The 162,032-nt window shown below is 72.8% G+C and carries 151 protein-coding genes and 4 pseudogenes; 77 read left to right on the forward strand and 78 right to left on the reverse strand.

Annotated elements, in window-relative coordinates; translation table 11 throughout:
* Positions 1 to 154: 154 nt before the first annotated feature.
* The 6 genes from ACWD01_RS18980 to ACWD01_RS19005 form a co-directional block, all read right to left on the reverse strand.
* A complete protein-coding gene (locus ACWD01_RS18980; RefSeq protein ID WP_451163211.1) occupies positions 155 to 1,279 on the reverse strand; it encodes an LLM class flavin-dependent oxidoreductase in 1,125 nt (374 codons plus the stop codon).
* A 128-nt stretch (positions 1,280 to 1,407) separates the two neighbouring features.
* Entirely contained in the window at positions 1,408 to 2,160 is a 753-nt protein-coding gene (locus tag ACWD01_RS18985; protein ID WP_451163213.1) for an SDR family NAD(P)-dependent oxidoreductase, read from the reverse strand.
* 44 nt (positions 2,161 to 2,204) lie between these two features.
* Positions 2,205 to 3,125, reverse strand: coding sequence for an LLM class F420-dependent oxidoreductase (locus ACWD01_RS18990; protein ID WP_451163479.1), 921 nt, complete (start codon positions 3,123 to 3,125; stop codon positions 2,205 to 2,207).
* Positions 3,126 to 3,216: 91 nt separating this feature from the next.
* Positions 3,217 to 3,630, reverse strand: a complete 414-nt coding sequence (locus tag ACWD01_RS18995) for a PaaI family thioesterase (protein ID WP_451163215.1) — start codon at positions 3,628 to 3,630, stop codon at positions 3,217 to 3,219.
* 87 nt (positions 3,631 to 3,717) lie between these two features.
* Positions 3,718 to 4,242, reverse strand: a complete 525-nt coding sequence (locus ACWD01_RS19000; protein ID WP_451163217.1) for a GNAT family N-acetyltransferase — start codon at positions 4,240 to 4,242, stop codon at positions 3,718 to 3,720.
* Positions 4,243 to 4,330: 88 nt separating this feature from the next.
* Entirely contained in the window at positions 4,331 to 5,551 is a 1,221-nt protein-coding gene (locus ACWD01_RS19005; RefSeq protein ID WP_451163219.1) for an amidohydrolase family protein, read from the reverse strand.
* 200 nt (positions 5,552 to 5,751) lie between these two features.
* On the opposite strand from ACWD01_RS19005, the gene ACWD01_RS19010 reads away from it, so the two are divergent.
* From ACWD01_RS19010 to ACWD01_RS19050, 9 genes are all read left to right on the forward strand, one after another.
* The gene (locus tag ACWD01_RS19010) at positions 5,752 to 6,570 is read left to right on the forward strand and encodes a polysaccharide deacetylase family protein (RefSeq protein ID WP_451163221.1); all 819 of its coding nucleotides are present in this window, start codon (positions 5,752 to 5,754) and stop codon (positions 6,568 to 6,570) included.
* A gap of 122 nt (positions 6,571 to 6,692) precedes the next feature.
* The gene (locus ACWD01_RS19015) at positions 6,693 to 9,638 is read left to right on the forward strand and encodes a BTAD domain-containing putative transcriptional regulator (RefSeq protein WP_451163223.1); all 2,946 of its coding nucleotides are present in this window, start codon (positions 6,693 to 6,695) and stop codon (positions 9,636 to 9,638) included.
* A gap of 190 nt (positions 9,639 to 9,828) precedes the next feature.
* Positions 9,829 to 10,050: a hypothetical protein gene (locus tag ACWD01_RS19020; protein WP_451163225.1), complete on the forward strand. Its 222-nt coding sequence runs from the start codon at positions 9,829 to 9,831 to the stop codon at positions 10,048 to 10,050.
* Between the two features lie 257 nt (positions 10,051 to 10,307).
* Positions 10,308 to 11,753, forward strand: a complete 1,446-nt coding sequence (locus ACWD01_RS19025; protein ID WP_451163227.1) for an ATP-binding protein — start codon at positions 10,308 to 10,310, stop codon at positions 11,751 to 11,753.
* Positions 11,750 to 12,166 (forward strand): roadblock/LC7 domain-containing protein, encoded by a 417-nt coding sequence (locus ACWD01_RS19030; RefSeq protein WP_451163229.1) that lies wholly within the window; start codon positions 11,750 to 11,752, stop codon positions 12,164 to 12,166. Before ACWD01_RS19025 ends, ACWD01_RS19030 begins: the two co-directional genes overlap by 4 nt.
* Entirely contained in the window at positions 12,163 to 12,522 is a 360-nt protein-coding gene (locus ACWD01_RS19035) for a DUF742 domain-containing protein (protein WP_451163231.1), read from the forward strand. Before ACWD01_RS19030 ends, ACWD01_RS19035 begins: the two co-directional genes overlap by 4 nt.
* 4 nt (positions 12,523 to 12,526) lie before the next feature.
* Positions 12,527 to 13,138, forward strand: a complete 612-nt coding sequence (locus ACWD01_RS19040; RefSeq protein WP_451163233.1) for a GTP-binding protein — start codon at positions 12,527 to 12,529, stop codon at positions 13,136 to 13,138.
* Entirely contained in the window at positions 13,135 to 14,373 is a 1,239-nt protein-coding gene (locus ACWD01_RS19045) for a cytochrome P450 (RefSeq protein ID WP_451163235.1), read from the forward strand. The genes ACWD01_RS19040 and ACWD01_RS19045 overlap by 4 nt, the downstream gene beginning before the upstream one ends.
* A complete protein-coding gene (locus tag ACWD01_RS19050; protein WP_451163237.1) occupies positions 14,370 to 15,602 on the forward strand; it encodes a cytochrome P450 family protein in 1,233 nt (410 codons plus the stop codon). The genes ACWD01_RS19045 and ACWD01_RS19050 overlap by 4 nt, the downstream gene beginning before the upstream one ends.
* A gap of 12 nt (positions 15,603 to 15,614) precedes the next feature.
* Here the strand turns inward: ACWD01_RS19050 and ACWD01_RS19055 are convergent, their stop codons facing one another.
* On the reverse strand, positions 15,615 to 17,180 hold the full coding sequence (locus ACWD01_RS19055) for a FadD3 family acyl-CoA ligase (RefSeq protein ID WP_451163239.1): 1,566 nt from the start codon (positions 17,178 to 17,180) through the stop codon (positions 15,615 to 15,617).
* Positions 17,181 to 17,246: 66 nt separating this feature from the next.
* Between ACWD01_RS19055 and ACWD01_RS19060 the strand changes: the two genes are divergently transcribed.
* From ACWD01_RS19060 to ACWD01_RS19070, 3 genes are read left to right on the forward strand one after another with little or no spacing between them, the layout of a single operon-like run.
* Complete coding sequence (locus tag ACWD01_RS19060; protein WP_451163241.1) at positions 17,247 to 18,395, forward strand: lipid-transfer protein; 1,149 nt, start codon at positions 17,247 to 17,249, stop codon at positions 18,393 to 18,395.
* A 1-nt stretch (position 18,396) separates the two neighbouring features.
* A complete protein-coding gene (locus tag ACWD01_RS19065; RefSeq protein ID WP_451163243.1) occupies positions 18,397 to 18,819 on the forward strand; it encodes a Zn-ribbon domain-containing OB-fold protein in 423 nt (140 codons plus the stop codon).
* Positions 18,816 to 19,592 carry an enoyl-CoA hydratase/isomerase family protein gene (locus ACWD01_RS19070; protein ID WP_451163245.1) on the forward strand — a complete coding sequence of 259 codons (777 nt, stop codon included), beginning with the start codon at positions 18,816 to 18,818 and terminating at the stop codon, positions 19,590 to 19,592. The genes ACWD01_RS19065 and ACWD01_RS19070 overlap by 4 nt, the downstream gene beginning before the upstream one ends.
* A 24-nt stretch (positions 19,593 to 19,616) precedes the next feature.
* On the opposite strand, the gene ACWD01_RS19075 is transcribed toward ACWD01_RS19070, so the two are convergent.
* Together ACWD01_RS19075 and ACWD01_RS19080 are read right to left on the reverse strand one after the other, a co-directional pair.
* Complete coding sequence (locus ACWD01_RS19075) at positions 19,617 to 20,084, reverse strand: hypothetical protein (RefSeq protein WP_451163247.1); 468 nt, start codon at positions 20,082 to 20,084, stop codon at positions 19,617 to 19,619.
* 176 nt (positions 20,085 to 20,260) lie between these two features.
* On the reverse strand, positions 20,261 to 20,908 hold the full coding sequence (locus tag ACWD01_RS19080) for a TetR family transcriptional regulator (RefSeq protein WP_451163249.1): 648 nt from the start codon (positions 20,906 to 20,908) through the stop codon (positions 20,261 to 20,263).
* A gap of 320 nt (positions 20,909 to 21,228) precedes the next feature.
* On the opposite strand from ACWD01_RS19080, the gene ACWD01_RS19085 reads away from it, so the two are divergent.
* From ACWD01_RS19085 to ACWD01_RS19095, 3 genes are all read left to right on the forward strand, one after another.
* Positions 21,229 to 22,215 (forward strand): VOC family protein, encoded by a 987-nt coding sequence (locus tag ACWD01_RS19085; RefSeq protein WP_451163251.1) that lies wholly within the window; start codon positions 21,229 to 21,231, stop codon positions 22,213 to 22,215.
* Positions 22,216 to 22,467: 252 nt separating this feature from the next.
* Positions 22,468 to 24,810 carry an outer membrane protein assembly factor BamB family protein gene (locus tag ACWD01_RS19090; protein ID WP_451163253.1) on the forward strand — a complete coding sequence of 781 codons (2,343 nt, stop codon included), beginning with the start codon at positions 22,468 to 22,470 and terminating at the stop codon, positions 24,808 to 24,810.
* Positions 24,811 to 25,248: 438 nt separating this feature from the next.
* Positions 25,249 to 25,857 (forward strand): hypothetical protein, encoded by a 609-nt coding sequence (locus ACWD01_RS19095; protein WP_451163255.1) that lies wholly within the window; start codon positions 25,249 to 25,251, stop codon positions 25,855 to 25,857.
* Here ACWD01_RS19095 and ACWD01_RS19100 read toward each other — a convergent pair.
* Positions 25,844 to 26,329, reverse strand: a complete 486-nt coding sequence (locus ACWD01_RS19100) for a nitroreductase/quinone reductase family protein (RefSeq protein WP_451163257.1) — start codon at positions 26,327 to 26,329, stop codon at positions 25,844 to 25,846. The genes ACWD01_RS19095 and ACWD01_RS19100 overlap by 14 nt on opposite strands.
* A complete protein-coding gene (locus tag ACWD01_RS19105; protein ID WP_451163259.1) occupies positions 26,329 to 27,414 on the reverse strand; it encodes an acyl-CoA dehydrogenase family protein in 1,086 nt (361 codons plus the stop codon). Before ACWD01_RS19105 ends, ACWD01_RS19100 begins: the two co-directional genes overlap by 1 nt.
* Before the next feature lie 147 nt (positions 27,415 to 27,561).
* On the opposite strand from ACWD01_RS19105, the gene ACWD01_RS19110 reads away from it, so the two are divergent.
* Together ACWD01_RS19110 and ACWD01_RS19115 are read left to right on the forward strand one after the other, a co-directional pair.
* Positions 27,562 to 28,731 carry a thiolase C-terminal domain-containing protein gene (locus tag ACWD01_RS19110; protein WP_451163261.1) on the forward strand — a complete coding sequence of 390 codons (1,170 nt, stop codon included), beginning with the start codon at positions 27,562 to 27,564 and terminating at the stop codon, positions 28,729 to 28,731.
* 37 nt (positions 28,732 to 28,768) lie between these two features.
* The gene (locus ACWD01_RS19115) at positions 28,769 to 29,449 is read left to right on the forward strand and encodes a pyridoxine/pyridoxamine 5'-phosphate oxidase (protein WP_451163263.1); all 681 of its coding nucleotides are present in this window, start codon (positions 28,769 to 28,771) and stop codon (positions 29,447 to 29,449) included.
* Between the two features lie 31 nt (positions 29,450 to 29,480).
* Here the strand turns inward: ACWD01_RS19115 and ACWD01_RS19120 are convergent, their stop codons facing one another.
* Complete coding sequence (locus tag ACWD01_RS19120) at positions 29,481 to 29,906, reverse strand: Zn-ribbon domain-containing OB-fold protein (protein WP_451163265.1); 426 nt, start codon at positions 29,904 to 29,906, stop codon at positions 29,481 to 29,483.
* Complete coding sequence (locus ACWD01_RS19125; protein ID WP_451163267.1) at positions 29,903 to 30,355, reverse strand: DoxX family protein; 453 nt, start codon at positions 30,353 to 30,355, stop codon at positions 29,903 to 29,905. The genes ACWD01_RS19120 and ACWD01_RS19125 overlap by 4 nt, the downstream gene beginning before the upstream one ends.
* 168 nt (positions 30,356 to 30,523) lie before the next feature.
* Here ACWD01_RS19125 and ACWD01_RS19130 point away from each other — a divergent pair, with 168 nt between their 5' ends.
* The 5 genes from ACWD01_RS19130 to ACWD01_RS19150 all read left to right on the forward strand — a co-directional run bounded on the left by ACWD01_RS19130 (position 30,524) and on the right by ACWD01_RS19150 (position 36,116).
* The gene (locus ACWD01_RS19130; protein ID WP_451163269.1) at positions 30,524 to 31,687 is read left to right on the forward strand and encodes a flavin-containing monooxygenase; all 1,164 of its coding nucleotides are present in this window, start codon (positions 30,524 to 30,526) and stop codon (positions 31,685 to 31,687) included.
* A gap of 143 nt (positions 31,688 to 31,830) precedes the next feature.
* Positions 31,831 to 34,062, forward strand: coding sequence for an acetate--CoA ligase family protein (locus ACWD01_RS19135; protein ID WP_451163271.1), 2,232 nt, complete (start codon positions 31,831 to 31,833; stop codon positions 34,060 to 34,062).
* Complete coding sequence (locus ACWD01_RS19140) at positions 34,053 to 34,844, forward strand: enoyl-CoA hydratase/isomerase family protein (RefSeq protein ID WP_451163273.1); 792 nt, start codon at positions 34,053 to 34,055, stop codon at positions 34,842 to 34,844. The genes ACWD01_RS19135 and ACWD01_RS19140 overlap by 10 nt, the downstream gene beginning before the upstream one ends.
* Before the next feature lie 120 nt (positions 34,845 to 34,964).
* A complete protein-coding gene (locus ACWD01_RS19145; RefSeq protein WP_451163481.1) occupies positions 34,965 to 35,564 on the forward strand; it encodes a flavin reductase family protein in 600 nt (199 codons plus the stop codon).
* 42 nt (positions 35,565 to 35,606) lie between these two features.
* The gene (locus ACWD01_RS19150) at positions 35,607 to 36,116 is read left to right on the forward strand and encodes a DUF1203 domain-containing protein (RefSeq protein ID WP_451163275.1); all 510 of its coding nucleotides are present in this window, start codon (positions 35,607 to 35,609) and stop codon (positions 36,114 to 36,116) included.
* 21 nt (positions 36,117 to 36,137) lie between these two features.
* On the opposite strand, the gene ACWD01_RS19155 is transcribed toward ACWD01_RS19150, so the two are convergent.
* On the reverse strand, positions 36,138 to 37,433 hold the full coding sequence (locus ACWD01_RS19155) for an MFS transporter (protein ID WP_451163277.1): 1,296 nt from the start codon (positions 37,431 to 37,433) through the stop codon (positions 36,138 to 36,140).
* Between the two features lie 71 nt (positions 37,434 to 37,504).
* Here ACWD01_RS19155 and ACWD01_RS19160 point away from each other — a divergent pair, with 71 nt between their 5' ends.
* On the forward strand, positions 37,505 to 38,494 hold the full coding sequence (locus ACWD01_RS19160) for a GlxA family transcriptional regulator (RefSeq protein ID WP_451163279.1): 990 nt from the start codon (positions 37,505 to 37,507) through the stop codon (positions 38,492 to 38,494).
* A 46-nt stretch (positions 38,495 to 38,540) separates the two neighbouring features.
* Here the strand turns inward: ACWD01_RS19160 and ACWD01_RS19165 are convergent, their stop codons facing one another.
* Both ACWD01_RS19165 and ACWD01_RS19170 read right to left on the reverse strand, forming a co-directional pair.
* On the reverse strand, positions 38,541 to 39,590 hold the full coding sequence (locus ACWD01_RS19165; protein ID WP_451163281.1) for an alcohol dehydrogenase catalytic domain-containing protein: 1,050 nt from the start codon (positions 39,588 to 39,590) through the stop codon (positions 38,541 to 38,543).
* A gap of 153 nt (positions 39,591 to 39,743) precedes the next feature.
* Positions 39,744 to 40,655, reverse strand: a complete 912-nt coding sequence (locus ACWD01_RS19170) for an SDR family oxidoreductase (RefSeq protein WP_451163283.1) — start codon at positions 40,653 to 40,655, stop codon at positions 39,744 to 39,746.
* 82 nt (positions 40,656 to 40,737) lie between these two features.
* On the opposite strand from ACWD01_RS19170, the gene ACWD01_RS19175 reads away from it, so the two are divergent.
* Complete coding sequence (locus tag ACWD01_RS19175) at positions 40,738 to 41,664, forward strand: cyclase family protein (protein ID WP_451163285.1); 927 nt, start codon at positions 40,738 to 40,740, stop codon at positions 41,662 to 41,664.
* Between the two features lie 46 nt (positions 41,665 to 41,710).
* Here ACWD01_RS19175 and ACWD01_RS19180 read toward each other — a convergent pair whose 3' ends face one another.
* From ACWD01_RS19180 to ACWD01_RS19195, 4 genes are all read right to left on the reverse strand, one after another.
* Positions 41,711 to 42,166 (reverse strand): ATP-binding protein, encoded by a 456-nt coding sequence (locus ACWD01_RS19180; RefSeq protein ID WP_451163287.1) that lies wholly within the window; start codon positions 42,164 to 42,166, stop codon positions 41,711 to 41,713.
* A 377-nt stretch (positions 42,167 to 42,543) separates the two neighbouring features.
* On the reverse strand, positions 42,544 to 43,455 hold the full coding sequence (locus ACWD01_RS19185) for an acyl-CoA dehydrogenase family protein (protein WP_451163289.1): 912 nt from the start codon (positions 43,453 to 43,455) through the stop codon (positions 42,544 to 42,546).
* A complete protein-coding gene (locus tag ACWD01_RS19190) occupies positions 43,455 to 44,588 on the reverse strand; it encodes an acyl-CoA dehydrogenase family protein (RefSeq protein ID WP_451163291.1) in 1,134 nt (377 codons plus the stop codon). The genes ACWD01_RS19185 and ACWD01_RS19190 overlap by 1 nt, the downstream gene beginning before the upstream one ends.
* The gene (locus ACWD01_RS19195; RefSeq protein WP_451163293.1) at positions 44,588 to 45,784 is read right to left on the reverse strand and encodes an amidohydrolase family protein; all 1,197 of its coding nucleotides are present in this window, start codon (positions 45,782 to 45,784) and stop codon (positions 44,588 to 44,590) included. The genes ACWD01_RS19190 and ACWD01_RS19195 overlap by 1 nt, the downstream gene beginning before the upstream one ends.
* 130 nt (positions 45,785 to 45,914) lie before the next feature.
* On the opposite strand from ACWD01_RS19195, the gene ACWD01_RS19200 reads away from it, so the two are divergent.
* Positions 45,915 to 47,411, forward strand: coding sequence for a class I adenylate-forming enzyme family protein (locus ACWD01_RS19200; protein ID WP_451163295.1), 1,497 nt, complete (start codon positions 45,915 to 45,917; stop codon positions 47,409 to 47,411).
* A 463-nt stretch (positions 47,412 to 47,874) separates the two neighbouring features.
* Here the strand turns inward: ACWD01_RS19200 and ACWD01_RS19205 are convergent, their stop codons facing one another.
* Positions 47,875 to 48,390, reverse strand: a complete 516-nt coding sequence (locus ACWD01_RS19205; RefSeq protein ID WP_451163297.1) for an EF-hand domain-containing protein — start codon at positions 48,388 to 48,390, stop codon at positions 47,875 to 47,877.
* A 181-nt stretch (positions 48,391 to 48,571) separates the two neighbouring features.
* Positions 48,572 to 48,946, reverse strand: coding sequence for an STAS domain-containing protein (locus tag ACWD01_RS19210; protein ID WP_451163299.1), 375 nt, complete (start codon positions 48,944 to 48,946; stop codon positions 48,572 to 48,574).
* A gap of 267 nt (positions 48,947 to 49,213) precedes the next feature.
* Here ACWD01_RS19210 and ACWD01_RS19215 point away from each other — a divergent pair, with 267 nt between their 5' ends.
* The 3 genes from ACWD01_RS19215 to ACWD01_RS19225 all read left to right on the forward strand — a co-directional run bounded on the left by ACWD01_RS19215 (position 49,214) and on the right by ACWD01_RS19225 (position 52,096).
* Positions 49,214 to 49,795 (forward strand): sigma-70 family RNA polymerase sigma factor, encoded by a 582-nt coding sequence (locus ACWD01_RS19215; protein ID WP_451163301.1) that lies wholly within the window; start codon positions 49,214 to 49,216, stop codon positions 49,793 to 49,795.
* Between the two features lie 32 nt (positions 49,796 to 49,827).
* Positions 49,828 to 51,120 (forward strand): maleylpyruvate isomerase N-terminal domain-containing protein, encoded by a 1,293-nt coding sequence (locus ACWD01_RS19220; RefSeq protein ID WP_451163483.1) that lies wholly within the window; start codon positions 49,828 to 49,830, stop codon positions 51,118 to 51,120.
* Positions 51,121 to 51,238: 118 nt separating this feature from the next.
* Complete coding sequence (locus tag ACWD01_RS19225) at positions 51,239 to 52,096, forward strand: hypothetical protein (protein ID WP_451163303.1); 858 nt, start codon at positions 51,239 to 51,241, stop codon at positions 52,094 to 52,096.
* Here ACWD01_RS19225 and ACWD01_RS19230 read toward each other — a convergent pair.
* From ACWD01_RS19230 to ACWD01_RS19250, 5 genes and pseudogenes are all read right to left on the reverse strand, one after another.
* Entirely contained in the window at positions 52,084 to 52,929 is an 846-nt protein-coding gene (locus ACWD01_RS19230) for an aldo/keto reductase (protein WP_451163305.1), read from the reverse strand. The genes ACWD01_RS19225 and ACWD01_RS19230 overlap by 13 nt on opposite strands.
* Positions 52,863 to 54,057 (reverse strand): annotated as a pseudogene (locus ACWD01_RS19235) (JmjC domain-containing protein). Before ACWD01_RS19235 ends, ACWD01_RS19230 begins: the two are co-directional and overlap by 67 nt.
* 87 nt (positions 54,058 to 54,144) lie before the next feature.
* Positions 54,145 to 54,312, reverse strand: a complete 168-nt coding sequence (locus tag ACWD01_RS19240) for a hypothetical protein (protein ID WP_451163307.1) — start codon at positions 54,310 to 54,312, stop codon at positions 54,145 to 54,147.
* Between the two features lie 110 nt (positions 54,313 to 54,422).
* Complete coding sequence (locus tag ACWD01_RS19245) at positions 54,423 to 54,644, reverse strand: hypothetical protein (RefSeq protein WP_451163309.1); 222 nt, start codon at positions 54,642 to 54,644, stop codon at positions 54,423 to 54,425.
* A gap of 143 nt (positions 54,645 to 54,787) precedes the next feature.
* Positions 54,788 to 55,282 (reverse strand): ATP-binding protein, encoded by a 495-nt coding sequence (locus ACWD01_RS19250; RefSeq protein ID WP_451163311.1) that lies wholly within the window; start codon positions 55,280 to 55,282, stop codon positions 54,788 to 54,790.
* A gap of 260 nt (positions 55,283 to 55,542) precedes the next feature.
* Here ACWD01_RS19250 and ACWD01_RS19255 point away from each other — a divergent pair, with 260 nt between their 5' ends.
* Both ACWD01_RS19255 and ACWD01_RS19260 read left to right on the forward strand, forming a co-directional pair.
* Positions 55,543 to 56,799, forward strand: coding sequence for an XRE family transcriptional regulator (locus ACWD01_RS19255; RefSeq protein ID WP_451163313.1), 1,257 nt, complete (start codon positions 55,543 to 55,545; stop codon positions 56,797 to 56,799).
* The gene (locus ACWD01_RS19260) at positions 56,796 to 57,308 is read left to right on the forward strand and encodes an NUDIX domain-containing protein (protein WP_451163315.1); all 513 of its coding nucleotides are present in this window, start codon (positions 56,796 to 56,798) and stop codon (positions 57,306 to 57,308) included. The genes ACWD01_RS19255 and ACWD01_RS19260 overlap by 4 nt, the downstream gene beginning before the upstream one ends.
* A gap of 123 nt (positions 57,309 to 57,431) precedes the next feature.
* On the opposite strand, the gene ACWD01_RS19265 is transcribed toward ACWD01_RS19260, so the two are convergent.
* Positions 57,432 to 57,785, reverse strand: coding sequence for a hypothetical protein (locus ACWD01_RS19265; RefSeq protein ID WP_451163317.1), 354 nt, complete (start codon positions 57,783 to 57,785; stop codon positions 57,432 to 57,434).
* On the opposite strand from ACWD01_RS19265, the gene ACWD01_RS19270 reads away from it, so the two are divergent.
* Positions 57,784 to 58,458 (forward strand): ArsR family transcriptional regulator, encoded by a 675-nt coding sequence (locus ACWD01_RS19270; protein WP_451163319.1) that lies wholly within the window; start codon positions 57,784 to 57,786, stop codon positions 58,456 to 58,458. The two genes, ACWD01_RS19265 and ACWD01_RS19270, sit on opposite strands and share 2 nt — an antisense overlap.
* A gap of 33 nt (positions 58,459 to 58,491) precedes the next feature.
* On the opposite strand, the gene ACWD01_RS19275 is transcribed toward ACWD01_RS19270, so the two are convergent.
* Positions 58,492 to 58,797, reverse strand: coding sequence for a trypco2 family protein (locus tag ACWD01_RS19275; RefSeq protein ID WP_451163321.1), 306 nt, complete (start codon positions 58,795 to 58,797; stop codon positions 58,492 to 58,494).
* 36 nt (positions 58,798 to 58,833) lie between these two features.
* On the opposite strand from ACWD01_RS19275, the gene ACWD01_RS19280 reads away from it, so the two are divergent.
* From ACWD01_RS19280 to ACWD01_RS19290, 3 genes are read left to right on the forward strand one after another with little or no spacing between them, the layout of a single operon-like run.
* The gene (locus tag ACWD01_RS19280; protein WP_451163323.1) at positions 58,834 to 62,472 is read left to right on the forward strand and encodes a tetratricopeptide repeat protein; all 3,639 of its coding nucleotides are present in this window, start codon (positions 58,834 to 58,836) and stop codon (positions 62,470 to 62,472) included.
* A 34-nt stretch (positions 62,473 to 62,506) separates the two neighbouring features.
* Entirely contained in the window at positions 62,507 to 63,622 is a 1,116-nt protein-coding gene (locus ACWD01_RS19285) for a hypothetical protein (protein ID WP_451163325.1), read from the forward strand.
* Between the two features lie 7 nt (positions 63,623 to 63,629).
* Positions 63,630 to 64,949, forward strand: a complete 1,320-nt coding sequence (locus tag ACWD01_RS19290; protein WP_451163327.1) for an extracellular solute-binding protein — start codon at positions 63,630 to 63,632, stop codon at positions 64,947 to 64,949.
* Here the strand turns inward: ACWD01_RS19290 and purU are convergent.
* Together purU and ACWD01_RS19300 are read right to left on the reverse strand one after the other, a co-directional pair.
* Positions 64,942 to 65,793 carry a formyltetrahydrofolate deformylase gene (gene purU, locus ACWD01_RS19295; protein ID WP_451163329.1) on the reverse strand — a complete coding sequence of 284 codons (852 nt, stop codon included), beginning with the start codon at positions 65,791 to 65,793 and terminating at the stop codon, positions 64,942 to 64,944. The two genes, ACWD01_RS19290 and purU, sit on opposite strands and share 8 nt — an antisense overlap.
* A 45-nt stretch (positions 65,794 to 65,838) precedes the next feature.
* Positions 65,839 to 66,285 (reverse strand): SCO4402 family protein, encoded by a 447-nt coding sequence (locus ACWD01_RS19300; RefSeq protein WP_451163485.1) that lies wholly within the window; start codon positions 66,283 to 66,285, stop codon positions 65,839 to 65,841.
* Between the two features lie 172 nt (positions 66,286 to 66,457).
* Between ACWD01_RS19300 and ACWD01_RS19305 the strand changes: the two genes are divergently transcribed.
* Complete coding sequence (locus ACWD01_RS19305) at positions 66,458 to 67,786, forward strand: ABC transporter substrate-binding protein (protein WP_451163331.1); 1,329 nt, start codon at positions 66,458 to 66,460, stop codon at positions 67,784 to 67,786.
* 96 nt (positions 67,787 to 67,882) lie between these two features.
* On the opposite strand, the gene ACWD01_RS19310 is transcribed toward ACWD01_RS19305, so the two are convergent.
* Together ACWD01_RS19310 and ACWD01_RS19315 are read right to left on the reverse strand one after the other, a co-directional pair.
* Entirely contained in the window at positions 67,883 to 69,625 is a 1,743-nt protein-coding gene (locus ACWD01_RS19310; protein WP_451163333.1) for a hypothetical protein, read from the reverse strand.
* Between the two features lie 172 nt (positions 69,626 to 69,797).
* Positions 69,798 to 71,183 (reverse strand): transcriptional regulator, encoded by a 1,386-nt coding sequence (locus ACWD01_RS19315; protein ID WP_451163335.1) that lies wholly within the window; start codon positions 71,181 to 71,183, stop codon positions 69,798 to 69,800.
* A gap of 276 nt (positions 71,184 to 71,459) precedes the next feature.
* Here ACWD01_RS19315 and ACWD01_RS19320 point away from each other — a divergent pair, with 276 nt between their 5' ends.
* The 3 genes from ACWD01_RS19320 (at position 71,460) to ACWD01_RS19330 (ending at position 74,673) form a co-directional block, all read left to right on the forward strand.
* Entirely contained in the window at positions 71,460 to 72,137 is a 678-nt protein-coding gene (locus ACWD01_RS19320) for a bifunctional DNA primase/polymerase (RefSeq protein ID WP_451163337.1), read from the forward strand.
* Positions 72,138 to 72,259: 122 nt separating this feature from the next.
* Positions 72,260 to 73,072, forward strand: coding sequence for an ABC transporter ATP-binding protein (locus ACWD01_RS19325; protein WP_451163339.1), 813 nt, complete (start codon positions 72,260 to 72,262; stop codon positions 73,070 to 73,072).
* Between the two features lie 44 nt (positions 73,073 to 73,116).
* On the forward strand, positions 73,117 to 74,673 hold the full coding sequence (locus tag ACWD01_RS19330; protein ID WP_451163487.1) for a transporter: 1,557 nt from the start codon (positions 73,117 to 73,119) through the stop codon (positions 74,671 to 74,673).
* A 26-nt stretch (positions 74,674 to 74,699) separates the two neighbouring features.
* On the opposite strand, the gene ACWD01_RS19335 is transcribed toward ACWD01_RS19330, so the two are convergent.
* From ACWD01_RS19335 to ACWD01_RS19345, 3 genes are all read right to left on the reverse strand, one after another.
* A complete protein-coding gene (locus tag ACWD01_RS19335) occupies positions 74,700 to 75,479 on the reverse strand; it encodes a hypothetical protein (RefSeq protein ID WP_451163341.1) in 780 nt (259 codons plus the stop codon).
* Positions 75,476 to 76,339 (reverse strand): alpha/beta fold hydrolase, encoded by an 864-nt coding sequence (locus ACWD01_RS19340; RefSeq protein WP_451163343.1) that lies wholly within the window; start codon positions 76,337 to 76,339, stop codon positions 75,476 to 75,478. The genes ACWD01_RS19335 and ACWD01_RS19340 overlap by 4 nt, the downstream gene beginning before the upstream one ends.
* Positions 76,340 to 77,021: 682 nt before the next feature.
* The gene (locus tag ACWD01_RS19345; protein ID WP_451163345.1) at positions 77,022 to 77,714 is read right to left on the reverse strand and encodes a metal-dependent transcriptional regulator; all 693 of its coding nucleotides are present in this window, start codon (positions 77,712 to 77,714) and stop codon (positions 77,022 to 77,024) included.
* Between the two features lie 190 nt (positions 77,715 to 77,904).
* Between ACWD01_RS19345 and ACWD01_RS19350 the strand changes: the two genes are divergently transcribed.
* Positions 77,905 to 78,660 carry an SIS domain-containing protein gene (locus ACWD01_RS19350; RefSeq protein ID WP_451163347.1) on the forward strand — a complete coding sequence of 252 codons (756 nt, stop codon included), beginning with the start codon at positions 77,905 to 77,907 and terminating at the stop codon, positions 78,658 to 78,660.
* 306 nt (positions 78,661 to 78,966) lie between these two features.
* Here ACWD01_RS19350 and ACWD01_RS19355 read toward each other — a convergent pair whose 3' ends face one another.
* The gene (locus ACWD01_RS19355) at positions 78,967 to 80,316 is read right to left on the reverse strand and encodes a PAS domain-containing protein (RefSeq protein WP_451163349.1); all 1,350 of its coding nucleotides are present in this window, start codon (positions 80,314 to 80,316) and stop codon (positions 78,967 to 78,969) included.
* Between the two features lie 535 nt (positions 80,317 to 80,851).
* Entirely contained in the window at positions 80,852 to 81,487 is a 636-nt protein-coding gene (gene pdxH, locus ACWD01_RS19360; RefSeq protein WP_451163489.1) for a pyridoxamine 5'-phosphate oxidase, read from the reverse strand.
* A gap of 428 nt (positions 81,488 to 81,915) precedes the next feature.
* On the opposite strand from pdxH, the gene ACWD01_RS19365 reads away from it, so the two are divergent.
* From ACWD01_RS19365 to ACWD01_RS19375, 3 genes are read left to right on the forward strand one after another with little or no spacing between them, the layout of a single operon-like run.
* Positions 81,916 to 83,016 (forward strand): citrate synthase 2, encoded by a 1,101-nt coding sequence (locus ACWD01_RS19365; protein WP_451163351.1) that lies wholly within the window; start codon positions 81,916 to 81,918, stop codon positions 83,014 to 83,016.
* A 46-nt stretch (positions 83,017 to 83,062) separates the two neighbouring features.
* On the forward strand, positions 83,063 to 83,299 hold the full coding sequence (locus tag ACWD01_RS19370) for a FitA-like ribbon-helix-helix domain-containing protein (RefSeq protein ID WP_451163353.1): 237 nt from the start codon (positions 83,063 to 83,065) through the stop codon (positions 83,297 to 83,299).
* On the forward strand, positions 83,296 to 83,700 hold the full coding sequence (locus ACWD01_RS19375; protein ID WP_451163355.1) for a type II toxin-antitoxin system VapC family toxin: 405 nt from the start codon (positions 83,296 to 83,298) through the stop codon (positions 83,698 to 83,700). Before ACWD01_RS19370 ends, ACWD01_RS19375 begins: the two co-directional genes overlap by 4 nt.
* Here ACWD01_RS19375 and ACWD01_RS19380 read toward each other — a convergent pair.
* The 9 genes from ACWD01_RS19380 to ACWD01_RS19420 form a co-directional block, all read right to left on the reverse strand.
* Positions 83,697 to 84,290 carry a TetR/AcrR family transcriptional regulator gene (locus ACWD01_RS19380; RefSeq protein WP_356898363.1) on the reverse strand — a complete coding sequence of 198 codons (594 nt, stop codon included), beginning with the start codon at positions 84,288 to 84,290 and terminating at the stop codon, positions 83,697 to 83,699. The genes ACWD01_RS19375 and ACWD01_RS19380 overlap by 4 nt on opposite strands.
* Positions 84,278 to 85,009: an enoyl-CoA hydratase family protein gene (locus tag ACWD01_RS19385; protein ID WP_451163357.1), complete on the reverse strand. Its 732-nt coding sequence runs from the start codon at positions 85,007 to 85,009 to the stop codon at positions 84,278 to 84,280. The genes ACWD01_RS19380 and ACWD01_RS19385 overlap by 13 nt, the downstream gene beginning before the upstream one ends.
* A 77-nt stretch (positions 85,010 to 85,086) precedes the next feature.
* The gene (locus tag ACWD01_RS19390; RefSeq protein WP_451163359.1) at positions 85,087 to 86,670 is read right to left on the reverse strand and encodes a 4-coumarate--CoA ligase family protein; all 1,584 of its coding nucleotides are present in this window, start codon (positions 86,668 to 86,670) and stop codon (positions 85,087 to 85,089) included.
* A 45-nt stretch (positions 86,671 to 86,715) separates the two neighbouring features.
* Positions 86,716 to 87,846 carry an acyl-CoA dehydrogenase family protein gene (locus ACWD01_RS19395; RefSeq protein WP_451163361.1) on the reverse strand — a complete coding sequence of 377 codons (1,131 nt, stop codon included), beginning with the start codon at positions 87,844 to 87,846 and terminating at the stop codon, positions 86,716 to 86,718.
* Positions 87,843 to 89,783: an acetyl/propionyl/methylcrotonyl-CoA carboxylase subunit alpha gene (locus ACWD01_RS19400; RefSeq protein ID WP_451163363.1), complete on the reverse strand. Its 1,941-nt coding sequence runs from the start codon at positions 89,781 to 89,783 to the stop codon at positions 87,843 to 87,845. Before ACWD01_RS19400 ends, ACWD01_RS19395 begins: the two co-directional genes overlap by 4 nt.
* A gap of 11 nt (positions 89,784 to 89,794) precedes the next feature.
* Entirely contained in the window at positions 89,795 to 91,393 is a 1,599-nt protein-coding gene (locus tag ACWD01_RS19405) for an acyl-CoA carboxylase subunit beta (RefSeq protein WP_451163365.1), read from the reverse strand.
* Positions 91,390 to 93,063 carry an acyclic terpene utilization AtuA family protein gene (locus ACWD01_RS19410; protein ID WP_451163491.1) on the reverse strand — a complete coding sequence of 558 codons (1,674 nt, stop codon included), beginning with the start codon at positions 93,061 to 93,063 and terminating at the stop codon, positions 91,390 to 91,392. The genes ACWD01_RS19405 and ACWD01_RS19410 overlap by 4 nt, the downstream gene beginning before the upstream one ends.
* A gap of 89 nt (positions 93,064 to 93,152) precedes the next feature.
* The gene (locus ACWD01_RS19415) at positions 93,153 to 94,016 is read right to left on the reverse strand and encodes a TIGR03084 family metal-binding protein (protein WP_451163367.1); all 864 of its coding nucleotides are present in this window, start codon (positions 94,014 to 94,016) and stop codon (positions 93,153 to 93,155) included.
* 303 nt (positions 94,017 to 94,319) lie between these two features.
* Positions 94,320 to 95,306: an EamA family transporter gene (locus ACWD01_RS19420; protein ID WP_451163369.1), complete on the reverse strand. Its 987-nt coding sequence runs from the start codon at positions 95,304 to 95,306 to the stop codon at positions 94,320 to 94,322.
* 145 nt (positions 95,307 to 95,451) lie between these two features.
* On the opposite strand from ACWD01_RS19420, the gene ACWD01_RS19425 reads away from it, so the two are divergent.
* Positions 95,452 to 96,309, forward strand: coding sequence for a LysR family transcriptional regulator (locus ACWD01_RS19425; RefSeq protein WP_451163371.1), 858 nt, complete (start codon positions 95,452 to 95,454; stop codon positions 96,307 to 96,309).
* Here the strand turns inward: ACWD01_RS19425 and ACWD01_RS19430 are convergent.
* The gene (locus tag ACWD01_RS19430) at positions 96,267 to 96,614 is read right to left on the reverse strand and encodes a hypothetical protein (RefSeq protein ID WP_451163373.1); all 348 of its coding nucleotides are present in this window, start codon (positions 96,612 to 96,614) and stop codon (positions 96,267 to 96,269) included. The two genes, ACWD01_RS19425 and ACWD01_RS19430, sit on opposite strands and share 43 nt — an antisense overlap.
* A 51-nt stretch (positions 96,615 to 96,665) precedes the next feature.
* A pseudogene (locus tag ACWD01_RS19435) lies at positions 96,666 to 99,607 on the reverse strand (FAD-binding and (Fe-S)-binding domain-containing protein).
* 231 nt (positions 99,608 to 99,838) lie between these two features.
* Here ACWD01_RS19435 and ACWD01_RS19440 point away from each other — a divergent pair.
* The 3 genes from ACWD01_RS19440 (at position 99,839) to ACWD01_RS19450 (ending at position 102,449) form a co-directional block, all read left to right on the forward strand.
* Positions 99,839 to 100,450 carry a GTP-binding protein gene (locus ACWD01_RS19440; RefSeq protein WP_451163375.1) on the forward strand — a complete coding sequence of 204 codons (612 nt, stop codon included), beginning with the start codon at positions 99,839 to 99,841 and terminating at the stop codon, positions 100,448 to 100,450.
* Between the two features lie 109 nt (positions 100,451 to 100,559).
* Entirely contained in the window at positions 100,560 to 101,678 is a 1,119-nt protein-coding gene (serC, locus tag ACWD01_RS19445) for a phosphoserine transaminase (RefSeq protein ID WP_451163377.1), read from the forward strand.
* Positions 101,679 to 101,831: 153 nt separating this feature from the next.
* Positions 101,832 to 102,449: a Uma2 family endonuclease gene (locus tag ACWD01_RS19450; RefSeq protein WP_451163379.1), complete on the forward strand. Its 618-nt coding sequence runs from the start codon at positions 101,832 to 101,834 to the stop codon at positions 102,447 to 102,449.
* Positions 102,450 to 102,457: 8 nt separating this feature from the next.
* Here the strand turns inward: ACWD01_RS19450 and ACWD01_RS19455 are convergent, their stop codons facing one another.
* The gene (locus ACWD01_RS19455) at positions 102,458 to 103,330 is read right to left on the reverse strand and encodes an ABC transporter permease (protein WP_451163381.1); all 873 of its coding nucleotides are present in this window, start codon (positions 103,328 to 103,330) and stop codon (positions 102,458 to 102,460) included.
* Entirely contained in the window at positions 103,327 to 104,271 is a 945-nt protein-coding gene (locus ACWD01_RS19460) for an ATP-binding cassette domain-containing protein (protein WP_451163493.1), read from the reverse strand. Before ACWD01_RS19460 ends, ACWD01_RS19455 begins: the two co-directional genes overlap by 4 nt.
* A 122-nt stretch (positions 104,272 to 104,393) precedes the next feature.
* Here ACWD01_RS19460 and ACWD01_RS19465 point away from each other — a divergent pair, with 122 nt between their 5' ends.
* On the forward strand, positions 104,394 to 105,161 hold the full coding sequence (locus tag ACWD01_RS19465) for a TetR/AcrR family transcriptional regulator (protein ID WP_451163383.1): 768 nt from the start codon (positions 104,394 to 104,396) through the stop codon (positions 105,159 to 105,161).
* 30 nt (positions 105,162 to 105,191) lie between these two features.
* On the opposite strand, the gene ACWD01_RS19470 is transcribed toward ACWD01_RS19465, so the two are convergent.
* Together ACWD01_RS19470 and ACWD01_RS19475 are read right to left on the reverse strand one after the other, a co-directional pair.
* Entirely contained in the window at positions 105,192 to 106,169 is a 978-nt protein-coding gene (locus ACWD01_RS19470) for a WD40 repeat domain-containing protein (RefSeq protein WP_451163385.1), read from the reverse strand.
* 60 nt (positions 106,170 to 106,229) lie between these two features.
* Positions 106,230 to 107,072: a class I SAM-dependent methyltransferase gene (locus tag ACWD01_RS19475; RefSeq protein ID WP_451163387.1), complete on the reverse strand. Its 843-nt coding sequence runs from the start codon at positions 107,070 to 107,072 to the stop codon at positions 106,230 to 106,232.
* Positions 107,073 to 107,191: 119 nt separating this feature from the next.
* On the opposite strand from ACWD01_RS19475, the gene ACWD01_RS19480 reads away from it, so the two are divergent.
* From ACWD01_RS19480 to ACWD01_RS19490, 3 genes are all read left to right on the forward strand, one after another.
* Complete coding sequence (locus tag ACWD01_RS19480) at positions 107,192 to 107,791, forward strand: TetR family transcriptional regulator (RefSeq protein ID WP_451163389.1); 600 nt, start codon at positions 107,192 to 107,194, stop codon at positions 107,789 to 107,791.
* A gap of 89 nt (positions 107,792 to 107,880) precedes the next feature.
* Positions 107,881 to 108,561: a GDSL-type esterase/lipase family protein gene (locus ACWD01_RS19485; protein ID WP_451163391.1), complete on the forward strand. Its 681-nt coding sequence runs from the start codon at positions 107,881 to 107,883 to the stop codon at positions 108,559 to 108,561.
* A gap of 158 nt (positions 108,562 to 108,719) precedes the next feature.
* On the forward strand, positions 108,720 to 109,469 hold the full coding sequence (locus ACWD01_RS19490) for a class I SAM-dependent methyltransferase (RefSeq protein ID WP_451163393.1): 750 nt from the start codon (positions 108,720 to 108,722) through the stop codon (positions 109,467 to 109,469).
* Between the two features lie 38 nt (positions 109,470 to 109,507).
* Here the strand turns inward: ACWD01_RS19490 and ACWD01_RS19495 are convergent, their stop codons facing one another.
* The 3 genes from ACWD01_RS19495 to ACWD01_RS19505 all read right to left on the reverse strand — a co-directional run bounded on the left by ACWD01_RS19495 (position 109,508) and on the right by ACWD01_RS19505 (position 111,415).
* Complete coding sequence (locus ACWD01_RS19495; protein ID WP_451163395.1) at positions 109,508 to 109,942, reverse strand: DUF6336 family protein; 435 nt, start codon at positions 109,940 to 109,942, stop codon at positions 109,508 to 109,510.
* A 36-nt stretch (positions 109,943 to 109,978) separates the two neighbouring features.
* Complete coding sequence (locus tag ACWD01_RS19500) at positions 109,979 to 110,878, reverse strand: alpha/beta fold hydrolase (RefSeq protein WP_451163397.1); 900 nt, start codon at positions 110,876 to 110,878, stop codon at positions 109,979 to 109,981.
* 120 nt (positions 110,879 to 110,998) lie between these two features.
* Positions 110,999 to 111,415, reverse strand: coding sequence for an acyl-CoA thioesterase (locus ACWD01_RS19505; protein WP_356898384.1), 417 nt, complete (start codon positions 111,413 to 111,415; stop codon positions 110,999 to 111,001).
* 132 nt (positions 111,416 to 111,547) lie between these two features.
* Here ACWD01_RS19505 and ACWD01_RS19510 point away from each other — a divergent pair, with 132 nt between their 5' ends.
* The gene (locus ACWD01_RS19510) at positions 111,548 to 111,982 is read left to right on the forward strand and encodes a CBS domain-containing protein (RefSeq protein ID WP_451163399.1); all 435 of its coding nucleotides are present in this window, start codon (positions 111,548 to 111,550) and stop codon (positions 111,980 to 111,982) included.
* Positions 111,983 to 112,091: 109 nt separating this feature from the next.
* Here the strand turns inward: ACWD01_RS19510 and ACWD01_RS19515 are convergent, their stop codons facing one another.
* The 3 genes from ACWD01_RS19515 to ACWD01_RS19525 all read right to left on the reverse strand — a co-directional run bounded on the left by ACWD01_RS19515 (position 112,092) and on the right by ACWD01_RS19525 (position 113,909).
* On the reverse strand, positions 112,092 to 112,799 hold the full coding sequence (locus ACWD01_RS19515; RefSeq protein ID WP_451163401.1) for an alpha/beta fold hydrolase: 708 nt from the start codon (positions 112,797 to 112,799) through the stop codon (positions 112,092 to 112,094).
* The gene (locus ACWD01_RS19520) at positions 112,796 to 113,329 is read right to left on the reverse strand and encodes an HAD domain-containing protein (RefSeq protein WP_451163403.1); all 534 of its coding nucleotides are present in this window, start codon (positions 113,327 to 113,329) and stop codon (positions 112,796 to 112,798) included. The genes ACWD01_RS19515 and ACWD01_RS19520 overlap by 4 nt, the downstream gene beginning before the upstream one ends.
* A gap of 70 nt (positions 113,330 to 113,399) precedes the next feature.
* Positions 113,400 to 113,909, reverse strand: a complete 510-nt coding sequence (locus ACWD01_RS19525) for a carboxymuconolactone decarboxylase family protein (protein ID WP_451163405.1) — start codon at positions 113,907 to 113,909, stop codon at positions 113,400 to 113,402.
* 25 nt (positions 113,910 to 113,934) lie between these two features.
* On the opposite strand from ACWD01_RS19525, the gene ACWD01_RS19530 reads away from it, so the two are divergent.
* The 4 genes from ACWD01_RS19530 (at position 113,935) to ACWD01_RS19545 (ending at position 117,475) form a co-directional block, all read left to right on the forward strand.
* Entirely contained in the window at positions 113,935 to 114,480 is a 546-nt protein-coding gene (locus tag ACWD01_RS19530; RefSeq protein WP_451163407.1) for a MarR family winged helix-turn-helix transcriptional regulator, read from the forward strand.
* Positions 114,481 to 114,570: 90 nt separating this feature from the next.
* Positions 114,571 to 115,155, forward strand: a complete 585-nt coding sequence (locus tag ACWD01_RS19535; protein ID WP_451163409.1) for a Uma2 family endonuclease — start codon at positions 114,571 to 114,573, stop codon at positions 115,153 to 115,155.
* A gap of 369 nt (positions 115,156 to 115,524) precedes the next feature.
* A complete protein-coding gene (locus tag ACWD01_RS19540) occupies positions 115,525 to 116,376 on the forward strand; it encodes an endonuclease I family protein (RefSeq protein WP_451163411.1) in 852 nt (283 codons plus the stop codon).
* A gap of 109 nt (positions 116,377 to 116,485) precedes the next feature.
* Entirely contained in the window at positions 116,486 to 117,475 is a 990-nt protein-coding gene (locus tag ACWD01_RS19545) for an aldo/keto reductase (RefSeq protein WP_451163413.1), read from the forward strand.
* A gap of 123 nt (positions 117,476 to 117,598) precedes the next feature.
* Here ACWD01_RS19545 and thpR read toward each other — a convergent pair whose 3' ends face one another.
* From thpR to ACWD01_RS19560, 3 genes are all read right to left on the reverse strand, one after another.
* Positions 117,599 to 118,171, reverse strand: coding sequence for an RNA 2',3'-cyclic phosphodiesterase (gene thpR / locus ACWD01_RS19550; protein ID WP_451163415.1), 573 nt, complete (start codon positions 118,169 to 118,171; stop codon positions 117,599 to 117,601).
* Between the two features lie 303 nt (positions 118,172 to 118,474).
* Positions 118,475 to 119,824, reverse strand: coding sequence for an MFS transporter (locus ACWD01_RS19555; RefSeq protein ID WP_451163417.1), 1,350 nt, complete (start codon positions 119,822 to 119,824; stop codon positions 118,475 to 118,477).
* Positions 119,825 to 119,851: 27 nt separating this feature from the next.
* Positions 119,852 to 120,301 carry a MarR family winged helix-turn-helix transcriptional regulator gene (locus tag ACWD01_RS19560; protein ID WP_356898392.1) on the reverse strand — a complete coding sequence of 150 codons (450 nt, stop codon included), beginning with the start codon at positions 120,299 to 120,301 and terminating at the stop codon, positions 119,852 to 119,854.
* 130 nt (positions 120,302 to 120,431) lie between these two features.
* On the opposite strand from ACWD01_RS19560, the gene ACWD01_RS19565 reads away from it, so the two are divergent.
* Positions 120,432 to 120,614, forward strand: coding sequence for a ribbon-helix-helix protein, CopG family (locus ACWD01_RS19565; protein WP_356898393.1), 183 nt, complete (start codon positions 120,432 to 120,434; stop codon positions 120,612 to 120,614).
* Positions 120,615 to 120,665: 51 nt separating this feature from the next.
* On the opposite strand, the gene ACWD01_RS19570 is transcribed toward ACWD01_RS19565, so the two are convergent.
* Positions 120,666 to 122,120, reverse strand: a complete 1,455-nt coding sequence (locus ACWD01_RS19570) for an NCS2 family permease (RefSeq protein WP_451163419.1) — start codon at positions 122,118 to 122,120, stop codon at positions 120,666 to 120,668.
* A 191-nt stretch (positions 122,121 to 122,311) separates the two neighbouring features.
* Here ACWD01_RS19570 and ACWD01_RS19575 point away from each other — a divergent pair, with 191 nt between their 5' ends.
* Both ACWD01_RS19575 and ACWD01_RS19580 read left to right on the forward strand, forming a co-directional pair.
* A complete protein-coding gene (locus tag ACWD01_RS19575; RefSeq protein WP_451163421.1) occupies positions 122,312 to 122,617 on the forward strand; it encodes a DUF2530 domain-containing protein in 306 nt (101 codons plus the stop codon).
* Positions 122,618 to 122,688: 71 nt separating this feature from the next.
* Positions 122,689 to 125,091, forward strand: coding sequence for an HAD-IC family P-type ATPase (locus ACWD01_RS19580; RefSeq protein WP_451163423.1), 2,403 nt, complete (start codon positions 122,689 to 122,691; stop codon positions 125,089 to 125,091).
* Positions 125,092 to 125,130: 39 nt separating this feature from the next.
* Here the strand turns inward: ACWD01_RS19580 and ACWD01_RS19585 are convergent, their stop codons facing one another.
* Positions 125,131 to 125,889: a hypothetical protein gene (locus tag ACWD01_RS19585; RefSeq protein ID WP_451163425.1), complete on the reverse strand. Its 759-nt coding sequence runs from the start codon at positions 125,887 to 125,889 to the stop codon at positions 125,131 to 125,133.
* A 363-nt stretch (positions 125,890 to 126,252) separates the two neighbouring features.
* Between ACWD01_RS19585 and ACWD01_RS19590 the strand changes: the two genes are divergently transcribed.
* Positions 126,253 to 127,518 (forward strand): phytase, encoded by a 1,266-nt coding sequence (locus ACWD01_RS19590; protein WP_451163495.1) that lies wholly within the window; start codon positions 126,253 to 126,255, stop codon positions 127,516 to 127,518.
* Positions 127,519 to 127,580: 62 nt separating this feature from the next.
* Here ACWD01_RS19590 and ACWD01_RS19595 read toward each other — a convergent pair whose 3' ends face one another.
* Positions 127,581 to 127,985, reverse strand: coding sequence for a VOC family protein (locus ACWD01_RS19595; RefSeq protein ID WP_451163497.1), 405 nt, complete (start codon positions 127,983 to 127,985; stop codon positions 127,581 to 127,583).
* 276 nt (positions 127,986 to 128,261) lie between these two features.
* Here ACWD01_RS19595 and ACWD01_RS19600 point away from each other — a divergent pair, with 276 nt between their 5' ends.
* The gene (locus ACWD01_RS19600) at positions 128,262 to 128,921 is read left to right on the forward strand and encodes a maltokinase N-terminal cap-like domain-containing protein (RefSeq protein ID WP_451163427.1); all 660 of its coding nucleotides are present in this window, start codon (positions 128,262 to 128,264) and stop codon (positions 128,919 to 128,921) included.
* Between the two features lie 74 nt (positions 128,922 to 128,995).
* On the opposite strand, the gene ACWD01_RS19605 is transcribed toward ACWD01_RS19600, so the two are convergent.
* A complete protein-coding gene (locus ACWD01_RS19605; RefSeq protein WP_451163429.1) occupies positions 128,996 to 129,607 on the reverse strand; it encodes a hypothetical protein in 612 nt (203 codons plus the stop codon).
* 27 nt (positions 129,608 to 129,634) lie between these two features.
* On the opposite strand from ACWD01_RS19605, the pseudogene ACWD01_RS19610 reads away from it, so the two are divergent.
* From ACWD01_RS19610 to ACWD01_RS19625, 4 genes and pseudogenes are all read left to right on the forward strand, one after another.
* Positions 129,635 to 130,348 (forward strand): annotated as a pseudogene (locus ACWD01_RS19610) (RNA-guided endonuclease TnpB family protein); the annotation flags it as partial.
* 725 nt (positions 130,349 to 131,073) lie between these two features.
* Positions 131,074 to 131,730: a DUF433 domain-containing protein gene (locus ACWD01_RS19615; RefSeq protein WP_451163431.1), complete on the forward strand. Its 657-nt coding sequence runs from the start codon at positions 131,074 to 131,076 to the stop codon at positions 131,728 to 131,730.
* Positions 131,720 to 132,106: a PIN-like domain-containing protein gene (locus ACWD01_RS19620; RefSeq protein WP_451163433.1), complete on the forward strand. Its 387-nt coding sequence runs from the start codon at positions 131,720 to 131,722 to the stop codon at positions 132,104 to 132,106. The genes ACWD01_RS19615 and ACWD01_RS19620 overlap by 11 nt, the downstream gene beginning before the upstream one ends.
* A 52-nt stretch (positions 132,107 to 132,158) precedes the next feature.
* Positions 132,159 to 132,320 (forward strand): annotated as a pseudogene (locus ACWD01_RS19625) (DNA-binding protein); the annotation flags it as partial.
* Between the two features lie 403 nt (positions 132,321 to 132,723).
* Here the strand turns inward: ACWD01_RS19625 and ACWD01_RS19630 are convergent.
* From ACWD01_RS19630 to ACWD01_RS19665, 8 genes are all read right to left on the reverse strand, one after another.
* Positions 132,724 to 132,951, reverse strand: a complete 228-nt coding sequence (locus ACWD01_RS19630) for a hypothetical protein (RefSeq protein ID WP_451163435.1) — start codon at positions 132,949 to 132,951, stop codon at positions 132,724 to 132,726.
* A 341-nt stretch (positions 132,952 to 133,292) separates the two neighbouring features.
* Entirely contained in the window at positions 133,293 to 133,967 is a 675-nt protein-coding gene (locus tag ACWD01_RS19635; RefSeq protein ID WP_451163437.1) for a class I SAM-dependent methyltransferase, read from the reverse strand.
* A gap of 12 nt (positions 133,968 to 133,979) precedes the next feature.
* On the reverse strand, positions 133,980 to 135,020 hold the full coding sequence (locus tag ACWD01_RS19640; protein ID WP_451163439.1) for a cation diffusion facilitator family transporter: 1,041 nt from the start codon (positions 135,018 to 135,020) through the stop codon (positions 133,980 to 133,982).
* Between the two features lie 98 nt (positions 135,021 to 135,118).
* On the reverse strand, positions 135,119 to 136,204 hold the full coding sequence (locus ACWD01_RS19645) for a DUF5937 family protein (RefSeq protein ID WP_451163441.1): 1,086 nt from the start codon (positions 136,202 to 136,204) through the stop codon (positions 135,119 to 135,121).
* Positions 136,205 to 136,344: 140 nt separating this feature from the next.
* The gene (locus ACWD01_RS19650) at positions 136,345 to 137,262 is read right to left on the reverse strand and encodes an RNA polymerase sigma-70 factor (protein WP_451163443.1); all 918 of its coding nucleotides are present in this window, start codon (positions 137,260 to 137,262) and stop codon (positions 136,345 to 136,347) included.
* A 46-nt stretch (positions 137,263 to 137,308) separates the two neighbouring features.
* On the reverse strand, positions 137,309 to 138,517 hold the full coding sequence (locus tag ACWD01_RS19655) for an NAD(P)/FAD-dependent oxidoreductase (protein ID WP_451163445.1): 1,209 nt from the start codon (positions 138,515 to 138,517) through the stop codon (positions 137,309 to 137,311).
* A gap of 174 nt (positions 138,518 to 138,691) precedes the next feature.
* On the reverse strand, positions 138,692 to 141,817 hold the full coding sequence (locus ACWD01_RS19660) for a sacsin N-terminal ATP-binding-like domain-containing protein (RefSeq protein ID WP_451163447.1): 3,126 nt from the start codon (positions 141,815 to 141,817) through the stop codon (positions 138,692 to 138,694).
* Positions 141,818 to 142,455: 638 nt separating this feature from the next.
* Positions 142,456 to 143,397 (reverse strand): DUF3027 domain-containing protein, encoded by a 942-nt coding sequence (locus ACWD01_RS19665; protein WP_451163449.1) that lies wholly within the window; start codon positions 143,395 to 143,397, stop codon positions 142,456 to 142,458.
* A gap of 390 nt (positions 143,398 to 143,787) precedes the next feature.
* Here ACWD01_RS19665 and ACWD01_RS19670 point away from each other — a divergent pair, with 390 nt between their 5' ends.
* The 4 genes from ACWD01_RS19670 to ACWD01_RS19685 all read left to right on the forward strand — a co-directional run bounded on the left by ACWD01_RS19670 (position 143,788) and on the right by ACWD01_RS19685 (position 147,493).
* Complete coding sequence (locus tag ACWD01_RS19670) at positions 143,788 to 145,140, forward strand: MFS transporter (RefSeq protein WP_451163451.1); 1,353 nt, start codon at positions 143,788 to 143,790, stop codon at positions 145,138 to 145,140.
* Between the two features lie 337 nt (positions 145,141 to 145,477).
* Complete coding sequence (locus tag ACWD01_RS19675; RefSeq protein WP_356898413.1) at positions 145,478 to 145,954, forward strand: DUF2771 domain-containing protein; 477 nt, start codon at positions 145,478 to 145,480, stop codon at positions 145,952 to 145,954.
* A 10-nt stretch (positions 145,955 to 145,964) separates the two neighbouring features.
* Positions 145,965 to 146,654, forward strand: coding sequence for a futalosine hydrolase (locus ACWD01_RS19680; protein ID WP_451163453.1), 690 nt, complete (start codon positions 145,965 to 145,967; stop codon positions 146,652 to 146,654).
* Positions 146,651 to 147,493, forward strand: a complete 843-nt coding sequence (locus ACWD01_RS19685) for a 1,4-dihydroxy-6-naphthoate synthase (protein WP_451163455.1) — start codon at positions 146,651 to 146,653, stop codon at positions 147,491 to 147,493. Before ACWD01_RS19680 ends, ACWD01_RS19685 begins: the two co-directional genes overlap by 4 nt.
* A gap of 17 nt (positions 147,494 to 147,510) precedes the next feature.
* Here ACWD01_RS19685 and ACWD01_RS19690 read toward each other — a convergent pair whose 3' ends face one another.
* Positions 147,511 to 147,894 (reverse strand): cold-shock protein, encoded by a 384-nt coding sequence (locus ACWD01_RS19690; protein ID WP_451163457.1) that lies wholly within the window; start codon positions 147,892 to 147,894, stop codon positions 147,511 to 147,513.
* A gap of 181 nt (positions 147,895 to 148,075) precedes the next feature.
* Here ACWD01_RS19690 and ACWD01_RS19695 point away from each other — a divergent pair, with 181 nt between their 5' ends.
* The gene (locus tag ACWD01_RS19695; protein WP_451163459.1) at positions 148,076 to 148,333 is read left to right on the forward strand and encodes a hypothetical protein; all 258 of its coding nucleotides are present in this window, start codon (positions 148,076 to 148,078) and stop codon (positions 148,331 to 148,333) included.
* On the opposite strand, the gene ACWD01_RS19700 is transcribed toward ACWD01_RS19695, so the two are convergent.
* A complete protein-coding gene (locus ACWD01_RS19700) occupies positions 148,303 to 148,971 on the reverse strand; it encodes an HAD family hydrolase (protein WP_451163461.1) in 669 nt (222 codons plus the stop codon). The two genes, ACWD01_RS19695 and ACWD01_RS19700, sit on opposite strands and share 31 nt — an antisense overlap.
* A gap of 98 nt (positions 148,972 to 149,069) precedes the next feature.
* On the opposite strand from ACWD01_RS19700, the gene ACWD01_RS19705 reads away from it, so the two are divergent.
* From ACWD01_RS19705 to ACWD01_RS19720, 4 genes are all read left to right on the forward strand, one after another.
* On the forward strand, positions 149,070 to 150,080 hold the full coding sequence (locus ACWD01_RS19705; protein ID WP_451163463.1) for a FecCD family ABC transporter permease: 1,011 nt from the start codon (positions 149,070 to 149,072) through the stop codon (positions 150,078 to 150,080).
* 319 nt (positions 150,081 to 150,399) lie between these two features.
* A complete protein-coding gene (locus ACWD01_RS19710; RefSeq protein WP_451163465.1) occupies positions 150,400 to 151,470 on the forward strand; it encodes a FecCD family ABC transporter permease in 1,071 nt (356 codons plus the stop codon).
* Positions 151,467 to 152,291, forward strand: coding sequence for an ABC transporter ATP-binding protein (locus ACWD01_RS19715; RefSeq protein ID WP_451163467.1), 825 nt, complete (start codon positions 151,467 to 151,469; stop codon positions 152,289 to 152,291). The genes ACWD01_RS19710 and ACWD01_RS19715 overlap by 4 nt, the downstream gene beginning before the upstream one ends.
* Before the next feature lie 14 nt (positions 152,292 to 152,305).
* On the forward strand, positions 152,306 to 153,286 hold the full coding sequence (locus ACWD01_RS19720) for an ABC transporter substrate-binding protein (RefSeq protein ID WP_451163469.1): 981 nt from the start codon (positions 152,306 to 152,308) through the stop codon (positions 153,284 to 153,286).
* Between the two features lie 179 nt (positions 153,287 to 153,465).
* Here the strand turns inward: ACWD01_RS19720 and ACWD01_RS19725 are convergent, their stop codons facing one another.
* Positions 153,466 to 154,479, reverse strand: a complete 1,014-nt coding sequence (locus ACWD01_RS19725) for a hypothetical protein (RefSeq protein ID WP_451163471.1) — start codon at positions 154,477 to 154,479, stop codon at positions 153,466 to 153,468.
* A gap of 75 nt (positions 154,480 to 154,554) precedes the next feature.
* Here ACWD01_RS19725 and ACWD01_RS19730 point away from each other — a divergent pair, with 75 nt between their 5' ends.
* A complete protein-coding gene (locus ACWD01_RS19730; protein WP_451163499.1) occupies positions 154,555 to 157,065 on the forward strand; it encodes a helicase C-terminal domain-containing protein in 2,511 nt (836 codons plus the stop codon).
* Positions 157,066 to 157,217: 152 nt separating this feature from the next.
* Positions 157,218 to 158,873: a DNA repair helicase XPB gene (locus ACWD01_RS19735; RefSeq protein ID WP_451163473.1), complete on the forward strand. Its 1,656-nt coding sequence runs from the start codon at positions 157,218 to 157,220 to the stop codon at positions 158,871 to 158,873.
* A gap of 127 nt (positions 158,874 to 159,000) precedes the next feature.
* Here ACWD01_RS19735 and ACWD01_RS19740 read toward each other — a convergent pair whose 3' ends face one another.
* Positions 159,001 to 159,189 carry a hypothetical protein gene (locus ACWD01_RS19740; RefSeq protein WP_451163475.1) on the reverse strand — a complete coding sequence of 63 codons (189 nt, stop codon included), beginning with the start codon at positions 159,187 to 159,189 and terminating at the stop codon, positions 159,001 to 159,003.
* Between the two features lie 316 nt (positions 159,190 to 159,505).
* Here ACWD01_RS19740 and ACWD01_RS19745 point away from each other — a divergent pair, with 316 nt between their 5' ends.
* Complete coding sequence (locus tag ACWD01_RS19745) at positions 159,506 to 161,566, forward strand: HelD family protein (protein WP_451163501.1); 2,061 nt, start codon at positions 159,506 to 159,508, stop codon at positions 161,564 to 161,566.
* A gap of 91 nt (positions 161,567 to 161,657) precedes the next feature.
* On the forward strand, positions 161,658 to 162,032 hold a 375-nt coding region (locus tag ACWD01_RS19750), incomplete at its 3' end, for a maleylpyruvate isomerase family mycothiol-dependent enzyme (RefSeq protein WP_451163477.1).

Here is a 162,032-nt window from a genome sequence, read left to right on the forward strand (position 1 = left end):
GGCGGAGCCCCGACGAGACCGGCAAGCTCCAGCCCCGCCGGCGTTTGAGGCGCGGGTCCGGGCAGAGCCCGGTTACGGGAAGGTGGGGGTCCCCCTGCGGCCGCCAGACGCAGGGGGAGGGTAGGGGAACAGTCCCGCGCAGCGGCCCCCACCGTCACCCCGCCCCCGCCCCCCGAAACCTCGTCGTCCGGTGAACCGGATCCGTGTCGATCTGCGGGATCACGTGCTCCCCGATCAGCCGGATCGTCGTCATCGTGTCCTCGTACGACACCCCGATCGGCAGTCCGAAGGACAGCTGGTCCGCCCCCGCCTGCTCCCACCGCTTGCACTGCTGCAGCACCTCCCCCGGGTCGCCGCAGATCATCAGCTCCTCCGCGATCAGCAGCTCGATGATCTCCGCCGTGTACTCCGGCAGCAGTTCGGGCCACTGCGGCACGCCCTCGGGCCGCGGGAAGGTGTCGTGGTAGCGGAACAGCAGCGACTGGAGGTAGTTGAGGCCGCCGGAGACCGCGATCTCGACCGCCTTGTCGTGCGTCTGGGCACAGATCGCCGTCGACGTGACCATCACGTTGTCGTTGACGAACGCGCCGACCGCCTTCGCGTCCTTCACGGCCGTTTTGTACGACTCGAGGACCCACTCCATGTCGGAGACCTTCTGGACGCTGAAGCCCAGCACCCCGAGGCCCTTCCTGCCGGCCATGGCGTACGAGGACGGGGACCCGGCGGCGTACCACATCGGCGGGTGGGCGGGGCCGTACGGCTTCGGGAGGACCTTCCGCGGGGGCAGGGACCAGTGCTTGCCCTGGAATCCGACGTACTCGTCCTGCAGCCACATCTTCGGGAACTCGGCGATCGTCTCTTCCCAGATCTCCTTGGTGTGGTTCATGTCGGTGATGCCCGGCATGAACCCGAGGATCTCGTGCGACCCGGCGCCCCGCCCGGAGCCGAACTCGAAGCGTCCCTCGGAGAGATGGTCGAGCATCGCGACCTTCTCGGCGACCTTGACCGGATGGTTGACCGGGGCCAGCGGGTTGAAGATGCCCGATCCGAGGTGGATCCGCTCCGTGGCGTGCGCGAGGTAGCCGAGGAAGACGTCGTTGGCCGACAGGTGGGAGTACTCGTCCAGGAAGTGGTGCTCGGAGGCCCAGGCGTACTTGAACCCGGACTTGTCCGCCTGGATGACGTACTCGGTCTCCTCCATCAGCGCCTTGTGCTCGGCGAGCGGGTCGGTCTCGGCGCGCTTGCCGAGGTATCCCTGAACAAAGAGTCCGAATTCCAAGGGGTTCCACCGCCTTATCGGTTCCGTCTGCTCCGCTTCCCGCCGGATCGCTCAATTGACGAACCGTCAGGTTCGGATGTGGTCGACTGTTCCACCGGCCGACTGCCCAGTCAATACCTGACAGAGCGTCAGAGAATGCTGACGCCCGCCAGCCACCCGCCGTCGATCACGAACGGCTGGCCGGTGATGTACGAGGAGTCCTCGCCGGTCAGGAAGAGTGCGAGCCGGGCGACCTCCGCCGCCTGCCCGACCCGGCCGAGCGGCACCAGCGTGCGGTACAGGCCCTCGATCGCGGCCCGGTCCGTGCCTTCCGGGTTGCTCATCGGCGTGTCCACGGCCCCGGGGCACACGGCGTTGACCCGGATGCGCTTCGGCGCGAGCTCCAGCGCCGCCACCCTCGTCAGGCCGAGGATCGCGTGCTTGGAGGCGGCGTAGGCGCCGACGCCGGCCATGCCGGTGAGGGCCGTGTACGAGGCGGTGTTGACGATCGTGCCGCCGCCCGCCGCCTCGATCTCGGGGGCGACGGCGCGGATGCCGAGGAAGGTGCCCACCTGGTTGACCTGCGTGACGAGCTGGAACTCCTCCAACGGGGTGGACACCAGCTCGTTGAAGCGCAGGATGCCCGCGTTGTTGACGAGCCCGTCGATCTTCCCGAAGGCGTCCTTCGCGGCGGCGACGGCCGCCGTCCAGTCTGCTTCGCGGCCCACGTCGAGATGGACGTAGAGCCCGCCGACCTCCTTGGCGAGCGGTTCGCCGAACTCGTCGAGCACGTCCGCGAGGACCACCTTCGCGCCCTCCGCCGCGAAGAGCCTCGCCTCCTGCTCCCCCTGTCCGCGCGCCGCGCCCGTGACGAGGACGACACGTCCGTCCAGCTTGCCCATGCCTGCTCTCCCTGGTCGGTCGATCGGCTGTCAGCCGTCGGTCTTCAGTCGAGGTGCGGGGCCACGTCGGCGGCGAACGCCGCCATCTGGTCGGCGAGTTCGGTGACGCTCCGGCTGCGGAACCGGACCTGGATCTGGTCCACGCCCATCGCCGGGTAGGCGCGCAGCGACTCGGCCAGCGCCTGCGGCTTGCCGGTGAGCGTGCGGCGGCCGACAGGCCAGGCCGGTTCGCCGACGTGGAGCGGTTCGGTGATGGCGCCGACCGTGAACGGGCCCTCGATCCCGGCCGCCTCCCGCAGAGCGCGCACCTTCGCGATCTGCGCCGGGAGCCTGTCGCGGGGGTCGCCCTGCGGCAGCCAGCCGTCGCCCTTGAGCGCGGCCCGGCGCACGGCGGCGGGCGACGAACCGCCGACCCAGAGCGGGACACGCGGCTGTGCGGGGCGCGGCCGCTGGCCCAGGTCCTTGAAGGAGTACCGCTCCCCGCTGAACTCCGGGTACTCGTCGGGGCCCAGCGCCGCCCGCAGCGCGTCGATGCTCTCGTCGAGCACGGCGCCGCGCCCCTCGAAGTCGGCGCCCAGGGCGTCGAACTCCTCGCGTACGTGCCCGGCTCCGACGCCGAGGACCAGCCGCCCGCCGGAGAGGTGGTCGAGGGTCGCGTACTGCTTGGCGCTCAGCAGCGGGTGGCGCAGCCCGACGACCGCGACATGGCTCAGCAGCCGTACCCGTCCGGTCACGCCGGCGAGGAAGCCGAGCGTGGCCACCGGGTCGTACCAGACGGTGGACATCGCGTCCGCGAGACGCCGCGGGATGGCGACGTGGTCGCAGACGGCGACGTACGCGAAGCCGGTCCGGTCCGCGGTGCGGGCGATCTCGGCGAGCTCGCCCGGGCCGGCCCCGGCCTCCCATGCTTCCGCGTAGAGGGTGCTCTGCGACTGGACCGGAAGCTGCATCCCGTACGCCACCATCGCGACCTCCCCGATCTGACGACCCGTCACGAACTCGCGAGGCCATCGTCACCGCCCGCTCCACAACAGGCAAGAGGTACGCGGCGGGAGCTCAGCCCAGCAGCGCGTACACCGTCGACGCACGGGCGGCCGGTTCCCGCGTGCCCTCGGCGGTCATGGTGATGTCGGCGAAGGCCGTGCGCCTGCCGAGCTTGGTGATCCGCGCGTCGACGAGGACGTCGGCGCCGACGACCGCGCGCATGAAGCTCGTCGACTGCTGGACGGTGGTCATGGGGACGAAGCCGCCGCGCGCCGACGACACGGCGATCACGGTCGCGGTGTCGGCGGCGGCCATCAGCGCCTGCCCGCTCAGCGCGCCGCCCTCCCGGGCCAGCCGGTCGGTCCAGGGCAGCCGCAGTACGGCATGGAGCTCGCCCGCCTCCTGGACGGACAGCCCGAGTTCGAGCACCCAGGGGGCGAAGTTGTCGGCGAGGATCTTGTCGGCTTCGGCGATGGTGAGCGTCATGCCCCGATGGTGCCGCCCGGGAGGCCGTCCGGGTAGCGGGCACGCGCTACCGGGCGGGGTACGGCTCCGGGCCGTACCCCCGTCGCCTCAGCGGAGCTCCCCCTCCAGCAGTCCCATCGTGAACTGGTCGTACCACTTCCCGTCGCGGCGGAAGGTCTGGCGCAGGCGGCCCTCCTCGACGAAGCCGACCTTCCGGTAGACCCGCTGGGCGCCGTGGTTCTCCGCGGCGACCGTCAGCGTGATCTTGTGGAGGCGCATCTCGTCGAAGCCGTAGCGGCATACCGTCCGCATCGCGTCCGTCGCGTAGCCCTTGCCCCAGTAGTCCTTCTCGCCGAGGTAGATGTCCAGCTCGGCGATGCCGGTCTCCGGCTGCGCGTCGTGCAGCGCGACGAGCCCGATCAGCCGGCCGTCGCTCAGCGTCTCGATGCCGAGCAGCAGGTCGCCGTAGGTGTTGCGCGGCCGGTCCTCCAGCCATGTGCGCACGTGTTCCGGCGTGGAGGGGTGGTTGTCGTCCATCCACCGCATGACGTCCGGGTCGTGGTTCCACCGCCACAGCGCCTCGGCGTCCGCCGGACCCATCGCCCGCAGCTTCACCAGTTCTCCGAGCACCATGCCCGCCGCCCCCTTCGCTTCCGTGTGATCGCGACACAGTTAGCACGCGGCGGGCGGGGCGCTCAACGCGATTTGCCCCGGCGGTCGCCTACGGGCCCGGCCACAGACCGTCGGCCGTCAGCCCCAGCAGGTCGATCGCGTTGCCGCGGACGATCCGTTCGACCACCTCCGACGGCAGATGGCCCATCTGGGACTCGCCGACCTCCTTCGACTTGGGCCAGGTGGAGTCCGAGTGCGGGTAGTCCGTCTCGTAGAGGACGTTGCCGACGCCGATCGCGTCGAGGTTCCGCAGGCCGAACGCGTCGTCGAAGAAGCAGCCGTAGACGTGTTCCGCGAAGAGTTCGGACGGCGGCCGGGTGACCTTGCCGGCGACGCCGCCCCAGGCCCGGTTCTCCTCCCAGACGACGTCGGCGCGTTCGAGGATGTACGGGATCCAGCCGATCTGGCCCTCCGCGTACATGACCCGGAGGCCGGGGAAGCGCTCGAACTTGCCGCTCATCAGCCAGTCGACCATCGAGAAGCAGCAGTTGGCGAAGGTGATGGTCGAGCCGACGGCCGGCGGGGCGTCCGCCGAGGTGGACGGCATCCGGCTGGAGGAGCCGATGTGCATGGCGACGACCGTGCCGGTCTCGGCGCACGCGGCGAGGAACGGGTCCCAGTCGTCGGTGTGGATCGACGGCAGCCCCAGGTGCGGGGGTATCTCGGAGAAGGCGACGGCGCGCACCCCGCGCGCCGCGTTCCGGCAGACCTCCGCGGCGGCCAGCTCCGCGTCCCACAGCGGGACGAGGGTCAGCGGGATCAGCCGGCCCCGCGCCTCGGGGCCGCACCACTCCTCCACCGTCCAGTCGTTGTAGGCCCGTACGCACAGCAGGCCCAGCTCGCGGTCGGCGGCCTCGGTGAAGGTCTGGCCGCAGAAGCGGGGGAACGTCGGGAAGCAGAGCGCGGACGTGACGTGGTTGACGTCCATGTCGGCGAGGCGGTCGGGGACGCTGTACGAGCCGGGGCGCATCTGCTCGTAGGTGATGATCTCCAGCCTGATCTCGTCGCGGTCGTAGCCGACGGCGGTGTCGAGTCGGGTGAGCGGCCGGTGCAGGTCCTCGTACACCCACCAGTCGCCGACCGGCCCCTCGTCGCCGGGCGCGCCCATGACGGGGGCGAACCTGCCGCCCAGGAAGGTCATTTCCCTCAGGGGCGCGCGGACGATCCGCGGGCCGGTGTCGCGGTACTTCGACGGGAGCCGGTCCCGCCAGACGCCGGGCGGCTCCACCGTGTGGTCGTCCACCGAGATGATCTTGGGGAAGGTTTCCATGGTTTCACGGTAGCGCCGACCTGACGGTCCGTCAGCTATCAGTGCGGGTTCCGTCGGCCCCGACCCGCTATAAACCTCGCGTATACATGCTGTGTATAGTCACGACGCGTACGGACGACCACCGGCCCCGGCCGCATTCCGTACGCCCGGCACACCGCCGCGCACCCGCGCCACACCACCCACGAACGGGGAGACTCGCCATGCCCTCAAGGACGTCCAGAACCCGGCTCCGGGTTGTCCCGGCCCTCGCAACTGCGGCGGTGCTCACACTCGCGCTCGCCGGCTGCTCCGCCGACAGGACCTCCCCCGCGGACGCCCGCTCCGAGGCAGCCGAGTCCGGCGCCTCCGGGTCCGACGGCAAGCCGCTCGCGAGCGGACAGAGCGGCGGCGCGGGCTCGGCGCCCGCCGTCGACTGCGAGAAGGCCAAGTGCATCGCGCTCACCTTCGACGCCGGGCCCGGCAAGGACACCCCGGAGCTGCTCGACATCCTCAAGAAGGAGAAGGTGCACGCCACCTTCTTCCTCCTCGGCAAGAACCACGTGCTCAAGTACCCCGACGTGGTGCGCCGCCTCGCCGCGGAGGGTCACGAGGTGGCCAACCACACCTGGACGCACCAGCGGCTCGACAAGCTCGACAAAGAGGAGATACGCGAGGAACTGGGCCGCACCCAGGACGCCATAGCCGAGATAACCGGCGAGAAGCCGCGGCTGATGCGCCCGCCCCAGGGCCGCACCGACGACGAGGTCACGGCGGTCAGCAAGGAGCTCGGCCTCTCCCAGGTCCTGTGGAGCGCCACCGCGAAGGACTACTCGACCACCGACAGCGCCCTGATCGAGAAGCGCATCCTCGACCAGGCCGGGCGCGACGGCATCATCCTGCTGCACGACATCTACGACGGAACCGTTCCCGCCGTTCCCGGCATCATCTCCGAACTGAAGAACCGCGGTTACACCTTCGTCACGGTCCCCGAACTCCTCTCACCGGCCGCGCCCGAGCCCGGAACCGTGTATCGCCCCTGATCAGAGCGGTCCGGGCGATCGGAAGGGCGAGCGGCAGAGCGGGCCGCCCCGCTGCTGACGCGGCCGCCCCCAACAAGGCAGACTGTCGAGGGCGATTCCGGCAGTACCGGCAGGGGGCAGCTATGGACCGTGACAGCGGGCCACGCGTACCGAACCAGCGCGCTCCGCTCGCGAGCGAAGAGGACGAGCTCCACTTCAGCGTGCTCGGACCGGTACGGGTGCGGCGGGGCGGAGAGACCCTGCCGCCCGGCTCGCCGCAGCAGCGTGCCCTGCTGGTCGCGCTGCTGCTCCGCGACGGGCGCACCGCCACCGCCCACGAACTCATCGACGCGATCTGGGGCGAGCAGCCGCCGTCGCAGGCCCTCGCCGCCGTCCGTACGTACGCCTCCCGGCTGCGCAAGGCGCTCACCGCCGAAACCCTGGTCAGCGAGTCGGGCGGCTACGCGCTGCGCATCCGGCGGGACGCCCTCGACCTCGCCATCGCGGAGGAGCTCGCGACGGAGGCGTACAAGGCGCAGGCGGCGGGCGACCGCGCCCAGGCGCGCGCCCTGCTCAACAAGGTGCTCGGCCTGTGGGACGGCGAGCCGCTGGCGAACGTCCCCGGGCCGTACGCGGAGAACCAGCGGACCCGGCTCGTGGAGTGGGGTCTGCAACTGCTGGAGACCCGGCTCGACATCGACCTCGAGGTCGGCCGCCACGCGGAGGCCGTCTCCGAGCTGACGGCCCTCACGGCGAGCCACCCGCTGCGGGAGCGGCTGCGCGAGCTGCTGATGCTCGCGCTGTACCGCAGCGGCCGGCAGGCGGAGGCGCTCGCGGTCTACGCCGACACCCGCCGGCTGCTCGCCGACGAACTGGGCGTCGACCCGCGGCCCGAGCTGTCCGACCTCCAGCAGCGCATTCTGCGGGCCGACGCCGAACTGGCCCGCCCCAGCGAGGAGCCCGCGCCGGCCCCGCAGACCACCCGGCCCGCCCAGCTGCCCGCCACTGTCCCGGACTTCACCGGCCGGCTGTCCTTCGTGGGCGAGCTCGGCGGCCGGCTCACCACCGCGGAGGGCTCGGTGATGGCGGTCTCCGCCCTCGCCGGCATCGGCGGCGTCGGCAAGACGACGCTCGCCGTCCACGTGGCCCACCAGGCGCGCAAGCACTTCCCGGACGGGCAGCTGTACGTGGACCTCCAGGGCACCAGCAGCCGGGCCGCGGAACCGGAGACCGTCCTCGGCGCGTTCCTGCGCGCGCTGGGCACCGCCGACTCCGCCATCCCGGACACCCTGGACGAGCGGGCGGCGCTGTACCGCTCGGCACTGGACGGCCGCCGCATCCTCGTCCTGCTCGACAACGCCCGCGACGCCGCCCAGGTCCGGCCCCTGCTGCCGGGCACCGAGGGATGCGCCGCGCTGATCACCAGCCGGGTACGGATGGTCGACCTGGCGGGCGCGCACCTGGTGGACCTGGACGTGATGTCCCCCGAGGAGGCGCTGCAGCTCTTCACCCGGATCGTCGGCGCCGATCGGGTCGGCGCGGAACGGAAGGCGGCACTGGACGTGGTCGCGGCGTGCGGCTTCCTGCCGCTGGCGATCCGTATCGCCGCCTCGCGGTTGGCGGCCCGCCGCACCTGGACCGTGTCGGTCCTCGCGGCCAAGCTCGCCGACGAGCGGCGCCGGCTGGACGAGCTCCAGGCGGGCGATCTCGCGGTGAAGGCCACGTTCGAGCTCGGCTACGGGCAGCTGGAGCCGGCCCAGGCCCGCGCGTTCCGTCTGCTGGGCCTCGCGGACGGCCCCGACATCTCGCTCGCCGCGGCCGCCGCCGTACTGGAGCTGCCGCCGCACGCGACCGAGGACCTGCTGGAGGCCCTGGTCGACACGTCCCTGCTGGAGTCGGCCGCCCCCGGCAGGTACCGCTACCACGACCTGGTGCGCCTCTACGCGCGTGCGTGCGCGGAGCGGGACGAGTCCCCCGAGGCGCGGGAGGCCGCCGTCTCCCACCTGCTGGACTTCTATCTGGCGACGGCGGCCCGGGTCTTCGCCATGGAGCGTCCGGGCGACCGGCTCGTGGTCCATCTGGAGCCGACGGGTGACGCCGGGCTCGAGTTCGCGCACCTCGACGACGCCCAGGACTGGCTCTACGCGGAGGCCCACTGCCTCCTGGCCTGCGCCCGGCAGGCGTCCCCCGGACCGCAGTTGCGGCGGGCGGTGGACCTGCTCTGGGCCGTGCAGAACCTGGCCGAGTCGGGAGCGAACTCGAAGGTCTACGAGTCCGTGGCCTGCGGCGCGGTCGAGGCGGCACGGGCCGCCGGCGACACCCGCACCGAGGGCCGGGCGCGCACGTCGATGACGAACGTGCATCTTGTGGCGGGCCGTTACGGCGAGGCGGACGAGGAGGCCGCCCAGGCGGCGGTCCTGGCCCGCTCGGTGAACGACCCGGCGCCGGTCTACTGGTCGGACAACGACCGGGGGATCATCGCGTTCATACAGGGGCGCAACCAGGAGGCCGAGGAGCACCTGCGCCGCGCCATGGAGGGTTCGCGCCTCGACGGCAACCTGCCCGGCGAGGCGAGCGCCCTGTCCAATCTCTCCCGCATCCACGTCGCCACCGGCCGCATCACCCAGGGGATCTCGCTCGCGGAGCAGGGCATCGCCATCTACGACCGGATCGGCCACACCCTGCGGCTGGCCAACGCCCGCTACGCCCTCGGGGTCGCGCTGACGCAGGGGGGCCGCCACACGGACGCCCTGGAGCAGCTCTCGGAGGCGCTGAACCTGTTCGAGTCGAACCGCCAGCGCCTGTGGGAGGGCACGGCCCACTTCCGCATCGCGCAGGCGCATCTGTCCGCGCACCGCCCTGCGCCGGCCGCGCAGCACGCGGAGCAGGCACTCGCGATGGGCTGCATCGGCGGCGACCGTACCCGCGGCAACACGCTGATCACGCTCGGCCGGGCACTGGACAGCCTCGGACAGGCCGACCGGGCTCGCGCGTGCTGGCGCGAGGCGCTCCTGCTGCTTGAGGAGTCCGGCGCGGCCGAGGCCGAGGAGGCCCGGCAGCTGCTGACCTCCGGGCTCAGGGCTGCCTGACGGGAAAAACGCGGGCCTGGGCGTTCATCGTTTGTTTATGCTCGTCGGACATTCTCAGAGGTGTTCGGTCCGACGCGTCGGGGGGCCAACTGGACCGGGTACCTGGCCTTCTGCCCGGAGGCCATCGGGGGAGTCTCTGGGCGGAAGGCCATCTTCAGCCACGTCGGTCGATCCCAACGGGGGACAGAACATGAGCAGCACCGAGAAGAACGACGAGCAGATCACCACGATGGGCGACCACCACGCGCCGGTTCCGCCCGCCGACGGCATCACGACCATGGGCGACCACCACGCCCCGGTCCCGCCGGCCGACGGCATCACCACGATGGGTGACCATCACGCGCCGGTTCCGCCCGCCGACGGCATCACCACCATGGGCGACCACCACGCCCCGGCGCCGCCGAAGGGCTGACGCGAGCCAACAACGACGGGGAACGGCCGCGGCGGCGCGGAGGGGGAGCCGCCGCGGCCGTGGCATGTCCGGGGACAACCCCCGGGCACACCATGTGACTTGACGCACACCACGACACGGCGTCAACAAAGTCACTGTTCGGACAAAACCAAAAGGATCTCAGGCAGAAACGCAGCAGAACTGCACCGTTGCAGTGTGTACTTGGGCGCGTCCGCCCCCAACGGACCACATCCCCTGCCCTCCTGAGGTCCATATAGATGATCGAGATACCCGAGCTGGCCGCCGGCGGCCTGGCCGCCGGGACGCTGACCGCATTCGCCCTGGGCGGCGGGCTGCTGCGCGCCCGGCGGGAACGGGACCGGCAGCGCGCCGAGATCGAGACCCTGCGCGGCCGGCTCGACGCCTCCCGTGACGAACTCGCCGGGGCGACCGCCGCGTTCGCCGCCGAGGTCGAGCATCTGGCCGTGAAGCGCATGCCCGCGGAGGCCACCCGCTGCGCCCATCCGCACGTACAGGTCCCCGGACCGCTCGGCCCCGCCGGCGCGGGGACGGACTCGGTCCTCGAGGTCCTGCGCACGGCGATCGCCCAGGAGCGCAAACGGGTCGACGCGGCCGCCCGCGCCGGTATGCGCGGCACCACCCGGGAGATCCAGGCCGGTCTCTACCGGCTCCAGGACGTGCTGCACGGACTCCAGCAGCGCTACGACGACCCCGAGCTCGCCCAGACCCTCTACGCGCTCGACCACGAGAACGAGCAGTCCCTGCGCCGCGCGCAGGTCGCCGCCGTGGTCTGCGGCGCCTGGGTCGGGCTCGCCCGCGAGGAGTCGCACCTCGTCGACGCCGTCACCGGCGGCCAGGCCCGGCTCGTCGGCTACCACCGCGTACAGGTGCACCACCATCTCGAGCCGGGCACCGCGCTGGTGTCGCACGCCGTGGAGCCGGTCGCCATCATCGTGGCCGAACTGCTCGACAACGCGCTGCGCCACTCGTCGCCGGACACGGGCGTCGTGGTGAACCTCGAACGCGTCCACCACGGCGTCACCGTGACCATCGACGACGCGGGCGTCGGCATGGCCCCGGACGAACGCGCCGACGCCCAGCGGATGGTGGCCGGCACCGACCCGATCCTGCTGTCAGAGCTCGGCGACCCGCCCCGGATGGGGCTCGCGGCGATCGGCCAGCTCACCCGGCAGTTCGACCTGTCCGTCGACCTGTCGACGCCCTCTCCGTACGGCGGCGTCCGCGCGGTCCTGCTGGTCAAGAACCATCTGCTGTCCCACATCGACCCCGTGCTCCACCCGCCCGCCGCGAGCGCCGCCCCCTCCACCCGGCGGCCCGAGGCGCAGGAGCGGGAGCCGCGGCCCGACCAGATCCACCAGGGCAGCGCCCCGCAGGCGGACGAGCCGGCCCGCCCGTACGCGCCCCCGGCCCCCTACGAACCCGCCCGCACACCGGCCCTCTCGGCGCCCGAGCCGGAACACGCGCACGAGCACCAGCACGAGCAGGCCCCCGACCCCGGCCCCGACGGCGAGGTGCTCCCGCAGCGCCGCCGCCGCGTCCGCGCCCGGCCGCAGACCGACGCCCCGGCGCCCAAGCGGCCCGCCCGCACGCCCGAGGAGTCCGCAGCGGCCCTCGGAGCCCTGCAGTCCGCCACCAACGCGGCCCGCGAGGCCGCCGCCACCGAAGGGAACGACCCCAGATGAACAGCCGCGAGACGGGCGACACGGCCTGGGTGCTCGACCCCATCCTCGAAATCCCCCACGTACGGGCCGCCGTGCTGCTCACCAGGGACGGTCTGGTCTCCGGGTTCTCCGCGGCGCTCGCCCAGGACTCCGCCGAACGCGTCGCCGCGATCACGTCCACCGTGCAGGGCGCCTGCCGCACCGCCGCCGCCGCGTTCGCCGACGCCTCCGTCGCCCAGCTCCGCCAGGTCGTCATCGAGTCCGACCACGGCTACATCCTGGTGGCGCCCACGGACCACGGCACCTGCGTCGCCGCGTACGGCGGACCCGAGGTGCGGCTCGACCTCCTGGGCCACCGGGTCCACTCGCAGGTCGCGCGGCTCGGTGAGAAGGCGATGGCCGCCGCCCCGCGCGACGGCGTCTCTCCCGTATGACGGGCCGCCGGAGCGGCCGGCCGCTGGTCCCCGCCTACCTCGCCACCTCAGGCGTGGCCCGGCCCAGCCGCAACAGCCTGGAGCGCCTGTCCGTACTGACCGGCACGGGCGGGCCCGCGCCCGCGGGGCTGCCCGCGGCCCAGCACGCCCTGCTCGGCGCGCTGGACGGCGGGTCGCTGACCGTGGTGGAGAGCGCGGCCGTGCTCCGGCTGCCGGTCTCCGCACTGCGGGTCCTCGCCGCAGCCCTGATCGACCAGGGACTGGTGAGCGCCCGCCCGCCCGTACCCTCCGCCGCCCCGCCCGACCGTGACCTGTTGAAGAGAGTGGCCGATGGCCTCCGCGCCCTCAAGCTCTGACCGGATGTCCAGCGCGTCCGCCCCGCCCGCCGCCCAGCACGGGCTGCATCTGCCGGACACCGCCCGGGAGTTGGTGAAGATCCTGGTGACCGGCCCGTTCGGGGTCGGCAAGACCACCCTGATCGACTCGGTGTCGGAGATCCGCCCGCTGCACACCGAGGAGCATCTGACCGAGGCGTCCGCCGGAGTGGACGACCTCGCCGGTGTCCGCGACAAGACGACGACGACCGTCGCCATCGACTTCGGCCGTGTCTCGCTGGGCGACTCCGTCGTCCTGTATCTGTTCGGCACGCCCGGCCAGGAGCGCTTCCGCGCCCTGTGGGACGACATCGCCTTCGGGGCGCTCGGCGCGCTCGTCCTGGTCGACACCCGGCGGATCGACGAGTCGTTCGACGTCCTCGGCCTCGTGGAGGAGTCCGGCGTGCCGTACGCCGTCGCGCTGAACACGTTTCCCGACTCCAAGCAGTACACCGAGGAGCAGTTGCGCCGCTCGCTCGACCTGGAGCCCGACACCCCGCTCGTCACCTGCGACGCCCGCGACACCAACGCGTCCGTCGACGCGCTGCTCGCCCTCGTCCAGCACCTCGTCGACCGGATGACCCCGGAGGAACGGTGACCGCCTACCCCGCCCGCGCCGACGCGTTCACGCTGTCCGCCCCGGTACGTCTGTGGGAGGACGGCTTCGCCGCCGACCCGTTCGCCTACTACGCGACGCTGCGCGCCCAGGGACCGGTCGGCTGGGCCGAACTGGCCCCCGGCGTCTCCGCGTACATCGTCACCGACCGGCGCGCCGCGCTCGATCTGCTGCACGACACCGAGTCGTTCTCCGTCGACCCGCGGCCCTGGGAGAAGACGGTCGCGGAGGACTCGCCGGTCCTCGGCATGATGCGCTGGCGGCCCAACGCCCTGTTCTCCGACGGCGACGCGCACATCCGCTACCGCCGCACCCTGCTCGAGGCGTTCGACCTCGTCGAGCCGCACGACCTGCGGGAGCGGGTGCACCGGTCCGTGGACCTCCTGGTGTCCCGCTTCGGGCCGGACGGCGAGGCCGACCTGGTCACCCAGTTCGCCCGCCCGATGATGGCGCTGATCTTCAACAACCTGTTCGGACTGCCCGACAGCGAATCGGGCCGGCTGGACGCGGCGCTCGGCCAGATGATGGAGGGCGGCGACCGCGCGGCCGAGGGCGAGGCCGAGTACGGCAAGTACGTGATGGAGCTGATCGGCGCCAAGACGGCCGAGCGCGGCGACGACCTCACCAGCCGGCTGCTCGACCACCCCCTGGGGCTCACCCCGGAGGAGGTCACCTGGCAGGTGTTCCTCATGCTCGGCGCGGGCCACGAGCCCTCGGCGAACCTGATCTCCAACGCCCTGTCGCGCATCCTCGGCAACTCCGCCTACTACTCGACCCTCACCTCCGGGTCGCGTCCCGTGATGGACGCCGTCATGGAGGTGCTGCGCTACGAGACCCCGCTCGCCAACTACGGCGTGCACTTCGCGCGCGAATCGATGAGCTTCCACGGGATGTGGCTCCAGGCCGCCGTGCCCATCGTCATCTCCTTCGGCGCGATGGGGCACTTCGCGGAGCGGGACTTCGCCGGGGCGCACCATCCGCACGACGCCTCGCACATGTCGTGGGGCGCCGGTCCGCACTCCTGCCCCGTGAAGCAGCCCGCCCTGCTGATCGCCACGGAGTCCATCGAACGTCTCACCCAGTGGCTGCCCGACCTGCGGCCGCTGGTGCCGCGCGAACGGCTCGACTGGCGGCCCGGGCCCTTCCACCGATCGCTGACGGCGCTGCCCGTCGGCTTCACCCCTCGTAGCCCCGACCAGGCAGGAGACCGCGTATGACCGCGCCCACCCGTGTGGCCATCGATCCGTTCGGCGCCGACATCGTCGCCGAGAGCGCCAGGCTGCGCTCGCTCGGACCGGTGGTGCCCGTAGAGCTGCCGGGCGGGATCCCCGCCTGGGCGCCCACCGGTCACGACACTCTCAAGTCCCTGATCCTGGACCCGAGGGTCAGCAAGGACCCGCGCAAGCACTGGTCGCTCTTCCCCACGATCGGCGAGCACCCGGAGTGGGCATGGATCCTGGGCTGGGTCGGCGTGACGAACATGCTCTCCACCTACGGCAGCGACCACACACGGCTGCGCAAGCTCGTCGCGCCCAGCTTCACGGCCCGCCGCACCGAGGCGATGCGCGACCGGGTCGAGGCGATCACCGAGGAGCTGCTGTCCGCGATGGAGGCCGCCGGGGCGGACGGCTCGGTCGTGGACGTGAAGGCCGCCTTCGCCCATCCGCTGCCGATGCGGATGATCTGCGAGCTGTTCGGGGTGCCGGACCACCTGGTCGACGGCACCGGCCGGCTGATCGCCGCGATCATGGACACCTCGGACCCGAGCCCCGAGCACGGCGCCTTCGTCCAGGAACAGATCGTCACGGTCCTCGGTTCGCTCATCGCCCACAAGGTCGAGAACCCGGGCGACGACATGACCACCGAGCTGATCAAGGTCCGCGACGAGGACGGCGACCGGCTCGGCGAGGAGGAGCTGCTCCACACCCTGCTGCTCGTCATCGGCGCCGGTTTCGAGACGACGGTCAACCTGATCGGCAACGCCGTCGTCGCTCTGCTGGAGCACCCCGAGCAGCTGGCCGCCGTACGGGCCGGTGAGCTCGGCTGGGACCGGGTGGTCGAGGAGGTGCTGCGCGTCCGGCCGTCCATCGCGAGCCTGCCGCTGCGTTTCGCGGTCTCGGACATCACCGTCGACGGCGTGGTGATCCCGGCCGGCGACGCGATCCTGACGACGTACGCCGCGGCGGGCAACGACCCGGCCCGGTACGGCGCCACGGCGGCCGACTTCGACGCCATGCGGGCGGCGGACGACCATCTGTCCTTCGGCGTCGGCGTGCACCGCTGCATCGGCGCCCCGCTGGCCCGGATGGAGGCGATCACCGCGCTGCCCGCGCTCTTCGACCGCTTCCCCGGCCTCGCGCCCGCGTTCAAGGACGGCGAGCTGAAGCAGGTGCCGTCGTTCATCGCGTACGGCTGGCAGGAGATCCCGGTCCGCCTCCAGGGCTGAACCGGCCGCCGGTCACCCGCCGCGGCGCGAGCGGAGCTCGGTCTTCAGGACCTTTCCGCTCGCGTTGCGCGGCAGCCCGGCGACGAACTCGACCTGCCTGGGCACCTTGTAGTTCGCCATCTCCCGCCGTGACCAGGCGATCAGGTCGTCGGAGGTGAGCGTCGAGCCGGGCCGCCGGACCGTGTACGCCTTGCCCACCTCGCCGAGCCGCGCGTCGGGCACACCGACGACGGCGACGTCCGCGATGTCGGGGTGCAGGCCGAGCAGCTGCTCGATCTCGGCCGGATACGCGTTGAAGCCGCCGACGATGAACATGTCCTTGATCCGGTCGGTGATCCGCAGGTTCCCCGCCGCGTCGAGGACGCCGACGTCGCCGGTGCGCAGCCAGCCGTCGGGGGTGAGGGCGGCGGCCGTGCCCTCCGCGTCCTCGAAGTAGCCGCGCATGACGTTGTGCCCGCGCACCAGGATCTCGCCGGGCTCCCCCGGGGCGGCGAGGACGCGGACCTCGGTGCCGGGTATCGCCCGCCCCGAGGTGGTGGCGACGGTGCCCGGGTCGTCGTCCCGGCGGCACATGGTGACGATGCCGCTCGCCTCCGAGAGGCCGTACGCGGTCAGGACGGTGGCGACGCGCAGTTCGCCGCGCAGCCGCTCGACCAGCCGGAGGGGGACGACGGCGGCGCCGGTGACGACGAGGCGCAGGGCGCTCAGGTCGTGCCGGTCGCGGGCCGGGTGGTCGAGCAGCGACTGGTGGAGGGTGGGCGGGCCGGGGAGCACGGAGATGCGCTCGGCGGCGATGTTGGCGAGGACGGTGTCCACGTTGAAGACGGACTGGGGGACGATCGTGGCGCCGCGGGTGAGGCAGGCGATGACACCGGCCTTGTAGCCGAAGGTGTGGAAGAACGGGTTCACCACGAGATAGCGGTCGCCCTCGCGCAGCCCGGCCAGTTCGCTCCACAGGTCGTAGCAGCGCAGGGTCTGGGCGTGGGTGATGACGACGCCCTTGGGGCGGCCGGTGGTGCCGGAGGTGTAGACGATGTCGGACGGGTCCTCCGCGGTGACGGTCCCGGCCCGCTCGCGCACCGTCGCGGCCGGGACGCCGTCGCCGCCGGCCAGGAAGTCCTTCCAGGTGCGGTAGTCCTCGGGCGCGGTGTCGGCGAGGACCACGACCTGTTCCAGGTCGGGCAGTTCGACGTCCGCGCGGCGCAGCGAGGCGACGTAGGAGGTGCCGAGGAAGGTGCCGGTGACGAAGAGGAGCCGGGCGCGGGAGCGGCGCAGGACGTCGCCGGCCTCGGCGCCTTTGAAGCGGGTGTTGAGCGGGACGAGCACGCCGCCCGCGCTCACGGCGCCGAGCGCGGCGACGATCCAGTCGAGGGTGTTGGGGGCCCATATCGCGACCCGGTCGCCCTTGTGGATGCCGGCGGCGATGCACGCGGCGGCGGCGCGCTCGACGCGTTCGCCGAGCTCCGCGTACGAGATCCGGGTGCGGCCGTCGACGACGGCCTCGCGCCCGCCGTGCCGCCGCGCGGCGCTCCGCACCAGCTTCGGGATGGTGCCCCACTCCAGGTCGCCGCGTCGCATCGCATGCCTCCTGTACGGCCGTCCGCAGTAGCTGACGGTACGTCAGATTAGCTGTACGCTCCGGCCATGGCGACCCTCAAGGACAAGGCAGCGATCGTCGGAACCGGCCGGACGGCCTTCGCCAAGCGGCTCCCGGAGCCGGAGAGGACCCTGGCCTGCCGCGCGATCCTCGCCGCGCTCGACGACGCCGGCATCTCCCCCTGCGAGGTGGACGGCTTCGCCTCGTACACGATGGAGGAGACCGACGAGGTGGAGGTCGCCAAGGCCATCGGCGCCGGCGACGTCACCTTCTTCGCCAAGGCCGGTTACGGGGGCGGCGGCTCCTGCGCCACCGTCGCGCATCTGGCCGCCGCCGTCGCCACCGGCCAGGCGCGGGTGGGCGTCGCCTGGCGGTCCCGCAAACGCGGCTCCGGGCCGCGCCCCTGGACGAGTACCGCCGCCCAACTGCCCACCCCCGCCCAGTGGACCCGGCCCTTCGGCCTGCTGCGGCCCGCCGACGAGATCGGGATGCTCGCCCGCCGCTACATGCACGAGTACGGCGCGACCCGCGACCACTTCTTCAACGTCGCCCTCGCCTGCCGCAACCGCGCCAACCAGAACCCCGCCGCGATGATGTACGACCGCCCCCTGACCCGCGAGATGTACATGACCTCCCGCTGGATCAGCGAACCGCTCTGCCTCTTCGACAACTGCTTGGAGACCGACGGCGCGCTCGCCTGCGTGGTCGTGAGCGCGGAGCGCGCCCGCGACTGCCGGCAGCGGCCCGTGTACGTCCACTCCGCCGCCCAGGGCCTGCCCGCCCAGCACCACGGGATGGTCAACTACTGGAACGACGATCCGCTCACCGGCCCCGCGTGGACGGCGGCCCGGCAGCTCTGGAAGCAGGCCGACTTCGGCCCCCAGGACGTGGACGTGGCCCAGATCTACGACGCGTTCACCCCGCTGATCCCGCTGTCGCTGGAGGGCTACGGCTTCTGCGGCCGGGGCGAGGGCGCCGCCTTCACCGAGGGCGGCGCGCTGGAGATCGGCGGCCGGCTGCCGCTGAACACCGGCGGCGGCGGCCTCAGCGAGGCGTACGTCCACGGCTTCAACCTGATCACCGAGGGCGTCGCGCAGCTGCGCGGCACCTCGACGGCCCAGGTGCCGGGCGCGGCGACCTGCCTGGTCACCGCCGGCGAGGGCGTACCGACATCGGCACTGCTGCTGAGGAGCTGAGATGCTGCGACCGGTCATCGACGACGACGGCGCCCCGTTCTGGGCATACGCCGCCCGCGGCGAACTGCGCGTCCAGTCCTGCGCCGAGCCCGGCTGCGGCGAGCTGCGCTTCCCGCCCCGGCCCTGCTGCCCGCACTGCGGCTCGTTCGCCGTCGAGTGGCGCCGGATGAACGGCCGCGGCCGCATCTGGTCGTACGTGCTCCCCCACCCGCCGCTGCTCCCCGGCTACGCCGAGCAGGCTCCCTACAACGCGGTCGTCGTGGAACTCGCGGACGCCCCGCGCATCCGGCTCGTCGGCAATGTGGTCGCGGCCCCGGACGCGCCGCTGAACTCGGTCGACCCGGCCCGGCTGCGCATCGGCGCCGGGGTGCGCGTGGTGTTCGACGGCGATGCGATGCCGCGCTGGCTGCTGGAGCGCTCATGAGCGTCCGGGTGTCGGCCGACGAGGACACCGGCGTCGCCCTGGTCACCCTCGACCGGCCCGCGCGGCACAACGCGATCGACCTGGAGACGGCGGTCGAACTCCGCTCGGTGTGGCGGGAGTTCCGGCAGGAGACGTCGGTGCGCGCGGCCGTGCTCACCGGCGCGGGCGGCAAGGCGTTCTGCACGGGCATCGACCGCGCGGCCGAGGTCCCGCAGCCGCCCTCGCCCTACTCGGTGGACGACCCGCTCCTCACCGTCGGCCCCAAGGCCAACGACCTGTGGAAACCGGTGATCGCCGCCGTGGAGGGGATGGCCTGCGGCGGCGCCTTCTATCTGCTCGGCGAGAGCGACTTCGTGGTCGCCTCGCACGAGGCGACGTTCTTCGACCCGCACACGACGTACGGCATGGTCAGCGCCTACGAGACCGTCTACATGGCGCAGCGGATGCCGGCCGGCGAGGTCGCCAGGACGGCCCTGATGGGCACGGCGGAGCGGCTGACGGCCCGGCGGGCGTACGAGATCGGGCTGGTCTCCGAGCTGACCGGGCCGGGCGGCGCCGTGGCGGCGGCGCTGCGGGCCGCGGCGGTGATCGCGTCGCACCCGACGGACGCCGTCCAGGGGACGGTCCGCGCGGTGTGGTCGGCCGGCGAGGCGTCGCGCGCGCAGGCGCTCACCCATGCCCCGCACCTGGTCGCGCTCGGCAATCTGCCGCCACAGCGGCAGGCCGAGCTGTTCACGAGCGGGCGGGGCAGGGGCGGCTACCGGCTGCGCTGAGCCCCGGGGACCCAGCCGCGGGGCTCAGATACGGCTGACCCGCGTGACCTCGCACTTGGTGTACTCCGAGCCGTCGCCCGAGCCGGTGTACGGCGTGGTCAGCTCGGCGGTCTGGGTGGCGTCCGCGGCGACGGCGATCCCGGCCTTCATCGCGGTGGCGGGGACCACGGTGCTGCCGGCGCCGCCGGTGAACTTCATGGTGACGTTGTAGTCGTAGTCCAGGGCGCCGCTGTTGTCGATGCTGATCTTCGCGGTCAGGTTCTTCGTCGCCGGGTCGTACTTGCACTCGGTGATGCTCACGTCGCGGGCGGCCTTGTCGGCGCTGGAGCCGCCGGGCACCGAACCGCCCGAACTGCTGGAGCCGCCGCTGCTGGAGGAGCTGCTGGAGCTGCTGCTGGAGTTGTCGCAGCCACCGCCGGAGCCGCGGGCCCCGGTCAGTGCGACGATGGCGATTCCGAAGACAGCGATGGCCCGGACATGACGGATCTGCACGTTTCAACCCCCGTTGAAGGTGTCGGTAGATGGGCTCGATTGACGAGCGCACGTCACCCTAGCAGCGGGAACGGCAGCCTCCGGCCCACGCGCCGACGGCGGCCACCCCGTGGGGTGGCCGCCGTCGGCGTGACAGGACTCAGGTGCGGGGCGGGGCGGATCGCTCCGCCCCGCGGTTACTTCGCCGGTTTCTTTCCCGTGATGCCCAGATGCACCAACAGGGCGAGATTGGGTTTGAGTTCGGCCTGCTTGACGCCCCAGGTCGTAAAGCCCTTCTGGTGCGAGGCGACCGCCGCCAGCATCGCCACCAGAGACCCGGCCATCGCCGCGGGGCTGACGTCCTTGTCGACCCTGCCCTTGCCCTGGAGCTCCTTGACGGCGTCCGTGAGGGAGTTGGTGACCGAGTTCAGGACCTTCATTCGGATCTTGTAGAACCGCTTGTCGCCCTCGGCCGCGCCGAGATCGACGACCCGGAGGATCGCGTCGTTGCGGCGCCAGAAATCGAGGAATCCCTCGACGAGTTCCTCCGAGGTCTGCCAGCCGGCCTTGCCCGTCCAGGAACGCCCGGAGACCAATTCGGTCAACTGAGCGCCTTCCTTGGCCATTTCCTCGGCGATCTCCAGTACGGCGCCCTCGACATCGGGGAAGTACTGATAGAACGTCGCGGGCGAAGTGCCCGCCTTCCGGGCCACGTCGATGACTTTGACGTCCCGGTAGGGCGAGGAACTGAGCATCTCGCTGAGGCAGTCGAGCAGCTTCTGCCGCGTCGCCTGGCCGCGTCGTCCGGCGACCCGGCCGTCGACGGTGCGCACTTGTCCTGTCATGCCGTCAGCTTACCGAGGGGTGATCGGGGCGCGATTCGGCCGACTGCAAATGGGGTGCCGACCACAGAACGCAATAGTGTTATCAACAGCCTGTGGACAACTTCGGTGGACAACTCAACGAAATCAGCCCCGCCGCGATCGGCTTCGAACGTCCGCCCCGACCCCTTCCCCCACCGCAAAGCAGGGCCTTTCCGCTCAAAGGTTCGATTTGATTCCGCGCGCACCGCGTGCTGCGCCGTTAGCTTGAAAGTGACGGGCACCACACTGGGTACCACGCCAGTACCGCACCGGGCGCCGCACCCAGGGAAGGAATCAGGTCCATGGCCGCATTCGCAGAGGGCACGCCGTGCTGGGTGGACGCATCGCTCCCCGACGTGGAGGCGGGCAAGCGCTTCTACGGCGAGCTCTTCGGCTGGACCTTCACCGAAGGGGGCGGCGGGCAGGTCCCCGGAGGCGGCGCACGCGCCCGGCACGCCGACGCGTACAGCGACGGACGCCTCGTCGCCGCGCTGACCCCCAAGCGGGACGGGCGGATGCCCACCGTCTGGGGCGTCTACTTCGCCACCCCCGACGCCGCCGCCCTCGGCCGGCGCATCACCGAACAGGGCGGCCAGGTGATCAGCGACCCGCTGCCCGCCGGCCGGAACGGCACCTCCGCGGTCGTCGCCGACCCCGGCGGCGCGGTCTTCGGCCTGTGGCAGGCGGACCGGCGTACGGGCTTCGAGAAGCACGGCGAACCGAACTCGTACTGCTGGACCGAGGTGTACACCAGGGACCCGGAACGCACCGACGCCTTCTACGAGTCGGTGTTCCGCTTCCAGGGCACGGACCTGACCGGCCCCATGGCGGGCTTTCGCATGTGGTCGCCCGCCGGCACGGAACCGGGCGAGGCGACCGCCGTCGGCGGACGCAGCGTGTTCACCGACGAGTTCCCGCCCGAGATGCCCGGCCACTTCCTCGTCTACTTCTGCGTCAACGACTGCGACGCGGCCGCCGCGACCGTCGTCCGGCTCGGCGGCCGGGTCCGCAGCGCGCCCGCCGACACCCCGTACGGCCGGATCGCCACCTTCGGCGACAACCAGGGCGCCGTCTTCGCGGTGCTCGCCGAGCCTGACCGGTCGGCGGCGCCCGGCCAGGAGCAGCGCGACGAGGAGACGGCCGGGAGCGGCGGACCGCACCGGTTCGAGCCGCCGGCACCGGACTCCGCGAAGGAGCCGGAAGCGGCCGTGACCAGGCCCTTCGAGGACCCCGGCGCCGACGAGCACGAGGACGAGGGCCCCGGCACCACCCGCCGGAAAGCAGGCTGACTCCACGCCGCGCGCCCTGCCGACGAGGGCGGCGCGGCCGTGCGGCGGCCGCACAGAAGTGCCCGGGCCGCCTCACAGAAGTGCCCGAATCGCGGTGAGACACCCCGATCCGCCCCCGGGTTCGCAACCCTGGCCCCGGACAGGAAGAATCAGGGTGCTCACCGCTGAGGGTCTCGATGGTGAGACCCTGCACGGGGCTGTATGTGACGGGCTCCAATTCTGGGAGCCCGTACGGGGAGGTGGCACGCAAGTATGGAGCAGCTGACGCAGCACGACCCGAGACGGATCGGTCCGTTCGAGGTGCTGGGCCGGCTCGGTGCCGGCGGCATGGGACTGGTCTATCTCGCGAGGTCGGCGTCCGGCCGCCGGGTCGCGATCAAGACCGTGCGAACCGAGCTCGCCGAGGACCAGCTGTTCCGCGTCCGCTTCACGCGCGAGGTGGAGGCGGCCCGCGCGGTCAGCGGCTTCTACACCGCCGCCGTGGTGGACGCCGACCCGCGGGCCGCCGTGCCGTGGCTGGCCACCGCGTACGTACCGGCGCCCTCCCTCGAGGAGGTCGTCAACGAGTGCGGGCCGCTGCCCGCGCAGGCGGTGCGGTGGCTCGCGGCGGGCATCGCCGAGGCCCTGCAGTCCATCCACGGCGCGGGCCTCGTCCACCGCGACCTCAAGCCGTCCAACGTGCTGGTCGTCGAGGACGGGCCCCGGGTCATCGACTTCGGCATCGCGTCCGGCGTCTCCAACACCCGGCTGACGATGACCAACGTCGCCGTCGGCACCCCCGCCTACATGTCGCCCGAGCAGGCGCGTGACTCCCGCAGCGTCACCGGCGCGAGCGACATCTTCTCGCTCGGCTCCACCCTCGTCTTCGCCGCCACCGGGCACGCCCCCTTCCACGGCGCGAACCCGGTGGAGACGGTCTTCATGCTGCTGCGCGAGGGGCCCGACCTGGAGGGGCTGCCCGACGAGCTGCGGCCGCTGATCGACTCCTGCATGCAGATGGAGGCCGCGCGGCGGCCCACGCCCGAGGACCTGCAGGCACAGCTCGCGCCGCACCTCTTCTCGTCCGGCGGCGACGACAGCGGCACCGCCTCCGCGTGGCTGCCCTCACGGGCCAACGCCATGATCGAGACCCGTCGCGGCGGCGGCCGCACCACGCCCGCGGCCCAGCGTCCCGCTCCCTCCCGGCCCGCGACCCCGCCGCCCGCCCCGCCGGCACCGCCGCAGGCGCCTCCGCCGCCGCCGGTCGCGCCCGACGGCGGTCCCGTACGGCTGCCCGGCTCCAACGTCCCCATCGGCCCCGGCCCACGGGTCGCGGACGCCGACCGCGCCGCGCTCGCCGAGGCCGCCCCCGCCACCGGCTGGATCCGCCCGCCCGGCGGGCTGAACGGCGCGGAGCCCGGCGCCGTGGCCACGGCCCCCGCGCCGGTCCCGCCGCCCGCGCACGCGCCGGACCCCGGGCCCGGTCACTGGCGGCCCTGGCGTTTCCGCATGTCGAACGACGTCTGGGGCACGCCGGTCGTCGACGGCGACCTGCTGTACGTCACCTCGTTCGAGGTCCACGCCCTCGACGTGGGCACGGGCCGCCGGCAGTTCAAGACCCGTGACGTGGCCTGGGCGATGGCCGTCGCCGCGGGCCGTATCCACGCCTCCGACGGGCCGACGCTGTACGCGCTGGACGCCACCAGCGGGAGCGAACGCTGGCGGCTCCAGACCGATGCCTGGGTGTACTCCCTCAAGGTCGACCGCGGCACGGTCCTCACCGGCACCCGCGGCGGCGGCGTACAGGCCTGGGAGGCATCCAACGGCGAGAAGCTGTGGGAGATCACCGGCGCCCAGACCGACTTCGAGACCCCCGAGGCCGGCCCCGCGATCTTCGGCGACACCGTGTACGTCTGGAAGGACGCGCGGCTGCGCGCCCTGGAGGCCCGGACCGGCGACGAGCGCTGGTCGTACCCGATCGGCGACGCGGCCTCGTGCGGGAACGTGCCCGTACGGGTCCAGCCGGCGCCCGACGGATACGCGTACGTCTCCGCGGGCACCCGCGTGCTCGCCTTCGACATCGCCTCCGGCCTGGTGCGCTGGCACTTCGAGGCCCCCGCCGTGTTCCTCTCCCCGCCGGCCTTCGCCCCCGGCCCCGCCGTGACCGGCGGCGGCGTGTACCTCGCCGACTACCTCGGCACGGTCTACGCCATCGACGCCACGACCGGCAAGGACCGCTGGCGCATCGCGACCGAGTCCCGCCAGTCCAGCGAGCCGGTCCTGGTCGCCGCGGGCAACGTCCACGTCGGCAGCGGCAGCGCGCTCTACACGCTCGACGCGGTGACCGGCACCCCGATGTGGCGCTTCGCCGCGGGCGGCGAGGTCGTCGGCGCCCCGGTCGTCGCGGACGGCCGCGTCCACTTCGGCTCCGCGGACCACGTGCTCTACACCCTCGACGCGAGCGGCGGCCAGCTCCGCTGGAAGCTCGCGACGGGCGGCGAGATCACGGGGTCGCCGGTGGCGCGGAACGGTGTGGTGTACGCGTGCAGCAAGGACCGGTGCGTGTACGCGCTGGACGCGGTGAAGGGCACGGCGACGGGCCGCGGCGCACGCTGACGCGGGGGCCGCGGCGCGGGGGCGTGTCCCCTACCCGCCCCTTCCCGCTGTACCGATGTGCGGCTCCGCCGCGTGGGGGGCAAGCCCCCGGACCCCGTACGGCCTTCGGCCGTGCCCTCAATCTCCCCCTACGGCCTGGCGGCCGTGGGTGGGGGCACCTCCCACGCCGCCAGGCGTAGGGGGAGTACCCCCAGGCCGGGCTGACTGTGTCAGCCCCGCCGGCGATTGAGGCGCGGGCCCGGGCAGAGCCCGGTTCGGGAAGGTGGGGGTCCCCCCACGGCCGCCAGGCCGCAGGGGGAGGGTAGGGGAACAGCCCGCCGCAGGCGCCACCGCCCCACCCACACGCCGACCACGCGGACCCGCGCGTTCCGGAACGCGTTCGCGGGGTACCCGACCCCCCGTCACAGCACCCCGCGGCTGACACAAGGAGGCCCGGCGATGATCCGCAACGTCATCGGTTCGATCCTCGCTCTCGTCGGAGCGACGGCCGCCGTATGGAGCCCCTTCCGTGACTGGTACGACGGCCGTCTCGGGCGCGACTACCGCATCCAGGACCTCTTCGGCGGCATCAGCCAGAACGAGGGCGCGCTCGTCACGTCCATCCTGCTCCCCATGGCGTTCGCCGCCCTCGTCACGCTGGTCGGGCTGCTGCTCAGGTCCAGGCTGCTGGTGATGCTCGCGGGCGTGATCGTGCTGGGGTTCACCATCCTGTGGATGGTCCGCCAGGGCCAGGCCGCGGGGAGTCTCACGGCCGGCGGTGACGGCGCCGGGCTCGGTCTGGGCGTGGCGCTCGCCTGCGGCGGCGGTGTGCTGCTCCTGCTGGCCGCCGCGCTGATGAGCGGCCGCACCGCGCTGCGGCGCAGGCGGGAGGAGCCGTACGACGACGAGCCCCCGGGCCATGCGCCCGCGGACGACTGGGGCCCGTACGACCAGGAGCCGAACCGCCCCCACCGGGACGCGGACACCGCGCCGTACCGGCAGCAGCCGTACGACGAGGGCCCGGAGCACGGCGCTCCGGCGCGGCACTCGAGGTTCAGGCGCCACTGACGTCGCGCCGCGAGATCCGGAAGATCCGGATCTCGCGGTCGACGCGCGCCTGGTAGGCCGCGTACGGCGGCCAGAAGCGTACGGCCGCCTGCCACGCCTCCGCCCGCGCCGCGCCCGTGAGGAGCTTCGCGCGGACGGGGATCGTCGTGCCCTGCCGGCTGACCTCCGCGTCGGGGTTGCGGAGCAGGTTCGCCGTCCAGGCGGGGTGGGTGGGCCGGCCGAAGTTGGAGCCGACGAGGAGCCAGCTGCCCTCCTCCTCCGGCACGCAGGCGAGCGGTGTGGACCTCGGCAGCCCGGTTCTCGCGCCGCGGACGGTGAGGACGAGGCCGGACAGCATCCGGGCGCTCGGCAGCACCTTTCCCCGGGTCAGGCGGTGGACCGCGCGGTCCAGCGCGGGGACGACGTGCGGCGCGACCTTCGCGAAGGCGCGGGTGGCGGAGACCTTCTGGATCAGGCGGAGGGCGGTGGGCATCAGGCCGCCGTCCCCTCGAAGAGCCCGGCCCGCTCGGCGGCGGCGTCCCGCAGCCGGTGCACGGGTCCGAACAGCGTTTCACCGGCGGCGGCCCGCTCGACGTACCGGTGCGCCCCGCCGTCGCGGGTGCCGCCGGTCAGCCGGACCGTCTCGCCCGCGACGGTCCGCAGCGCGTCCAGGCCCTGCGCGAGCGCCGACGGGCCGGCGGCCGGGTCCCAGGCCGCGTAGTACGCCGCGGAGCGGGCCGCCTGGACGTGGACGTACAGGTCGGCGAGCCGGTGCCGGACGGCCTCGCCGGCGGGGAGGTGCCCGGCGGCCCCGGACAGTACGCCGGCCGCCGCGCCAGCCGCCTCCGCCGCGAGCAGCGCGGCGACCGTGCGGCCGGCGGCGGCGAGGGCGCCGGGGACGTCGGCGCCGTCGTCGGCGCCGAGCAGTGCGGCGGGGCAGTCACGGAGCTGGAGCGCGGCCCGGGGCCGGGTGGGGTCGAGGGTGGTGAGCGGGGTGCGGGTCAGTCCGGGCGCGTCCGCGTCGAGCTGGAAGAGCAGGACGCGGCTGCGCGGGAAGCCGCCGGTGTGCGCGGCGACGAACAGCAGCCGCGCGCTGCGGCCGTCGAGGACGTCCGGCGCCTCCCCGTACAGCGTCCAGCCGTCGCCGCCGCGCCGGGCCTGGACGCCGCCGGCCCGGCCGCCGCCCGCCCAGGCGCCGGTGGTGTTGTCGCCGGTCAGGGCGAGCGCGTCGCCGAGGCCGCCGGGGACGGCGAGTGCGCAGGTGAGGGTGGTGTCCGCGATGCGCGGCAGGAGCGCGGCGCGCTGCTCGGGGGTGCCGAGGGCGAGGATCAGGGGTGCGGCGAGACCGGCCGTGGCGAGCAGCGGGGACGGCAGCAGGACCCGTCCGGCCTCCTCCGCGGCGACGGCGAGGTCGGCGAGGGGACGGCCCGCGCCCCCGTAGGCGGCGGGGAGCACGAGGCCGGGCAGGGCGAGCCGGGCCCACGTCTCCGGGTCGGGCCCATCGGCGCCCGGGCCGGTGAGCGACGCGCGCACCCTGCGGCGCACCTCGTCCTGCTCGGCGGTGAGGACGGCGTCCATCCGGGGCTCCTCTCCACAGCGACACGTGACCGGCGACGTGCGACACGCGACAAGCGAACTGACGCGCCGTCATGTTAGATCCGCCGGGCGCGGATGCCCAGACGTCTCCCGTACCCGCCGGCCATTACCTGATGTACCGTCAGTTTCATGCCCTCCACACCGCGCAAGGTCGCCGTCGTCGGCATATCCCTCTCGGACTGCGGCCGTGTCGACGGCCCCACCCCGTACGCACTGCACGCCCAGGCCGCCCGCCGGGCGCTCATCGACTCCGGCCTCGACCGCTCCCTGGTCGACGGCCTCTGCTCGGCCGGTCTCGGCACGCTCGCCCCGGTCGAGGTCGCCGAGTATCTGGGGCTGCGGCCGGTCTGGGTGGACTCCACGGCCGTCGGCGGGGCGACCTGGGAGGTCATGGCCGCCCACGCGGCCGACGCGATCGCCGCAGGTCACGCCAACGTCGTACTGCTGGTCTACGGGTCGACCGCCCGCGCGGACATCAGGGCGGGGCGGCGTACGTCCGGCCTCTCCTTCGGCGCCCGCGGGCCGCTCCAGTTCGAGGTGCCGTACGGCCACACGCTCGTCGCCAAGTACGCGATGGCCGCGCGCCGCCACATGCACGAGTACGGCACCACCCTCGAACAGCTCGCCCAGGTGGCGGTCCAGGCCCGGGGGAACGCCGCCGCCAACCCGGACGCCATGTTCCGCGACCCGATCACCGTCGCCGACGTGCTCGACGGGCCGCTGATCGCGGACCCGTTCACCAAGCTGCACTGCTGCGTCCGCAGCGACGGCGGCTGCGCGGTGCTGCTGGCGGCGGCGGAGTACGTACCGGACACCGCGAAGGCCCCGGTGTGGGTCCTCGGCACCGGCGAGCACGTCTCCCACACCACCATGTCGGAGTGGGACGACTTCACGCGCTCCCCGGCGGCGGTCAGCGGCCGGCTCGCGTTCGAGCGGGCCGGGGTGCGGCCCGGGGAGATCGACGTCGCGGAGATCTACGACGCCTTCACCTACATGACCCTGGTCACCCTGGAGGACCTGGGGTTCTGCGCCAAGGGCGAGGGCGGCGCGTTCGTGGAGCAGGGGCGGCTGCTGCGCGACGGCGAGCTGCCGGTGAATACCGACGGCGGCGGCCTCTCCGCCTGCCATCCGGGGATGCGCGGCCTGTTCCTGCTGGTCGAGGCGGTACGCCAGCTGCGGGGCGAGGCGGGCGGCCATCAGGTGCGGGCAGCGGACGGCCGGCTGCCCGAGCTGGCGGTCGCGTCGGGGACCGGGGGCTGGTTCTGCTCGTCGGGGACGGTGGTGCTGGGCCGGGGGTGAGCCGCCGCCACCGGGGCGCGGGATGTTCAATGCCTCCATGGACCACGAAGAGCGCGACCCTCAGGCCGCCTTCCGCGCACTGCTGCACGCGCAGCGGGTCTGGGACGTCCCGCTGCCCGCGTTCGACCCGGCGGGCGCGCCCGCCGAGCCGCTGCCGCTGTTCCACCGGTGGTTCGCCGAGGCCGTGGCCGCCGGGCAGCGCGAGCCGCACACCATGACCCTGGCCACGGTGGACGAGCAGGGCTGTCCCGACGCACGGATCGTGATGCTGCACGACGCGGACGAGCACGGCTGGCACTTCGCGACGCACGCCACGAGCGCCAAGGGCCGGCACCTGGCGGCCCGGCCGGAGGCGTCGCTCGTCTTCTACTGGGCCGCCCAGGGCCGCCAGATCAGGGTGCGCGGCCGGGTGAGCGCCGCGCCGCCCGAGGAGAGCCGGGCGGACCTGGCCGTCCGTTCGACGGGGGCGCTCGCGGCGGCGCTGACCGGCCGGCAGAGCGAGGTGCTGCCGTCGGTGGACGCGCTGGCCCGTGCCTCCGAGGCCGCGTGGGAGCGGGCGCGGTCGGAGCCGGACGCACCGGTGCCGTCGTGGACGCGGTACGTGGTGGAGCCGCGCGAGGCCGAGTTCTTCCAGGGTGACGAGCGGCGCCGGCATCTGCGGCTCCGCTACCGGCGGACGGCGGGCGGCGCGTGGGAGCGGGAACTGCTCTGGCCGTGACGGGGGCGGCGTACGGGCCGGAGGACGGGCGTCACGCGGGGCGGAAGACGGGCACGGTCACGCCGTCCTCCCCCGTACGGAAGGCGGCCGTCAGTTCCATCCCCACGGCCAGCCGCTCCGGTGCGCAGTCCACGACCTCGGTCATCATCCGGGGCCCTTCCGCCAGTTCGACGAGGGCCGCCGTGTACGGGACGCGGTCGCGGTGTGGCGGCAGGTCGTTGCGGTGGACGACGGACCAGGTGTAGAGCGTCGCCCGGCCGCTCGCCCGTTCCCAGCCGGCGTTCTCGCTCCAGCAGTGCGGGCAGAACTCGCGCGGATAGTGGTGCGGCCGCCCGCAGTCGGCGCAGCGGCGGATCAGCAGGACGCCCGCGGCTGCCGCGTCCCAGTAGGGGCGGGTGAAGTCGTCGATGTCGGGGGTCGCCGGGGTGGCGTCGGCCCGCGGACCCCGGCCGGTCACAGGAAGAGTCCGAGCGCGTGGTCGAGCGACCAGGTCTGCCAGGACATGGCGAAGAGGGCGACGAGCGATATCAGGGCCATCATGGCGTTCTGCCCCTGCTCGGCCCAGTCGTGGATCATCAGGACCAGATAGAGGACGTTGAGCAGCAGCCCGCCCGCCAGCGCGATCGGTGTGAGGAATCCGGTGACGAGCCCGAGGCCGAGGGCGAGTTCGGCGTGGACGACCACGTAGGCCATGACCCTGGGCCGGGGCGCCACGACCTTCTCGAAGCCGGTGCGGACGGGCCGCCAGCGGTGTTCCGCGGCGACGCCGGCCGCCCAGGCGATGCCCGTCCCGCGCTCGAACCAGCCCTTCCTGTCCTTGTGACGCCAGCTCTCCAGCCACCACAGGCCGAGGCCGATACGCAGGACGGCGGCCCATTCGGCGCCGGTGAGCCAGAGCGTCTGCATGATCGCCTCGCATTCCTGACGGTACGTCAGTTTCGGCGCGTACAGGCGCCCCGCGCAAGGGGGCGGGGCGCCGGGGTGCACGCAAGGTGTCCGGGTCGTGACCGATTCGCAACCGAACCCGGCCTTGACTGAGACCCATCAATTCGGTGGGTCATTACGCTTTCACTCATGGCCGCCGAAAAGGACACGCACAGATACTCGGGCACCCACCGGACGAACGACCGTCCCGTGTACGTCGTCGGCGGCGGCCCGGGCGGTCTCGCCGCGGCGGCCGCCCTGCGCCAACGGGGCGTGCGGGCCGTCGTACTGGAGAAGTCCGAGGCGGTCGGCGCCTCCTGGCGGCGCCACTACGACCGGCTCCATCTGCACACCACCCGCAGTCTCTCCGCCCTTCCGGGCCTGCCGATGCCGCGCTCGTTCGGCCGGTGGGTCTCGCGCGACGACGTCGTCCGCTACCTGGAGAAGTACGCGGAGTTCCACGAGCTGGAGATCGTCACCGGCGTCGAGGTGTCCCGCATCGAAGCGGCCGGGAGCGACTGGCTGCTGCACGCCACCGGCGGCCGGGAGCTGACCGGCCGGGCGGTCGTGGTGGCCACCGGCTACAACCACACACCGCACCTGCCCAACTGGCCGGGCCGCGAGACGTACGGCGGCGAGCTGCTGCACGCCCGCGACTACCGCGAGCCCGCCCCGTACGCGGGCAAGGACGTCCTCGTCGTCGGGGTGGGCAACACCGGCGCCGAGATAGCCGTCGACCTGGTCGAGGGCGGGGCGGCGCGGGTACGGCTCGCGGTGCGCACCGTCCCGCACATCGTGCGCCGCTCCACGGCCGGCTGGCCCGCACAGCGCACCGGCATCCTGGTCCGTCGGCTGCCGGTGCGGATGGTGGACGCGGCCGGGGGCCTCATGTCCCGGATCGCCGTGCCGGACCTGGCCGAACACGGGCTGCCGCGCCCCGACACAGGGCTGTACTCCCGCGTACGGCAGGGCGCGATCCCGGTGCAGGACGTGGGCCTGATCGACGCCGTCCGCACGGGCCGGGTCGAGCCGGTCGCGGCTCTGGAGTCGTTGGACGACGGCAAGGTCGTACTGGCGGACGGCAGCCGGATCTCCCCGGACGCCGTGATCGCCGCGACCGGGTACCGGCGGGCGCTGGAAGGCATGGTCGGGCATCTCGACGTGCTGGACGAGCGCGGCCGGCCCGTGGTCCACGGCGGTCGGACGCCCCGGCAGGCGCCCGGGCTCTACTTCACCGGCTTCACCAATCCGATCAGCGGCATGCTGCGCGAGATGGCTATCGACGCGCGCAAGATCGCGAAAGCGTTGTCGTAGCACCGGCTCCCGGACTCCCCGGCCGGGCGGGCGGGCATTGCGTGTGCGGCACCTGTTCCTGACTTTCCGCCGGTTCGCTAATCTGACTGTGCGTCAGTTAAGTGGCCGGCAGCTCGGCCATCGAGCAGGAGCGGAGACCAGCGATGCTCGGATCGACTCACGGCACACTCACCTCCGACCTTCGCGCGCGCGTCGTCGCCTGCGGCGATCAGCCCAGAAACTCGGTCCACGAGGCAGCCGGACCCGCCGCCCTCGCCGGAGACCTCGACGTCGGCGGCCGTCCGCTGCACGCGCCCGTACCCGACCTGGACCGGTTCTTCCACCCCTCCTCCGTCGCCGTCGTCGGCGCCTCTGACACGGAGGGCCGGCCGAACACCGGCGTCACCCGGCAGCTCGTTGACTGGGCCGCCCGCGTCGGCGCGCGTCTGCACCCGGTGCACCCCACCCGTACGAGCGTCTTCGGCCTGCCCTGCGTACCGTCCGTGGCCGACCTGCCGGAACCCGTCGACCTCGCCGTGCTGCTGGTCGCCGACCCGCTGCCGGTGATCGAGCAACTCGGCGAGGCGAAGGTGCGGTTCGCCGTCGCCTTCGCCTCCGGTTACGCGGAGACCGGCGAGGAGGGCGCCGCCGCCCAGGCGCGGCTGGCGGCCGCCGTGGAGCGTTCCGGTGTCCGGCTGCTCGGGCCCAACACCAATCTGAACGCCTTCGAGAGGTTCCGCGACGACCTCGAAGGGCCCGCGATCGCCCTCGTCACCCAGTCCGGTCACCAGGGCCGGCCCCTCTTCACCCTCCAGGAGCTGGGCATCCGGCTCTCCCACTGGGCGCCCACCGGCAACGAGGCCGACCTCGAGACCGCCGACTTCGTCTCGTACTTCGCCGAGCGCCCCGAGGTCGGGGCCATCGCCTGCTACGTGGAGGGCCTGAAGAACGGCCGCTCCTTCCTGCTCGCCGCCGACCGGGCGGCCCGCCGGGGGGTGCCGGTCGTCGCCGTCAAGGTGGGCCGCACCGAGACCGGGGCGCGTACGGCCGCCTCGCACACCGGCAAACTCACCGGCAGCGACCAGGTGGTGGACGCGGCGATGCGGCAGTTCGGCGTGATCCGCGTCGACGGTCTCGACGAACTCCAGGACACCGCGGCCCTGCTGGCCCGGGCGCGCCGCCCGGTCGCCGACGGGGTGGCCGTGTACTCGATCTCCGGCGGTACGGGGGCGCACTTCGCGGACCTGGCGACCGCGGCGGGCCTGCGGCTGCCGCGGCTCGGCGACGCCCGGCAGGACGAACTGCACCAGTGGATACCGCCGTATCTGAACGTCTCGAACCCGATCGACAACGGCGGCCACCCGGTGGGCGATGCACGCGGCCGCCGGATCATCGACTCGATCCTGGCCGACCCGGAGATCGGCGTGCTGATCTGCCCGATCACCGGCCCCTTCCCGCCGATGAGCGACCGGCTCGCCCAGGACCTGGTCGACGCGGCGGAGACCACCGACAAGCTGGTGTGCGTGGTGTGGGGCTCGCCGCTCGGCACCGAGTCCGCCTACCGCGACACACTGCTCGGCTCCTCCCGCGTCGCCACCTTCCGCACCTTCGCCAACTGCATCACGGCGGTGCGCGCCCATCTGTCCCACCACCGCTTCACGGCCCGCTACCGCTCCCCCTTCGACGATGCCCCGCGCACCCCGTCCCCGTCCTTCCGCAAGGCGCAGGCCCTGATGCAGCCGGGCCGGCAGCTCAGCGAGCACGCGGCGAAAAGCCTGCTGCGCGCGTACGGGATCCGGGTGCCGCGCGAGCAGCTCGTCACCAGCGCGGCCGCGGCGGTACGGGCGGCGGCGCTGGTCGGCTACCCGGTCGTGATGAAGGCCTCCGCGCCGCAGCTCGCGCACAAGACGGAGCTGGGGCTGGTCAGGGTCGGCCTCACCTCCGCGAGCCAGGTGCGCGACACCTACCGCGAACTCACCGACATCGCCCGCTACGAGGGCGTCGACCTCGACGGCGTCCTGGTGTGCCAGATGGTCGAGCGGGGCGTGGAGATGGTCGTCGGGGTCGCCCAGGACGAGCTGTTCGGCCCGACCGTGACGGTGGGGCTCGGCGGCGTCCTGGTCGAAGTGCTGCACGACACCGCCGTACGCGTCCCGCCCTTCGGCGAGGACCAGGCCCGGGACATGCTCGGCGAGCTGCGCGGCCGCGCCCTGCTGGACGGGGTGCGGGGCGGGCCGCCGGTGGACGTGGACGCGCTGGTCGAAGTCGTCCTGCGGGTCCAGCGGATGGCGCTGGAGCTCGGCGACCAGCTCTCCGAACTGGACGTCAACCCGCTGATGGTGCTGCCGCGCGGACAGGGCGCGGTGGCGCTGGACGCGCTGGCGGTGTGCCGGTGACGCCGGGCGTCCTGCACCGGACCGACGGGGCGGTCTCCTGGATCACCCTCGACCGGCCCGAGGTGATGAACGCGGTGACGCCGGACCAGCGGGAGCGGATCATCGCCCTGCTCGCCGCCGCGTCGTCGGACCCCGCGATCCGCGCGGTCGTCGTCACCGCCACCGGGCGGGGCTTCTGCGCGGGCGCCGACCTGCGCGGCGCCCCTTCGGGCGCGCCGGCCCCGGGTGACGTCGCCCGTACGATCCGGCTCGGCGCGCAGCGGCTGATCGGGGCCGTACTGGACTGTGAGAAGCCCGTCATCGCCGCGGTCAACGGCACGGCGGCCGGCATCGGCGCGCACCTGGCCTTCGCCTGCGACCTGGTTCTCGCGGCGGAGGGCGCGCGCTTCATCGAGGTGTTCGTACGCCGGGGCCTCGTGCCCGACGGCGGCGGCGCGTACCTGCTGCCCCGGCTGGTCGGCCCGCAGCGCGCCAAGGAGCTGATGTTCTTCGGCGACGCGCTCTCCGCCGAGGACGCGGCACGCCTGGGCCTGGTCAACCGGGTCGTCCCCGCGGCCGACCTCGAGCAGACGGCCCACACCTGGTCCAACCGCCTGGCCACGGGCCCGACCCGCGCCCTGGCCCTGACCAAGCACCTGATCAACGCCTCCCTGGACGCGGACCGCGCGACATCGTTCGCGACGGAGGCCGCGTCCCAGGAGCTCAACATGGCGACCCACGACGCCGGGGAGGGCGTGACGGCGTTCCTGGAACGCCGCGCGCCGCGCTTCGAGGGGCGGTGAGGGGGCCGGCCCGGAGCCGTAACCGCCGCCCCGTAACCGCCGCGCCCCGTGAACCGCGCTTGTGGGTTACCTTCTGACGCTCCGTCAGGTTCAATGGGCGGCGTGATGGGACACGCAGCCATGGCCGCCACCGCCGTCCGGTATCTCCGGTCCGTCGGGGGGTCCGTCGACGCCGAGGTGTACGAAGCGTTGCCGGTGCGCGCGTTGCGGGCCGTCGGGGAGGGCGAGCGGCCGGCCGTCGGGGGCGGGGAGTTCCGGCGGGTGCTGGGGCACTTCGCGAGTGGGGTGACCGTCGTGACGGCGGTCGACGCCGACGGGCCGGCCGGGTTCGCGTGCCAGTCGTTCGCGTCGCTGTCGCTCGAACCGCCGCTCGTGGTCTTCATGGTGGGGCGCACGTCCACGACGTGGCCACGGATCGCCCGCGCCGGGCGGTTCTGTGTGAACGTGCTCGGCGAGGAACAGGGCGGGCTGTGCCGGGGGTTCGCCGTCAGCGGGGCGGACAAGTTCGCCGGGGTGGCGTACCGGGCGGCGCCCGTGACCGGGGCGCCGCTGCTGGACGGGGTGGCGGCCTGGATCGACTGCACCGTTCAGGCGGTGCACACCGGCGGCGACCATCTGATCGTGGTCGGCCGGGTCGAGGCGCTGGACGCGGACGAGGAGCGCGCGCCGCTGCTGTTCCACCGGGGGCGGTTCGGGCGCGTCGCGGGGCTCGACGTCTGAATCCCGCCAGCGGCGGCGCGGCCCGTCGCGGAGGCTGGGCCCATGACCACGACACACGAGACACGGGCCATCTCCCCGGACGTACTGAAGCAGTTGCGCGAGCGCGACGACGCCGGGCACACCCGGCAGCCGTTCACCGACCCGGAGGGCGGCGCACCGCTGCGCTGCTGTCTGCGGCGCAGCGAGGCCGGTGAGCCCATCGTCCTCGTCTCGTACGCGCCGCTGCGCCGCTGGGCGGCCGAGACCGGCGCGGAGCCCGGTCCGTACGAGGAGTGCGGGCCGGTCTTCATCCACGCGCAGGAGTGCGCCGGCCGGACGTCCGGGCCCGGCTACCCCACCGACCTCCACGGCGCCCGGCGGGTGTTGCGCGCGTACGGCTCCGACGGGCACATCCTCGGCGGGACGCTCGTCGAGGTCCCCCGGGAGCGCGCCGGGGAGGTGGACGCCGCCCTGCGGGACGTGTTCGCGGACCCGGCGGTGGCGCTGGTGCACGTCCGCGCCGTCGAACACGGGTGCTTCATGGCCGAGGTCCGGCGCACGGAGCCGGCCTGATCCGGACCCCCACGCCCAGGCTCAGGCGGGCTTCGGCAGCGGCCTGCGGCGGATGACCAGGGCCATCAGGGCCGCCGCCGCGCACAGGGCGCCGGAGGCGTACCAGACCACGTCGTACGAGCCGAAGACGTCGCGGGCGACGCCGCCGGCGAAGGCGACGACGGCCGCGCCGACCTGGTGGGAGGCGAGGACCCAGCCGAAGACGATCGCGCTGTCGTCGCCGTAGTGCTCGCGGCACAGGGCGATCGTCGGCGGGACGGTGGCGACCCAGTCGAGGCCGTAGAAGACGATGAAGAAGATCATCGGCGGCTGGACGGTCGGCGCGAGCAGCATCGGCAGGAAGAGCAGCGAGACGCCGCGCAGCGCGTAGTAGACGGCGAGCAGGCGGCGCGCCTCGAAGCGGTCGGTGAACCAGCCGGACGCGATCGTGCCGACGACGTCGAAGACGCCGATCACGGCGAGCAGTGACGCGGCCGCGGTGATGGGCATGCCGTGGTCGTGGGCGGCCGGTACGAAGTGGGTCTTCACGAGGCCGTTCGTGGAGGCGCCGCAGATCGCGAAGGTGCCGGCGAGGAGCCAGAACGGGCCGGTGCGGGCCGCCCGGAAGAGGACCTGCACCGCCCTGCGCGCCGCTCCCGGCACCGGGTCCGGCTTGGGCGTGAAGCCTTCCGCGCCGTACGCGGCGATGCCCACGTCCGCCGGGTGGTCGCGCAGCAGCAGCCAGACGAACGGGACGACGGCGAGCGCGGAGAGCGAGACGGTGATCGCGGCGGGCCGCCACTCGTGGTTCTCGACCAGCCAGGACAGCAGCGGCAGGAAGACGAGCTGGCCGGAGGCCCCGGCCGCGGTGAGGATGCCGGTGACCAGGCCGCGGCGCTTGACGAACCACCGGTTGGTGACGGTGGCCGCGAAGGCGAGCGCCATCGAGCCGGAGCCGAGACCGACGAGGACGCCCCAGTAGAGGACGAACTGCCAGGGCGCGGTCATCCACACGGTGAGCACCGAGCCCGCCGCGATCACGGTGAGCGCGACGGCGACGACGCGGCGGATGCCGTACCGGTCCATCAGGGCCGCCGCGAAGGGCGCGGTCAGTCCGTACAGCGCCAGGTTCACGGAGACGGCGAAGCCGATCGTGCCGCGCGACCAGTCGAACTCCGAGTGCAGCGGCTCGATCAGCAGGCCCGGCAGGGACGCGAAGGCCGCGGCGCCGATGATCGTCACGAAGGTGACGGCGGCGACGTACCAGGCTCGGTGGATGCGGGGCGGTCGGCGCAGTGGCTGCTCGGAGCCGGGGTGCGGGGCGGTTGTCTGGGTCACGTCGCCCAGCTTCCGGTTCCGTGCCGGCCACAGCGAGTGGCCCGTGGGACAGCGTTCGATAGGATCGGGCCATGACGGAGACCGGACGGCATCGCGTGGTGGTCCTGGCCCTGACCGGGCTGCTCCCCTTCGAGCTGGGCATCCCGCACCGGATCTTCGGCCGCGCCGAAGCCGCCGACGGCAGCCCGCTGTACGAGACCGTCACCTGCGGTCTCGCCGCGGGTCCGGTGCGGACGGACGCGGACTTCGCCGTCACCGTCGAGCACGGCCCGCGGATCCTGGCCACGGCGGACACGGTCGTCGTCCCCGCCTCGTACGAGCTCGGACCGGTCTACGCGGAGGGCCGCCTCACCGACGAGCTGGCCGCCGCCCTCGCGTACATCCGGCCCGGCACCCGGATGGTGTCCATCTGCACGGGCGGGTACGTGCTGGCCGCCGCCGGATATCTGGACGGGCGCCCCGCCACCACCCACTGGTCGTGCGCCGAGCACTTCCAGCGGCTCTTCCCGTCCGTCGCGGTCGACACGGACGTGCTCTTCATCGACGACGGCGACGTGCTGACCTCGGCGGGGGTCGCCGCCGGGATCGACCTGTGCCTGCACATCGTGCGCCGCGACCACGGCGCGGCCGTCGCCAACGAGGTCGCCCGCCGGACCGTCGTACCGCCGCACCGCGACGGCGGGCAGGCCCAGTTCATCCACCGGCCCGTCCCCGAACCGCAGATGGCGACGACCACGGCCTCCAGGGCCTGGGCGCTCGCCCGGCTCCACGAGCCGCTGCAACTGCGGGACCTGGCCGACCAGGAGTCGATGTCGGTACGGACCTTCACGCGGCGCTTCCGCGAGGAGGTCGGCATCAGTCCCGGGCAGTGGCTGACCCAGCAGCGGGTGGAACGGGCCCGGCACCTGCTGGAGTCCACGGACCTGTCCATCGACCAGGTGGCCACGGACGCCGGTTTCGGCACGGCCCAGTCGATGCGCCAGCACCTCCAGGCGGCGCTCGGCGTCCCGCCGACGGTGTACCGGCGGACGTTCCGGGCGCGGGACCGTCGGGCAGGCTGAGTGCGCGCCGAGGACTGACGGGCAGCAGCCGAGGGGCTGACGCCGGTCAGAACGTGAGCACGCCGCGCGCCACCCGGCCGTGCCGGGCGTCGTCCGCCGCCTTGGCGAAGTCCTCCACGGGGTAGGTGGCGGTGACCAGTTCGTCGAGGAGGAGCAGGCCCCGCCGGTACAGGTCGGCGTAGAGGGCGATGTCGTGCTGCGGACGGGAGGAGCCGTAGCGGCAGCCGAGGACCGACTTGTCCAGGAAGAGGGACGCGGGCAGGAACGCGGCCTGCGCCGACGGGGACGTCATGCCCAGCAGGACCGCCTGGCCGCGGCGGTCGAGCAGGCCGATCGCCGCGCGGATCAGCGCGGTGCTGCCGACGCACTCGAAGACGTGGTCCGCCCCGGTGGGAAGCACCTCCCGTACGCCGTCGAGGGAGGCCAGGAAGTCCGTGGCGCCGAACCGCCGTGCCGCGACCTCCTTCGCCGGGTTGGTGTCGACGGCGACGATCGCCGACGCGCCCGCGATCCGCGCCCCTTGGAGGACGTTGAGGCCGACGCCGCCGGTGCCGATGACGACGACGGTGTCTCCTCGCTCCACCCTGGCGCGGTTCAGTACGGCGCCGACGCCGGTCAGGACCGCGCAGCCGATCAGCGCGGCGGAGGTGAGGGGGACGTCGGCGGGGATCCTCACGGCCTGCACGGCCTTGACGACCGTCCGCTCGGCGAAGGCCGAGTTGGCGGCGAACTGGAACACGGGGCCGCCCGCGCGGGAGAAGGGGCGGCCGGGGCGGCCGATGGCCCGGCGGCACATCGTGGGGCGGCCCCGGTCGCAGTCGGCGCAGGCGCCGCAGTTGGCGAGGGTGGACAGCGAGACGTGGTCGCCGGGGGCGACATGGCCCACGCCCGGGCCGACCGCCGCGACGACGCCCGCGCCCTCGTGGCCGAGGACGACCGGCACGGGGAAGGGGATCGTGCCGTCGAGGACGGAGAGGTCGCTGTGGCACAGGCCGGCGGCGGCGATCTCGACCAGGACCTCGCCCGGGCCGGGGGCGCGTATCTCCAGGTCGTCGACGACCCGGACCTGCTCCCCGTCGAACACGACACCTCTCACCGCGGCTCCTTCGGCCGGCCGGGCGTCCGCCCGGTGATGACGATGTGGCGACGGACCTCGCACGGGCCGTCACGCGGTCCGAGCTGCTCGCCCGGCCCAAACTGTCGGCGCGCGGCCCGTACCGGGTCACGCGTTCCGAGCGGCCGGCGCGCTTCACGCGTTGGGCCGGGTGCCGCGCCGGGCCGCGGCCGACATGGCCTCCAGCTGCGCCAGCAGCGGCATGGGGTCGGTGCCGACCGTGCCCGGCAGGAAGTCGGCGATACGGTCCGGGGTCCAGGGCCCCTCGGCGTAGGCGGCGCGCAGTTCCCTCGGCTGGGCCCAGACCGCGATCTTGGGGCCGGCGATCGTGTAGACCTGCCCGGTGATCCTCTCGGCGCGGGCGCGGTCCGAGAGCAGATAGACGACCAGAGCGGCGACGTCCTCGGGTTCGCCGATCTCCTTGAGCTCCATGGGAACGCCTGCGGACATGCGGGTACGGGCGACGGGGGCCACCGCGTTCGCGGTGACGCCGTACTTGTGCAGCCCGAGCGCCGCGCTGCGGACGAGGGAGATGATCCCGCCCTTCGCCGCCGAGTAGTTGGCCTGCGAGACGGACCCCTGGTGGTTGCCGCTGGTGAAACCGATCAGGGTACCGGAGCCCTGGGCCCGCATCACCGCGGACGCGGCGCGGAAGACGGTGAAGGTGCCCTTGAGGTGGGTGGCGAGGACGGCATCCCACTCGTCCTCGGCCATGTTGAACAGCATCCGTTCGCGCAGGATACCGGCGACGCACACGGCCCCGTCCAGGCGTCCGTACTCGGCGAGCGCCACGTCCACGAGGCGCCGGCCGCCCGCCATGGTGGCGATGTCGTCGGCCACGGCGACCGCCGTGCCGCCGGCCGCCTCGATCTCCTTGACGACGGCGTCGGCGACCTCGGAGGTGGGTGAGGCGCCGTCGACCGAGACGCCGAGGTCGCCCACGACGACGCTCGCGCCCTCGGCGGCGCAGGCCAGCGCGACCGCCCGTCCGATGCCGCGGCCGGCTCCGGTCACGGCGACGGCCTTGCCTGCCAAGAAGTTCCCCACGACCGGCCCCTTCCCGTACTTTCTGACGGACCGTTAGATTCTGGGGAGTCGGACGCACGAACACAAGCCCCGGGGAGGGCCCATGTCACTGCCGGCCGCGTTCCACGACATCGCGAAGCGCGTCAACAACTGGGGGCGCTGGGGCGGCGACGACGAGATCGGCACGCTGAACCTGATCGACGACGAGGTGGTGACGGGCGCGGTCGCCGAGGTGCGCAGCGGTGTGCGGGTGCCTCTCGCGCTGCCGCTGCGGCAGGGCGGGGTGCAGACCGGCGTCATCCCGGGCCGGATCGACCCGCTGCACACGATGGTGCAGATCAACCAGGAGCTCTTCGGGCCCGGCACCGTCGCGACCAGCGACGACACGGTGACGATGGGCCTCCAGGCCGCCACCCACTGGGACGCCCTGACCCACGCCTCGCACTCGGGCCGCCTCTACAACGGGCGCCCGGCGGACACCGTCACCCCGCACGAGGGCGCCCGCTTCAGCGGCATCGAGAAGGCCCCGCCCGTCGTCTCCCGCGGCGTGCTGCTGGACGTGGCCCGCGCGAAGGGGCTCGACCGGCTGCCCGGCGACCACGCCGTCACACCGGAGGACCTGGACGAGGCGGCCGCCTGCGGGCGCGTCACCGTACGCGGCGGCGACATCGTCCTCGTACGGACGGGACAGATACGGCTCCTGCTGGGCGGCGACCGGCACGGCTACGGGTTTCCGTCGCCCGGTCTGTCGGTGCGCACGCCCGAGTGGTTCCACGCCCGGGACGTCGCCGCCGTCGCGAACGACACGCTCACCTTCGAGATCTTCCCGCCGGAGATCGACGACCTCTGGCTGCCGGTGCACGCGCTGCACCTCGTGGAGATGGGCATGTTGCAGGGCCAGAACTGGAATCTGGAAAAGTTGTCCACAGCCTGTGCACAGACGGGCCGGTACGCGTTCCTGCTCTCCGCGATGCCGGAGCCGTTCGTCGGCGCCACCGGCACACCCGTCGCACCGGTGGCCGTGCTGTAGGGCAGCAGCCAGGCTCAGGCCCCGCGCGCGACGACAGGGGGCCGGCTCAGGCCCCGCGCGCCACCACGGGTGCGCCGGTCAGCCGGGGCGCGCCCGCGGGCAGACCGCGGTCCACCTCGCACCAGATGGACTTGCCGGCGCCCTCGCGCTGCCAGCCCCAGCGGTCCGCGAGCCCGTCGACGAGCTCGAGGCCGCGGCCGCCGGTGTCCTCGCCGCGCGCGCGGCGGGGGCGCGGCGGGCAGGCGCTGACGTCGACGACCTCGACCCGGACCGTCCCGGCCTCGGCGCCGCCGCCGCCGAAGAGCATCCGCAGCACCGCCGGACAGCCGGTGTGCACCACGGCGTTGGTCACCAGCTCCGAGATCAGCAGGATCAATGTCTCGGCCAGCCGCTCGTCGTCGCCCACCGGGGACTTGACGAGCCGCGCCCTTGCCCATCTGCGGGCCCGCCCCACTTCCGAGGGGTCCGACCCGATCTCCAACTGCACCTGAAGCACCTGCACCGCTCACACCACCCGAACCGGCGGACACATAGCCTCGCGCCTCACAGCCATAACGGAATGTGATTCCCTTACAGCACAGCTTGATTGACTTACAGTCACCGCTACAAGCGCTTCAGGCATATTCCAGCGCGAAGGAGTACGCGTGGTGCATACTGTGCGACGCACTCCGCGACGAGTCGAACACAGTGCCGCAGAACGCATTCGCACAGGCCGAACAGCGCGCATCGACGGGTGCGGGACCGCCGTACCGGCGGCACCGTGAGACCCCGTCATCGCAGCGACTCGCATCCAACGGAGCGTACCGGAGTGGCGCGCCGACTCCGCCCTGTGACGAGTCGCCCGGAGGACACAACCCGATATCGACGCAACGTGACGATTCAGAGCGCTGAGGCCAAGGCTTGCGCGCTCATCTCCTCGGCCTGCGACGTCGTCAGCCACATCCGGCCGCGCAGCAGGGCGCGTTTGAGATGGAGGTGGACATCCGCCTCCCAGGTGAAGCCCGTTCCGCCGAACACCTGCAGACAGTCCCGGGCGTTGCGCACCGCCGCGTCGTCGGCCAGCAGTTTGGCCCCCGCGGCCTGCGCCGGGCCGGGGACGACGGCCGCCGCGTAGACGGCGGCGCGGGCGATCTCCGTACGTACCAGCATCTCGGCACACAGCTGCTGAACGGCCTGGAACGCGCCGACGGGCCGCCCGAACTGGACCCGGAGCTGCGCATGGCGCACCGCCTCCTCGGTGGTGCGGGCGGCGCTGCCCAGCTGCTCGGCGGCGGTGAGCAGTACCGCGGGGACGGAGAGAACCGCGGACGGCGGCGGGTGCGGGAGCCGGTGCAGCGGCGTGAGCGGGTCGAGGGACCGCACGGCGGCCGCCTCCCGCACCTGAACGACAGCCGGTGTTTCCCCGAGGGTCACGACGGCGTCGGCGTCCTCGAAGTGCTGTACGAGGGAGGCGAGTTGGTGCACGCAGGTGACGACCGCCGTGCCGTCCGCCGCCCCCGGCACGGTCCCCGCCGCCAGCTGGGTCGCCACCAGCGGCCCCGGCAGCAGCGCCCGGCCCGCCTCCTCGAAGAGCAGCGCCGCCTCCGGCAGCCCCAGTCCGACGCCGCCTTCGCTCTCCGGCAGCCGCAGCGCGAAGAACCCGGCCCGGCCCAGCTCGCGCCAGAGCTCCCGGTCGACCCTGCCCCCACGGTCGACGGCGGCCCGCAGCGCCTCGCGCCCGAAGCGGCCGGCGAGCAGCTTTCGGAACGCGCCGCGCAGCGCCCGCTGGTCGTCGGTGAGTCGGAAGTCCATCAGTGTCCCCTGGGCAGGCCGAGGATGCGCTCGGCGACGATGTTCCGCTGGATCTGCGAGGTGCCGGCGGCGATCGTGTACGAGAGGGAGGACAGCCGCTGCACGGTCCACGGCCGTGCCAGGTCGAACGCGTCCGGTCCGAGGACCTCGGCGGCCGCGTCGTACAGCTCCTGCCGGGCGTGCGAGTAGCGGAGCTTGAAAACGGACCCGCCGGCGCCGGGGACACTGCCGGTCGCGGCCGCCTCGCTGACGTTCCACTGGACGAGCCGCCACAGCGCCGTGAACTCGGCGTGCAGCCGCCCCAGTCTGCGACGGACGACCGGATCGTCCCAAGTGCCGTTGGCGCGCGCCTCGGCGGCCACCTCCGCGAGGGTGCGGCGGCAGGCGACGACCTCGCCGGCGAAGGCGGTGCCGCGCTCGAAGGAGAGCGTGACCATGGTGACGCGCCAGCCGTCGCTCTCCTCCCCCACCCGGCAGCCGGCGGGCACCCGTACCTCGTCGAGGAACACCTCGGCGAACTCGGCGGACCCGGCGAGGGTGCGCAGCGGCCGTACGGTGACGCCGGGCGCGTCCATCGGCATCGCGAGCCAGGTGATGCCGCGGTGCCGGGGGGCGGCGGGGTCGGTGCGGACGAGGAGTTCGCACCAGTCGGCGACCTCGGCGTGGGAGGTCCAGATCTTCTGCCCCGTCACGACGTACGCGTCGCCGTCGCGGACCGCCTTGGTGCGCAGCGAGGCGAGGTCGGAGCCGGCGTCCGGTTCGCTGAAGCCCTGGCACCAGATCTCGTCACCGCGCAGGATCGGGCCGAGCCAGCGTTCCCGCTGCTCGAGGGTGCCTTCGGCGGCGATGGTCGGCCCGGCGTGCAGCAGGCCGACGAAGTTGGCGCCGACGTACGGCGCTCCGGCCCGCTCCGTCTCCTCCAGGAAGATCAGCCGCAGCGTCGGGGAGGCGTCCCAGTGCACGTTCCCGTACCCGGCGTCGTACAGCGCCCGCTGCCAGGCGGTGTCGTACGCGCGCCGCGCCGGCCAGTCGTCGGGCGGCGGCTGCGGGGGCAGCTCGGGCAGGGCGGCGGCCAGCCAGTCGCGCAGCCGGGCCCGGTACTCCTCCTCGGCGTCCGTGTACGCCAGGTCCACTACGCGTCCAGGTCCAGGCCGAGCATGCGGATGGCGTTGCCGCGCATCAGCTTGTGGACGGTCTCGTCGTCGAGGTCCTTCACATGGTCGAGGGCGACCTCCTTGGTGTGCGGGAAGGTCGAGTCGACGTGCGGATAGTCGGTCTCGAAGGTGGCGTTGTCGCGGCCGACGGCGTCGAGCGAGGCGACGCCGTGCTTGTCGCGGAAGAAGCAGCAGAAGATCTGCCGGTAGTAGTACGTGGACGGCGGTTCGGGGATCAGATCGCGCACCCCGCCCCAGGCCCGGTGCTCCTCCCACACGTCGTCGGCGCGCTCCAGGGCGTACGGGATCCACCCCATCTGCCCCTCGCTGTAGGCGAGGGTGAGCCGGGGGAAGCGGACGAGGACGCCGCTGAAGAGGAAGTCGGTCATCGACGCCATGGCGTTGTTGAACGACAGCGCGGCCTGCACGGCGGGCGGCGCGTCCGGGGAGGCGGCGGGCATCTGGGACGACGAGCCGATGTGCATGTTGACGACCGTGCCGGTCTCCTGGCAGACGGCGAAGAGCGGGTCCCAGTAGCCGGAGTGGATCGACGGCAGGCCGAGGTGGGTGGGGATCTCGGAGAAGGTGACGGCGCGCACGCCCCGCGCGGCGTTCCGGCGGATCTCGGCGACGGCGAGCGCGACGTCCCACAGCGGCACGATGCACAGCGGGACGAGCCGGCCGCCGCTGTCGCCGCACCACTCCTCGACCATCCAGTCGTTGTAGGCGCGTACGCAGGCGAGCGCGACCTCCTTGTCGTGGGCCTCGGCGAAGGTCTGGCCGCAGAAGCGCGGGAAGGTCGGGAAGCACAGGGACGCCTCGACGTGGTTCAGGTCCATGTCCTTGAGGCGTTCCACCGGGTCCCAGCAGCCGGGCCGCATCTCGGCGCGGGTGATGCCCTCGAGGGTCATGTCGTCGCGGTCGAAGCCGACTGCGGCGATGTTGCGTTTGTACGGGAACCTCAGGTCCTCGTAGACCCACCAGTCGGCGGGCGGCCCGTCGGGGTCCATGGTGATCCGGTACTTGCCGCCGACGTAGGCGAGCTCCCCGATGCCGGTGGTCAGCGGCTTGGGGCCGCGGTCGCGGTACTTGGCGGGGAGCCAGGTCTCGAAGAGGTGCGCCGGTTCGATGACGTGGTCGTCGACGCTGACGATCCGGGGCAGTTCCTTTTCCATCGGGACCATCCTTCTGACGGCGCGTCAGTTCCGGCTGTCAGGCTAGCCCCGCACCCCTGGACCGGCAAGGCGCGCAGCTCTACGATCTGACACGCCGTCAGTTATCGCTCGCTCGCGGAGGTGCCCGGCCATGGACGAGACCGCACACGCACTGGGCGCCGCCGCCACGCTCTGGGAACTCGTCGCCCGCCGCGCCGCGCTCACCCCCGACCGGCCCGTGCTGCTCCAGGACGGGCGCCGCCTCACCTTCGGCGGACTCCGCGACCGCTCGGAACGGACCGCCGCCGGGCTGTACGCGATGGGGGTCCGCCCCGGCACGGTCGTCGCCTGGCAGCTCCCCACCCGCATCGAGACCGTCCTGCTGACCGCGGCCCTCGCCCGGATCGGCGCCGTCCAGTCACCGGTCATCCCCTTCTACCGGGACCGCGAAGTCGGCTTCGCGCTACGGGAGTCCAAGGCCGCGTACTTCGCCGTGCCGGGCGAGTGGCGCGGCTTCGACTTCACGGCCATGGCGCGGCGGGCCGGTGCGCGCGGCGTCTTCGAGGCGTACGACTCGCTGCCCGACGGCGACCCCTCCGTACTGCCCGCGCCGCCCGCCTCCGGCACGGACGTGCGCTGGATCTACTGGACCTCCGGCACCACGTCCGACCCCAAGGGCGTGCTGCACACCGACCGTTCACTGATCGCCGGCGGCTCCTGCCTCGCCCACGCGCTGCGTCTGTCCGCGGACGACATCGGCTCGATCGCCTTCCCGTTCGCGCACATCGGCGGCCCGGACTACCTCGTCATGCTGCTGCTGTACGGGTTCCCCGCGGTCCTCTTCGAGAAGTTCGCGCTGCCCGACGCGCTCGCCGAGTACCGCCGCCACGGCGTGACCACCGCCGGCGGCTCCACCGCGTTCTACGCGATGTTCCTCGCCGAGCAGCGCAAGCGGCCCGGCCGCAAACTGATCGCCACCCTCCGGCTCCTCGCGGGCGGCGGTGCGCCCAAGCCGCCCGAGCTCCACCGCGCCGTGGTCCGCGAGATGGGTGTCACCCTCACCCACGGCTACGGCATGACCGAGGTCCCGATGATCACCATGGGCTCCCCCGGCGACACCGACGACGACCTCGTCCACACCGAGGGACGACCGCCCGCCGGCATGGAGATCCGCATCACCGACGGCGAGATCCGGCTGCGCGGCGAGGCGGTCTGCCAGGGCTACCTGGACCCGGCCGCGACGGCCGCCGCCTTCGACGCCGACGGCTTCCTCCGCACCGGCGACCTCGGCCACCTCACCGCCGACGGCCACCTCGTGCTCACCGGGCGGGCCAAGGACGTCATCATCCGCAAGGGCGAGAACGTCTCCGCCAAGGAGATCGAGGACCTGCTCCACGCCCACCCGGCGGTGGGGGACGTGGCGGTCGTCGGCCTGCCCGACCCTGAACGGGGCGAACGCGTCTGCGCGGTGGTGGAACGCGCTCCGGGCACGGCGGACCCGACGCTGTCCGACCTCACGACGTACCTGCGGTCGGTGGGCCTGTCCCCCCACAAGCTCCCGGAACAACTGGAGCTGCTGGACGCGCTGCCACGCAACGAGGCACTGCGCAAGGTCTTGAAGTACCAGCTGCGAGAGCGCTACGCGTAGGGGCGTGGGCGTGGCCCGGCGGGTCCGGGTTGCGCTCCTGGGGCGGGGCCCGGTCCTGTGGGCCTGCGTCCGGGTGCCGCGCGTCCGGGCGTGGCCCGGTCCTGTGGGCCTGCGTCCGGATGCCGCGCGTCCGGGCGGGGCCCGGTGGGTCCGGGTTACGCGCCCGTCCCTGGCCCGGTCCGTGTCGCTTGGCGTCCGGGTGCCGCTCCGGTGGTCGTGTCCGGGACTGCTGTCCTCACCGCGCTTCGCGCGAGTTGCGGACAGCAGTCCGGGATCCCCCCCGGAGGCCCCGACCCCCGCACCACCCACCGGACAGAGCCAGCCCGCCGACCGGGCCCATCACCGGGCAGGCCGCCCCCGGGGGCACCGCGCCCAACACCGGACCGGGCGGGGCCGCCCGCCCCGGGAGCGCCGCGCTCCACGGGGCGACGCCCGCGACCACCGGCGCGGCCACGCCCCCCGGTTACTCCGGCTCGGGGGTGACGTAATACGCCGCGAACGCGGCCAGGACGTCCTCCTCGCCGATGCGGCCGTCGCCGTCCACGTCCAGCGCCGCACCCGCCGCCGCCGCGACCCCCGCGTCGACGCCGAGCGCGCCGAGCGCGCGCTCCACGGCGGCCGGGGTCACGCCTCGGCCGTCCACGTCGGCGAGCCGCATCACGGCGTGCACGAACGGCCGGGCGATCTCGCCGAACCGCTTCGGGTTGTCGCGCAGTCTCTTCACCGCGCTGGTCACGAACTCCTCACGCGACACCCGCTGGTCGCCGTCCACGTCGGCGATTCCTGCCATACCCTGCCAAAACGCCTCCGCACCGCTGTAAAGGTTCTGCCCCTTGTCGGAGCGGGCGGTCACGGAGAATTCTGCGAGCAGCCTGGCCGCGGCCGAGCTGAAGTCCTCGCGGTCGATGTAGCCGTTGCCGTCCTGATCGAAAGCGGCGAAGCGGGAAGCGATCTTCCGCTCGTACTCTGCGCTGTCCATGCTGGGGAGCGTAAGGCCCCGGGGGCCGGGCTGTGTACGCGGCCGGGCAATTGCACAGCGGCGAAGCCGAAGCGAAGGGCAGGTGACGGGTGTGCGACAGGGCGTACGGGGGCGCGCAGACGAGGCGTGAGGGCGCGCGGAGTTCAGGGCACGTGACGCAGGAACCGGGACATTCGGCACATCACGCCGTCAGTGGCTGCGCGCCGTCGTCGGTGGCCGAGTCCGTGTCGGCGTAGACCTCGAAGAGGCGGCGGACGCCGAGCGCGCCCAGCACCCGGTTGACGTGCGAGCCGTCCTCCGCGCCGCGGGCGGGCAGTATCAGCCGCAGCCGGCCCCGGCAGGAGCGCATCAGCCGGCGCGCGGCGATCAGTACTCCGACGCCGCTGGAGTCGCAGAAGAACACCTCCGAGAGGTCGAGCACGACGTCGTGGTGGCCCGCGGCGACCGCGTCGTGCACTCGCTGCCGCACCACGGGCGACGACACGAGATCGAGCTCTCCGCGCACATGCAGCACGGTCCACGAGCCCTGCCGGCTCTCGGCCACATCGAGCATCACGTCTGGACCCCTCCTCATACCGGCCACAGAAGACCGGAAGCTGCCCTTCCACTGCCGCTGCCCGACCGGCCGTCGCTGAAACGCGACGTTCGTCACGGAGTGTTTCCGCGGCTCCCCCGACGGGTTCCTACCCGCCCTGGCCCGTACCATCCCGGAGCACGGACGGGGCCGGTTTGCGGCAAAGGCACGTACGTTGTCCGCGCGGCGCACTACATTCGAACGAGCGACACGTACGAAGGCAGGGGCAGAGCGCAGCTTGGGGGCCGCATGACCAAGGACGCACCTCAGCGCTGGGACCGCAGGATGCAGCAGCGGCTGGCGCGCGGCGAGGCCGCGGCGCTCGGCGAGCTGTACGACAGGTTCGCCGCGCTCGTGCACAGCCAGGCCCACCGCGTGCTCGAGGACGACGAGGCCGCGGACCAGGTCACCCGCGAAGTGTTCGGGTACGTATGGGAGAACCCGGACGCGTACGACCCCAAGCAGGGCTCCATGCGGTCCTGGGTGGCGAAGCTCACCAACAGCCAAGCCGTGCACCGGCTGCGCCAGAGCGAGTCCGCGGCGCTCGCGGAGAGCGGCGGGGGCACGACGGAGGAGCTGGAGCAGAAGGTGCGCAGGGCGGCCGTCGCGGCCCGCGCCGACTACATCGTGACGTCCATGCCGGCGCCGCTGCGGGCCGCGCTGGAGCTGGCGTACTTCCAGCGCAGGGACTACCGCCAGACCGCGGCCGACCTCGGCGTCACGGAGGACGAGGCAAGGCGGCGGCTGCGCCTGGGGCTGCAACTGCTGTCGACGGCGAACACCCGCGCTCTCGAGGGGTCCTCACCGCCCGGCTACGGATCCGCCCTGTGAACGGGCCTCTGAGCGGCGGTGACGGTGAAGAGGTGCGGGGTGTGCCGCGCATTCCGTCTCCGCGCAGCGCCGCGGACGACCTCCACCCGGGCGCGTACCGCCCCGAGACGGCGGGGCCGTCCGGCACGGCGCCCCGGGCCGAGCCCGCGCCGGACGGACCGCGCCCGGCGAAGGCGGACGGCGTGAAGGCGGCCCGGTCCGGGGCGGACGGTGCGGGTCCGGCCGCCGTCCCCTCCCACAAGGTGCTGAAGTCGCTGCTCGGCGCCTGGGCGCTCGCCGCGTGCTCCGCCGAGGAGACGGCGGCCGTCGAGGACCATCTCGGCGACTGCGCCCAGTGCGCGGACGAGGCCCTGCGGCTGCGGGACGCCGTCGGGCTGCTGCACACCGACCGCGATCTGGACCTCGACCCGATGCTGCGCTTCCGGGTGCTGGAGAACTGTCTGGGCCGGCGGCCGGCCCGTATCTCGGTGCCCGTGTGGGCCGATCCGTACGACGCGGAGACCGCCAGGCTCGACGCACTGCTGCGGGACATCGGCGAGTCCGAGTGGCACGCGCCGGTGCGGCTCAAGTGGTTCGACGGCACGGAGCAGGTGAGCCGCCGTACGACGGTGGCCGGTGTGATCGGGCATCTGCTGACCGTCGACGGGCTGGTCGTCGGCGCGCTCGGGCTCGACGACCCGCTGGGCCCGCACGCGCCGCTGCCGCCGACCGCGCGCACCGAACTCTTCTGGGACGCCGCGAAGCACCCGCCCACCGGCACGATTCGCGAGCCGTGGCGCGACCAGAGCCACACCCTCATCCGCACGGTGTCCTTCGCGGGCCGCGGAGTCGACGAGACGTCCGTGTCGTACGGGGCGTTCGCGTTGCCGCTGCGGGACGCGCTGCTCGACCGGGCCTTCGAGTGCTGGATCCACGCGGACGACATCGCGGAGGCCGTGGCCTATCCGTACGCGCCGCCGAGCGGCACCCATCTCAACCGCATGATCGACCTGGCGGCCCGGCTGCTCCCGGCGGCTCTCGCGGAACGCAGACGCGCGGGACTCGCCGGGCCCCCGCAGCACCTGGTCACCGCGGGCTCGCCCGGCCGCTCGCTCCACCTGGAGGTCGAGGGCTCCGGCGGCGGCAGCTGGTACATCGCCCTGGACTCCCCGGCGACCGTCGGCTGCCCGGACAAATCGGTCGCCCAAGTGGCACTCGACGGCGTCGAGTTCTGCAAACTGGTGGCAGGCCACGTCTCCCCGGAGGAGGCGGCCGCCGGCCAGGACGGCGACCGCGAGGCGATCCGCGACGTACTGTTCGCGGCCGCGGCACTGAGCCGCCTGTAGCGACGAACCTCGCCCCGCCGGAACCGGGGGCGCCGACGGAACTGCCCCCTGCGCCGAGGGATACCAGGCACGCCTGAATCAGCACCAGCGCAAGGCGAGGGCTTGCTACGGTCCGCGTATGACGTTGTCTGTGCCTCCTGCTCGTGCTGTTGATCTGCGGGTTGAACCGGTCGATGACGTACTCGATCGTGTGGAGCGGTCTTTTCAGATGCGTGTCGACCGGAAAACGGTGGTACGAAAGCGCCGGTCGGTCGGTGGAAAGACGGATCGTGGTACCTGGGTGCGCGTTGAGCGGAGGGACTTCGCAAGGATCGGCGCGCAAGGCTGGAACGGCCCCGAGGCCGCTGCGGTCCTGCGGGGCGTTTCCATGCCGGAGTGGCATGCCGGGCTCGCCTGGCGTGACCAGGACGATCCCGTGATGTGGCGGGCCGACGAGATGGAGCTGATCACCGCTCCACCCGTCGGACACGCGCTTCTGATCGACGATCCCGGGTTGCCGGATGGCTGGTGGGCTGCGCTGAACACGTCGCTGGACTCCCTGGCCACTCAGCACACGCCCCGCATCGCCACGCCGGACACCGAGTCGGCTACACAGGAACTGGTGACGAGGACCATCCGGAGGGCCGTCCCCGAGATCACCGACACCACGGTTGACGAATGGGCCCCGGCCCATGCCGACCTGACGTGGGCAAACGTGACCGGCCCAGAGTTCTGCGTGATCGACTGGGAGGACTGGGGGATGGCGCCACGCGGGCTGGATGCGGCGACCCTGTGGGGAAACTCTCTCGCTGTCCCGGAGCTGGCCGAGCGTGTATGGAGAGAGCGCCGACTGGACCTTGAGAGCAGGTCCGGCCGACTGATGGCGCTGTTCTTCTGTGCGAAGGTTGTGGGTCCGCACGCGCATGAGGCGGACCCCCGGCTGGCGGCCGCACGCGAGGAGACAGCACGGCTCGTTGCCGAGCTTCAGACCTCCTGACGACGGTCTCGCAGCAGGCCGCGGTACTGCCTGAGGATCTCGTCGTCCACCTCGACGTCGTCCAGTGAGCAGACCAGCTCCCGCAGGTGATCGAGGTCGTCTGTACCGACGGCGACAGCATTCACGGCCGGAGGACTGTACGCAGCCCGGAACGCCGCTTGCACCGGGGATGCGCACTGAGGGTTGCGCATGAAAATCCGGGGATCGAATCTCTTCCATACGGATTCCGCCGTGCTCCCGCCGAATGGGCTCATGCCCCACACTGTCGATCGCCGCCATCGCTCGGCGAGAAGGTCGGTGGCTTCCAGAATGTCGACGCCGACCAGCAGCCCGGCGCGGACCATCAGAACATCGGGCTGCGGGAGACCCTCAAGAGCAGTCAGCGGTCGCGGATCCCAGGAGGAGATCCCCCAAGACCCGCATATTCCCTGTGCCGTGGCGTTCTCCAGGACCGAGCAGGCGCCGGCCAGAGCATCATTGGCTGACGCCTCGGGAAACTGGGCAAGGGTCTGCTCCGGGTTGTGCAGGAACACCAGATCCGGTTCCCGCCTCAGGTCCCGCGCCGCCTGTTCGACGGCTGTGCGCAGACGATCCGGCTCCAAAGAGTGCTCAGACCCTCCTGCGGCAGGGAAGTACCCGATCTTCGTCGACACCTTGAACTTCGGCAGCAGGTCACCGGCAACCATCGCCAGGACTTCGTGTGCACGGAACCCCAGGTAGTTGAAACTGGTGTCGATCGCCTCAACGCCGAGGTCGGAGGCCCCCGTCAGGAGACGGCGTTGGCAACGAGACCGGTGTAACCCGAGGACAATTCCGGGGTGAGCAGTGCGCATATCTCCTCCCCCACCAGGATCTCGGCGGCTTCCGCCACCTCAGCGCCCACCACGGCCACCGCCTGCTTCACATTGACGGGCCTGCCGCTCAGCAACATTCGCAGGGCAGGCAGCGCCTTGGCAGCAAGGGTGAGTTTCTGACCGGCAGCGATCAGGTCGACCGTTGCTTCGTTCTCTTCGATCCGGGGTGGAAACTGCGTGGTGCACACCACGGAGTCGAGCGGCCCGAAGACGTCCAGGAACGGCACGTGCCGGGCAGGCGTGGTCTCACGTTCGTACGCGGCCAGGAAGTTCTCGGGAGAGCGCTCGCTGATCAGCCGGGCAGCGGCTTCGACCAGGGTCGGACCACCGGTCCCGTGCCATCGGTCCAGGTCGTGCCGGAATACCTCCCGCTCCCGGGACCAGTCGGCCAGCCACGAGAACCAGCTCGCTCCCGTGCGCTTGGTGATTCCGAACGTCACGTGAAGGCTCCTTCCCGAGCCGCTGCTGGTTCGCGTTGCCTGGTGCCAGTGCCCCCGGGGAATGTGCATGACGTCTCCGGTCTGCATGACCCCTGCCCAGATGATCTCCTCGCTCGGCGTGCTGTTGGGGTCGGCGTCCCGGTACATGGGGACCTTGCGGGAGGTCTCGCGTACCTCCCATTCCTTTTCGCCCGCAAGCTGGACGATCAGGACATCGTGGTCGTCCCAATGCAGCGGGAAGCCAGCGGCGTCGTTCGTCGTCAGATACGCGTTGACCTGCACTCGCTCGTGTGACCACCACTGCAATGCCCGGCAGGCCACCTCCAGCGTCGGGTCGAAGACATTGGCCTGATCAAGGATGAGCGTTGCTCCCTCCCGCAGGAGGTTGCCCAGACTGCGCATGTTCACCATGGAAATGCTCTGGCCCCGAGGACTGACGCTGTCGGTGTAGTACACGGCCGGGTGAACCTCTTCGCCCTTGCGAAAGCACCGTAACTGCGGGCGGTACGCTTCTGCGCATCGCGATGTCCAACATGCGGTTGGGGGTCAGTACGCGTGAGAGAAGCGCCGAGTCGGCCACGTTGCCCCGCGCAAAGGTCTTGCCGAGTTCCTCCGCTCCGTTCCACCCGAGCGCTCTCTCCATGGCACTGATCAACTGGTGCTCCACCACTTCCTCCTGATGAGTTTCGATCAAGCGATCAGATGGCGGCGGGGACCCGCAGAGGGGACTTGGCGAGCCCCCGCCGTTCAGGCACTACTCGATGTCGTTCAGGTTGCCGTCACCGCCCGGCCACGGAGAATCGCCGGAACTTCCCTGGTTGTCGGACCGGAGGCTGTCATACCGGTCGTGGACGGTGGTCAGCTCTTCCACCGCCACCAGAAGGCCACTGTGCGCCGGCGGCGGCGTCGCGACTTCTGCCACCTCGTACTCCTCTCTCTTCGGGACTCCGCCCAGCTCTGGGCGGAAGATCTGAGCCAACCCGCACCCTCCGGTTGGCGGATGGGCGGCACATGGACACTGGGTCTGTGGGCCTACTCCGGCACGAGATCCTCTTTCCGCAGGCACTCCAGGATTCGGGCGACGAGGGTCACGTCCGGCTCCCGCGATTCGATGGCGGCGCGGCCTTCCTCGTACCACTCGCCAAGCGCCCTCTCCCAGGCAATCTCTGCCTTCATGACCTCGGCCCGGACCTCGTCCAGCGCCAATTCGGCTTCGATCCGGAGCCGGATGAGATCAGCGGGGCTGATACGCATGGGAGCTGGGAAGGCGACCGTGTCCGCGTCAGGCCGGAATGGAGCGAAAGTGACCTCTACGCAACGCTCGGGATACGGGTCGCCGATCAGTTCCTCTGTAGGCAGGAGGCGCAGTCCAAGCCTGGGTGTATGCCGTGTGCCCCTCATAGGTCAGGCGCCATCACGAAGGGCACCGGCCTGACGTGGACGTCGGCCTGCGGAGCCGCGGCCTCCGTGCGCTCGCGCGGAGTTCTGCCGCGAGGACCTTGCCCTGATACCGGTACGCCGAATTCAACCCAGACCTTTTTGCCCTTGTTGGTTCGTTCCCAGCCGCTCCGCGCGGCGAGGAAATCGACCAACTCAAGGCCCCGCCCACCCTCGTCGTCCTCGGTGGTGTTCTGACGTCTCGGCGGCTCGGGACTGCCGTCGTGGACGACCAGGACCAACATGTCGTCCTTGAGGTCAAGAGCAACCGTGACGAACCCCCCTGCGTGGACCACGGCATTCGTGATCAGTTCAGAGGCAACGAGCCTGATCGCATTCTGCTCGTCCTCGCCGAGCCGTAGGCCCCAAGCCTCAATATGCGTTATGACGCGGTCTCTTGCGAAAGCGACTGCGGACGGGCCACCGGCTACGGCGATCCTGGCACGGCGGGTCATGAGGACTACTCCTCTACGGTCAAGGTGGTGGCCCGGTCCCTGACGTCGGGACATAGGGAGCGGGCGGCCGGTTTGTAGGGGTGCCAAGCTGTTGCTCCCCACGGAGGGAGCAGTCGCACCCGGGTACGCGGAATTTGGGCGCCTGAGGATCCAGTCAACGTCGTCCACCGGCAGTTGAGAGACTCCAAGGGGTGACTCCAAGACGGAGTCAGGACGTATGTGCGGCCGTAGCATCGGAGAACACGTCCCAGGGGGTCGCAATGAGCCGTCAGCCACCGAACCCACGAGATGTCGTCGCCGGCTTGCTCGGTGATGCCCGACTGCTCAACGCGTGCGCCGAGCGGGACATGGGCGTCATATTCCGACTGGTCAATGCGCGAGGCGTCAGTACACGTCGGATCGCCGCAGCCGTGGACATCACCCAAGGTCGGCTCTACGACTACATGAATGGCAAGAGCCGGGTGGAAAAGCTGACTCTGTTCGAGCAGATCTCGGACGCTTTCCATATCCCTGGCCACCTGTTCGGGCTTGCACGGCGAGCGTGGGAACCGAGGGCCGAACCGGCCGAGCACCGATCGGAAGTACCCCCGGACGGCGACGACCTGACGGCCATGGAGGCCTTCCGTTCAGCAGACCGGCAAACCGGGGGAGGACGGCTGTACGGTGCTGTCGTACAGCACCTCTCAGTTCGAGTGGCGCCGCGTCTGGTCGACCCCCGAAGCGGCCCGCATGCATTTGCTGTTGCTGCGGCCCTGACGGAAATGGCCGGGTGGATGGCCCACGACTCCGGCCACGATGATTTGGCCGCACGCCACTTCAACCGGGCGCTTCCCCTGGCCCGCACTTCAGGGGACTTACCACTCGCCGCGAACATCGCAGCCAGTAACAGCCACCTCGCGCTGCAGACCGGCGATACGACGGGCGCCTTCCGCTGGGCTCAGACCGGGCTCGACCTCGCCGGTCAAGGGCCGCGAATTCCTGCACTCGCTGCGCGGCTCCACACGATGCAGGCCCGAGCCTTGGCCGCGGGTGAGCAGCGTACGTCGGCTGTGCGTGCTCTCGAAGCAGCCCGGAGCGGGCTCGACGCGCCTGCAGATACGGCACATCCTTGGCTGAGCCCCTTTGACGCCGCAGCACTCGCGAGTGAATCCGCGCTGGTTCTGCGCGATCTGGAGCAGCACGACCAAGCGATGGCCCAAGCCGAGCAGGCGGTGACACTGAGGGAGGCGGGACGGACACGCTCTCTGGCACTGAGCCGCATCGGTCTCGTTGACATCCACCTTCGGCGAGGAGACCTTGATGCCGCAGTGGACATCGGGCACGAGTTGCTCACCATAAGCCCCACGCTCGGGTCGGTCCGTGTCGTGCACCAGCTTGAGGAGCTGCGTCGTCTGCTGGACCCGCACAAGGGTTACCGGCCGGTGCGGGAGTACCTGGTGAACTTCGACGACGCGCGGCGGGCCAGAATGCTGTTGCTGGCCGACATCATCACCCCCAGGGGAGGCACCCCTACATGAGGCCCACACCCGCCGACCCGGAAGCGTGGAACGCCTACCTGGCTGAAGGAAATGCCACACAGGCACGGAAGCGCGTCGCGGCCGACGTGCTGCTGCGTGACACGGCCGGGCGCGTGCTGCTGGTGAAGCCCACGTACAAGCCGGGCTGGGATCTGCCGGGCGGGATGGCGGAAGCGAATGAGCCACCGGAAAGGGCGGTGGTGCGGGAACTGGGCGAGGAGCTGGGGCTGGACATCACGTTGCGCGGCCTCTTGGTGGTCGACTGGGTACCCCCGCACGGGCCGTGGGACGACCACATGGCCTTCATTTTCGACGGTGGCACGCTGAACACGGACCAGGCTCGGGAGATGCACCCTCACGACGGCGAGTTGTCCGAGGCGGTCTTCGTCTCCCTGGACAGGGCTCGGGAGTCGCTCGGACGGCGGCTGCGTAAGCGGCTCGACGGCGCGATCCAGGCCCTGGAAGGAGGGCGGCCCGTATATCTGCATGATGGCGGCCCGCTCTGGTAGCCGGCTGAGGATGACGTGGCCACTGAGGCATCGGCGAGGACCGGTTCAGGTCACTCGGCGTCGGCGGGCCGCTCCGACGGTCCGCCGTCGGGCACAAGCACGAGCGCGGGCACGGGCACCGGCTCAGCGCTGCGCGGGCAGGTCCCGGCGGTGGCGGACCGGGGAGAGGAAGACGGGGAGGAAGGCGAGGGCGAGACAGGTCGCGCCCGTCCACAGGGCCGCGTCCAGACCCGCGAACGTGCCGAGCAGGCCCGCCGTCGCGGAGCCGACGGCGATCGCGCCGGTGAGCATGAAGCGGAAAGTGGCGTTCATCCGGCCGAGGAGCGGGTCCGGGGTCAGCCGCTGGCGCAAACTCACCCCGAGGACGTTGTCGACGCCGACCTTGAACATGACGATCAGCCAGCCGGCCCCGGCGACCCACAGCCACACGCCCCGGTCGACGAGCGGCAGGGCCGGCGCGGCGGGCGCCACGCCCATGCCGCACACGCTGATCCGTACGACGACGCCGGCCGCCCGCGAAGGGGTCGCCGCCCTGCGCGCGGACCCGGACCGGGGGCTCGCCCGGCTGGTGGACACGATCGCCGCGTACTGGGAGGTCGCGCTCGCCCCGCACTGGCCGCGCATCCTGGCCCTGGTCGAGGGCGACGTCCTCTACCGGGCAAAACGGCTCGCGGAGGGCGGTGCGCGCCGCCTCTTCGACGATCTCGACCCGCGCGTCACCTGGGACTCCGGCACCCTCCAGGTGCTGCACCGCTGCGTGCGCGGCGCCCGGGACCTGGAGGGCCGGGGGCTGCTGCTGGTGCCGTCCGTGTTCGGCGGGCAGCGGATCTTCTCGGACGTGGACAGCCCCGACTGGCAGCCCACCCTGCGCTATCCGCCCCGGGGCACGGGCACCCTGTGGGAGGCACGGTCGCAGCCGCTGTCCGACGCCCTGGCCGGAGTCCTCGGCCGCACCCGCGCGCTGTTGCTGGCCGAGCTGTCGTCCCCCGCCTCCACCACCGAACTGGCCCGGCGGCTCGGCCTCTCCGCCGGCGGGGTCTCGCAGCACCTGACGGCGCTGCGCGCGGCCGGCCTGGTCAGCGCGCACCGTACGGGGCGCGTGGTCCTCTACGCCCGTACGCACGTGGGCGAGGCGCTGGTGGGCGAGTGACTGGTGGGCGAGTGGCCCCCGGGCGCCCGCGACTCACTCGCCGCCGACGCTGAGGTTCGGGTTGCCGTCCCGGCCGTGCGGCTTCAGCTCGATCTGGATGGTGTGCGTCGTGTCGCGCGCCGCGGTCGCGCCGCCGCCGGCCGTCAGCACGCCGATCCGCAGCTCGGCCCGCCCGCTGCCCTCCCGCCGTACCTGCACCGCGAATTCGAGGTGCACGCTCTCCACGCTGAACCGCAGATCCCGTCCCTCGCCCGCATGTTGGGCACGCTCCAGCTCGTCCCGGACCTGACCGATCACCTCGGCCAGCCCCACGACCGCGGTTTCGTCACGCTCAGCCATCGCGCACCCCGTCTCCCGTAGTTATCGTTACGCAGTATGAGCGAGCCACTTCGCACATCCAACTCCTTACCGGAGGAAGAGAGTTGGCGGGTACGTCTGCTCCGGGGCCCGGACCGGACGGACAGGCCGCTCGGCGCCGGCGTGCTGCTCCCCGGCGGACTGGTGCTGACCTGCGCGCACGTGATCCTGCTGCGCCCCGACTCGACCGGTGCGCGCGCCCCGCGGGAGGAGGTGTACGCGGACCTGCCGCGGATGCCCGCGGGCGACGGGGCGCAGCCGCTGCGGGCCCGGCTGCTGAGGGAGTACCTCGTCCTGCCGACGGGGCAGTACGGCGGAGACCTGGCGCTGCTCAAGCTGGACCACGAACCGGCGGTCCCCCATGCCGTCCTGCACCGCCAGATCCCGGCGCGCGGCGACATGGTGCACTTCACCGGATACCCGGAGGACCTGCCCGGCGGCGAACATCTGGACGCCCGGCTGATGGGCCGCGGCGGTCCCGCGCCGACGCCGGAGTGGGTGCAGCTCGACGCGCTGAACGCGCCGTACGTGGTGCGGCTCGGATACAGCGGGTGCGCGGTGGTGCACAGCCGTACGCGGCGCGTCATCGGCATCGTGGCGCACCAGTTCGGCACGCCGCAGGCGCGGGTGCGCCGGGACCACGCGTACATGATCCCGACCGAGACGGTGCTGAAGCATCTGCCGCTGGAGCGGCTGGGGCTGACGGTCACCGGGAAGCCGGCCGTCTCGCACGACGTCGCGGTCGCGCACGACCGGACCGCCTCCGGGCGCGTGCCCGGTCTGCACCGGCGGCTGACCCGGTGGCTCGACGGGGCGCCGGACACCGATCCGGTGGAGCCGGTGTTCGCCGGTGAGGGCGAGCACGACCTGCTGCACACGGTCAGGTCGGTGCTCACCCTCGCCGACCGCGAGCAGAGCCCGCCGGAGACACATCCGTCCCGGACGAGCGCGACGGGCGCGGCGGACGGGGCGGACGACCCGCAGGCGGGCACGATCGACATCGCCGTCGACGTGACGAACCGGACGGTGGCGGAGCTGGCCAGGGACGCGGCCGAACGGATCGGCCTGGACCCGCTCCCCGACGACACCGAGGGTGGTACGCGACCTCTGCTCGACCGGATCGCGGAGGAGAGCCCGCCGCTGAGCGCCGCGTTCCTGTCCGTCGACCGGTCGGCCTCCGGCGACGACGAGATGCTGCGGCTCCTCGCCGCGCTCCTCGCCCGCGGCCAGAGCCGGCTGCTGCTCGTCTTCAGCGACCCGCGCTCGCCGCTCCTGGCCCGGGTCCGCGCAGAACTGCTCGGCCCCGACTGGGCCGCCCGCCGCACCGAACGGCTGGGCATCCGGGTCAGCCGGCTCGCGGAGACCGAGCAGCGGCTGCACCAGCTCTCCGGCCGGCGGCCCGCCCCCCTCGCGCCCCGGCTGCGCCGGACGCTCGAACAGCTCGGCCCGGACGGCCCGTTGAACGGCTCCGAGGACCAGCCGCACGCCCTGTTCCGCTGCGCCGTCGACATCGAGGCCGCGCTGCTGGACGCGGAGAACGCCGAGCAGGAGCTGAACGGCCCCGCCGGGCCCCGCGAGTTCGTCGTCGGGCCGCCGGGCGACGGGCTGACCGACCTGCCCGCCGTCGCCGTGCGCGACCCCGACGCCCTGGTCACCGGGCAGACCGGGGACCGGCTTGCGGGCGGCGAGCGGCTGCACCAGCAGTACGAGGTGGTGGGGCCCATCGGCCAGGGCAGCCACGGCAAGGTGTACCTCGCCCGCGACCTGCTCCTGGAGAACCGCCCCGTCGCCCTCAAGGGCATCCTCGACCCGGGCGATCCGGCCGCCGTGCTCCAGGCCCACCAGGAGCGGCTGCGGCTCGTCAGCCTCAACCACCCGTCGGTCATCCGGGTCGTCAACTACGCGCGCCACGAGCCGACGGCGGCCGAGTTCATCGTCATGGAGTTCGCCGACGGGGCGCCGCTGTCGTGGGTGGGGTCCAGGATCGCGCGGCGGGTCGAGCCGTTCGCGGGGCCGCGGGTGCGGGAGTTCATCGTGGCGTACGGTCTGCTGGTCCTCGAGGCGCTCGACTACCTGCACCGCGAGGAGAAGTTCGTCTACGGCGACCTGTCGCTGACCAACGTCCTCCACTGCGGCACCGGCATCAAGCTCATCGACGTCGCGGGCGTACGCGAGCCCGGCGCGCCGGGGCCGGTCAGCCACCGGCCGCCGGAGAGCGGGCCCACCGGCGGGATGACCACCGCGGGCGACCTCTACACGGTCGGCGCGGTCCTCGGGGAGTTGCTCGCCAAGGACCCGGCGCCGCCGTCCGACCTCGGCACCGAGTCGCTGCGGCGGGCCCTGTCCCGCGCCACGGCCGCCGATCCGAGGCAGCGTTACGCCTCCGCGCAGGAGATGGCCGTCCAGTTCCGCGGGGTGCTGCGCGAGCTGCGGTCGCTGCGGCTGGACGAGGAGACGTTCGAGCCGTCCCCGCTCTTCGACTCGGCCGCCATCGCGCTCGACGGCCGGCTGGGCAGACCGCCGCCGCTCGAACGCTGGCGGGCGGACGGGCCGGCCGACCGGCTCGGCGCGCATGTGCCGGAACCGGCGGAGGCGGCCGTGGCCCTGCCTGTACCGAAGGCCGACGTGCAGGACCCGAACTGGAAGGAGCTCCAGCGCACCTCGCACGACGACCCGGCGGGGCTGCTGCAGCTCAGCAACGAGTGGCTGCCGTCGCCCGAGCTGCATCTGCTGCGCTGCCGGCTCCACCTGGAGCTCGCCGGCACCCGCCGCCACGGCCGCGACAAGGAACTGGTCACCGCCGCGGTGGAACTGGACCGGGCCGGCCGGCTGCTCGGCGACCGGTCCCGCTACGACTGGCGACTCGACTGGCACCAGGGCCTGACGCAGCTGGCGCACGGCCGGCTGCACCGGGCGCTGGAACGCTTCGACGCGGTGTACGCGGCGATACCGGGCGAGTACGCGCCCAAGCTGGCGCTCGGCTACTGCCACGAGAAGCTCGCCGACGAGTGGCGGACCGGTGAGCCGGCGGCCGCGGAAGCGCGGGAGGCGCACGAAGAGCAGGCCATGCTCTTCTACGACGCGGTGTGGCGGCGCAACCACGCGCTCGGCGCGGCGGCCTTCGGACTGGCCCGCATCCACCTCGCCCGGCACAGCCCGGACCGGGCCCTGGCCTCCCTCGACGGCGTCCCGCCCGACTCCCGGCACCGCACCGCCGCGCGTACGGCCATGGTCCGCATCCACGCCGGCACACCGACGGTCGCCTCCGCGATCCGCGCCCACGCCGCGCTGCACCGGCTCGCCGGGCACGAGGGCCTGACGGACCCGCAGGCGCAGGAACGGCTCACCGCGGAGCTGCGGGAGCAACTGCTGGAACTGGTACGGGCCCAGGGCCCCGACGTGCTCGCGCAGCTCCGTGCCGCGCTGCCCGCGGCGGTGCGGGTGCCGTCGACGGAACGGGAGCTGCGCGAGCAGCTCTCTACGAGCTACCGGCGGCTGGCCAAACAGGTCCCGCGCACGGACCGGGCGGAGGGGGCGGCGCTGGCGGATGCGCTGCTGGACAACGCGTACAGCACGCGGCCGTTGGGGCTGCGGCATGTGCGGGTGCGGGCGGGCGGGGGTGGGTGGGCGTGGCGCCGCCGGCCCGCCCGCGGATGACCGCCGCAGGCGGGACGGGTGAGGGAGGGGACGGATGAGGGTCGTGGGGTGGCGCAGGGCGCTGGGGCGGTGGGGCGCCGGGGCCGGGCCCGGGGTGTGGGCGTGGGCCGTCGGGCGGGGACCGAACGGCCGGCACCCGACGGCCGCGTTCCTGCGGCGCCGCATGCTCATGCTGCCCGCCCTCGCGTTCATCGCGCTCGCGCTCTGCGCCGCCGCCTACGCCGACGTCCACGACCGCTCCGAGCGGCTGCGCCACCGGTCCGTCCCGGCCCTGGAGGGGCTGGCGCACGCGCGGGCGTCGCTGGGACTGGCGCAGGCGCAGGCCGAGTTGCGGCTGCTGGCGGCCGCGCAGGCGGGGAGGGTCGAGCTGGGTGAGACGTACCGGTCGCGGCTGGCGGAGGCGTCGCAGAGCCTCAACCGGGTCGCTCAGACAGGGGCGTTGAGCCGGGGGCAGGAGCAGGAGCTGCGGGTGGTGTCCGGGCTGGTCGTCGCGTACGGGGACAAGATCGCCTGGGCGGACCGCAACCGGTCCAGCGAGGTGCTGCGCGAGGCCGGTGTCGCGTACGCGGCGGACCTGCTCGAGGGCCCCTCGGGCACGGACCCGACCCGCCGGGAGGAGGAGCCGACCGCCGTGCTGGACCGGATCGAGGGGCTGGAGCGTCAGCTCCGGCAGGAGACCGCGGACCTGGCGGCCTGGAGCCCGCTGACGCTGACCGCCGCCGCGGCCGCCGTGCTGACGACCGCGGTGTTCGGGTTTCTGGCGGTCGGCACGGCGGTGTTCCTGCGGGACCGGCTGCGGCTGGTGAGCGTGCAGCTCGCGGCCGGCGCGCTGCCGGTGCTGCTCACGCCGGTGCTGCTGGCGTTCGGCGGGGCGCAGGAACAGGGCGCGCAGCAGGGCGCTGGTACGGCGGTGGCCGGGCTGGCGGACGTCGGGGCGGTCCGGACCGCGTCGCGGGACATCGAGAAGAAGACGGATACGGCCTACGCCCGGATCAGCGCGGCGAATCCGGACGGCTGGTCGCTCACGGCGGGGGTCGTCGTACCGGCCGCCGGGGTCGGCGCGCTGGCGTGCGGGGTGACGCTCTACCTCTACGGCAGGCCGTATCCGGCGGCCCGCACGGCCCTGAGACGGAAGTACACCGAGGCGTGAGGAACTGATGACGAGACACGGGAGACGCCGGAGACGCGGGGGTCTGCGGGCGCTGCTGGCCGGCTGCCTGATCGCCGCGGCGTCGGCGGCGGCCGGTTGCGGCGGTTCGCCGGAGGCGCGCACGCTGGTCGTGCTCGGTCCGTGGACGGACGGCGAGGAGACGGCGTTCGTCGACGCGCTGGACGCCATCGGGCGGCAGACGGGGCACCGTTACGTCTACAAGGGCACGCGTTCGCTGCGCGAGACGCTCGTCGCCCAGCTCCAGGCGGGCGCGCCGCCGGACATGGCGATCCTCAACAGCCCGGGGGAGCTGGCCGAGTACGCACGGGCTGGTGATCTGTATCCGCTGCCGGAGCGGGTGGCGGGCGCGGCCGTCACGCCGTGGGCGCCCACGATCACGGTCCAGGCACCGGACGGTGAGGGGCGGACCCGCGCGTACTGGGCGCCGATCCGGGTGGATCTCAAGTCGCTGGTGTGGAGCCGCGCGGACGCGGCGGACGCCGAGCCCGTGTGGTGCGTGGGCCTCGGTTCCGGCGCGACCTCCGGGTGGCCGGGCACCGACTGGCTGGAGGACCTGATGCTGCAGCGCAGGGGCTCGGCCGCGTACGAGGACTGGGCGACGGGCCGGACGACGTGGAAGGAGACGCGCCCGCTGTGGGAGGAGTGGGGGCGGCTGCTCACCGCGGGCGGACGCACACCGGGCGCGGAGGAGCTGGCGGACTTCCAGCTGCTGGACGACCGCCGCCTCGGGCTGCTGAACCGCGGCGACTGCACCCATGAGCACCAGGGCTCGTTCATCCGCAGGCACTACGGCGACGACGTGCGGCCGACGCCGACGGCCCGCTATCTGGCCGGGGTGCCGACGCCGGCGGAGGGCGGCGAGAACGCCTTCGAGGTGTCCGGCGACATGGCCGCCGTGTTCCGCGAGAGCGACGCGGCGTGGGACCTGCTCGGCCGGCTCACCTCGAAGGAGGCCCGCCAGAGCTGGGCGGACGCGGCGCTCCCCGGTGAGCGGCCGTTCTTCCCGGGCCACGAGGCGTCCTCGGTCCCGGCGTCGGGGGCCACCGCGGCGGTGCAGCGGCTGTTCGACACGGCGGGCCGGATCTGTTTCGACGCCTCCGACGCGATGCCGCCGACGCTGCGGGACGCGTTCCACCGGGCGGTGCTGGAGTTCGTGGGCGACCCGCGTGACAAGGCACTGCTGGACCGGCTGCTCGGGCAGCTCGAGGCGGAGCGGCTGCTGCAGCACGAGGAGAACGCGTTCGTGCTGGACGACCTGTGCGACAACCCGGTCCCGGACTGGCCGGGCCGGGGCGGCGTCAGGTGAAGACGACCGTACGGCGGCCGTTGAGCAGGATGCGGTGCTCGGCGTGCCACTTCACCGCGCGCGCCAGCGCCTGGCACTCGACGTCCCGGCCGACCGCCACCAGCTGCTCGGGAGTGACCTCGTGGCCGACCCGTTCGACCTCCTGCTCGATGATCGGGCCCTCGTCGAGGTCGGCCGTCACATAGTGCGCGGTCGCGCCGATCAGTTTCACGCCCCGGGCGTGCGCCTGGTGGTAGGGCTTGGCGCCCTTGAAGCTCGGCAGGAAGGAGTGGTGGATGTTGATGATCCGGCCGCTGAGCTGCTTGCAGAGGTCGTCGGAGAGCACCTGCATATAGCGGGCGAGGACGACCAGCTCCACGTTCTCGTCGTGCACCAGCTCCAGCAGCCGGGCCTCGGCCGCCGCCTTGGTGTCCTTGGTGACCGGGATGTGGTGGAACGGGACGTCGTACGAGGAGACGAGCTCGGCGAAGTCCGTGTGGTTGGAGACGACGGCCGCGATCTCGACGGGCAGCGCGCCGGTGCGCGACCGGAAGAGCAGGTCGTTCAGGCAGTGCCCGAACTTGCTGACCATCAGGACGATCCGCATCCGCTCCTCGGCGAGATGGATCTGCCAGTCCATCTGGAAGGCGTCGCCGACGGCGGCGAAGCTGGCCCGCAGCTTGTCCACCGTGACCGGGGCCTCGGCGGAGAAGTGCACCCGCATGAAGAACAGACCCGTGTCCTTGTCACCGAACTGCTGGCTGTCCTCGATGTTGCATCCGGTGATGAACAGGTAGCTCGAGACGGCGTGCACGATGCCCTGCTTGTCCGGGCACGAGAGCGTCAGGACGTACTGATCGGTCATCCTTGCAGCCTGCCACATCCGGCGGCCGGGTCCGGCGTACGTCCGTCAGGCGGAACGCGTCATGATCCGCAGCACCTCGAGAGAGCGCGGCGGGGCGTCGGGGTCCTCTCCGTCGCTCGTGGCCATGCTCACATGCGCGTCGCGCGCCGCCCGTACGGCCTCCGGCCAGCCGTGGTGCTCCAGATACGCGGAGACCGGGGCGTCCGCGCCGACCTGGTGCATGATCCGCAGCACCCGCAGCACGGCGACGTCCACGAGGGCGGCCTCGGCGGAGTCCCGGAAGATCGTGCCGACGTACTTCTCGGCGGACCAGTTGTCCAGCCAGGTGTCCTCGACCAGGCGGTACACGGCATCCGTGACGTCGCCGTATCCCTCGAGGCCCGCCAGCCAGCATTCCTGGTGGAAGACGGGGTCGGAAAGCATGTGCAGCGCCGAGCGCACATTGCTGCGCCAGCGCCACCAGGGCATGTCGTTGAGCGGCATGCCGCCCATGGTGGGGGAGCGACGGCCGCGACGGGAAGGGTTGTCCGAACCTTGCTGCACGCCTTCGATCGTACGTTCCCCTTCCGCGCAACCGGACCCACCCCGGCAATTCACTTCGACGTCACCCCGCGTTGCAGCACGCTCACCGTGCCGTTACCTGCGACCGGAAGCGTGCACAGTCATGACCGGTAGGCGTGATCCCTCCTCCCCTCGCCCCTACAAGACCTTCTCAGTCCGAACGGCGTGTACGGCGGCGGCGGCCGGAGCGTCGCTCATCGCCGGATGTGGCGTCCTCCCTGGAGACCCGGGGGGCTCCAGGGGGACCGTCACCGTCATGACCTTCGCCCCCGAGGACACCAAAGCCACCAATATGCCCGGAATGCCGTCGATGGCCGAGGCGTACGCCCGCTGGGCCAAGGCCAACGGCGGCATCGACGGCCACGAGCTGCGCGTCATCACCTGCAACGAACAGAACACCCCCAGGGGCGCGGCGACCTGCGCCCGCGAGGCCGTCGACAAGGGCGCCGTCGCGGTGGTCGGCTCCTACAGCCAGTACGGCGACGCCTTCATGGCGCCGCTGGAGGCGGCCGGCATCCCCTTCATCGGCGGATTCGGTGTCTCCGACGAGGAGTTCACCAGCTATCTGTCCTACCCGGTCAACGGCGGCCAGGCCGCCCTGCTCGCCGGGAACGGCGAACAGCTGGCCGACGTCTGCGACCATGTCGCGCTCGTACGGCCGGACAGCCTGGCCGGCGACGACCTGAACGAGCTCCTCAACGCCGGCCTGACCCGCGGCAGGGCACACAAGTCGGCGGACATCCTCGCCGCCGACAACGCCACCGGCTACTCCGACGAGGCGCGGCTGGCCCGCGAGCGGGCCGTGGAGCCGGCCGGCACCGCGGACGGGGCCGGGACCGAGGACGGGGCCGACGACGGCCGACCGGGCTGTGTCACGGCGGCGCTCGGCGACCGTACGGAGACCTTCTTCGACTCGTACCGGCGGCTGCCGGACGACGGCCGGGACATCAGGATCTCGTCCGTCATGGGCAGCGTCGGCCAGCCCCTCATCGACAGCACCGGCGGCCGCAACGGCCTCTACGAGGGCGCCTACGTCACCGGCTGGTACCCGGACGCCGCCGACGCCCGCTGGGACCGGATGCGCGACGTCATCCGCACCCACGCCTTCGTCGACAACACCCTGGACCCGGCGGACGCCGGCGTGCAGACCGCCTGGATCGCGTACACCGTCCTGGACAAGGTCATCCGGGCGATCGACAGCGGCAGCATCACCCCCGGCAAGATCTCGCACGCCCTCGACCAGGGCCTGAAGGTGTCGACCGACGGCCTGACACCGGACCTGCGGTGGGGTTACGAGGACATGCTCGGCGCGGCCGACTACCCCCGGATGGTCAACAGCAGCGTGACGTTCCAAGTGGTGCGCGACGGCCGCCTGGTGACGCAGCGCCAGGACTTCGTGGACGTCGGCCCGACCCTGCTGGAGGCGTCGTAGCCCCGCGGGGCCGCACGGCCCCGGCCCACCACCGCCCCTGCCACCGCCCCCGGTCCGGAACTCCCGGAACTCCCGGCCGGGGGCGCTTCCTTCGTCTCAGAGCTGGCGGCTGCTGCGCTCGGTGAGCTCGTACTTGCGGGCGATGGCGTTCCACAGCTTCGACGCCTGGTTCTTGGCCGTCGTCGCCTCGCCGCTCGCCTGGTTGCCCATGGCCGTCTGCTTGGTGTCGCGCGCCTTGCCGTCCTTGCAGCCCTTCTTGCCCTTGACCTGCTGCGCCCACGCCGCGTAGTGGTCGTCGGCGGACGCCGACGCCTGCCACGCCTTGGTGAGCGACGCGGTCAGCGCGGCGTTGTCCGGCAGCTTGTCCACGGACAGGGCGTTCAGCCGGGTCACCAGGTCGCGCCGCTGCTGGGCGGCACCCTTCAGATCCGCGGTGGCCCGGTCCAGGTTCTTGCACGCTCTGATGTTCTGCACCGAGCGCACGACGGCGTCGCGGCTGCTGCTGCTGTCAGCGAGGAGCTTGTCGAGCTCCTTGGCCTGCGGCTCGGCCGGGTCCTCCTCCTCGGCGGAGGGGCTCGCCTCACTCGGCGTGGGGGACTCGGCCGCGACGATCTTGTCGGGGGCCGGGTCCGGGTCCTTGTCGTCGTCGCCGCCGAACATCACGGCGGCGACGCCGAGTCCGAGCACGGCACACCCGATGACGAGCGCGGCGACCACCGGCGCGGTGGACCGGCGGCGCGGCTCCGGCTCGGGGGCGTACTGCGGCTCGTACCGGCCCGGCTGCTGGTACTGCGGCCGGCCGGGCTGCCGGTAGCCGGGCGGCGGCTCCTCGAAGCGGGGCATCTGCTGGGTGGCGTCGGCCGGTTCGGGCGCGCCGTGGCCCTCGGAACGGAAGAGGCTGTCGAACTCGGCGGGCGGCCGGCGGTCCTCGGGAGCGCCGGGCCGGACACCGAAGGGCGCCCCGGGGGGCGCGGGTGGCACGGGCGCGATGTACTGCGTGGCGTCCGCGTCGGGGCCCTGGGGGGCGGCGCTCGGCGGGCTCTGGCCGCCCTGCGGCCCGCCGGCGCCGACGCGCCCGAGGAAGGTCGTCGACTCCGCGGGCATCTCGGGCGGCAGCGCACCGGGTCCGACGGGCGCGATGTACTGCGTGGCGTCGGCGTCACCCATGGGCGCGGCGCCGGGGTTCCCCTGCGGCGGCGGTCCGGCCGCGGGCGCGCCGTGCGTCGGGTACTGCCCCTGCGGAGGGGTGTCGTACTGCGGGTAGCCGTCCTGCGGCGGCAGCGCGCCCGGGGGCGCGAACTGGCCCTGGGGGGCGGCGCCTTGCTGCGCTCCGTACCCGTAGCCGTCCTGCGGGGCAGCCCCGTGGGCCGCGTACGGGGGCTGAGCCCCGGGCTGCGGGGGCGGCGGGGCGTAGCCGCCGGGCGCGGGCTGCTGCTGCGGCTGCGCGGGCTGTTGCTGCGGCTGCGCGCCGTAGGGGTCCGGCTGCGCGGGGTAGCCGTAGCCGCCGGCCTGCGCGGGCGGCGGGCCGGGGTAGCCGTAGCCACCGGCCTGGGCGGGTGGCTGTGCGGGGTAGCCGTAGCCCTGCCGCGCCTGCCCGCCCTCGGCCTGCGGGGGCGGCGGGCCGGGGTAGCCGTACCCGGGTGCCGCCTGCGGCGGCTGCGGCGGCGGCTCCTGAGGACCCCAGGGCGCGCCCCACGGCTGTCCACCCGCCGGAGCCGGCTGCGCGCCCGGGGTGCCCGGTATGAGGGGCTCACTTCCGTCGGCGGGCAGCACGATGCCTTCGTGCGCGGGCCGCGCGGCCGGCGGCCGCTGCTCGTCACCCTGTCCGCTGTGCGTCACCGGGACTCCTACGTGTGGATCTGCTTCGATCGTCGGCTCACGCTACCGGGTGCCCGGAGTGGTCCGCACACACGTGCCCCAGCGGTGACACGATGGGGACACAACTCACCGTGGCCACCGGGCGGAAAGCGCTTGTCGCCACGCCTGCGCGACCGTCGACCGGAGCCCGTGCTCAGGCCGCCGTACGCAGCTCCAGACGCGCCGCGAACTCCCGGACCGGCGGCTCCTGCGCATACGGCTCCAGCCGGAGCTGAAGGCCGTCGAGATACTCCGCGCCCCTGCTGGAGCGCAGGGTGTCCAGCAGCTCCACCGCCCGCGTCCCGGTGTGGCACGCCTGCTCCACCTCGCGCTGCTGCACCTGCGCCGACGCCAGCAGGACCAGGCCGATCGCCCGGCGGCGGACCCGGAACTCGGGCAGGGCGTCCAGCGCGTCGGCCGCGTACTGCCCGGCGGTCTGCGCACGGCCGAGGTCGCGGTAGCAGTGCGCCAGCTCGTCGGCGAGGTAGGCCTGGTCGAAGTGGGAGATCCAGTCCGGGTCGTCCCCGGTGCCCGGCTCGGCCCGCTCCAGCGCGGCGACCGCCCGGGCCGCCACCTCGTCGCAGGTGGGACCGTCCCCCAGCAGGGCGTGCCCGCGTGCCTCCGCCGCGAGGAACATGGCCTGCACCCGGGGCGTGACCCGCCCCCGCGCGCCCTCCTGCGCGGCCCGGGCGAGCTGGGCGATCTCGCGCGGGTTGCCCAGCTCGGCCGCCAGGTGGCTCATGGACGCGGCCAGCACATAGCCGCCGTACGCCCGGTCCCCCGCGGCCTGGGCGAGGCGCAGCGCCTGGATGTAGTAGCGCTGGGCGAGCGCCGGCTGGCCGGTGTCCACGGCCATGTAGCCCGCGAGCTCCGTCAGCCGCGCGACGGCGGCGAACAGGTCCCGGCCGACGGACTCCCGGTACGAGCCGGACAGCAGCCCGGACACCACGCTGTTCAGATAGTGGACGACGACGGGCCGCACATGGCCGCTCCCGAAGCGGTGGTCCATCTCGGTCAGCGCCGCGGTCATCGCGCGGACCGCCGCGACGTCCGGCGGCCCGACCCGTGCCCCGGCGGTCCGCGCCACCTGCGCGTCCGCGCCGGTGATCAGCCAGTCGCGGCTCGGTTCGACGAGGGCGGAGGCGGCGACCGCGGAGCCGGACAGGAAGTCGCGGCGGCCCACGTCGCTGCGCCACAGTTCGCAGACCTGCTCGATCGCGCCGGGGACCGTCGGCGAGAACTGCAGGCCGACGCCGGTGGCGAGGTTCTTCCCGTTGGCCATGCCGATCTCGTCGATCGTGACCGTACGGCCGAGTTTGCGGCCCAGCGCCTCCGCGATGATGCCCGCCGCCCGGCCCCGGGGCTGCTGGCCGCGCAGCCAGCGGGCAACGGAGGTCTTGTCGTACCGCAGGTCGAGGCCGCGCTCCGTGCCCACCACGTTGACGCGCCGGGCCAGCCCGGCATTCGAGCATCCGGCTTCCTGGATGAGCGCCTGCAGCCGTTCGTTCGGCTGGCGGACGACGAGAGGCCTGGCTGCCATGAACTACCCCCTGGTGCCGCGTTGATCAATGCGTTGATCAATGCCCGGCTGATATACGGAGAATGCAGAGTTGGTCGGGTTGGTTCCTTTTGCCGCCACGCGCCCCCGTCGTTTCCCTTTCCGCAGGCGTACCGCACTCCCCTACCCGCCCCCGCGGCCCCCGGCCCGTGCGCGCCCCCGGCCGTGCACCCGTGCGCCCCACGTGCAGGATCGATGCACCGGCCTCCGCCGCGGCACGCCCCGTAACCCGGGGTTGCGGCGGTAGTTGAGTGGGTCGTGGAAGAGACCATAGGAGTCACGGAGACCGCGCAGATCCCCCGGCAGCGTGGGGAACAGCTGCTGGACAGCGCTGTGCGGTACACGGAAGATCGGCACTGGGACGTGTTCCCCGGCACCTGGCTGGAGGTGACCGCGGGGGCGCAGCGCTGCTCGTGCGGCGACCCGGGCTGCCCTCTGCCGGGCGCCCACGCGTCCCGGCCGGACTGGGCGAACCAGGCGACCGGCAGCGCGGCCGCCGCGCGGCGGCTGTGGTCGAAACAGCCGGCGGCCTCGATACTGCTGCCCACCGGCCGCACCTTCGACGCCGTCGAGGTCTCGGAGTCGGCCGGTTTCCTGGCGCTGGCGCGCATGGAGCGGATGGACCTCCCACTCGGTCCGGTGACCTGCACCCCGGACCGCCGGATGCTCTTCTTCGTGCTGCCGGGCGCCGCTCTCAAGGCCCCCGGCCTGATCAGGACGCTGGGCTGGGACCCGGCCGCCCTCGATCTGATCGCGCGCGGCGAGGGCCACTACGTCGCCGCCCCGCCGACGAGGATCGGCGGCCACGGCGCCGTGCAGTGGGCCCGCCGCCCCACCCCGGCCAACCGCTGGCTCACGGACGCCGACGAGCTGATCAGCCCCCTCGCGTACGCGTGCGCCAGGGAAGCTGCGGCGGCCCGGTTGCGCGCGGGCTAGCGCGGCGCCCGGTGCGCGGGCCGATACCGGGGGCGGTGCCGTGTTCGAACGCGTCCGTAGGGTGGACCCCGTACATCGGTGCCGCACGGCACCCACGGGGACTTCGAAAGGCGCGAGAACACATGCCGAACGAGACGGTCGACCGGGCGGGCGGAGCGCGTACGGCTCCGCCCGCCGTGCACGTCGAAGGGCTGTGGAAGCGGTTCGGCGAGCAGATCGCCGTCGCCGGGATCGATCTGGCCCTGCCCGCGGGCAGCTTCATCGGCCTGGTCGGGCCGAACGGCGCGGGCAAGACGACCACCCTGTCGATGGTCACGGGCCTGCTCCGCCCCGACCACGGCCGGGTGCTGGTCGCCGGCCACGACGTGTGGCAGGACCCGGTGGAGGTCAAGTCGCGGATCGGCGTGCTGCCGGAGGGCCTGCGGCTCTTCGAGCGGCTGTCGGGGCGCGAACTGCTCGCCTACAACGGCCGGTTGCGCGGCCTGCCGGGCGACGAGGTCGACAAGCGGGCCGGCCAGCTGCTGGACGTACTGGACCTCGCGGGGGCGCAGCACAAACTGGTCGTCGACTACTCGACCGGTATGCGCAAGAAGATCGGCCTCGCCGCCGCGCTGCTGCACAACCCCGAAGTGCTGTTCCTGGACGAGCCGTTCGAGGGCGTCGACCCGGTGTCCGCGCAGACGATCCGCGGAGTGCTCGAGCGGTACACGGCCTCCGGCGCGACCGTCGTCTTCTCCAGCCATGTGATGGAGCTGGTCGAGTCGCTGTGCGACTGGGTCGCGGTGATGGCGGCGGGCACGATCCGCGCGCAGGGCCCGCTGGCCGAGGTCCGCGGCGACGCGCCGTCGCTGCAGGCCGCGTTCCTGGAACTGGTCGGCGCGCAGGGCCGGGACAGCGGGGAGTCGCTGGACTGGCTCGGGGGCGGTGCCCGTTGAGTACGGCGTCCCTGACCTCCGTCTTCGTACGGCTGAAGCTGTCGATGCTGCGCAACGGGCTGCGGCAGTCGTCGACCCGTACGGCCGTGTTCGTGACCTCCATGGTGCTGGTGCTGCTGATCTCGGCGCTCCTGCTGCTGGGTCTGGTGGTGCTGCGCGGCAACGAGCACGCCATGTCGCTCGTCGTCCTCCTCACGGGCCTGCTGGCGCTCGGCTGGGCGGTGCTGCCGCTGTTCTTCCCGAGCGGCGACGAGACACTGGACCCGACGCGCCTGGTCATGCTGCCGCTGCGCCCCGCGCCGCTGGTGACCGCGCTGCTCGTCGCGTCGCTGGTCGGCATCGGCCCGCTGTTCACGCTCTGCGTGGTCGTCGGTTCGGCCGTCGCGGTCTCGCACGGCGTCGCCGCCCTGCTCGTGTCCGTCGTCGCCGTGCCGCTGGCGCTGCTGGTCTGCCTGGCGCTGGCCCGCACCGTCGCGGCCGCCAACATCCGGCTCCTCACCTCCCGCAAGGGCCGCGACCTGGCGGTGCTCAGCGGCCTGCTGATCGCGGTGGGCATCCAGTTCGTGAACTTCGGGGTGCAGCGCCTCGGCGAGGCGGGCGGCCTCGCCGCGCTGGACCCGGCGGCGTCGGTCGTACGGTGGCTCCCGCCGGCGTCCGCGATCGGCGCCGTGGACTCCGCGAGCGACGGCGCGTACGGCACGGCGCTCGCCCAACTCGCCCTGTCCGCCCTGGCGCTCGCACTGCTGCTGCGGTCGTGGCGGCAAAGCCTGACGAAGCTGATGACCGCCCCGGACGGCTCGACGCTCGCCGCGGCGTCGGAGCCCACCCGTAAGTCCTCCGCCGCCGGCCGGCTGCACGGGATGCTCCCGGCGGGCCGCACGGGGACGGTGATGCAGCGCTACTTCCTCTACATCTGGCGCGACCCCAAGACGAAGGGCGCCTGGGTGTCGTCCCTGGCGATCGGCCTGATCGTGCCGATCTTCAACGCGCTGCAGGGCACCGGCTCGATCTACTTCGCATGCTTCGCCGCCGGGATGCTCGGCATCATGACGTACAACCAGTTCGGCCAGGACACCTCGGCCTTCTGGATGGTGGCCCTGACGATCTCCTCCACGCGCGACGCGTACGAGGAACTGCGGGCGCGCGCCCTGGCCCTGCTCGTCATCACCGTCCCGTACATGGCGCTGGTGTCGGTGCTCACCGCGGCGGTGCTCGGCCGCTGGCACGACGTTCCCGAGGTGCTGGGCCTGTCGTTCGCCCTGCTCGGCGCGATGCTGGCGACGGGCGCCCTGTCGTCGGCCCGCTTCCCGTACTCGATCCCGCAGGACAGCGCGTACAAGAACGCGGCCCCGGGTCAGGGCGCTCTCGCCTGGCTCCCGATCCTCGGCGGCATGGTCATGGCGGCCCTGCTGTGCGCCCCGGTGATCATCCTCACGATCATGCTGAACGCCTCCGCCGGCGCGGACACCGGCGCCCAGTGGCTCCTGTTCCCGACGGGCACGGCATACGGCGCGCTCCTCGCCTGGGCGGGCGTCCGCATCGCGGCCCCGCAGACGGCGCGGCGGCTGCCGGAGATCCTGACGGCGGTCAGCAAGGGCTGACGGGACGGGCACCGGCGCCTCTCGGGTCACGCGCCCGGAGGTGCCGCCCCGGGGAGGTCCTGTCCGCAGAGGACGCACACGAAGTCGCCCTCGCGCACGATGCTCACTTCGCCGCACCCCGTGCAGCGGCGGAAGACGATCTCCTGGGTGAACCGCTCCGGCCTCGCGACCCCCGCGCGGTCGAGGGCGGCGGCGACGGACGGCCAGCAGTCGGGGTCGGGGCAGTAGCCGGTGGACTGGTTGCTGACCTCGGCCACCGCCCAGCCGCCTCCGTCGTCACGCCGGAAGGCGACCTCCCCGGCCGCACGGACGCTGTCCCGCCCGGCGCAGGCGACATGTTCACTGCGCCGGGCGGCCAGCCGGAGAAGACCGTCGGCGTCGACGACGTACGTGAACGGCTCCGCGAACTCCGCCGGCTCGCGCTCCTCGGCCCATGCGCGGAAGTCCTCGGCACTGCGTACGATCCACCCGTGCGGCGCGTGCTCCGCGGCAAGCCAGATCTCCGCCGGACCGACGTAGCCGTAACGGCGGGGGCCGTCCGTGGAGAGGACCATCCGGCCGCGGAGCCCGGCCACGCCCGCGCCGGAGAGACGCACCCGCGCGCTGTGCGGCGGGTCCAGGCGGGCCACCGGCCGGCCGTACTGGTCGATCCGCTCCAGCACCGCGCGCCCGCCCTCGTACACCTGCCCGATCCGGGCGACGCCGCCCACGCACCGTACGACGCACACGGCGGAGCTTCCGTCCGTGGAACGGACCTCGGCGATCTGCAGCTCCGCCGGGCCGGCGGGCGGGCCGGACGCCGTCACGGCGTCAGCACGCCGTCCAGGAAGGACTCGATCGCCGTGCGCCAGCCGGACGGGCAGTCGTAGTGGACGAGATGGCCGGCCTCGGACACCTCTCCGTACTGGCCGCGGGGCAGGACGCGGACCATCTCCTGGGCCTCGGCGCGGCCCAGTTCGCCGTCAAGGCCGCGGACGACCAGGGTGGGGCAGCGGACCTGGGCGAGCTCCTCCCAGTGGGCGTCGTGGACCCAGGTCGCACGCGAGACGAGCATCTGGCGGCGGGAGAACACCGGCCGCCAGCCGTCGGCCCGCTCGGCCATGATCTCGGCGAAGAACTCGCCGCGGGCCGGGTTCGGCCGCTCGACCCGGGGGTCGTCCTCGCCGAACCACTTGCGGACGTCCGCCAGGGTGGCGAACGGTACGGGCCAGGAGCGGAACCAGGCCTCCCACTCCCGCTGCGTCGCGGCGCCGAGCGCCGAGGCGCGCATGTCGCAGATGACCAGCGCCTGGACCAGGTCCGGCCGCTTCGCGGCCAGTTGCCACGCGGTGAGGGCACCCATCGCATGGCCGACCAACGTCACCGGCGCGAGGCCGAGTTGCTCGATCGCGGCCTCGGCGTCCGCCACGTACGCCTCACGGGTGTACGGCCCGTCCGCCGGCTTGTCGCTCCGGCCGTGGCCCCGCTGGTCGAGCGCCACCGCGCGATGGCGCTCGCTGAGCCACCGGGCCGTGGACGCCCAGTGGGAGGCGCGCCCCATCAGGCCGTGGAGCAATAAGACCCCCGGGGCGTGCTCGCCCTCCGCGCGACCCTTCGGCGGGTCCGCGAACTCCCAGGCAGCCAGGCGTACGCCACCTGTTCCGGTCACGTCGATGCGTCGCACCATCGGTCCTGGCACCCCCTCTTCTCCCCCGAGTCGGACTGGCTCGCAGCGAGCCTCGTGTCGAACCCTGCCAGACTATCGAACTTGTATTCGAAAACGCGTTTCTGCCGCGCAACACCCCTCATTCGAGTGACCACTTGCGGGGATTGACTCGCGCCACCGAGGGGAGATCTTCAGCGGGAGGCGGGCCGCTCGGGGAAAGAGGCCCGTGGGGACTGACCCTGGGAGCTCGGGGCTCCGGGTCAGCACAGGGGAGGACAGGTCCCGGCGCCTTCGGGCGCCGGGACCCCTCTGTACCGGGGGGTCCAGACGGACGAGCCGGCGCGGCGCATGGAGCACCACATCGGCGGCCGGGCAGGCTTCCGCGCCCGGTTCCGTGCCCGATCCCGTGCCCGGTTCCGTACCGGCGAACGCGCCGGTTCTCGCGCGGGGCGTACGACGGGCGCATCACCGTGATCCCCTCCCTCACCCTCGGTGGGGTCCCCATCCCCGTCCGTGGTCATATGCCTCAGCCACAGAGTGGCACGCGATTCGCCCGGCCGCTGCCATTCCGGACGGAAACCGGCCCCGGACACCCGGAACGGAACCGGCCCCGCACCCTCCGAGGAGGATGCGGGGCCGGTGCGCGGCCTTGAGTGCCTTGCGCGCCCTACGGGCCTTACCAGGCTTACGCCTTGACCCGGCGTCAGCGCTTCGCGACGAACACGTGCGACGCCACGTCGGCCGCCAGCTCCGCCGCCTCACCGCTGCTGCCCACGAGCACTCCGCCCGCGGACTCCGTCACGCTCACCACGGAACCGGGCTGCACGCCCGCCCGCCGCAGCGTGTACATCAACTGCGCGTCGGTCTGGATCGGCTCGCCGATCCGCCGCACGACCACCGTCTTGCCGTCCGGACCCGGGTCCAGCTCGGCCAGGGAGACCATGCTGTCGTCCAGGAACGGGTCGGCCTCGGCCTTCTCGCCCAACTCCTCGAGACCCGGGATCGGGTTCCCGTACGGCGACTCCGTCGGGTGCCGCAACAGCTCCAGCACCCGGCGCTCCACCGCCTCGCTCATCACGTGCTCCCAGCGGCACGCCTCTGCGTGGACCTGCTCCCACTCCAGCCCGATGACGTCGACGAGCAGACACTCGGCGAGCCGGTGCTTGCGCATCACGCGTGTGGCCAGCTGGCGTCCTTCACCGGTCAGCTCCAGGTGCCGGTCGCCCGCCACCATCACCAGTCCGTCGCGCTCCATCCGCGCCACGGTCTGGCTGACCGTCGGACCGCTCTGGTCGAGCCGCTCCGCGATCCGGGCCCGCATGGGAACCACACCCTCCTCCTCGAGCTCGAGGATGGTGCGGAGATACATCTCCGTCGTGTCGATCAGTCCGGACATACGTGCCCCTCGATGCTGTGACTTGAAATCAGTCGTCCGCTGGCCCCGCCCTCAATTCTTGCGCATCCCGCCGACAACCGTGCGCGCCCGGTCGAGACCGTATTGACAGCGCAATGGTCCAGACCGCAACGTGATCCGCGACACGGGGACCGCCCCGTACTGATCCACCCCCTGCGGAAAGGGCTCGGCGATGAGCGAGAGCAAGCTGGCCGGTCAGTTCTTCGACGCCGCGATCGGTCTGCTGCAGCGCGTACGGGACGAGGAGTCCGCGAACATCGCAGCCGCCGGGACCGCCGTCGCCGACACCGTGGCTGCGGGCGGCCGGCTCTTCGCGTTCGGCGCCGGGCACTCCTCGCTCCCCGCCCAGGACGTCGTCTACCGCGCCGGCGGCCTCGCCCTGATGAACCTGCTCGCCGTCCCGGGCGTCGTCGGCGTCGACGTCATGCCCGCCACGCTCGGCTCCGCGCTGGAACGCGTCGACGGCCTCGCCACCGCGGTCCTGGACTCCGGCCCGGCCCGCTCCGGCGACCTCCTCGTCGTCATCTCCCTCTCCGGCCGCAACGCCCTGCCCGTCGAGATGGCCACGCACGCCCGCGCCCTCGGCCTCACGGTGATCGGCGTCACCTCGGTCGCGTACGCCCAGGAGACCAAGTCCCGGCACGTCTCGGGCACCTTCCTCAAGGACCACTGCGACATCGTCCTCGACTCCCACATCCCGGTCGGCGACGCCGAACTGACCCACCCGTCCATCGAGGCCCCGTTCGCCCCGGCCTCGACGGTCGTCACCAGCGCGCTGATGCAGGCGACGATGGCGGCGGCGGCGGAACGCCTCGCGGAGCGCGGCATCGAACCGCCGCTGCTGCGGTCGGGGAACGTGGACGGGGGGCACGAGTGGAACGGGCGGGTGATGGAGGAGTACGGGGACCGGATCTTCTACCACCAGTGAGGCGGCGGGGGCCCGCTGCGCAGGGGCGTTTTCCCCTACCCGCCCCTTCCCGCTGTACCGATGTGCGGCTCCGCCGCGTGGGGGGCAAGCCCCCGGACCCCGTACGGCCTTCGGCCGTGCCCTCAATCTCCCCCTACGGCCTGGCGGCCGTGGGTGGGGGCACCTCCCACGCCGCCAGGCGTAGGGGGAGTACCCCCAGGCCGGGCTGACTGTGTCAGCCCCGCCGGCGTTTGAGGCGCGGGCCCGGGCAGAGCCCGGTTACGGGAAGGGGCGGGGTGGGGAAATGGCCCCGCCGCAGGCGCGCCGTCACCGCTCCCCCACCACCCGCCCCAGATCCAGCGCCGCCCCCGCCAGCGCCGCCACGCTCTCCGCGTACACCGCGTCCGGGCGCTCGAACGCCGGGCGGGCCGCGCCCCGGAGGAAGGTGAGGACGCCGACCGTACGGCCGCGGCTGCGCAGCACCGTGCACAGGGCGTGCGCCGCGTCCGGCGGCCACCGGCGGCGCTCCGCCCACTCCCCGGGCGTGCCGCTGGCCCGTACCGAGCCGACCCGCTCCACCGCCTGGAACGCGGGATGCCCGGGCGCGTACCGCACCGGCAGCCCGCCGCCCGCCACGCCCGCGCAGGGGCCCGGCGCGCCGGCCGGTGACGCCGCGGCCCGGACCAGGCGCTCGCCGTCGTTCTCCGCCACGTCGAGCAGGACGTGATCGGCGAAGCCGGCCAGCGCGAAGTCGAGGTACACGGTCGCCGCCTCGAGCGGGTCCTCGCACTCGGCGGCCGCCCGCCCCGCCCGGTGGAGTTGCCCGGCCCGGAACCGCAGCCTGTTCGCCTCCTGCTCGGCCAGCTTGGCGTCCGTGACGTCGTGGAACAGCCACCCCACACCGAGCGGCACCGGTTCCTCCGCCAGCGGGGAGGCCAGCCGCAGGAACCCGCTGCGCCAGCAGCGCCGCTGCTCCTGCCCGTCCGCGCCCGCGACGACCACCCACAGGTCCGCGAGTCCGCGCGGCGGGCCTTCCGCCAGCACATGGTGCAGCGCGCCCTCCAGCTCCTCGACGCCCTGCGCCAGCAGCTCGCCGAGCGGCCGCCCCAGCACGGAGGACCGGCCCGCCCCGAGCGCACGGGCGGCCTCGCCGTTGACGACGGCGGGACGGAGATCCACGTCGACCAGGACGACGCCCCACGAGGCCTCGTCGAACAACGCCTCGCTCAGCGCGATGGACCGCTCCAGGTCTATCTGGGCGTGCACCTCGCTGAACGCGCAGTACACCCCGGCGGGCCTGCCGTCCGCGCCGAGCACCCGCGCCGACTGAGTCCGTACGAGGACCCGCCCGCCGTCCTTCCGCAGCAGCGCGAACTCGTGCACCTGCCGCCCGGGCGCGTCCATCGCGGCCATCAGCCGCCCCTGCACCTCACCGGCGTCCGCACTCCGCACGGCCCACCCGGCGAAGCCCCGCCGCCCGACTGCCTCCGCCGCCGACCAGCCGAGGATGCGCTCCGCCTCGCGGTTCCAGTGCGTCACGGTCCCGCCGGCGTCGAACGCGCACAGCGCCGCGTCCATCCCGTCGAGCAGCGCCGCGAGCAGCTCGGCCCCGCCCGGCTCCGGCTCGGGCCCGCCGGCGCCGGGTGCGTCGGTGGTCTCACTCCTGGAAGCACTCATCCCGGGACCCCCTGCAGGACTGTCCACGTGCGCCGATGCCTGTCCTCATTCAACGTCAACGTGACCCACGGCACACCCGGTTCCCCAAAATCCCCGGCCCCCGCGATCCACGGACCCCGCCGCCCGCGAGAAAAGGGATGCGTTAAATCGCTTGAACCGGCCCGGCACCGGTTCTTAGGGTGTGGGCACGCTCAGAAAGGAGGTGATCCGGAAGTGATTTCTTACCGGACAAGCGAGGTGGCTGCGGGCTGACGCCTGCCGTCGCACTCTGTGCACCTCGGCAGGCTGTCTGCCGAAAACCCAAGCAGTCACCCGACCCGTGGGCCGCCGGTAAGTCCGGCCGGCTCCCTCCGTCCGGACGGAGGGACCAAGGCCCACGGGTCGTCTGCGTTCCCGGCCCGCCCCTGAAAGGCGTCAGGCCGGACTCAGCCTCCCCGTGCACTGCGACCGGGCCTCGCCCACGCGCAGTATCACCGCCGCCGCCACGAGCAGGGCGCTCAGCGCGGCCAGGGCCGGGTCCTGAGGGACGCGGCCCCTACGGCGCCAGGCGCTCGACGCGCCAGCCGGCGTCCGGGCCGGAGTCCGTGCGGACGTAGCGCAGGCGGTCGTGGAGGCGGTTCTCGTGGCCCTGCCAGAACTCGACGCGGTCGGGGACGACGCGGATGCCGCCCCAGTGCGCGGGGGCCGGGACCTGTGCGGTCTCCGGGTAGCGGGCGTTCAGTTCTTCGTAGCGCCGCAGCAGCTCCTCGCGGGAGGCGATCACCGTGGACTGGTCGCTCGCCCACGCGCCGAGCTGGGAGCCGTACGGGCGGGTGCGGAAGTACGCGGCGGTCTCGTCGCGGCCGATGCGGGACGCCCTGCCGTCGACGATGATCTGGCGCTCCAGCGGGTGCCACGGGAAGAGCAGCGAGACGTACGGGTTGGCGTCGATCTCGCGGCCCTTGCGGGACTCGTAGTTGGTGAAGAAGACGAAGCCGCGTTCGTCGTAGTGCTTGAGCAGCACGGTGCGCGAGGAGGGCCGGCCGTCGGGCGTGGCCGTCGAGACGATCATCGCGTTGGGCTCCAGCAGGGCGGCCGCGGCGGCCTCGGCGAACCACCGGGCGAACTGCTCCATGGGGCCGGCGGCGAGGGCGCTCTCGTCGAGCGGCGTGGAGCGGTACTGCTCGCGCATGACGGCGGGGTCGGGGACGACGAGCTCCGTCTCCGCCGGGTCGGGCGCGGGCAGGCCCGCGACGGTCACGTCCGAGGAGCCGGGTTCGGGGGCGGCGGCGTGGTCGGTCACGCAGCACATCCTGCCGCAGGGACCGAGTCTGCCCGGCACGGAGTGCCGTCAATCCTCCGGGAGTGAAATGGGGCAGTGTGCCGGACATCACGCTTCCCCGCACCCGTGGAACCGGCCAAAATCTTGGGTCTGGCCACTGTTGCCTCCATACAGCAGGGGATACCGCGCAGGGATGTGGAGCAGGGATATCGTGCCTGCCTCCCGGCGGTCCGGTGACAAACGGGACCGTACGGGGCATCACCGGGGTGACCGACCCACGACCGTCGGCCGCCGCATGGCGCACATGTCTGGTCGCACACGTCTTGAGGAGCCGCCTGATGTCCGACTTCGTACCTGGACTCGAGGGAGTCGTCGCGTTCGAGACGGAGATCGCCGAACCGGACAAGGAGGGCGGCTCACTCCGCTACCGGGGTGTCGATATCGAGGACCTGGTCGGACAGGTTTCGTTCGGGAACGTGTGGGGCCTGCTCGTCGACGGCGCGTTCGACCCGGGTCTGCCGCCGGCCGAGCCGTTCCCGATCCCGGTGCACTCCGGTGACATCCGGGTCGACGTGCAGTCGGCGCTGGCGATGCTCGCCCCCGTCTGGGGCCTCAAGCCGCTCCTCGACATCGACGCCGCGCAGGCCAGGGACGACCTGGCGCGGGCAGCCGTGATGGCGCTGTCGTACGTGGCACAGAGTGCCCGCGGGCAGGGGCTGCCGATGGTGCCGCAGAGCGAGATCGACAAGGCGGAGTCCATCGTCGAGCGCTTCATGATCCGCTGGCGCGGCGAGCCCGACCCGCGCCATGTGAAGGCCGTCGACGCGTATTGGACCTCGGCCGCCGAGCACGGCATGAACGCGTCCACGTTCACGGCGCGGGTCATCGCCTCCACCGGCGCCGACGTGGCCGCCGCCCTGTCGGGCGCGGTGGGCGCGATGTCCGGCCCGCTGCACGGCGGTGCGCCGTCCCGGGTGCTCGGCATGATCGAGGAGATCGAGCGCACCGGCGACGCGACGGCGTATGTGAAGCGCGCCCTGGACAAGGGCGAGCGGCTGATGGGCTTCGGCCACCGCGTCTACCGCGCGGAGGACCCGCGGGCCCGCGTGCTGCGCCGCACCGCGAAGGAGCTGGCGGCGCCGCGCTTCGAGGTGGCGGAGGCGCTGGAGAAGGCGGCGCTGGAGGAACTGCACAACCGTCGCCCGGACCGGGTGCTGGCGACGAACGTCGAGTTCTGGGCCGCGATCATGCTGGACTTCGCGGAGGTCCCGGCGCACATGTTCACGTCGATGTTCACCTGCGCCCGTACGGCCGGCTGGTCGGCCCACATCCTGGAGCAGAAGCAGACCGGCCGACTGGTGCGCCCGTCGGCCCGCTACGTCGGGCCGGGTTCGCGCAGCCCGCGCGACATCTCGGGCTTCGCCAACATCGTCGGCTAAGCGCCACACGGAGACGTTACGCAAGCGATGGCACTATACTGCTTGCATGGCAATCGTTCATGTACGCGAGGTGCCGGAGGAGACACTGACCACACTCAAGGTCAGGGCCGCTCGCTCCGGCCAGTCCCTGCAGGCGTATCTGCTCCAGCTCCTCACAGGTGAGGCGGCAACTCTCACCCCGGAGGAGGCGGCGGATCAGGCTCGCTCCATCGCTGCCCGCGGTCGGGTCACCGCTGACGACGTCAGTGACGTCATCAGCGAGATGCGCGAGGCGCGCGAGTGAGCGTGCTCGTGCTCGACACCTCCGCCCTGGTGGAATTCCTGGTCGGCTCGGACGAGCTTGCAGAGCGCGTCCGGTCACACACGTCAGGTCGGCGGCTGGCGGCACCGCACGCCGTCGACCTGGAGTGCGCTTCGGTGATGCGCGGACTCGTGCGAGGCAAAAAGCTCCCTGAGGACGAGGCGGCACGCGCACTCGATCTTCTGGGCCGCATGCAGCTACGCCGCTACGACCACGTCCCGTTCCTGCCACGCATCTGGGAGCTGCGCCACAACATGTGGCCCTACGACGCTTCGTACGTTGCACTCGCTGAATCGCTGGGCAGCGAACTGCTCACGGTGGACGCGAAATTCGCAGGCGCTCCAGGGCTGCGCTGCAACATCCTGAACCTGCGCACCGCCTAGGCCAGCGCCTCCTCCAGCAGGGCCGACCACTGGGCGACCACCCGCTCGCGGCGGGCCGCGTCGTCGGTGAGGAGGTTGGCCAGGCCCAGGCCGCGGGCCATGTCCAGGAGGCCCTGGACGGTCTCGCGGACGCCGGGGCGTGACTCGTCCGCGTGGAGCAGGCGGACGGCGATGCGGTGGGTCTCGCGGCCCACCTTCGCCTCCAGCTCGGTGACCCGGGGGCGCAGCTGCTCCTCGTTGGACGCGGCCACCCACAGATGCAGCGCGGCGCGGAACAGCGGCCCGGTGTAGAGGTCGACGAGAGCGGCGACGACCGCCGTGCGGTCCTGTGAGGGGAGCTCGCGCAGCGCCTGCGAGCGCTCCTCCGCGACGTACTCGACCGCCGCCGTGAACAGGTCCTCCCGGGTCGGGAAGTGGTGCTGGGCCGCCCCGCGCGAGACGCCGGCGCGCTCGGCGACCACCGAGACCGTGGAGCCCGCCCAGCCGACCTCGGCCAGGCACGCCACCGCGGCCTCCAGCAGCCGCTGCCGGGTCGCCCGGCTGCGGTCCTGCTTGGGGGCCTTGGCAGTCGGTGGCGTCACAACACCCATGCGGGGTCCCGTCGTTCGAGGAAGGCCGTCATCCCCTCGCGCGCCTCGGCCGATGCGAACAGCGTCGCCGAGCGCTGGACCAGGTCTTCGGCGTCCCGGTCGAAGGCTTCCAGCACCCTAGCGGTGACCAGCCGCTTCGACGCCGCAAGCCCTTGCGGGGAGGCCCTGCGCAACCCGTCGAGGAGCGGGGCGAGCGCCTCGTCGACGTCGTCGGCGGCGAGGGTGAGCAGCCCGCCGCGGGCCGCCTCCGTGGCGCCGAAACGCTCGCCCGTGAGGTAGTAGCGCTCGGCCGCCCGCGGCTCCATGCGGGGCAGCAGCGGCAGGGAGATCACGGCGGGCGCGACGCCGATGCGGACCTCGGTGAACGCGAAATCGGAGCCGGTCGTCGCCACCGCGATGTCGCACGCCCCGACCAGCCCGAGCCCGCCGGCCCGCACATGGCCGGCGACCCTCGCCACCACCGGCTTGGGCAGCGCCACGATCTGCCGCAGCAGCGCGACGAACGCGTACGGGCTGGGCGGCGCCTTCAGGTCCGCGCCCGCGCTGAACGTCGACCCGGTGTGGGTCAGCACCACCGCCCGTACGGACGGGTCGTCGGCGCACTTGGTGAGCGCGCCGGCGAGCTCGCCGACGAGCGCCGACGAGAGGGCGTTGCGGTTCGCCGGGGCGTCGAGGGTGAGGGTGGTGACGCCCCGGTCGTGGGCGGTGGCGACGGTCATGCGCTGCTCCTTCGTACCCGTTTCTTCGTACCGGTCATGCGCTGCTGCTTCCTGCCGGCCCCCGTACCCGTCATGCGCTACTCCTTCGCGACGGTCTCTCGGTCCCGCAGTTCCCGGCGCAGGATCTTCCCCGACGCGGCGCGCGGGACGCCGTCGATGAACTCGACCCGACGGACCTTCCTGTACGGGGCGACGCGCTCGGCGACGAACGCGAGGACGTCGTCCTCCGTGACCGGGTCCGTGCCCGGCTGGCGCACCACGTACGCCTTCGGGATCTCGTTGCCGTCGTCGTCGTGCACGCCGATCACGGCCGCGTCCGCGATCGAGGCGTGGGTGAGAAGCAGCGCCTCCAGTTCGGCGGGGGCGACCTGGAAGCCCTTGTACTTGATGAGCTCCTTGACCCGGTCGACGACGTACAGCCAGCCGTCGTCGTCCACGCGTCCGACGTCGCCGGTGTGCACCCAGCCGTCCGCGTCGATCATCGCGGCGGTGGCGTCGGGCCGGCCCAGGTAGCCCTTCATCACCTGCGGGCCGCGGACGGCGATCTCGCCCTCCTCGCCGGCGCCCAGGTCCCGGCCGGAGCCGTCGAGGTCGAGGATGCGCATCTCGGTGCCGGGCAGCAGCAGTCCGACCGCGCCGGGCGGGGGGTCCTCGATGTCGAGCGGTACGGCATGGGTGCCGGGCGACAGTTCCGTCATCCCGTACGCCTGCCGCACCGGCGGCAGTCCGAGCCGCTGGGAGCACGCCTCGGCGAGCTGCGCGTCGAGGGGCGCGGCGGCGCTGAGTATGTACTCCAGCGAGGAGAGGTCGTAGCCGGCGACGGCGGGGTGCTTGGCCAGGGCGAGGACGATGGGCGGGGCGACGTACAGCCCGTTGATGCGGTGCTCCTGGATCGCGCCGAGGAAGGTGTCCAGCTCGAAGCGGGGCAGCACGACGACCGTGGCGCCCTGTCGCAGCGGGGCGTTCATCAGCGCGGTGAGCCCATAAATATGAAAGAACGGGAGAACGGCCAGGACGCGGTGCCCGACGCCCGCCGGGGCGAGGGGCGCGAGCTGCTCCAGGTTGGTGGCGACGGAGCGGTGGGTGAGCATCACGCCCTTGGGGACGCCGGTGGTGCCGGACGAGTACGGCAGGGCCGCGACGTCCTCCGACGGGTCGATGTCGACAACCGGTTCCGGTGCGGTGGAGCCGAGCATGTCGAGCACGCTGACATGACCCTCGGCCTGGTCGCAGACGAAGATCTCCTCGATTCCGGCGGCGAGTTCGGCCGCCCGGCGGGCCACCTCCAGCAGGGGGGAGACGGTGACGACCCAGCGGGCGGAGGAGTCTCGGAGCTGCTTGGCGAACTCCTCCGCCGTGCACAGCGGGTGGACGGTGGTGACGGTCGCGCCGGCCCGCGTCGCCCCGTAGAACACCGCCGGGTAGGCGATGGTGTTGGGGCTGTGCAGGGCCAGCACGTCGCCCTTGCGCAGGCCGGCCTCGGCGAGCGCGGCGGCGATCCGCCGGTGGAACAGGTCGAGCTGGTGGTACGTGACGGTGGTGCCGTTCACCCCGTCGATCAGGGCGACGGTGTCGCCGTACTCGGCGGCGCGGGCGAGCACGGCCTCGTGGATCGGTTCGACGACGGCCGGGACATCTGCGTATCTGCTGCGGAACACCATGACGGCCCCCTCGGCGTTTGGGTGGAACGGCCAGAATGTCGTCTGTCAGTACGACTTGGGGAGACCCAGGGACTGGTGGGACACGTAGTTCAGGATCATTTCGCAGCTGACCGGGGCGATTCTGGCGACGCGGGCGGCCGCGATGAGCTTCGCGAGTCCGTACTCGCGGGTGAGCCCGTTGCCGCCGAGGGTGTGCACGGCCTGGTCGACGGCCTTGACGCAGGCCTCACCGGCGGCGTACTTGGCCATGTTCGCGGCCTCGCCGGCGCCGGTGTCGTCGCCCGCGTCGTACAGGGCGGCGGCCTTCTGCATCATCAGTTTCGCGAGTTCGAGCTCGATGTGGGCCTGGGCGAGCGGGTGGGCGATGGCCTGGTGGGCGCCGATGGGGGTCTTCCAGACCTGGCGGGTCTTCGCGTACTCGACGGCCTGCGCGAGCGCGTAGCGGCCCATCCCGATGGCGAACGCGGCGGTCATGATCCGCTCGGGGTTGAGCCCGGCGAACAGCTGGAGCAGACCGGCGTCCTCGTCGCCGACGAGCGCGCCGGCCGTAAGCCGCACGTCGTCGAGGACCAGCTCGAACTGCTTCTCCTGCGCCTGGAGTTCCATGTCGATCACGGACCGCTGGAAGCCCTCGGCGTCACGGGGGACGATGAACAGGCAGGGCTTCAGTGTGCCGGTGCGGTCGTCCTCGGTGCGGCCGACGATCAGGGTGGCGTCGGCGATGTCGACGCCGGAGACGAAGACCTTGCGGCCGGTGAGGACCCAGTCGTCGCCGTCGCGGCGGGCGGTGGTGGTGATCCGGTGCGAGTTGGAGCCGGCGTCGGGCTCGGTGATACCGAAGGCCATGGTGAGGCTGCCGTCCGCGAGGCCGGGCAGCCACTGCCGCTTCTGCTCGTCGGTGCCGAAGCGGGCGATGACGGTGGCGCAGATGGCGGGCGACACGATCATCATCAGGAGCGGGCAGCCGGCGGCGCCGGACTCCTCGAGGACGATGGACAGTTCGCTGATGCCGCCGCCTCCGCCGCCGTACTCCTCGGGGAGGTTCACCCCGAGGTAGCCCAGCTTGCCCGCCTCGGCCCACAGGGTGGCCCGGTCGAAGTCCTTGCCGTGCCGGCGGCCCAGCGCGGCGACGGCCTGCCGCAGGTCCGTGTGCTCCTGGCTCTCTATGGCGTTCATGACGCAGTGTCCTCCTGTGCTTCCTCGTTGACGACGGCGAGCAGGGCGCCGACCTCGACCTGGCGGCCGGGGACGGCGTGGAGCGCGGTGAGCGTGCCGGAGGCGGGCGAGAGGATGCGGTGCTCCATCTTCATGGCCTCCAGCCAGACGAGCGGCTGCCCCTGTACGACCCGGACACCCTCGAGGACGCCTTCGCCGACCCGGACGACGGTCCCGGGCATGGGCGCGAGCAGCGAACCGGGCACGGCCCGGTCCTGCGGATCGGTGAAACGGGGCCGGACGGTGAGGGCGTGGGCGCCGGCGGGCGAGTCGACGTACGCGGTGCCGCCGTGGACGGCGACGTCGTAGTCCCGTACGACGCCGTCGGTCTCGAGCGCGACCCGGTCCGGCCGCGCGGACACCACCCGTACGCCGGGCCGGTCGATCAGCTCGAACCCGCCGTCGCGGGTGGGCCGGTAGCGGACCTCGTGGTCGCCGTACGTCTTGAGCTGCGCCTGCGACGCGAGGTTGCGCCAGGCGCCGAGCCGCCGCGGGACACCGGGCGCGCCCCGGCGTGCCACGGCGTCCGCGATCGCCGCGGCGACGGCGGCGTGCGCCTCGCCGGGCGCGGGACGCGTCAGCTCGTCCAGGTTCCGCCCGTAGAACCCGGTGTCGAGCCGCCCGCCGCTGAAGTCGGGATGCTCGAGCGACGCCACGAGCAACTCCCGGTTGGTCCGGGGCCCATGGATCCGCGCGCCGCGCAACGCGCACGCCAGCCTCCGCACGGCCGCCGACCGCGTCGGTGCCCAGACGACCACCTTGGCCACCATGGCGTCGTAGTGCACCCCGACGACGTCCCCGTTCCCGTACCCGGCATCGACCCGCACGCGGGGGGCGTGCGCGGTGGGGGTTGCGTCCGCCGTGCCGGGGAACCTCAGTGTGTGCAGGCGGCCCGTCTGGGGGGACCAGGCCGCGGACGGGTCCTCCGCGTACAGGCGGGCCTCGATCGCGTGGCCCGTCGGGTGCGGGGGGTGCGGCGGGAGCGGGGCGCCCTCGGCGACGGCGAGTTGGAGGGCCACCAGGTCCACGCCGAACACCTCCTCCGTGACCGGGTGTTCGACCTGGAGGCGGGTGTTCATCTCCAGGAAGTGGGCCCGGCCGGCCTCGTCGACGAGGAACTCGACCGTGCCCGCGCCCCGGTAGTCGACGGCGCGCGCGGCGCCGACCGCCAGCGCGTGGAGCGTGTCGGCCAGTTCGGGCGCGAGCCCCGGCGCGGGGGACTCCTCGATCACCTTCTGGTGGCGGCGCTGCAGCGAGCAGTCGCGGGTGCCGAGCGCCCACACCGTGCCGTGCGCGTCGGCCATGATCTGGACCTCGATGTGGCGGCCGTTCTCCACGTACGGCTCGACGAACACCTCGCCGTCGCCGAACGCCGACGCCGCCTCCGAGCTCGCCGCCGCCAGCTCCCCGGGGAGGTCGGCGAGGGATCGGACGACCCGCATTCCCCGGCCGCCGCCGCCCGCCGCCGCCTTCACCAAAACGGGGAGGTCGGCGTCGGTGACCGCCGCGGGGTCCAGGGGCGCGAGGCCCATGAGCTTCTTGGCGCGGGTCTTGGACGCCATCGCCTCGATCGCTTCGGGCGGCGGCCCGATCCACACGAGCCCCGCGTCGGCGACCGCCCGCGCGAAGTCGGCGTTCTCGGAGAGGAATCCGTAGCCGGGGTGCACGGCGTCCGCGCCCGCCGCGAGGGCGGCCTTCACGATCAGGTCGCCCCGCAGATACGTCTCGGCGGGCGCGGCGCCCGGCAGCCGTACGGCCGCGTCCGCCTCCCGTACGTGCAGCGCGCCGGCGTCCGCGTCGGAGTGCACGGCGACCGTGCCGATGCCCAGTTCGCGGCAGGTGCGGAAGACACGGCACGCGATCTCGCCGCGGCCTGCGACAAGGACGGTGGAAATCACAGCGGGGCCCCTCACATTCGGAAGACGCCGAAGCCGCCGCGCGCGCCCTCGACCGGTGCCGTGTGGATCGCTGACAGACACAGACCGAGGACGGTCCGGGTGTCACGGGGGTCGATGATCCCGTCGTCGTAGAGCCGCCCGGACAGGAACATCGGCAGGGACTCGGACTCGATCTGCGCCTCGACCATCGCGCGCAGACCGGCGTCGGCCTCGTCGTCGTACGGCTGCCCCTTGGCGGCGGCCGACGCGCGGGCGACGATCGACAGCACGCCGGCGAGCTGCTGCGGTCCCATGACGGCCGACTTGGCGCTGGGCCAGGCGAACAGGAAGCGGGGGTCGTAGGCCCGGCCGCACATGCCGTAGTGCCCGGCGCCGTACGACGCGCCCATCAGCACCGACAGATGCGGCACTCTGCTGTTCGACACCGCGTTGATCATCATCGCGCCGTGCTTGATGATGCCGCCCTGCTCGTACTCCTTGCCGACCATGTAGCCGGTGGTGTTGTGCAGGAACAGCAGCGGTACGTCGCGCTGGTTGGCGAGCTGGATGAACTGGGCGGCCTTCTGCGACTCGGCGGAGAACAGCACGCCCTGCGCGTTCGCGAGGATGCCGACCGGGTAGCCGTGCAGGGACGCCCAGCCGGTCGTCAGGCTGGCGCCGTACAGCGGCTTGAACTCGTCGAAGTCCGAGCCGTCCACGATCCGCGCGATCACCTCGCGCGGGTCGAACGGGGTCTTCAGGTCCTCGGGCACGATCCCGAGCAGTTCCTCCGCCGCGTACTTGGGCGGCTCGGCCGGCACCGGGTCGGTCTGCGCCTTGCGCCAGTTGAGGCGGGCGACGATCCGCCGGGCCCGGCGCAGCGCGTCGGGCTCGTCGAGCGCGAAGTGGTCGGCGAGACCGGAGGTGCGGGCGTGCATCTCCGCGCCGCCGAGCGACTCGTCGTCGCTCTCCTCGCCGGTCGCCATCTTCACCAGCGGCGGGCCGCCGAGGAAGACCTTCGACCTGTCCTTGATCATGACGGTGTGGTCGGACATGCCGGGCACATACGCGCCGCCGGCCGTCGAGTTGCCGAAGACGACCGCGATCGTGGGGATGCCCGCGGCAGAGAGCCGGGTCAGGTCCCGGAAGAGCGCGCCGCCCGGGATGAAGATCTCCTTCTGGGAGGGCAGGTCCGCGCCGCCGGACTCCACGAGGGAGATCACCGGCAGCCGGTTGGCGTACGCGATCTCGTTGGCCCGCAGCGCCTTCTTCAGGGTCCACGGGTTGGAGGCCCCGCCGCGTACGGTCGGGTCGTTGGCGGTGATCAGGCACTCGACGCCCTCGACGACACCGATGCCGGTCACGATCGACGCGCCGACGGGACAGTCACTGCCCCAGGCGGCGAGCGGGGACAGCTCCAGGAACGGCGTGTCCGGGTCGAGCAGCAGCTCGACGCGTTCCCGGGCGAGCAGTTTGCCGCGCCCCCGGTGCCGGTCGACGTACTTGTCTCCGCCGCCCGCGAGCGCCTTGGCGTGCTCGCCGTCCAGTTCGTCCAGTCTGGCGAGCATCGCGGCCCGGTGGGCGGCGTATTCGGGGCTCGTCACATCGACGGCCGAGCCGAGAACGGTCACAACAATCCCTCCGGGATGTCGACGTGCCGGGCGCGCAGCCACTCGCCCAGCGCCTTGCCCTGCGGGTCGAAACGGGCCTGCGCGGCGACTCCTTCGCCGAGGATTCCGGCCACCGTGAAGTTCAGGGCGCGCAGATTCGGCAGGACGTGCCGTACGACCGTCAGCTCCGCGGTCTCCGGGAGGAGTTCGCGCAGCCGCTCGACGGTCAGTTCGTGGGCGAGCCAGCGCCAGGCCGCGTCGCTGCGGGCCCAGACGCCGATGTTCGCGTCGCCGCCCTTGTCGCCGCTGCGGGCGCCGGCGACGAGGCCGAGGGGCGCGCGCCTCGTCGGGCCGGGCTCCGGCGGCTCGGGCAGCGTGCCCGGTTCGGCGTCCTGAAGGACCCGGGTGCGCCGCGGGTACGGGACGGCGACGCGCTGGCCGCCGGGCAGGACGGCCGTGTGCGGGACGTCGCCGGCGTCGGCGTACGCGGCCTCGAACACCCCGTACGGCGCGCCCTTGCCGGGCGGGGCGGTGACGTGGAAGCCGGGGTAGCTGCCGAGGGCCAGCTCGATCGCGGCGCTGCTGACGGCCCTGCCGACCTTGCCGGAGTCCGGGTCGCGCACGACGAGCCGCAGCAGGGCGGCGGCCCGTTCCTCGGTGTCGGCGTCCTCGTGGTCCGTGCGGGCGAGTTCCCAGCGGACCTCGGCGGGCCGCTGCCGGGCGAGCGCGTCCTCGACCTGTTCGCGCACAAGCCGGGCCTTGGCCCCGATGCCGAGCCCGGTCAGCACGAACACGACCTCGTTGCGCCAGCCGCCGAGCCTGCACAGGCCGACCTTGAGCGTGGGCGGCGGCGCCTCGCCGCGCACCCCGGAGATCCTGACGCGGTCGGGGCCGTCCGGGGCGAGGCGTACGGTGTCGAGCCGGGCGGTCACGTCGGGCCCGGCGTACCGGGCACCGCCCGTCTCGTACAGCAACTGGGCGGTGACGGTGCCGATGTCGACGAAGCCGCCGGTGCCGTCGTGCTTGGTGACGACCGAGGTGCCGTCGGAGTGGATCTCGGCGACGGGGAAACCGGGCCGGCGCACGTCGCGGCCGGGTTCGTCGAAGAACGCGTAGTTGCCGCCGGTGGCCTGGGCGCCGCATTCGAGGACGTGCCCGGCGACGACGGCGCCCGCGAGCTCGTCGTACGCCTCCGGACCCCAGCCGAAGTGCCAGGCCGCCGCCCCGCTGACGAGGGCCGCGTCGGTGACGCGCCCGGTGACGACGACGTCCGCGCCCGCGCCGAGGCAGGCGGTGATCCCGGCGCCGCCGAGGTAGGCGTTGGCGGTCAGCGCGCCGGGGTAGCGGGCGGTGAGGTCGTCGCCCTCGACATGTGCGACGCGGACGGGGACGGCGACGCGGTCGGCCAGTTCCCTTACGGCGTCGGCGAGTCCGGCGGGGTTGAGGCCGCCGGCGTTGGCGACGATGCGGACACCGCGGTCGCGGGCGAGCCCGAGGGTGTCCTCGAGTTGGCGCAGGAACGTCTTGGCGTAGCCGAGGCCTGGGTTCTTCAGCCGGTCGCGGCCGAGGATGAGCATGGTGAGTTCGGCGAGATAGTCCCCGGTGACCACGTCCAGCGGCCCTCCGGTCAGCATCTCCCGCATGGCGCCGAACCGGTCCCCGTAGAACCCGGACACGTTCCCGACGCGCAGGGGGGCGGTGGCGTTGGGGGCGTGGGGAGCGTACGGGTCGGGTGCGGGCGCGCCTTCCGCGGCCGCGGCCGCGTCGCGGGACGGGCCGGTCACGACCGGTCCCTGTCGGGGAGGGGCGCACCGGTGCCGGCGGGGGCATCCGGGGACGCGGCGCCCGCCGACGACGCGGCCCCGCCCGCCTCGCGGCCGTTGCCCGGCGGCCCCGCGAACGCCTGGGCGATGTTCAGCCACTGGTCGGCGTCCGCGCCCTCGGCCCGCAGGGCCAGGTCGGCGCGGTGGGCGCGCTGGGTGACGAGCAGGGCGAAGTCGAGGGCGGGCCCGGTGACGCGCTGGGCGGCGTCCTCGGGGCCGTAGGTCCACACCTCGCCGTCCGGCCCGGTGAGTTCGACGCGGAACGGCTCGGCGGGCGGCGTCAGGCCGTTCACCCCGTACGCGAAGTCCCGGGTGCGGAAGCCTATCCGGGCGATCTGGGCGAGCCGGGCGGTGGGCGTGCGGACGGTGCCGAGCGCGTCGGCGACGTCCTGGCCGTGGGCCCAGGTCTCCATCAGCCGCGCGGTCGCCATCGACGCGGTGCTCATCGGCGGGCCGAACCACGGGAACCGGCTGCCGGGCGGGGCCTCGCGCAGCGCTCGCAGCAGCCGTTCGCGGCCCTCGCGCCAGCGGGCGAGCAGTTCGGCGGGCGGCAGCGCGGCACCCTCGGCCGCGCCGTCGTCGACGAAGGAGTACGGCGCGGCGAGCGCCTTCTCCGCCTCGGCGCTGAAGCCCGCGGGGTCCGTGACGGCGACGAGTGCGACCGCGTCGGTCCAGGCGAGGTGGGCGATCTGGTGGGCGACGGTCCAGCCCTCGGCCGGTGTCGCGGCCGCCCATTGCCCGGGGGTCAGCTCACTGACGAGGTGGTCGAGGTCGTGGCTTTCGCTGCGCAAGTCGTCGAGTACGACGGCCGGGTCGGACACGGGACGCTCCCCCTGTGGCACGGCGGTGTGTGCCCCGGAGCATGGCAGCCCCCCAAGAAACAAGCAAGCATGCTTGCTTTGATTTACCGGGGCCGGAAACTATTGATCACGCTTCTGCACAGGTCAAGCCGCATCCGGCCGCAGAATTGATTCTCTTTGAACCGCACGAGTGGTTCCCCCCGAGGGCTGTTGCGGCGCCCCCGGCCCCCACCGCACCGTTGAGGAGCGCCCCCACTCCCCCGCTCCGGGCGGACGGCTCACGTCCGCCCGGTCAACTGCTCGCCCCGCACCCCGGCGGCCACCTCACCCGGGTACGGGCCGCTTCGCCGCCTGTGTGCGCACCGCCCCCATGCTCGCCACGACGACCAGCAGGATCGCCAGCCCCTCGGACGGCGAGAGCGCCTGGTGCAGCACCAGGAATCCGGCGGCCGCGGCGATCGCCGGTTCCAGGCTCATCAGCACCGCGAACGTCGCCGCGGGCAGCCTGCGCAGCGCCAGCAGCTCCAGGGTGTACGGCAGCACCGACGACATCAGCGCCACCGCGAGCCCCAGCCCCAGCGTCGACGGCACGATCAGCCGCGACCCGGCCTCCACCAGCCCGAAGGGCAGACTCAGCAGCGCGCCGAAGCCCATCGCCAGCGCCAGCCCGTCCGCCTGCGGAAAACGCCGCCCGGTGCGGGCGCTGAAGATGATGTACGCCGCCCACATCCCGCCGGCGGCCACGGCGAACGCGGCGCCGACCGGGTCCAGCCGCTCGAAGCCGCCCCCGCTGAGCAGCACGACGCCGCCGAGCGCGAGCCCCGCCCACAGCAGGTTCACCAGCCGCCGGGAGGCGATCACGGACAGGGCGAGGGGGCCGAGCACCTCGAGGGTGACGGCCGCGCCGAGCGGGATACGGTCCACCGCCTGGTAGAAGAGCATGTTCATACCGCCCATGACGGCGCCGAACGTGACCACGGTGGCCCAGTCCGCACGGGAGTGGCCGCGCAGCCGCGGCCGGCAGATCGCGAACAGCACGAGGGCCGCCAGCACCAGCCGCAGCGTGACGACGCCGAGCGCTCCGGCCCGCGGCATCAGCAGCACGGCGACGGCCGCCCCGAACTGCACGGACAGTCCGCCCGCGACGACGAGGGCGACCGGCCCGAGCGAGCGCCGTACGCCGGAGGGCGGTCCGGTCCCGTCCCCGGGCGCACGGGCCGCCGCACCCGCCGCCTCCGGCAGCACGACCGCCGCGGCACCGGCCTGCGCACCGCCGCCGGTGCCCGCGCCCGCGGACTGCGCGTCCTCCACCCCAGCCTCCCTGAACCGCTCGTCACCCCGGCCGTCACCGGTCCCTGCGCCCGACCGTCACCGGCGGGCCCGTCGTCCTCCCCACGCTACGGACCGGAACGATGCGCGTGAAATGCGATTCTCGCTGCGGTTATGCTCCGGACGTATGAGCATCGAGCTGCGTCATCTCCGCTGTTTCCTCGCCATCGCGGAGGAGTCGAGCGTGACCCGGGCCGCGGCCCGCCTCGGCCTCACCCAACCCAGCGTCTCCCGCGCGCTCGCCGCCCTCGAACAGCACCTCGCCGTCCGGCTGGTGGATCGCTCGACGCACCATCTCGAACTCACCGCGGAGGGCCGGGCCTTCCGCGACCGGGCCGCCGTCGCCGTCACCGCCTTCGACGAAGCACTGGACACGGGACGGCTTCCGCACCGGCCGCTGCGGCTCGGTCACGCCTGGTCGGCCCTCGGCCCGTACACGACGCCGCTGCTGCGCCGCTGGCGTACCGAGCACCCGGACACGGCGCTCGAACTGCTGAGGATCGACGACCGCACGGCGGGGCTCGCCCGCGGCGAGGTCGACGCCGCCGTGCTGCGCGGCCCCGTGAACATCGCCGGGGTGGCCACCGAGCTGCTGTTCACGGAGCCCCGCGTCGCGGCTGTCCCGTCGGACGACCCGCTGGCCGCCCGCGCCTCACTGACCCTGGCGGACCTCGCGGCCGGCCCGGTCGTCCTGAACACCGTCTCCGGCCTGACCACCCTGGACCTGTGGCCCGCGGACATCCGGCCCACGGCCACCGTCACCGTCGCCAACACGGACGACTGGCTGACGGCGATCGCCGCCGGCCGCGGCGTGGGCGCGTCGGTCGCCTCCACCGCCCAGATGCACGCGCACCGCGGCGTCACCTACCGCCCGCTGTCAGACGCCCCGCGCGTCCCCGTCCACCTCGCCTGGCGCAGCTCGTCCCCGCACCCGGCGGTCCGTCACCTGGTGGCGCTGGCCCGCTCGGTGGCCGCGTCCGGCTGAGCCCTCCGGTCACGGCGCCGAGCGGCCGCGGCCACCAGGCGCCGCCAGACGATACGGGCGCCCCGTACCGCCACGATCAGCAGCAGTACCGCGGCGACGCAGAGCGACGCGCCGAACGCGCCGGCGGAGCTGCCCCGCAGCAGGGAGACGACGAACGAGCCGAGGCCCTTGTCCGCCGCCGCGTCCACCGGGTCCACCGCGATCGCGGACACCAGCAACTGGGCCACGAGGGCGGCGGCGAGGAGCACCGTGCCCGCCCGTGCCAGCAGACTCACGATGTCGGTCCGCCCGACGATCCCCCGCATGGCATCCGCCCTTCCCGCGTGGTCGGCGCCCATCCTGCCGGACGCCGTGTGTCACCCGCCGTGCAGGCCCCCCGAGCCTCCCGCCCCGCCTTCCGCCGAGCCCCCCGAGCCCTCGGCCCCGACTTCCGCCGGGCGCCCCTCCCCGAGCGCCTGCGCCAGCACTTCCGCCAGGTGCCGGGCCCGGCGGCCGGCGAGCTGGTCGAGCTGGGTGCGGCAGGAGAAGCCGTCCGCCAGGAGTTCGGCGCCGGCGGCGGCCGTGCGTACGGCGGGCAGCAGTTCGTCCTCCGCGCAGGCCACCGACACCTCGTAGTGGCCGCGTTCGAACCCGAAGTTGCCCGCGAGGCCGCAGCAGCCGCCGCTCAGCTCGCCCGTCAGACCCGCCCGCTCCCGCAGCCGGCGTTCCGCCCCGTCGCCGAGCACGGCGTGCTGGTGGCAGTGGGTCTGGCCCGCCACCGGCCGGTCGATCCGCGGCGGCCGCCAGTCGGGCGCGCACTCCTCCAGCGTCTGCGCGAAGGTCCGCACGGACGCCGCGAGCCGGTGCGCCCTCGGGTCGTCGCCCAGCAGCTCGGGCAGGTCGGTCCGGAGGGTGGCGGCGCAGCTGGGTTCCAGTACGGCGACGGGCACGCCGAGTTCGAGCAGCGGCTCGACGACGTCGAGCGTGCGCCGCATGACCTTGCGCGCCAGGCCGAGCTGGCCCGTCGAGACGTAGGTGAGCCCGCAGCAGACCCGCCCCGGCGGCACGGCGATCCCAACGCCCGCCGCCTCCATGACCCGTACGGCCGCCCGGCCGACGGACGGCGTGAGGTGGTCGGTGAACGTGTCGGGCCACAGCACGGCGCTGCGGCCGCTCTCCAGCACCTGCGCCCGGCCGCCCAGGTGCCCGCGCAGCCAGCGGCGGAACGTCTCGGGCGCCAGCCGGGGCAGGTCCCGCTGCGGCGCGATGCCGCCGGACCGCTTGGCGAGCGCGGCCAGCGGCCGCACCCGGGCGAGGGCGTTGACGGCCCCCGCCCAGGGCGCGGCGGCGCGCAGCCACTGCGGGAGGCGTCCCATGGCGTAGTGGGCGGCGGGCCGGCGCCGGCCGGCGTAGTGGTGGTTCCTGCACCACCACTACGCCGGCCGGCGTAGTGGTGGTGCAGGAACTCGGCCTTGTACGTGGCCATGTCGACGCCGACGGGGCAGTCGCGCCGGCACCCCTTGCAGGACAGGCACAGGTCGAGTGCGTCGCGCACCTCGGCCGAGCGCCAGCCGTCGGTGACGATCTCGCCGGCCAGCATCTCGTGCAGCAGCCGCGCCCGGCCGCGGGTGGAGTGCTGCTCCTCGCCGGTCGCCCGGTACGACGGGCACATCACGCCGCCGCCCGCCACGGCGCTCTCGGTACGGCACTTGGCGACGCCCACACAGCGGCGCACGGCGCCGGCGAAGTCGCCGCCGTCGTGCGGGTAGCCGAAGGCGACGTCCACGGGCTCGGCGGGCAGTACGGCAAAGCGCAGATTCGCGTCCAGCGGGTCCGGGCGGACCAGCATCCCCGGGTTCATGCCGCCCGCCGGGTCCCACAGGTCCTTGAAGCGGCTGAAAAGGGCGACCAGTTCGTCCCCGTACATCTTCGGCAGCAGTTCGGCGCGGGCCTGCCCGTCGCCGTGCTCGCCGGACAGCGAGCCGCCGTGCGCGACGACGAGCGAGGCGACCTGCTCGGAGAACGCGCGGAAGCGGCGGACGCCGTCCGGTGTCAGCAGGTCGAAGTCGATGCGGACATGGATGCAGCCGTCCCCGAAGTGCCCGTACGGGGTGCCCCGCAGCCCGTGCTCGGCGAGCAGGGCACGGAAGTCGCGCAGATAGCCGCCGAGGCGGGCGGGCGGCACGGCGCAGTCCTCCCAGCCGGGCCAGGCCTCGCCGCCGTCGGGCGTCCGGGTCGCGGTGCCGGAGGCGTCCTCCCGGATCCGCCACAGGGCCCGTACGGCGGCCGGGTCGCCGACGACCGTGCCGTCCAGGGCGTCGGCCGCCCGTACGATCCGCCGCGCCCGGTCCGTGGCCTCCGCGGCAGTGGCGCCGCCGGTCTCGACGAACAGCCAGGCCCGGCCGCGCGGCAGGCCGTGTCCGGCGGGCACCAGGTCCTCCGCCATGCCCTCGACGGTCAGCGGGCCGAGCGGCAGCAGTCCGGCGGCGGCCTCGGCGGCGGCGCTCTCGTCGGCGTAGCCGAGGACGGCGAGCGCCCGGGCGGCCGGCGCGTCCACGAGCCGTACGGTCGCCTCCGTCAGGACGGCGAGCGTGCCCTCGCTGCCGCAGAAGGCGCGGGCGAGGTCGGCGCCCTTCTCCGGCAGCAGGGCGTCCAGCGCGTAGCCCGAGATACGGCGCGGCAGGCCGTCGGGGTAGCCGGTGCGCAGCAGGGCGAGGTGGCGTTCGACGAGGTCGGCCAGGCCGGGCGGGCCGCCGCCGGGCTCCAGGCCCCGGGCGAGCCGGTGGCGGACGCCCGCGTAGGTGACCACCGACAGGTCGCGGACGTTGTCGGCCGTCGTCCCCCAGGCGACCGAGTGGGAGCCGCACGCGTTGTTGCCGATCATCCCGCCGAGGGTGCAGCGGCTGTGCGTCGACGGGTCGGGGCCGAAGACCATGCCGTGGCCGCGTACGGCCCGCTGGAGCCGGTCCAGTACGACGCCGGGCTGCACGCGCGCGGTCCGGGCGTCCGGGTCGACGTCGAGGACCCGGTTCATGTGGCGGGTGAAGTCCAGGACGACGCCGGTGCCGGTGGCCTGCCCGGCGATGGAGGTGCCGCCGCCGCGCGGCACGACCGGGACGCCGTGCCGCCGGCACACGTCGAGGGCCGCGGCGACGTCGTCGGCGTCGCGGGGGGCGACGACGCCGACCGGGACGCGCCGGTAGTTGGAGGCGTCCATGGTCGTCAGGGCCCGGGCGGCGGCCGAGAAGTCGACGTCACCGCCGACGGCGGCCTTGAGCGCGCGGGCCAGTTCGCTCGTATCCCTGGTGTGTTCAACCATGCGACCCAGGATGACGGCTGCACCGGTCCCCGCACCGGCAGGAAACGTGCCACTCGCACACATTGTGTGCGCGGCCCGGGCCCCCGTGTCGGGAGAGAAGCGCCACGGCCATCCCCAACTGATCGTCAGCCCTCCTATAGTGTCGACGACTTCGCCGAAGAACGGCGGCTCCAGTTGCGCCCCCCGTCACCCCGGAAGGCACCACTCGATGACCGGCACCGCCAAGAACCGATGACCCGCGCCACTCCCCGGGCGACCCCCGGAAAAGGCGTGGCCGAGTCCCGTCCGGCCGCCGCCGGCGCGCTGAAGATCGCCGTCGTCGGCGGTTTCGGCGCCGGCCGGTCCACGATGGTGCGCTCCGTCAGCGAGATACGTCCGCTGCACACGGACGAGGCCATGAGCGCGGACTCCCTGGTGGACGACGCCTGCGCGCGGGTCCCCGCCAAGACGGCGACCACGGTCGCCCTCGACTTCGGCCGCATCACGATCGATGAACAGCGGGTGCTGTATCTCTTCGGGACACCGGGACAGGAACGTTTCCGCTTTCTGTGGGACCGCCTGCTCTCCGGCACCACCGGCGCGGTCGTCCTCGTCGACACCCGCGCGGTCGCCGACGCCTGGTACGCGATCGACCGGCTCCAGCGGCGCGGCACGCCGTTCATCGTCGCCGTCAACGACTTCGGCGGCCCGTTCCGCTCCGCGGACGAGATCCGCGACGCGCTGGGCCTGTCGCCGGGCGTGCCGCTGGTCGAGTTCGACGCGAGGGACCACTCGTCCAGCAAGTTCGTACTGATCGCGCTGGTGGACCATCTGGGCACGCTGGGGCCGGTCCACGGCTCCTGACCAGCGGGGCGTGCCTGCCGTGCGCGGCGCCGCCGTCGGGACCACGACGCCGTCTCAGCCGCCGGACCGTGTCCCCGTCCGGCGGCCGGGGCGGTATACGCTCCGGAACGTGGCTGATATCCAGATTCCCGCTGACATCAAGCCCGCCGACGGCCGTTTCGGCGCGGGCCCCTCCAAGGTGCGTACGGAGGCGCTCGACGCGCTGGCCGCCACCGGCACCTCTCTCCTCGGTACGTCGCACCGCCAGGCCCCGGTCAAGAACCTGGTCGGCGAGGTCCGCGACGGCGTGCGCGAGCTGTTCTCCCTCCCCGAGGGCTACGAGGTGATCCTGGGCAACGGCGGCTCCACCGCCTTCTGGGACGTGGCGACGCACGGCCTGATCGAGAACAAGTCCCAGCACCTGTCGTTCGGCGAGTTCTCCTCCAAGTTCGCCAAGGCCGCCAAGCAGGCGCCGTGGCTGGCCGAGCCGACCGTCGTCTCCTCGGACCCGGGCACCCACCCGGACCCGCGGGCGGAGGTGGGCGTCGACGTCTACGCCTTCACCCACAACGAGACCTCCACCGGCGTCGCCGCCCCGATCCAGCGGGTCGACGGCGCGGACGACGGCGCGCTGGTCCTGGTGGACGCCACCTCCGGCGCGGGCGGCCTGCCGGTCGACATCACGCAGACGGACGTCTACTACTTCGCCCCGCAGAAGTCCTTCGCCTCCGACGGCGGCCTGTGGATCGGCGTGTTCTCCCCCGCCGCCCTGGAGCGCGCCGCGCGCGTCCACGGCTCGGGCCGTCACGTCCCGGAGTTCTTCTCCCTCCCGACGGCGATCGACAACTCGCTGAAGAACCAGACGTACAACACCCCGGCGCTGGCGACCCTCTTCCTGCTGAACGACCAGCTGAAGTGGATCAACGGCCAGGGCGGCCTGGACTGGTCCGTGCGCCGCACCGCCACCTCCTCGCGCACCCTGTACGGCTGGGCGGAGGCGTCCAAGTACGCGACCCCGTTCGTCGTCGACCCGGCGAAGCGCTCGCAGGTCATCGGCACGATCGACTTCGCCGACGAGATCGACGCCGCGGCGGTCGCCAAGGCGCTGCGCGCCAACGGCATCGTCGACACCGAGCCGTACCGCAAGCTGGGCCGCAACCAGCTCCGCGTGGCGATGTTCCCGGCGATCGACCCGTCGGACGTCGAGGCCCTGACGGCCTGCGTCGACTACGTGATCGAGAAGCTGTGACCGCGAGCTCGTAAGCGGACATGCGGGGCGCCGACCGAAGGGTCGGCGCCCCGCACGCATGATCGCTCGACGGTGTGACGATCCGCCTTACGGACGCCTGGGTACCCGGCGTCCTACGATGATGTTCTCGACACCAGCCACCAGGAGGCCCGCATGTCTGCCGCAGCAGTCGAGCACCCCTGTGACGGCGAGCCGCCGACGCTGCTCGAAGAGGCCAACCGCCTCATGGAGCAGCTTCCCGGCCACCGCGTCGAGATCATCGGAGGCATCCTCACCGCGACCCCGCCCCCGGACCTGCCGCACGCCGATGTACTTACCGACCTCGTTCTGCGCATGGCCGCAGCAGGTCTTCACGGACCGGCGACAGAGACCAAGGTCCTGCAGGGAGTCGGGGTGTGGCTACCGGGCGGACCCGAGGACTACGCGATTCCCGACCTGGCGGTGACGGATGCCGACGCAGGCGAGCACCTGGTCGAGAACAACTGCTACGACCCCGTGGTGTTCCGCATGGTTCTGGAGGTCACGTCCAGCAACTACAACCAGGACTTGCGAACGAAGGTCGCCGCATACGCCGACGCCGACATTCCGGTCTACGTGATCGTCAATCGGCACCACATGCGCGTGCACGTACTGACCAAGCCCGTGGCCAGCGATTACGCCCGCCACGAGATCTACGCCGCCGGCCAACAGCTCACCCTCCCCGAGTCCCTCGGCGCCGTGGTCACTTTGGACGCCGCCGAGTTGCTGAGGACCGGCAAGCCCAACGCCTGACCGGTCTGTCAGCGGCTGAGCCGCTGGAACCGGCGGACCGCCAGGGGTGCGAAGACCGCCGTGACGACGAGCGGCCACACGACCGCCATCAGCAGTGAGTGCTCCTGGATCCAGCTGCCGTCGCTCGCCACCGGGTTGCCGAACAGCTCGCGGGCCGCCGCGGCCGTCGAGGAGATCGGGTTCCATGCGGCGATCGTGCCGAGCCAGTCCGGCATGGTCGACGGCGGCACGAAGACGCTGGAGATCATGGTGAGCGGGAAGGCCACCGCGTAGAGGCCGCCGGCCGCCTCCGTGCTGGGGACGAGCAGGCCGAGCAGGATGCCGACCCAGATCAGGCAGAACCGCAGAAGCAGCAGCAGTCCGAACGCGGCCGCCGACGCGGCGATCCCGGTGTCCGTGCGCCAGCCCATCGCGAAGGCGGTCGCGGCCAGGATCGTCAGCTCGGCGCAGGCGATGATCAGGTCGTTGACCCCGCGTCCGGTGACGACGGCCGAGGGTGCCATCGGCATCGAGCGGAAGCGGTCGATGACGCCCTTGGAGGCGTCGGTGACCACGGCCATCGCCGTGTTCATGAAACCGAAGGCCATCGTCATGGCGAACATGCCCGGCATCAGGAAGTCCCGGACGCTGCCGCCTTCGGGTGACTTCATCGCGCCGCCGAAGACGTATCCGTAGAGCAGTACGGAGAGGATCGGGAAGCCGAGCTGCCAGGCGATCAGGACCGGCTGGCGCTGGTAGTGGGTCAGGCCCCGCCGGACCACGTTCCAGCAGTCGGCCACCGCCCAGTAGGCGCGGCCGTGCCGGTCGTCCGGGCTCAGGTCCGTCGCGGGCGCCGTCGCGACGGTCCCGGCCGGCGCGTCCTTGACATCCGTCGTGCTCATGCCGCTTCCTCCGTCGTCCGTGTGCCGTGTCCGGTCAGGCGCAGGAACACGTCGTCCAGGCTCGGCCTGCGCAGTCCGATGTCCTCCACGGCGATCCCGGCGTCCTGGAGGTTGCACGCCACCTCGGTGAGCGCCGCCACCCGGTCGGTCACCGGCGCGTGGACCCGGCGTTCGAGGGCGTCGGTCGCCGGGTCGGTGCCGGCGACCGACGCCACGGTCCCGGCGATGGCCGGCAGGTCGGCGGCCTCGCGGGCGACGACCTCGATACGGTCGCCGCCGACCCGGTTCTTCAGCCCGTCGGGGGTGTCGTCGGCGATGGCGCGGCCCTGGTCGATGACGGTGATGCGGGAGGCGAGCCGGTCGGCCTCCTCCAGGTACTGGGTGGTGAGCAGCACGGTCGTGCCGCCCGCGACGAGCCGGCGCACCGCCTCCCACACCTCGCCGCGCGATCGCGGGTCGAGTCCGGTCGTCGGCTCGTCGAGGAACAGCACGTCGGGCGCGAGGATCATCGACGCGGCGAGGTCGAGCCGGCGCCGCATACCGCCGCTGTACTTGCCGGCGCCCTGGTCGCCCGCCTCCACCAGGTCGAACTGCTCCAGCAGTTCACCGGCCCGCTGCGCCGCGCGCCGGCCGCCGAGGTGGAAGAGGCGGCCGAACATCTCCAGGTTCTGCCGCCCGGTGAGCACCTCGTCGACCGCGGCGTACTGGCCGGTGAGGCCGATCCGGCGGCGCACCTGCCGCGGAGCGCGCCGGACGTCGACCCCGGCTACCCGCGCCCGGCCGCCGTCGAACCGCAGCAGGGTCGCGAGGACCCGTACGGCGGTGGTCTTCCCTGCACCGTTCGGCCCGAGGAGGCCGTGCACGGTTCCTCTCTCCACGGCCAGGTCGAAACCGGCGAGGGCGCGTTTGTCCCCGTACCGCTTCTCGAGCCCTTCGGCCATCACTGCGTATGCGTCCACGTCCGCCCCTTCACACCGCGACCCCTGTCACGACAACCGAGTACACCGTACCCAGATAAGGGTACACCGTACTCAGTTTCCAGGTGCGGGATTAAGGTGAAGCCATGACGACGACGGAGACGAGTGGCAGCGGCGACATCCGGCGCAGCCTCGAGCTGCTCTGGGGCACCGGTGAACGGCCCTCGCGCGGCCCCCGGCCGGGGCTCACCCTCGACCGGATCGTCACCGCCGCCGTGGAGATCGCCGACGCGGAGGGCCTCGCCGCGGTGTCGATGCGCCGCCTCTCCACCGAGCTCGGCACCGGCACGATGTCCCTCTACCGGTACGTCCCCGGCAAGAGCGAACTGCTCGACCTGATGCTCGACCGGATCACCGGCGAACTGCTCGGCGGCCAGGAGCCCGCTCCCGAGGGCGCCGACTGGCGCGACGGGGTCCGGAAGATGGCCGGCGCGCATCTCGCGCTGCACCGCGCGCACCCGTGGCTGCTGAAGGTCAACCAGTCCCGCACGGTCCTCGGCCCCGGCGCCGTACGCGGCCTGGAGCTGTCACTGACCGACCTGCACGGCATGGGCCTGCGCGACCCCGAACTGATCTCGGTGATCATCGCCGTGCAGAGCTTCGTCTCCGGCATCGCCCGTATGGAACTGGAGGCCGCGGAGGCCGCGAAGCAGACCGGGCAGAGCGACGCCGAGTTCTGGCGGAGCCAGGAGCCCTTCCTGGAACGGGCGATGGCGACGGGCGACTACCCGCGGCTCGCGACCCTGTCGGAGGACGCGTTCGGCTCGGACTTCGACCACTTCGCCTTCGGTCTCGACCGTCTGATCGACGGCTTCGAGAAGCTGGTACGCGAACGGGCCGCGGACGCGCCGTAGTCGACGCCTGCGGGGCGAACCGGACGCCCCTCAGTTACGGCGCCTGCGCAGCGCCAGCACCAACAGCCCGGCGCCGCCCAGGATCAGCAGCCCGTACCTGGTGGCGCCGCCCTTCCCGTCGCCCCCGGCAGCCTCTCCCTCGCCCGAACCGCCGGGCTTCGCGCCCTCCTCGGCCCCGCCGCCCCCGCCCCCGCCGCCGCTCTCGACCGCCACCGGCTCGACGGGGCTGCGCTCCCCCTCCGTACCGAACAGCAGCGTCGTGCCGTCCAGCGTGTACGTCACCGACTCCGACTGCCCCTGGATCGGGCCGCGCACCCGGTGGTCGGCGCCGAGGCGGCCGTCCTCCCAGGCGTACCCGCGGGCGCTGAAGTACGAGCGAAGTACGAGCTGCTTGCCGTCCGGCGAGAACGCGCCGTCGGTCACCCACGGCACCTCCCCGATCCGCCGGAAGACGTTGGTCTGCCCGGTCTTCAATGTGGCCGGGCCTTCGTAGAGGCCGCCGCCGTCCTCGTTCTTCGACGCGATGTAGACGCGCCCGGTCTTCGGATGCACCATCAGCGCCTCGGCGTTGCGCGCCCCGTCGGCGTACTTCACGTCGAACTGCGTGGCGTCCACGGTCTGGTCGCGCAGTTGCTTCGGCTCGGGGAAGCGGTAGATCCAGACGTGGTCCCAGCTGCCGTCGAGGTTGTCGCCGATGTCGCCGACGTAGACGGCGCCGTCGGGCCCCACGGAGACCGCCTCCATGTCCCTGGGCTGCCCGACGCCCCGCAGGATGATCGTCGCCACCGTCTCGCCCGTCTTCGAGTCGACGGCGAAGATCCGCGGCTGGTCCTGGTCGTTGTGCGTCCAGTAGATCCCCGGGTGCGCCCGGCTCGCGGCGAGACCGGAGGACTCGGTGATCCGCGGGTCCTTGATCGTGAAGCCGGAGTGCTCTTCGGCGGCCGCGGGCACGGCGGCGGCCAGCACGAGGACGGCCGCGAGGCCGGTGACGTACGGAAGCGAACGCATGCCCCAAGCCTGCCACCTCCGGCGACCGGCCTTTACGGGAGTGCCCTGGGTGGCCGGCCCCTACGGGCGCTCTGCGGTGACCAGCCAGGCGACGCTGCGGAGCCGGACCGCGCCGTCCCGCTCGTACCCGCGCAGGATGTCCGCCAGCGCGCGCCGGGCCCGCTCGCCCGTCGCCTCGTCGACCTGGCCCAGCAGGTGGCGGCCGGGACCGGTCCCCATGAGGAACGCGGTGGCGTCCTCCGCGTCCCGCCCCCACCTGCCGTACGCCTCCGCCCGCTCGATCCCGATGCCGGTGAACCCGCCCGCCGTCAGGACCTCGCGGACCCGGTCCGGGTCGGCCAGGGAGAACATGCCGGGGCCGTCGGCGGCGCCGAAGCCGCCCAGCGGGAGCAGGTCGCGCAGGCCGGACAGCGCCTGGATCCACTCGTTGCCCCCGCCGTCCGCCGCGACGACGAACGCCGCCCGGCCGCCGGGGCGCAGCCCGCCGGCGATGTTGGCGAACGCGGCCTCCGGGTCGCCGAAGAACATCACGCCGAAGCGGCTGAGCACGACGTCGAAGCCGCGCCCCGCCAGCGGGTGGACCTGGGCGTCGCCGTGCTCGAAGGTCACGTTTCCGACGCCCTCGGCGTGCGCGGTCGCACGGGCGCGTTCGAGCATCGGGCGGGACAGGTCCACGCCGGTGGCGCGGCCGTCCGGTGCGCGGCGGGCGGCGAGCCGGGTGGTGGCGCCGGCGCCGCAGCCGATGTCGAGGACCGCGTCCGCGGGCCGGATGGCGGCGGCGGTGAGGAGGGCGTCGTTGAAGCCCTCGTTGATGGCGTCCCAGCGGTCCTGGTTACGGGCCCAGTGGGTGCCCTCGTAGCCGTTCCACGCCTGCTCCTGCTCGGTGTTCACAATGTGGGCCATGGCGGTGCCTCCGGACGCGACGGATAGAATGGGCGTACGCCCAAACAGTATGGGCGTTTGCCCATACTGTCCACCGCGACACAGCCCGTCCCGTATCCCAGCAGCCCGGAAGGTCCCGAATGTCACCCCGTGGAGTAGCCGTCCCTGATGCCCGCGAGCGCCTCTTCGCGGCGGCCGAACGAGTCGTGGCCCGCGGCGGTCCCGGTGCCGTGACCAGCAGGGCGGTCACCGACGAGGCGGACTGCTCGAAGGGCCTGCTGCACGCCCACTTCCCGGGCGGGCTGGACGAGTTCGTCGCGGAACTGGTCCTGGACCGGTTCGCCCGCACGGCCGCGCTCGCGGCGGAGCTCCCCGGCCGGGCGGGCCGGGACACGGTCACCGGCAACCTGATGGCCGTCGCCTCCGTCCTGCTCGACTCCACCGGCCCGGCCGTCTCCGCCCTGGCCCTCACCCGGCCCGGCGCCGCGCTCCGCTTCCGCGACGCGATGGTCGCCGGAGCGCCGGGGTTCGCCGCCGTGCAGGAGTCGGTCGTCGGCTATCTGCGCGCCGAGCAGGACACCGGCCGGGTCGCCGACGACCTGGACGCGGAGGCCGTCGCCCTCGCGCTCGTCGGCACGGTCCACCATCTGCTGATGACGACGTGGTCCTCGGCGGCACCCGATCCGCGCGAGCAGGTCCGGCGGCTGATCCCGGCACTGACCGGTACCGACGGGTCCTGACCTGCCCACCGCCCTGCCCGCACTCAGTGGCCGGACTCACATCGCCGACAGGTGCCGGGTTACCAGCGGGTTCGGTCATGATTGCGGCCATGCGCTTTCTGTTCGTCGGCGATTCCATGACCATCGGGAGCGCCGGCGAACACAGCTGGCGCTACCGCATGTGGCAGCACCTCGTCTCCACCGGCGTGCCCTTCGAGATCGTCGGCCCGCGCCGCGCGCTGTACGACATCGCCGCGAACGCCCCCGTGTCCCACGCCTACGCCGACCCGGACTTCCCGGCGGACGCCCGCCGGCACCTCGCCGGCTGGGGCGAGGGCTGGCTGCACATGGCGCCCGTGATCCGCGAGACGGTCGCCGCGGAACGGGCCGACGTCCTGCTGGTCTCGCTCGGGCTGATAGACCTCGGCTTCTACACGAACAGCGACCAGACCGCGGCGAACGCCCGCACCTTCATCACCGAGGCCCGCCACGCCAACCCGCACGTCCGGATGGTCCTGCTCCCGGTCATCCCGAACATCCGCGCCGAGTCCGACGCGCCGTTCGCCGCCGAGTGCGACCGCTTCAACGTGCTCCTCGCCAAGACGGTCGCCGACCTGGACACCCCCACGTCCCCGATCCTGCTCGCCTCGCACCCGCCGTCGTACGACATCCACGCCGACACCTACGACGGCACCCACCCCGGCCCGACGGGCGAGACGAAACTGGCGGCCGCCTTCGCGACGGCGATGCACCAGGCGTGGGGGCTGGGCGGGGCGTACGCCGCCGCCTGACGGACCCGGCGCCACCTGACGGACCGGCGCCACGTGACGGACGGGGGTCCGTCCTTACCGTCCCGGGCCTGTGCTTACTGCCCGGCACCACCCGACCGCCCGGAGCGTCGGCGGAATTCCCGGTGCGCGCACCACGCCCCGCCTGCGACCCTTTCCTCATGGCCACGTTCGAAGAACTCCTCGCCGAGGGCGAAGCCGTCCCCACCGAGGGCTGGGACTTCTCCTGGTTCGCCGGCCGCGCCACCGAGCAGCGCCCGTCCTGGGGTTACGCGAAGCTGCTCGCCGAGCGCATGGCGAAGGCGGAGGCCGCGCTGGACATCCAGACCGGTGGCGGCGAGGTCCTCGCCTCGATCCCGGCCGCGCCGCCCGTCCTCGCGGCGACGGAGTCCTGGCCGCCGAACCTGGAGATCGCCCGCCGCAACCTGGCCAAGTTCGGCGCGACGGTCGTCGGCGTCGCCGACGACGCCGATCTGCCGTTCCCCTCCGCCCATTTCGACCTGGTCGTGAGCCGTCACCCGGTCACCACCCGCTGGGACGAGATCCGCCGCGTACTGCGCCCGGAGGGCACGTACTTCTCACAGGCCGTGGGAGACGGCTCGGTCCGCGAACTGACCGACTACCTGATGGGCCCCCAGCCCGTCGACCCGTCCCGCAGCCCCACGACGACCGTCGCGGACGCGGAGGCGGCCGGCCTGGAGGTCACCGAACTGCGCCAGGAGGCGCTGCGGATGGAGTTCCACGACATCGCGGCGGTCGTCCACTTCCTCCGCAAGGTGATCTGGATCGTCCCCGGCTTCACGGTCACCGCCTACCGCGACCGCCTGGCGTCCCTCCACGACTTCATCGACCGCCACGGCCCCTTCGTGGCCCACTCCAACCGCCTCCTGATCGAGGCCCGCCGGGTGTGAGGCGCCGGACCGGCTGAAACCCGGCGTTCCGCGTCGGGTCAGGCGCCCCACAGCCAGGAGCCGCGGGCGGCCGATGCGACGAGTTCGCCCAGGACGAAGGCGACCGGGACCGGGACCAGCAGGAGGACGCCGGCGCGGACCAGGGACGGGGCGGCGATCGAGGCGACGTCGTGGGGAGATGTCGTCGTGAGGAAGTCGCGCCAGCGCAGGATGTCCCCCAGGCTGCAGGCCCAGAAGAACAGCCCGGTCAACAGGCAGACCGCGCCGGTCACCAGCCCCAGAAAGGTGGTCGCTTCCAGGAGGTCGACACGGTCGTCGTGCTCCTGGAAGACGAACGCGGCGACGGCCACGCAGACCGCCGCCCCCGCGCCGTACGCCGCCCCGCGCGCCACGACTCCGCCCAGCCGCAGCCGCGGCTCGAGTACGCCGTCCTTGCCTCTGCTCACCCTGCCCATGGCCACCCCCCGTGTCACCGACGAACGGTAGCAACGCGGCCCGCGGACGGCGGGCTACCCCGCCCTCCCCAGGACGCCGAGCACCGCCTGGGTGACCACGTCCGGTCGGCTGCTGTGGATGTGGTGGTCCGCCGCCGGGACCACGGCGTGGTCGCCGGCCGGTGCGGACAGGGCGACGGACTTCTGGAGGTCGGTCCAGCGGCGGCGCATGCCGTCCGGCATGCCCCGGCTCGCGCTCAGGACCGTCACGGGTACGTCCGGCAGGCGCGACGCGGCGCGGCGGCGGCGGATCTCGGGGGCCGCCTCGGTGATCATCCGGTTCTCGGCGGCGGCGGAGCGGACCTGCTGTCTGCCGCCGGAGGACGCCAGCCACGCGGCGGCCATCAGCTCCCGTACGCGCGGGTCGTCGGTCGTGCGGGCCGCCTCGCGCGCGGCGCGCCGGTGCCGGGAGCGGCCGGTGAGGCGGAGCGCCGTACGGGCCGCGAGCTGGCGCGCCTGCATCCCCTCGGCGACCCGGCCCAGCCACGGCTGGAAGTCCTCGTGCGCCGGGTCCAGCAGCACCATGCCCGCCAACAGGTCCGGTTCGGCCCACGCCACGAGCTGGGCGAGCAGGCCGCCCCAGCTGTTGCCGACCAGTACGCACGGGCCGTCGCCGACCCGGGCCAGGAGCGCGGTCAGGTCCTCGACGGCCGAGTCGAGTGTGAGCCGGTGGACCGGGTCGCTCCCGCCGAGCCCCGCCCGGTCGTACGCGATCACCCTGGTGCAGCGGGCGATCGGTGACAGCACCGGGGCCCATGTCAGCGACGGCGTACCGCTAGCCGCGTCGAGCACGACGGTCGGACCGCCCTTGCCCGCCTCGATCCAGCGCAACGTCCGCCCGTAGCGGTCCAGTTCGCCTCGTAACGCGCCACCGGGCACCAGTGCCCCGACAGCCTCCGCAACCGCGTCGTCCACGACTTCCCCCTCCAGCAGATCAGCGCCCGGCGCTTGCGCCAACGAATCTGCGAGGTGATCGGTTCCGTATCTGCGCGGCCCTTTGGATCGAGGGTCGGGCCGGTGCGGTGGAGAGGCGCGTCAGCCGGTGAGCAGGTCCGGGTTGTCGGCCAGGGCGGCCAGGTGTGCGCGCGGGTCGGCGATGAGCCTGCGGGTCGAGAGGTCGAGCATGCCCGCCACTCCGGAGACCTCCGCGGCGACCGTGCCGTCGTCCTTGACGATCTGCTGCTCGACCGTGAAGGTCTTGCCCTCCCCGTAGACGAACCGGCAGGTCACCCGCACCGCGTCGCCGCCGCGCAGCTCGCGCAGGAACTTGACCGTCGTCTCGAGCGCGACCGGGCCCACCCCGCTGGCGAGCAGCTTCTCCTGCGGCAGACCGGCGGCGCGCAGCAGTTCCCAGCGCGCGTGCTCGGCGTACTGGAGATAGACGGCCTGGTTCAGATGGCCCTGCGTGTCGAGCTCGTAGCCCCGCACGGTCACGTCGGCGAAGAAAGTCATGCCCACGGCAACGTCACAGTGCTGTCCGGCATTCCCGCCGGGAACGGCCGGCGGTTCCGGCTTTTCGGACGGCGACGACGGGGCACTCGTGGTGGCGTCGGATGCATGCACATTCCCGCGAGGGGAGGACTCATGGCCGGAGAGCTGCGAGCCAAGGACATCATGACCAGCGGCGTCCAGTGCGTGGGCGCGCATCAGTCGCTCCATGAGGCGGCCAAAATGATGCGGGACCTGGAGGTGGGCGCGCTGCCCATCTGCGGTGACAACAACAGGCTCACGGGCCTGGTCACCGACCGGGACATCGTCATCACCTGCTGCGCCGAAGGGATCAACCCGGCGGAGGTCCAGGCGGGTTCGCTGGGCGGCGAGCTGCACTGGATCGACGCGGAGGCGGACGCCTCCGAGGTCCTGGAGACCATGGAGAACCACCACATCAAGCGCCTGCCGGTGATCGACGTGGCCGGCGGCCACCGCCTGGTGGGCATGATCACCGAGGCGAACGTCGCCAAGAACCTCAGCGACCAGCAGATCGCGGAGTTCGCGACCCGCGTGTACGCGGAGGCGTGACACCACCCACGTACGGCACCGCCGCGTCGTACGACTCGCGTCACCGCGCCCCACCCGAAGGGGTGCGGTGACGCGCCCAGCGCCACTGAGCCCCTGAGCCCCTGAGCCGCTAGCTCGACGACTCCGCCGCCGCGTCGAGGAGTATCGCGGCGAGGGCGTCGGGCCGGGAGAACATCGGCCAGTGGCCGGTGTCCAGCTCGACCAGCCGCCAGTTCTCGCCGGTCAGCAGCCCGGCCACGACGTCCGTCGGTTCCGGGCCGTCGAGCAGGCACTTGACGTACGTCGCCGGCAGCGCGCCGAGCGGACCCGACAGCACGGCGGGCTCGGTGAGCGTGGCGCCCGGGTGGGGCGTCGCACCGCCCAGGAAACGGGCTATGTGCTCGTCGGTGAGGTCCTGCCCGTCGCACTCGGCGGCCGTCGCCGGAGCCCAGAAACCGCCGTTGGCCGTGATCGCGGCCTCCAGCGCGGGCGGGCCCTGCCACCAGCCGGAGGCGAACGACCGGCCGTCGACCGGCACGTCGGAGTCGACGAAGACGACGCGCGACAGCCGGTCGCCTATCCGCTCCGCGGCCTGGCCCACGGGGATGCCCGAGTAGCTGTGGCCGACCAGGACGACGTCACGCAGATCCAGCCGCTCGACCGCGTCCACGATGTCCCGCACATGGGTCTGCTGCCCGGCGGGCACACCCTGCTTCTCCGCGAGACCCGACAGCGTCAACGCGTGCGCCCCGTGGCCCGCCGCACGCAGCTTCGGCACCACGTCGTCCCACGCCCACGCTCCGAGCCACGCCCCGGCCACCAACACGAATTCCGTCATGCCGAAAACGTAGCCGAGGGGTCTGACAGCCACGCCCCGAGAGCGGCGAAGTCCGCGTCCGTCAGCCCGTGCCGTGCGTCCACGCGACGGAGCAGGGCAGGACCCGGGTGGTGTGCGCGGACCCAGGCCCGGTCGGCGCCGGTGACCTCGTCGTCGACCCAGGCGAAGGGGCGTCCGGCCGCGTGGTCGACGAGAGTACGGGTCTTCCAGTGCAGCCCGGCGCGTGCGTCCCGCGCGTCCGTGTCGGACGGCTCGGGCCAGTCCACCACGGGCAGCGGCGGCAGACCGAGCCTCGGCGCGAGGCACTCGTTCGCGTCGGCCATCCACGTCGTCGCCCAGACCAGGTCGCACGGCAGGGCCGCCAGCCGGGGGCCGAGGGCGGGGTCGATCCGGGACAGCGGCGGGTTCTCGCCGGGCCCGCAGGGCTCCCCGTGGACGGGGCCCCCGGCCTGATAGCGCGCCCCGCCGAACGGGATGATCGGCCCGTCCACGTCGAGGAAGAGCAGCGGACGCGCCGCGGAACTGGTCACCTCCGCAGGCTAACCGCGCACGGCGGCCTCACGAAGGCCGTATCCGCCCCGCCTCGGAGGCCGCCCCGCCTCAGAGACCGGCGCGCGTCAGGCGGTTGGCGAGCGTCGACATCGTGTACGTACCGATGCCCATGACGACCTCCAGCGCGTTCTGCGGGGTGAAACCGTGCGCGAGGAAGGCGCGCAGTTCCGCGTCGCCGACGGCGCCGGACGTACGGAACACCTCCAGGGTGAACTGCCGTACCGCTTCCAGCCGTTCGTCGTGAAGCGCGCGCTGCTCGCACAGCGCGGTGATCAGTTCGTCGGCCGCGCCGAGCGCGCGCAGCTTGCCGGTGTGCATGGCCGCGCACACATGGCACTCGTTGCGGGTGGCGACCGTCATCACGACCACCTCCCGGGCCACCGGGTCGAGCGTCGTCGCCTCGAAGGCGGCGCTCAGCCTGAGGAACCCGTCCAGCAGATGCGGGGAGGTGGCCAGCCTGGCGACGGCGGGCGGCAGATGCCCGAGCCGCTCGACGGTGGACGCCATGGCGCGGCGGGAGGCGGGCGGCGCCGACTCCAGGGTGTGTTCGGCGAACATGGGGGCGGCTCCTACAATGGACAACATGGTTGACGAATCCGACGCCGAAAACGTAAACCAGGTTGTCGAATCCCGCAAGGCGCTTCCCGGCGAGCCGGGCGAGACCGGTGACGCGCCCGGATACGAGCTGCCCCTGCTCCTCTTCGCCGGGTTCCGCTCGCTCGTCGACCGGCTGCACGCCGAACTCGCCCGCCAGGGCCACCCCGACGTCCGCCCCGCCTACGGCTTCGCCATGCAGGCCATCGGCACGGACGGCGCCACCGCCAGCGACCTCGGCCGCCGCCTCGGCGTCTCGAAGCAGGCCGCCGGCAAGACCGCCGACCGCCTGCTCGCCCTCGGTTACGCGGAGCGCGCGGACGACCCGGCCGACGCCCGCCGCAAGCTGATCCGCCTCACCCCGCACGGCCTGGACGCCCTGACCCGCTCGGCCGCGATCTTCGACTCACTCCGTACGGAATGGGCCCGGGCGATCGGTCCCGACCGCCTGCGCGACCTCGAATCCGCCCTGCGCACGGTCACCCCGCCGGAGAACTTCCACCTGGACGCGGCGGGCTGGCTGGGCGGCGCGTGACGCCGTTCCGGCGCCGTGACCGGTCACCGTGCGTATCGTTGTACTGCGCGGCTGCATGCGTCTCTCACGCAGCCGGGGAGGAGCGCCACGATGACCGCCTTGGACGAGCGCAGGATCGAGATGGCCGAGAACAGCGACGCACGCACCCTGGACGAGATGTTCCAGTGGCTCGAGTCCGCCCCCGAAGGATTCAAGGTCGAGATCGTCGAGGGGGCCGTCTTCATGTCGCCGCAGCGGCAGAACCACTGGGAAATCATCCTGGACATCATCGAACAGTTGCGGGCCAAGTACGCCCGCCGACAGGTGAAGTCAGACGTACGCATCGACTATCCGGGCAACCTCAACGGCTACGCCAGCGATGTCACGGTGCTGAAGGAAGGCGCAAGCGACCCCGCCGACGGGCGCCTGCGCCACCAGGACGTCGAGTTCGTGGCCGAGGTCATCTCCAAGGGCACCGGGCAGAACGACTACGGCCCCAAGAAGACCGCGTACGCCACCGCCGGCGTCCCCGTCTACCTCGTCGCGGACCCGTACCAGCGCAAGTGCCACGTCTACACGGACCCGGCCGACGGTGACTACACGTCCGAGACCATCGTGACCTTCGGCAAGGACGTCGACCTCACCAAGACCCCCGTCGGTCTCACCCTCTCCACGGCGGACTTCCCCCACGAGTGACCTCCGCCCCGGTCGGCGTTCACCCCTGAATCGCCTGCTCGTCGCCCCGATCACCGGCCAACCACGTCGGTCCGGCGCGGAGCGGCCACCGGGGCCGGGGCGGCGAGATCGCCCCGCAGGACCCCGGAACACACCGCAGGCAGGGCCGTCAGGGCCGGACGCATCCGCATGCGTCCGGCCCTGACACTGTTTCCGGCCCGGGCAGGGCGAGATGACGACGTACACACAACCGTCTTGGCATGTTCACCCCACCTCCCCGTCGCGCTGGAATGCTTTTCGACGTCCTCATCGAACGCCACCCGCGCGCCGGGCAGTTCACCTGCCGATCCCTTGGGGGCGCGGGTGCGCCCGGAAGCAGGGAACCCCCACATGCTTCGACTCCGTACGCCCGCCCCCAGGTCCGTGCTGCTCGGTCTGGCCGCCGGACTGGCCCTGACCTGCGTGGCGACCACGGCCCCCGCCGCCACCCACGAGACCGCGGCGAATCGTTCCGCCGCCAACCACGAGGCCCCGGCGAATCGTTACGCCGCCACCCTGGACGACACCTACTACCAGGGCGCGCTCGGCAAGACCGGCCCGGCGCTCAAGGACGCACTGCACACGATCATCAGCGACCAGTCCAAACTGAGCTACTCCCAGGTCTGGGACGCCCTCAGGAACACGGACGAGGACCCGAACAACTCCTCCAACGTCATACTCATCTACGCGGGTCGATCCCAGAGCAAGACCAGCAACGGCGGCGACATCGGCGACTGGAACCGCGAGCACGTCTGGGCCAAGTCCCACGGCGACTTCGGCACCTCGACCGGCCCCGGCACCGACATCCACCACCTCCGCCCGTCCGACGTACGGGTCAACTCCATACGCGGCAACAAGGACTTCGACAACGGCGGCAGCGCGGTCTCCGGCGCGCCCGGCAACTACACCGACTCCGACTCCTTCGAGCCCCGCGACGCGGTCAAGGGCGACGTCGCCCGCATGATCCTCTACATGGCCGTGCGCTACGAGGGCAACGACGGCTGGGCCGACCTCGAGCCGAACGACCGCGTGAGCAACGGCTCCCAGCCCTACATCGGCCGGCTGTCCGTACTCAAGCAGTGGAACCAGGAGGACCCGCCGGACGCCTTCGAGCAGCGCCGCAACCAGGTCATCTACGACCGGTACCAGCACAACCGGAACCCGTTCATCGACCACCCGGAGTGGGTCGAGGCCATCTGGTAGGCCGCGACGCGCTTCTCCCGCCTCCCGCGGCCGCCCGCCGCGGGAGGCACGCGCCCCGCCCCCGAATGCCCTTGCTTCGAGCGGACTCGAAGGCGTTGGCTATGACCTCATGAAGTACACGCAGCTCGGACGCACGGGACTCAAGGTCAGCCGCATCGTCCTCGGGACGATGAACTTCGGGCCTCAGACCGACGAGGCCGAAAGCCACACCATCATGAGCGCCGCGCTCGGCGCGGGCATCAACTTCTTCGACACCGCCAACGTCTACGGCTGGGGCGAGAACAAGGGCCGCACCGAGGAGATCATCGGCTCCTGGTTCGCCGGCGACCCGGCCCGTCGCGACAAGGTCGTCCTCGCGACGAAGCTCTACGGCAACATGGCCGGCGACGGGGACCCGTGGCCCAACCACGACCGGCTCTCCGCCCTCAACATCCGCCGCGCGGTGGACGCGTCGCTGAAGCGGCTGCAGACCGACTACATCGATCTGTACCAGTTCCACCACATCGACCGCCGCACTCCCTTCGAGGAGATCTGGCAGGCGATGGACGTCCTGATCCAGCAGGGCAAGATCCTCTACGCGGGCTCCTCCAACTTCCCCGGCTGGGGCATCGCCAAGGCCAACGAGACGGCACGCCGCCTCGGCTCGTACGGACTGGTCAGCGAGCAGTGCCTCTACAACCTGGCCGAGCGCCGCGCGGAGATGGAGGTCATCCCCGCCGCGCAGGACTACGGTCTCGGGGTCATCCCGTGGTCGCCGCTGCACGGCGGTCTGCTCGGCGGCGTGATCAAGAAGGAGAACGCGGGCAAGCGCCGGGCGTCGGGACGCTCCGCCGACGCACTCGCCAACAGCTCCGTCCGCGAGCAGGTGCAGGCGTACGAGGACCTGCTCGACAAGCACGGTCTCGAGCCTGGCGAGGCGGCGCTGGCGTGGCTGCTGACGCGTCCGGGCGTCACCGGCCCGATCGTCGGCCCGCGCACCGCGGACCAGCTCGCGTCCGCGCTGCGGGCGGTCGAGCTGGAGCTCTCCGAGGAGGTGCTCACGGGCCTGGACGAGATCTTCCCGGGGCCCGGCCCCTCGCCGGAGGCCTTCGCCTGGTGACGGCTGCGGTGGCGGTCGCGGGGGCTACTGGCCCAGCGCGGCCGCCACCGCGACGATCACGAACATGAGCACCAGCGCGCCGGCCATGATCTGATTTCTTGTCTTGGTCTTCACCCCACGAGGTTAACCCGCACCGCCGAGCGGCCAGGAACCGGCCACTTCGTACCGCGGCTGTTCGCCCGGCACACCGCTGACCGGCAGATTGCTGCGGACCAGCGCGAGCTCCCCCACCTGCCAGGGCGTGCCCTCGAAGGCGCCCAGCGCGTCCACGTACGGGCGGAGGTCGGTGGCGGGCTCGCGGGTACGGGCCACGGTGAGATGCGCCTGGTAGCGGCGGTGCTCCTCCATCCCGACGCCGGCGCGGCGGGCGGCGGCGTCCGCGCGCTCGGCCAGCAGCCGCATCGTCTCGATCCCGCCCGCCGCCCCGACCCACAGCGCGCGATGCCCGAACCGCCCGCCCTGGTGCAGCCGCAACCCGAACGGCGCGGTCCGATGCGCGGCGCGCCCCAGCCGCGCAACGAGGTCGGGCACGACCTCGGCGCCGACCTCCCCCATGAACGCGAGCGTGAAGTGCCACCCTTCGTGACCGGTCCACCGCAGGGTGTCGGCATCGGGGAGCCGCTTCAGGGCTGCGACCTGGGTGGCGAGTTCGTCGACGGCCGCGGGTGGGGGCAGTACGGCGGCGAAGAGTCTCATTCCCCCAGTCTGCCGGTCCGGCCCCCGCTGCGCGGAGCTTGTTCCCCACCTCGCCCCTTCCCGAGACCGGGGCAAGCCCCGGACCCCGTACCGCGCTTCGCGCGGTGGCCTCAATCTCCCCCTACGGCCTGGCGGCCGTGGGTGGGGGCACCTCCCACGCCGCCAGGCGTAGGGGGAGCACCCCCAGGCCGGGCTGGAAATGCCGCTGCGCGGCAAACCAGCCCGGCCGGGCACATCCAGCCCCGCCGGCGTTTGAGGCGCGGGCCCGGGCAGAGCCCGGTTCGGCGGACCCCACGCGGAGCCCTACGCCGCCGTCACCAACCGCTCCCGCTCCACGAACCGCACCCGCGGATGCCCGCCGTGCCACCCCACCGACAGCCGCAGCCCGCCGACCCGCGCCAGCATCACGCCGACGCCGGCCGCGGCCACCGCGGCCACCGCGCCGCCCGCCGCGAAGCCGATGCGGGCGCCGTACGTGTCCGTGACCCAGCCGACGAGCGGCGCGCCCACCGGTGTGCCGCCGGTGAAGACCATCATGAACAGGCTCATGACGCGGCCCCGCATCAGCGGGTCCGTCGCCATCTGGATGCTGGAGTTCGCCGTGACGTTGACGGTCAGGCCGAACATGCCGATCGGGACCATCATCACCGCGAAGATCCAGAACGTCGGCGCGAAGGCCGTCACGATCTCCAGCACTCCGAAGAGCACCGCCGCGCCGACGAGCAGCCGCAGCCGCGACGTGCCGCGCCGGGCGGCGAGCAGGGCGCCGGCCAGGGAGCCGGCCGCCATCAAGGTGTTGAGCAGGCCGTACGTGCCCGCGTCGCCGTGGAAGACGTCGTCGACGAACGCGGAGAGCCAGATCGGGAAGTTGAAGCCGAACGTGCCGATGAAGCCGACGAGGACGATCGGCCAGATCAGCTCGGGCCGGCCCGCCACGTATCGCAGGCCCTCGCGGAGCTGCCCCTTCCCCCGCGGGGCGCGCTCGACCTTGTAGAGCTCGCCGGTGCGCATCATCAGCAGCCCGGCGATGGGCGCGAGGAACGACAGGCCGTTGAGCAGGAACGCGTACCCACTGCCGACCGCGGTGATCAGCACACCCGCGACCGCGGGTCCGACGAGCCGCGCGGACTGGAAGTTCGCGGAGTTCAGCGAGACGGCGTTGCGCAGCTGCTCGGGGCCGACCATTTCGGCGACGAACGACTGCCGCGCCGGGTTGTCGACGACGGTGACGAGGCCGAGCAGGAACGCCGTCAGGTAGACGTGCCAGACCTGGACGTGTCCGCTGAGCGTGAGCACGGCGAGCGCCAGGCCGGTGAGGCCCATCGCGCACTGGGTGGCGAGCAGCAGCCGCCGCTTGGGCAGCCGGTCCGCGAGCACCCCGCCGTACAGGCCGAAGAGAAGCATGGGGAGGAACTGCAGCGCGATGGTGATGCCGACGGCGGACGCTGATCCGGTCAGGCTGAGCACCAGCCAGTCCTGGGCGATGCGCTGCATCCAGGTGCCGGTGTTGGAGACGACCTGTCCTGTCGCGAAGAGCCGGTAGTTACGGATCCTCAGCGAGCTGAACATGCTCTGCTTACGGGCAGGTCGGGCGGACAGGGTGTCGGGGTCGGTCGGTGCGGGGGCGGAGTCTGCTCCGGATCCCGTACTCAAAAGAGTTCGCCTCCTCGGCGTCGGCGGTCATGGCAGGTGCGCGAGCTTCTCCAGGACGGGGGCGGCCGCGCGCAGCTTCGCCCACTCCTCATCGTCCAGACCCTCGGCGAGCGTGGCCAGCCAGGCGTTCCGCTTGCGGCGGGAGTCCTCGAGCATGGTCTCGGCCCGTTCGGTCTGGGTGACCACCTTCTGCCGGCGGTCGTCCGGGTGCGGCTCGAGCCGGACCAGTCCCTTGGCCTCGAGCAACGCGACGATCCTGGTCATCGACGGCGGCTGCACATGCTCCTTGCGGGCCAGCTCGCCGGGTGTGGCGGTGCCGCAGCGCGCGAGGGTGCCGAGCACCGACATCTCGGTCGGGCTCAGCGTCTCGTCGACGCGCTGATGCTTCAGACGGCGGCCCAGCCGCATGACGGCCGAGCGCAGGGAGTTCACGGCGGCGACATCTGCGGCGTCAGTACCGTGGGACAGGTCAGGCATGTTTATTAGCGTAACTCATTAGCCGACCTAAACATAGTCGGTTACGGGGAAGATGCATGTGTCACCCGTATGAGTGAGACGCATCCCGAAAGTGACGCCTGCGCGGCCGAAGTACGACGACCCTGAGCGCATGGGATCGACAGTGCTCAGCCTGCGGATGGACGGTGAGTTGCTCGACCGGATCCGGCAGCATGCGGCGAAACGGCAAATGAGCGTCCAGGACTATGTGGTCCGGACGCTCATTCGCGACGACTTCGACGAGCGCTTCAAGGCGGCCGTCGACGAGACGGAGAAGTTCTACGGCGTCACCTGACGACGCCGACGACGCCGCCTCGACGACGCCCGCCCGGTACGCCGCAGCCGGCTACGTGAGCCCCAGCGCCGGCATCGCGTAGTAGAAGACGAACACCGCCGACACGGCGTACATCGCGGCGGGCACCTCGCGCCCGCGCCCCGCCGCGAGCCGCAGCGCGCTGAAGGTGATGAAACCGATGCCGATGCCGTGGGTGATCGAGTACGTGAACGGCATCATCACCAGCGCCAGGAACGCGGGCGCGGCGATCGTGTAGTCGCTCCAGTCGATGTCCTTGATCGACCCGGCCAGGATCAGGAAGCCGACCGCCACCAGGGCGGGCGTCGCCGCCTGGGAGGGGACCATCGTGGCGAGCGGCGTGAGGAACAGCGCCAGCGAGAACAGCCCACCGGTGACCACCGACGACAGGCCCGTACGGGCGCCCTCGCCGACACCTGCCGTGGACTCCACGAAGCAGGTGTTGGCGGAGCAGGAGGCGGCGCCGCCCGCGGCGACGGCGATGCCGTCCACGACGAGCACCCTGTTGATGCCCGGGTAGTCGCCGTCCTTGTCCATCAGCTTCGCCTCGTCGCCGACGGCGAGGATCGTGCCCATCGCGTCGAAGAAGCAGGACAGCAGCACGGTGAAGACGAACAGGACGCCGGTCAGCAGGCCGACCTTCTGGAAGCCGCCGAAGAGGCTGACCTCGAAGAGCAGCCCGAAGTCCGGGGAGGAGACCGGGTTGCCGGGCCACTCGGGCGTGGTCAGCCCCCAGGACTCGACGTCGGCGACGGCGTGGACGACCATCGCGAGGACCGTCATCACGACGATCGAGATGAGGATCGCGCCCGGCACCTTGCGGATGATCAGCGCGAGGGTGAGCAGCGTGCCGAGGGCGAAGATCAGGACCGGCCAGCCGAGCAGATGACCGCCGGTGCCGAGCTGGAGCGGGACGGTGGTGTGGGCGGCGTCGGGGATGCGGGTGACGAAGCCCGAGTCCACCAGGCCGATGAGCATGATGAACAGGCCGATACCGATCGCGATGGCCTTGCGGAGGCCGAGCGGCACGGCGTTCATCACGCGCTCGCGCAGTCCGGTGGCCACCAGCAGCACCACCACGGCGCCGGCGATGACGACCATGCCCATGGCGTCGGCCCAGGCCATCTGGGGCGCGAGCTGGAGCGCGACGACCGTGTTCACGCCGAGGCCGGCCGCGAGCGCGATCGGGACGTTGCCGATGACGCCCATCAGCAGCGTGGAGAAGGCCGCCGTCAGCACGGTGGCCGTGACGAGCTGGCCGCCGTCGAGCTGATGCCCGTACATGTCCTTGGCGCTGCCGAGAATGATCGGATTCAGGACAAGGATGTACGCCATCGCGAAGAAGGTGGCGAAGCCGCCCCTGACCTCGCGGACGACCGTGGAGCCGCGCTCCGAGATCTTGAAGAAGCGGTCCAGGCCGCCGGCGGCCTGCGGGGGTGTGGGCGGCAGGCCGGGGGCGTCGACCTTGGCGGTGGCCGTGGGGGACATGCGGAGGACCTCGTGAGGGGGTGTGGGGCGGCCGGCTCTTAGAGGTTCATACGAACGAAACCGGTCGGACGCAAACTCGTTCAGTATGAACATATAAGGGGAAGATCGGTATCTCCGCGCGTAGACCCTTGCGGTGACGCCTTCGACACCGACCCATGAGAGCCGCCCGGACCCGGACCTACACTGTGCCCATGGCGAAGTGGATCCCACGGCACGAGGCACCCGAACCCCTTGAGGGGCCGATCGTCGCCACCATCACCGGCGGCACGATCCTCTGGTTCGTGATGTTCCTCGTCCAGGTCCCCTTCTACGGCTGGTTCGCCGACCGCGACCTGACGTGGTGGGTGTGGACCTGCCTGGCCGGCGCGGGTCTCGGGCTCATCGGCATCTGGTACGTACGGGGCCGCGACGCGGCGCTCAAGCGCGCGGCGGCCGAAAAGGCGTCGTCCCAGGACGCCGGGCCGGGCCACCAGGAGCCGGGCGCGACGTCCGCCTGAGCGTCCTCCCCCGGCCTGATCCTCCGCCGCTTCGGGCGGTGGTCCGGCACACGCCGCCGTAACGTCGAACCATGACCCAGCGGGCGGACACAGCAGCCGACGGACCGGAGCACGGCCCCCTCGTGAACCACGGCGTCGGCCGCCGGCCCACCGGTCTGACCTCCGCCGAGGTCGCGGAACGGGTCGCGCGCGGCGAGGTCAACGACGTACCCGTACGCAGCTCCCGCTCCGCCGTCGACATCGTCCGCGCCAACGTCCTCACCCGCTTCAACGCCATCATCGGCGTGCTGTGGGTGATCATGTTCTTCGTCGCGCCCATCCAGGACAGCCTCTTCGGCTTCGTGATCATCGCCAACACCGGCATCGGCATCGTCCAGGAGCTGCGCGCCAAGAAGACGCTCGACTCCCTCGCGGTCATCGGCGAGGCGAAGCCGAGGGTACGGCGGGACGGCGTCGCCACCGCGATCAGCACGTCCGAGATCGTCCTCGGCGACCTCGTCGAACTCGGCCCCGGTGACAAGGTCGTCGTCGACGGCGAGATCGTGGAGGCGGACAGCCTCGAGGTCGACGAGTCGCTGCTGACCGGCGAGGCCGACCCCGTCCTCAAGCAGCCCGGCGACCCGGTGATGTCCGGGAGTTTCGTGGTCGCGGGCGGCGGCGTCTTCACCGCGACGAAGGTCGGACGCGAGGCGTACGCGGCGCAGCTCGCCGAGGAGGCGTCCCGCTTCACGCTCGTCCACTCCGAGCTGCGCTCCGGGATCTCCACGATCCTCAAGTACGTGACCTGGATGATGGTCCCGACCGCGATTGGCCTGATCATCAGCCAGCTCGTCGCCAAGGACAACAACTTCAAGGACTCGGTCGCGCGGACCGTCGGCGGCATCGTGCCGATGATCCCCGAGGGGCTGGTCCTGCTCACCTCGGTCGCCTTCGCGATCGGCGTGATCCGCCTCGGCCGCAAGCAGTGCCTGGTGCAGGAGCTGCCCGCCATCGAGGGCCTCGCCCGGGTCGACGTCGTCTGCCTCGACAAGACCGGCACCCTCACCGAGGGCGGCATGGACGTCACCGAGCTGCGGCTGCTGGACGGGGCGGACGAGCAGCACGTACGGGCGGTCCTCGGCGCGCTCGGCGCGTCCGACCCGCGGCCGAACGCCTCGCTCCAGGCCGTCGTCACCGCCTACCCGGACGGCGGCGGCCACCGCTGCACCGCCGCCCTCCCCTTCTCCTCCGCCCGCAAGTACAGCGGCGCGACCCTCGCGGACGGTGACGGCAGACGTACGACGTGGCTGCTCGGCGCACCCGATGTGCTGCTGCCCGCCGGGAATCCGTCCCTCGCGGAGGTCGACGAGCTCAACCGGCAGGGACTGCGGGTACTGCTGCTCGCACGGGCCGAGGGCTCCCTCGACGCGCCTGCCGAGAAGTCGGCCGCCGCCCTGGTCGTCCTCGAACAGCGGCTGCGCCCCGACGCGGCCGACACCCTGCGCTACTTCGCGGACCAGGACGTCGCCGCGAAGGTCCTCTCGGGCGACAACGCGGTCGCCGTCGGCGCGGTCGCGGCCAAGCTCGGCCTGCCGGGCGCCGGCTCGACGCTCGACGCGCGCGGACTGCCGGCCGAGCGCGAGGCGATGGGCGCGGAGCTGGACGGGGCCGCGGTCTTCGGCCGCGTCAGTCCGCGGCAGAAGCGCGACATGGTCGGCGCGCTCCAGTCCCGCGGCCACACGGTGGCGATGACCGGCGACGGCGTCAACGACGTCCTGGCGCTGAAGGACGCGGACATCGGCGTGGCGATGGGGTCGGGCTCGGAGGCGACCAAGGCCGTGGCGCAGATCGTCCTGCTGAACAACAGCTTCGCGACGCTGCCGTCGGTGGTCGCGGAGGGCCGCCGGGTCATCGGCAACATCACGCGCGTCGCGACCCTCTTCCTGACGAAGACGGTCTACTCGGTGCTGCTGGCGATCCTGGTGGTCTGCAGCCAGGTCGAGTATCCCTTTCTCCCCCGCCACCTGACGCTGCTCTCCACCCTCACCATCGGCGTCCCGGCCTTCTTCCTGGCGCTGGCCCCCAACAAGGAGCGCGCCAAGCCGCACTTCGTACGGCGGGTGATGCGGTACGCGATCCCCGCCGGCGTCATCGCGGCGACGGCGACGTTCAGCGCGTATCTGCTGGCCCGCTCGTACTACAGCGGCCCCGGCTCACTGGCCGCCGAGACGAGCGTGGCGACGCTGACGCTGTTCCTGGTGGCGATGTGGGTCCTGGCGATCATCGCCCGCCCGTACACGTGGTGGCGGATCGGGCTGGTGGCGACGATGGGGCTGGGCTTCCTGCTGGTGCTGACGGTGCCGTGGCTGCAGGACTTCTTCGCGCTGAAGCTGGTGGGCACGACGATGCCGTGGACGGGCGTGGTGATCGCGGCGGTGGCGGCGGCGCTGCTGGAGCTGTCGTGGCGGGTGGTCGGGCGGCGCTTCCCCGCGTAGCGCCGCCCGCCCGGCCGTCCCCCGACCGCCGCCCGGCCGTCAGGCGTGGGCCCAGTCGTGGGGCGCGGGTGAGTGGTAGAGGCCCTCGATGTTGTCGGGAACCGGTGTGTAGACCATGTCGTCGTTCCGGCGGTGGCGGCCCGGCTGCGTCGACTCGCCGTCCCCGGTCCTCGGCGACAGCCGGCCCTCGGCGGCGAGGTACTGGGCTCGCAGCAGCAGCGTCCGCGGGCTGAGGCCCAGTTCTTCCGCGACCGTCTGGAGGTCCAGGCCGGACTGCCAGCTCCATTGGAGGACGAAGTCCATGCCGTCCGACCAGACCACCGAGTCGTCCACGGGCCGCGCCACCACCGGCTCGGGCGGCGGGGCGGGCGCGACGGGCTGGGCCGGCTGGACCGGTGGAGCGGGCGTGCTGGGCTGCACCGCCACCTCCACGCGTGGATGGGGAAGCGGGACGTCCTGCGGCACGGGCTCGTCCTCCTGCGCGGGCGCCGCCGGCCGGTGCTCCGGCCGGTGCTCCGGCCGGTGCTCCGGCCGTACGGTCAGAATCCGATCGGCGACACTGCGGGCATCGGCCTTGCCGACGGTTCTGCGGGCTACTCGGACCTCTCTCGCGTTCAGTCCCATCAGATCGGCGACCGCGCCGTCACTGCCGACCGTGACGGCGAACGCGGCGAGCGTACGGGCCCGGTCCGCATGCGCCTCCTCCAGGATCGCGCGCGCCTGCCGAACCTTGTCGTCGCTGCTGCAGAACGCCTCAGCCAGGACCGAGTTCCTCTCCCAAAAATCACGTGGTTCCACGCGCGAGTCAACGATTCTGTACGGCGGGGGACACCTGGCCCGACGACCGATCGCCGAAATGGCCTAATTCATCATTAGAAGTACTCAGGCAGTCATATCAACCGACCACCGCGAAGGCCGCCCGACCCTCCCCTGGGTCCGCCCCTGCGTCCCCCGGTCCGCCCGGCGGCCGGGCTGCCCAACCCCTGGCCGCGGGAGCCGAGTTAACGGTCCGGCCGTCCTCATTTCACCCTGCCAGCATGCGATCGGCACGCCTGACCCACCGAGCGCGGCAAAGGTTCTCTGCCGAGCGAAGCGTCATGCACGCGACATCAAGGAGCACATGTGACCACGCGCCACCCCCTGCGCCCCGCCGCCCTCGTCATGGGCACCGCCCTCGCCGCGATCGTCGCGGCCGTGCCCGCCCAAGCGGACAGCAAGGACCGGGCCGGCCTTCCCACCGTCCAGCCGCGGGCCGAGACGGCCACGCTGTACGACGACGAGGAGGGCGGCAACGCCAACGCCGACGACCCCGCGATCTGGCGCAACGCCGCCGCCCCCGGGCGCAGCCTGGTCGTCGCCACGGCCAAGGAAGGCGGCCTGCGCGTCTACGACCTCGACGCCCGCCAGGTCCAGTCGATCGCCGCCCCGGCTCCCGCCACGGACGACGACGCCCCCGGCCGCTTCAACAACGTCGACCTGCTCCAGGGCGTACGGCTCGGAGCCGGGCGCGCCGACCTCGCCGTGGTCAGCGACCGCGGCAACGACCGGCTCCGCTTCTACCGCATCGACCGCGACCGGCCCGGCGGCCCGCTCGCCGACGTCACCGACCCGGCGGCCGCGCCCGTCTTCTCCTCCGGCCAGGACGAGATCAACGATCAGAACACGGTCTACGGCCTCGCCTCCTGGACCGACCCTTCGACGGGCCGCTCCTACGCGCTCACCAGCCGGCGCAACCGGACGTCCGTCGCCCTGCTGGAGATCACGCCCGGCCCGGGCGGCACGGTCGGCTACCGCAAGGTCCGCACCATCGACCTGCCGTCCGCCTTCCGCCTCCCGAACGGCACGTCCTGGACGCCGTGCGACGAGCCGGGCGAACTCCCCCAGGTCGAGGGCATGGTCGTCGACCCGGCGAACGGCATCCTCTACGCCGGCCAGGAGGACGTCGGCATCTGGCGCCTCCCGGCCGACCTGCGGGGCAAGCCCGTCCTCGTCGACAAGGTCCGCGAGTACGGCATCCCCGGCACGTACGACGAGGAGACCGAGGAGTGCACGCCGGGCGCCGACCCCGGCTACGGCGGCAAGCACCTCTCCGCCGACGTCGAGGGCCTCACGCTCCTCACCGAGGACGACGGTGACGGCTATGTGCTGGCCTCCGGCCAGGGCGACAACTCCTTCGCCCTCTACGACCGTGAGCTGGAGGACGACAACGAGTACGAGGGCGGCTTCCGCGTCACCGCCGCCTCGCCGGCGCTGGACGGCTCCGAGGAGTGCGACGGCGCGGCCGTGCTGAACGCCCCGCTCGGCCGCAAGTACCCGAACGGTCTGCTCGTCGTCCAGGACGGGCACGACGCCCCCGAGGACGGCGAACGCGAGGCCACCGGCTTCAAGTTCGTCGACCTGGACGACGTGCTGGACGCCGTCGACTAGGCATCGGGGCCGCCGCCGCGTTCGGTGCCGCGCAGGGGGTCGCCCCCCTGCGCGGCACGCCCCTACGGCCGGGCGTAGGGCCGGGTCATGATCTCCATGTTGTGGCCGGACGGGTCGTCGAAGTAGGCGCCCCGGCCGCCGAAGAGGCGGTTGATCGCGCCCGGCTCTGTGTGGTTCGGATCGGCGAAGTACGTGACGCCCACCGCCTCCAGCCGGGCGATCATGGCGTCGAACTGGTCGTCGGGCACCTGGAACGCGTAGTGCTGCGGCTGGATCGGCTCGTCTTTCATCTCGTAGTAGTCGAGCGTCACGCCGTTGCCGAGGTCGACCGGCAGGAACGGCCCGAACGGCGCTCCGACGTCGAGGCCGAGGATCGTGGCGATGAACTCGGCCGACAACCGCCGGTCCTTGGCGAACACGGCGGTGTGGTTGAGCTGGACGGTGGTGACGGACTGCTCGTGCGGCATGGTGAAGTGACTCTCCAGGGTGTCGTCTCGGGTCCTCCCGCGCATGCGCGAGGAACTGGTCGGAGCTGAAGAGGGAACGGCGGGCCCCTGGCCCGCCTCGCGCTCACGCCGAGGCCGGGCGCCTCACTCGTGCATGGCCCATGGCCGACCCGGCAGTCACCCGACCGACCCTAACGGCCGCCGCGGAGAGCGGCAATCGACTTCCGGCCGTGGCCCCGGGGCGCACGGACGGCCTACCGTGCGGAACCGATCACGCGCAGAGGGAGTTCACCGGACATGGCTGTCATCCACAGGACAACAATGTCGCCCGACAAGCTGGAGCTCCTCGCGGCCTGGCTCCCCTCGCGGCCCTGGTACCTCGGCACGGGACACGCACCGGACCTCGCCAAGGCCGGCGGATTCCGGCTCGACGACCCGCAGGGCGAGGTGGGCATCGAGTTCATGGTGGTCACGGACGCGTCCGGCGACGAGCCCGTCGCGTACCACGTACCCGTCTCCTACCGCGCCGCGCCGCTCGACGGAGCGGACGAAACGACGCTCGTCGGCACCGCCGAACACGGCGTACTCGGCAAGCGCTGGGTGTACGACGGCGTCCACGACCCGGTGGTCGTCGCGCAGTTGCTGGCGCTTGTACAGGGCCACGCCAAGGCGCAGGCCCAGAGCCAGTCGGACACTCCGGACCCGTCCGTCGCGGCCCACTTCGCCGGCCCCGGCCTCCCGTCGGGCATCGCCCCGGGAGACGTCACCGACGGGCCCGCCGGCACGACCGTGACGCTGGGCCCCGGGCCCCTGGCGCTCCAGGTGACGCGGGTCCTGCGCCCCACGGACGAGGCCGCGCCCGACACCGCGCCCCAGGGCCACATCACCGCCCCGTGGCACCTCCCGGACGGCACCGAGCACCGAGCCCGTTTCTTCACGCTCACGCCGCCCCGCTGACGTCGGCCTCTGCATACCGGGCGATGCCCCGCAGTCCGGAGCAGGCTGCGGGGCGCCGTCGGGCCCGTACTGCCTCATCGCCGCCCGAGGCCGCCGAGCCACTCCTCGCACGCGACACAGTCATCGAGGCTGTATCCGGTGACCGCGGCAAGCGCCACGCCCAGGCGCTCGTACGAAAGAAGCTCCCGCAGTCCCGCCGCCATCCCCGGCACACCCGCCAGGTCGAACCCGGCCTGTGTCAGCCGTTCACCGGCCGCGCCGCCCACCGTGCCGCGGCGCAGCCCGTTGACCACGTCCAGCTCGCCCAGAAGCCCGCCCCGCTCGGCGACGTAGAGCTTCGCGTCGTCGGCGTCGAAGTAGGCGGAGCACACGAACCCGTAGCGTTCGGCCATCTCTCCCAGCCGGCTCGTCCTGCAGCCTTCCCAGCCGAGGATCCCGGACACCTGCACAGCGACCGACCAGCCGCCCGCCGGACCGGACGCGGCCAGCATCGGCGGCATCCGCCCCTGCGGTGGCCAGGACTCCATCACCAACGCACGGTCGGCATGCTCCCGCAACGCCTCCGCCACGTCGTCCAGCCGTTCCGGGCTCTCCACTCCCAGGCAGGCCAGCAGATCGACCGGGTCACCGACCGGCGCCAACGTCACACCGGCGCCGGCGTGTTCAAGCTCCAGCCCAGACCCCACGCGCGCCCCCTCCTCCGGCTGCCCCGACCGCAACCTCCGCCCGAGGCGGAAGCGGAGTCCGGTATCGACCTCGGCCTGTCCGCCTTCGCCGTCCTGTCCGACGGCAGGAAGATCGACAGCCCCCGCTTCCTGCGCCGGGCCGAGAAGAAACTCAAGCGCCTTCAGCGGGAGCTGTCCCGCAAGGCCAAGGGATCGAAGAACCGGGCCAAGGCCCGGATCAAGGTCGCACGCCAGCACGCCAAGGTGGCGGACCGGCGCCGGGACTGGCACCACAAGGCTTCCACACAGATCATTCGCGACAACCAAGCGGTGTACGTGGAAGACCTCGCGGTGTCCGGCCTCGGCCGCACCCGGCTCGCCAAGTCCGTGTACGACGCGGGATGGTCCGCGTTCGTCGGCATGCTGGAGTACAAGGCGGCTCTGCACGGCCGCACCTTCGCCAAGGTGGACCGCGCCTTCCCGTCATCTCAGGTCTGCTCGGTCTGCGGATTCCGGGACGGCCCCAAGCCCCTGCATGTCCGCGAGTGGACGTGCAGCGAGTGCGCCACCGTGCACGACCGCGACCACAACGCGGCCCGTAACGTCCTCTTCGAACGACGTCGAATCGTCGCCACCGGACGGGTGGAGACGCCAAACGCCTGTGGAGCGCCGGTAAGACGGGCACACGTGCCCGCACAGCGCGGTGAAGCAGGAAGCCCCCGGAAGGGTCAGACGACCCAGACCGGAATCCCTGGACTTTAGGCCAGGGAGCACGTCAAACCGCAAGCCGTGAGGAACGGAAGTGAGCCCATGGACAAAGCAATTGAGCCCGAGGCGTCGATGGCGGCCCTCTTCGGCTCACAGGTCCGCAGACTGCGCCTGATCGCCGGTCTGACGCAGGCGCAACTGGGGGCGAGGACCCACGTCGTCAGCAGACGAAGACCCGGAGCCCCCGCTCCCGCCGTCGCCACCGCCCGTGTCCGTACCCGCGCCCGACCCGGTCCCTCACCCCGCCCCCGACCCCGACTCCGACCCCGCACCAGACCCGCGCGCGACCGTGATCCTCGCGTCGCTGCGCATCACCGACCGCCGGCTGATCCTGTCCCGCCGCGAGACCGACCGGCTGGCCCCGGCGGTCACCCAGTGGCTGGACCAGGGCGTCAGCCCGGAGGACATCACCGCCCACCTCACGGCCCGCCTGCCGGACCCCTTGCGGGCCCGCCCGGCCCGCATCCTGGCGTACCGCCTCCGCGAACTCCCCCACTCCTCCCGGACCGCCCCGCGGCCCCGGCCACCGTCCCCTGGCAGACCTGCGACGGCTGCGAACGCGCCTTCCGCGGCCCCGAGCCGGACCACTGCCGCGACTGCCCACCGCCCGAGCCCCACCTGGCGGCGGCGTGCTGAACAGAGCGTGTGCCGCCGCTCCCCGGGTGCAAACCTGGTTGTGCGACGATGCGGAATCCGACGGCAGCGGGAGGTGGCGGATCATGGTCGACAGATTCACCGACGGGCTTCTCACGCCCACGGAAACATCCTCGTACCTGGAGATTCCGTCCTCGACCCTCACCTCCTGGCTCAAGAGCACCGCCGCCGACGCGCCACTGGTGCATCAGGTGGAGCCCACACGCAAGGGTCAGCCGTCGGTGCCGTTCATCGCGGTGGCCGAGGCACATGTTCTGCGGTCTCTGCGCTCCCTCAGCCTGCGCATGAGCGAGATCAGGGAAGCGGCGGCCGCAGTACGGAACGCCTTCGACACCCCGTACGGACTCGTCTCCAAGCGGATCGCCACCGATGGCGTCGACATCTTCGTAGAGCACGGCCTCGGGGACCTGCGCAGGGCCCGCGACGGCCAGGCACCCATTCAGGAAGTCGTGTCCGAGTACCTCCGCTATCTGACCTGGGACGCGGACGACGACTTCCCCTCGAGCCTGCGGCTGCGGCAGTACCCGGACTCCGTCCCCGTCGTCATCGACCCGCGTTTCGGCCGCGGCCTCCCGGTCATCGCCGCCAACCGCGTCCCGGTCAAGGCTGTCACCGACCTCTGGGAAGCGGGCGAAACCATCGAGGACATCGCCTACGAGTTCGACATGCGCCCCGAGCAGGTGGACTCCCTGTGCGACGCCGTGGTGCACCTTGCCGCCTGAGTTCTTCCTCGACCGCAATCTCGGACGCCGCGTCGCGGAGGAACTGAGGACACGCGGCTGGACGGTGCACTGCATCGCCGACGTCTTCCCGACGGACGCGCAGGACGTCCCAGACGAAAAGTGGATCGCCCACGGGCTCGACCACGCCTGGGTACCACTGTCGAACGACGGCCGCATCAAGACCCGCGACCTGGAGATCCAGCCCGTGCTGGACCGCGGTGCGGTGCTCTTCTACCTCGACAACCAGCAGCTCCGCAGTGTCGAGATGGTCGAGCGCCTCCACGCGCACCGCGACGCGATCCACCGGGCCGTGGAGAAGGGCGGGCCCGCCGCGTATGCCGTACGGCGGGACCGCATCGAGCGCACCTGGCCATGACGGCCAAGTGATCGATACATCGGAATTGTGGGAGTGCCCCTGATGGCGACTGAAGCTGCTCCCGGCGAAGGCCCTGCACGGTCACAAGTACGCGCTCGACGCCATCGTTGCCGCGACCGCGCTCGCCTCACCGTCGCCCGTCACCGTCCTGACCTCGGACCCCGAGGACCTGCTCATGCTGTGCGGCAGCCACGCCCGTGTGGTCAGGATCTGACCCGCGCCACCACCCCCCGGCGCCGTCCGGTCCACGTCGGGCCGACCTGACCGGCAGGGATCGGCGGAACCGCGCATTCGCTGGGGACCGTGCACGACTCCGGCTCGGTCCGGAACCACCTGTTCACCGACGGCACGCCGGCAATCGCGGGCACCAAAAGGCGTCTCCGCGTCGAGTGAGACTTCGGGCCGCCTGGCCCGGAAAGAGGCTCACACCGTTCCGGTTGCGAATTCCTTACCCACGTCCACGCGGAGGCGTAAAGCGCTTGGATTCCGGGTCCGCACCAACCCGAAAAGCCCCGGGACTGGGTGTCCCGAGGCCGGTCTCGCCGTTGCGGTCCGCCTACTGGCGGTCGGGGCGAGCAAATGCTCGTGGCCGAGAAGGCTTTGAGCGCAGGTGTCGCTCAGATACCCGTCGTCTGCACGGAGACGAGGCCGTTCGCCGCGCCGGTGACCGCGTCGACCGGGACGACGGAGGCGACGGACTGGGCGGTGCCGGCGACGTCGCCGACGCTCACGCCCGCGCCGTAGCCGTTGACGCCGGCGTGCGCGCTGGCGATGCCGCCGGAAATGCCGTCGAGCTCACTGTCGGAAATCTCGGCGGTCTCAACAGAGGTGAAGTCGTTGCGCACTTTCTCTCCCTTTTCACATTGGAAAATGCCGGGACTGTCGACCCGAACTCACGTCAAAGGACAACAGGCCGGCGCAGACGGCCGCCTGACGCCCGTAGCGGGATCGCAGGCACGACCCCCGCACCAAAGGATGAGATCACGCCAATGGCCCAACCGGCAATCCAGGTTCCACTTCTGACGGTGAATACTTCTTCACGACATGGTCAACTGGCGTGCACGTCCTTCACGATGTCCAACCAACGTGCTCCATAACGGAGTTCCGCGCATGAGATATCGGCAGATGTCCATTTCGCTGAGGGTCGGGACATGGATCAACCGGAATGTACCGGCGGCCATTGACGTCAGACGCGGGCGATCAGCGCGTACCGCTCGTCCGTCACCGGGCCGCCCCACAGGGCCGGTTCGTCGGTCAGCGGCTCGACGCGCAGGTCCGTGACGAGGGGGCGCACGGCGGCCGCCAGGTCGGCGGCGGTGACGCCGCCGTGCCAGGGCAGGGTCTCGGCGTCCGCCACGTACTCGACGCCGGCCTGGCCGGACTCGCGCCAGCGGCCCTCGACAAGGATCAGCGTGCCGCCGGGGCGTATGCGGCTCACCCAGTCGGCGAGGGCGGCATGCAGATCGGGCAGGGTCCAGACGAGGTGGCGGGAGAGCACGGCGTCGAACCGATCGTCACCGGTCGGCGGGGCCGCCGCGTCGCCCACCAGGAAGCGGCCCGGCAGACCGGCCGCCGCCAGCTTGGCGCGGGCCCGGTCGGCCATCCGCGGGGACAGGTCCACCCCCGTGACCCGGTGTCCGGCCTCCGCCAGCAGAGCGGAGAGCGAACCGGTGCCGCACCCCACATCCAGCACATCGCTCGGACGCGAGGAACGCGACGGAGGGGACGGCAGCCAGGACGTCAGAAGCCGTCGCGACCAGGCCGCGCGGGTCGCCTCCGCCCGGAGGCCGTGGTCCGGCTCGGCGTCGAAGTCGGCGGCGGCTGCGTCCCAGTACGCGGTGATCGCTGCGGAGTCGGTCATGCTCCGAGCCTGTCACCCGGCACTGACACTGCCGTGGTGCGCGAGCGCCGCGTGCGGGTCGCCGCCCACAGGCCGGTGGTCGATGTGGACGGTGGCCGCCGTCATCCGCGGTACGGCGTGGATCAGGGCGTGTTCGGCCGCAACGGCCAGCGCGTGCGCCTGGACGACCGTCAGATGCGGGGCGACCACGATGTCCGCCTCCGCGCGCAGGGCGTGACCGATCCAGCGCATCCGCACCTGCCCCGTGTCCAGCACCCCCTCCACCCTGCGCAGCGCGCGCTCCGCCGTTTCGACGAGGGCCGGGTCGACCGAGTCCATCAGGCGTCGGCAGACCTCCCGGGCGGCGTCCTTCAGGACAAGCAGGATGGCGACCGTGATCAGCAGACCGACGACCGGGTCCGCCCACCGAAGGCCCAGCGCGGCGCCGCCCGCGCCCAACAGGACGGCCAGCGAGGTGAATCCGTCCGTACGAGCGTGCAGGCCGTCCGCGACGAGCGCCGCGGAGCCGATCCGCCGGCCGGTGCGGATGCGGTAGCGGGCGACCCACTCGTTGCCGACGAACCCGACCAGCGCGGCACCGGAGACCGCCCACAGGTGGGTGATGTCGCGGGGGTGCAGCAGCCGGTCGACGGCCATGTACGCGGCGAGGCCGGCGGATGCCGCGATGGCGGCCACGATGACGACACCCGCCAGGTCCTCGGCCCGGCCGTAGCCGTACGTGTAGCGGCGGTTGGCGGCGCGGCGGCCGAGCAGGAAGGCGACGCCGAGCGGGACGGCGGTCAGGGCGTCGGCCGCGTTGTGCACCGTGTCGCCGAGCAGCGCCACCGACCCCGAGAGGGCGACGATCACGGCCTGGGCGGCGGTGGTCGCGCCCAGGACGACAAGGGAGATCCACAGCGTGCGCATCCCCTCGCGGGACGTCTCCATCGCCGCGTCGACCTTGTCGCTCGCCTCATGACTGTGCGGCCGCCTCAGCAGCCGGCCGCGGCCGTGGTGGTGATGACCACCACCGTGATCGTGATCGTGATGATGAGTGTGCCGGTTGCCCGCCATACGCCCACCGTGGCACAGGAATCACATTGCGGCTACCACCGTCATACGCCCTGTGACCAGGTGCGATTCCCTCGCAAGTACGGGCACGACGAGGCTGCTCAGCGCAGTACGGCCGCCACCAGGTCGGTCCCCAGCGCCGCGAGGTCCGGCAGGTTGAGGCTGTGGCGGACGTAACGGCCGTGCCGCCGGGCCGTGAGCAGCCCCGCGCGGCGCAGGACGGCGAGGTGGCGGGAGACCTCCGGGGGCGTGAGTTCCCAGGAATGGGCCAGCTCTCTGGTGGTGTGGGGGCCGCGGGCCAGGGTGCGCAGCAGCCGCAGCCGTACCGGGTGCGCGAGGGCCTCGAGCCGCAGGGTGACCGTTTCGAGCGACGCCGGCTCGGACGGGCTCGGCTCGGTCACGGGGTACTGCACCACCGGCTGCCACCCGGGCGCGTGGACCACGACCAGGTGCGGGCTGCCGAAGACGCTGGGGATGAACGTGACTCCGGCGCCGTGCGCGGCGGTCGCCTTGTCCTGCAGTTTGTCGACGACGAGGCAGTCGCCGTCCGGCGCCAGGGTGACCGCGCCGGAGACCGACGCGAGCGCCGCGCCGAGGCCCTGGTGCTTCAGCAGGTCGTTCTTCAGGCGCAGGTCGGTGGCGAGACGCACGGCGACGTCCGCCCAGGCGGCGTCGAAGAAGGCGTCGGCGCACTGTTCGAGGGTGTGGCGCACCCGCGCCCGTACCGCCGCCGGGTCCGCGAGCAGCCGTTCCGCGAAGGCCTCTTGCCGCGCGCCGCGGGCCTGGGCCAGTTCCAGGGCCCGCTCGCGCGCGGTCGGGTCGGTGAGCGGCGACTGCGCGGCGAGGCGGACCCGGTTGCCGCCGCACGTGGTGCCGAGCGCGGCGGTCGCGTACGTGTCGTCGTCGATCCGGTCCACGTCGTCCAACTCCTCGGCGAGGGTGGGACGGGGCCGGGCGGGGAGCAGGAAGTCGGCCTGTGAGGAACGCCAGAGGAACTCCGCCTCCCGCAACCGCTCGGCCAACTCCGGCCGCAGCCCGGCCCAGACGTCCGCGGCCCAGCCCGCGAGCCCCGGGTGATGCCCGGGTTCGGCCAGCACGTGCAGCATCGCGGTCAGCTCGGCCAGCGGGGAGGCGGCGAACCGCAGCCGTTCGGACGGCAGGCCGCTGATGTCGATCCTCAGGGTCACCCCCACAGCATCGCCGACGGGCCGGCCGGCGCCGCCGCCGGTTGACGATGCCCGTCAACCGGCGGCGCGCCCGGCCCGGCGGCCGAAGGCAGGGGGCCGGTCCCGGCGGCCGGTCCCGCAGGCCGAGCCGCCGCCGGTCGTCACCGCAGGGTCAGCGCCGTCTCGGACTCGACGCGGGTCAGCTTCTCCGGGTTGCGGACGTAGTAGAGACCGGTGATGCGGGCGTCCTCGACGCGCATCGCCATGACGCCGTCGATCTCGCCGTCCAGCCGCACGACGAGTGCCGGGTTGCCGTTGACCAGGGTGGGCTCGCAGGTGATCACGCCCTTGGTCTTGCCCAGGCCGCCGAGGCCGAAGCGGGCCACCTTGTCGGCGCCGATGACCGGCCGCGGCGCGGCCCGCTTGACGCCGCCGCCGTCGCCCACCAGGACGACGCCCGGCGCGAGTACGTCGAGGAGACCCTGCAGGTCCCTGGTCTCGATGGCGCGCTGGAACGAGTCCAGGACCGCCCGGGTCTCGCTCGGGGACACCGCCTCACGGGGTCGGCGGGCGTCCACGTGCCGGCGGGCGCGGTGGGCGATCTGGCGGACGGCCGCCGGGGTCTTGTCGACGGCGGCCGCGATCTCGTCGTAGCCGACGTCGAAGACCTCGCGCAGCACGAAGACGGCGCGCTCGGTCGGCGACAGCGTTTCGAGGACGAGCATCATCGCCATCGACACGCTCTCGGCGAGCTCGACGTCCTCGGCCACGTCCGGCGCGGTGAGCAGCGGCTCGGGCAGCCAGGACCCGACGTACGCCTCCTTGCGGCGCTTCATCGTGCGCAGCCGGTTGAGCGCCTGCCGGGTCGTGATCCGGACCAGGTAGGCACGCTGGTCGGTCACCTGCTCCAGATCGACCTTGACCCACCGCAGCCAGGTCTCCTGGAGGACGTCCTCCGCGTCGGCCGCCGATCCGAGCATCTCGTAGGCGACCGTGAAGAGCAGATTGCGGTGGGCGACGAAAGCCTCGGTGGCCGGGTCGGGGGCGCGGTCGCCGACGGGACTGACGCCTTCGTTCATGGCCGATACCTCCTGGAATGCGGGCGTTGCGAGGGTGATGCCGGGCCTAGGCCGCCTGTTCGGCGGTGGCCGGCGCCTTGCCGCGGTGGGCCTCCAGCAGTTGCCGGCGCTTGGCGGCGCCTCCCGAGGCGCGGTGCAGGCTGTACCCGCCGGGCTTGTGCGCCTCCTCCGCCAGGTGCTTGACGACGATCTTGTACACGAGCTCCTTGAGCTTCGCGCCCGGACGGCCGTCGATCTTGAACGGCACCGCGACGTCGGACCGGTTGGCGAACTGGAAGATGCCGTCGCGCCGGCCCAGACTGATGCACTGGGCGCCGAACGACTGGTGCAGCGGCGCGGGCCGCTCACCCGCGACGCGGCTGAGCACCGTGTCGGCGGCCCGCGCGCCCAGCGGCATCGCGGCCTGGCAGCTCATCCGCAGCGGCAGGTCGGACGGCGCCGCCGAGTCCCCGGCCGCGATGACGCGCTCGTCGTCCACGCTGGTCAGCGTCTCGTCCGTGAGCAGTCGGCCCAGGGCGTCGGTGCTCAGTCCACTGCGCGCGGCCAGGTCCGGCACACCGAATCCGGCGGTCCAGACGGTCGCGTCGCTCGGCAGCTCGCGGCCGCCACTGAGCCGTACGGAACGGCGGGTCACCGCCGTCACCAGCGAGTCGGGCCCGTCGAGCACGGTCACACCGAGCTTGGCCAGCCGCCCGGCCACCGAGCGCCGGCCACGGGGGTGCAGATACGGGCCGAGTTCCCCTCCGCAGGCCAGGGTCACGGCACGGCCGGCCTCCGCCAGCTCGGCGGCGGTCTCGATACCGGTCGGACCGGCTCCGACCACCGTCACCGGGGCCGACGCGGGTACGCCGTCGAGGACGGACCGCAGCCGCTGCGCGTCCTCCAGGGTGGCGACCGGGTGGCTGAACTCGGCCGCTCCGGGCACACGCGGGTCGGCGCTGCCGCTGCCCACCGCGTAGACCAGGTAGTCGTAGCGGACCGTCCCGCCGGACGCCAGGGTCACGCCGCGCCCGGCCGCGTCGATCCGCGTCACGGTGTCGACCACCAGCCGGACCCCCTCGGCCAGGACCTCCCGGTAGTCGACGACCGCGTCACCGGACCCGGCCACCAGCTGGTGCAGCAGGATCCGGTGGACGAAGGACGGACGCGGGTTGATCAGGGTCACTGTCACGTCGTCGCGCTGCGTCAGACGGTTGGCGGCCATCACGCCCGAGTATCCGCCGCCGATCACGACGACATCGGTGTTCGCGGTCATGGTGTCTCCTTCGCTTCTTGAGCGGTTCGACATCAAGACACCGCGCGACCGGATCCTGTGACACGGCATGACGCAGATCACTCCACGGATGCCGCCGGCGCCCAGAGCCCCGCACGTGCTACGCGCGGCCGGGTGCCCCGCACGGCCTACGCGCGGCCCCGGGCCCCGCACGGCCTACGCGTCGAACCAGCGGTCCCGTGCCAGCTCGTCCGTACGCGACGGGTCCTCCAGCAGCGCCGCCACCTCGAAGCGGCGCGGCCACTGGCCCGCCGCCCAGGCCAGGCCCGCCGCCACGCCCTCCAGGGTCGCGGCGTGCAGCACGCCGTCGGGGGTGCGGCGCCAGTCCAGCTCGGTGCCGCCCGCGATCAGCTCGTCGTGCTCGACGTACGAGGCAGGGGTGGCCGGTCCCAGCAGGACGCGGACGGACTCCGGGACGTCGTGCTCCTCGCCCTCGGTCGTGACGTCCGCCTCGACGGTCTCGCTCAGCCGGCGGACCTGGAACAGCTCCGCCAGATCGTCGGCCCGGGTCGGGGCCACCGGCAGCAGCGGAAGCCCGGCGGTCAGGGGCAGCAGGTCGGGAGTGTCGGCGACGACCGCGTCGGCGGCGTCGACGACCCGCACCTCGCCGTCCACGACCGCGCGCAACTCGTCGGGAAGGGTGACCTGGTCCGGGTCCATGTCGGCGAGAGCGGTGTAGAGGGCGTGGAGCTGACGGCCCGCCACTTCGCGTTCCGGGTCGGCCAGTCGGGACAGCAGCTCCGCCGCGCCGCCCGGCTCGTCGAGGAGCGCGGCCACGGACGTACGGACGCCGAGCGCGTGCAGCACCTGCGCGTCCTCGAAGCCGGTCGTGTCGGCCGTCTCGTACAGGCCCTCCAGCAGCGGGTCCGCGCCCGACGCGCGCAGGCCCGCCGGACGGCGGCCGTCGAGCACCGGGTGGTCGCGCAGCCACCACGCCGTGTAGGGGCGGACGGTCTCGGTCGTGCCGTCGGGCAGCAGGACCCGTACGTTCTGGGTGAGCGCGTCCCGCAGCGGCGGCTGGGCGAGCAGCGCGAGCGCCTGCGGCCAGCGGTCGTCGTCCACCAGGTCCAGGTCGCGCACGGCGACGATCTCCGTGGCGACCGGCGGCACCGGGGTGTCGGGGAGCCGGTCGAGGACGTCCTCGCACCACACGTCGACCGCGTCCAGCAGACCCGCGTCGTCGGGCTCCGCGAAGTCCCCGTCGCGCGGCTCGATCTCGTCCGGGTCGAGGACGACGTCGGTGGCGCGCACCAGGGCGAAGTTGGCGAGGACGCCGCAGGCGGCGAGGGGCTGCTCGCCCCACCGCTCGGCCAGTTCGGCGTCGCACAGGGCCAGTTCGCCCTCGCGCATCACCGATGCGAACGGGCTGCCGGGCAGGACCAGTTCACCGGCCGGGGCCGGCTCGCCGTCCTCGTCGGGCAGCGCCAGCGCGCCGAGCCACGGCTCGTCGCCCGGCTCCAGCTCGGCCTCCCTGACCAGGGCGAGAACCGTCTCCGCCAGCTCCTCCGCGTCGAGCGAGTCCGCGTCCTCGTCCCAGATCTCGCCCTCGTCGAGCGACGCGGCGACCGCCGCCCGCACCTGGGGCGTCGTCAGGACCGCGCGGGGGGTGGCGGGCAGCGCGCCCAGCTTCTCCAGCAGCGGATGGGCCGCGTCCGGATGGACCACCTTCAGCCCGAGCCGGGCCAGGTCCGCCGGGGTGTCGGCCAGCGGGAGCAGGGTCTGGCGGGGGCCGATGGCCGTACGGGAGTCGGTCAGCGGCACCGGCAGACCGGACAGGCGGTCCGGGTCGACGCCGGCGAGGCTGTCGTAGAGCCGCCGCCACCAGGCCGGTTCGCGTTCCAGACCGGCCAGGCGGTCGATCGCCTCGGTCAGCGGCACCCGCGCCACGCCCAGCGTGCGCAGCTCCACCCGGCGTTCGAGCCCGGCGGGCAGCAGCGTCGGCATCACCTCGGCCAGCACGCGCACGGTGTCCGTGCCCGCGCCCTCCAGCACCTCCGCCTCGATGGGGCGCAGGCCGCCGGTGGTCACGCGGTCCGGCAGGCCGGTGTCCTCGTCGGACACGTCCCGCGGGACGGCCGCCGCCAGGAACGCGGTACGCGGCAGGCGCGCCAGGACGGCCGCCCGCAGCATCCCGTCCAGCTCGCCCTTGCCCAGCGGGCCGGGCACCAGGTCGATCACCCCGGTCGACACCGGCTGCCAGGCGCCGAGCAGTTCGGCGTACGCGTCGGCCGCCCGCTCCACCAGGAAGTCCGTCAGCGGCCCGGGGGCCGGGTGGCGCCGGGTCGTGTCCAGCGGCAGCGACGCGATGAGCAGCGCCGGTACGCCGAGGGGTTCGTCGGTCGGGGTCGGCGCGTGCACCACGGGCTGGGTGAGCGGCCGGACGGGTGCGCCCTCGTCGTCGACGGGCACCGCCCAGGTGACCGCCCAGTGCGGCCGCAGCCGCTCCTCCACGGGCCGGTCCGCGAGCAGCGCCGGCTCGATCGCGCCCCCGTGGCTGACGACCCGCCAGCGGCGCTCGCCGTGCACGCTGTCCTCGACGCGGACGTACGGCTCCTGCTCGTAGCGCTTCAGCACGCGGGTGGCGCCGGGGGTCTCCACGACGATCTCGGCGAGGCCGGGGAGGGTCAGCAGCAGCGCGTCGTCGATCCCGGCGAGCAGCCGCTCCACGAGGTCGACGGCGGCGCCGTCGCGCAGCGGCAGCACCACGACCGTGTCGTAGCCCTCCGGCGCGGTGCCCTCCGCGGGCAGCGGGAGCCGCAGCAGCGGTACGTGGTCGTCCCGGCGGCGCAGCTCGTCGCCGAGTCCGGGGCTGACCTTCGCCACCTGCGCGGTCAGCTCCCTGGCCTCGGCCAGCGACCAGCGCACGCCGCCGTGGCGGCCGAGCACGGCGGGCTCGTCACTGACGGCCAGCACGGCGGCGAACCCGACACCGAACCGGCCGACGGCCGCCTCGTGCCCCTCGCGTTTCGCGGACGCGCGCAGGGTGCTCAGCGACTCGACCCCGGTGGCGTCCAGGGGGGCGCCGGTGTTCGCGGCCGCGAGCGTCGTACCGCTCAGCGTCAGCCGCAGCCGCCCGGGGACACCGGCGCGGGCGGCGGCGTCCGCGGCGTTCTGGGCGAGCTCCACGACGAGGCGGTCGCGGTAGCCGCCGAGGGCGAGGTCCTCCTCGGCGTTCGCGTCCTCCCGGAAACGGGCGGGACTGGCCCCCCACGCGTCGAGCACACCGCGCCGCAGCCGCGCCGTCCCGAACGGGTCGGCCCACTCGGTCGTCCTGACGCTCACGCTGTGCTCCGCTCTCTACGCTGGTCGCTTGTCTCTCGTCGGCTACGGGGGTCGGCGGCCGCCGAGTGCCGATGCGCCCGAAGGTACCGCGTACGGAGCCGGGCTGACGCCCGCGTGGGTTCCGGGTGTCCCGGAACGGGGTCGGTGGCTGGGTGTGGCCGGGCTTGTCGGGGCGCTGCCCCGAGCCCTGCGCCTCAAACGCCGGCGGGGCTGGGTGCGGCGGTCATGTCGGGGCTCCGCCCCGAACCCGGCGCCTCAAACTCCCCCTACGGCCTGGCGGCCGTGGGAGGTGCCCCAGCGAGGCTGAAGTTGCCGGGCCGCACGCCCCCGCGCCCAAACGCCCGCAGGGGGTGGGAGCCGGCCCGTCTCGTCGGGGTGCTGCCCCGAACCCCGCGCCTCAATCGCCGGCGAGGCTTGAGTTGCCCGGCGGGCTGGATTGCCGCGCAGCGGCAAATCAAGCCCGGCCGGCGATTGAGGCCACCGCGCGAAGCCCGGGCCCGCCCACTCAGCGGCACTGGGCCCACGGGCGGAGCCGCCACCTGCCGCCCGGAGGGCGGTACGGGGTCATCCGGGGCCTGCCCCGGTTCGGGAAGGGGAGGGGAACAGCCCGCCGCAGGCGGCAACCGCGCCGCGCTCTCCTACGAGTGCCCCAGGTCCTCCGACCCGTCCGGCTCCGTCGGGACGGAGCCCTCGTCCCGCACCGGCCGCAGGACGAACTCGTCCGCCGCCATCGAGTCCAGCACCGGCGGCGCCGGCACCGGCGGCTTCGGCATGACGGCCGCCTCCGAGTGCCCGCCGCACCCGTACGCCAGGGACACCACATGCCCGTCCGCCGGCGAGAACTCGTTCGCGCACACGCCGAAGGCCTGCCGCAGCGAGCCTCCGAGCGGCGTCAGGAAGCCGCAGGAGACGCAGGACGCCGGCGCCGCCTGCGCCATGGGCGTCTTCGCGCCGTAGGACTCCTCCCAGCGGTCGGCCGCCGTGTGCAGCCCGTAGCGGGACAGCACGCGCGCCCGGCGCATGCCCAGTTCCTCGGCGAGCGCCGCGACCTGGCCGCGGCCGCTGCTCGTCGCGGCCTCGACCGCCGGCCGGCGGTCCGTGAGCTCCGCGTCCTCCGCCTCGACCCGCTCGACCAGGTCGTGCGACGGCGGGTGCTCGGCGAGGACCGAGTTCGGCGGGGGCTCGTCCTCGCCGGTGTAGCCGGGCTCCAGCCGCAGGTCGTCGGCTTCGGTCGGCAGCAGGTCGCCGGGCCCCATGTCACCGGGCCGCAGCCGCTCGCTCCACGGCACCCACTCGGGAGCCAGCAGCGCGTCGGGCCCGGGCAGCAGGACGGTTTCGTCGAGCGTGACCTGCTTCGCGCGGGACGCACGGGTCACGGTCACGGCCCAGCGCCAGCCCCGGTAGCCCGGCTCCCGGCACTCGAAGAAGTGCGTGACGACCCGGTCCCCTTCGGAGACGAGCGACACATGCTCTCCGACCACCCCGGGTGCGGCCGCTTCCTCCGCGGCATTCCTGGCGAGGTCTACCGCCTCGGCGCACAGGCGGTCGGGGGTACGGCTTCGCGTCGTCGCAGCACTCACTAGTCTCGCTTCTCTCCTACGCCGTCTCACGGATGCGCTCGGCCGATGAAGAGGTACGGGTGAGGGCGGCGCACGGAGCGGACCAGAGGGCCGCATCGACGTCCGCACGCCCGGACCGTCCAGATCCCGGGCACACCTAACGTCATCCATTCTGCGGGATGCCGAAGAGGCGCGCGGCCGAGAACAACCGCCGGTGGCGCGCTACGCACGCTACCCCTTCCTACGCCTGCCGCCCACCTGCCCGTCCCAACACGGGACGAACCGACAGCGGCGGAGCCGCCGCACGACCGCTCCGGACGGGCCCCCGCGCACACGGCAAGAAGGAAACACGCCGCACGCCGGCGCCCGGATCTCGGTTCGGGACGGCAGGGCTTGGGGCACTATGACGGGGTGGCAGCCGCAAGGTCGTCCGAAGCCGACGGCCCGGTCCGCAAGGCGGGCCGGGCGGTCGGCCGCGCGCTGCATCTGCCCTTCACGGGCACCGCCCGCGGCATCCGCAAGGCGACCCACGCGCACGGCGCGGGCGAGTCCGGTCTCGGGAAACTCATCGAACTGCACGCGGTGAACGGCGCGGGCGACGTCATGATCACCGTGGCGCTGGCGTCCACGGTCTTCTTCTCCGTACCGACCGACGAGGCGCGCGGCCGGGTCGCGCTCTACCTGGCCATCACCATGGCGCCCTTCACCCTGCTCGCCCCGGTGATCGGCCCCCTCCTCGACCGCATCCCGCACGGCCGCCGCGCGGCCATGGCGGGCGCGATGCTCGCGCGCGTACTGCTGGCGCTCATGCTGTCGGGTGCCGTCGCGACGGGCAGCCTGGAGCTGTACCCGGCGGCACTGGCCGTGCTGGTGTCCTCCAAGGCGTACGGGGTGGTCCGCAGCGCCGTCGTGCCACGGCTGCTGCCACCGGGCTTCTCCCTGGTCAAGGCGAACTCACGGGTGACCCTCGCGGGCCTGCTCGCGACCGGCATCGCGGCGCCCATCGGGATCGGGCTGCAGCAGGTGGGGCCGCAGTGGCCGCTGTACGGGGCGTGCGTGCTGTTCATCCTGGGTACGTACTGGGCCTTCACGATGCCGCACAAGGTCGACTCGGCGAAGGGCGAGACGCCGGTCCAGGTGATCGCGCACGGCGAGAAGAAGCCGACCCTGCGTACGGTCGGCCCCTCGGTGCTGTACGGCCTCCAGGCGAACGCGGCGCACCGCGCGCTGTCCGGGTTCCTGATCTTCTTCCTCGCGTTCCTGTTGCGCGAGCATCCGCTTCCCGGCCAGTCCGCGGCGGTCTCCCTGGCGATGGTCGGCGTCGCGGCCGGCACGGGGAACGCGCTGGGCACGGCGATCGGCGCGTGGCTGAAGGCCCGGGCCCCGGAGGCGATCATCGTCACGATGGTGACCCTGGTCCTGGGGGCGGCCATCACGGCGGCGGTCTTCTTCGGCACGGGCATGGTGGCGGTGCTGGGCGCGATGGCGGGGCTGTCGCAGGCGCTGTCGAAGCTGTCCCTGGACGCGATGATCCAGCGCGACGTCCCGGAACAGGTCCGGACGTCGACGTTCGCACGCTCGGAGACGCTGTTGCAGATGGCGTGGGTGGTGGGGGGTGCGATCGGCATCGTGCTGCCGCTGAACGGGACGCTGGGGATGTCGGTGGCGGCGTGCCTGCTCGCGGCGGGGGCGGCGGCGTCCTTCCACGGCCTCCTGACGGCGGCGCGCCACCGCCCGGGGACGCCGAGGGCGCGGGTGGCGTAGGCGCGTGCGGGTGCGCGTGGCGCCTGCGGCGGGCGTGTTCCCCTACCCTCCCCCTGCGGCCTGGCGGCCGCGGGGGGACCCCCGCCTTCCCGAAACCGGGGCAGGCCCCGGACCCCGATACGCCCCGCGGGGGGCGGGCGGGCCGGGCTCCGCCCGGACCCGGTACCGCGCTCCGCGCGGTGGCCTCAAACGCCGGCCGGGCTTGAGTTGCCCGGCCGCACCCCGCCCCGCCGGCGATTGAGGCGCGGGCCCGGTTCGGGGGCGGAGCGCACCGAAAGAGCGCCGCGCCGTGTACCCCCGCGTGGCTGGGCGGAGCGCGCCCGATAGCCTTCGGCTCATGACCGTTGCGTTCTTCTCGGGCAAGCGCCGCCGGGCCGCTGCCGCTCTCGGTGCCGTGTCCGCCGGGCTCCTCGTCCTTTCCGCCTGCGACAAGCCGACGCCGCTCGTCACGGTGACCATCGGTTCGGACTCCATCCACGCGGAGGCCGCCTGCTACAACGACGGTGAGGCCATCAAGGAGTCCGAGATCCAGGACTGCCTGACCAAGAAGCCGACGGAGACCGTCAAGGTCGCCATGGACGACAAGGTCCGCATGGGCGTCGACCCGGAGATCGCGGACAACGGCTGGACCCTGCTCTTCGGCGCGCAGCCGGTGGAGCAGGAGCCGTTCAAGAAGACGTACCGGACCATTCCGGGCAACGCCTTCTTCTCCTCGATGACCGGCGAGCCGACGACCAAGACGGCCGTCAGCGTCATGGAGACCAAGGGCAAGAAGGTCGTCGGCATCTGGAACTTCGAGTTCGTGAAGGAGTAGGGGCGACGCCGTGCGCGTGCTGGTCGTGACCGCGGTGGCGGCCGAGGCCGCCGCCGTCATCGCGGAAGCGGACACGGACACGGGCACGGACGTACCCCTGCCCGGCGGCTACGTGCTGACCCGCACCCCCGCCTACGACGTCCTCGTCGGCGGCGTCGGCCCCGCGGCCGCCGCCGCGGCCACGGCGACCGCCCTCGCCGTGGCGGACGCCCCGTACGGCCTCGTCGTCTCCGCCGGCATCGGCGGCGGCTTCCCGCCGCACGCGCCCGTCGGCTCCCTCGTCGTGTCCGACTCCGTCGTCGCCGCCGATCTCGGCGCCGAGACCCCGGACGGCTATCTGCCCGTCGACGCGCTCGGCTTCGGCCGTACGGTCCACCCGTCACCGGCCGGGTTGTCGGCGCTCGTCGCCGAGACCGTGGGCGCCGTCCACGCGCCGGTGCTGACCGTGTCGACCGTCACCGGCTCCGCCGCCCGCGCCGCCGAGCTCGCGGCCCGGCATCCGCGGGCCGCTGCGGAGGCCATGGAGGGTTTCGGTGTCGCGGAGGCCGCCGCCGCGCACGGGGTGCCGGTCGTCGAGATACGCGCGGTCTCCAACGCCGTCGGCCCCCGGGACCGTGCCGCCTGGCGCATCGGTGACGCGCTGGCCGCGCTGAGCCGGGCGTTCCACCAGCTCGTACCCGTACTCCAGGAGCAACCGTGACGCTGCGGATCGCGTACTCGCCGTGCCCGAACGACACCTTCGTCTTCGACGCCTGGGCCCACGGCAGGGTCCCCGGCGCACCGGCGCTGGACGTGACGTTCGCGGACATCGACGTCACGAACGGCATGGCGGAGCGCGGCGAGTACGACGTGCTGAAGGTGTCGTACGCGGTGCTCCCGTGGGTGCTGGACGAGTACGCGCTGCTGCCGTGCGGCGGCGCGCTGGGCCGCGGCTGCGGCCCCCTCGTGCTCACCCGGGAGGCGGGCGCGGCCAACCTGGCGGGGAAGACCGTCGCGGTGCCGAGCGAGCGGTCGACCGCGTATCTGCTGTTCCGGCTGTGGGCGGCGGACGTCGTCCCCGAGGGCGTCGGCAAGGTCGTCGTGATGCCGTTCCACGAGATCATGCCGGCCGTGCGCGACGGCAGGGTCGACGCCGGGCTCGTCATCCACGAGGCCCGTTTCACGTACCGGGACTACGGGTTGCACTGCCTCGCCGACATGGGCGAGCACTGGGAGTCGGTGACCGGGCTGCCGATCCCGCTCGGCGCGATCATCGCCAAGCGGTCGCTGGGCGAGGAGACGCTGCGGCTGCTCGCCGAGTCCGCGCGCACCTCGGTCCGGATGGCCTGGGACGACCCGGAGGTCTCCCGCCCGTATGTGCTCGCACACGCGCAGGAGATGGACCCGGCGGTCGCGGACCAGCACATCGGGCTGTACGTCAACGAGTTCACGGCCGACCTCGGCGCCGACGGCTACGCGGCCGTGCGCGGGCTGCTGACACGCGCCGCGGCCGAGGGGCTCGTACCGCCCCTCGGCCCGGATGCTCTCTCGTTCGTGTGACTTCGCGCGAGCAGCGCCTAGACGTCCATCTGGTCGGCCACCGCGCGCAGCAGGCCGGCGATCTTCGCGCCGTGCACCTTGTCGGGGTAGCGGCCGCGCTCCAGCATCGGCGTGATGTTCTCCAGCAGGGTCGTGAGGTCCTGCACGATGGACGCCAACTCGTCGGGCTTCCGCCGCTGGGCTGCCGCGACGGACGGGGCCGGGTCGAGCAGGGTCACGGACAGCGCCTGGTCGCCGCGCTGGCCGGCCACCACGCCGAACTCGACGTGCTGGCCCGGCTTCAGGGCCTCGACTCCGGACGGGAGCACGGAGGAGTGCACGAAGACGTCGCCGCCGTCGTCACGGGAGAGAAAGCCGAAGCCCTTCTCACTGTTGAACCACTTGACCTTGCCGGTAGGCACGTCTGTCCTCGTCCTCGTACTCGTTGGGCGCTGGGGCACCGCAAGTCGGTCCGCCGAAAAACGGCTGTTGATAGCACTACAGCGGGTCGCCTGACCCGCCACCCCCAAGGCTAATGGTCCAGAGGCTGGTGACAAGACGTCCCCGATCCGTTCCCGTGCGCAAGGGAACTACCCTGGCCGAATGACTGCTACTCCTCCCGCCGCCGCGCCCGCCCCGGGTGACGGGCTGGTGCGCGCCGGTGCGATCGTCTTCATCGTCGGCGCGGTGGCCACCCTGGTGACGGTGGCGCCGCTGTTCCTGGGCACCGAGCCCTTTCCGACCGTCGCGTACTTGGTGAGCATGCTGATGGGCGTCGGGTTCCTCGTCGCCGCGGCCGGCGTGCTGCGGTCGATCGCCGCGCAGCGGCGTCAGGCCGGATCCAGCCGGTCGGCCGCGTAGGAACGCAGCCACGCCGGGAACGCGGTCAGGTCCGTCAGGACCACGTCCGCGCCCGCCGCCCGCAGTTCGTCCGCGTCGCAGGGCCCGGTCGGCACCGCCACCGACAGCACGCCGGCGAGACGTGCGCCCCGTACGTCGCCGATGTGGTCGCCGACGTACACGCTCGCCCCGTGCTCGCTCAGCGCCTCCGCCTTGGCCTCCGCCCACAGCCAGCCGATCGTCTCGTCGGGCGCGATGCCGAGGTGCGCCAGGTGGAGCTTGGCGTTCGGCTCGTGCTTGGCCGTGACGACGATCGCGCGCCCGCCGAGCTCCTGTACGGCCGCCACGGCCGCGTGCGCGCCGGGCATCGCGGGCGTCGGCCCGATCGCGTGGACCGGGTACATCTCGCGGTACCGGTCGGCCATCTCCTGGATCCGCTCGTCGGGGAACCAGTGCGCCAACTCCTGCTCCAGCGGCGGCCCGAGACGCGTGACGGCCAGGTCCGCGTCGATCCATACGCCGGTCTCGGCGGACAGGGCGCGGTAGGCGGCGTGGATGCCGGGCCGTGAGTCGATGAGCGTCATGTCGAGGTCGAACCCGACGGTGAGTCCGGTGGTCCGGCCGGGGGCCGGCGGGCGCGGGGCGGGGTGAGGAGCCATGGGGCTCATTGTGCCCACCCGTGGGCACGCATTTTCGGACGCCTAGACTTAGCCAAGCCTTACCAACCTTGCCGGTCCCCTGCCTCCGATTGGTGCCCATGTCAGCCAGACGCGCGCTCGCTGCCCGCCGCATCGGGTGGACGGCCGCCGCCGTCGCCGCCCTGCTGTTCGCGGTGCTGCTCAGCCTCGCCGTCGGGGCTCGCTCGGTCGCCCCGACCACCGTCCTCGACGCCGTGCTGAACGGCGGGCACAGCGCCGACGCCGAAGTCGTCCGCGAACTGCGCGTACCGCGCACCCTGATCGGCCTGATGGTCGGCGCGGCCCTGGCGCTCGCCGGCACGGCCCTCCAGGGCATCACCCGCAACCCGATCGCCGACCCCGGCATCCTCGGCATCAGCCAGGGCGCCTCGGTCGGCGTGGTCCTCGCCATCGCCTTCGCGGGCGTGCACACGCTGACGGGGTACGTCTGGTTCGCCTTCGCCGGCGCGGCCGTCGCCTCGGTCGCCGTCTACGCGATCGCGGCCCGCGGCCGCGGCGGCGCGACGCCCGTCAAACTGGCCCTCAGCGGCGCGGCGATCAACGCGCTGCTGGTGTCGGTGACGATGGGCGTCCTGACCACGAAGGCGGCCGCGCTGGACGAGTTCCGCTTCTGGCAGGTCGGCTCGGTCGCCGGGCGCGACGCGGAAGTAGTGGGCCAGATCTGGCCGTTCCTACTGGTCGGCGCCGTACTGGTGGTGGCGGTGGCCCGCGGCCTGGACGCGCTGGCCCTCGGCGAGGACGTCGCGAAGGGCCTCGGGCAGAACGTCGCCGCGGTACGGATCGTGGGCGGCGTCGGCGCGACGGTGCTCACGGGCGCGGGGGTGGCGGCCGCCGGCCCGATCGCCTTCATCGGCCTGGCGGTCCCGCACATCGCCCGCGCGATCGTCGGCAGCGACCACCGGTGGGTGCTGCCGATGGCGGCGCTCATCGGGCCGGTGATGCTGCTCGTCTCCGACGTGATCGGCCGCATCGTCTTCCCGCCGAGCGAGGTCCCGGCGGGCGTGATGACGGCACTCATCGGCGTCCCGTTCCTGGTGGCCCTGGTCCGCCGCAAGGCGGTGCCGGCGTGACGCTCTCCCTCGCGCGCCGGGCCGTATTCCGGGGGCTCGGCCCCCGGACCCCCGCGCCTCAAATGCCGGCGGGGCTGAATGTCCCCGACGACGCTGCGACGCGCAGCGAAACCCGGCCCGGCGGGCAGAGTCGGCCCGCCCCGCGAACCCGGCCCGCCGGACGACATGGCCACGCGACAGCAACCCAAGCCCGTCCGGCGATTGAGGACACCGCGCGCAGCGCGGTACCGGGTCCGGGCGGAGCCCGGGACTGGCGTCCCGGGCCCGGGAGAGGGAGAGGAACGGCCACGCGGCGGCACGTACACGAGGAGGGCGCCGCATGAGCGCTGAGAGCGTCACCCCCGTCCGCCCCGCCGGGTACACCCTCGTCCGCCCCGCCCGCGGCCGCGCCAGCTTCCTGCTGCACCGCCGCGCCGCCGGCGTCGCCCTCGGCCTCACCGCCGTACTCGCGGCGGCCTGCGTCGCGTACCTCTGCGTCGGCGAGAGCTTCGTCCCGCCCGGCGACGTCCTGAAGGTCGTCTTCGGGCAGCCGTCGCCGCACGAACTCGTCGTCGGGACGCTGCGCCTGCCGCGCATGGTCCTCGGGCTGCTCGTCGGCGCCGCGTTCGGCGTCGCGGGCGCGCTGATCCAGACCGTCGCGCGCAACCCGCTCGCCAGCCCCGACATCATCGGCATCAGCCAGGGCGCGAGCGCGGTGACCGTGGGCGCGCTGACCTTCGGCGTCACCTCGTACACCTTCCTGCCCTACCTGTCCGTCGCCGGCGGCATCCTCGCCGCCGCGCTGGTGTACGTCTTCGCCTGGCGCGGCGGACTGCACGCGACCCGGTTCGTGCTCATCGGCATCGGCTTCGCGATCGCACTCCGCTCGATCACCACGCTGTTCATGACGAAGGGCGACTACCTCGTCGCCCAGCAGGCGCAGATCTGGATGACCGGTTCGCTGAACGGCCGCGGCTGGGACGAGGCCGCGCCGCTCGGCTGGACGCTGCTGGTGCTGCTGCCCGCCGTGCTGTGGGCGGCCCGCGCCCAGCGGACCGTGTCGATGGACGACGACACGGCGACCTCCCTCGGCGTACGGCTCGGCCGGCTGCGGCTCGGGCTGGTGCTGCTCGGCGTCGTCCTGGCGTCGATCGCGACCGGCGCCGCCGGCCCCGTCGACTTCGTGGCGCTGCTCGCGCCGCAGATCGCGCGCCGGATGACCCGTACCGCGCAGATCCCGCTGCTGTGCTCCGCGCTGCTCGGCGCGGTGATCGTCGTCGTCGCCGACCTCGCGGCCCGCCGGGTGTTCTCGCCCACCGAACTGCCGGTGGGCGTGCTGACGGCCGCCATCGGCGCCCCGTACCTGATCTGGCTGATCATCCGTAGCCGAACCGCTGGAGGAAAGTCGTGAGCAGGCTGACGGCCCGCGAGCTGACGCTCGCCTATGACGACCGCACCGTCGTGCACGACCTCGACCTGGCCGTGCCCGACGGGCGGGTCACGGTCATCGTCGGCCCGAACGCCTGCGGCAAGTCGACGACACTGCGCGCCCTCGGCCGACTGCTGAGGCCCAAGAGCGGGGCGGTCCTCCTCGACGGCGCGGAGCTCGCGAAGATCCCGACGAAGAAGATCGCCCAGTCGATCGGTCTGCTGCCGCAGTCCCCGGCCGCGCCGGAGGCCATCACCGTCGCCGACCTCGTCGCCCGCGGCCGCCAGCCGCACCAGCACTGGTGGCAGCAGTGGTCGCAGGAGGACGAGCGCGCGGTGACGGACGCCATGGAGCGTACGGACGTCACCGCGCTCGCCGACCGGCCCGTCGACGAGCTGTCCGGCGGCCAGCGGCAGCGCGTGTGGATCGCGATGGCGCTCGCGCAGGAGACCGATCTGCTGCTGCTGGACGAGCCGACGACGTTCCTCGACATCGCGCACCAGGTCGAGGTGCTCGACCTGGTGCGCCAGTTGAACCACGAGCGTGGCCGCACGGTCGTCGCCGTCCTCCACGACCTCAACCAGGCCGCCCGCTACGCCGACCATCTCGTCGCCATGAAGGCGGGCCGGATCGTCGCGGAGGGGCGTCCGGACGACGTCGTCACCGCCGAACTGGTCCGCGAGGTCTTCGGCATGGAGTCGGTCGTCGTGCCCGACCCGGTGACCGGATCGCCGCTCGTCGTGCCGGGAGCCCCGTACGCCCCCGCATCCCAAGCCCCCATGTCCACCCCGCAGTCAGCCTGAAAGGTTCCCTGTCCATGAGCAACACCCTTCACCGCCGCGGTCTCCTCGCCGGTTCCCTCGCCCTCACCGCCGCGATGGCGCTGAGCGGCTGCGGTACGAACGACGACGCCACCGGCTCCTCCGACAAGAAGACCGGGACCGACAGCACCCACACGGTGAAGACGGCCATGGGCGACGTCGAGGTCCCCGACGCACCGAAGCGGGTCGTCGTGCTCGACACCGCGGAGCTCGACTCGGCGATCACCCTGGGCGTGAAGCCCGTCGGCGCCACGCACGCCGGCACCGAGTCGGGCTTCCTGCCCTACCTGCCCAAGGAGCAGCTCGAGGGCATCAAGGACGTCGGCGAGATGATGACGCCGAACCTGGAGGCCATCGCCGCGCTCAAGCCCGACCTGATCCTCACCAGCAAGATCCGCCACGGCGACAAGTACTCGGAGCTGAAGAAGATCGCGCCGACGGTGATGACCGAGACCACCGGCCACCCCTGGAAGGAGAACTTCCAGATCCACGCCGACGCCCTCGGCAAGAAGGCGGAGGCGCAGAAGGCCGTCGCCGCGTACGAGGCACAGACCGGCAAGGTCACCGAGGCGCTCGGCGGCAAGGAGAAGGCGGCGGCGACGGAGGTCAACGTCGTCCGCTTCGTCGAGGGCGCGGACATCCGCATCTACGGCAAGCAGAACTACATCTCCACGATCCTCGCGGACGTCGGCCTGGGCCGCCCGGCCATCACCGACAAGGCCACGGACGGCTTCTCGTACGACGTGAGCCCCGAGAAGATCGACCTCGCGGACGCGGACGTCGTCTTCCACTCGACGTACGGCGACCCGGAGAAGGCGAAGCAGAAGCAGACGCTGGACAGCGCGCTGTGGAAGAACATGAAGGCGGCGAAGAACGACAAGGTCTTCGCCGTGGAGGACGAGGTCTGGATCCAGGGCATCGGCTACACGGCCGCGACCCAGATCCTGACCGAGCTCCAGACGCACCTGACCCACTGACGGGTCGGAACCGCACTCCGCGCGGTGTCCTCAATCGCCGGCCGGGCACATCCAGCCCCGCTTGGGGGCACCTCCCACGGCCGCCAGGCCGTAGGGGGAGTTTGAGGCGCGGGGGTCCGGGGGCAGCGCCCTCGGTTACGGGAAGGGGCGGGGTTGGGGGAACAAGCCCGCCGCAGGCGTCAGCGCCCCCGCCTCCCCCTCCACACCAGAAACACCGCCGACCCCACCGCCGCCCCCTTCAGCACCCACGGCCACGTCCCCGCCAGCGCGTCCCGCACCCCGTCCTCGGGAATCGTCTCGCCCCAGTGGTCGTTCACGCGGCCCCACAGCCACAGCGCCCCCGCAACCAGCGCCGTGCCGGGGATGCCGAACACGGCCAGCTTGGCCTCGGTGCGGGAGAGCCGCCGGGAGGCGTACGCGAGGAGCCAGCCGAGGCCGAGGGGGATCAGCGAGCCGAGGACGGCGCCCGCGACGAGCAGCGCGGCGGCGAGCAACAGCAACGGGCTGCCGAGGCCGCCCCGCGCCGTCGCCCACCACCGGCGCTTCCCGGCGTCCTCCTCGGACTCCGACTCCTCATCCTCCGTCGACGACGTCTCCGACGGCTCCGACGGCTCCGACGGCGGCTTCAGTATCTCGGGGATCTCGACCCCGCCGACGAACCCCGCCACCCCGTCGCTCGCGCCCATCGCCCCCGGGTCGATACGCCACCAGTCGGGCTCAGAGCCGGAGGGGCCCAGCTCGTCCATGCCGGCCAGGTGCGGCGGCGACGCGGCCCCGCGCGGGGGCGCATCGGCCTCGCGGGGCCGGGGCACCCGGCGCCATCCCCGCTGGCGCGGCACCGCGCCGCCGGACGGCTCGGGCTCCGGCGCCAACGCGGTCGCGGCCGGCGACATACGGGACGGCGACCCCTCCGACGAGCCGGCGTCGTCCTCCGCACCGGCCGCTCGGCCCGCCGACGCCACCACCTCGTCGGGCGTACCGAGCCGCCCCAGGATGCGGCGGACGCCCGCCGGGCTGTCGCCCCCGAACTTCGTGCGCTGTTTCTCGATCTCGCTGCGCAGCGTCGCCACGAGCCGCATCCGCGTGGCGGACGGGAGCTGGGCCGTCTGGGCCAGATCGCCGACACGGCTCAGATAGTCGTAGACGAGCTGATCGCTCTCGATCCCCACCGACGGTTCCCCTGCACTGGCCACGGGCCACCCGCCTTCCCGGGCCGCCCCGTCCCCGACGGTAGCGCTCCAGGGGCTAACGTGGGGCGGATGGGGACCATGCCCGAAGGAAGCGGCAGCAGCCCGCGCACCCTCGCGGAGGCGCTGCGCGCCCGCGACGACGAGGAGTTGGCTGCGCTGCTGCGCGCCCGCCCCGATCTGTTGAGCCCGGTTCCGAACGACGTCACCCAGCTCGCGACCCGCGCCGGCACCCGTGCCTCCGTCGTACGGGCGCTGGAACGGCTGGACCGGTTCGCCCTGCAGACCGCCGAGGCGCTGGCGGTGGCGCCCGACCCGGCCCCGTACGACACGCTGCGGGCGCTGATGACCGGCGACGACGGCGACACGGCCGTCGAGCGGGCGCTGCCCGGGGCGCTCGAGACGCTGCGCCGGCAGGCGCTGGTGTGGGGCGGGGACGACCGGCTGCGGCTGGTGCGCACGGCGCGCGAGCTGCTCGCACCGTCCCCGACACGCCCTTCGCCGACGGGTCTCGGCCCGACCGTCGCGGAGGCCACGAGCGGCATGTCGCCCGGCCGGATCCAGGAGATCCTGACGGCGGCCGGGCTGCCGACGACGCACGACGCGGTGTCCGCCGTCGCGGCGCTGACGTCGCTGTTCACGGACCGTACGCGGATGGGGGCGCTGCTGGACACGGCCCCGCCGGACGCGCTGGCGGTGCTGGACCGGCTGGTGTGGGGGCCTCCGTACGGTGAGGTGACGTCCGATCCGACGCCGCCGGTGCGCTGGCTGCGGGACCGCGGACTGCTGCTGCCCGCGTCGGCGCGCACGGTCGTGCTGCCTCGGGAGGCGGCGCTGCATCTGCGGGCGGGCCGGGCCCACCGGGTGCCGGAGCCGGCGCCGCCGGCGATCGCGCCGGCCCGCGAACACGGTCCACAGGCTGTGGACGGCACGGCGGCCGGCCAGGCGTTCACGGCGCTGACCACCGTCGAGGACCTGCTGAAGGACTGGCACGAGGGCGGCCCTCCCGTGCTGCGCGCCGGCGGTCTGGCCGTACGGGACCTCAAGCGGACGGCCGCGGCGCTCGACACCACCGAGCAGCTCGCCGCGTTCTGGCTGGAACTCGCCTACGCCGCGGGCCTCCTGGCCGCGGACGGGGAGGCGGAGGAGCGGTACGCGCCGACGCCGGCGTACGACGAGTGGCTTGAGCTTCCGACGGCGGACCGGTGGGGTGAACTGGCCACCGCCTGGTTGACGGCGACCCGAACGCCCGGCCTCGTCGGCACCCAGGACGCCAAGGGCCGTACGCTCTCCGCCCTCGGGCCGGAGCTGGACCGCTCGGCCGTCGTGGAGGTGCGCCACCGCGTCCTCGCGCTGGCGGCGGAGCTGCCCCCCGGCGCGGCCCCCGACCCGGAGACGCTGCTCGCCCGGCTGCGCTGGGAGCGGCCGCTGCGCGGCGGCACGGGCGGCGGCGCGGCGCCCGGCGCGGGCAAGGATCTGCGGGCCATGGCCACGGCGTGGACCCTGTCGGAGGCGGAGCTGATCGGCGTGACCGGCCGGGGCGCGCTGTCCACGCACGGCCGCGCGCTGCTCTCCGGCGCCCCCGCGGCCACGGAGGACCACACGCCCCCGGACCACGCGGCGCTCGCCGACCGCCGTGCCCGCGCGGTCAAGGCGCTCGCCCCGCTGCTGCCGGAGCCCCTCGACCACGTGCTCCTCCAGGCGGACCTCACCGCCGTCGCCCCCGGCCCGCTGGAACGGCCGCTCGCGGAGACGCTCGCCGTCCTCGCCGACGTCGAGTCCAAGGGCGGTGCGACCGTCTACCGCTTCACCCCCGGCTCGGTGCGCCGCGCCCTCGACGCCGGCCGGTCCGCATCCGACCTGCACGCCTTCCTGGCCACCCACTCGCGTACGCCGGTGCCACAGCCGCTGAGCTACCTCATCGACGACGTCGCCCGCCGCCACGGCCATCTGCGGATCGGCGCGGCGTCGGCCTATGTGCGCTGCGACGACGACGCGATGCTCGGCGAGATCCTCGCCGACAAGCGCTCCCACGACCTCGGCCTGCGCCGCATCGCGCCCACCGTCCTCGCCTCCCAGGTCGACCCGGGGACGCTGCTGCAGGGGCTGCGCGCCATGGGGTACGCGCCGGCCGCCGAGTCCGCGGAGGGCGACGTGCTGATCACCCGCGCCCACGCCCGCCGCACCCCGCCGCGCGCCGCGCCCGCCCCCGTACCGGAGGGGCCGCCCGTGCCGGACGGGACGCTGCTCGGCGCGGCCGTGAAGGCGATCCGGGCGGGCGACATGGCGGCCACCGTCGTACGCAAGCCGGGCGGCGCGGAACAGGGCCGCCCGGAGCCGGGCGAGCTGCCGCGCACGACCCCGGCGGAGACCCTGGCCACCGTCCAGGCCGCCGCGCTCACCGGCTCCGCGATCTGGATCGGCTACGTCAACGCGGAGGGCGCGGCCAGCCAGCGCGTCATCGCGCCCGTCCGCGTCGAGGGCGGTTTCGTCACGGCGTACGACCACACCGCCGACGAGGTACGGACGTATCCGCTGCACCGCATCACGGGCGTGGCGGAACTGGCCGACGACGCCGACGACGCCCGCTGACCCGCCCCCGCCGGTGAGCCGCCGGTGATCCGTACGCCCTCGCACTCCCCGGATCGGCGCGCGATGCGGGACACTGGTTGTTTGGCCGTGTCCCGGACCGACGGACCGGCCCGACGCAAAGCCCGAGGGGAACCCCGGGGAAAGGGTGTGGCGTGAACGGACCGCTCATCGTCCAGAGCGACAAGACACTCCTGCTCGAGGTGGACCACGAGCAGGCCGACGCCTGCCGGCGCGCCATCGCGCCGTTCGCCGAGCTGGAGCGCGCGCCGGAGCACATCCACACCTACCGGGTGACCCCGCTCGGCCTGTGGAACGCGCGCGCCGCCGGGCACGACGCCGAGCAGGTCGTCGACGCGCTGGTCGAGTTCTCCCGCTATCCGGTGCCGCACGCGCTGCTGGTCGACGTCGCGGAGACCATGGCCCGCTACGGCCGGCTCACCCTGTCCAAGCACCCCACCCACGGCCTGGTCCTCACCTCCACCGACCGGCCGGTGCTCGAGGAGATCCTGCGCTCCAAGAAGGTCCAGCCGCTGGTCGGCACGCGGCTCGACCCCGACACGGTCGCCGTGCACCCCTCCGAGCGCGGCCAGATCAAGCAGACGCTGCTGAAGCTGGGCTGGCCGGCCGAGGACCTGGCCGGTTACGTCGACGGCGAGGCGCACCCGATCGAGCTGGCGGAGGACGGCTGGGCCCTGCGCCCGTACCAGAAGCAGGCCGTCGAGGGCTTCTGGCACGGCGGCTCCGGTGTCGTCGTCCTGCCCTGCGGCGCGGGGAAGACGCTGGTCGGCGCGGGCGCGATGGCAGAGGCGAAGGCCACCACCCTGATCCTGGTCACCAACACCGTCTCGGCCCGCCAGTGGAAGCACGAGCTGGTGAAGCGCACCTCGCTGACCGAGGACGAGATCGGCGAGTACAGCGGTACGAAGAAGGAGATCCGGCCGGTCACCATCGCCACCTACCAGGTGCTGACGACCCGGCGGAAGGGCGTCTACCCCCACCTGGAGCTCTTCGACTCCCGCGACTGGGGCCTGGTCGTCTACGACGAGGTCCATCTGCTGCCGGCGCCGGTCTTCAAGTTCACCGCCGACCTCCAGGCCCGCCGCCGGCTCGGCCTCACGGCGACGCTGGTGCGCGAGGACGGCCGCGAGTCGGACGTCTTCTCCCTCATCGGGCCGAAGCGTTTCGACGCGCCGTGGAAGGAGATCGAGGCGCAGGGGTACATCGCCCCCGCGGACTGCGTCGAGGTGCGGGTCAACCTGACCGACGCCGAGCGGCTCGCGTACGCGACGGCGGAGCAGGAGGAGAAGTACCGCTACTGCGCGACGACCGCGACGAAGCGGCGGGTCACCGAGCAGCTGGTGCACAAGCACGCGGGGCAGCAGATCCTCGTCATCGGCCAGTACATCGACCAGCTCGACGAGCTCGGCGAGCACCTGGACGCGCCGGTCATCAAGGGCGAGACGCCGAACTCCCAGCGCGAGAAGCTCTTCGACGCGTTCCGCACGGGTGAGCTCAGCGTGCTCGTGGTGTCCAAGGTCGCGAACTTCTCGATCGACCTGCCGGAGGCGACGATCGCGATCCAGGTCTCCGGCACGTTCGGCTCCCGCCAGGAGGAGGCGCAGCGGCTGGGCCGCGTCCTGCGTCCCAAGGCGGACGGGCACAAGGCCCACTTCTACTCGGTGGTGGCCCGCGACACGATCGACCAGGACTTCGCGGCGCACCGCCAGCGGTTCCTCGCGGAGCAGGGGTACGCGTACCGCATCGTCGACTCGGACGACCTGCTGGCGGGCGAGGACCCGGTGCGCTGAGGTGGGCGGGGGCGGGCCGCGCTTCGCGCGGTGGCCTCAATCTCCCCCTACGGCCTGGCGGTCGTGGGTGGGGACACCTCCCACGACCGCCAGGCCGTAGGGGGAGGGTAGGGGACAGGCCCCCGGCTCAACGGCGCCGCACCCCCGCCTCCTCCCCGTACTCCCCCAGCACCGCCACGCTGAACACGACCCCCGCGAAAACCTTCACCGCCCGCACCGCACCTCCCACCCGCCACCGCGGGCGCCCGCCCGCACCGCTCGCCGTCGCGCCGGGCAGGGAGTGCGTCGCTGAGGTGACAGAGGCGAAAGTGGTCATGCGTCCATGGTGCGCTCGTCACCCCGTCGGAGCATCGGGCTGCGGGGTGAACCGGGAGGCGGCCCGCGTACTACTCCAGGCATAGCCAGTCCCCTACGGGGAGGACCCCCGGAACCCCGGGGAAAACCGTTCGCGCACCTCCACCGCCGCCACTAGAATCGCGGGCTTGCCCCGGGCCCGGCCCGGGTTCCTCCCCGCCTCCTTCGAACGACTTCGAGGAGCGCCGCCGTCCGGACGGAAACCGGCCGGTCCGCCATGTCGTGATCACGCAGCTAGCCGGAGGCAACCCGTGCCCGCGCACGCCCCTGTACCCGACGTGTCCACCGCCGCCACCACCGCCACGGACGGGGACGACCCGCTCGCCCGCGAACGCGCGCACCTCGCCGCGTCCCGGTCCGCCCTGCGGGCGATGCGGGAGGACGTCCAGTCGCTCGACATCAAGGACGTCACCGCGAACTGGGTCAACGCCGCCGTCCTCCAGTCGCAGATCGAGGACCGCATCAAGGCGCTGGCCGACCTCGCCCACACCCCGCTCTTCTTCGGCCGCCTGGACTATCTGCCCACCACGCAGGACGGCCGCCGCTTCTACATCGGCCGCCGCCACGTCCACGACGCCGGGGGCGACCCGATGGTGATCGACTGGCGTGCCCCCGTCTCCCAGCCCTTCTACCGGGCCTCCCGCAAGGACCCGCAGGACGTCGCCCTGCGCCGCCGCTTCGGCTACACGGCCGGTGACCTCACCGCGTACGAGGACGAGCACCTCACCGACCCGTCGGAGGCCGAGCAGACGTCGAGGCTTCTCCAGGCGGAGATCGAGCGGCCGCGCGTCGGCCCGATGCGGGACATCGTCGCGACGATCCAGCCCGAGCAGGACGAGATCGTCCGCAGCGGCCTGTCCGGCACGGTCTGTGTGCAGGGCGGGCCCGGCACCGGAAAGACGGCCGTCGGCCTGCACCGTGTCGCGTATCTGCTGTACGCGCACCGGGACCGGCTGGCCCGCACCGGCACGCTCGTCATCGGGCCGAACCGTTCCTTCCTCCACTACATCGAGCAGGTCCTGCCCGCGCTGGGCGAGCTGGAGGTCCGGCAGTCCACGGTGGACGACCTGGTCGCGCACGTCGAAGTACGCGGCGCGGACACCGCCGCGGCGGCCGTCGTCAAGGGCGACGCGAGGATGGCGCGGGTCCTGCGGCGGGCGGTCCGCTCGCACGTCACGATCCCGACGGAGCCGGTGGTCGTGGTGCGCGGCTCGCGGCGCTGGCGGGTGCCGGCGTACGAACTGGAGGAGATCGTCCGCGAGTTGCTGGACCGGGACATCCGCTACGGGGCGGCCCGCGACGCCCTCCCGCAGCGGATCGCGCACACCGTGCTGGTGCGCATGGAGCAGTCCGGAGAGGCGCCGGACGACCGCGTCCAGGACTCGGTCGCGCGGAACGCCGCCGTCAAGGCGGCGGTCAAGGCGATCTGGCCGCCGGTCGACCCGGCGAAGCTCGTGCTGCGGCTGCTGTCCGACGCGCAGTTCCTCGCGGAGCACGCGGACGGTGTCCTGTCCGCCGAGGAACAGGCCACGATCCTGCTCGCGAAGCCCCCGCGCAGCGTGCGGTCGGCGAAGTGGACGGCGGCGGACGCTGTGCTGATCGACGAGGTGACGGACCTGGTCCGGCGCACCCAGTCACTGGGCCATGTCGTCCTCGACGAGGCGCAGGACCTGTCCCCGATGCAGTACCGGGCGGTCGGCCGCCGCTGCTCGACGGGCTCGGCGACGGTCCTCGGCGACCTGGCGCAGGGCACGACGCCGTGGGCCACGGCGTCCTGGGCGGAGGCCCTGGCGCATCTCGGCAAGCCCGAGGCGGCGGTCGAGGAACTGACGGCCGGTTTCCGCGTACCGCGCGAGGTGATCGCGTACGCGTCGCGTCTGCTGCCGCACATGTCGCCGGGCCTGGCGCCGGTCTCGTCCGTCCGCGAGTCGCCCGGCTCGCTCGCGGTACGCGCCGTGCCGGCGGACGGGCCCAACGCGGACCGGCTCGACGCGGCCGTGGTCGCCGCCTGCGCCGAGTCGCTGCGGCACGAGGGGTCGATCGGCCTGATCGCGGCGGACTCCCGCGTCCCGGCGCTCGCGGCGGCCCTCACGTCGGCGGGCCTGCCGTACCTGGCCCCCGGCGAGGAGACCACCGCCGAGGCGCGCCTCACGCTCGTACCGGCGTCGCTGGCGAAGGGTCTCGAGTACGACTACGTGGTCCTCGACGAGCCCGCGTCCGTCGTCGCCGCGGAACCGGACCGCCGCACGGGCGTGCGCCGCCTGTACGTCGCCCTGACCCGCGCGGTCTCGGGCCTCACGGTCCTGCACGCCGAACCCCTTCCCCAGGAACTCTCGTAGCCCGGTCCGATGAGTTTCGGCCGTCGCCCGGGTCTTCTCTGCCGGACGCGGTGGACGCGGTGGACGCTCGGCTCGATGAAGGAGAACCGTGATGGGCGACGTGTGGTCGATGGTGCATGCGGAGCGTGCGGCGCTGATCGAGGACCTGGCACGCCTCGACGACGGGCAGTGGGAGCAGCCGTCGCTCTGTGCCGGGTGGACCGTGCACGACGTGGTCGCCCATCTGGTCGGCACCGCCAGGACGACGCGGATCGGCTTCATGGCCGACATGGCCCGGGCGCGGTTCGACTTCGACCGTCAGAACGCCCGCGGGGTGGAACGTGAGCGCGGCGCCACGCCCGAGGAGACCTTGGAGCGGTTCCGTCGGGCGGCGCCGCGGAAGTCGACCCCGCCGGCGCCGATCGACAGCCGGCTCGTGGAGGAGGTCGTCCACGGCGAGGACATCCGCCGGCCGTTGGGCCTGTCC

The organism is Streptomyces sp. NPDC002835 (assembly GCF_053591995.1).

Excerpts from the sequence above, each read along its gene's own strand:
- ACWD01_RS18985 (WP_451163213.1), bottom strand. The coding sequence starts at position 2,160 with ATGGGCAAGCTGGACGGACGTGTCGTCCTCGTCACGGGCGCGGCGCGC.
- ACWD01_RS18990 (WP_451163479.1), bottom strand. The coding sequence starts at position 3,125 with ATGGTGGCGTACGGGATGCAGCTTCCGGTCCAGTCGCAGAGCACCCTC.
- ACWD01_RS18995 (WP_451163215.1), bottom strand. The coding sequence starts at position 3,630 with ATGACGCTCACCATCGCCGAAGCCGACAAGATCCTCGCCGACAACTTC.
- ACWD01_RS19000 (WP_451163217.1), bottom strand. The coding sequence starts at position 4,242 with ATGGTGCTCGGAGAACTGGTGAAGCTGCGGGCGATGGGTCCGGCGGAC.
- ACWD01_RS19005 (WP_451163219.1), bottom strand. The coding sequence starts at position 5,551 with ATGGAAACCTTCCCCAAGATCATCTCGGTGGACGACCACACGGTGGAG.
- ACWD01_RS19010 (WP_451163221.1), top strand. The coding sequence starts at position 5,752 with ATGCCCTCAAGGACGTCCAGAACCCGGCTCCGGGTTGTCCCGGCCCTC.
- ACWD01_RS19015 (WP_451163223.1), top strand. The coding sequence starts at position 6,693 with ATGGACCGTGACAGCGGGCCACGCGTACCGAACCAGCGCGCTCCGCTC.
- ACWD01_RS19020 (WP_451163225.1), top strand. The coding sequence starts at position 9,829 with ATGAGCAGCACCGAGAAGAACGACGAGCAGATCACCACGATGGGCGAC.
- ACWD01_RS19025 (WP_451163227.1), top strand. The coding sequence starts at position 10,308 with ATGATCGAGATACCCGAGCTGGCCGCCGGCGGCCTGGCCGCCGGGACG.
- ACWD01_RS19030 (WP_451163229.1), top strand. The coding sequence starts at position 11,750 with ATGAACAGCCGCGAGACGGGCGACACGGCCTGGGTGCTCGACCCCATC.
- ACWD01_RS19035 (WP_451163231.1), top strand. The coding sequence starts at position 12,163 with ATGACGGGCCGCCGGAGCGGCCGGCCGCTGGTCCCCGCCTACCTCGCC.
- ACWD01_RS19040 (WP_451163233.1), top strand. The coding sequence starts at position 12,527 with ATGTCCAGCGCGTCCGCCCCGCCCGCCGCCCAGCACGGGCTGCATCTG.
- ACWD01_RS19050 (WP_451163237.1), top strand. The coding sequence starts at position 14,370 with ATGACCGCGCCCACCCGTGTGGCCATCGATCCGTTCGGCGCCGACATC.
- ACWD01_RS19055 (WP_451163239.1), bottom strand. The coding sequence starts at position 17,180 with ATGCGACGCGGCGACCTGGAGTGGGGCACCATCCCGAAGCTGGTGCGG.
- ACWD01_RS19060 (WP_451163241.1), top strand. The coding sequence starts at position 17,247 with ATGGCGACCCTCAAGGACAAGGCAGCGATCGTCGGAACCGGCCGGACG.
- ACWD01_RS19065 (WP_451163243.1), top strand. The coding sequence starts at position 18,397 with ATGCTGCGACCGGTCATCGACGACGACGGCGCCCCGTTCTGGGCATAC.
- ACWD01_RS19070 (WP_451163245.1), top strand. The coding sequence starts at position 18,816 with ATGAGCGTCCGGGTGTCGGCCGACGAGGACACCGGCGTCGCCCTGGTC.
- ACWD01_RS19080 (WP_451163249.1), bottom strand. The coding sequence starts at position 20,908 with ATGACAGGACAAGTGCGCACCGTCGACGGCCGGGTCGCCGGACGACGC.
- ACWD01_RS19085 (WP_451163251.1), top strand. The coding sequence starts at position 21,229 with ATGGCCGCATTCGCAGAGGGCACGCCGTGCTGGGTGGACGCATCGCTC.
- ACWD01_RS19090 (WP_451163253.1), top strand. The coding sequence starts at position 22,468 with ATGGAGCAGCTGACGCAGCACGACCCGAGACGGATCGGTCCGTTCGAG.
- ACWD01_RS19095 (WP_451163255.1), top strand. The coding sequence starts at position 25,249 with ATGATCCGCAACGTCATCGGTTCGATCCTCGCTCTCGTCGGAGCGACG.
- ACWD01_RS19100 (WP_451163257.1), bottom strand. The coding sequence starts at position 26,329 with ATGCCCACCGCCCTCCGCCTGATCCAGAAGGTCTCCGCCACCCGCGCC.
- ACWD01_RS19105 (WP_451163259.1), bottom strand. The coding sequence starts at position 27,414 with ATGGACGCCGTCCTCACCGCCGAGCAGGACGAGGTGCGCCGCAGGGTG.
- ACWD01_RS19110 (WP_451163261.1), top strand. The coding sequence starts at position 27,562 with ATGCCCTCCACACCGCGCAAGGTCGCCGTCGTCGGCATATCCCTCTCG.
- ACWD01_RS19115 (WP_451163263.1), top strand. The coding sequence starts at position 28,769 with ATGGACCACGAAGAGCGCGACCCTCAGGCCGCCTTCCGCGCACTGCTG.
- ACWD01_RS19125 (WP_451163267.1), bottom strand. The coding sequence starts at position 30,355 with ATGCAGACGCTCTGGCTCACCGGCGCCGAATGGGCCGCCGTCCTGCGT.
- ACWD01_RS19130 (WP_451163269.1), top strand. The coding sequence starts at position 30,524 with ATGGCCGCCGAAAAGGACACGCACAGATACTCGGGCACCCACCGGACG.
- ACWD01_RS19135 (WP_451163271.1), top strand. The coding sequence starts at position 31,831 with ATGCTCGGATCGACTCACGGCACACTCACCTCCGACCTTCGCGCGCGC.
- ACWD01_RS19145 (WP_451163481.1), top strand. The coding sequence starts at position 34,965 with ATGGCCGCCACCGCCGTCCGGTATCTCCGGTCCGTCGGGGGGTCCGTC.
- ACWD01_RS19150 (WP_451163275.1), top strand. The coding sequence starts at position 35,607 with ATGACCACGACACACGAGACACGGGCCATCTCCCCGGACGTACTGAAG.
- ACWD01_RS19160 (WP_451163279.1), top strand. The coding sequence starts at position 37,505 with ATGACGGAGACCGGACGGCATCGCGTGGTGGTCCTGGCCCTGACCGGG.
- ACWD01_RS19175 (WP_451163285.1), top strand. The coding sequence starts at position 40,738 with ATGTCACTGCCGGCCGCGTTCCACGACATCGCGAAGCGCGTCAACAAC.
- ACWD01_RS19185 (WP_451163289.1), bottom strand. The coding sequence starts at position 43,455 with ATGGACTTCCGACTCACCGACGACCAGCGGGCGCTGCGCGGCGCGTTC.
- ACWD01_RS19195 (WP_451163293.1), bottom strand. The coding sequence starts at position 45,784 with ATGGAAAAGGAACTGCCCCGGATCGTCAGCGTCGACGACCACGTCATC.
- ACWD01_RS19200 (WP_451163295.1), top strand. The coding sequence starts at position 45,915 with ATGGACGAGACCGCACACGCACTGGGCGCCGCCGCCACGCTCTGGGAA.
- ACWD01_RS19205 (WP_451163297.1), bottom strand. The coding sequence starts at position 48,390 with ATGGACAGCGCAGAGTACGAGCGGAAGATCGCTTCCCGCTTCGCCGCT.
- ACWD01_RS19215 (WP_451163301.1), top strand. The coding sequence starts at position 49,214 with ATGACCAAGGACGCACCTCAGCGCTGGGACCGCAGGATGCAGCAGCGG.
- ACWD01_RS19225 (WP_451163303.1), top strand. The coding sequence starts at position 51,239 with ATGACGTTGTCTGTGCCTCCTGCTCGTGCTGTTGATCTGCGGGTTGAA.
- ACWD01_RS19230 (WP_451163305.1), bottom strand. The coding sequence starts at position 52,929 with ATGCGCACTGCTCACCCCGGAATTGTCCTCGGGTTACACCGGTCTCGT.
- ACWD01_RS19245 (WP_451163309.1), bottom strand. The coding sequence starts at position 54,644 with ATGCGTATCAGCCCCGCTGATCTCATCCGGCTCCGGATCGAAGCCGAA.
- ACWD01_RS19250 (WP_451163311.1), bottom strand. The coding sequence starts at position 55,282 with ATGACCCGCCGTGCCAGGATCGCCGTAGCCGGTGGCCCGTCCGCAGTC.
- ACWD01_RS19255 (WP_451163313.1), top strand. The coding sequence starts at position 55,543 with ATGAGCCGTCAGCCACCGAACCCACGAGATGTCGTCGCCGGCTTGCTC.
- ACWD01_RS19260 (WP_451163315.1), top strand. The coding sequence starts at position 56,796 with ATGAGGCCCACACCCGCCGACCCGGAAGCGTGGAACGCCTACCTGGCT.
- ACWD01_RS19270 (WP_451163319.1), top strand. The coding sequence starts at position 57,784 with ATGCCGCACACGCTGATCCGTACGACGACGCCGGCCGCCCGCGAAGGG.
- ACWD01_RS19265 (WP_451163317.1), bottom strand. The coding sequence starts at position 57,785 with ATGGGCGTGGCGCCCGCCGCGCCGGCCCTGCCGCTCGTCGACCGGGGC.
- ACWD01_RS19275 (WP_451163321.1), bottom strand. The coding sequence starts at position 58,797 with ATGGCTGAGCGTGACGAAACCGCGGTCGTGGGGCTGGCCGAGGTGATC.
- ACWD01_RS19280 (WP_451163323.1), top strand. The coding sequence starts at position 58,834 with ATGAGCGAGCCACTTCGCACATCCAACTCCTTACCGGAGGAAGAGAGT.
- ACWD01_RS19285 (WP_451163325.1), top strand. The coding sequence starts at position 62,507 with ATGAGGGTCGTGGGGTGGCGCAGGGCGCTGGGGCGGTGGGGCGCCGGG.
- ACWD01_RS19290 (WP_451163327.1), top strand. The coding sequence starts at position 63,630 with ATGACGAGACACGGGAGACGCCGGAGACGCGGGGGTCTGCGGGCGCTG.
- purU (WP_451163329.1), bottom strand. The coding sequence starts at position 65,793 with ATGACCGATCAGTACGTCCTGACGCTCTCGTGCCCGGACAAGCAGGGC.
- ACWD01_RS19300 (WP_451163485.1), bottom strand. The coding sequence starts at position 66,285 with ATGGGCGGCATGCCGCTCAACGACATGCCCTGGTGGCGCTGGCGCAGC.
- ACWD01_RS19305 (WP_451163331.1), top strand. The coding sequence starts at position 66,458 with ATGACCGGTAGGCGTGATCCCTCCTCCCCTCGCCCCTACAAGACCTTC.
- ACWD01_RS19315 (WP_451163335.1), bottom strand. The coding sequence starts at position 71,183 with ATGGCAGCCAGGCCTCTCGTCGTCCGCCAGCCGAACGAACGGCTGCAG.
- ACWD01_RS19325 (WP_451163339.1), top strand. The coding sequence starts at position 72,260 with ATGCCGAACGAGACGGTCGACCGGGCGGGCGGAGCGCGTACGGCTCCG.
- ACWD01_RS19330 (WP_451163487.1), top strand. The coding sequence starts at position 73,117 with ATGCTGCGCAACGGGCTGCGGCAGTCGTCGACCCGTACGGCCGTGTTC.
- ACWD01_RS19340 (WP_451163343.1), bottom strand. The coding sequence starts at position 76,339 with ATGGTGCGACGCATCGACGTGACCGGAACAGGTGGCGTACGCCTGGCT.
- ACWD01_RS19345 (WP_451163345.1), bottom strand. The coding sequence starts at position 77,714 with ATGTCCGGACTGATCGACACGACGGAGATGTATCTCCGCACCATCCTC.
- ACWD01_RS19350 (WP_451163347.1), top strand. The coding sequence starts at position 77,905 with ATGAGCGAGAGCAAGCTGGCCGGTCAGTTCTTCGACGCCGCGATCGGT.
- ACWD01_RS19355 (WP_451163349.1), bottom strand. The coding sequence starts at position 80,316 with ATGAGTGCTTCCAGGAGTGAGACCACCGACGCACCCGGCGCCGGCGGG.
- pdxH (WP_451163489.1), bottom strand. The coding sequence starts at position 81,487 with ATGCGCGAGCAGTACCGCTCCACGCCGCTCGACGAGAGCGCCCTCGCC.
- ACWD01_RS19365 (WP_451163351.1), top strand. The coding sequence starts at position 81,916 with ATGTCCGACTTCGTACCTGGACTCGAGGGAGTCGTCGCGTTCGAGACG.
- ACWD01_RS19370 (WP_451163353.1), top strand. The coding sequence starts at position 83,063 with ATGGCAATCGTTCATGTACGCGAGGTGCCGGAGGAGACACTGACCACA.
- ACWD01_RS19380 (WP_356898363.1), bottom strand. The coding sequence starts at position 84,290 with ATGGGTGTTGTGACGCCACCGACTGCCAAGGCCCCCAAGCAGGACCGC.
- ACWD01_RS19385 (WP_451163357.1), bottom strand. The coding sequence starts at position 85,009 with ATGACCGTCGCCACCGCCCACGACCGGGGCGTCACCACCCTCACCCTC.
- ACWD01_RS19390 (WP_451163359.1), bottom strand. The coding sequence starts at position 86,670 with ATGGTGTTCCGCAGCAGATACGCAGATGTCCCGGCCGTCGTCGAACCG.
- ACWD01_RS19395 (WP_451163361.1), bottom strand. The coding sequence starts at position 87,846 with ATGAACGCCATAGAGAGCCAGGAGCACACGGACCTGCGGCAGGCCGTC.
- ACWD01_RS19425 (WP_451163371.1), top strand. The coding sequence starts at position 95,452 with ATGAGCATCGAGCTGCGTCATCTCCGCTGTTTCCTCGCCATCGCGGAG.
- ACWD01_RS19430 (WP_451163373.1), bottom strand. The coding sequence starts at position 96,614 with ATGCGGGGGATCGTCGGGCGGACCGACATCGTGAGTCTGCTGGCACGG.
- ACWD01_RS19440 (WP_451163375.1), top strand. The coding sequence starts at position 99,839 with ATGACCCGCGCCACTCCCCGGGCGACCCCCGGAAAAGGCGTGGCCGAG.
- ACWD01_RS19450 (WP_451163379.1), top strand. The coding sequence starts at position 101,832 with ATGTCTGCCGCAGCAGTCGAGCACCCCTGTGACGGCGAGCCGCCGACG.
- ACWD01_RS19455 (WP_451163381.1), bottom strand. The coding sequence starts at position 103,330 with ATGAGCACGACGGATGTCAAGGACGCGCCGGCCGGGACCGTCGCGACG.
- ACWD01_RS19460 (WP_451163493.1), bottom strand. The coding sequence starts at position 104,271 with ATGGCCGAAGGGCTCGAGAAGCGGTACGGGGACAAACGCGCCCTCGCC.
- ACWD01_RS19465 (WP_451163383.1), top strand. The coding sequence starts at position 104,394 with ATGACGACGACGGAGACGAGTGGCAGCGGCGACATCCGGCGCAGCCTC.
- ACWD01_RS19470 (WP_451163385.1), bottom strand. The coding sequence starts at position 106,169 with ATGCGTTCGCTTCCGTACGTCACCGGCCTCGCGGCCGTCCTCGTGCTG.
- ACWD01_RS19475 (WP_451163387.1), bottom strand. The coding sequence starts at position 107,072 with ATGGCCCACATTGTGAACACCGAGCAGGAGCAGGCGTGGAACGGCTAC.
- ACWD01_RS19480 (WP_451163389.1), top strand. The coding sequence starts at position 107,192 with ATGTCACCCCGTGGAGTAGCCGTCCCTGATGCCCGCGAGCGCCTCTTC.
- ACWD01_RS19485 (WP_451163391.1), top strand. The coding sequence starts at position 107,881 with ATGCGCTTTCTGTTCGTCGGCGATTCCATGACCATCGGGAGCGCCGGC.
- ACWD01_RS19490 (WP_451163393.1), top strand. The coding sequence starts at position 108,720 with ATGGCCACGTTCGAAGAACTCCTCGCCGAGGGCGAAGCCGTCCCCACC.
- ACWD01_RS19505 (WP_356898384.1), bottom strand. The coding sequence starts at position 111,415 with ATGACTTTCTTCGCCGACGTGACCGTGCGGGGCTACGAGCTCGACACG.
- ACWD01_RS19510 (WP_451163399.1), top strand. The coding sequence starts at position 111,548 with ATGGCCGGAGAGCTGCGAGCCAAGGACATCATGACCAGCGGCGTCCAG.
- ACWD01_RS19515 (WP_451163401.1), bottom strand. The coding sequence starts at position 112,799 with ATGACGGAATTCGTGTTGGTGGCCGGGGCGTGGCTCGGAGCGTGGGCG.
- ACWD01_RS19525 (WP_451163405.1), bottom strand. The coding sequence starts at position 113,909 with ATGTTCGCCGAACACACCCTGGAGTCGGCGCCGCCCGCCTCCCGCCGC.
- ACWD01_RS19530 (WP_451163407.1), top strand. The coding sequence starts at position 113,935 with ATGGTTGACGAATCCGACGCCGAAAACGTAAACCAGGTTGTCGAATCC.
- ACWD01_RS19535 (WP_451163409.1), top strand. The coding sequence starts at position 114,571 with ATGACCGCCTTGGACGAGCGCAGGATCGAGATGGCCGAGAACAGCGAC.
- ACWD01_RS19540 (WP_451163411.1), top strand. The coding sequence starts at position 115,525 with ATGCTTCGACTCCGTACGCCCGCCCCCAGGTCCGTGCTGCTCGGTCTG.
- ACWD01_RS19545 (WP_451163413.1), top strand. The coding sequence starts at position 116,486 with ATGAAGTACACGCAGCTCGGACGCACGGGACTCAAGGTCAGCCGCATC.
- thpR (WP_451163415.1), bottom strand. The coding sequence starts at position 118,171 with ATGAGACTCTTCGCCGCCGTACTGCCCCCACCCGCGGCCGTCGACGAA.
- ACWD01_RS19560 (WP_356898392.1), bottom strand. The coding sequence starts at position 120,301 with ATGCCTGACCTGTCCCACGGTACTGACGCCGCAGATGTCGCCGCCGTG.
- ACWD01_RS19565 (WP_356898393.1), top strand. The coding sequence starts at position 120,432 with ATGGGATCGACAGTGCTCAGCCTGCGGATGGACGGTGAGTTGCTCGAC.
- ACWD01_RS19570 (WP_451163419.1), bottom strand. The coding sequence starts at position 122,120 with ATGTCCCCCACGGCCACCGCCAAGGTCGACGCCCCCGGCCTGCCGCCC.
- ACWD01_RS19575 (WP_451163421.1), top strand. The coding sequence starts at position 122,312 with ATGGCGAAGTGGATCCCACGGCACGAGGCACCCGAACCCCTTGAGGGG.
- ACWD01_RS19580 (WP_451163423.1), top strand. The coding sequence starts at position 122,689 with ATGACCCAGCGGGCGGACACAGCAGCCGACGGACCGGAGCACGGCCCC.
- ACWD01_RS19590 (WP_451163495.1), top strand. The coding sequence starts at position 126,253 with ATGGGCACCGCCCTCGCCGCGATCGTCGCGGCCGTGCCCGCCCAAGCG.
- ACWD01_RS19595 (WP_451163497.1), bottom strand. The coding sequence starts at position 127,985 with ATGCCGCACGAGCAGTCCGTCACCACCGTCCAGCTCAACCACACCGCC.
- ACWD01_RS19600 (WP_451163427.1), top strand. The coding sequence starts at position 128,262 with ATGGCTGTCATCCACAGGACAACAATGTCGCCCGACAAGCTGGAGCTC.
- ACWD01_RS19615 (WP_451163431.1), top strand. The coding sequence starts at position 131,074 with ATGGTCGACAGATTCACCGACGGGCTTCTCACGCCCACGGAAACATCC.
- ACWD01_RS19635 (WP_451163437.1), bottom strand. The coding sequence starts at position 133,967 with ATGACCGACTCCGCAGCGATCACCGCGTACTGGGACGCAGCCGCCGCC.
- ACWD01_RS19640 (WP_451163439.1), bottom strand. The coding sequence starts at position 135,020 with ATGGCGGGCAACCGGCACACTCATCATCACGATCACGATCACGGTGGT.
- ACWD01_RS19650 (WP_451163443.1), bottom strand. The coding sequence starts at position 137,262 with ATGAACGAAGGCGTCAGTCCCGTCGGCGACCGCGCCCCCGACCCGGCC.
- ACWD01_RS19655 (WP_451163445.1), bottom strand. The coding sequence starts at position 138,517 with ATGACCGCGAACACCGATGTCGTCGTGATCGGCGGCGGATACTCGGGC.
- ACWD01_RS19675 (WP_356898413.1), top strand. The coding sequence starts at position 145,478 with ATGACCGTTGCGTTCTTCTCGGGCAAGCGCCGCCGGGCCGCTGCCGCT.
- ACWD01_RS19695 (WP_451163459.1), top strand. The coding sequence starts at position 148,076 with ATGACTGCTACTCCTCCCGCCGCCGCGCCCGCCCCGGGTGACGGGCTG.
- ACWD01_RS19700 (WP_451163461.1), bottom strand. The coding sequence starts at position 148,971 with ATGGCTCCTCACCCCGCCCCGCGCCCGCCGGCCCCCGGCCGGACCACC.
- ACWD01_RS19705 (WP_451163463.1), top strand. The coding sequence starts at position 149,070 with ATGTCAGCCAGACGCGCGCTCGCTGCCCGCCGCATCGGGTGGACGGCC.
- ACWD01_RS19710 (WP_451163465.1), top strand. The coding sequence starts at position 150,400 with ATGAGCGCTGAGAGCGTCACCCCCGTCCGCCCCGCCGGGTACACCCTC.
- ACWD01_RS19720 (WP_451163469.1), top strand. The coding sequence starts at position 152,306 with ATGAGCAACACCCTTCACCGCCGCGGTCTCCTCGCCGGTTCCCTCGCC.
- ACWD01_RS19730 (WP_451163499.1), top strand. The coding sequence starts at position 154,555 with ATGCCCGAAGGAAGCGGCAGCAGCCCGCGCACCCTCGCGGAGGCGCTG.
- ACWD01_RS19740 (WP_451163475.1), bottom strand. The coding sequence starts at position 159,189 with ATGACCACTTTCGCCTCTGTCACCTCAGCGACGCACTCCCTGCCCGGC.